A 222039-nucleotide genomic window follows, 5' to 3' on the forward strand; every position below is an offset into this window, starting at 1 on the left:
CATCGCCGCCCCGCTCGCGCAGCCGGCGCGACAGCTCGTTGCGGGCGAGCACCATGTCCGACACGCCCGCCATCATGCGATCGAGCAGCTCGACCGGGAGGCGGATGCTGCGCGCGGGGGTGCGCGCGGCGGCGGGCGGCGCGGCCATCAGCTGCGGCGTGGGCGCGGCTTCGGGCGCGGCCGGCTCGAGCGCGCGAATCAGGCCCTCGTCGCCTTCCTGCGGATAGGGTTCGTCGGCGGCCAGCGCCTCCACCAGCGCGCCGATGCGATCGATGATGGCGAGTACCGCGCTCACCAGCCGCGCATCGGGCACGCGCTCGCCCGCGCGCACCTGGGCCAGCGCGCCCTCGGCGGCGTGGCTGAGATGCTCGAGCCGCGGCAGATCGAGGAAGCCGCAGCTTCCCTTCACCGTGTGCACGAAGCGGAAGATCGCGTCGAGCCGCGCGCTGTCCGCCGGATTGGCTTCCCAGGCGACGATCTCGCCCGCCAGCGGCTCCAGCGTCTCGCGCGTCTCGGCGATGAAGTCTGCCAGCAATTCGTCCATGCGCACCCGGATCCGCCTGTTTCGACGAACCCTGATGCAGCGGTGCTGGTAAAGAAGCGGTTAGCCGCCCCGAACGGGCAGCGAGGCGCCCAGCATCAGCACGCCATCCTGCGGCTCGACGATCAGCATCTCGCCGCCGCGCTGATTGGCGAGCTGCCAGGTGAGCCAGGCCGGCGCCGCGCGCGGGGTGAGGGTTTCGGCGGCGGTGCCGCCGGTCAGCGCGGTGCGCAGCTCGGGATCGAGCACGATGCGCGGGCCCTCGGCCCTGACGGCGATATCCAGCTGTTCGCTGCTGGTCTCGGTGCCGATGTCGAGCCGGCCGCCGCGCACCAGCGCGTCGCCCGCGATCAGCGCGAGGTTGAGCAGGATTTTGATCGCGCCCTTGCTCAGCACCGCGTCGCCGACCATCCAGCCCACCTGGATGCGGCGATCGCCGCCGAACAGCCCCTCGATCGCGGCCTTGACCTCGCGCGTGTCGACACTGTCGCCAAAGCCGCCGGCGGCGCCGAAGGCGAGGCGGAAGAATTTGAGCTTGTTCGCCGAAGCCCGCGCGCTCTCGGCGAGGAGATCGAGGCAGCGGGCACGCATCTCGGGATCATGCTCGTCGGCCAGCAGCTCGATGCCGTTGTTCAGCGCGCCAACCGGGGAGAGCAGATCATGGCACAGCCGCGAGCACAACAGACTCGCAAAGTCGATGCCATCCGGCGTCATGCCCTCTTCCTCTCTTCCATAGCCAAGGCGCGCCCTTGTGGCGACTGGCGCACCGCAGCGCAACCGCCTAACCATCCACGATGAGCCTGACCGGTTCGAACGCCCCGTGCATGCGCCCGCCGGCCATGGCCCGCCACAGGCGCGCTTCACCTAAACCGATAATCAGCCAAAGCTTTCCCGCATCATTCGCGCAAGCGGCATCGCGCGGCGAAGGGGTGGGCGGGCCGAATGGATGGCTGTGGTAATGCCCGAGCAGGCGCGGCCCGCCCGCCCGCTCCGCGCGCATCGCCGCAAACAGCGCGGCGGGATCGAGTTCGAACTGGCGGTCGGGCGGATCGGCGACATTGGCGGCGGGCATGGCCGCCGCGATCCGATCCGGCGCCGCGCCGAGCAGCAGGCCGCAAATCTCGCGATCCGCCGCCGCCGCCGCGGCATCGATCAGGCGGCCGTACAGCGCTCTTGCAATATGAACGTCCATCCCCACATCCGCTAGCGGATGAATGCGGGGGTTTCCAACATCAACGCGGTGATCGCGGCCGAAGCCGATGGCTGGCGCCTAGACCGGGCGCTGGCGGCCGCCGTGCCGAGCCTGTCGCGGGAGCGGCTCAAGGCGCTGATCTCCAGCGGCGCGGTGACGCTGAACGGCAGCGCGACGCGGGATCCGGCCAGCAAGGCGCGGGCGGGCGATTCGTTCCTCGTCGCGGTGCCGGAGCCGGCGCCGGCGGATGCCCAGGCGCAGGATATTCCGCTGGTGATCGCCTATGAGGATGCGCATCTGATCGTGGTCGACAAGCCCGCCGGGCTGGTCGTCCATCCCGCCGCCGGCAATCTCGACGGCACGCTGGTCAATGCGCTGCTGCATCATTGCCGGGGTGCCCTGTCCGGGATCGGCGGCGTGGCGCGGCCCGGGATCGTGCATCGGATCGACAAGGACACGAGCGGGCTGATCGTGGCGGCCAAGCATGACAAGGCGCATGAGGGGCTGGCCGCCCAATTCGCGCGCCACAGCATCGAGCGGCGCTATCTCGCGCTGGTTGCGGGCGTGCCGCTGCGCGACGCCGGCACGGTGGACGCGCCGCTCGCGCGCTCGGCGCAGGATCGCAAGAAGATGGCGATCGTGGCCGATGGCCGGGGCAAGCGCGCGGTGACGCACTGGCGCGTGCTGGAGCGGCTGCGCGACGCGGCTTTGGTGGAATGCCGGCTGGAGACGGGCCGCACGCACCAGGTCCGCGTCCATATGGCGTCGATCGGCCATGGCCTGCTCGGCGATCCGGTCTATGGTCGCGCCGGAGGACGGCACCAGGGGCTGCTCAAGGCGTTGAACTTTACGAGGCAGGCGCTGCATGCGACCGTGCTGGGGTTTGAACATCCGGTGACAAGCGCGGCTATGTCGCTGAGAAGTACAATTCCACACGATATGCAGGATCTGTTCACCGCACTTCGTCTATAGAGGTTTCAATTCGGAACCGGATCCGAGTCCGGCCCCGTCAGGTGATGGGAGATTGATCATGGCTGCACAGAGCGCGACGGGCGGCAAGATGCCCGCCACCATTCCCGCCCTTGGCGGCGAGCAGAGCCTGAACCGCTATCTTTCCGAGATACGGCGGTTCCCGATCCTCGCGCCCGAGGAAGAATATATGCTCGCCAAGCGCTTCCAGGAGCATGGCGACACCGAGGCCGCGTCGCGGCTGGTCACCTCGCATCTGCGGCTCGTCGCCAAGATCGCGATGGGCTATCGCGGCTATGGCCTGCCCACGTCCGAGCTGATCTCGGAAGGCAATATCGGCCTGATGCAGGGCGTGAAGAAGTTCGAGCCCGATCGCGGCTTCCGCCTGGCCACCTATGCCATGTGGTGGATCCGCGCCTCGATCCAGGAATATATCCTGCGGTCGTGGAGCCTGGTGAAGATGGGCACCACGGCGGCGCAGAAGAAGCTCTTCTTCAACCTGCGGCGGATGAAGAGCCGTATCGACGCCTTCGAGGACGGCGATCTCCATCCCGAGCATGTCGCCAAGATCGCGAAGGATCTCGGCGTCACCGAGGAGGAGGTGACCTCGATGAACCGGCGCATGGCGATGGGCGGCGACAGCTCGCTCAACGCGCCGATGCGCGAGGATGGCGAGGGCAGCTGGCAGGATTGGCTGGTCGACAATGATCCGCTCCAGGACGAGCGGCTCGCCGAGGACGAGGAGAAGGGCGTGCGCCACGCGCTGCTCGTCGAGGCGATGGACGATCTGAACGACCGCGAGAAGCATATCCTCGCCGAGCGACGCCTGTCCGACGATCCCAAGACGCTGGAGGAGCTAAGCCAGGTCTATGGTGTCAGCCGCGAGCGGGTGCGCCAGATCGAGGTGCGCGCGTTCGACAAGCTGCAAAAGGCGATGTTGCGGCTGGCCGGCGGCAAGGGCCTGCTGCCCGCCCCCGCCTGATCGCACGGCCGTCGTCGCTCAACAAAAAGGGGCGCCCGCTGTGATGGCGGGCGCCCCTTTGACTGTCGGCGGTGGGCCGGCGGCCCGCCGCGCGCGATCAGCCGACGATTTCTTCGGGCTTGAAGAAGAAGTCGATCTCGATCTTGGCATTGTCGAGGCTGTCCGAGCCATGGACCGAATTGGCCTCGATCGACTCGGCATAGGCCTTGCGGATCGTGCCCTCTTCGGCCTGGGCCGGATTGGTGGCGCCCATCACCTTGCGGTTGGCGGCCACGGCATCCTCGCCCTCAAGCACCTGCACCACCACCGGGCCGGAGATCATGAAGCTGACCAGATCGTTGAAGAAAGGCCGCTCCTTGTGGACGGCATAGAAGCCCTCGGCCTGCGCCTGGGTCATCTGGATGCGCTTGGACGCGACGACCCGCAGGCCCGCCTCCTCCAGCATCTTGGTGACGGCGCCGGTCAGATTGCGGCGGGTGGCATCGGGCTTGATGATCGAGAAGGTGCGTTCGGTCGCCATGGCCGAGCGGGCTCCATTGCTTGGGACGAAGGAAAGTGGCGCCCCTCTAGGCGGCGGCCGGGAGCGTGGCAAGCGTTCCCATGCGGCGCGCGGGCCGCTAGGCTGGCGCCATGAGCCTCGCCTCCGTGATCGACGATCTCGCCCGCCGCGCGCCCGATCTGCGCGTGCGGATCAGCGAAACGAGCACCGCCACCGTCGCCGAGGCCGCGGCGACGCTGGGGGTGGAGCCCGGCCGCATCGCCAAGACGATCGCGCTAGCCGTTGCGGGCGCGCCGCTGCTGCTGGTGACGCGCGGCGATGCGCGGCTCGACAATGGCCTCGCCAAGGCGGCGTTCGGCGGCCGGCCGCGGATGCTGGACGCCGAGACGGTGCTGGCGCTCACCAGCCATCCGGTGGGCGGCGTCTGCCCGTTCGGCCTGCCCGGCCCGGTGCCGATTTGGCTCGATACCAGCCTGCGCGATTTCGAGACCCTCTTTCCCGCCGCGGGCGATCGCACCGCCTCGGTCGAGCTAAGCCCAGAGCGGCTGGCGGCGCTGACCGGCGGGCTGTGGGTGCGCGCCTGCACGTTGTCGTCCGCAACCGGCGTCGCCACCGCGAGTTGACGAACCCGCCACCGAGGCGTGGCGAACAGGAGATGCCCATGGCCCCGTCCACCGCCCCCACTGCGCCGCCGCCCGCGCAGGCGGGCCGCGCCTCACGCGATCTGGTCTGGCTGGTGATCGGGCTGTTCTTCATCTGGGGCGGCGTCACCAGCCTCAACGATGTCCTGATCCCCAAGCTCAAGGGGCTCTACGCGCTCAGCTACACCGAGGTGATGCTGACCCAGTTCGCCTTCTTCATGGGCTATTTCATCTTCTCGCTGCCCGCCGGCACGCTGATCGCGCGGATCGGCTATATGCGCGGGATCGTCGTCGGGCTGGCGATCATGGCGGCGGGCGCGGCGCTGTTCTGGCCGTCCTCGCGCGCCGGCGTCTATGGCTATTATCTCGTCGCGCTGTTCATCATCGCGGGCGGCATCACCGTGCTCCAGGTGGCCGCCAACCCGCTCATCTCCCAGCTGGGCGACGAACGGACGGCATCGAGCCGGCTCACCTTCGCGCAGGCGTTCAACTCGCTCGGCACCACGATCTGGCCCTATATCGGCGCCAATCTGATCCTCGGCACCGCCGCCGCGACCGATCCGGCGACGCTGCACGGCGCCGCGCTCGATCAGTTCCGCGCGCGCGAAAGCCACATCGTCGCCAATGTCTATGTCGGGATCGCGCTGGTGCTGGTGCTGCTGGCGCTGATCTTCGCGGTGCGCCGCAACGCGATCCGCGCCGATACGCCCGACGCGGTGGGCTTCGGCGCGATCCTCGGCCTGCTCGGGCGGCGGCGGATCGCCTTCGGCGTGGCGGCGCTGTTCGCCTATGTCGGGGCGGAGGTGTCGATCGGCAGCATGCTGGTCAATTATCTCCAGCTGCCCTCGGTGCTGGCGCTCGATCCGGTGGCGGCCGGGCAGCGGCTTTCGCTCTACTGGGGCGGCGCGATGATCGGCCGGTTCATCGGCGCGGCGCTGCTGCGGCGAGTGGAGCCGGGCCGGATGCTGATCCTCTTCTCGGCCGCCAATGTCGTGCTGATCGCCACCTCGATGGCCAGCACCGGGCCGGTCGCGGGCTGGGCGCTGATCGCCGTGGGGCTGTTCAACTCGATCATGTTCCCCACCGTCTTCGCGCTGGCGCTGGAAGGGCTCGACAATCGCGCGGCCGAAGGCGCCGCCCTGCTCTGCATGGCGATCGTCGGCGGCGCGATCGTGCCGCTCGCCACCGGCCGCATGGCCGATGCCACCTCGCTCGGCGCGGCGCTGGTGATCCCGCTGATCTGCTACGTGGTCATCGCCGCCTTCGGCTATTTCGAGCCGAGCCGGAAGCCGGCGGGCGATTGAGGCGCGCCCCGCCTTGCCTCCGCCCCCGCGCCTCTCCTAAAGCGGCCGGCCACAGGAGGGTCAGGCATGGGTAAGGCGGCAATGTTGGGCGTGGCGCTGGCCTTGGGCGCCTCCACCCTGGCGGCCGCGCCGCAGATGCCCGGCGCCCGCCCCACCCCCTATTGGGCCTCGCTCAGCGCCGGCGAGGCGCGGATGCGCACCGGCCCGGGCCGCAACTATCCGGCGAACTGGCTCTATCGCCGCCAGGGGCTGCCGGTGCAGGTGATCGAAGTCTATCCCGGATGGCGCAAGGTGCGCGATCCCGATGGCGAGACGGGCTGGATGATCCAGAACCTGCTCGGCGCGCAGCGCACCGCCATGGTTCGCGGCGAAACCGCGCCCTTGCGCGACTCGCCTTCGCCCACCGCGCCGATCCTGTGGCGGGCCGAGCCCGGCGTGATCGGGCGCGTGTCCAAATGCGGCGGCGGCTGGTGCCGGCTGGACGTGGAGGGCCGCGCCGGCTTTGTCGAAACCAGCCGCCTCTGGGGGGTCGATCCGCAGGAGACGCTCGATTGAGCGAGCCCGCGCCCCGGCGACATTACACAGGGTTCACGCGACCTTCACCGGCGGGCACGCGGCCCTCTCCTATAGCGGGTGTGTCGGCGGGCCTGGACCCTGTCACGCCGATGCATGACGGAACGGCGCTCGGCTTCCCACTCCCGGCCGGGCGCCGTTTTCCTGTGGCGGCCCGATCCCGTCCCCCGCATTTCCGCACGAGTCGAGCATGAGCGAAGCGCCCGTCTTCTATGATCCCAGCGGTCGCCGGAAGCGCTGGTCGCTCCGCGCGCTCGGGCTGGTGCTGCTGGCGGTGGTCGCCGCCGCCGGCGTGTTCGCGATGACGATCGTGCATGTGCCGATCCCGCAGCCGATCGAGTTCCACGGCGAACATCCCCAGCCGCGTCCGCTGCCGGCGCAGATCGCCCATGTCGGCCGCTCGCTGAGCCGGCGCGCGCAGAAGCTGGCGGCGGCGCTCGGCGCGTGGAGCCCGCGCGCCTCGGCCGGGGCGGCGCATGTGCGCCAGACGGTGGTCGGCTTCTACGCGCCCTGGGCGGACGATTCCAAGGCGTCGCTGGTGCGCCATGTCAACCAGCTGGACTGGCTGGTGCCCGATCTGGTGAGCGTGACCGGGCCCAATCACCAGATGGTCGTGACCCAGGATCGCGTGCTGGACGCGGTGCTGCGCAACGCGACCAGCCGGCCCAAATTGCTGCCGATGGTGCAGAATGCGATCGGCGGCGTGTGGGATGGCGCGGGCGCCGCCAAGCTGCTCCACAACCCCGCGATGCGGCACAAGCTGCTCGATCGGCTGGAGCCGGTGCTGCAACGCTTCCAGGCCGCCGGCGTCGCCTTCGACTTCGAGGATCTGCCGACCAGCGCGCAGCCCGATTATCAGCGCTTCATCGCCGAGGCCAAGGCGCGCTTCGGCCCGCGCGGGCTGCTCGTCACGCTGGCCGTGCCGGTGGGCGACGATGATTGGAACCTGCGCGCCTATGCCCGCGCGGCCGACAAGCTGTTCATCATGGACTATGACGAACATTATCCGGAAGGCGCGCCCGGCCCGATCGCCTCGCAGACCTGGTTCGTCGAGCAGATGCGCGCCGCGATCCGCCAGATCGGCCGCGACAAGGCGATCATCGCCATCGCCAATTACGGCTATGACTGGCCCAAGGGCCAGACCGGCGCGGTCGTGACGAACGAGGAAGCCTGGCTGACCGCGCACGACAATGGCGCCGAGATCCGCTTCGATCCGGTGAGCGGCAACGCCACCTACGCCTATGCCGATGACGATGGCGTGGCGCACACGGTGTGGCTGACCGACGCCGCCAGCGCCTGGAACCAGCTGCGCGCGGTGGACGCGCTCGGCGCCAGCGGGGTGGCGCTGTGGCGCCTCGGCTCCGAGGATTCGGGCGTGTGGAACGCGCTGCGCGGCTTCGAGACGCGCACCATCCCCGATCTATCGGAACCGCGATCGATCGGCGACGTGGATGTGGAGGGCAATGGCGAGCTGCTGCGCATCACCGCCACCCCCACGCCCGGCCACCGCGTGATCCGCACCGATGCGCGCGGGATGATCCGCGACGAGCGCTTCACCGTCCTGCCGACGCCCTATGTCGTCACCCGCTCGGGCTATCGGCCCGGTTATGTCGCGCTCACCTTCGATGACGGCCCGGACGGCAAATGGACGCCGCGCATCCTCGACATCCTCAAGCGCGAGGGCGTGCCGGGCACCTTCTTCGTGATCGGCGAGAATGCCGTCAGCCATCCGGGGCTGCTCAACCGCATCATCGCGGAAGGGTCCGAGATCGGCAACCACAGCTACACCCATCCCAATATGGCGCTGGTCGCGCCGCGCGGGATCCGGCTGGAGCTGAACGCCACGCAGCGGCTGATCGAGGCTTATACCGGGCGCGGCACGCGGCTGCTGCGCCTGCCCTATTTTGGCGACGCCGAGCCCACCACCGACGACGAACTCGTGCCGGCGCTGCAGGCGCAGGAGGACGGCTATCTCAATGTCGGCCTGCATGTCGACAGCGAGGACTGGCAGCGCCCCGGCGTCGCCGCCATTCTCGACAACAGCCTGCGCGGCGTGCTCGCCTCCAACGACCAGAAATCGGGCAATGTCATCCTGCTCCACGATGCCGGCGGCGATCGCGAGCAGACGGTGGAGGCGCTGCCCACGCTGATCCACACGCTCAAGGCGCGCGGCTATCATTTCGTCACCGCCTCGGAGCTGATCGGCGTCTCGCGCGATGCCGCCATGCCGCAGATCAAGGGTGAGGATCTGCTCGCGGTGCGCGCCGATGTCGGCATCTTCCTGTTCCTCGCCGGGCTGCTCGGCCTGCTCAAATGGATCTTCTTCTTCGCCATCACGCTCGGCATCGGCCGGGCGCTGCTGCTGGCGGTACTGGCGGTGCTGGCGCGGCGCGCCGATGCGCGCGAGACGCCGCCGGCGATCGATCCTGAGCGGTTCGTCTCGGTGCTGATCCCCGCCTTCAACGAGGCGCGCGTGATCGAATCCTCGGTGCGCCGGGTGCTGGCGAGCACGGGGGTGCGGCTGGAGGTGATCGTCGTCGACGACGGATCGACCGACGAGACGAGCGCGATCGTCGACCAGGCCTTTGCCGGCGATCCGCGCGTGCGGCTGCTGACGCTGACCAATGGCGGCAAGGCGCGCGCGCTCAACCAGGCGCTGGCGCTGGCCCGAGGGGATGTCGTCGTCGCGCTCGATGCGGACACCCAGTTCGAGCCGGAGACCATCGCCCGGCTGGCGCGCTGGTTCGCCGATCCCGAGATCGGCGCCGTCGCGGGCAACGCCAAGGTGGGCAACCGCGTCAATCTCGTCACCCGCTGGCAGGCGGTGGAATATGTGACCGCCCAGAATCTGGAACGGCGCGCGCTGACCCGCTTCGACGCCATCACCGTGGTGCCGGGCGCGGTGGGCGCATGGCGGCGCGCGGCGCTGGATCAGGTCGGGGGCTATCCGGTGGATACGCTGGCCGAGGATCAGGATCTCACCATCGCCATCCAGCGCGCCGGCTGGCAGGTGGCCTATGATGTCGACGCGGTCGCCTGGACCGAGGCGCCCGAAACCTTCCGCGCGCTCGCCCGCCAGCGCTTCCGCTGGGCGTTCGGCACGCTGCAATGCCTGTGGAAGCACCGCGCCATCCTGCGCACGCGCAAGCCGCCGGGCCTGGCGCTGGTCGGCCTGCCCCAGGCCTGGCTGTTCCAGATCATCTTCGCGGCGATTTCGCCGATCATCGATCTCGCGCTGGGCATCAGCATCGTCTCCACCATCGTCCGCGTCCACCAGCATGGCTGGGCGCAGACGCAGAGCGACGTGCTGCGCATGGGCCTCTACTGGATGGCCTTCACCAGCATCGATCTGCTCTGCGGCTGGATCGCCTATCGGCTGGAGCCGCGCCGCACCCGTTATCCGGCGCTGCTGCTGCTGGCGCAGCGCTTCGTCTACCGCCAGCTGATGTATTCGGTGGTGCTGCGCGCGATCGGCGCGGCGCTCTCGGGTCCGTGGGTCGGCTGGGGCAAGCTGCAGCGCACCGGCCGGGTCGACGTGGCCGGCTGAGCGGCGACGCTCAGGCGGGCAGCCGCAGCGTCACCGCCAGCCCCGGCGCGCGATCGCCCAGCGTGATCGTGCCGCCATGGAGCCGCGCGACGGCGGCGGCGAGCGACAGGCCGAGCCCCGCCCCGCTCACCGAACGGGCGGGATCGAGGCGACCGAAGCGGCGCAGCGCCTCCTCGCGGCGATCGGCGGGGATGCCGGGGCCGTCATCCTCCACGCGGATCGCGACCGCGCCCTCCTCGGCGGTGACGGTCAGGCCGATGGCGCCGCCGGGCCGGCCATATTTCATGGCATTGTCGACGAGATTGGCGATCGCCTGGCCGAGCAGCTCGCGATGCACCGGGGCGCGCGCGCTGCCTTCGGCCTGCAGGCTGAAGCCGCGTTCCTCGGCCAGCGGGCCGTACATCTCGACCAGATCCTCGATCATCCGGCCGAGATCGGTGTCGATCAGCCGGTCGCGCCCGATCCCGGCTTCGGCACGGCTGATCTCGAGCGCGGTGGTGAGCATGGCGAGCAACGTCTCCGCCTCGGCCGAGACCCGCTCCAGCGCGCCCAGCGCGGCCTCGTCGCCCGTCTCGCGCATCGCCCGTTCCACCGTCGCCCGCAGGCGGGTGAGCGGCGAGCGCAGATCATGGGCCAGCGAATCGGTCACCATGCGCAGCTCGGAGACCAGCGCCTCGATCCGGCCGAGCATCAGGTTGATGGCACCCGCCAGCTCGGCGAAGGCATCGCCCGTCTCGTCCTCCACCGGGACGCGCCGGCTAAGCTCGCCCTGCGCCACCGCGCGCGCCGTTTCGGCGATGCGCTCCACCCGGCTCGTCACCACGCGCGTCGCCACCACGGCGCCGAGCAGCGCCAGCGGAATGGTGAGCGACAGCGCCGCGACGAGCGCCTCGCCCGTCAGCCGGCGGATATGAAGATCGCGCTCGATGACATGGCCGACGAGCAGGTGCGAGCCGTCGGGCAGGCTGGTGGTGACGATGCCGATCCGCTCGGGCGTGGCGCGCCCCATGCGGTACAGCGTATAGACCTGCCAGCCCGACCGGAACGCCACCGGCGGCGGCCAGTCGGCGATATTGCCGGCGAGATGATTGCCGTCGGGATCGTCGAACAGCACCGCGGCATCGTGCGCGCCGAGGCTGGCGAGCCGCGAGGGGATGAGCTTGCGCAGTCCGGCCGTCCCTTCCTCGCGCCAATCGGCGACGAAATCGTCGCGCAGCGCCTCGGCCAGCGCCTGCGAGCTGCGTTCCAGCTCGTCCGCGATCACATAGCGCACGAACAGCAGCAGCGAGCCGGCCAGCACCAGCTGCACCGCGAAGACCAGAGCGAAGAAGCGCAGGCTGGACGAGCGCAGCAGCCGCACGCGCCTAGCTGTCCACCGCCAGCCGATAGCCGGCGCCGCGCACGGTGTGGATCAGCGGCGCCGCCTCGCCGTCATCGATCTTGCGGCGCAGCCGGCTGACATGCACGTCGATCACGTTGGTGCCGGGATCGAAATGATAGTCCCACACGCCTTCCAGCAACATGGTGCGCGTGACGACCTGCTCCTTGTGGCGCAGCAGATATTCGAGCAGCCGGAATTCGCGCGGCTGGAGATCGATCGCGCGCTGGCCGCGCCGCACCTTGCGCGACAGCAGATCCATTTCGAGATCGCCGCAGCCGAGCCGCGTGGTCGGCTGCGCGCCGCCGCCGCCCCGCCGCAGCATCAGCCGCAGCCGCGCCAGCAATTCGGCGAAGGCGAAGGGCTTGGTGAGATAATCGTCCGAGCCTGCGGTGAGGCCGGCGACGCGATCGTCCACCGCCGCGAGCGCGGAGAGCATCAGCACGGGCGTGTGGATGCCGCCGGCACGCAGCGCGCCCAGCACGGCCATGCCATCCATGCCCGGCAGCATGCGATCGAGGATGATCGCGTCATAGCCGCCATCGGTGGCGTGGAACAGGCCGTCCCGCCCGGTGGCGGCCTGGTCCACCGTCATCCCCTCCTCGACCAGGCCCTTGGCAACATAGGCGGCGGTTTGAGGATCGTCCTCAATCAGAAGGATCTTGTGGGTCATGCGCGGTGTTGGACACCTCCGTCACAAGGGTGTCGACCGGTTCGGCCCGATCGATCGCCACCGTCCATACCGCGTTTCCACGCACGATATGAAGGGCAAGCTGGCGCGCGCGCTGGCGGGCGTGCAGCACCGCCGCGATTCCCGCGACGCTGTGCACCGGGCGCCCGTCCACCGCCGCGATATGATCGCCCACCCGCACGCCGCGCTGCTCGGCCTCGCTGGCCGAGCGCAGGCTCGTCACCACCGGCATCTGCGCGGGATCGTCCACCAGCGTCACGCCCGGCACCAGCGGCCCGGACAGGATCGGCCGGGCCCGGTTGGCGAGACGATGCTCGGTCCACAGGCCGATCGCGAGCGCGGCGACGAGGCAGATCGCCGCCGTCCACAAGGTCGGCCGCGCCGATCCCCGCCCGTGTCGATGTCCCACGCCCATTCCGCCACAATGCCGTCCAGGCCACTTCGGCGCGATGGGGGCGGCATGACTAATTTGTCATGCCGCCCCGGCCGCTTAGTCCCCGGTCAGGATGCGATCGACGAGCTGCTTCACGCTCGGCACGAAGCCGTTCGAGTAGAAGGGATCCTGACGGAAGCGATAGGCGGCGTGGCCGGCGAACATGAGGTTGCGCTCGACATCGCCGCCATGGGCGATGTCCTGCAGCGTCTTCTGGATGCAGAAGCTGCGCGGATCGGCGAGCCGGCCGGTGGAATTCACCTCATTGTCCGCCCAGGAGGAGAAGCTGCACTGGCTGAGGCAGCCCATGCAGTCGGTCTGGTCCTTGCGGATCGTCTTCATTTCCTCGGGCGTCACGAAGACGAGCGTATTGTCCGGCGTCTTGAGCGCCATGGTATAGCCGAGGCCATACCATTCGCGGGCGCGCTGGAGATCGCCCAGCGTCACCCAGAAGCTCTTGCCCTTGACGCCGACATCGAGCTGGAACTGGTGGTCGCCCGCCGCCTGGGTGGAAAAGGGCACCTGCCGCTCCGAGCGCGCTTCCAGCTCGCGCAGGAAGGGATTGCGCACCGCCGAGGAATAGAAGCCGGTCGGCGAGAAGCGGTGCAGCAGCACATCGCCCTCGTCCAGCGTCATAAGCCGCTGCTTCCACGCCTCGGGGATCGGGCTTTCCTGGGTGAGCAGCGGACGGGTGCCGAACTGGAAGGCGATGCGGCCAAGCTCCGGATTGTCGATCCAGTCGTTCCACTCGCGTAGGAACCAGACATTGCCCGCCATGACGATCGGCGTCTCGTCGGGAATGCCGCCCTCGCGCATCGTGTCGCGCAGCGCCTTCACGCGCGGATAGGGATCCTCGGGGCGGAGCGGATCCTCGGCGTTGGACAGGCCGTTATGGCCGCCCGCCTTCCAGGGATCCTCGTACACCACCGCCGCCAGCCATTCCGCCGCCTTGGAATAGGCGCGCTTCCAGAGCGCGCGGAAGGCGCGGCCCGAGGAGACGATCGGCAGGTAGGAGACATTGTAGGAGGCGGCGATCTCGGACAGCTTGTACGGCATGCCGGCGCCGCAGGTGACGCCCGAGACGAGGCCGCGCGTGCGCTCCAGCACGCCGTGCAGCACGCGCTGCGCGCCGCCCATCTCCCACAGCACGTTGATGTTGATCGCGCCGCGCCCGGAGGCGTGCTCATAGGCGCGCCGCACCTGCTCCACCGCGCCATCGATGGCGTATTGGATCAGTTCCTCGTGCCGCTCGCGCCGGGTGAGGGCGCGGTAGATTTGCGGGATGATACGGCCTTCGGGATCGTAGCTGTCCGCATTGACGGCCGAGACGGTTCCGATGCCGCCCGCCGCCGCCCAGGCGCCCGAGCTCAAATGGTTGGTCGCGGAGACGCCCTTGCCGCCTTCAACCAGCGGCCACACCTCGCGGCCGCCGTAAAGGATCGGCCGTAAACCTTTGAACACCTGTTTCTCCAACCGAAACGTCCTGGAACCCTGCCGGTCTTCCTAACAGAAAGCCCGCAGCGATGCGCTAGATAGTTAGCCTAAGACGCCAGGGCGACCCAAGGCGCTTCCGTAGAGCGCCCGGTAGGCGCCGATCATCGCGTCCTCGCCATATTGCGACCAGGCCTCGGCCCGGTTGGCGCCGCCGAGGCGATGGCGCAGATCGCGGCTGGCGACGAGCCGCGCGAGCGCCTCGCCCAGCCCCTCGGCATCACCCGGCGCGGCGAGCAGGCGGCGATTGGGTTCGGCCACCATCGCCGCGACATCGCCGACGCGCGTCGCCGCCACCGGCAGGCCCGCCGCCATCGCCTCGACCAGCGCGATCGGGAATTGCTCGCTGTCCGACGACAGGGCGAAGATGTCGAAATGGCCGATGTAGCGGGCGGGATCGGGCAGGAAGCCAGGCAGCAGCACGCGATCCGCCACGCCCGCCGCCGCCGCCGCCGCGCGGATCGCCTCGCGCTCGGGCCCCTCGCCCACGATCACCAGCCGCGCCTGCCCGCCGGCGGCGGCGAAGGCGCGCACCAGCAGCGGCAGATTCTTGACCGCCCGCAGCCCCGCCATGGTGCCGATCACCACCTCGCCCGGCATGCGGCGGAAGCCAGGAATCGCGTCGGGCTCGGGCTGGCCCGCGAACCGCTCAAGCGGCACGCCGTTGGCGATGCGCCGGAGCCGCGCCGCCGGCTGGCGCCAGCTGCCGCGCGCCACCGTCTCGAGCGTCGCCGAGGGAACCACCAGCGCCAGCGCGGTGGCGAGCGCGGCGCGCCGGAAATAGACGCGGCGACGCTTCTGGCCGGCCAGCTCGTCGCTGTTGAAGCCGTCCTCGTGATGGATCAGCGGCGGCAGGCCCAGCGTGCGCGCGAACAGGCGATGCGCCATCACCCCGTCCATCGCGCCCCAATTATAGCTGAGCACCAGATCGAAGCCGCGCATGAAGCGGGCGATCTGCCAATAGCGACGCGGCGCCGGCAGCCCCGCCAGCGAGGGCGCCGCCGGATACTCGACCGCGACATCCGGCGCGATCAGCGCGCGCGCCCCCAGCGCGCCGGGCACGGCGCTGAGCACGGCGTGGCGGGCATGATCGCCAAAGGCGTTCATCAGGCGCACCGCGCGGCTTTCCTTGCCGCCCGGCGCGAAGGTGGAGTGGAGGTGGAGAAGACGCACGGACATGATCGGAAGGCGTATAGGCGCTCGGTTCTTAACGGGCCGTGGCCGGGCCCTGGGCAAAAGCCCTCAGACGGTGGTGCGCCCCCCTGCCACGCGCGCCAGCAGGCGATCGATGGCGCGGGCGGCCTCGGGCTCGTTGAGCGTCGGCGCATGGCCCACGCGGGGCACGGTAGCATGCACCAGCCCGGGGATGCGCGCCACCATGCGGTGTGCCGTGGCTTCGGACAAGATGTCGCTCAGCGCGCCGCGCACCAGGAGCAGCGGCCGCCCCGCGAGCGCCTCGAAGGCGGGCCAGAGATCGGGCGGCGCCACCACCTCGGGCGCGCGCATCGGCTCGGCGATGCGGAGATCGTAATCAAAGACGATGCGGCCATTGGGGGTGAGCCGGCACAGCCGCTTGGCCATGCCGAGCCAATCCTCGATATCGTAATCGGGAAAGGCGCCGCCCTGCGCCTCGGCGAGCCCGCGGGCGGCGTGCAGCCAGGTCGGCCAGCTCGCGCCCTTACCGACATAGCCGCGGATCCGCGCCAGCCCGCCGGGCTCAATCGCGGGGCCGATATCGTTGAGCAGCACGCCCGCCACGCGCTCCGGCCGCGCGGCGGTGAGCAAGGCCGCCAGCAGCCCGCCGAGCGAGGTGCCGAACAGCACCAGCTGATCCAGCCCGAGCCCGGCGATCAGCGCCTCGATATCGTTCAGATAGACCGGCGGCTGATAGCTGGCCGGATCGGGCGCATGGGCGCTTTCGCCGCGTCCGCGCAGCTCGGCGCAGATCACCCGCCATTCGGGCGAAAGCCGTTCGGCCAGCAGCTCGAAATCGCGCGCGTTGCGGGTCAGGCCGGGCAGGCACAGGATCGGCGGGCGACCATCGGCGCCGCCCGGATAGTGGCGGTAATGCAGGCGCAGGCCGTCCGCGCTCTGCCACCAGCCATCCTCGAACCGCGCCCGTTCGGCCATGCCCTGCTCCTCGTCACCGCGCGCCTGTATCGCCATGGCGCTGCGCTGCGGCAAGCCTTGCCGGAGACGGGCGCTTGCCGCTAGGTCTCTGCCATGTCCGCCGCCGCCGCCTCCGCCTCGCTCGTCTCGATCGAACCCGCCACCGGCGCCCGGCTCTGGGAAGGTCCGGTGGGCGATGTCGACGCGGCGGTCGCGGCCGCGCGCGCGGGCTGGGCCGAATGGGCGCGCCGCCCCGTGTCCGAGCGGATCGCGACGCTCGAGCGTTTCGCCGCCACCGTCCGCGCCCGGGGCGAGGCCTTTGCCGATCTCCTCGCCCGCGAGACGGGCAAGCCGCTCTGGGAGGCGCGCACCGAGATCGAGGCCGTGGCCAACAAGGTGGCGATCTCGATCAAGGCGCAGGAGGAGCGCGCCGGCAGCCGCGATCTCGATGCCACCGCCGCCGGCCGCACCGCGCTGCGCCACAAGCCGCACGGCGTGCTGGCGGTGCTGGGCCCGTTCAACTTTCCCGCGCACCTGCCCAATGGCCATATCGTGCCGGCGCTGCTCGCGGGCAATGCGATCGTCTTCAAGCCTTCGGAGAAGACGCCGGCGACCGGCGCGATGCTGGTCGATTGCTATCACGAGGCCGGCGTGCCCGCATCCGTCATCGCGCTTGTGCCCGGAGGCCCGGATATCGGCCGGGCGCTCGCCGGCCATGGCGGGATCGACGGCCTGCTCTTCACCGGCTCGGCCCGGGCCGGCGCCGCGCTGCACCGGCAGTTCGCCGACATGCCGCACAAGATCCTCGCGCTCGAGCTGGGCGGCAACAATCCGCTGATGGTGTGGGACTGCGGAGACCCGGAGGCGGCGGCGGCGCTGTGCGTGCAATCCGCCTATCTCAGCGCCGGGCAGCGCTGCACGGCGGCGCGCCGCCTGATCGTGCGCGACGGCGCCGAGGCGCCCCTGGTGCAGGCGATACTCGCGCTGATCGACCGGCTGATCGTCGATCATCCCCATGCCGATCCGGCGCCCTTTCTTGGGCCGGTGATCGACAATGACGCCGCCGACGGCGTGGAGGGCGCCTTTCTGGATCTGGTCGCGGCGGGCGGCCGCGTGCTGGCGCCGCTCGATCGCCCCGAGGCCGGGCGGCCCTTTCTGCGCCCCGCGCTGATCGACGTGACCGACATCGCCGCGCGCGCCGACGAGGAGATTTTCGGCCCCGTGCTCCAGATCGTGCGCGTGCCCGATTTCGAGGCCGGGCTGCGCGAGGCGGCGGCGACGCGCTTTGGCCTCTCCGCCGCGCTGATCGCCGACGATCCCGCGCTGTTCGACCGCTTCTGGGCCGCCAGCCGCGCCGGCATCGTCAATTGGAACCGGCCGACCAACGGCGCGCCCTCCTCGGCGCCCTTCGGCGGCATCGGCCTTTCGGGCAACCACCGGCCGAGCGCCTATTATGCGGCGGATTACTGCGCCTATCCCGTAGTGTCGGGCGAATCGGCGCGGCCCGCGGGCGCGCTCCCCACGGGGCTGCGGCCGGCCTGACCGCCGCGCCGCAAAGCTCCACTACGCGCGCCCCAATCAAGCCTCGGTTGCGGCGCGGCCGCTTCCCCGCCATGTCGGCGGAATGACCAGCCTTCTCGATCCGCAGGCGCGCGGGCGCGTGATTCTCGTCGGTGCCGGCCCCGGCGATCCCGGACTGTTGACGCTGCGCGCCGTCGACGCGCTGCGCCAGGCCGATATCGTCGTGCATGACGGGCTGATCGATCCGCGCATTCTCGACTATGCGCCGCCGGCGGCGCAGCGGATCTCGGTGGCCAAGTCGCGCGCGCGCCATACCTTGCCGCAGGAGGCGATCAACGCGCTCATCATCGCCCATGTCCGGGCCGGCTCGATCGTGGTGCGGCTCAAGGGCGGCGATCCCTTCGTGTTCGGGCGCGGCGGCGAGGAGGTCGAGGCGGTGCGCGCCGCCGGCCTGCGGGTGGATGTGGTGCCCGGCGTGTCCGCCGCGCTCGGCTGCGCCGCCGAGGCGATGCTGCCGCTCACCCATCGCGACTGGTCGAGCGCGGTGAGCTTCGTCGCGGGCCAGTGCAAGGGCCTGTCCGAGCAGAATTGGGCCGGGCTCGCCGGCCATGGCCGCACGCTGGTGATCTATATGGGCGTGGCCAATGCCCCGGCGATCGCGGACAAGCTGATGGCCGATGGCGTCGATCCGGCGCTGCCGGTGGCGGTGCTGGAGAAGGGCACGCTGCCGGGGCAGCGCGCGCTGCGCACGCTGCTCGCCGATCTCGGCGAGATGGTGACGCGCGAGCGGGTGCAGAGCCCGGCGATCATCGTCGTGGGCGAGGTGGTGCTGCTGTCCGACGCGGAGAGCCGGCTCGCCGGCCTGGCGCGGCAGGCGGGAGCGCTGGCGCAATGAAGCTCGCCACCGGCAATGATCTGCGCAGCGGCGACGTGCTGTGGTGGGACGGCCAGGGCTGGTCGCGCCAGATCGCCGATGCGGTCGATGTCGGCACGCACGGGCTGGCGCTGATCGCCGAGGAGGAGGCCGCGCGGCGCGTCAACGTGCCCTATCTGGTGGATGCCGAGCCTGGCCCGGACGGCCCCCGCCCCGCCCATATCAAGGACCGCATCCGCGCGCGCGGCCCCACGGTGCGCGGCGATCTCGCCCGCGCGCCGGCCGATCCGGGCGCGGGCAGCTGGGTGATCTGATGGCGCGATCGCACCCGCTTTCCACCTTCCATCGCCGCCGCGAGGACGATTGATGTACCGGTATGACGAATATGACCAGGCGGTGGTCGCCGCGCGGGTCGACGAGTTTCGCGATCAGGTGGCGCGGCGGCTGTCCGGCGAGCTGAGCGAGGATCAGTTCAAGCCGCTGCGGCTGATGAATGGCCTCTATCTGCAGCTGCACGCCTATATGCTGCGCATCGCCATCCCCTATGGCACGCTGTCCTCGGTCAAGATGCGGATGCTGGCGCATATCGCGCGCACATTCGATCGCGGCTACGGCCATTTCACCACGCGGCAGAACATCCAGTTCAACTGGATCCGGCTGGAGGACACGCCGACCATCCTCGAGGCGCTGGCGACGGTGGAGATGCACGCCATCCAGACCTCGGGCAACTGCATCCGCAACATCTCGTCGGACCAGTTCGCCGGCGCCGCCGCCGACGAGCTGACCGATCCGCGCCCCTGGGCCGAGCTGCTCCGCCAGTGGAGCAGCATGCACCCGGAATTCACCTACCTCCCGCGCAAGTTCAAGATCGCGGTGATCGCGGCCGAGGAAGACCGCGCGGCGATGCGGCTGCACGATATCGGCTTGCAGATCGTCCGCGACGGGGATGGGCGGCTCGGCTTCCGCGTCTATGTCGGCGGCGGCATGGGGCGCACGCCGATGGTGGCGGCGCTGATCGGGGAATTCGTGCCCGCCGAACATCTGGTCAGCTATGTCGAGAGCTGCCTGCGCGTCTATAATCGGTATGGCCGGCGCGACAATATCTACAAGGCGCGCATCAAGATCCTGATCCACGAGCTGGGCGCCGAACGCTACCGCGCCGAGGTGGAACAGGAATGGGCGCATGTCCGCACGCTCGGCATCGATCCGCCGCCCGGCGAGATCGAGCGGATCGCGGCGCATTTCGCGCCGCCGCCGTTCGCGCCGGATCTGGACGAGGCGCTGCCCGCCGGCGGGCCCGACTTCGCGCAATGGGTGGAACGCAACGTCCACGCGCACCGCGTGCCGGGCTATGCGATCGTCACCGTCAGCCTCAAGCCGGTCGGCGGCATTCCGGGCGACGCCAGCGCCGAGCAGATCGACCTGCTGGCCGATCTGGCGGAGCGCTACAGCTTCGACGAGCTGCGCGTCACCCATGCCCAGAACATCGTTCTGCCCCATGTCGCGAAGCGCGATCTGCCGGCATTGTGGCAGGCGCTGCGCGGGGCGGGGCTCGCCACCGCCAATCTGGACCTGATCGGCGATATCATCGCCTGTCCGGGCCTGGATTATTGCAGCCTCGCCAATGCCCGCTCGATCCCGCTCGCGCAGAAGATCTCGCGCCGCTTCGCCGGGCAGGAACAGATGCTCGGCGAGCTGAAGCTGAAGATATCCGGCTGCATCAACGCCTGCGGCCATCATCACGCCGGCCATATCGGGATCCTCGGGGTCGATCGCAAAGGCACCGAGAACTACCAGCTGCTGCTGGGCGGATCGGGCGCGGAGGATGCCAGCCTGGCGCGGATCACCGGCCCCGGCTTCGACGAGGATGGCGTGGTCGACGCGATCGAGCGCGCCACCACCCTCTATCTGGCGCGGCGCGAGGCGGGCGAGCGCTTCCTCGACACCTATCGGCGGATCGGCATCGAGCCGTTCAAGGAGGCGATCTATGGCTGAGCCGGCGCTGCGCTTTCGCGACGATCCGCCGCACGAGGAGCCGGCGGTGACGCTCGACGCCTTTCTCGACCAGTCCAATGCCACCGCCGTGCGGCTCGAGGTCGGCGAGGATGCGCGCGCGCTGCTGCCCTTTCTCGGCCGCCTCGCGCTGATCGAGATCGCCTTTCCCAGCTTCCGCGACGGGCGCGGCTATTCCTCCGCGCGCATCCTGCGCGAGGCCGGCTATGCGGGCGAACTGCGTGCCGAGGGCGATGTGCTGGTCGATCAGATCGTGCCGATGCGCCGCTGCGGCTTCGACAGCTTCGCCCCCGCCCAACCGCTCGACGCCGAGGCGGTGGCGCGCGCGCTGGCGCGCTATCCCGTCCAATATCAGAAGGCCGCCGACGCGCGGCCGCCGGTCTGGGCGCTGCGTCATGGCTGAGGCCGCGCGCACGCTCGACCGGATCGACGCCGCGCCGCCCTTCACCGCGGCCGACGCGGCGGCGTTCAACGCCCGCTACACGGGCATGGACACGCAGGCGATGCTGGCCGAGCTGCTGGCCGGGCCGCTGCGCGGCCGGATCGCGGCGGTCTCCTCCTTCGGGTCGGAATCGGCGGTGCTGCTCCACATGATCGCCACCGTCGATCGCGACGTGCCGGTGATCTTCACCAACACGCAGAAGATGTTCGGCGAGACGCTCGCCTATCGCGACGCGCTCGCCGAGCAGCTGGGCTTCACCGATCTGCGCGTCTTCCGCCCCGATCCCCGGATGCTGGCCGAAAAGGACGCGACCGGGCTGCGCTGGTCCTATGATCCCGACGGCTGCTGCGCGCTGCGCAAGGTCGAGCCGCTGCGCCGCGCGCTGGCGCCCTTCGACGCCTGGATCTCCGGCCGCAAGGGCTTCCAGGCGGGCACCCGCGCGCATCTGCCGCTGTTCGAGATGGACGAGGGCCGGCTCAAGCTCAACCCACTCGCCGGCTGGGACAAGGCGCGGCTCGACGCCTATTTCGAGGCGCACGAACTGCCCCGCCATCCGCTGGAGGCGCAGGGCTATCCCTCGATCGGCTGCGCGCCCTGCACCTCCAAGGTGCGGCCCGGCGAGGATCCGCGCGCGGGGCGGTGGCGTGGCTGGGACAAGGTGGAATGCGGCATCCACCGCCCCGCCGAGGGCGCCGACCAGCCAAGCTTTTGAACCGGCCCGACTAGGGACTTCGCACAAGCTGGCGCGGCCCGGTTCGAGCCGCTAAACCTGCATCATGACCAGCGACACCTCCCCGCTCTATGGCGCGATCGAGGCCGGCGGCACCAAGATGGTGTGCGGCGTCGGCGCGGCGCGCACCGGCTCCCGCGCCACCTTCCGCACCGACACGCGCGCGCCAGAGGCCACGGTGGCCGCGATGATCGCCTTTTTCCGCGAGGCGCAAGGCCGCCACGGGCCGCTCGCGGCGGTCGGCATCGGCACCTTCGGCCCGGTGGATCTCGATCCCGCCTCGCCCGACTATGGCGCCATCACCACCACGCCCAAGCCGGGCTGGCCCGGCACCAATATGCGCCGGATGCTGGCGGAGGCGCTCGGCGTGCCGGTGGCGATCGATACCGATGTCAACGCGGCGGCGCTCGCCGAGGCGCGGCTGGGCGCGGCCAAGGGGCGCAATTCGGTCGTCTACGCCACCATCGGCACCGGGGTCGGCATCGGCATCGTCGTCGGCGGGCGCGCCATCACGGGCTATGGCCATCCCGAAGGGGGCCATCTGCTGGTCCGCCGCCATGCCGATCATGGCGATTTCGCGGGCATCTGCCCCTATCATGGCGATTGCCTGGAAGGTCTCGCCTCGGGCCCGGCGATCAAGGCGGCCTGGGGCGCCTCGCTGGCCGAACTGCCCGAGGATCATCCCGCCTTCGCGATCGAGGCGGATTATCTCGGCCAGATGTGCGCCAGCCTGATCCTCACCGTCGCGCCGGAGCATATCGTGCTCGGCGGCGGCGTGATGAATCAGGAGCGGCTGCTGCCGATGATCCGCGCCGAAACGCTGCGGCGGCTGGCCGGCTATGCCGCGCTCTGGTCGGATCCGGCGGTGGCCGATGCCCGCATCACGCTGCCCGGCTGCACCGAGCCGCCGGGCCTGCTGGGCGCCTATCTTCTCGCGGAACAGGCGCGCGGCTGACCTTTGCTCTTGACGCTGCGCTGCAGCATACGATGTAGGCGGCATGACAGCGTCCCGTCCCTCCACCTCCGCCGCCGCGCCGCCTTCCGCCCATCATCCCGGGCTGGTGCTGTTCGCGCTCGCCATGGGCGGCTTCGCGATCGGCACCACCGAATTTGCGACGATGAGCCTGCTGCCCTTCTTCGCGCGCGGGCTCGGCATCGACGAGCCGACCGCCGGCCATGTCATCTCCGCCTATGCGCTCGGGGTGGTGGTGGGCGCGCCGCTGCTCGCCGTCGCCACCGCGCGCATGGCGCGCCGCAGCCTGCTGATCCTGCTGATGGCGCTGTTCGCGATCGGCAACGCGCTGAGCGCGCTCGCGCCCAGCTATGGCTGGATGCTTTTCTTCCGCTTTCTGAGCGGCCTGCCCCATGGCGCCTATTTCGGCATCGCGGCCCTGGTGGCGGCGCAGCAGCTCGGGCCGGGGCGGCGCACCCAGGCGGTGGGGCGGGTGATGCTGGGCCTCACCATCGCCACCATCCTCGGCGTCCCCGTCGCCAACGAGATCGGCCAGCTGGTCGGCTGGCGCTGGGGCTTTGCGATCGTGGCGCTGCTCGCCATGCTCACCATGGCGCTGGTCGCCGCCTTCGCCCCACGCGACCAGGCGGACCGCGCCGCGAGCCCGCTCCGCGAGCTGAGCGCGCTCCGCCGCCGCCAGGTCTGGCTGACCCTCGGCATCGGCGCGATCGGCTTTGGCGGGCTGTTCGCCGTCTATGCCTATCTCAGCTCCACCCTCGTCGCCGTGACGGGAATGGCGCCCAAGGCCACGCCGATCGTCTTCGCCTGTTTCGGCGCGGGCATGACGGTGGGCAATCTGGTGGCGCCGCGCTTCGCCGATCGCGCGCTGATGCCCACGGCGGCGGCACTGCTGCTGCTCTCGGCGGCCTCGCTGGCGCTGTTCCCGCTCGCCGCGCCGCATGTCGCGACGATCATCGTCGATGTCTTCGCCATCGGCTTTGGCGGCGCGCTCGGCACGGTGCTGCAGACGCGGCTGATGGACGTGGCGGAGGACGCGCAGGCGCTCGCCGCCGCGCTCAACCATTCGGCCTTCAACACCGCCAATGCGATCGGCCCCTGGGCCGGCGGCCTGGCGATCGGCGCGGGATTGGGCTGGACGTCCACCGGCCCAGTCGGCGCGGGGCTGGCGCTGGGCGGGCTGCTCGTCTGGGTGGCGGCGGTGCTGGACGCGCGGCGCGTCAGGCGGTCTTCCGCCAGCGCCCCGCCTCGTCCTGCGACCAGTAATTGCGGCTGATCTCGGGCCGCGCCCCCAGCGCGCGCCACGCCGCGCGTGCCGCCTCAAGCGTGTCGGCATCGAAGAAGTGGAAGGCGCGATCGAAGGCCAGAGCCTCGTCACGCCAGCGCTGATCGGCCAGCGCGATGTGGCGCGCCTGATTGGCGGCGGTGCACTCCAAACCGATCAGCACAGGCTGGTCGGCGCCCTCGCGGCCATGGGGGAGGAAGCTGTCGGGCCCCTCCCACAAGGCCGCGTCCAGATCCGCCGCCTGCGCCTCGGACCCGGCCACGATCAGCAGCCGCCCGCCGTCCGCGAGGATCCGCTCGGCGATCCGCGCCAGCACGCGGGGCAGAGGCGAGCGGCCGAGTTGGTAGAAATCGACCTGCACGCCGCCCGCCCCGCCTGCCTCAGCCCTCGATCGTATCCGAAACGAAGCGGTCCAGCAGCGCCACGCCGAAACCGGTCGCACCCTTGTCCCACAGCGCGCCGGGCTTGGCGGCCCACACCATGCCGGCGATATCGAGATGCGCCCAGCGCACCCCCTCCTCGACATAGCGCTTGATGAACTGCGCGGCGGTGATCGAGCCGCCATAGCGCGGCCCGACATTCTTCATGTCGGCGATCGGGCTGTCGATCAGCTTGTCATAGGCCTCGCCGAGCGGGAAGCGCCACAGCTTGTCGCCGCTCTTCTCGCCGGCCGCCGCCAGCGCCTGGGCAAGCCCGTCGTCATTGGCGAAGAGGCCGCCATATTCATGGCCGAGGCTGATGATCATCGCGCCGGTGAGCGTGGCGAGATCCACCACCGTCTTCACCTTGTGGGTGCGCTGCACCCAGGTGATGGCGTCGCACAGCACCAGCCGGCCCTCGGCATCGGTGTTGATCACCTCCACCGTCTGGCCGGACATGCTCTTCACCACGTCGCCGGGGCGCTGGGCGTTGCCATCGGGCATGTTCTCGACCAGGCCGCACACGCCGATGACATGCGCCTTGGCCTTGCGCCCGGCGAGCGCGAGCATCGCCCCCACCACCGCGCCGGCGCCGCCCATGTCCCACTTCATATCCTCCATGCCGGCGGCGGGCTTGATCGAGATGCCGCCGGTATCGAAGGTGACGCCCTTGCCGACAAAGGCGATCGGATCGGCCTCCGCGCCGCGCCACCGCATCACGAGCAGCTGCGCCTCGCGCCGCGAGCCCTGCGCCACGCCGAGCAGCGCGCCCATGCCGAGCGCGCGCATCTCCGCCTCGCCCAGCACCTCCACCGTCACGCCCGCCGCCTCGAGCGGACCGCGCACGCGCTCGACGAAGCTCGCGGGATAGATGATGTTCGCCGGCTCGGTGACCAGCTCGCGGGTGAGCGCGATGCCATCGGCCAGCGCCTTCAGCCGCGCAAAGGCCGCCTCGGTGCCCTCCGGCGCGCCGACCAGCACGATCTCGGACAGGCTCGGCTTCTGGCGCGGCTTCAGCGTGGTGCGGTGCGCATCCCAGCGCCAGCCGCGCAGCAGCGCCGCATAGCCGAGCCGGGCGATGCGCTCGGCGCTCGTCTTGTGGCCGGACACGTCGATCGTCAGCGCCGTCTCGCCCGAGGTGAGCAGCCGCGCCGCGAGCGCGCCGCCGGCCCGCTCATAGGCGGCCTCGTCCTCGGCGCCGCCGAGCCCGACCAGCAGCACGCGCTGCACCGCCTCACCCGCCGGCACGTACAGCTCGGCGATGCTGCCCGCCTCGCCCTCGAAGCGCGCCGCCGCCGCCGCGCGCACGGCATAGGCGGCGCCGGCGCCGAGCATGGCGAGCCGCTCCGCATCCGGCGCCCCGGCGGCGAGCGGCACCGCGATCACGGCGGCATCGGCGGGGCGGTGGGCGGCAAAGCGAACGTTCATGAGAAACCTTTCAGGCAAATTCGAGCGGAAGCGTTATCCCCCGTTGCGCATATGGCAAGCCGGGCCCGGCAACGCCACCCCCGCGACCGGCCGCGCCGGCACCGATTGCGGAGCGCGCGCAGCGGTGCAATAGGCGGAAGCATAAGCAAGACCGATCGGGCGAACCGGGGGACCTGTGGAATTCAACTGCCCGACCATAGCGGCGTTACGCCGTCCCTTGGCGGCGGCGCTCGCGCTGGCCGCGGCGCCGGGCCTTGGCCAGACCGTGGCCGATGGCGCCGCGCCGGCCGCCGCCGATGCCGGGCTTGCGCGTCCGGTGGCGTCGCCCGCCCTCGCCGTCGCCGGCGAAAACAAGCCGCTGGCGGACAATGAGGTCGCCTTCACCGCCGATCGCATCGATTATGATTATCAGGCCAAGATCGTCACCGCCTCGGGCGATGTACGGATGGTGCGCCAGGGCACGCACCTGCGCGCCGACAAGGTGATCTGGAATCGCGGCACGGGCAAGGCCCACGCCTATGGCAGCGTCGCCGTGCAGAACCCCCAGGGCGACACCTCCTATGCCGACGAGCTTGAGCTCACCGACGATCTGAAGAATGGCATCGCGCAGAATCTGCTTTTGGTGCTGGAGAATGGCGGCCGCATGGCGGCGCTGAAGGGCCAGCGGCAGAACGGCGTCTACACGCTCGAACATGCCGCCTATTCGCCCTGCGACGTCACCACCGATCATGGCTGCCCCAAACAGCCCCTGTGGGAGATCACGGCCGATCGCGTCACCTATGATCCGGAGCGGCACCGGCTGTCCTATCGCGACGCGCGGCTGCGCTTCTTCGGCGTGCCCCTGTTCTGGCTGCCGGCCTTCTCGCATCCCGATGGCAGCGGCCAGGGCGGCAATTCCGGCCTGCTGGTTCCCGACGCGAGCTATAACAGCCGCAACGGCCTCTCGCTGCAGCTGCCCTATTTCTGGCAGATCGCGCCCAATCGCGATCTGACGGTCACGCCGCATCTCTTCACCGCCGTGCTGCCGATGATCGAGGCGCAGTATCGCGAGCTGAACAGCCTGGGTGCCTTCCAGATCCATGGCTACGCCACCTCGTCCAGCCAGGCCTCGAACAATGTCGTCAACAGCACGCGCGAGTTCCGCGGCTATATCGATGCCAATGGCCGCTACCAATTGGGGCCGGACTGGACGATCCGCGCCTCGATCCGCGAGGTCACCGACAAGACCTTCCTGCGGCGCTACGAGATTTCCGACGACGACCGGCTGCGCTCCACCATCTCGGCCGAGCGGATCGACGATGACAGCTATCTCTCGATCGCCGGCTGGCGCTTCCGCACGCTGGTGCTGGGCCAGAGCCAGAAGACCCAGCCCTTCGCGGTGCCGCTGATCGATTATCGCCGGCGCATCGGCGAATCCCTGCTGGGCGGCACCTTCACGCTCCAGGCCAACACACTCGCCATTACGCGCGACGAGGGGCAGAGCACCCAGCGCGCCTTTGCCGGGGTGCAATGGCAGAAATGGTCGCTGCTGCCGACCGGCCAGCTGCTGACCTTCACCGCCTATGCGCGCGGCGATGTCTATCACAGCGCCGACAACGATCTCACGACCACCACCATCTACCAGGGCGATCCCGGCTGGCAGACGCGCGGCATCGCGGCGGCGGCGGTGGACATGCGCTGGCCCTTTGTCGGCACGCTGTTCGGCGGCACCCAGCGCGTGACGCCGCGCGTCCAGTTCGTCGCCAGCCCGCACGCCAAGAACCTCGCCATCCCCAACGAGGACGCCCGCGCGATCGATCTCGAGGATTCCAACCTCTTCGCGCTCAACCGCTTCAACGGCTACGACCGCTGGGAGGGCGATACCCGCGTCACCTACGGGCTCGATTACGCGCTGGACCTGCCGCGCTTCGCGCTGCGCAGCGTGATCGGCCAGAGCTACCGCCTCGCCGGGCCGGACTCGCTCTTCCCCGATGGCACCGGCCTGTCGGGCGATTTCTCGGATATCGTCGGCCGCACCACCATCCGCTATGGCAGCTTCGTCAGCCTCACCCATCGCTTCCGGCTGGACAAGCACAGCCTCGCGGTGCGGCGTAGCGAGGTGGACGCCACGCTCGGCACGCAGGACACCTATGTCCTGATCGGCTATCTCAACCTCAACCGCAACATCTCGCCCGAGATTGAGGATCTGCGCGATCACCAGGAGCTGCGGCTGGGCGGACGGGTGCTGCTGATGAAGCGCTGGTCGGTGTTCGGATCGACCACGGTGGACCTCACCAACGAGGTGAACACCACCAATCCGCTGGCCAGCACCGCCGACGGATTCAACCCCGTCCAGTCGCGCGTGGGGCTCGCCTATGAGGATGATTGCTTCCGCGCCTCGATCCAGTGGCACCGCGATTTCGCGGCCTTTGGCGATGCGCGGCGGGGCAGCACCATCCAGTTCCAGCTAGCCTTCAAGAATCTTGGGCGCTAAGCCGGGGTTCAGTGTAGGCGTGGCATCAGGCGTAGGATCGGGCCGCGCATGGAGCCCCGAGGGCGGGATTTGAGGACAGCGTGATTTCCAGAACCAGGGTGTTTCCGGCCGCGCGGGCGGCTCTTTGCCTGGCCGTGGCGGCGGCGCTCGGCGGCGGCCATGCCATGGCCCAGACCGATGACGGGCTCGGCGGCGGCGGCGGCGACAATCCGCTCAACCTGCCGAACGACGTGCAGATCTTCGGCAAGTTCGATCCGCACATCCGCAAGGCCAACGCGATCGTCAACGGCTTCATCATCACCGATACCGATGTCGACCAGCGGCTCAACCTCGTGCTCGCGGCCAACAACCAGCAGGTTTCGCCGCAGGAGAAGGATCAGCTGCGCCTGCAGGTGCTGCGCAACCTGATCGACGAGACGCTCGAGATCCAGGAAGCCAAGGCCAATGACGTGTCGGTGCCGCAGGGCGACATCGACCAGACCTTCGCGCGCGTCTCGTCCCAGTTCAAGCAATCGCCCGACCAGTTCGCCGCCTATCTGCGCGCCAAGGGCTCCTCGCCGCAATCGATCAAGCGCCAGATCGAGGGCGAGCTTGCCTGGCAGCGCGTGCTCGGCCGCAAGGTGGAGCCGTTCGTCAATGTCGGCGACGACGAGGTCAAGGGCGTGATCGCCCGGCTCAAGGCGTCCAAGGGCACCAAGGAATTCCATGTCGGCGAAATTTTCCTCTCGTCCACGCCGGCGACCGACGCGCAGGTCCACGCCAATGCCGATCGCGTCTTCGATCAGCTGAAGAAGGGCGGCAGCTTCGTCGCCTATGCCCGCCAATATTCGGAAGCCTCGACCGCGGCAGTGGGCGGGGATCTCGGCTGGGTCCGCGCCGAGCAGCTGCCGGGCGCCATCGCGCAGGTGCTGCCCGAAATGCAGCCCGGCCAGGTGACGCCGCCGATCCAGGTGCCGGGCGGCTATTCGATCATCGCTTTGTCCGATCAGCGCCAGGTGCTGACCGCCGATCCGCGCGACGCGGTGCTGAGCCTGCGCCAGGTGACGGTGACCTTCCCCAAGGGCACCACCCAGCAGACCGCCAGCCCGCGCGTCGCCGCCTTCGCCGAAGCGACGCAGAAGATGGCCGGCTGCGGCGCCGTCAAGGATGTCGCCGCCAAGTTCAACGCCGAGGTCGTCACCAACGACGACATCAAGGTGCGCGATCTGCCGCTGCCGCTGCAGCAGCAGATGCTCTCCATGTCGGTGGGCCAGTCGACCAGCCCGTTCGGTTCGGTCGAGGAAGGCGTGCGCGTGCTGGTGCTGTGCGGGCGCGACGATCCCGAGCAGACCAACGGCCCCTCCTTCGATCAGGTCTACAACCAGATGGAGGAGCAGCGCGTCAACCAGCGCGCCCGCCGCTATCTGCGCGACCTGCGCCGTGACGCGGTGATCGAGTACCGATGATCCCGCCCCGTCCGGCCGCGCTGGCCACGCCGCTCGCACTCTCGATGGGCGATCCCGCCGGGATCGGCCCCGAGATCATCGGCAAGGCGTGGCAGCGGCGGACCGAGGCGGCCCTGCCCCCCTTCTTCGCGATCGGCGATTACCGCGCGATCACCAAGGTGTGGGACGGCCCGATCGTGCGCATCTCGGATCCGGCGGAGGCGCTTGCCCGCTTCGACGAGGGGCTGCCGATCGTCGAGGTGGAGGATGCCGGCGATATCGTGCCCGGCCAGCCCAACATGCCGGGCGCGCGCTGCGCCATCGCCGCGCTGGAGATCGCGGTGGGGCTGGCGCGCTCGGGAGCGGTGGCCGCGCTGGTGACGGGGCCGGTCTCCAAGGCGCAGCTCTACGCCATCGGCTTCACCCATTCGGGCCAGACCGAGTTCGTCGCCGAGCGCTGCGGCGTGGCGGCGGGCAATGTCGCGATGATGCTCGCCGGGCCGACGCTGCGCACCGTGTGCGTCACCACCCATGTCGCGCTGGCGCGCGTGCCCGAGCTGCTCACCATCGATCTCGTGATGGCGCGCGCGCGCGTGGCGGCGCGCGGCCTGCAGCGCGATTTCGGCATCGCCGAGCCGCGCCTCGCGCTGGCGGGCTTCAACCCCCATGCCGGCGAAGGTGGCGCCTTGGGGCTGGAGGAGATCGAAATACTGATCCCCGCCGTGGAGCAGCTGCGCGACGAGGGGATCGACATTGTCGGCCCGCTCGCGGCCGATACCATGTTCCACCCGCGCGCCCGCGCCCGCTACGACGCCGCGCTCTGCACCTATCACGATCAGGCGCTGATCCCGCTCAAGACGCTGCATTTCGACGAGGGCGTCAACATGACCTTGGGGCTGCCTATCGTCCGCGTGGCGCCCGATCACGGCACCGCCTTCGAGATCGCCGGCCGCAACATGGCGGAGCCCGGCGCGATGATCGCCGCGATCCGCATGGCGGCCGAGGCCGCGGAGCGCCGCGCCGCCCACGGATGACCGACACGCTCGATCGGCTGCCGCCGCTGCGCGAGGTCATCCAGCGGCACGGCCTCGCCGCGAGCAAGGCGCTGGGCCAGAATTTCCTCCTCGACGGCCAGCTGCTGGACCGCATCGCGCGCGTCGCCGGGGATCTGGCCGGTCAGCCCGTCTACGAGGTCGGCCCCGGGCCCGGCGGACTGACCCGCGCGCTGCTCCGCGCCGGCGCCTATGTCACGGCGGTGGAGCGCGACGCGCGCTGCCTGCCCGCGCTCGCCGAGCTGGGCGAGGCGGCGCCGGGCCGGCTGGCGGTGATCGAAGGCGATGCGCTGGCGATCGACGAGCCCGCCCGCCTCGCTTCCGGCACGCGGATCGTCGCCAATCTTCCCTATAATGTCGGCACCGCGCTGCTGGTGCGCTGGCTGGAGGCCGAGCCCTGGCGGCCCTGGTGGGCCTCGGCGACGCTGATGTTCCAGAAGGAGGTGGCGGAGCGCATCGTCGCCCGGCCGGGAACGGACGCCTATGGCCGGCTCGCGATCCTGGCGCAGTGGCGGGCGAGCGCGGCGATCGCGCTGCCGGTGCATCGCTCCGCCTTCGTGCCGCCGCCCAAGGTGATGTCGGCGGTGGTGCATGTCGTGCCGCAGCCGGCGCCGCCAGGGGCCGCCACCGCCACCCTCTCCCGGCTCACCGCCGCCGCCTTCGGCCAGCGCCGCAAGATGCTGCGGCAGAGCCTCAAGGCCGTGCCCGGCGCGCTCGATGCGCTGGCCGGGCTCGGCATCGCCGCCGAGCGCCGGCCGGAAACGGTGGCGGTGGAGGAATGGGTGGCGCTAGCGCGGCTGCTCGGCCCGGCGCCGGGCGGCGAGAAAATACAGGGCTAGGCCGATCGCGTTCCACAGGAAGAAGCGGATCTGCGTGCCCGTCGGCAGGCTGAGGAACAGATAGCAGCAGCCGAGGATCGCCACCCAGCCCACCAGCGGCGCCGCCGGCGCGCGGAAGCCGCGCGGCCGGTCCGGATCCCGCCGCCGCAACACCAGCAGCGCCACGCCGACCGCGACAAAGGCGCAGAGCGTGCCGGCATTGGCCAGCGCCGCGATCTCGGCGAGCGGCAGCAGCGCGGCGATCACCGCCACCACAAGCGCCGTGCCGATCGTCACCGCCACGGGCACGCCGCTGCGGTGCGAGACCCGGCCGAGCGCGGCGGGGAGCAGCCCGTCGCGCGCCATCACGAAGAAGATGCGCGTCTGTCCGTAGAGGAAGGCGAGGATCACCGTGGGCAGCGCCACCACCGCGACCGCGCCGAATAGCACCGCCGCACGATCATGGCCGAGGCTGCGCAGCACCAGCGCGAGCGGCTCGGCGCTGCCGGCGAAGCGCTGGAAGGGCAGCGCGCCCACCGCGCTCGCCGCGACGAAGACATAGATGACGACGCACGCCAGCATCGAGCCGACGATGCCAATGGTGAGGTCGCGCCGCGGATCCTTGGCCTCCTCCGCCGCCGTCGACACCGCGTCGAAGCCGTAAAAGGCGAAGAAGATGATCGAGGCGGCCGCCATCACGCCGCGCTTGGTGCCATCCGGACCGAGCGTCTGGAAAAAGCCATAGGGCATCAGCGGGCTGAAATGGGCGCGCGAGAAAGCGGGCAAGGTCAGCCAGACGAACATGGCGAGTGCCGCGATCTTGAGCGCCACCAGAACGGTGTTGAGCGTGGCGCTCTCGCGCGTGCCGATCAGCAGCAGACCCGCCACCAGCGCGATGATCGCCACCGCCGGCAGGTTGATGACGCCGCCCGCGTCCGGCCCGGCGGCGAGCGCCTGCGGGATCTCCCAGCCGAGCCCCCGCGCGAAACCCGTGAAATAGCCCGACCAGCCGACGGCGACGGTGGAGCAGACCACCGAATATTCGAGGATCAGGCTCCAGCCGACGATCCAGGCGATGCGCTCCCCGATCGCGACATAGCTATAGGTATAGGCGCTGCCGGATTGCGGGATCATCGTCGCCAGCTCGGCATAGGCGAGCGCGGCGGCCGCGCAGACCAGCCCGGCGATGAGGAAGGAGAGGATCACGCCCGGCCCCGCCAGCGCCGCGCCGGCCCCGGTCAAGGTGAGGATGCCGGTGCCGACGATCGCGCCCACGCCGAGCGCGATCAGATGCGGCCAGCCCAGCGTGCGGCGCAATCGGTGCGCGGCATCGTCGGCGGGCGGCGCGATGGGTTTGATCCGGCCGAGCAGGCTCATCGCCGCCCCCTCGGGCTGCGGGCGTCAGGTCCGGTAGGCGCGGCGGGTCCGCGCGGCGATGTCATGTGGCGCATGCGCCTCGGTGCCACGGTCGCCGGCGGAAGGGAAGCCGGGCGGCGGCGCGAGGCTCACCTGGTCGCGGCCATTGAGCTTGCTGTGGTAGAGCGCGGCATCGGCGCGCGCGATCAGCATCGCCAGCGTCTCGCCCGAGCGGCCGGCGGCGGCAACCGCGACGCCGAAACTGGCGCTGATCGGCAGCGGCGCGGCGAGATCGCCGAGCGCGCCGCCAATCCCCGCCCGCAGCCGTTCCGCCACGGCGCCCGCGCGTTCCTCGTCATGGCGCGGCAGCAGCACCAGAAACTCCTCGCCGCCGAGCCGGCCGACCAGCCCCGCGCCATCCACCATGGTTTCGAGATAGCGGGCGAGGCGGCACAGCAGATCGTCGCCCCGGCCATGGCCGAACCGATCGTTGATCGCCTTGAACCGATCGAGATCGGCCAGCACCACGGCGAAGCCGCCCGGGGCGGCGCGCAGCGGCGCGGCGGCCTGCTCGATGCCGCGCCGGTTGAGAATCTGGGTGAGCGGATCGATATGGGCGAGATGGCGCAGCCGCTCGGCGAGATCCTCGGCGATCAGCAGCAGGCAGAACAGGCCGGTCCCGATCATGCCGATCGGCACGCCCAGCATGACCAGCACATGATAATGGCTGAGCTCGACCCCGCCGCCCGGCGCGGTGAAGCCGCCGACCACGGCCAGGCTGACCGCATAGACGGCGTAGAGCACGAGCATCAGCGTCGCCGCGCGCCCGGCGGTGCGGTGGCGGGCAGTGCTGCGATGGAGCGCGCGCGCGGCGACGAGCAGCATGCTTCCCTCGAACCCGGCGGTGACGAGCCGCAGCAGCGACAGCGCATAGGCGCCGCCCCCCGCGAACAGCACGATCAGCACCAGCGCTATCGCGCCCCAGGCGATCATCAGCGGCCGCAGCCGGCTGCCGGCACGGTGCAGGAAGCCCCAGGCGATCAGCGCGAAGCTGGCGCAGGCGAGTTCGGTCGAGAGCAGGGTGAAGAGCGCGCCGCGCGGCATGAGCAGAACCCGCGCGAGGCTGGCGGCATGATGGGCCGAGCCGGCGCCGAAGGCGATGCTCCACAGCAAGGCGGCGCGCGCATGGCCGAAGCGACGCCATGCGATCATCATCGCCAACGCCACCAGAAGCGTTGTCGAGGCCAGGCTGATCAGGACAATCGCCGCCGCACTCATGGCGTCGTTCTAATGAGTTGGCGTGAAGGAAAGGCTAAGGACGATCCGCCGCGAGAAAATCGCCGATCGCCTCGCCCAGCGCCCGGTTCACCACCGCGCTCATATGGTTGCCGGGCACGCTGACGAAGCGCGCGTCGGGCAGTGCCGCCGCGAGATCGGCGGCCGAGCCATTGTCGTGATCGTCCACTCCGGCCACCACCAGGCTCGGCGTGGCGAGCGTCGCCAGCACCGCGCGCGGCGTGTCGACAAAGCTCCCCAGCAGCGGCAGCATTGCCTCGGGATCGCCCCCGGTGGTGCGGAGAAAGGCCTCGGCGAACCATTCGGCGCTGCCGCGCGGATGCCGGCCCATGTTGGAGAGCACGTTGCGGAAATGGTCGGAGCGCGTGCCGGTGGATTCGATCCCCTGCAGCCCCATGCCCGCCAGCACCGCGCGACGCGGCCGCGCGCCGAGCACCAGCATCCGCAGCGTGGTGCGTCCGCCCAGCGAATAGCCGCCCAGATCATAGCCGCCCGGCGCCAGCCCAAGATGGTCGAGCAACGCCAGCCCGTCGCGCGCGAGAATGTCGGGCGGGTAGCGATCCGGCGCGTGCGGCGCCTCGCTTTCGCCATGGCCGCGCAGATCGGGCAGGATCACGCGGAAACCGCGCGCCGCCAGCGCCTCGGCATAGCCCGGCCGGATCCAGTTGACGAAGGCGTTGGAGAAGAGGCCGTGGATCAGCACCAGCGGATGCCCCGTCCCGGTCTCGCGCCAGGCCAGGCGGGTGCCGTCGGGCGCGGTGAAATTCTGGATCGGAAGATCGGATTGGGCCACGCTGTGGATCCGTGCTGCGCCCTTGGGCTCTGGTCAGCGCGCGGGTAGCCGGGCAAAGACCCGGTGTCGAGACGCGATGACGGTGAGGCGACGATGCGATTCCTCGAGACCTTCCACAGCGCGGCCTTTCTGGATTCGCTGATGAGCTATGCCAGCGCCTTCGCGCTCGGCACGCTGATCGGCGCCGAACGCCAATATCGCCAGCGCACCGCCGGGCTGCGCACCAATGCGCTGGTGGCGCTGGGCGCGGCGGCCTTTGTCGATCTCGCCCAGCGCATCGCGGGCGATGCCGAGGCGGTGCGCGTGATCGCCTATGTCGTGTCCGGCATCGGCTTTCTCGGCGCCGGCGTGATCATGAAGGAAGGCATGAACGTGCGCGGCCTCAACACCGCCGCGACGCTGTGGTGCTCGGGCGCGGTGGGCGCGGCGGCGGGCACCGACATGGCCGCCGAAGCCGCGCTGCTGACCTTCTTCGTCATCGCCGGCAATACGGTGCTGCGGCCGCTGGTGAATGCGATCAACCGCATCCCCGTGCGCGGCGCGACGGTGGAGGCGACCTATCGCGTCTCGCTCACCAGCGACGCCCAGCATGCCGATCGCGTGCGCGATCTGCTGGTCGAGCGTCTGGAGGGCGCGCGCTACCCGGTCGCCGATGTCGTGCTCACGCCGCGCGGGGCGCAGGAGGTGGAGTTGGTGGCGACGCTCGTCTCCACCGCGATCGACGAGGCCGAGCTGGACCGCGCCACCGATGCGCTGCTCGCCGAGCTGGGCGTGCGCCACGCCACCTGGGAGGCGCAGACCCAGGACTGAGCCCGCGCCGCCCGGTGGCCGGCGGTCAGGCCGCCTTCTTCAGGTGGCGGCGGCCGAGCAGCTCGGCGATCTGCACCGCGTTGAGCGCCGCGCCCTTGCGGAGATTGTCCGACACGCACCACAGCACGAGCCCGTTATCGACCGTGGGATCCTCGCGGACGCGGCTGACATAGGTGGCGAAATCGCCGACGCACTCGACCGGCGTGGTGTAGCCGCCATCCTCGCGCTTATCGACCAGCATGATGCCGGGCGCCTCGCGCAGGATCGCCTGCGCCTCCTCGGCCGAAATCTCCTGCTCGAACTCGATCGAGATCGCCTCGGAATGGCCCACGAACACCGGCACCCGCACGCAGGTGGCGACGACCTTCACCTTGGGATCGAGGATCTTCTTGGTCTCCACCACCATCTTCCACTCTTCCTTGGTGAAGCCGTCATCAAGGAAGCTGTCGATATGGGGAATGACGTTGAAGGCGATCTGCTTGGTGAACTTCTTGGGCTCGGCGGCATCGCCGACGAAGATGTTGCGGCTCTGCTCGAACAATTCGTCCATCCCCGCCTTGCCCGCGCCGGACACCGACTGGTAGGTGGACACCACCACCCGCTTGATCGTCGCGCGGTCGTGCAGCGGCTTCAGCGCCACCACCATCTGCGCGGTGGAGCAATTGGGATTGGCGATGATGTTCTTGCGGCGATACTGGTCGATATCCTGCGGGTTTACCTCGGGCACGATCAGCGGCACGTCCGGATCCATGCGGTAGAGCGAGCTGTTGTCGATGACGGTGCAGCCGGCGGCGGCGGCGATCGGCGCATATTTCTTCGTCGCCTCGGAGCCTATGGCGAACAGCGCCATATCCCAGCCCGTCCAGTCGAAATGCTCGATATTCTTGATCGTCAGCATCCGGCCCGTATCGCCGAACTCGACCTGGTCGCCGGTCGAGCGCGAGGAGGCGAGCACCGCGATCTCGTCGATCGGGAATTCCCGCTCGGCCAGGATCGCGAGCATCTCGCGCCCAACATTGCCGGTGGCCCCCGCCACGACGACCCGATACCCCATCGATTCTACTCCAGCCTTCCAAAAGTTGCGCGCCGGCCTTAGGCGCGTTCCCGAATTTGTCAAAGTCGGGCCGCGATCCGCCGGATGCAAGCCCGCCGGCTGCGCGGAGGTCGCCGGATCGCGCCTCGCGCGGCGGCGCGGTCAGCGCGGACGATAGGTGGCCTCGAAGCGCACCGGCCGGCCATGCGCCTGGGCGGCAAGCTCGCCTTCCCACATCACCCGATGGCCGCGCACGATCGTGCCCAGCGCCTTGCCCGTCAGCGTCATGCCGGTGAAGGGCGACCAGCCCGCGCGGCTGGCGAGCCAGCTCTCCTCCACCGTCCAGCGATGCGCGCGATCGACGATGGTGAAATCGGCGTCATAGCCGGGCACGATCCGGCCCTTGGTGACGAGCCCGAAGATGCGCTGCGGACCCGCCGAGGTGAGATCGATGAAGCGCTGCATCGTCAGCCGTCCGGCGGCGACATGATCGAGCATCAGCGGCACCAGCGTCTGCACGCCCGGCATGCCCGAGGGCGAGGCGGGATAGGCCTGCGCCTTTTCCGCCACCGTGTGCGGCGCATGATCCGAGCCGATCACATCGGGCACGCCCTGGCGCAGCCAGTGCCACAGCCCGTCGCGGTGCGCGCCGGAGCGGATCGGCGGGTTCATCTGAGCATAGGTGCCGAGCCGGGGATAGGCATCCTCGCCGGCCAGGGTGAGATGCTGCGGCGTCACCTCGCAGGTGGCGATATCCTTGTTCTGGCCGAGAAATTCCAGCTCGGCCGGGGTGGTGACGTGGAGCACGTGGATGCGCCGCCCGGCCTCGCGCGCGAGCCGCACGATGCGGCGCGTGGCGAGCAGCGCGCTCTCATCGTCGCGCCAGACGGGATGGCTGGCGGGATCGCCGGGCACCCGCTCGTCGAGCCGCGCCTGCATGCGCGCCTCATCCTCGGCGTGGATGGCGACGCGGCGCGTGCCATGCGCCAGCACGCGCGCCAGCTCGGCATCGTCGGACACCAGCAGATCGCCGGTCGAGGCGCCCATGAACACCTTGATCCCGGCCGCGCCGTCCAGACGCTCCAGCGCGCCGAGTTCGGTGGCGTTGGCGGCGGTGGCGCCGACGTAGAAGGCGTGGTCGCACCACATGCGATCGCGCGCCCGCGCCAGCTTGTGCGCCAGCGCCTCCGCCGAATCGGTGTTGGGCTTGGTGTTGGGCATCTCGAACACGGCGGTCACCCCGCCCAGCACGGCGGCGCGGCTGCCTGATTCGAGATCTTCCTTATGTTCCAGCCCCGGTTCGCGGAAATGGACCTGGCTGTCGATCACCCCCGGCAGCACATCCAGGCCCGTGCAATCGATCGTCTCGGCGCCGCTGAAGCCGCCGCCCAGCGCGACGATCCGGCCGTCGCGCACCGCGACATCGGTTTCGGCGGGGCCGGACGGCGTCCAGACCGTGCCGTTGCGGAGGATCAGATCGAAGCTTTCGGCCATGGCAACGCATCCTGAGACTTGGGGAACGCCTGTCCGCCTCCTACCTTGCCGGCATGACCACCGCCACCCCGCTCGCCGCCACCCAGCTTTGCGATCGCGCCCTGATCCGCCTCTCGGGCGATGATGTGCGCGGCTTTCTCCAGGGGCTTGTCACCAACGATGTGCGCGCGCTGGAGGCCGGGCCGGTCGCGGCGGGGCTGCTCAGCGCGCAGGGCAAGGCGCTGTTCGATTTCCTGCTCTGGGCCGATGGCGCGGATGTGCTGATCGATTGCGAGGCGACGCAGGCCGAAGCGCTGACGCGGCGGCTGACGCTCTACCGGCTGCGCCGCGCGCTCACCATCGCGCCCGAGCCCGGGCTCGCGGTGCATTGGTCCGCCGCCCCCGATGGCCCGGGCCAGCCCGATCCGCGCCTCGCCGCGCTCGGCCGGCGCTGGCTCGCCGCCCCCGGCGGCGCGCCGGCGGATGCGGCGTGGCGCGCACACCGGCTCGGCCTCGGCGTCACCGAGGGCGTGGCCGAACTCGGCCAGGACAAGACCCTGTGGCTGGAAACCAATGCCGGCGCGCTGAACGGGGTGAGCTTCACCAAGGGCTGCTATGTCGGCCAGGAAAACACCGCCCGCATGAACTGGCGGCAGAAGGTGAACCGCCGGCTGGTGGTGGTGGCGTGCGGCGAGGATCCCGGCGAGGCGGCGCGCATCTGGTACCCCGCGCTCGGCCAGGCGGTGGCGCTGGTGCGGGTGGAACAGATCGCCACGGGGATCGGCTGGGGCCGCATCGTCATGCCCGATTGGCTCGCCGCCGCGCTGGCCGAACCGGCGGCCTGACTCGCGCGTTCAGCGGGCCGGAAGGAGGCCCGCCATGGCAGAAACGGCCGAGCATGACGATCCCGCGCTGTGGGCGCGCGTGAAGGAGGCGGTGACCAAAGGCGACAAGGGCGGCAAGCCCGGCCAATGGTCCGCGCGCAAGGCGCAGCTCGCCACCGTCGAATATAAGAAGCAGGGCGGCGGCTATGTCGGGCCGAAAACCGCCGACAATGCGCTCCAGCAATGGAGCGACGAGCAATGGGGCACCAAATCCGGCCGTAAAAGCGGCGAGACGCATGAGCGCTACCTGCCGCGCCGCGCGCGCGAGGCGTTGAGCGACGAAGCCTATCGCCGCACCAGCGCCAAGAAAAAGGCCGATGACGCCGCGGGCCGGCAATATTCCGCCCAGCCCGAGGATATCGCCAAGGCCACCGCGCCCTATCGCGATGGCACCAGCAAGGCCGATCTCTACGCCCGCGCCCGGCAGCGCGGGATCAAGGGACGCTCCAGGATGAGCAAGGCCGAACTCGCCCGCGCGCTCGCGGGCTGACGCTCCGCCCCGCCCCCGCGACGGGCGCGGGGCGCGGGGCGCCGCGCCGCCTCAGGCGGCGAGCTTCCGCAGAACATAGGGCAGAATGCCGCCGTTCAGGAAATAGTCCAGCTCGTTGACGGTATCGATCCGGCAGCGCGTCTGGAAGGTCTCGGTGCTGCCATCGGCGCGGGTCAGCTGCACCTCGACCATCTGGCGCGGGCGCAGCGCCGCGACGCCGGTGATGGTGAAGGTCTCGCTGCCGTCGAGGTTGAGCGTCTTGCGATCGACGCCGTCGACGAACTGGAGCGGCAGCACGCCCATGCCGACCAGGTTCGAGCGGTGGATGCGCTCGAAGCTCTCGGTGATGACCGCGCGCACGCCGAGCAGCGTGGTGCCCTTGGCCGCCCAGTCGCGCGAGGAGCCGGTGCCATATTCCTTGCCGGCGATCACCACCAGCGGCGTGCCCTCCGCCTTGTAGCGCATCGCGGCATCGTAGATGGCCTCGACCTCGCCGGTCGGCACATGCTTGGTCATGCCGCCTTCGATGCCGGGCACCATCTCGTTCTTGATGCGGATATTGGCGAAGGTGCCGCGCATCATCACCTCATGATTGCCGCGCCGCGAGCCGTAGGAGTTGAAATCCTTGCGGGCGACCTGATGCTCGGTGAGGTAGCGGCCGGCCGGGCTGTCGGCCTTGATCGAGCCGGCCGGCGAGATGTGATCGGTGGTGATCGAGTCCGCGAAAATGGCGAGCGGCCGCGCGTCAACAATGTCCGTCACCGGCGTCGGCGCCATGTCCATGCCCTCGAAATAGGGCGGGTTGGCGACATAGGTGGAGGTCGGGCTCCAGCTATAGGTGTCCGAACCGGTCACCTCGATCGCCTGCCAGCGCGCGTCGCCCGCGAACACGGAGGCGTAGCGCGTGGCGAACATGGCGCGATCGATATTGGCGTCGATGAGCGCGCGCACTTCCTCGTTGCTCGGCCAGATGTCCTTGAGGAACACGTCGCTGCCGTCGCGCGCCTGGCCGATCGGGGTGGTGAGGAAATCCTCCGTCACCGTGCCCTTCAGCGCATAGGCGACGACCAGCGGCGGCGAGGCGAGGAAATTGGCGCGCACGTCCGGCGACACGCGGCCCTCGAAATTGCGGTTGCCCGAGAGCACCGAGGCGGCGACGATGTCGTTGCCGTTGATCGCCTTGGAGATCGGCTCGGCGAGCGGACCGCTATTGCCGATGCAGGTGGTGCAGCCATAGCCCACCAGGTTGAAGCCGATCGCATCCAGATCTTTCTGGAGGCCCGATTTTTCCAGATAGTCCGTGACCACCTGGCTGCCCGGCGCGAGGCTGGTCTTGACCCAGGGCTTGGGCTTCAGGCCCTTTTCGTGCGCCTTGCGGGCGACCAGTCCGGCGGCCACCAGCACCGAGGGGTTGGAGGTGTTGGTGCAGCTGGTGATGGCGGCGATCACCACATCGCCATCGCCGATATCATGGCCGCTGCCGTCCACGGGCACGCGCTTGGTGCCCTCATGCTTGTACACCTTGGCGAGATCGGCGTTGAACACATCGTCCACCGCGCTCAGCAGAACCTTGTCCTGCGGGCGCTTGGGGCCGGCCAGCGAGGGCTCCACCGAGGCGAGATCGAGTTCGAGCGTATCGGTGAACACGGGCTCGGGCGCGTTCGGATCGAGCCACAGGCCCTGCGCCTTGGCATAGGCCTCGACGAGCGCGATCTGCGCCTCGTCGCGCCCGGTCAGGCGCATATAATCGAGCGTCTTGTCGTCGATGCCGAAAAAGCCGCAGGTGGCGCCATATTCGGGCGCCATATTGGCCAGCGTGGCGCGATCGGCGAGCGAGAGGCCCGCCAGGCCCGGGCCGAAATATTCGACGAAGCGGCCCACCACGCCGCGCGCGCGCAGCATCTGGGTGCAGGTCAGCACCAGATCGGTGGCGGTGATGCCCTCGCGCAGCGCCCCGGTGAACTTGAAGCCCACCACCTCGGGGATGAGCATCGAAACGGGCTGGCCCAGCATCGCCGCCTCGGCCTCGATGCCGCCCACGCCCCAGCCCAGCACGCCCAGGCCGTTGACCATGGTGGTGTGGCTGTCGGTGCCGACACAGGTATCCGGATAGGCGATGGTGACGCCCTGGTCATCCTCGCTGGTCCACACCGCCTGGGCGATATGCTCCAGATTCACCTGGTGGCAGATGCCGGTGCCGGGCGGCACGACCTTGAACTTGTCGAGCGCCTTGGACCCCCATTTCAGGAACTCGTAGCGCTCGGCGTTGCGCTCATATTCGAGCGCGACATTGTCCTCGAAGGCCTGCGGCGTGCCGAACTCGTCCACCATCACCGAATGGTCGATCACCAGATGCACCGGCACCAGCGGGTTGATCTTGGCGGCGTCGGCGCCGAGCGCGTTCATCGCGTCGCGCATCGCGGCGAGATCCACCACGCAGGGCACGCCGGTGAAATCCTGCATCAGCACGCGCGCCGGGCGATACTGGATCTCGCGCTCCGAGGTGCGATCGGTCTGCCAGTCGACGATCGCCTGCACATCCTCGGCGGTCACGGTCTTGCCGTCCTCGAAGCGCAGCAGATTCTCGAGCAGCACCTTCATCGAGAAGGGCAGACGCGACACGTCGCCGAGCTTGGCGGCCGCCTTGGCGATCGAATAATAGGCGTAGCTCTTGCCACCCACATCAAGCGTGTCCCGGGTGGCTAGGCTGTCCTGTCCGATCGCGGTCATGGCTGGTTCCTTCGCTGTATGCGGGATGGGGGAGTCGGCGGCCGTGTAGCAACTGGGGGGGCAGGCGAAAAGGCTGTGCGACAGGATTTGGCGGCGCGCGTCCGAGCGGCTATGGCGCGCCGGCCAAACCTCCTGTCCAGCCATCGGAAGAGATCATGACCGACACGCCCCCCGATCGCCTCTCCGTCAATCCGCGCAGCCCCTATCATGATGCCGAGGCGCTCGCGCGGGGCGTCGGCATCCGCCTCAACGGCGTCGAGAAGACGACGGTCGAGGAATATTGCGTCAGCGAAGGCTGGGTACGCGTCGCCGCCGGCCGCTCGCTCGATCGCAAGGGCAATCCGATGACGCTCAAGCTGCAGGGCAAGGTCGAGCCCTATTTCGAGCGGCCCGCCGCCGGCGCCGAGGCGGCGCCCGAGGCCCCCGCGTCCGCCGCCGCCCCCGCCGCCCCCGCCGCCGACGAATAGGGTCACGCCATCCCCAACGTCGCGCCGCTGCGCGACTCGGGCGGCCATGCTATGCTTCCACCCGACGCCCCCGGCCATTTGGACCGGGGGCGCGGAGAGGAGGCCGTCATGGACAGGCTGCGCCCCGAAATCGCCCGATCGGACGCCGGGCTGCTGGCGCTGATCAGCGCCGGATCGATGCTGATCTGCGCGGGTACGATCGCGCTGCTTGTGGGCTTCTGACGCCGGGCGCGGGACGCGGACGGCCGTACAGGCCGCCGCGCCCCGCCGCGGATCAGAACTTCACGTCGATGCGGCCATAATAATAGCCGCCATTGATGCCATAGGGCCCGTGCGTGTAGGGCGCGCCGCCCACCAGCGTGTCGCCCGAGAGCACGCCGTCCTGATCGAAGCGCACCTTTTCGGGCTGTTTGTCGAAGAGGTTGTTCGCGCCGACCGCGAGCGTGATCCGCTCCGTCAGGTGATAGTCCAGCTCGAGATCGGTGAGCGCCGCCGGCTTGACGCGGCTATAGGCATAGCTGGTCGCCGCCAGCGGATCATTGTCGTTGTAGAGCAAAGCCACCGACTGGCTGTAATAGGTTTCCCGCGCGACCAGGTTGAAGGCGCCGAGCGACCAATTGACGCCGCCGATCACCTTCCAGCGCGGCAAGGTGGTGGTGAGGAAGCTGTAGGTCTGCGGGTTGAACAATTCATCGGCGGGCACGATCGCGGTCCCGGCACCGGCGCGGGTGATGCGGGTCTTGTTGTAGGCGCCCGACAGAGTGAAGACGGCCTTGCCGAAGCGATCGAAATCGGCGTTGTAGCTCGCCACCAGATCGATGCCGCGCGTCCGCGTGGTCGGACCGTTGACGAAGGCGGAGACGAAGCTCGGCAGCCCCGGCTCCAGCACCACGCCCGCCGCCGCGATCGCGCGGGTGACGGGATCATTGGCGTTGCTGGTGTCCGCCGCGAGCGATCCGCTGCCGACGATGCGGTTGCGGATGCGGATCTGATAGGCGTCGATCGTCACCGTCAGCCGCGAGGTCGGCCGCAGCACCAGGCCGGCGCTGTAGTTGCGCGAGGTTTCCGGCTTGAGATTTTGGATCCCCAGCACCTTGGCGGCGGCGGAATTGGCCGCGAGCTGGGCGGTGGCCGATGTCGGCGAGACGTTGACGGCGGTGTACCATTCCTCCGCCAGCGTCGGCGCGCGAAAGCCGGTGGAGGCGGTGCCGCGCACCGCGATCGCCGGGGTGAAGTCATAGCGGCCGGTCGCCTTCCAGGTCGTCTTGTGGCCGAAATCGCTATAATCCTCGTAGCGCACCGCGCCGTCCAGCTTGAGGCCCTCGACCGGCGTCAGCGCGACATCGCCATAGATGGCGTAATTGTGCCGGGCATGGCGGCCGGCGGCGAGCGGGTTGAAGCCGGGAAAGGATTGCGCCCCGGTGCCGTAATAGGAATTGGGTTCGCCGCCGCCGATGGTGTAGCTGTTGTTGCGATATTCGCCGCCCGCCGCGAGCGTGGCGATGCTGCCGATCTCGCGGCTGACATCGAGATTGAACACCGTCTCGGCTGCGCGATAGAAGCCGTCGTAGAAATCCGACTGATCATTATGGGTATCGACGTACAGCGATTTGTTGATCGAGTTGAGCGTCTTGATCTTGGCGCGATCGGCGCCGTAGCTGCCGCTCAGATCCCAGTGGAAGCCGGCGAGATCGCCCTTCAACCCGCCGGTGAACTGATAATCAAGCTCGCGCACGGCTTCCTGCGGCTCGAAGCCTTGCGGGCGCGGCACCAGCGCGTCGGGTGCGCCATAGGTGCCCGCGACGAACAGGCCGGTCGCCGGATCGATCGTCGACGAACCGACCACGCGGTCGGGGAGGCGGACATTCTCGTAGGATTCGGCCTTGCGGAAGCCGATCGTGCCGAAGGTGTAGAATTGCACGCTGTCGGCGAGGTCATAGCCGGCATTGTAGGATCCCACGCCGAATTTGGAGCGCGCGTCGCCGACGATATAGTTGATGTTGGGCCAGCCCGGCATCGCGCGATAGGCCGCCGCGAGCGTGGGGTTGACGGTGGCGGGCACGTCGCCCGTGGCCGGATCATAGACGCGGGTGTCGTATTGTCCGCGGTTCGAGAAATTGTGATAGCGGTAGAAGCCGGTGAAGTTCACGAAGCCCCGGTCGTTGGACCAGCCATAGTTCAGGCTGGTGGAATAGGTCTCGCCGTCGCCCTTGTAATATTGGCCGCCGGTGGCGGTGAAGGTGCCGCCATCCTTGTGCTTGAGCAGGATGTTGATGACGCCGGCGATCGCGTCGGAACCATATTGGGCGGCGGCGCCGTCTTCCAGCACCTCGATATGATCGATCGCATTGGGCGTGATATAGTCCAGATCGGGCGCCGCGCCGCCCTGGAACGCGCTCGCCAGCACCTGCAGATTGGAGGTGCCGTGCCGCCGCTTGCCGTTCACCAGCACCAGCGTCTCGTTGGGGTTGAGCCCGCGCAGCGATGCCGACAGCGTGAGATTGGCGGTATCGCCGCCAAAGCCCTGCGCCGTGAAGGACGGCACCAGCTGCGTCAGCACCTGGTTGAGATTGGGCTGGCCGACATGGCTGATCGCATCGGCCCCGACCAGCTTGATCGGCGCGGCGCTCTCGGCGACGGTGATGCCGCTGGCGCGCGTGCCCGTCACGATGATGTCGGATTGCTCGTCCACGCCGCCCGGCGCCTCGGGCGCCGCGCCGGGCGGGGACTGGCCAAAGGCCGCCGTGCTGCTGGCCAGCGCGACCACGAGCGCAATTCGTACAAGAGATGGAACGTTCGTCATGGAGCCTCCCCCCTGTTGAGGCCTCCAGCATCTTCCCTGTTCGCGAGTCTAGCGCTCGCCATTCCCCTGTGATGACGACACCAAGCCAGTATTCATCGCTTGCGGAAGTGCCCATGGCACCCGCCTCTACTATCCCGGTACGGGCCTTCACCTGGTTGTTACACTTTGATGCTAGGAAGATGACGCATTGAATCACAAGATTCTTTTACGGCCTCTACATCACTTCTTTCGTACTGTGTCGCCTGCGCAACAGAAAGGGCGTGAATGCGCACCCGCGCCGCGCACAGCGGCCGCACGCCACCGGCCGCGCGACGCACAAGCCGCGCGGGAAGAGAACAAGGACAAGGGAAAGCGAGACGCGATCGGGCGCGCGCGGCTCACCGCCGCGTGGCCAGGGCAGGATCGGAGCCGTACCGATCGTGCAAGACGGGTGCCTCCTCGAGCGCCGGCCCCCATGACCGGCGGCCCTTTCGGCGCCCTCCCCCCGTCTTGACTCGCGAGCCTTATGACTCCGGTGAGTCCATTATGACGGTTTTGTGAGCGACTCGCGTAATCTTCTGCAAGTGCGAAAGCTGCATCTGCGAAGAATCGGTTGCGGCCCCGATCCGTAGCGGCGCGAGGGGGGATGATGCGACGCCCCGGACCGAGGTTGGATCGCGTCCTGACAGCCGCTTCCCAGCCGGTCCAGTATGGATTCCGGCGATATCGATAGCTATACCCTATCGATCATGGAGCTTCGCCACCTGCGCTACTTCGTCTGCGTCGCCGAGCAGCTGCATTTCGGCCGCGCGGCGGGGCAGCTCGGCATTTCGCAGCCGCCGCTCAGCCAGCAGATCCGCCTGCTGGAACAGGAGCTGGGCGTCGCCCTGTTCGAGCGCTCCAGCCGCCGCGTGCGGCTTACCGAGGCGGGCACGCTGTTTCTGGACGAGGCGCGCGCCACGCTCGCCCAGGCCGATCGCGCGATCGGCGCGGCGCGGCGGGCGCAGCAGGGCGAGCTTGGCCGCGTGGCGATCGGCCTTTTGCCCTCGGCCTTGTTCGCCGCGCCCGTATCCGCCGCGCTGGCGCGCTTCCGGCGCGACCATCCCGATGTGCATCTCGATGTCGGCGAGGTGAGCCTCGCCGCGCAACGCGCCGGGCTGAGCGCGGGCACGCTCGATATCGGTCTCGCCCACAGCCACCGCGCGCCGCGCCTCGGCGACGCCTTCACCGCGACCCGCCTCGCCGAATCGGCGATGATCGTCGCGCTGCCCGAGGATCACGCGCTCGCCGGCGAGACGGGTCCGCTTGCGCTGGCCGCGCTGCGCGATCTGCCCATGGTCCATTATCCCTATGACGGCGAAGGCTTTCTGGCCGATCTGCGGGCGCTGTTCGAACGCGCCGGGGTGGAGCCGCGCATGGGGCAGGAAGCGCGCGAGCTGTCCACCCTGCTCGGGCTGGTGGCGGCGGGGCTCGGCTTCTCGATCCTGCCCGCGCCCTTGCGCCGGCTCGCGCTCGATACGGTCTGCTATCGGCCGCTCGCCGATGCCGGCGCCTCGACCAGCCTCTGGCTGCTCCATCCCTTCCGCCCGCGTCCCGCCGCCGCGCGACTGCTGGCGCTGCTCCAGGCCGGCTGATGCGGCGGCCCGCCTCGATCGCGATCGCGCTGCACGATCTGCCGCTGGGCGGCACCGAGCGGATCGCGCTGCGGCTGGCGCGCGGCTGGCGCGATCAGGGCGTCGCGGTGACGCTGCTGTGCGGCGATCCGCGCGGGCCGATGCGCGCGCTGCTGCCCGAGGGCGTGCGGCTGCTGCCGCTGGATCCGCCGATCCCGCGCGGCTGGGGCGCGCGCCGCCGCCTCGCCACGGCCATGGCGCGCGCGCTCGCGGCGGCGCCGGTGGACGCCTGCTTTATCCCGGGCAATTATCACTGGCCACTGGTGCCCGCGCTGGCCGGCCTGCCCGCCGCCATCCGGCCGGCGCTGCTCGTCCAGATCAGCTCGCCGCTGGTGCTGCCGCAGCGGCGCGGCCTTCGCCAGGCCTGGTTCGAGCAGCGGATGCGCCGCCGGCTGGCCGGCGCCACCCGCTGCATCGCGATGGACGCGGACGGTCGCCGCGAGGCGGACCGTATTCTCGGCCGCGCCATCACCCGCGTCGTGCCGCTGCCCGCGCTCGATCCCGATGCGCCACCACCCCGCCCCGCCCCGGCCGCGCCGCACCTGCTCGCCGCTGGGCGCTTCATCCGGCAAAAGGGGTTCGACGTGCTGATCGAGGCGCTCGCCCGGCTGCGCCGCCCCGAAATCCGCCTCACCCTGGCGGGCGGGGGCCCCGAGGACGCGGCGCTGCGCGCGCTCGCGGCGGCGCGCGGCGTCGCCGGGCAGATCCGCTTCGCCGGCATCGTGCCCGATATCCGGCCGCTGCTGGATGCCGCGCGCCTGTTCGTCATGCCCTCGCGCTTCGAGGGCTATGGCGCCGTCATCCCCGAGGCGCTCGGCGCCGGGCGCGCGGTCGTCGCCACCCGGATTACGCCGGCGGCGCGCGATCTGCTGGGCGATCCGGCAACGGGGCTGATGGTGCCGCCCGGCGATCCGGCCGCGCTCGCCATCGCCATCGCCGAAGCGCTGGCGATGCCGCCGCCCGATCCTGCGCGGCTCGCGGCGGGGGTGGCGGCCTATCGGCTCGATCGCGGCGCGCCCGCCTATCTCGCTGCGCTGGCGGAGGCGATGGCGTGATGCGGCTCGCTTATGTCATCAACTCGGTGGAGGGCGGCGGCGCGGCCCTGCCCGTGCCGGCCTTGTCCGAGGTGCTGCGCGCCGCCGGCGTGGAGATGACGGTGCTCGCCCTCACCCGGCGCGACGGCCGCGCGCTGCCGGCGATGGCGGCGGCGGGGCTGGCGGTGCGCGTACGGTCCGGCGGGCTGACCGATCATGGCGCCGCGCTGCGCTGGCTCGATCGCGAGATCGCCGCGCTCGGCGCCACCCATATCTGGACGTCGCTCAGCCGCGCCACCCTGCTCGGCCAGCTGGTGGGGCTGAGGCGGCGCCTGCCGGTGGCGAGCTGGCAGCACGCCGCCTGGCTCCGCCCCGCCAATCTTCGCCTGCTCCGCGCCACGCGGCGGCTCTCCGCCATCTGGGTGGCCGATTCCGATGCGGTCGCGCGCTTCGCCACCGAGCGCATGGGCGTGCCGGCGGACCGGCTGATGCGGTGGCCGATCTTCCGCGCCGATGCCGAGGCGCCCCGCGCGCGGCCGTGGCGGCCGGGCGAGCCGGTGCGGATCGGCAGCCTCGGCCGGCTCCACCCGGTCAAGGGCTATGATGTGCTGGCCGAGGCGCTGCGCCGGCTCCCGCCGGGCCTTCCCCCGATCATCACGACGATCGCCGGCGAAGGCGCGGCGCGGCCGGCGCTGGAGGCGGCGGGCGGTCTGGCGCTGCCGGGCTATGCCGAGCGGCCGGGCGAGTGGCTGGCGGCGCTGCACCTCTATGTGCAGCCGTCACGCTCGGAGGGCTTCTGCGTCGCCGCGCACGAGGCGATGCAGGCCGGCCTGCCGGTGCTGGGCAGCGAAGTCGGCGAGATGGCGTTCAGCATCGTCGACGGCGCCACCGGCCGGCTGGTGCCGCCGGGCGATCCCGCCGCCCTGGCGGCGGCGCTCGCCGATCTGCTCGCTGAGCCCGAACGGCTGGCCGCGCTCGGCACGGCGGCGCGGGCGCGCGTGCTGGAGCGCTACGCGCCCGCGCGGTTCGAGGCCGCCGGCCGCGCTATCGTCGCGCGCCTCGCGGCGCTCTGAGGCTGCGCAGCGCCAGCACCCCCACCGAATAGGGGGTGAGCGTGATGCGCTTGGCGTCGAACAGCGTCTGGTCGCCCATCGCCGCCAGCGTGTGGAAGCCGCGGCGATACGGCGCCAGCGCCGGCGGCACCGCCAGCGGCGCGCCCAGATCTGTCTCGATCCGGTCCGTATCGAGACGGGTCAGGCGCAGCGGCCGGATCGCCGCGCCATAGGTGCGCACGCAATCCTGCACCGGCAGCACCCATTGCCCGTCGAGCCGCAGCGGCGTGCCCCCCGGCCGCGCGCCTTCCGCGCCGCTGCGGATCGGATTGCCGGGATGCGGCCGCCACGGCCCGGTCAGCGCTTCGGCGAAGGCGCAGTGCAGCCGGTCGGTCAGCGCGGGCGTGTAGAAGAGCCACCACAGCCCGTTCTCGAAGAACAGCGTGGGATCGACCGCCACGGCATCGAGCGCGATCTCCGCCGCCGCCTCCCAGCGCCGGGGAAACTCCACCGCGCGATAGAGCGTCAGCCGGCCCGAGCGATAGGCCTCGGGCAGCATCCAGATCGCGCCCTCCGCCTCGAACACGAAGGGATAGGAAAGATGCCAGGGCGTGCGCAGCACCGTGGCGCGCTCGGCCACGTGACCGCCCTCCAGCCGCAGCCAGTCGATCACGCCATGGCGATCCCGATAGTCATAGCGTTCGGCAAAGACATGGCGCACCCCGTCGCGCACCAACGCGAAGGGATCGGCGAGAAAGCACATGCCGGGCTCGGGCGGCAGCAGCCGCCACGCGAAATCCGCCAGCCCGCCGGCGCGCACCACCGCATCGATCGGCGCGTCGATGACGCCGACGCGCCAGATGTCCCGCGCCAGCCCCAAGGATCAGGCGGCCACGCGGCTCGGACGAAGCGGCCGCGCCGAAGCCGGGCGCAGCGGCGCCACCGACGCCGCCGGGCGGCCCAGCGCCCCCAGCACCGCGCGCGCCGCGCGCTCGGCCGAGGGCTCGTCGGTCAGATCGAAGCTGCGCGCCACCAGCTCTTCCTGCACCGCGCGATAACGGTCATGCTCGGCGAAGGCGCGGTCCAGCGCCGTGCCGAGTTCGGCCGCATCGCGGATCACCGGGCCGGCCTGCCAGTGCGTGTAGCTGGCATTGCCCTGCCAGTCGGTGTCGTGCGCGTCGAGGAACAGACAGGGGCGCGGCTGGATGAGGAATTCATAGACCTGGCTCGACACGTCACCGAGATAGAGATCGGCCGCGCGGGTATAGCTCATGTCGGTGCTCGCGGTGCTGCCGAGATCGACATGGATGTTGGGCGCGCGCAGCACCGCCGGATCGATCACGCCCGGCCGGTCGATCCGCAGCCGGTCGATCGTCAGCACCGCGCGGCGGTGGAACAGCATCACGTGCGGCGCGAAGATGAGATTGTAGCGATCGTCGCGCAGGAAATGCGCCAGCACCGCCCGGCCCTGCTTGAACCAGGAGGAAAGATGCGGCGAAAGATGCGGATTGTAGAGCACGGTCGGCTTGCCGTTGCCCGCGAAGCGCAGCGCCGGCCGGCCCGGCGGCAGATCGAATTTGGGATAGCCGACCACCGTCATCCGCTCCTCGGGCACGCCCGCCTCCGCCGCCAGCCGGGCGCGGATCTTCTCGCCCGAGACGAGCACATGATCGAACGCCGCGCTCGCCTTGTCGAACCCGATCGCGCGATCGCCCGCGCCGTGGCGGGTGTGAATCAGGCGCAGATCGTGCAATCCGTAGCGGCTTTTAAGCAAAAGCGACGTCTTTTCGGCCACGATCAGCGCGTCCAGCGACCGAAACAGGTCCAGATTGTCGCGCAGCACGCCGATCTTGCGCACCGGCACCACCGCTTCCAGGCAGCGCGCCGCGAAGCGCGTGAAGGGCCGCCGCACGTCCAGCTCGCACAGCGGCAGCGTGACGCCCGCCACCGCCATCAGCCGCTCCACCTCGGCGGTGAGGCGCGGATGGCCGGTGAGGATCACCAGCTCGAGCGCCGGCGCCATCCGTCGCAGCGCAAAGGCGATCGGCAGCGCGTGCGCCACCTGATGCACCTGATCATGGTTGAACAGAAAGCCAATCTTCATAAACCCCCCCGGGCTCACCGGATGCGCATATCCTAGTCGCGGCCGGGCCACCAGTGGGTGGGCTCCGGCTTAAATCCGCTTAACCTCCGGATATGTCGGTTCGTGGATGCATTGCCGGCGGCGACGCGATAGGGCGCGCGGCGCGATGACCGAACCCGTTCCGCCCGCCCCCGCCCCGGCGCCCGCTCTCTCGGGCACGGCACCGCCGCCGCAGGGTCTGCGGCGCGTGCTGGCCAATCTCGCCCATCTGCTCGGCGGCAAGGCGGCGGCGGGGCTGATGAGCCTGGTGTATCTCGTGCTGGTGGCGCGCACGCTGGGTGTCCGCGATTACGGCATTCTGGTGCTGATCAACGGCTATGTCGTGTTCATCGGATCGGTGCTCGCCTTTTCGGGCTTTCACGGCGTTGTCCGCTACGGCAGCCTCGCTCTGGCGCGGGGCGACGCACCCGCGCTCGCCCGGCTGGTGCGGCTGATGACGGTGATCGAGCTCGGCTGCGGCCTGTTCGCCATCCTCGTGGCGGCGCTGCTGGTGCCGATCGTCGGGCCGCGCTTCGGCTGGCCGCCCGAGGCGCTGCGGCTGGCGCTGCCCTATAGCCTGGCGGTGATCGCCACGGTCCGCGCCACGCCGCAGGGCCTGCTCCAGATCGCCGGCCGCTTCGATCTGATCGGCCTGCACCAGGCGGTGTCGCCCGTGGTGCGGCTGATCGGCGCGCTGCTCGCCTGGGCGCTGGGCGCGGGCCTGCCCGGCTTCCTGCTCGTCTGGTTCGTCTCGGCGCTGGCCGAAGGCGTGGCGATGTGGCTGCTGGGGCTGATCGCGTGGCGGCGGCTGACCGCGCGCGCCCCGCTCGCCGGGCCCTGGCGGGGCGGCGGCGAGCCGGGCTTCGGCCGCTTCATCCTGGTCACCAATTTCGACATCACGCTGCGCGAACTCGCGCCCAATCTCGCGCCGCTGACGGTGGGCTGGCTGCTCGGCCCCGCCGCCGCCGGCCTCTTCACCCTCGCCCAACGCGCCACCACCGCGCTCCAGCAGCCGGCGGTGCTGCTCGCCCAGGCGAGCTATTCGGTGCTGGCCGATCTCGTCGCGCAGCGGCGGCTGGCGCTGCTGCGGACGACCGTGTGGCGATCGGCGGGGCTCGCGCTGGCGGTGGCGGTGCCCTTCGTCGCGGCGCTGGCGCTGGCCGCGGGCGGGCTGCTGCCGCTGATCGGCGGCCGCAGCTTTCATGGCGGGGTGGCGCTTGTCACCCTGCTCGCCTTTGCGCGCGGGCTCGGGCTGGTCGCCGCGCCGATCGGCGCCGGGCTCACCGCGCTGGGCCTGCCGCAACGCTCGGCGGCGGCCACATTGGTCGCCAATCTCGCGCTCTATCCGTTGCTGCCGCTGCTGATCCTGATCGACGGGATCAACGGCGCCGGCTGGCACGCGCTCGGCCAGAATCTGGTCGCGGCGCTGCTGCTCGCCTTCTTCTTCCGGCGCGACAGCCACGCCGCTTAGACTGAGCCGCCGATTGACCCCATCGGCGGCCCAAGCGATAGCCTTGCGCAACAAAAGGACTCAGGAGAGGCGTATGCGGTGCAATCGGATCTTGTGCGGGCTGTTGGCGGCGAGCGCGCTCGGCGGCGCCCCGGCGCTGGCGGCCGGCAATCCGGGCTTCACCGGAGTCACCGCCTTTGGCGACAGCCTGAGCGACAGCGGCAATGTCGCCCGGCTCTCGGGATCGCCGGTGCCGCTGCGCTTCACCACCAATCCCGGCCTCACCACGGTGGAGGCGGTCGCCGCCGCCTATGGCCTGCCGCTCAGCGCGTCGCTGACGGGCGGCACCAACTTCGCCTATGGCGGCGCAGGCGTGGTGACCAACAGCCCCGGCACCCCCGCGATCGTCCCCACCGTCTCGCAGCAGGTGAGCGCCTATCTCGCCGCCAATGCGCGCGTGGATGGCGGGCGGCTCTATAGCCTGTGGGGCGGCGCCAACGATATCTTCTACCACGCCACCGCCGTCGCCGCCGCCCAGACGGCGACGCGGCTGATCGCCGCCGCGACGGCCGGTCAGAGCGCCGCCCAGGCGGCCGCGACCGGCGCCGCCATCCAGGCGCAGGTGGCGCGCGCGGCGGGCGTGACGGCGCTGGAGGATCCGATCGCGGCGGGCCTGGCGATCAACGCCGCCGCGAGCCAGGAAGTGACGCTGCTCGGCCAGCTTCAGGCGGCGGGCGCGCGGACGATCCTGGTGTTCAACCTGCCGGATCTCGGCCTTACCCCACAGGCCCGGGCGCAGGACGCGGCGAGCCCCGGCACCGCCGCCGTGCTCACCAACTATGCCAAGGGCTACAACACCGTGCTGAGCGACGGCCTGTCCGGCCTCGGGCGCGGGATCGTGCCGGTCAACACCTTCGCGCTGATTTCGGAGGCGGTGGCCAATCCCGCGGCGTTCGGCCTCACCAATGTGACGGTGCCGGCCTGCACCACGGCTAGCTCGATCAGCTGCACCCCGGCGACGCTGCGCGCCGCCGATGCCGCCACCACCTATCTCTTCGCCGATGGCGTGCATCCCACCGCGCAGGGCCATGCGCTGATCGCGCAGCTGGTGGAAAGCGAATTCACCGCCGCGCAGGAAGCCTCGCTGCTCGCCGAGCAGCCGCTGGGCCTGCTTGACGAGCAGCGCAGCGCGCTGCGTCGCCAGATGCTGGTGCGGCAGCAGGCGCCGGCGGCGGGCACGCATCTGTTCGTGACGGGCACGCTGCTCCGCCCGCACTACGATGCGCAGGCCGTCCGCCCGGCCGCGCATGACGAAGGCAGCGCGACGATCGGCGTGGATCATGCGCTGAGCCCGGATCTCACCATCGGCGCCGCCTTCACGCTGGGCCTCGCCCGCCAGACCCGCGACGAAGGCCAGTTCCACCGGCTGCGCAACGACACCTATCTCGGCGCGCTGTTCGGCCAATATCAGCGCGGCAACGCCTATGTGATCGCCAGCATCGGCTATGGCGGCATCACCTACACGGATATCGAGCGCCGCTTCCAGCTCGGGCCGACGCTGCGCACCGAGCAGGGCGAGACCTGGGGCCGCACCGTCTCCGCCAATGCGACGGCGGGCTATTGGTTCGGCGGCGAGGGGCTGCGCGCCGGGCCCTTTGTCGGCATCGCCTATGATCGGGTCCATATCCACGGCTATGGCGAGCAGAGCGGCGACAGCAGCGCGATGCGCTTCGGCAGCCAGACCCGCGAGCAGCTGCTTGGCGAGGCCGGGCTGCGGCTGCAGGGGACGATCCAGGGTGGCGTGCCGCTCCATCCCTATGCCGAGATCGGCTATGCCTATGACGGCCGGGCGGACCGTCGCGCGGTGGAGACGGGGCTCACCACCATGGGCGGCAGCTTCAGCCTGCCCGGCTATCGCCCGGATCGGCAATGGGCGACCGCCGAGGCCGGGCTTTCCGCGCAGCTCGCCAGCCGCCTGACCGCCTATGCCGGCTATCAGGGCCGGTTCGCGGGCCGCGCCAGCAGCGCTCATGGCGGCACGGTGGGGCTCAGCTTCGGGCTGTGACCGGCGCCGCGCCGCCGGCGACGGGCTGGCGGCTGCGGTGCACGACCATGCGATCGTGCAGCCGGGCGATGGCGCGGCTGGCGGTCCGCTCGCACAGCGCCGGCACCAGCGCATGGACGCCGCAGGCGAGGCCCGCGCCCAGCAAGGTGCCGGCAAAGCCCAGGGCGGTGCCCATGTGCGCGAAATAGCCTTCCCCCACGGCGCGCGGGTGCTCGAGAAACAGTCGGCGGATCATCGGCCTTTCTCCTCCAAGCGGAGATTACCCCGATCCGGGTGGGAAAATCGTTCTTTCTGGGGATGGATTCGGCTTAATTGGAGAAGACGCTGCCCGCCGGAGCCCCGAATGGAGAATGTCGTTCTAGATGCCACCGATCGTCGGCTGATGGCGCTGCTCCAGGAGGATGCCGATATGCCGATCGCCGCTCTGGCCGAGCGCATCGGCCTTTCGCCCACGCCGTGCTGGAAGCGGATCAAGCGGCTGGAGCGCGCCGGCGTGATCGAGCGCCGCGTCGCGCTGCTCAATCGCGAGCGGCTGGGCCTGGGCGTGACGGTGTTCGTGGCGGTGCGCACCGCGCATCACAATGAGGAATGGCTGACGCGCTTCGCCGAGGGCGTGGCGGCCATCCCCGAGGTGGTGGAATTCTACCGGATGAGCGGCGAGGTCGACTATCTGCTCAAGGTCGTCGCCCGCGACATTCCGGATTATGACCGCATCTACCGCAAGCTCACCAAGGTGGCCGAGCTGCACGATGTCAGCTCGTCCTTCGCGATGCAGGAGATCAAGTCCACCACCGCCCTGCCGCTCGACTGAGCGGCGGGCGGCGGTGGCGCGCGGCTTACTTGCCGCGCAGCGTGTTGAGCAGCGCGACGCCGAGCACGCCGGCGAGCGTGGCGACGGCATAGGGGCGCTGCTTGGCGAAGCTCTTCACCTGATCCACGATCTGCGGCTTGGCGGCGGTGGTGCTGGCACCCGCGGTGGCGCCGGTGGCGGTGTCGGTAACCATGTCACGCTTCTCCTTGCTCTGGGGTCGGGCGGCTGAACGCAGAGCAAGGCCGGTGGTTCAGCGCCGCGCCGCGCCCTGGCGGAAACTGCGTATTTCTGCGGACGTAGATTACCGGAAGGGCCCGCGCGGCACGGACTTGTACAATATAGGGTGCGTTCATCTTCGCCACCCACCGCGTCCCAGCAAGAGAGCCGCATGCGCACGCCCCGCTCCAGCCCGCTCACCACCGCCGAGAAGAAGCTGCGCGAGCAGGCGATGGAAGAGGCGGCGACGCTGTTCGCCAGCCAGGGCAGCCGCGCGATCGACATCCTGTCCGATCGCCTCCTCGCGCCCGGCCGCACCGCCGACGAACGCCGCGCCGATCGGCTGGCGCTGCGCCAGGTGGAGCATCTCGATCGCGAGCGGCGCAAGGCCAGCGACCCCGCCGTGCGGCCCGAATGGCGGATGCCGCTGCTGCGCCGCGCCGGGCTGCGCCTGTTCGGGCCTTCGGGCGAGCGTTAGGCCCCGCCCCCGCGCCGCGCCGCGCCGCCCGGGCGCGGGCCGAGCAGCGCCGGCTCGAAGATCAGCGCGCAGATCAGCGTCCAGACCAGCGAGAGCATCAGGATCTTGCCCATGCTCGCGGTGCCGGGATGGCGCGAGAGCCACAGGCTGCCAAAGGCGCTGCCCGTCGCCAGCGCCGAGAAGAAGACGGCACGCGCCAGCGGCGATTGGAGCAGATCGCCCTGCCCCGCCCGCCACGCCATGACGAAATAGATGTGGAAGGCGGTGCCCACGCCGAACAGCAGCGGGAAGGCGATGATGTTGGCGAAGTTGATCGGCTGGCCGATCAGCACGCAGGTGCCGAGCGTGAGGAAGCCGGACAGCACCACCGGCGCCAAAGTGAAGGCCACCTCGCGCACGCTGCGCAGCACCAGCAGCAGCAACAGGCTCACCGCCAGCAGCGCGAGCAGCCCGGCCTCGACAAAGGCGCGCGCCACGGTGTGCGCGGCCGCCTGGGTGGAGACGGCGGGCCCCGTGGCATCGGGCGCGACCGCGCGCACCGCCGCCACGAAGCGGGCGAGCGCGGCATCGCTGCGATCGCGGCCGGCGGCGACGAGCTGGACCCGCGCCTGGCCATCGGCGGCGATCCACTCGCCGCGCACCTCGGGCGGCAGGCTGGCGACGGTGACCGGGCCGGCGGCAAGCGCGGCGCGCAGCTGATCCAGCAGCGTATCGAGCGGCGGCACCAGCAGCGCCGTCGCCGCCGCGCGCGCCGAGGCGGGGCCCGTCGCCAGCGCAGCGAAGCGGCGCGCGAGCCGGTCCCCCGCGCTGCCGGGCCGCGCCGCCGCGCCGAGCGCGCGCGCCGCCTTGGCCAGCGCGGCCTGGGTCTCGGCGTCGCTGGGCGGCGGCAGCGCCATCAGCGGATCGAGGCTGAAGCCGAGCAGCGTGGCGGCATTGCCGATCTCGGCGAGCTTGGCGGCTTGGTCGTCGGGCACGAAGCTCGACGCCGTCACTGCCCGGCCGACCTCGGGCAGCGCCGCCAGTCGCCGCGCCAGCGCATCGGCGGCCGGCAGCGACGGCGCCAGAATGTCGATGACGTTGGGATCGCGGAGCGGATCGCGCTGGAGATCGGCGAGCGTCGCCATCGCCTCGCCGCGGGGATTGCGCAGATGGAGCGGGTTGAAGTCGAACCGTACCAGCCACAGGCTGGCGATGCTCGCCACCATCGCCAGCGCGAACAGGCCGAGCACCAGGCGGCGGCGGCGGATCAGGAAATGGTCCGCCGGGGCCAGCGCCGGGTTGCCCAGCTCGGCGCGCGGCGCGGACGGCGGCATCAGCATCAGCAGCGCCGGCAGCAGCGTCGCCGCGCCGAGCAGCGCCACGATCATCCCCAGCCCGGCGATCACGCCCAATTCGGCGATGCCGATATAGTCGGTGGGCAGGAAGGCGAGGAAGCCGAGACAGACGGCGCCCGCCGCGAGCAGCAGCGAGCCGCTGAGCGCGCGCGCCGCCGCCGCCATCGCGTCGCGCGGCAGCGGGTGGATCAGCCGCTCGGCCTGGAAGCGGACGCCGAGCTGGATGCCGAAATCCACGCCCAGACCCACGAACAGCGGGATGAAGGCCACCGAAATGAGGTTGAACCGGCCGACCGCGAGCAGGCCGATCGCGGCGGTGACGATCAGCCCGGCGATGGTGGTGAGCAGGATCGCCGCGACCACCCGCCAGGAGCGCGTCGCCAGCCGCAAGGTCAGCAGCATCGCCAGCAGCATCGCCGCGCCCACCAGCCAGGCATGATCCGCCAGCGAGGCGAACTCCTCGTCCGACAGCGGCACCGATCCGGTCAGCCGCACCGTCACGCCGCGCGCCGGGGTGAGGCCGAGCGCGCGGGCCGAGGCGCGCACCGCATCGGCGGCGGGGGCGCCCGGCATCAGCTCGTCATAGGCGAGGCGCGGGATCGCCAGCACCAGGCGCCGGCGCGGCGCGGCGAGACCGCCGCTTCCGCCGCCGCCGAGCAGCGCCTGCCACGAGAAAAAGGCCGGCCGGCCGGCCGCCTGCGCGTCCAGCGCCGCCGCCATGGCGGCCAGCGGCGGATCGGTGCGCGCGGGCGGCGCGGCGCCGCGCGCCATGCCTTCGGCCAGTGTCGAGACCATATTGGCGATGCCGCGCAGCGACGGATCGGCCGCGAGCGGGCCGAGAAAGGGCTGGGCGGCGATCATCGCGCGGCTCGCCGCCGCGACATCCGCCCGGCTGCCGAACAAAAGCCCCTCGCGCGCGAAGAAAGGGCCGCCATCCGGCCGGGCGACGCGGCGGAAATGCGCCGGATCCGCCGCCATCCGCGCCGCCAGCGCGGCCGCGCCGCGTTCGGCGAGTTCCGGCGTGGCGCCATCCACCACCACCAGCAGCGTATCGCCATTTTGCGGAAAGGCCGCATCCATGCGCTGCTCGGCCACGCGCCACGCCACCTTGGGCGAGATCAGCGCGGTCGCATCGGTCGTCATCGCGAAGCGGCCGCCGGCGACCAGCAGCGCCGCGATCGTGACGAGCAGCGAGACGAGCAGGACGAGGCGGGGGCGGCGGCAGGCGAAGCCGACCAGACGCGCGAGCAAGGGAGCCATGGCCGCGCTCATGGCCCAGCGCGCCGATCGAGACAAGCAGCGCGGCGCCCGGCACCCGGCGGCGCGTCCGCTCGTTGGATCGGCATCAGGCCAGAAGGACGATGCGCCATGCCCAGAACCGCTTTGTCGCTGCCGCTGCTGCTGGCGACGCTCGCCACGCCGCTCGCGGCGCGCCCCGCCTCGCTCGACGCGACGCTCGCCGGCCGCACCGCCGGGGCGCCGCGCAGCTGTCTGCCCGCCTTTCTCGGCGATCGCGGCAGCCAAAGCTTTCCCGGCGCGCTGCTCTATGGCGGCAGCAGCAGCACCATCTACCTCAACCGGCTACCGAACTGCACGGCGCTCACGCCGGATCGGGTGGTGGTGATCCGCAGCTATGGCTCCGGCCCCTGCCGCGGCGATATCGTCGAGGTCCGCGAGCGGTTCACGCCGGTGCCGGTGGGCAGCTGCGCGCTCGGCGATTTCATCCCCTACAGCAAGCCCCGGCACCGCGCGGCTCAATAGGCCGCGTTGCGGTACAAAGCGTCGAGCCGCTCGCCATAGCGCGCGCGCAGCACATGGCGGCGCACCTTCAACGAGGGAGTCAGCTCGCCATTTTCGGTGGTGAAGGGTTCGTCCGCCAGAATGATGCGGCGGATCTTCTCGATCGGCGAGAGGCGCGCATTCACCCGGTCCACCGCCGCTTGCAGCGCGCGCACCAGCGCCGCCTCGTCCGCCGGTCCCTGCGACCGGCGCCACGCCTCGCGCCATTCCGGATCGGGCACGACGAGCGCGACCAGATAGGGCCGGCGATCGCCCGACACCATCGCCTGCACGATCTCCGGCTGGAGGGTGAGCATGCCCTCCACCCGCTGCGGCGCGACATTGTCGCCCTTGTCGTTGACGATGATGTCCTTCTTTCGATCGGTGATGACCAGCCGCCCGGCCTCGTCGAGATGGCCGATATCGCCGGTATGCAGCCAGCCCGCCTCGTCGATCGCCTGCGCGGTCTCCTGCTCGGCGCGCCAATAGCCGTGCATCACCGATTCACCGCGCACCAGTATCTCGCCATCCTCGGCGATGCGCAGCGTCATGCCGCTGATCGGCGGCCCAACCGTATCCAGCTTGATCCCCGCCTTGGGTCGGTTGCAGCTGATCACCGGCGCCGCCTCGGTCTGGCCATAGCCTTGCAGGATCACCAGGCCGAGCGACTGGAAGAAGCGGCCCACCTCCGGATTCAGCGGCGCGCCGCCCGAGACCAGCGCCTTCATGCGGCCGCCGAAGCGCGCCCGGACGCGGCGCCGGATGGTGGCGGCGAGCAGCAGATCGAGCGGCCGTTGCCACGGCCGGGGCTGATCCGGCAGCGCGAGCGCCTGATCCAGCAGCCAGGCCGGCACCCGCCCCTGCTTCTCGATCGCCTTCACCACGCGCGCGCGGAGCAGCTCGAACAGGCGCGGCACCACCACCATGATGGTGGGCCGCACCTCCTCGATATTGGCGGCGAGCTTCTCGAGCCCCTCGGCATAATAGATCTGGGCGCCGATCGCGATCGGCAGGAACTGGCCGGCGCTGTGCTCATAGGCGTGGCTCAGCGGCAGGAAGGAGAGGAACACCTCCTCCCCCATGCCGAAATCCTCGTCGATGATGCGCGCGCAGCCGCTGATATTGTGGAGGATCGCGCCATGATGCTGACGCACCCCGCGCGGCGCGCCGCCGGTGCCCGAGGTGTAGATGAGGCAGGCCAGATCATCGCGGCGGAGCGCGGCCGCGCCGGCGACGCAGGCCGCCACCGTCGCCGGCTCGGCGAACAGCGCCTCGAGCCGCTCGAACAGGAAGCTGCCGGACTGGCCGATGCGCATCTCGTCCATGCCGATCAGCCGCGTGCAGCAGCCCGCCCCGAGCATAGCCGGCACCAGCCGGTGCGCCAGCGCCTGCGTGGAGACGATCGCCATCACCGCGCCGCTGTTTTCCAGCACATGCGCATGATCCGCGCTGGTGTTGCTGGTATAGGCCGGCACCGTCACCCCGCCCGCCGCCATGATGGCGAGATCGGCGATCAGCCATTCGGGCCGGTTCTCGGACACCAGCAGCACGCGATCGCCCGGCTTCAGCCCGCGCGCCTGGAGCGCGGCGGCGAGCGCGGCGACCCTGTCGGCCACCGCCCGCCAGCTCAGCGCGACCCAGCCCGTCTCGGCCTTGCGCCACAGAAAGGGCGCCTCGCCGCGCTCCGCCGCGCGGGTGAAGAAGAGCGAAACGAGGTTGGGCGTCTCGGCAAGCGGCGGCAGCGCCGTCCCGCGGGCAGCCGCCATCACTCGGTCAGCTTCCAGATCTCGCGCGCATAATCGGCGATGGTGCGATCGGACGAGAACCAGCCGACATTGGCGGTGTTGCGGATCGCCTTCTCGCGCCAGCGCGCGGGCTCGCGCCACAGCGTATCGACCTCGCGCTGCGCGGCGACATAGGCGTCGAAATCGGCAGCGACCATGAAGGGATCATAATCGTAGATGCCGCCGATCAGCGCCGCGTAGCGCTGGCGGTCGTCCGGCGAGAAGACGCCCGAGGCGATCGCCGTGAGCGCCTGCGACAGTTCCGGCGAGCGCTCGATCCAGGCGCGCGGCGCATAGCCTTCGGCCTTGGTGCGCGCCACTTCCTCGGCGGTCAGGCCGAAGATGAGGATATTCTCCTCGCCCACGCGATCGCGGATCTCGACATTGGCGCCATCGAGCGTGCCGATGGTGAGCGCACCGTTGAGCGCCAGCTTCATATTGCCGGTGCCCGAGGCCTCCATGCCCGCGGTGGAGATCTGCTCCGAAAGATCGGCGGCGGGCATGATCTTCTCGGCCAGCGAGACATTGTAGTTCGGCACGAACACGATCTTGAGAAGCCCCGCCACGGCGGGATCGGCGTTGATCCGCCGCGCCACGTCGTTCGCCAGCTTAATGATGAGCTTGGCGTTGTGATAGCTGGGCGCGGCCTTGCCCGCGAACAGCTTCACGCGGGGCACCCAGTCGCGCTCGGGATGGCTGCGGATCTGATCGTACAGCGCCACCGTCTCGATGATGTTGAGCAGCTGCCGCTTATATTCGTGGATGCGCTTCACCTGCACGTCGAACAGCGCGTCCGGATCGAGCGGCAGGCCCATATGCTCGCGGATATAATCGGAGAGCGCCACCTTGTTGGCGCGCTTCACCGCCGCGAACCGCTCCTGGAAGCCCGCATCCCCGGCATGATCGGCGAGCGCCGCGAGCGCCTCGGCATGATCGAGGAAGCCGTCGCCGATCGTCTCGCGGATCAGCGCGGTCAGGCCCGGATTGGCCTCGATCAGCCAGCGGCGCGGCGTGATGCCGTTGGTCTTGTTGTTGATGCGATCCGGGTACAGCCGGTGGAGATCGGCGAAGACCGTCTTCTTCATCAGCTCGGTATGGAGCGCGGCGACACCGTTGATGCTGTGCGATCCGGCGAAAGCGAGATTGGCCATGCGCACGCGCCGCTCGCCGCGCTCGTCGATCAGCGACACCGCCGCGATCGCAGCATCCTCCAGCTGCGCGGCCCGCGCCTCGCGCATCAGCTGCGCGTTGATCATATAGACCAGCTGCATGTGGCGCGGCAGCAGCCGCTCGAACAGCGGCAGCGGCCAGCTTTCCAGCGCCTCGGGCAGCAGCGTGTGGTTGGTGTAGCTGAAGGTGCGCTTGGTGATGCTCCAGGCCTCGTTGAACTCAAGCCCGCGCTCGTCCAGCAGCAGCCGCATCAGCTCGGCCACGGCCACCGCCGGGTGCGTATCGTTCAGCTGCACCGCCGCTTTCTCCGGCAGCGTGCGGATATCGCCGAAATATTGGACATGGCGGCGGACAATGTCCTGCAGCGAGGCCGAGGAGAAGAAATATTCCTGGCGGAGCCGCAGTTCCTGGCCGGCCGGGGTCTCGTCGGCGGGATAGAGGACGCGGGTGAGCGTTTCGGCCCGGGTCTGCTGCGCGAGCGCGCCGACATGATCGCCGCGGTTGAAGGCGTCGAGCCGCAGCGGATCCACCGCGCGCGCCTCCCACAGGCGCAGCGTGTTCACCCGCTTGCCGCGATAGCCGACCATCGGCGTATCGACGGCCATGGCGATGACGCGCTCGGCCTGCTCCCAGATCGCGCGACCATCGGGGCCGGCCACCACCTCGCCGCCGAACCGCACATGATAGCGGCTCTCGCGCCGCTCGAACTCCCAGGGATTGCCGAAAGCCAGCCAGTCCTCGGGATATTCCTGCTGCCAGCCGTCGCGGATGCGCTGGCGGAACATGCCGTTCACATAGCGGATGCCATAGCCATAGGCGGGCAGGTCCAAAGTGGCGAGGCTTTCCATGAAACAGGCGGCGAGCCGGCCCAGGCCGCCATTGCCAAGCGCGGCGTCGGGCTCGATCTCCTCGATCGCGGCCAGATCGACGCCGAGCGTCGCGAGCGCCTGCGACACCTCGCCATTGATGCCGAGATTGGTGAGCGTGTCGCGCAGCAGCCGGCCGATCAGGAACTCCAGGCTGAGATAATAGACGCGCTTGGCGCCCTGGCGATGGGCGGACCGGGTCGAGGCCATCCAGCGATCGATCACCTGGTCGCGCACGGTCAGGATGGTGGCGGAGAGCCAATCGTGCGGCTTGGCGGCGCGCTCGTCCTTGCCGATGCGATGCACCAGCGTATCGACAATCGCCTCGGCGAGCACGGCGCTGTGGGGCAACGCCTCAGCCGGCGCATTTTCGGTTGCGGACACGAGCTTACTCCTAGGCCGATGATGGCGGCACCCTAGCGTCTGCCGCCGCGCTGCCAAGGCCCGCCGACCGCGATGTGTCGCCGCGCCGATCCGTCGATTCCCGGAATGAGATGCACAATGAAAGACGTGTAAGCTGGACAAAGCGGTGCAGGGGATTATGTCCGCGCCAAACATGGCGAAGAAGGAATGCCTCTGTGTCCGAGCTTTCGATTATCGAGTTGACCGCTGAAATTGTGTCCGCGCATGTCTCGAACAACAATGTCGCCGCCGGCGACGTGCCCGCGCTGATCCAGACTGTGCATGACGCGCTCGCCCGCACCGCCGCGCCCGCGCCCGAGCCCGCCGCCCGGCAGGAACCCGCCGTCTCGATCCGCGCCTCGGTCAAGCCCGACTATATCGTCTGCCTCGAGGACGGCGCGAAGCTGAAGATGCTGAAGCGCTATCTGCGCACCCGCTACGACATGTCGCCCGAGGACTATCGCGCGAAATGGGGCCTGCCCAACGACTATCCGATGGTCGCCCCCAATTATGCCGAGCAGCGCCGCAGCCTGGCGCACCAGATCGGTCTCGGCCGCAAGAAGCCCGAGCCCGAGACCAAGGCGCCGGCGCGCAAGGCGGCGGCCAAGCCGCGCTCGGCCAAGGCCGCCAAGGCGGCCGCCGAGGCCCATCTCGCCACCGACGGCGGCGAGGGCTGATCGTCAGCGCCGGGGCGTGGCGCGCCGCGCCCGCCCCGGCGCCCGGCTCAGGCCCGCCACGCCGTAGCGATGGCGCCCAAGCGCTTGAGCACGGCTTCGTCCTGCGGACGCACCGTCTCGGAAAAGACCGGCGTCTCGAGATAGCCGACCACCACCACCGCGCTGCCGCCCGAGGGCGGCCATAGCACCGCGAGATCATTGGTCTTGTTGCCGATGCCGGGGCGCATGCCAGTGCCCGTCTTGTCGAGGCCGCGCCAGCCGGCGGCAAGCCCCGCGCGGATGCGATCGCGCCCGCTCCGCGCCGCCGCCATCCAGCCCTGAAGGAGATCCCGGCTCGGCGGCCGCAGCACGTCGCCCAGCACGATCCGCCGCACCGTCTCCGCCATGGCGCGCGGCGTCGTGCTGTTCTGCTCGGTGCCGGGCGGGATGATGTTGATCGCGGGTTCATAGCCGTCGAGCCGGCTCGCGCGATCCCCGATGGCGCGCCAGAAGCGGGTGAGCGCATCGGGGCCGCCCAGCCGCCGCAGCAGCAGATTGGCGGCGCCATTGTCGCTCATGATCTGCGCCGCCTCGGCGAGCGCGCGGATCGACAGGCGGCCGGCGGCGAGATGGGCCGCGACCACCGGCGAGGGATCGACGAGATCGGCGCGGCTTAAGGCCAGCGTCTCCTCAAGGCCGATGCGGCCGGCATCGGCTTCGCGCAGCACCAGCGCCGCCAGCGACAATTTGAACGTCGAGCAGTGGCAGAAACGCTCGTCGGCGCGCCAGCCCGCCCAGTCGCCGCTGCCGGTATCCAGCAGAAAGGCGCCCAGCCGGCCGCCCGAGGCGCGTTCGACCGCGCGCAGCGCGGGGCCAGGGTCCGGAGGTGCGGCGCGGGCGCGCGCGCCGGCCGGCAGCAGAAGGCCCGCGCCCATGGCCGCCGCGACGCCGCGACGGTCGATCAGGCGCATGCGCTAATTCTTCTTGGTGGCGGCGCCGTCCTCGCCCTTGGCGGGACCCTTGCTGCTGGCCTCGGCGGTCTGCACGACAGGCGGCGGACCCTTGGCGATGGCGGCGGCGAGGCTGGTCGCCTGGGGGCAGCCGCCCTTGCACAGGCCCTGGAGCTTGGCGAGATTGGCCTTGGCGCGCTCGACCGCGCCGCGCTGCACCAGCGCATCGCCCTCGCCCGCCAGCGCGTTCAGATCATTAGGGTCGAGCTGGAGCGCATCCTTATAGTAGCGGATCGCCTTGCCCGGCAGCGCCTGCGCCTGGGCGACCTTGCCGAGCGCGATCAGCGCGCCGCGGTTGCGCGGATCGACGACGATCGCCGCCTCGAGGCTGTCGTTGGCGGCGGGCAGATTATTGGCCGCCAGCGCCGCCTCGCCCTGCTTCTGCAAGGCGAGCGAGCGCGGCGCGATCTGCGCGTCCGGCCGTTGCGCGGCGCCCGGCGCGGCGACGGCGAGGAACAGGGCCAGGGCGGGCAGGACGGGCAGGCGACGCATCGGCTTCTCCGGGATCGAATCCGCGAAAGCTAGCAGCTTCGCCGCAGCCTCGCGATGAAAAAGCCGTCGGTGCCGGCGTCCGCTGGGGTCAGCCGCCAGCCGGGCCCGTGCGCCGCGCCCGCCGGCAGCGCCGGCCCGTCAACGCGCCAGTGCGGCGCCTCCTCCAGAAAGGCGGCGATCGGCGCCACGCCCTCCTCGTCGAGCAGCGAACAGGTGATATAGGCCAGCGCGCCACCGGGCCGCACCAGCGCCGCGCCCACGCGCAGCAGCCGCGCCTGCACCGTCTGCAGCCGCGCCAGGCGATCGGGCGTGAGCCGCCAGCGCGCCTCGGGGTTGCGGCGCCAGGTGCCCGTGCCCGAACAGGGCGCATCGATCACCACCAGATCGGCGGCCTCGCGCCAATCCGCCAGCGCGTCGGCCTCGCGGCCGGCATCGAGCAGCCGCGGCTCGGCGATGGTGACGCCCGCGCGCGCCGCGCGCGGCGCCAGCCGGGCGAGCCGGGCGCGATCGGCGTCGCAGGCGAGCAGCCGGCCGCGATCCGCCATGTCGGCGGCGAGCGCGAGCGTCTTGCCGCCCGCCCCCGCGCAGAGATCCACCACCGCCTGGCCGGGCTGCGCGCCACAGGCCCGCGCGACGAGCTGGCTGCCTTCGTCCTGCACCTCGAACAGGCCCTGCGCATAGGCCTCCAGCCGCTCCACCGCCGCGCCCTGCGGCAGGCGCAGCCCGTCCGGCGCGAAAGGGGTCGGCACCGCATCCGGCAGATCCAGCGCCTCGCGCCGGATCTTGAGCCGGTTGACGCGCAGATCGAGCGGCGCCCGGCCGGTGAGGCCGAGCCCGTCCAGCCGCCCGGCGAGCCAGGCGGGCGCCTCGGAGGCGATTGCGCGCGGCTCGTCCGGCCGGATCGGCGCGGGCGCGTGGCGGCTGCCGTCGAACCAGGCGGTGAGCTCGGGCATGTCCTCGGCGAGGCCGAGCATCGCCGCGCGCCCGCTCGCGGGGGGATCGCCGGCGCGACGGATCGCGCCATAGACGAGCGCGCGCACCGCCCGCCGATCCTTGGCGCCGGCATAGCGCCGCGCCGCGAAATAGCGCTGGATCAGCGTATCGGCGGCGGCGCCGCCCGCGCGGGCGGCGGCGATCACGCCATCCACTATGTCGATCGCGGCCTGGGCGCGCGCCTGCGGCGTCATGCCGCGGCGCCGCCGCCGCGCCGCTCAGTGCGCCGGATAATTGGGCGCCTCGCGGGTGATCGACACATCATGGACATGGCTTTCGCGCAGCCCGGCATTGGTGATGCGGACAAAGCGCGCGCGCGCCTGGAGATCGGGAATGGTGTGCGAGCCGGTATAGCCCATCGCCGCCTTCACGCCGCCGACCAGCTGGTGGATGATATCGCGCGCCGGGCCCTTGTACGGCACCTGGCCCTCGATCCCCTCGGGCACCAGCTTGAGCTGGTCCTTGATGTCCTGCTGGAAGTAGCGATCCGCCGAGCCGCGCGCCATCGCGCCCACCGAGCCCATGCCGCGATAGGATTTATACGCCCGGCCCTGATAGATGAAGCTCTCGCCCGGCGCTTCCTCGGTGCCCGCGAGCAGGCTGCCGACCATCACCGTCGAGGCGCCGGCGGCCAGCGCCTTGGCGATATCGCCCGAGGTGCGCAGCCCGCCATCGCCGATCACGGGCACGCCCGATTTGGCGGCTTCCTCGGCGGCGTCCATGATCGCGGTGAGCTGCGGCACGCCCACGCCCGCGACCACGCGCGTGGTGCAGATCGAGCCCGGGCCGATGCCCACCTTGATGCCGTCCGCGCCGGCATCGATCAGCGCCCGCGCGGCCTCGCCGGTGGCGACATTGCCCGCGATCACCTGCACCGCGTTGGACAGGCGCTTCACCCGCTCCACCGCGCGCGCCACATCGCGATTATGGCCATGCGCGGTATCGATCACGATCAGGTCGCACTCGGCGTCGATCAGCGCCTCGGTGCGCTCGAAGCCCTTGTCGCCCACGGTGGTGGCGGCGGCGACGCGCAGCCGGCCGCTCTCATCCTTGGTGGCGGCGGGATAGGTGACCGCCTTCTCGATATCCTTGACGGTGATCAGGCCGACGCAGCGATAGGCATCGTCCACCACGAGCAGCTTCTCGATCCGACGCTGGTGCAGCAGCCGCCGCGCCTCCTCCTGGCTGGTGCCGAGCGGCACGGTGGCGAGGTTCTGCGCGGTCATCAGCTCGGACACGGGCTGGCCCGGATTTTCGGCGAAGCGCACGTCCCGATGGGTGAGGATGCCGACCAGCCGCCCCGACGCCTCCACCACCGGAATGCCCGAGATGCGGTGACGCTGCATCAGCTCCTGCGCGTCCGCCAGCGTGGCGTGCGGTGCGATGGTGATGGGGTTGACGACCATGCCGCTCTCGAACCGCTTGACCGCGCGCACCGCCGCCGCCTGCTGCTCGACGGTGAGATTGCGGTGGAGCACGCCAAGCCCGCCGAGCTGCGCCATCACGATCGCCATATCGGCCTCGGTGACCGTGTCCATCGCGGCCGAGAGGATCGGAATGGTGAGACCGATCGCGCGCGTGACCTGGGTCCGCGTGTCGGCCATGCTGGGCAGCACCTCCGATTCGGCGGGCTGGAGGAGCACGTCGTCGAAGGTCAGACCGAGGCGAATATCCATGAGGGACGAGGCTTTCGCTGAAGTGGGGCGCGGAGTCGTCGGCTCCCTATAGGCGCGGCTCGTGTCGCTTTCCAGTCGCCCGCGCGAGCAGCGCGCGCGCCGCCTCGACATGCATCGCCTCCACCATCCGCCCGCGAAAGCGCGCCGCGCCCCCGGTGGCGGCGGCGACCAGCGCGGCCGCCTCCTCCAGCGCCGCCGCATCGGGCGCGAAGGCGGCTTCGGCGATGGCGATCTGATCGGGATGGATCAGCGTCTTGCCGTCGAAACCATAGCTACGGCCCTCGGCGCATTCGGCCGCGAGCCCGTCGGGATCGTCGAGCCGGTTCCACACGCCATCGAGCACCAAACCGCCGGCGGCGCGGGCGGCGAGCACGATCGCCTGCAGAGCGAGCGCGAGCCCCGCGCGCCCCGGCACGCGCAGCTGGTGCGCGAGATCGTTGGTGCCCGCGATCAGCCCGGCCACGCCCGGCGCGGCCGCGATCGCCGGCGCCGCCAGCACGCCGGCCGGCGTCTCGATCATCGCCAGGACCGGCCGCGCCACCGCCGCCGCCACCGCCGCGATCGCCGCCGCATCCTCGGCCTTGGGAAGCACGCAGAGATCGGCGCGCGAGGCCGCAACCGCCGCCAGATCGGCCGCGTGCCAGTCCGTCCCGCCGCCATTGACGCGGATCGCCGCCGGCACCGCGAAACCCTCCGCCACCGCCGCGACCGCCGCCGCGCGGGCGCTTGCCTTGTCGGGCTCGGCCACGGCATCCTCGAGATCGAGGATGAGGAGATCGGGGTGGAGGCTCCGCGCCCGCGCGATCGCGCGTTGACGCGAGGCGGGCAGGAACAAAGCCGTGCGCGGGGCGATCATCATCCTCTCCTCAGCCGTGGCGTCCCGCTCCTCGGGGGCGCGACGCACACCGTCAAGCGGGAGCCGCCGTGCCGCATAGCCCCGATCGCCGCCAATTGCTCGCGGCCACGCTCGCCGGCGCCACGCTCGCCGCGCCGCCTCGCGCCGCCGCCGCCGCACCGGCGGCGGCCGCCGCGCCCGAGACGATCCGGCTGTGGCCGGGCGCGGCGCCGGGCGCGCCGCCGGCCCTGCCCGCCCCGGCGCTGCGCAAGGAAGGCGCGCCGGGCCGCAAGGAGGTGCGGCTGCGCGGCATCGCCGCCCCCGTGCTCTTCTTCTATCGCCCGGCGCGGCCCAATGGCGCGGCGATCATCGTCATGCCCGGCGGCGGCTATGCCTATCTTTCGATCGAGAACGAGGGCAGCGCGGTGGCGCGGGTGCTGAGCGAGGCCGGCTATGCCGTGTTCGTGCTGAGCTACCGGCTGCCGCGCGAGGGCTGGACCAACCGCGCCGACGCCCCGCTCCAGGACGCGCAGCGCGCGCTCCGGCTGGTGCGCGCGGGCGCGAAACGCTTCGGCATCGCGCCCGATCGCGTGGGCGTGCTCGGCTTTTCGGCCGGCGGCCATCTCGCCGCCAGCCTCGCCACCGCCTATGACGAGCCGCTCTACCCTGCGCAGGACGCGGCCGATCATGGTTCGGCGCGGCCGGCCTTTTGCGGCCTGGGCTATGCCGTGACCACGCTCGAGCCGCCCTGCGCCACCACCGCCTCGCGCCGCAACCTGCTGGGGCCGGACGCGCCGCCCGCGCTGGTGGCGAAGCGATCGCCGGTGCGGCATGTCGGCAAGGCGACGCCGCCCTGCTTCCTCGTCCATGCCTTCGACGATCCGATCGTCGACCCCGCCTGCGCGCTGGCCTGGATCGCCGCCTGCCGCGCCGCCTCCGTCCCGATCGAGGCGCATCTGCTGGAGCGCGGCGGCCACGGCTTCGGGGTCAATCTGGTCGAGACCAATCCGGGCGTGCTGTGGCCGCGCCAGTTCCTGCTCTGGCTGGCGCGGCACGGCGCCTGAGCCCCGCGCCGCAACGCGATTGGCCAAGGGGCTTCGCTCTGCTACCCCGCCGCTCGATGGCTGCCCTGATCGCCCTTGTCGACGACGACCGGAACATACTGACGTCCGTCTCCTTCGCGCTGCAGGCCGAGGGCTTCGTGGTGCGCCTCTATTCGGATGGCGAGGCCGCGCTCAAGGCCTTCGGCGAAACCACGCCCGATCTGGTGGTGCTCGACATCAAGATGCCGCGCATGGACGGCATGGAGGTGCTGCGGCGGCTGCGCGAGAAGAGCCAGGTGCCGGTGATCTTCCTCACCTCCAAGGATGACGAACTGGACGAGGCGCTCGGCCTCGCGATGGGCGCGGACGATTATATCGCCAAGCCCTTCTCGATCCGGCTGCTGATCGCGCGGATAAGGGCGATCCTGCGCCGCGCCGAGCTGCGCGCCCAGCCGGTGGAGAGCGACACGGCCGCGCCCGAGCGGCTGGTGCGCGGCCGACTGGAGATGGATCCCGCGCGGCACAAGATCTGGTGGGCGGGCGAGGAGGTGGTGCTCACCGTCACCGAATTCCTCATCCTCGAGGCGCTCGCCCAGCGCCCGGGCTTCGTCAAATCGCGCGACCAGCTGATGGACACCGCCTATCAGGACGATGTCTATGTCGATGACCGCACCATCGACAGCCACATCAAGCGGCTGCGGCGCAAGTTCCGGGCGGTGGACGACAGCTTCAAGGCGATCGAGACGCTGTACGGCGTGGGGTATAGATTTGCGGAGGAGTAGGGCCGCCGCCGTCGCCCGCGCCCGCCGCCGCTATGGCGACGAGCGCCCGCTGATCGGCTTTTCCGGCCGCTGGTCGCTCACCAGCCGCATCCTCGCCGTCAATCTCTTCGCGGTGGCGATGCTGGCGGGCAGTTTCTTCTATCTGGACAGCTATCGCACGCGCGTCTCGGAGGAGCGCACCGTCCAGGCCGAGAGCGACGTGCAGATGATCGCCCGCGCCGTGGCGGCTGCCCCGCCCCGTGCCCGCGCGCGGCTGGCGGCCGAGATCGCCGCCGTCGACGGCGCCCGCGTCCGCCTCTACGCGCCCGGCACCGGCGTGCGCCTGTACGACAGCTGGCGCGTGGCGCCGCCCACCTATGCGCTCATCGATCCGCAGACCCAGCCCTGGCGCAAACATGCCGCGCGCGCGATCGACCGGCTGTTCGATCATGTGATGGGCGCGCGGCCGCTCCCGACCTTCGAGGAGCCGGCGGTCGATCGCGCCGACGCCTGGCCCGAGGTGCGCGCGGCGATGGCGCGGCCGGGCGAGGTCGTCTCCGCGCATCGGCTGGCGCCGGATCGCACTCCGATGATTTCCGCCGCGCTCGCCATGCCGGGCCTGGGGACGCTGTTCACCACCAACAATGTCCGCGACATCACCCGCATCGTCCGCGCCGAGCGCTTCGCCATCAGCATGGTGGTGGCCGGGGTGATCGCGATCGCGCTGCTGCTGTCCGTCTATCTCGCGCAGACGATCGTGCGGCCGCTGCGCCGGCTGGCGCTCGCCGCGCACCGCGTGCGCCAGGGCCGCGCGCGCGAGGTGGTGGTGCCGCGCCTGCCCGATCGCGGCGACGAGATCGGCCTGCTCGCCCGCGCGCTCTCCGACATGACCCAGGCGCTGCGCAAGCGGATCGACGCGGTCGAGGCCTTCGCCGCCGATGTCAGCCACGAACTCAAGAACCCGCTCGCCTCGATGCGCTCGGCGGTGGACAGCCTGGTGCTGGTGAAGGATCCCGCGCTCCAGGCGCGGCTGCTCGACATCGTCCGCGACGATGTGCTGCGGCTCGATCGGCTGATCACCGATGTCGCCGAGATATCGCGGCTCGACGGCGAATTGTCGCGCGCGGCGTTCGAGCCGGTGGATCTCGGGCCGCTGATCGAGGCGATCCTCCAGGCGCGCGAGGCGCGCGGCCAGAATGGCGATGTGCGCATCGCCTTCGCGCGGCCGCTGGTGGATAGCGCGGTGGTGATGGGCGATCCGGCGCGGCTGGCGCGGATGATTACCAATCTGGTGGACAATGCGGTATCCTTCTCGCCGCCCGGCGGGCTGGTGGAGGTGTCGGCGGTGGATGTGGACGGGCGCGTGCGCATCGCGATCGAGGATGAGGGCCCCGGCGTGCCGCCGGGCAAGCGCGACGCCATCTTCCGCCGCTTCCACAGCGACCGTCCCGACAGCGAAGCCGGCGACCGCCATTCGGGGCTCGGGCTCGCCATCGCCCAGGCGATCGCGGAAGGGCATGGCGGCACGATCGGCGTGCGCGACCGCGCCGACGGGCGCGCGGGCGGCCTGTTCGTCGCCACGCTGCCGGCGGCGCCCACCGCATGAGCGAGACGCTGCTCCATGCCAGCTGCGTCGCGATCGGCGATCGCGGCGTGCTGCTCGCCGGGGCGTCCGGCTCCGGCAAATCCGATCTCGCGCTGCGGCTGATGGACCGCGGCGCCACGCTGGTGAGCGACGATTACACCGCGCTCGCCCCCCGCGACGGCCGGCTGATCGCCACGCCGCCGCCCCGCATCGCCGGCTCCATCGAGATGCGCGGCGTCGGCATCCTCACCGTGCCCCACCGGGCGGAGGTGGAGGTGCGGCTGATCCTCGATCTGGAAACCCTGCCCGAACGCCTGCCCGTGTTCGATCGGCGCGTGATCGCGGGGATCGCCCTGCCCTTCGCCGCGCTCAGCGCGCTGGAGCCATCCGCCCCGCTCAAGGTGGAGCAGCTGCTGGAGCGCTTCGGATGAGCCAGACCGCGCCGCGCCTGCTGCTCGTCACCGGCCTGTCGGGCGCGGGCAAATCCACCGCGCTGCGCACGCTGGAGGATGGCGGCTGGGAGGTGGTGGACAATCTCCCGCTCAGCCTGCTCGACCGTCTGCTCGACGCCCCCGCCGCGCCGGCGGGCGGCGAGGACCGGCCGCTCGCGCTCGGCATCGACACGCGCACGCGCGGCTTCGATCCGCAGGCGATCGTGCGCCGCATCGCCGAGCGACGCGCGCGCGGCGACGCGGCCGATATCCTCTTCCTCGATTGCACGGGCGCGGTGCTGGTGCGGCGCTTCTCGGAAACGCGGCGGCGCCATCCGCTGGCGCCCGACCGCCCCGCCACCGACGGTATCGCCCGCGAGCGCGCGCTGCTCGAGCCGCTGCGTCGCGCCGCCGATCATCTGATCGACACCAGCGACACCACCAGCAACGATCTGCAGCGGCTGATGCGCGCGCGCTTCGCCCCGCCCGATGGCGGCGCCACGCTGACGCTGCTGTCGTTCAGCTATGCGCGCGGCGTGCCGCGCGAGGCCGATCTCGTGTTCGACATGCGCTTCCTGCGCAACCCGCACTGGGATCCGGCGCTGCGCCCGCGCACCGGTTGCGACCCGGCGGTGGCTGCCTATATCGCTGAGGATCCGCTCTACTCCGAGTCGCTGGAGCGGATCGTCGGTTTGCTCCTGCTGTTGCTTCCTCGCTACGCCGCCGAGGGGAAAAGTTACGTCACGATCGCCTTTGGATGTACCGGAGGGAAACATCGGTCGGTGCACAGCGCCGAACATGTTGCACAACGGTTGCGCGCGACGGGTTTTTCCCCCACCATCCTGCATCGCGATCTCGCCGCGCAGGCAAGCGGAGGACGCCGGAAAGAGGATGCCGACGCTGCTACTCGGGCTTCGGGTGACTAGATGATCGGTTTGGTGCTGGTGACTCATGGACGTCTCGCGTCCGAGTTTGTGAAGGCTTTGGAGCATGTCATGGGACCGCAGGCGGCGATCATGTCGATCTGCATCGGGCCGGAGGACGATGCCGAGGCGAGCCGCTGCGACATCGCCGCCGCGATCGAGACGGTGGATACCGGTGAAGGCGCCATCCTGCTGACCGACCTGTTCGGCGGGACTCCCTGCAACTTGGCCATTTCGCTCATGAAGTCGGACAAGGTGGAAGTTATCGCCGGGATCAACCTGCCGATGCTGATCCGCCTCGCCTCTGCCCGGACGCGCTTGCCGTTGAAGGCCGCCGTCGCCGAAGCGCGCGACGCGGCGCGGAAATATATCTCCGTCGCGTCCGACGTGCTGCGCGCGCCCGCCGCATGACGGCGCTGCTCAGCCGCCGCGTTCAGATCACCAACAAGCGGGGACTGCACGCCCGCGCCTCGGCCAAGTTCGTCACCCTCGCCTCGAGCCAGAGCGCCACGGTGCAGGTCGAGAAGGACGGGTCGGTGGTGGCCGGCACGTCGATCATGGGGCTGATGATGCTGGGCGCCGCCAAGGGCGATCATGTCACCATCTCCGCCGCCGGCGACAATGCCGAAGGCGCGCTGACCGTGCTTGTCGAGCTGGTGGAGAATAAGTTCGGCGAGGAATGACGCTGCGCGTCCGGTTCGCGGTGCGCCGCCTCAGCTGGTGGTATAGTGGATCAGGCGGAAACGCCCCCGCTCGGAATGGATCGCCCGCACCCAGAGCCGCAGCCGCACCGCCCCGCCATTCTGGCGCGGGATGGTGATGATCTCGGCATGGCCGGGCGGATCATCGGCATTGTCGAACAGGATGCGGCGTGGGGCCAGTTGCACGTCGATTCGCGGGGTCGCGCCGGTGCTGCGGAAAGCAAGCTCGAACACGCCGAAGGGCAGGTTGAGCGTGGCCCGCTCTCCGGGAGCGACCAGAAGCGAGCCGCTGGCGGTGACGGCGTGATCGTCGATCACCACGAATATGTCTCCCCCGCGCCCCGCGCGGCGGGGCAGATCCTGGCGTGGCTTCCCTGATCGCGATGGGGCTGGCAATGGGGCGCTGCCGCCATATCGGTGTCGATCCGTTCCTAGCCGGTAGTTTGTGATGCCCCGTCTTGTCACCGCCTTTTCCAACCCCCTGATCAAGCGGGTGCGCAGCCTGCGCGAGAAGCGCCACCGGCGGGCCGAGGGGCTCTTCATCGCCGAGGGACTGCGTATTCTTGCGGAGGCGGAGCAAGCCGGCCGCCTGCCGCTCTACCTCTTCTATACCGAGGCGATGCGCGGCCATCCGCTGGTGGTGCGGCTCGCGGCCGCCGCCGAGTCGGCCGGCGGCGAGGCGATCGAGACCAGCCTGGACATCCTCCACAAGCTGTCCGGCAAGGACAATCCGCAGACGGTGCTCGGTGTCTATGCCGAATTCGCCACCGATCTTTCGCGGCTGGACCGCAGCGCCGCAGGCCTCTGGCTGGTCGCGCAGGCGCTGCGCGATCCGGGCAATCTGGGCACCATCCTGCGGACCGGCGATGCGGTGGGCGCCGGCGGGCTGATCCTGATCGACGATTGCGTCGATCCCTTTTCGGTGGAGGCGGTGCGCGCCTCGATGGGTGCCGTCTTCACCGTGCCGCTGGCGCAGGCGCGCTGGCCCGATTTCCTCGCCTGGCTGCGCGCCGGCCCCGCCACGCTGGTGGCGCTGAGCCTGCGCACCGACACGGACTACCGCGCGCCAGCCTATCCGCGCCCCACCTTTCTGCTCACCGGCAACGAGGCGCAGGGTCTTCCCGCCGATTATGAGGCCGCCTGCGATCTGACGGTGAAGCTGCCGATGCGCGGCAAGGCGGACAGCCTCAACGCCGCCGTCGCCACCGCCGTCATGGCCTATCAGGTGCTCGCCGCGCACGACGGAGCGGCGGCCTAACTTTAGCCGCGGGTTCCATCGACTTTCTCGATTACTGCCACCGGATCAACGCGCTGGACGTTCCGGGCGGCGCTTGGCACCTCTAGGCTCCGATGCGTGCCCGAGAGGAAGCCATGTCCGAACATCCGACCGATGCCGATCGCGCCAAGCGGCCGACCCTCACCACCTCCGCCGGCGCGCCGGTGGCGGACAATCAGAACGCGCTCACCGTGGGCGAGCGCGGCCCGGTGCTGTTGCAGGATTATCAGCTGTTCGAGAAGCTGGCGCATCAGAATCGCGAGCGCATTCCGGAGCGGGTCGTCCATGCCAAGGGCTGGGGCGCCTTCGGCCATTTCACCGTAACCTCGACCGAGGTGACGAAATATACCAACGCCAAGCTTTTCGCCGAAGTCGGCAAGAAGACGGACCTGCTGATCCGCTTCTCGACCGTGGCCGGCGAACAGGGTGCGGCGGATGCCGAGCGCGACGTGCGCGGCTTCTCGGTGAAATTCTACACCGAGGACGGCAATTGGGATATTGTGGGCAACAACACCCCGGTCTTCTTCGTCCGCGATCCCTACAAGTTTCCGGATTTTATCCGCACCCAGAAGCGCCACCCGCGCACCAATCTGCGTTCGCCCACCGCCATGTGGGATTTCTGGTCGCTCTCGCCCGAGAGCCTGCACCAGCTCACCATCCTCTTCTCCGATCGCGGCCTGCCGGTCGCGCCGCAATATATGAACGGCTATGGCAGCCACACCTTCTCCTTCTGGAACGATGCGGGCGAGCGCTACTGGTGCAAGTTCCACTTCAAGACCCAGCAGGGCCACAAGCATTACAGCAATGCCGAAGCCTCGGAGGTGATCGGGCGGACCCGCGAAAGCTATCAGGAGGAATTGTTCGGCGCGATCCATGAAGGCCGTTTCCCCAAATGGACCTTCTTCGTGCAGGTGATGACGCAGGCGCAGGCCGAACAGGTGGATTTCAATCCGTTCGACCTCACCAAGGTGTGGCCGCACAAGGATTTCCCGCTGATAGAAGTCGGCGAGATCGACCTCAACCGCAATCCCGAGAATTATTTCGCCGAGATCGAGCAGGCGGCCTTCTCGCCGTCCAACATCGTCAAGGGCATCAGCTTCTCGCCGGACAAGATGCTCCAGGCGCGGATCTGGTCCTATGCCGATGCGCATCGCCACCGGCTCGGCGCGCATTATGAGGCGCTGCCCGTCAACCGGCCCAAGGCGCCGGTCCATACCTATCACAAGGACGGGCTGAACCGCTTCTTCTCCGACAATGACAATCCCGACGCCTATTACGAGCCCAACAGCTTCAACGGCCCGGTGGAGGATCCCTCCTATCTCGAGCCGCCGCTCAAGGTGGAAGGCGTCGCGCGGCGCTACGATCACCGCGAGGGCAACGAGGATTTCAAGCAGCCCCGCGCCCTGTGGCAGCTGTTCAGCGATGCCGAGAAGGCGCGGCTGTACACCAATCTCGCCCAGGCGATGCATGGCGTGCCGGACTTCATCATCGCGCGGCAGCTCGGCCATTTCGAGAAGATCGATCCGGCCTATGCCCAAGGCGTGCGCGACGCGCTGGCGCGGACCGCCAAGTCCGACGAGACGATGGAGACGCAGAAGGACGTGGATCGCATGGCGCTGCACCCGAGCGCCTAGGCGCCGGATGGCCGTGCGCGGGCGGCGGGCGGAACCCGTCGCTCGCTGCCGCTTTGATGTGCTCCGGTAGCATGGGAGCGGTTCGATGGCGGCGCGCGCCTATTGGCAAGGACAGATCCGGCTGGCGCTTGTCTCGATCCCGGTCGAGATCTATTCGGCCACGCGCAGCGGCGCCACCATCGCCTTCCGCCAAATCCACGAGCCCTCGGGCAAGCGCATCCATTACGAGAAGGTGGTCGACGGCATCGGCCCGGTCGATCCGGCCGAGATCGTCAAGGGCTTCGAATATGAGAAGGGCCACTATGTCCTTCTCGAGGAAGAGGAAATCGAGGGCGTCAAGCTGGAGAGCAAGAAGACGCTCGAGCTGACCCAATTTGTCGACGCGCATGAGGTCGACGCCATCTATTACGACAAGCCCTATTATGTCGTGCCCGCCGACGATCTCGCCGAGGAGGCCTTTGTCGTCCTGCGCGAGGCGCTGCGCCGCACGCGCAAGGTGGGCCTCGGCCAGCTCGCGCTGCGCGGGCGCGAATATGTCGTCAGCCTCAAGCCGTGCGGCCGCGGGCTGGTGATGGAGACGCTGCGCTACGCCGACGAGGTGAACAAGGCGCAGAGCTATTTCCGCGAGATCGCTGACATCACCCCCGACGAGGATCTGCTCGATCTCGCGACATCGCTGATCGAGAAGAAGAGCGGCCGGTTCGACGCCGCCGAATTCCATGATCGCTATGTCGATGCGCTGCGCGATCTGATCGCGCGCAAGCGCCGCTCCAAGACGGGCAAGGTGGAGGTGGCCGAGGAAGAGGCGCCCGCGCGCGGCGGCTCCAACGTCATCGATCTCATGGCGGCGCTGCGCAAATCGCTCGACAAGCCGGGCGCCGAGCCAAAGGACGCCGCCGGCGCATCCCCGCGCGCGACCAAGAGCCGCGCCGCCGGCGCCAAGCCGCCGGCCAAGGCCACCGCCAAAGCCCCGGCCAAGGCCGCCCCCGCCAAGCCGGCCGCGCGCCGTCCGGCCAAGAAGAGCGCCTGATGGCCAAGGCCGATCCGCTCGCCTCCTACAATGCGAAGCGGGATTTCGGCCGCACCCGCGAGCCGCGCGGTGAAGCCGCCGCGGGCGGCGGCCATCAGTTCCTCGTCCAGAAACACGATGCCACGCGCCTTCACTGGGATTTCCGGCTGGAGATGGATGGCGTGCTGAAGAGCTGGGCGGTGACGCGCGGCCCCAGCCCCGATCCCGCCGACAAAAGGCTGGCGGTCCGCACCGAGGATCATCCGCTCGCCTATGCCACGTTCGAGGGCAGCATCCCCAAGGGCGAATATGGCGGCGGCACCGTCATGCTCTGGGATCGCGGCCGCTGGGAGCCGGTGGGCGGCAAGGATCCGGCCAAGACGCTCGAACAGGGCCATGTCCATGTCCGGCTGCATGGCGAGCGCATGCAGGGCGAATGGCTGCTCGTGCGGCTCAAGCCGCGCCCGGGCGAAAAGCGCGAGAATTGGCTCCTCCGCAAGGTGCAGGACGAAGCCGCGCAAAGCGGCGACATGCTCGTCGAGACGGGGCTGACCAGCGTCGCCACCGGCCGCACCATGGCCGAGATCGCGCGCGACGCCGATGCCGTGTGGCAAAACGGCGCCGAGACGCACGGCGCCAGGCCAGAGCGCAAGGCGCGGTCGCCAGCGGCCAAGGCCGCCCGGACGCCGAAGCGGCGCGCCGCCGCCGCCCGGGCGCATCCGCCCGCCTTTCGGCCCGTCCAGCTCGCGACGCTGGTGGATGCGGTGCCGTCCGGCAGTGGGTGGATCCACGAAGTCAAATTCGATGGCTATCGCGCGCTGCTGGCGATCGGCGGCGGCGCGGCGCGCGCCTATACGCGCCACGGTCTGGACTGGAGCGACCGGTTCGCGCCGATCGTCGCGGCGGCGCGCGGCCTCGCGCCCGGCGGCGCGCTGATCGACGGCGAGGTGGTGGCGCTCGATCGCAACGGCCGGCCCAGCTTCTCGGCGCTGCAGGCGGCGCTCACCGAAGGCGGCCCGCTCCATTATTTCGCCTTCGATCTTCTCGAGGAGGGCGGCGAGGATCTGACCAGCCTCTCGACGCTGGACCGCAAGGCGCGGCTTTCGCATCTGCTCGAAGGCGTGTCCCCGCCGATCCACTATACCGAGCATGTCGAGAGCGGCGGCGAGGCGCTGTTCCGCCAGCTCTGCGCGGATGGCTATGAGGGGATCGTCGCAAAGGCCGCGCACGCCCCCTATCGCGGCGCGCGCAGCCGCGCCTGGCTGAAGGTGAAGTGCATCCAGCGCCAGGAATTCATCCTGATCGGCTATACCGAGAGCGACAAGGCGGGTCGCGATCTCCGCTCGCTGCTGGTGGGCGTGCGCGAGAGCGATGCGCTGCGCTATGCCGGGCGCGTCGGCACCGGCTTCACCGCCGCCACCCGCGCCGATCTGATCCAGCGGCTCGCCCCGCTCCGCCGCGCCACGCCCGCCGCGCCGGTGCCGCGCGCCGCCGCGCGCGGCGTAATCTGGGTGGAGCCCGCGCTGGTGGCGGAGATCGCCTTCGCCGAATTCACCGCCGAGGCGGTGGTGCGCCACGCCAGCTTCATCGGCCTGCGCGAGGACAAGCGCGCCGAGGAGGTGGTCGCCGAGCGCCCCGCCGCCGCGCCAGGCGGCGCGAACGGCCGTTTCGGGGTCGAGATCAGCCATCCCGAGCGGGTGATCTTCGCCGGCAGCGGCACCACCAAGGGCGCGCTGGCCGCCTATTACGCCGCGCTCGCCGAGCCGATGCTGCGCTGGGTCGGCAACCGCCCGGTCAGCCTTGTCCGCTGCCCGCAGGGCCGCGCCAAGCACTGCTTCTTCCAGAAGCATGACGCCGGCAGCTTCGGCGACGCCGTCGGCCATGTCGCCATTCGCGAGAAGAAGGGCGGCGAGGAGCAATATCTCGTCATCCCGGATGGCCGCGGCCTGCTCACCTGTGTGCAGATGGGGACGATCGAATTCCACGGCTGGGGCGCGCCGGCCGACGATGTCGAACATCCCGATCGGCTCGTCTTCGATCTCGATCCCGACGAGGGGCTCGGCTTTTCCGAGGTGGCGTCGGCGGCGCACCAGCTGCACGATCTGCTCGGCGAAATGGGACTGCGCAGCTTCCCCCTCGTCTCCGGCGGCAAGGGCGTGCATGTCGTCGTTCCGCTCGATCGCGGGCGCGACTGGCCGGCGGTGAAGGATTTCGCCAGCCGCTTCGCCCGGGCCGTGGCGGAGGCGCATCCGCGCCGCTTCACCGCCAATATGCGCAAGATCGAGCGGCGCGGCCGCATCTTCGTGGATTGGCTGCGCAACGAACGCGGCGCCACCGCCGTGCTGCCCTATTCCGCGCGCTCGCGCGATCGCGCGACCGTCGCGGCGCCGGTGAGCTGGCGGGAGCTGGCGACCTTGCCCGACGCCCAGCCCTTCACCGTCGAGGATGCCGAGACCCTGCTCGCCCGCGCCGCCGGCGCCGAGCTGCGCGGCTGGGGAGAGGCCGACCAGACGCTGCCCGATCTTTGAATCCGGGATGAAATAGGCGAGAGGCGGCAGGCCGGCGCAACTCTCTTCCGCGCGGCCTGTTAAGATACGTTAGTTTCGCTCGGAGGGTTCCTTGATCACGCCTGTCATTCTGTCCGGTGGCTCGGGCACGCGGCTCTGGCCGCTGTCCCGCTCGGGCAGGCCCAAGCAATTGCTGCCGCTCACCGCCGACCAGACCATGTTGCAGCTCACCGTCGCGCGCGCGACGGGCGACGGCTTCGGCGCGCCGATCATCGTCGCCAATGCCGCCCATGCCGAGGAGATCGAGCAGCAGCTCGCCGCCGCGGACCAGCCGGACGGGCTGATCATCCTCGAACCGTCCGCGCGCAACACCGCGCCGGCGATCGCGCTCGCCGCCTTCGCCGCCGCGCCGGACGCGACGCTGCTGGTTATGCCGAGCGACCATGTCATCAGCGATGTCGCCGCCTTCCATGCCGCGATCCGCCGCGCCCGCCCGCTGGTGGACCAGGGCTGGATGATCACGTTCGGCATCGCCGCCCACGCCCCCGAAACGGGCTATGGCTATATCTGTCGGGGCGACGAGCTGGCGCCCGGCGTGCACCGGGTGGAGCGCTTTGTCGAAAAGCCCGATCTGGCGACCGCCCAATCCTATCTCGACCAGGGCTGCTACAGCTGGAATGGCGGCATCTTCCTGTTCACCGCCGGCGCCTTCATCGAAGCGCTCGAAACCCAAGCCCCCGCCATGGCGATCGCCGCGCGCGAGGCGGTCGCCCAGGCGCGGCGGGACAATCAGCGCCTCCACCCCGATCCGGTCGCCTTTGGTCGCTCGCCCGCCGACTCGATCGACTATGCGGTGATGGAGAAGGCCGATCGGGTGGCGGTCGTGCCGGTCGAGATGGGCTGGTCCGATGTCGGCAGCTGGGACGCGCTGCACGAGCTGGCGCGCAAGGACAATGCCGGCAATGCCAGCCATGGCGACGTGATCGCGCTCGACACGCGCAACTGCCTGATCCGCTCGGAAGGCCCGGTGGTGGCGGCGGTGGGCGTGCAGAATCTCATCATCGTCGCCACCGAGGATGCCGTGCTGATCCTGCCGCGCGGCGACAGCCAGCAGGTGAAGCGCGCCATCGCCGAGCTGCAAAAGGACGGGCACGTCACGCTCCACCGGCCGCTCTAGCCGCGGCAAGGGCGTGGCGCGGAGACTAGACCCGCACCACGCCCGCCCCTTCGCCCGCCTGCCGCTCGAACAGGCGGCGGTAGAGGCCATCGGGGCGCGCCAGCAAGGCTTCGTGGCTGCCCTCCTCGCGGATGCGGCCGCCATCGAAGACGAGGATGCGGTCCAGCGTGCGCACCGTCGACAGGCGGTGCGCGATCACCAGCGCGGTGCGACCCGCCATCAGCCGGTCCATCGCCTGCGCGATCAGCATCTCCGATTCCGAGTCCAGGCTTGAGGTCGCCTCGTCAAGGATCAGGATCGGCGCATCGGCCAGGAAGGCGCGCGCGATCGCGACGCGCTGGCGCTCGCCGCCCGAAAGCTTGACCCCGCGCTCGCCGACCAGCGTGCCATAGCCGCGCGGCAGGCGGGCGATGAACTCATGCGCATTGGCGAGCCGCGCCGCCTGCTCGATCTCGGCGCGCGTCGCGTCCGGCCGCGCATAGCCGATATTCTCGGCCAGGCTGCGGTGGAACAGGATCGGCTCCTGCGGGACGATGGCGATCTGCCGGCGCAGCGACTCCTGCGTGGCGCGGCGCACATCCTGGCCGTCGATCCGCACCGCGCCGCCCGTCACGTCGTACAGGCGCTGGATGAGCTTGACGAAGCTGGTCTTGCCCGAGCCCGAGCGGCCGACCAGCCCGACCCGCTCGCCCGCCGCGATGCTGACATCGAGATCCTCGAACAGCGGCGTAATATGGCTGCCGTAGCGGAAATCGACATGATCGAAGCGGATCGCGCCGTGATCGATGCGGATCGGCCGCGCATCGGCCGCATCGGCGATGGCGAGCGGCTCGTCGAGCAGCTTCACCATCTCCTCCATCTCGTTCACCGAGCGCTGGAGCTGGTGCACATATTGTCCGATCTCGCGCAGATAGCCGTGCACCACCAGATAGGCGGTGAGAACATAGGCGATGTCGCCCGCGCTCGCCTGGCCCTGCCACCACAGCCATAGCGCGGTGCCCGTCACCGCCGCGCGCACCAGCCACAGCAGCGCGAGCTGCGCGCCGCCGCTCCAAGTGTGGCGCATCCAGGTCCGCGCCGTGCGCCGCCGCCATTTCTCCACGATCCGCGCCAGCCGCGCATCCTCGCGCGCCTCGCCGCCAAAGGCCTTGACCACGGCATTGGTGCCGATCGCATCGGCCAGCGCGCCGCCGATGCGCGTGTCCCACTGGTTGGACAGGCGCGACGCCGGCGCCACCACGCGGGTGGCGAGCATCACCGTCAGCACCACATAGGCGATCGCGCCCAGCCCCATCACCAGCCCGAGCAGCGGCCAATGCGCGGCGAGCAGCAGCATCGAGCCCGCCAGCACCACCAGGGCGGGAAGCAGCGCGAGCAGCAGCACATCGTCCAGCGTGTCCATCGCCCACATGCCGCGGGTGATCTTGCGCACCACCGAGCCGGAGAAGCTGTTGGCGTGCCAATCGGTGGAGAGCCGCTGGACGCGATGAAAGGCATCGCGCGTCATCTGGCTCATGATGGCGAGCGTGAACGGCACCACGCCCCACCAGGCGAGTTGCCGCAGCACCACCATCGCCCCGCCCAGCGCGACGATCATGGTGAAGGCGTGCAGCGCGGCGGCGCGGCCGGCGCCGTGATCGGCGAGCGCGTCGATCATCCGACCCGCATAGACGGGCACCACGATCTCGGTGACGGTCGCCAGCGTCATCGCCGCCGCGATCGCCGCCGCCAGCGGCCAGTGCCGCGCCCAGCGGCGGAAGGTGAAGGCGAAGACGAGCCGCATCGCGCCCGCATCGGCGCGCTTGGCGCCCGTCAGATCCAGATCCTCGTCGTCCATGGTCCTCTGGCGCGGACAGGGCCCGCGCACTCCCTATGAGGCAAGAAAAAGGGCGAAGCCGCGCCCGAACGGGCGGGTCGCCGGAGGGTCAGGCGCGCGGGGCGCCCCCGCCGGAGGGCAGCGGGATCGGCATATGGGTACGCATCGCGGCCTCTCCTCGTGCGGGTGGACGATGGCGCGGCTATAGCAGCCGCCCCCCGCGCTGGCCAGCCCGCCTCAGCAGCAGCGCCCGCCCCCGCCGCCATAGCGCGCGCGCTGGCGATCGCGGAAGAAGTCGCGCTCGCTCATCACCGCGCGATCCGGATGGTGCTGCGCCATGTGCGCGCGATAGGCGTCATAATCAGGCAGGCCGACCATCAGCCGCGCCATCGCGGCGAGGCGCTGCCACCAGCTCATTCGGCCGCCGCCAGCGCGGGCGGTATCTCGGTGACGGACGGCCCGGAAAGCCGCAGCGCCGCGCGGCAGCGCGCCGCCGCCAGCACCGCGATCGCCAGCACCACCAGCAGGAAGACCAGGCAGAGCGCCGCGTCGATCCGGTCGTTGAGCACGATCCTGCGCACTTCGCCCAGCGAGTGCGCGGGCGCCAGCACCTCGCCCCGCGCCGCCGCCGCCGCGAAGCGCCGCGCATGGGCGAGAAAGCCGATCTTCGGATCGGGCGAGGCGATCTTCATCAGGCTGGCGGTGACGGTGCAGAGCATCAGCCACGTCGCGGGCAGGATGGTGACCCAGGCGAAGCGCGCCCGCTTCAGCCGGAACAGCACCACCGTCGCCAGCAGCAGCGCCACGGCCGCCAGCATCTGGTTGGAGATGCCGAACAGCGGCCACAGCGTGTTCACTCCGCCGAGCGGATCGGTCACCCCCTGATAGAGGAAGAAGCCCCAGGCGCCGACGCAGACGATCGTGCCCGCCAGCGCCGGGCCGAGGCTGGTGGCGTTGCGGAAGCCGGGGAATGCGAGGCCGATCAGATCCTGCAGCATGAACCGCCCGGCCCGCGTGCCGGCATCGACCGCGGTGAGGATGAACAGCGCCTCGAACAGGATGGCGAAATGATACCAGAAGGCCATCATCGCCTTGCCCCCCAGCAGGCGGCTAAAGATCTGCGCCATGCCCACCGCCAGCGTCGGCGCGCCACCGGCGCGCGCGATGATCGACTGTTCGCCCACGTCGCGCGCGGTCGCCGCGATCTGCTCGGCGCTGACGGGAAAGCCGAGCGCCGTCACCGCCGCCGCCGCGTGCGCGGCATCGCCGCCGAGCAGCGCCGCCGGGCTGTTCATGACGAAATAGATGCCGGGATCGATGATCGAGGCCGCGATCAAGGCCATGATCGCGACAAAACTCTCCATCAGCATCGCGCCATAGCCGATCAGCCGCACATCGCCCTCGCTGGCGATCAGCTTGGGCGTGGTGCCGCTGGCGATGAGCGCGTGGAAGCCCGACACGGCGCCGCAGGCGATGGTGATGAACAGGAAGGGAAAGAGCGGCCCGGCCCAGACCGGCCCGGCGCCGCTCGCCGCGAAAGCGGTGTGCGCCGGCATCCGCAGCGGCGGCGCCAGCAGCACGATGCCGATCGCCAGCGCCAGGATCGCGCCGATCTTGAGGAAGGTGGACAGATAATCGCGCGGCGCCAGCAGCAGCCACACCGGCAGCATCGCCGCCACCGCGCCATAGCCGATCAGGATCCAGCAGAGCTGGACCGGGGTGAAGCGGAACAGCGGCGCCAGCACCGGCGAGGCGGCCACAGTGGCGCCGTAGAGGATCGCGCCGCCGAGGCCGATCAGCCCGAGCAGCGACACCTCGAAGATCCGGCCGGGCCGCAGCCAGCGCGAATAGCCGCCCATCGCCAGCGCCAGCGGAATGGTGGCGGCGACGGTGAAGAAGCCCCAGGGGCTGTCCGCCAGCGCGCGCACCACGATCAGCGCGAGCACCGCCAGGATGATGACCATGATCATGAAGGCGCCGACCAGCGCGATCACGCCCGCCGCCGCGCCCATCTCCATGCGGATCAGCTCGCCCAGCGAGCGCCCGTCGCGGCGCATGGAGATGAAGAGCACGCTCATGTCCTGCACCGCGCCGGCCAGCACCACGCCCGCCAGGATCCACAAGGTGCCCGGCAGATAGCCCATCTGCGCCGCCAGCACCGGCCCCACCAGCGGCCCCGCCCCGGCGATCGCCGCGAAATGATGGCCGAACAGCACCACCCGGTCGGTCGGCACGAAGTCCAGCCCATCGGGATGGCGCCGCGCCGGCGTCGGCCGCCGGCAGTTGAGCCGCAGCACGCGCCGCGCCAGGAAGCGCGCATAGAAGCGATAGGCGATGGCATAGACCGCGATCGCCGCCGCCAGCAGCCAGACGGCGTTGACCGCCTCGCCCCGGCCACGCGCCACCATGGCGAGCGCCACCGCCCCGATTGCGGCGACCAGCGCCCAGCCCAGCTTCGCGATCACCAACAGCCTCTTCGCATCACCGGCGGGACCATGGGCGTTTCGCCCGGCGGGAGCAAGGCCGCCGCCTCGGCGCGGCGCGGCACGAGTCCGCGCGCGGGGCGTTAGGCTTTGGGTAAGGCGATGCCGCCATTATGGCGCGGATCGAGTGAGCGACTCTATGCCCCTGAACGCCCTGGTGCGCGTCGAGCGCGCGGAACGGTATGAACTGGACGGGCCGGGCACGGTCGCCGCGCCGCTGGAACTGCCGCGCCCCGTCACCGTCGTCAATATCTCGCGCTCGGGCTGCCTGTTGCGCGGCGCTTCGGGGCTCGCGGCGGGCGCGGCGATCAGCGTCGGCATTCCCGGCATCGGCGCGCGCGCGGCGCACATCACGCGCCTCACCCCCGATGGCTATGGCTGCGCCTTCGAGGCGCTGCTCTCCGCCGCCGAGGTCGAGCTGGCGATGAACAGCGTGCTCACCGCCGGCCATGCCCGACCGGAGGTGATCCGCTCGCTCAGGCGGCTCAAGGCCGATCAGCTCGCCCGCGCCGAGGAGGACGCGCCGCCCCCCTCGCTCTGGGCGCGCCTGCGCCGCCGCTTCGGCCGCTGATCAGATCGGCGCGAGCGCGGCCGTCTTGCTGTCGGCGAAGCGGTCCATGTCGAGCAGCCCCGCGCGCCGCGCCACGATCGTCGGCACCAGCGCCTGGCCTGCCACATTGACGGCGGTACGCCCCATATCGAGGATCGGATCGATCGCGAGGAGCAGCCCGACCCCCTCGAGCGGCAGGCCCAGCGTCGACAGGGTGAGGGTGAGCATCACCGTCGCGCCGGTCAGCCCGGCGGTGGCGGCCGAGCCGACCACCGCGACGAAGACGATCAGCCCATAATCCGCCAGATGCAGCGGCACGCCGAAGAATTGCGCGACGAAGATGGCGGAGACGGCGGGATAGATGGCGGCGCAGCCATCCATCTTGGTGGTGGCGCCCAGCGGCACGGCGAAGGCCGCATAGGCGCGCGGCACGCCGAGCCGCTCGACCACCGTCTCGGTGACGGGCAGCGCCCCCACCGAGGAGCGCGATACGAAGCCGAGCTGGATGGCGGGCCAGGCGGTGGCGAAGAAGCGCAGCGGGTTGAGCCCGTTGAGCGCGAGCAGCAGCGGGTAGACACAGAGCAGCACCAGCGCGAGGCCGAGATAGATGGCGCCGGCGAAGGCGCCCAGCGCCGACAGCGCCTCCCAGCCATAGCGCACCACCGCGTCGCCGATCAGCGCGGCGGTGCCGATCGGCGTGAGCGCCAGCACCCAGCGCAGCAGCCGCCGGAAAATGGCGAGCGCGGAGGCGTTGAAGGCGAGGAAGGGCGCGCCCGGCTCGCCCACCCGCACCGCCGCCGCGCCGATCGCGATCGCCGCGACGATGATCTGGAGGACGTTGAACGAGAGCGCGGTGCTCGCCTCGCCATTGGCGAGGCTGGTCGAGGCGGTGAGGCCCAGCATGTTCGCCGGCACCAGCCCTTTGAGGAAATCGAGCCAGGCGCCGGTGGTGGAGGGAGCGTGCAGCGCCGCCGCATCCACCCCGGCATGGAGCCCGGGCTGGATGAGCAGGCCGAGCGCGATGCCGATCGAGACGGCGATGAGCGCCGTCAGCGCGAACCAGCCCAGCGTGTGCGCCACCAGCCGCGCCGCATTCTCCAGATCGCGCAGCGCCGCGATCGACGCGACGATCGCGGTAAACACCAGCGGCGGCACCAGCGCCTTGAGCAGCTGGACGAAGATCTGGCCGATCAGATGCAGCCATTCGCCCGACGCGCCGCTCAGCCGCACCGCCAGACCCAGCGCGAGCCCGGCCGCCATGCCGAGCAGCACCTGCGTTCCGAACCCGATCCGCGGCGCGCGCGCCCGCGTCCGAAGCTCCGTCCCTGTCCCGTTCGCCGCCATGCGTTCCGCCATCCCTGGTCCAGCACATCAAGATAGCGAGCCGGGTCCGGCCGAAAACAGAGAAAAGCTTGGGCTGCCCCAGCCCGGGCTTGGCACGCTTCGGGACAGAGGCGGTTCAGAACGCCTCTTCTCCCTCCGCAAACGCCGATGCTTCAAGCGGCCCGCACTCTCGGGCATCAGCATGCTGTGAACACGAATCGGACCGACCGGCTGACCGAACGCCAGAAGCAGTGCCTCCGGCTGCTCTACGCCCATTACAAGCCGGGCGAGATCGCCACGCGGCTCGGCATCTCCACCGATCGCGTCAACCAGCTGCTCAAGGCGGCACGCGAGCGGCTGGAGGTGAGCCGCAGCATCGACGCCGCGCGCATCCTCCACGAGGCGGAAGCGGACCCCTCCCACATTATGGGGGCCCAGCCTGTGGGAGTGGCGGCCCCGCCCCGCCGGGACGAGGACAGCACCGTCTTCGCCGAGCCGGCGGGGCGACAGGCGGACATCGCCCTGCGCGAGGAGCATGCGCCCTATCAGGCGCTGTCCGCGCCGCGATCGTCCGAGCTGCCGCTGCCCGTGCCGACCCGGCGGAGGCCGTTCAACGAGCTGATCTGGTATCAGCGCGCCGCCTGGGGCCTGGCCATCGCGCTGGGTGCCACCGTGCTCGCCGGGGCGATGGTCAGCCTCCAGAACGCCATCCACTAACACGCCGCCCCGGTCGCCGGAGGCGGTCGGGAGGCACTATGTCGGACCTTGAACAGATCGCTTTTGTCGTCGGCGCGGATCTCGGCGCGATCGAGCATGCCCATCTTTCGCAGGTGGAAGAGAGCGTCGCGCTCATCTCCAACATCCTCGCCGCCGGCAAGTCGCTCAAGGTGCCGTTCGCGACCCAGCAGAAGATCCTCTCGCCCGCGCTCGCGGCGATCGCCAAATTGTCCGAGGTGGGCCATGGCTATGCCGAGACGCATCAGCATCTCTCGGCCTTTGTCCGCCGCCACGGCCTCGATCCGCGCGCCTTCGGCGAGAGCGATTCCGGCCCGCGCGCCGAGCATGGCGCCGCGCCCCTCCCCGTCGCCACCCGCGCCCGGAGCCAGGCACAGGCGGCTTGATCGGAGGAACCGCCCGTGCTTTCGGTCGCGCATGCCGCTTCCGCACCAGATCCTCTATGTCGCAACGGTGATCGCGGTATGTGGATACACGCTCTGGGCCGGCGGCTGGCCGGAACGCGCCGGTCTGGCGATCGTCGTGGCGGCGTCGCTGGCGAGCTTCGTGGCGGCGGAGTTCCGCGCGACGGCCTGGTATTCGGTGATGCCGATCACCTTCCTGATCGATCTGGCGACCTGCGCGACCTTCTTCGTGCTGATGGTGCGCAGCGACAGGTTCTGGCCGATCTGGAGCTTCGGCTTCTGCGTGGCGATGGTGATGGCGCACCTCACCCGGATGCTGCGCACCGTGCTTCCGGCCTGGAGCTATTACCACACGACGGGCCTCTGGGCCTATCCGGTGATGGCGTCGATCCTCTTGGGGGCGCTGAGCCGCCAGCGCCGGCGGCGCTCGACCAGGCGCATCTGACGCAGCTGCTCGGCACGGCCGGGCTCGACCGGCCGGCCGAGCGGGCCGCCGCCCTGCTCGCCGAGCTGGGCGGCCTCTCCGCCGTCGTCGCCAGTTCGGAGGAGCGGCTCGACACGATCGGCGGCCGCGGCGTCGGGCGCGCGCTGCGCGCGGCCTTCGCGCTGGTGCGGCGGCTCGCCGCGATCGAGCTGGACCGCCGGCCGATCATCGGAACCAGCGAGGCGCTGCTCGCCTATCTGCGCGTCGCGATCGGCCATGCGCAGCGCGAGGAGATGCGCGTCCTCTATCTCGACGCCGCCCACCGGCTGATCCGCGACGAGCCGACCAGCCGCGGCACGGTCGCCCGGCTCGCCATCTATCCGCGCGAGATCGTGCGGCGGGCGCTGGAACTCTCCGCCTCGGGGCTGATCCTGGCGCACAACCATCCCAGCGGCGATCCCACGCCGAGCGCGGCGGACGTCGCCGCTACGCGCGAGATCGTCCAGCTCGCCCGCAGCTTCGATATCGACGTGCACGATCATCTCGTCGTGGCCCGCACCGGCCATGCGAGCATGCGCGCGCTCAAGCTGATCTGAGCGCGATGGAGGCCCATGCCATCGCCGAAACGCTGCTGCGCGCCCGCCGCGGCCTCGCCCGGCTGCTGACGGTATCGCTCGCGGCCGATCCCGCGCTGTCGATCCTGCTCGATCTGCTGGTCGCCGAGCGGCAACGGCGCGATGTCAGCGTAAGCAGCGCCTGCATCATCTCGGGCGTGCCGCCCACCACCGCGATGCGGCTGATCCAGAGGCTGGTGCAGACCGGCGCGGTGGCGCGCGTGCCGCATCCGCATGACGGGCGCAGCACGCTGTTGCTGCTCACGCCCTCGGCGCGGACCCAACTGGTGGAGTGGCTGGAACGGCTCGACACCGCCCTCGCCAGCGCGCCCGCCCCGCCACGCCTCCCCGCACCCGCGCCGATCGCGACGAACCGGGTGCGCGCCTAATCGGCCCCGGGGAGCGGCGGGGACGGATAGGCGGGATCAGAAAATGGCGGAGAGGGTGGGATTCGAACCCACGGTGAGCTTGCACCCACAACGGTTTTCGAGACCGTCCCAATCGACCACTCTGGCACCTCTCCGCTCGAGAAACGCTGGCGGGGCGAAGCCCTGCCATGGCCGTGAGGCGGCGCTCCTAGCGTCCTCGCGCGGCTTTGCCAAGCGGGTCGTGCTTGCCAGCCGCATAAATGCACCTAGATTGTCGCCATGGACAAGTTCGCCGCCACCGGCACCGCCCGGCCCGATCAGCCGCCCGTCTTCCTGACCGCGCCGGAGGTGGTGCATGCGCGCTTCTCGGTGGGCGATGTGGTGCGGCATCGCCTGCTCGATTTCCGCGGCGTCATCTTCGACATCGATCCCGTCTTCGCCAACACCGAGGAATGGTATCAGGCGATCCCCGAGGAGATCCGCCCCGCCAAGGAACAGCCCTTCTACCATCTGCTCGCCGAGAATGCGGAGAGCAGCTATGTCGCCTATGTCAGCCAGCAGAATCTGGAATCCGACGCGAGCGACGAGCCGATCGAGCATCCCGCCATCGAGGGCCTGTTCGAAGCCTTTCGCGACGGCCGCTACCGGCTGCGGCGCGAACATCGGCATTGACGCGCAAGGGCGGTCCACACCGGCGTTGACTCGCCCGCCCCTGCGCCTTATGGGACCGGCCTTCCGCGCGGAGCCGGGTGGTTACCGCCCTGCCGTCGCGTGGCCCGATCTAGATGTGAAGAGAGACCCATGTTCGCTATCGTGCGCACGGGCGGCAAGCAGTACCGCGTCGCCGCCGGAGACAAGATCGTCGTCGAGAAGCTCGCCGGCGAGGCCGGTGAGACCGTGACGCTGGGCGACGTGCTGTTCGCCGGCGCCGATGGCGAGGCCAAGTCCACCGACGGCCTGTCGGTTTCGGCCCGCATCATCGCCCAGGCGCGCGGCGAGAAGGTGATCGTCTTCAAGAAGCGTCGCCGTCACAATTACCGCCGCCGCAACGGCCATCGCCAGTATCACACGATCCTGGAGATCCTGTCGGTCGGCGACACCAGCAAGAAGGCCAAGGCCGAAACCGCCGCGACGGCGGACGCCTGATCGCCGCGAGAGCCAAGGAGTAGTCACATGGCACATAAGAAAGCAGGCGGCTCGTCGCGCAACGGTCGCGATTCGGCCGGTCGTCGCCTCGGCGTCAAGAAGTTCGGCGGCGAGGAAGTCGTCGGCGGCAACATCATCATCCGTCAGCGCGGCACCCGCGTCTATCCGGGCCGCAATGTCGGCATGGGCAAGGACCACACGCTGTTCGCGCTCGGCGAGGGCCGCGTGGTGTTCCACGAGGGCAAGCTCGGCCGCAAATACGTGTCCGTCGATCAGGTCGCGCTCGCGGCCGAATAACGGACCGGGCGGGGCGTCCGCACCGGCGGATCGCGCCCCCGCATAGCTGCGGAACGATGAGGGAGATGGGGTGACCCGTCTCCCTTTCTTTTTGTTTCTCCTCGAAAATATTCTGTCGCCGGCGCGTAACCAGATGTCCGTAGAGGCGTTGTCGCGGTGCGAGGAGAGGCAAGGAATTCATGTTCGCACGAACCGACCGGCTGCTGCTGCGGCCCGGCTGGCGCGAGGACGCGCCGGCCCTGTATGAAGCGATCGCCGACGCCGCGATCATCGACAAGCTCCCCGGTGCGCCCTGGCCCTTCCGCCCCGAAGATGCGGAAGCCTGGCTGACGCGCGCGCCCGAAAACGGCAAGCTGCCCGAACTGCTCATCTATGTGCGCACGCTCGGGCGGCCCCGCCTGGTCGGCGGCATCGCGCTCCGGCGCCATGGGGTCGATGGCGCCGAGCTTGACTATTGGATCGCCCGCTCCTGCTGGGGCCTCGGCTTCGCCACCGAGGCCGGCCGCGCCGTGGTCGCCATGGCGCGCGACGGGCTGCGGCTGCGCACGCTGCGCTCGGGCCATTTCACCGACAATCCCGCCTCGGGCCGCGTGCTCGCCAAGCTCGGCTTCACGCCGACGGGCGAGATCGAGAAGCGCTTCAGCGCGGTGCGCGGCCAGGATGTGGATTGCGTGATGTACGCGCACGCCGCCTGAGCCCCGCCGCTTCTCCCTTCACGGGCCGATCCGCGCCGCCATGCGGGCCTGACTACATGTTTTTGGGGGTGGTTGATGCCGCGCCCCAAAACTAGTCCTGAGCCGCATGACGACCCGGGCGACACAGGGCATCGAGGCGCTGACCGAGCGTGAGAAGCAGACGCTGCGCCTGATCGCGCGCGGACACGACGCCAAGTCGGTCGCGCGCAGCCTCGATCTTTCCGTCCACACCATCAACGAGCGGCTGCGCGAGGCGCGGCGCAAGCTGGCGGTTCCGAGCAGCCGGGAAGCGGCGCGCCTGCTCTTCGCTGCGGAAGAGCCTCCCCCCCAGAATCTTGGGGACAGCATAATCGGGGAAGCCCCGTCCCCGCCGAACGGGGCAGGCCATGGCCCGGCCGAGCGGATCTCCCATCCGCGTCGGATCGGATCAGGAGGAATGGCCATGGCACTGATGCTGGGACTGCTGGCGCTCGTCGCGCTGCCGCAGATGGAAACGGGTACGGACAAGACGATGGCTGCGGGCGCGGCGAACGCCGCCGTCATCGCAACCGCGCGCCATTTCCTCGAACTGGGTGACCAGGGAGACTGGACTTCGAGCTACCGGATGACCGGGCGCAGCTTCCAGACGCTCAACACCGTCCAGAGCTGGACCATGGTGTCGCAAAAGGTGCGCACGCCGCTCGGGGCGGTGCGATCACGCGTGCTGCTGGGGGAGCAATCGCTCCCTGCCCCGCCCCATGGCTATGAGGTGGTCAAGTTCCGCACCCACTTCGCCAATCGGGCCGATGCGGTGGAGACGGTAACGCTGGAGCAAAACGAGAATGGCTGGACGATCCAGGGCGTGACGATCGGTTAGTCGGCTGGCCGCCGGCGCCGCCCGGGCGGCACGCCGATGGCCTGCCGCCGCGCGTCGACGCGTCGGTCCCCGACGCGCGCCCGAGGGGACTGGCGAAGGCAGCCGAAATCGCGTATGGCCGCGCCCTTCTCCATCGCCATGCCGGATGCGCCGGCATCCGGACACGCCGGATGCCGGACGCGGGCGATGTCGCTTCGGGCCCTGGACCATATAGACATGCATTTTCTCGATCAGGCCAAGATCTTCATCCGTTCGGGGGCGGGCGGCCCTGGGGCGGTGTCGTTCCGGCGCGAGAAGTTCATCGAATATGGCGGCCCCGATGGCGGCAATGGCGGCAAGGGCGGCGATATCATCTTCGAAGCGGTCGCCGGCCTCAACACGCTGATCGATTTCCGCTACACTCAGCATTTCCGGGCGCCGCGCGGCAAGGGCGGATCGGGATCGAACCGCACCGGCGCGGGCGGCGAGGATCTGGTCATCAAGGTGCCCGTCGGCACCCAGGTGCTCGACGATGATCGCGAGACGGTGCTGGCCGATTTCACCGTCGCCGGGCAGCGCCAGGTGTTTCTGCGGGGCGGCGATGGCGGCCGCGGCAATCTGAGCTACAAGACCTCGACCAACCGCGCCCCCCGCCAGCACGGCCCCGGCTGGCCCGGCGAGGAAATGTGGGTGTGGCTGCGGCTGAAGCTGCTCGCCGATGTCGGGCTGGTCGGGCTGCCCAATGCCGGCAAATCCACCTTCATCAACGCGGTCACCAACGCCAAGGCCAAGGTGGGCGATTATCCCTTCACCACGGTCCGCCCGCAGCTCGGCGTGGTGCGCCACCGCGACCGCGAGTTCGTGGTGGCGGACATTCCCGGCCTGATCGAGGGCGCGGCGGACGGCGCCGGGATCGGCGATCGCTTTCTCGGCCATATCGAGCGCTGCCGCGTGCTGCTTCATCTGGTCGACGCCACGGGCGAGGACCCGATCGAGGCCTATCGTATAGTGCGCGGCGAGCTTGAGGCCTATGGCGCCGGCCTCGAGGACAAGGCCGAGCTGATCGCGCTCAACAAGGTCGACGCGATCGACGCCGAGACGCGCGCCCTCCTGCTGGCGGCGCTGGTCGAGGAGAGCGACGCGGCGGTGCTGCCGCTGTCGGGCGCGTCGGGCGAAGGGCTGGACGCGGTGCTGGATCATCTCGCCGAGGCGATCGGCCCGGCGCCGGGCGCGGACGCCATGGCGCAGGGCGAGGCACAGCCGGGATGGTCCCCATTGTGACGAGGCGCGCAAGCGCCTAAGCGGACGCCGCCCCCTGTTCCCCGCACCAGCCTTTCGGAAGCGATGACCCGCGCCACTGTTTTCGACCCCGCGAGCTGCCCGATCCTGGTCGTCAAGATCGGCTCGGCGCTGCTCGTCACGCCCGAAGGCGAGGTGCGGCGCGCGTGGCTGGCGGGCGTGGTGGCCGATCTCGCCCGCCGCCACGCCGCCGGCCAGAAGCTGATCCTCGTCTCCTCCGGCGCGATCGCGCTCGGCGCGCGGCGACTCGGCCTGCCCGCCGGGGGCCGGGCGAGCCTGGAGGATGCGCAGGCCGCCGCCGCCACGGGACAGATCGCGCTCTCGCATTGCTGGGCCGAGCTGCTCGGCGCGGAGGGGCTCACCGCCGCGCAGATGCTGCTGACGCTCGACGATCTCGAGGACCGCCGCCGCTATCTCAACGCCAGCGCCACCTTCGCGCGGCTGCTCAGCCTCGGCGTAGTGCCCGTCGTCAACGAGAATGACACCGTCGCCACCGAGGAGATCCGCTTCGGCGACAATGATCGCCTCGCCGCGCGCGTGGCGCAGGCCGCCGGCGCCGGCGGCGTGGTGCTGCTTTCGGACGTGGACGGGCTGTTCACCGCCAATCCCGGCGTCGATCCCGAGGCCAGGCTGATCGAGGACGCCGTGCTGGACGCCGCCACGCTCGCCATGGCCGATCGTGGCTCGGCCTCGGGCATGGGATCGGGCGGCATGATCGCCAAGCTCGAGGCGGCGCGCATCGCCCATGCCGCGGGCGCGCATCTCGCCATTATCGGCGGCCGCAGGCCCGATCCGCTCGGCGCCTTCCGGGCGAGCGGGCGCGGCACCGTGTTCGCCGCGGGGCCGGGCGCGCCCGCGCGCAAGGCGTGGCTCGCGGGCCGGCTGACCGCCAAGGGCCGCATCCTCATCGATGCCGGCGCCGCTCAGGCGCTGCGCCAGGGCGCGAGCCTGTTGCCGGCGGGCGCGATCGGCGTCGAAGGCGGCTTCGCGCGGGGCGACGTGGTGGATATCGTGTCCGACGGGCGCACCCTGGCGCGCGGCCTGGTCGAATATGATGCGGATCAGGCGCGCCGCATCGCCGGGCTGCGCACGGCCGCGCTGGCGGAGACGCTGGGCCACGCGCCGCGCGCCGCGCTGGTGCATCGCGATCATCTGGTGCTGCTGTGAGGAACCGCCACCGCACGCTCGCCATCACTGGCGGCACCGGCTTTGTCGGCCGGCATCTGATCGATGCGGCGCTGGCGCAGGGCCATGTGGTGCGTGCCCTCACCCGCGCCCCGCGCCCCCCGCGCGATGGCGTGCACTGGATCTATGGCGCGCTGGAAAAGCCGGTGGCGCTCGCGCAGCTCGTCGCCGGGGCGGATGCGGTGCTGCATGTCGCGGGCGTGGTCAACGCCGATCGCGAGGGCTTCCGCCTCGGCAATGTGGCGGGCACGCTCGCCATTGTCGAAGCCACCCGCGCCGCCGGCGTGCGCCGCTTCGTCCATGTGTCCAGCCTCGCCGCGCGCGAGCCGGGCCTGTCCGACTATGGCTGGTCCAAGGCGCGCGCCGAAACCATCGTCGCGGCCTCCGCGCTGGACTGGACGATGATCCGGCCGCCGGCGATCTTCGGCCCCGGCGATCGCGAGATGCTGGACCTGTTCAAATGGGCGCGGCGCGGGCTGGTGCCGCTGCCGCCGGCCGGCCGCTTCTCCGTGGTGGCGGCGCAGGATCTGGTGCGGCTGCTGCTGGCGGTGCTGCCCGACGACGAATCGCAGGCGGCGATCTACGAACCCGATGACGGCCGGCCCCAGGGCTGGAGCCATGTCGAATTCGCCGAGGCGCTGGGCCATGCGGTGGGCCGCCGCGCGCGCGCCCAGCCGCTGCCCGCCTGGGCCATGCATGTCGGCGCGCGGCTGGACCATCTGCTGCGCGGCGCCAACGCCAAGCTCACCGCCGATCGGGTGGGCTATATGCTGCATCCGGACTGGGTCTCGGATCCGGCGCGGCGCCCGCCCAAGCATCTCTGGCGGCCGCAGCTGGCGACGCTGGACGGTCTGGCGATCGCCGCCGAAAGCTATCGCGAGGAAGGGCTGCTCGCCTGATCGCCGCCTCATCGACGCCGCATTCCCTTTGCAAGCCGGCGCGCAGCATTTAAGGACTGGCCCTCATGACCACGCGCGACCAAACCTTTGCCCGGGTGGCGGAGCTGATCGAGCCCTTCAACAAGAAGGGCGTGCCGCTCGCCGAACAGACCCGCTTCGCCACCGATCTGGAATGGGACAGTCTCACGGTGATGGACTTCGTCGCCGCCGTGGAGGACGAGTTCGACATTCTGATCACCATGAACATGCAGGCCCAGATCGAAACCGTGGGCCAGCTGGTGGATGCGGTCGATACGCTGAAGGCCAAGGCATGACCGACGCCGGCACCCTGGCCGAGGCCTGCACGAGCGTGCCCGAGGACGCGCCGCACGCGCCCGATCTGCTGGCCAAGTTCGATCCGCTGATCGCCGAGCGCGAGGCGCTGCTCGCCACCGGCGTGCGCGATCCCTTCGCGATCGTGATGGAGCGCGTGCTCTCGCCCACCGAGGCGATCATCAACGGCCGCCACACCATCTTGCTCGGCACCTATAATTATATGGGGATGACCTTCGATCCCGAGGTGATCGAGGCGGGCAAGCAGGCGCTGGACGAATTCGGCTCGGGCACCACCGGCAGCCGCGTGCTCAACGGCACCTATGCCGGGCACAAGGCGTGCGAGGATGCGCTCAAGGCCTTTTACGGCACCGATCACGCCATGGTCTTCTCGACCGGCTACCAGGCCAATCTCGGCATCATCTCCACCCTGGCGGGCAAGGGCGATTACATCATCCTCGATGCCGACAGCCACGCGTCCATCTATGATGGCTGCTGGCTGGGCAATGCGGAGATCGTGCGCTTCCGCCACAATTCGGTCGAGGATCTCGATCGCCGGCTGGCGCGCCTGCCCAAGGAGGCGGGCAAGCTGGTGGTGCTGGAGGGCGTCTATTCGATGCTCGGCGATGTCGCCCCGCTGCCCGAGATGGTCGCGGTCGCCAAGCGCCACGGCGCCATGATCCTGTGCGACGAGGCCCATGGCATGGGCTTTTTCGGCGCGCATGGCCGCGGCGTGTACGAGGCGCTGGGCTGCGAGGGCGATATCGATTTCGTCGTCGGCACCTTCTCCAAGTCGGTCGGCACGGTGGGCGGCTTCTGCGTCTCCAACCATCCCAAGTTCGAGGTGCTGCGGCTGGTCTGCCGGCCCTATGTGTTCACCGCCTCGCTGCCGCCCTCGGTGGTCGCCACCGCCGCCGCCTCGATCCGCAAGCTCATGCATGCCGATGCCAAGCGCGCGCATCTGTGGAAGAACAGCCGCCGCCTGCACCAGGGGCTGCGCGATCTCGGCTTCACGCTCGGCACGCCCGAGGCGCAGTCGGCGATCATCGCGGTGATGCTGCCCGATCAGGCGCTGGCGGTGGGCATGTGGCAGGGGCTGCTGGAGCGCGGCCTCTATGTGAACATGGCGCGGCCGCCGGCCACCCCCGCCGGCACCTTCCTGCTGCGCTGCTCGCTCTGCGCCGAGCATCGCGACGAGCAGGTGGACCAGATCATCGAGATGTTCGCCGCCGCCGGGCGCGCGGTCGGCTGCATCGGCTGACGCGCGCCCGCCGTCCCCGTCGAAATGGCGGGGCGGCGGGCAGTCGGATAGGGAGATTTTCCTCGTTGCGACTACGGGGCATTGCTTAATCCTATCTTCACCTCGCATCGTCACCTAGAATTACGTGATGGCACCGGGTGAGCGTGACGAGGCCATGGAGGCCCCCCAGGGCGGACGATATGTCCGGCTGCGCGACAGCCTGTCCTGGGCGCATGGCGTGCTGCTCTTCTTCGCCATCATCGCCGCGGCGGTGGTGATCGTGCTGGTGGTCCGCGCCGGCCGCTCCAACAGCGACCGCGACAACGCGCTGGCGCGCGAGCGGCACAGCTATGAGGTGGTGCTCGCCGCGCGCGCGGTCGAGGCGTCGATGGCCAGCGCCGAGGCCGCGCTCGGCCGCTTCGCGATCAGCGCCGATCGCACCATGGGCGCCACCTATTATAATGATTGGGTGCTGGCCGGGGCCCAGATCGATCGGCTGGACCGGCTGGTCGCCGCCGATCCCGAGGAGCGCCGCCTCGCCGCACGGCTGCGCGCGCTGTACGGTCTGCGCAGCGCGGAGCTTGGCCTGCCGGCCACCAGCGCGGCCGCGCATCATGGCTGGGCCGCGCTCAACCAGTTCAACGCCGTCGGCCACAGCGACAATATCGCCGCGATCGATCAGGTGCTGGCCGATATTCGCGGCCGCGCCAGCGATCTGCTCGCCCATCGCTACGACCAGTCGAACAGCGCGGCGGTGGACAGCAACCATTTCGCCGCCCTGCTCTCGCTCGCCGGGTTGGCGCTGATCGTCGCCGCCGGCGGGCTCGGCTGGGCGGTGGTGGTGGCGCTCGGCCGGCGCCATCGCGCCGAGACCGAGGCCGAGGAGGCCGCCGGCCGCGCCGATTGGCTGCGCGAGGCAGTGTCGGAACGCACGCAGGAGCTGAGCGAGGCCAATAGCCGGCTCCAGCGCGAGATCGCCGACCGCGCCACTGCCGAGGCGCAGCTCCGGCAGATGCAGAAGATGGATGCGGTGGGCCAGCTCACCGGCGGCATCGCCCATGATTTCAACAATATGCTTGCCGTGGTCGTCGGCAGTCTGGATCTTGCCCGCCGCCGTGCCGCGCCCGGGGAGACGCGCGACCATATCGATCGCGCGCTCGATGGCGCGCACCGCGCCGCCGCCCTCACCCGCCGCCTGCTCGGCTTCGCCCGCGCCGAGGCGCTGCTGCCCGAATCGATCGAGCCCGCCACCCTGCTCGCCGGCATGACCGAGCTGCTGGACCGCACGCTGGGCGAGCGCATCCGCATGGATCTCCAGGTCGCCCCCGATGCCTGGCCGATCTGGTGCGATCCCACCCAGCTCGAGAACGCCGTGCTCAACCTCGCCGTCAATGCGCGCGACGCGATGGACGGCGCCGGGCCGCTCACGATCTGCGCCGAGAATTGCGTGATCGCGGCCGGCGAGGCGGGCGATCTGCCGGCCGGGGACTATGTGCGCGTCACCGTCGCGGACCAGGGCAGCGGCATGACCCCGGACGTGGTGGAGCGCGCCTTCGAGCCCTTCTTCACCACCAAGCCGATCGGCAAGGGCACCGGCCTGGGTCTGAGCCAGATTTTCGGCTTCGTCCGCCAGTCCGGCGGCCATGTGACGATCGACACGGCGCCGGGCCGCGGCACCAGCGTCAGCCTCTATCTTCCCCGCGCGACCAAAACGCCGCGCGCCGCGCCGCGGCCCTCGGCGGTGGTGGCGCTGCCCCGACCCCCGGCCCCGGCCCCGGCCGCCCCCGCCGATCGCCCGGTGCTGGTGGTGGAGGATGATGCCCGCGTCCGCGCCGCCACCTGCGCCGCGCTGGTCGAGCTAGGCTATGCCCCGATCAGCTGCGACTCGGCCGAGGCGGCGCTCGCGGAGCTGGCGCGCCATCCGGCGCTCAAGGTGATGCTCACCGATGTCATCATGCCCGGGCTGACGGGCACGGAACTCGCCCGCCAGGTGCGCACCACGCGCCCCGATCTCGCGATCCTCTTCGTCACCGGCTATGCCGGCGAGGACAGCGTCGATCTGCGGGGCGAAACCGTGCTGCACAAGCCCTTCACCCTCGCCGCGCTGGATCGGGCGGTGGCCGACAGCTTCGCGCTCAGCGCACCGAGCCCCGCGCCAGGAGCCGTGGCAGCAGCGTAAGCGCACCGAGCAGCGGCCAGCGCCGCTGCCAGGGCGTGATGGCGATGCGCGTGCCGGCGTGGCGATTGATCTTCCAGGCCAGATAATCGAGCCCGCCCGCAAAGGTGGCCGATGCCTTGGCGAGCCGCGCGAGCGTGAGCAGCTTGCCGCGCCGCTGCGTGCGCCGCCAGCGCCGCGCCGCGCGTCGGGTCTCCATCCGCGCCGCCGCCTGCTGCCGGGCGATGGGCAGCGCCGCCGCGCCGAAGCGGCGGTAGCGATCGGGATCGGCGTCCACGATCCCGGAGGGCCGCGCCGCCCGTTCGGCCCGCAGCTCGGCGCCATAAGTGAGGGTGAAGGCCAGGCGCCACAGCGCCAGATCGTCGTCCGCGCCCGCTCCGGCGGGGAGAAGCGGTAAGGCGCGCGCGAGCAGCGTCGGCGCCGCGCCCGCCACCGCGCGCACCACCGCGTCGCGGGCCTCGCCATCGGCCGCCCAGGCGATCCGCGCCGGCTGGGCGAAGCGCGCCCAGACCGAGGGATTGTCCGTGTCCGGTCCGCACAGCCGGGCGAGATCCGCCTCGCTCAGCACGGCATATTTGGCCGCCAGGCCATCCGCTTCGATCGGATAGACATTGGGCGGCAGCAGCCGGTTGGCGCGCGCTTCCCAGCCCTGCCGATAGGCGGCGCGATAGTCGGACACGATCAGGTAGAAATCGAGCATCAGCCCGTCGAGCCGCGCCTCGCGCAGGCAGGAGCCGTAGAACAGCACGGCGCGCGCCGCAGCGCCGTGGCGCGCCGCCACGGCGGCCGCGAGCCGCGCGGCCGCGGGCTGGATCGGGAGATCAAGCTCCGCCGCGACCAGCGCCGCCAGCCCCTCCGCGCGCGCCATCGGCCGAAGCTCAGGCGGCGAGGCTGAGGAACGGCACCGGCGCGGTCGGCGTGAGGATGATCGCCTTGCCCTCCTCGGCCTCGAACAGCTCGCCGTCGAGGATCACGCTCGGCCGCTCGCCCTCGATCACGATCTCGTCGCCGCGCTCGACATGGACACCGCGCAGCACCCCATCGCCCAGCCGGCCGAACAGGCTGGCGATGGTGGCGCCGATCAGCGCCAGCGGGTTGCGATCCACCATCATCAGCTTGAGCGCCCCGGACGAGGAGCGCGCGCCCTGGCTGTCGCCCCGCCAGCCGAGCAGCAGCCGGTGCAGCGTGGTCACGATCAGCAGCGCGAAGACACCGCGCACCACGCCCTGGCGCACCACCGAGACCGAGATGGGACGCGGCAAGGGCGGCAGGAAGGCGGCGCGCACGCCGAGAAAGAGCGACACCACCATCGCCAGCGCCGTCAGCGCATGGCTCACCCCGTTGGGCAGACCCAGCGGATAGATCTTGTTGCGGCAATAGAGCATCGAATCGGCTAGGCCGGCGCCGCCCAGGAACATGCCGAGAACCGGCCGCGCGTTCGAGTCGCCGTTGGAAAGCGCGATCAGCTCGCGGGCCACCACATAGGGCTGCACATCCTCGCCGGCGATCGCCACGATCCGCTGCAACGCCACCAGCGGATCGCCCACCGCGCCGAGATCCAGCGCGATCAGATTGGTCTTGCCGTTGGGCAGCACCGCCACCGGCGGCGGCGTCGCGCCGAAATGCTCGCCATGATAGAGTTCGGTGAGCGTCGCCTGCACGGTGCCGTCGCCGCCATTGACGACGAGGATGCGCGGCCGCACCCGCGCGATCGTCTTCAGCGCCTCGCCGATCTGGTCGACATGCTCCACCTCATAGTGGAAAATGTCCGGGTTCTCGGCGCAGAAGGCGCGCACGCGCGGCAGCAGCGAGCGGTTGCCCGTCGAAAGGGGATTGGACAGCAGCGCCACCTTGGCCATGCTCAGCGCTCCTGCGGGGTGATCGGGCGGAAGCGCGTGCCCGAAAGATAGGCCAGGGTGATGGGAACGGTGCGCACGCCGTCCCGCACCGATACCGCGACCTGCGCGGGATCGGGATGTCGTTTGAGCATCAGGTCGAACAGCGACAGTTCCGGATTGCCCGACATGCCGCCGCCATCGCCCCGATCGGATTTGCCCGAGCCGTTCACATCATGCCGGACGGACACGGCATATTCGCCCGGGGCGGGCACGGGCACGCACACGTCGAGCGCCCCCGCCGCCGGCACCGGCAGTTCGATCCGCTTGAGATAGCTGCCCTTGTCGAACCAATGCTCGGGATCTCCGCCATAGCTCTGCACCCGGATCGTGCCCGTGCGGACCTTGAAGCCGGTGACGCGGACGAGCAGCGCCGGGCCATGGCCCGATTCGCAGCGCGCCGCGTCCGGTCCCGCCGGCCGCGCGGCCGCGCCCTGCGCCAGACCCGTCCCGGCAAGGCCGGCCGCGAGCAGCAGGGCGGCAAGACGCACTTTCGACATGACCTCGTTTCTCCCGGAAGCTATAGGCTCGCGGCGGAAGCGGCGCCCGGCGCGGATGCCGGGCTTCTTCCGTATCTGCTCAATCGGCTGCGATTGCGGCTAGAAAATGGTCGTGGAGCGTCCAAAGCTTGCAATTCCTCACCTCCACCGATCGCTACCTCGCCCGGCTGATCGCGGTGCCGCTGGTCTCGACGCTGATTCTGTCGGCGATGCTGCTGCTGCTGGATAAGATGCTGCGGCTGTTCGATTTCGTCGTGCAGCAGGGCGGGCCGGTGGGCGTCGTCTGGGAAATGCTCGCCAACACCATCCCGGAATATATGTCGCTCGGCATCCCGATCGGGCTGATGCTGGGAATCCTGCTCGCCTTTCGCAAGCTGGCGCTCTCGTCCGAGCTTGATGTGTTCCGCGCGCTGGGGGTCAGCTATGGCCGGCTGCTGCGCGTGCCCTATCTGTTCGCGATCGGGCTCGCGCTCGTCAATCTGCTGATCGTCGGCTTCGTCCAGCCCTATTCGCATTATGCCTATGAGGGGCTGCGCTACGAGCTGCGCTCGGGCGCGCTGGGCGCCTCGATCAAGGTGGGCGAGTTCACCAAGCTCAGCAAGAAGGAGACGGTGCGGATCGAGCAGAGCCGCGATGGCGGGCGCGAGCTGAGCGGCATCTTCGTCCGCGCGGCGGGCGATGATGGCGCGGTGTTCGCCGTCACCGCCGCCAGCGGCGCCTTTTTCGCCACCGACGATCCCGATACCATCATCTTCCGCCTGCATGACGGCGTGCTGGTGCAGAACCGGCCCGATTTCCGCACCCCGCGCGTGCTGTCCTTCCAGAGCCACGATCTGCCGATCGCGCTGCCCAAGATCGAAAGCTTCCGCGGTCGCGGCACCAGCCAGAACGAGGAGCTGACCGTGCCCGAGCTGGTGCGCACGGGGCTCGTCTCGCCCTCGGCGAAGGAGCGGGCGGAAAGCCGCGCCGAGTTTCACTTCCGCATGGTCGAGGTGGCGATCATGATGCTGCTGCCGCTGCTGGCGGTGGCGCTGGCGGTGCCGCCCAAGCGCTCTTCCTCGGCGCTGGGCGTGTTCCTCTCGATCGTGATGATCGTCACCTACCACAAGGTGAACCAATATGCCTCGGCGGTGGCGGCGCTGGGCAAGATCAATCCGGTGCTGGCGCTGTGGCTGCCCTTCCTCGTCTTCGCCGGCCTGATCTGGTGGATGTACCGCACGCTCGCCAGGGTGCCGGGCGGCCAGCCGATCGGCGCGCTGGAGCGCGCGGCGGCCAAGAGCGTGGCGGCGGTGCAGCGCTGGGCGCGGCTCGGCCGTGGCCGGGTGCGGAGGGCGCAGGCATGATCCAGCTGAGCTTCTTCTCCTCGCGCACGCTGGCGCTCTACATGGCGCGCACCTTCCTGGTGCGCACCGTGGCGGTGCTGGCGGCGCTGGTGGTGGTGCTGCAGACGCTCGACCTGCTCGGCGAATCGGGCGACATCCTCGCCTATCCCGGCAATGGCGATGCCGCGCTGTGGCATTATGTGGCCTTGCGCCTGCCGCAGATCGTGGCGCGCTTCCTGCCCTTCTCGGTGCTGCTCGGCACGCTCATCACGCTGGTCTCGCTCAACCAGAACAGCGAGGTGATCGCCATGAAGGCGGGCGGCGTCTCGGCGCACCAGATCCTGGCGCCGCTGGTCGTCGCCAGCCTGGCGATCGCCGGCTTCTCCTTCGCCTTCAACGAGCGGCTCGTGACCCGCGCCTCGGCGACGCTGGATCGCTGGCAGGCGGTGGATTACGGCCCCCTGCCCGCCGCGCCGCGCGGGGCGCAGGATGTGTGGGTGCGCGCGGGCGACGATATCATCCACGCCGCCAGCGCGGGCGGGCGCGGCGCCGCCACGCGCCTGGCGGGCGTGACGATCTACAGCCGCCAGGCGGGCGCGCTGCGCCGCATCATAATCGCGCCCCAGGCACAGGCGCGGCTGGACCAGGGCCGCGTCATCGGCTGGCGCGCGACGGGCGCCAAGCTGTTCGACGTCGTGTCCGGCCGGCTCGCGCCGCCCAGCAGCTTCGATTTCGGCGCGGGGGTGAGCCCCGAGCAATTCACCCTGTCGAACGTCTCCGCCGATGATCGCTCGCTTCTCCAGCTCGGCCAGGAGATCAACGAGCTGGACGCCGCCGGCCGCCCTACCGGGCCGCTCAAGGCGGGCTGGTGGCACAAGATTTCGGGTCCGCTCTCGGCGGTGCTGATGCCGCTGCTGGCGGGCACCGCCGCCTTTGGCCTGGCGCGATCGGGGGCGCTGTTCGTGCGCGCCGTGATCGGCATGGTGCTCGGCTTCGCCTATTTCGTGGCGGACAATTTCGCGCTCGCCATGGGCAATCTCGGCGCCTATCCGCCGCTGCTCGCGGCCTGGGCGCCCTTTTTCCTGTTCCTCATGATCGGCGAGACGGTGCTGGTGCGCACCGAGGAATAACAGATCGCCCAAAAGCTGCCGCATTGCGGGAGCAAAGGCGATCGATCGGCTTTATCCGCCCGCGCCCAAGCCGTCGCGCGGCCGTGCAAGCGAGGATGAACGTGAAGAAGACGAGCGGCTTCTGGTCCAAAACCCACCATCTCGACCGGATGACCTTCCGCGAGCTGGTGATCGCCTATCTCCAATATCCGGCAATCATCCTCTATCTGGGGCTCGCGCTGGCGGGGATCGGCGTCTGGGCGTGGCGGCCCGCGCCGCTCGGCGGCACGCTGCTCGCGATCGGCGCGGCGGTGCTGCTCTTCCCGGTGGTCTGGTATGTGCTGCACCGGTGGGTGCTGCATTCGCGATGGATGTGGAAGATCGATTGGCTCGCCGCCACCTGGAAGCGCATCCATTACGATCATCACCAGGATCCGAACAATCTCGCCGTGCTCTTCGGCTCGCCGGTGAATGTGGTGCCGACCGTGGCGGTGGCGACGATCCCGATCGGCTATGCGATCGCCGGCCCCGGCGGCGCGGCGGCCGCCTTCGCCACGGGCATGATCCAGACCTGCGTGAACGAACTGTTCCACTGCGTGCAGCATCTCTCGTACAAGCCCAGGAATAGCTGGCTGATGCACATGAAGATGCGCCACATGGAGCATCATTTTCACGACGAGAGCGGCAATTTCGGCATCACCAATTTCTGGTGGGACCGGCTGTTCGCCACCTATTATGCCGGCGCCGCCAAGCGCAGCAAGAGCGCGACGGTGTTCAACCTCGGCTATACCGAGGAGGTGGCGCGCAGCTATCCCAAGGTGCGTGATCTTTCGGGCGGTGTCGTCGCCACCGGTCATCCCGCCACCCGCATCCGCGACAAGGCGAAACGCGCCGCCTGACGGGTGTTTAGCTTCTAGCCGTTGATGCCGACCCGGCTTTGCGCCAAGAGCGGGGCTCTTGAGGCGTGGGGACGGGCGGCATGAGCGGTATCAGCATCAGCGAAGTGCGCGGCAAGGCGGAGCGCAAGCGGTTTGTCGAGGTGCAGTTCGCGCTGAACCGCGAGGATCCGCACTGGATACCGCCGCTCAAGGACGAGGTGATGGGTCTCATCACCCCGGGCAAGAACCCCTGGTTCGGCCATGGCCGCGCCGCCTTCTTCCTCGCCACGCGCGACGGCCGCGATGTCGGCCGCATCTCCGCGCAGGTCGACGATCTCGTCCAGACGATGACGCCCGATCTGGGCGGCGGCCCCGGCACCGGCCATTGGGGCATGATCGAGGCGACCGATGCGGATGTCGCCGCCGCGCTGATCGAGCGCGCCGAGGCCTGGCTGCGCGACCAGGGCATGACCCGCGCGCTCGGCCCCATCTCCATCTCGATCTGGGACGAGCCGGGCCTGCTCGTCAAAGGCCATGACCATGCGCCCACGGTGATGATGGGCCACCATAATCCCGCCTATGAGGGGTGGATCGAGCAGCGCGGCTATGCGGGCATCAAGGATCTGTTCACCTACGATCTCGATATCAGCCGCCAATTTCCGGAGATCGTGCAGCGCATCGTCGCCTCGGGCGAGCGCAACCCGCGCATCCATGTGCGCATGGTGGACAAGAAGCGCTTCGGCGAGGAAGCGGCGCTGATCCTCTCGATCCTCAACGATGCCTGGGCGACCAATTGGGGCACCACGCCGCTCACCGACGACGAGATCGCCTATGCCGGCAAGAAGCTGAAGCCGATCGTCTTCAACGAGCTGATCCGCGTCGCCGAGGTCGATGGCGAGCCTGTCGCCTTCATGATGACGCTGCCCGATCTGAACGAGATGCAGCGCGATCTGAACGGCGAGCTTTTCCCCTTCGGATTCATCAAGCTGCTGTGGCGCCTGCATGGCGGCTTCAGCGGCTATCCCAAGGTCCGCACCATGCGCGTGCCGCTGATGGGGGTGAAGAAGAAGCTCCAGGCGACCCGCCTCGCCTCGCAGCTGGCCTTCATGATGATCGAATATATCCGCCGCGACTCGGTGGCCAAGTTCGGCGCCTCGCGTGCCGAGATCGGGTGGATCCTCGATGACAATCAGGGCATGAACTCGATTGCCGGCGCGATCGACAGCCATGTGAACAAGATCTACCGCATCTACGCCCGCACACTCTGACCCGCGCCGCTCAGCGCCCGGCGATGCTGTAGCCCGGCACGCTGGCCGCGAGCGGCGCGGCGCGATCGTGATGCGCCATGCCGAGCGCGATCAGCGCGCAGCACAAGGCCGCCAAGCGCCCCGCCGCCCGCCCCGGCATCCGCGCCAGCGGCCAGAGCAGCGCCAGCGCCGCCGGCAGCAGCAGCAGCACCGCCTCCGGGAGGCTCGGGCCCAGCCCCAGCAGCAGGGCATGCGCATAGGGCAGCAGCGCGCCGAGCGTGGCGGCCGCCGCGATCGCCGCCAGCAGCAGCGCGGGCCTGGTACGGCCGATCAGCGCCGCCCCGGCCAGCGCCGCCCCGCCCACCAGCGCCGGCCAGGCGAAGATCCAGGCGGCCTCGGCGGCGGCGATCTGGGTGACGAAGGCGAAGGCCCATACCAGCAGCGTCAGCCCGATCCAGCCGCCCCAGGCGCCCGGTCCGCCGCGCGGCGCGGCCATGCCCGTCGCCGCGCCGATCGCCACCGCCGGCCACAAGGCCCAGCCGCCAAGCCCCAGCGCGCGATCCAGCAGCAGGAGCGCGAGCGCGGGCAGAAGCCCCAGCCAGCGCCGGCGCGCCCCGGCGAACGTGACGGCGCCGAGCGCCACCGCCGCCAGCGCCCAGCCCATCTCGGCCTCGAGCCGGGGCAGCAGCGCGAGGCGGTGATAATAATTGGCGGCGGCCGGGCCCCGCGCCAGCCGGTCCACCAGCGCCAGCAACAGCCAGCCGTGCGACAGCGCCCAGAGCCCCGCCAGGACGCCCTCCCCGATGCCCCGCAGTCCCGGCCGCGCCCGCCAGATCGCGAGGCCGATCAATGCCGCCGCCGCGCCGATCAGCAGCCAGCCGCTGTCCGGCGCATAGCGCACCAGCCGCGCGCCATAGAGATCGAAGAAGACCGCGCTCCGGCCCGGCACCGGCAAAGTGGGCGCGAAGGCGAGCGCGGCGCCGATGGCGAGCAGCTGGTCGCCCATGTCCTGCACGGTGCGCGGATCCACCGCATCGACCGTGGCGAGCGCCGAATGGTAGAGCGCGGGCCGGCCGAGCGGCGCGAAATTGAGGCCCGGCAGGCCGCGATCGCGCGTTACTGAAAAGTCGGTGTCGTTGGGCATGTGGCGATAGGCGAGCGCGGCCAGCGAATTGGCCGCCGGCCGCGCGACGCTTTCGCCATATAGGGCGATCAGCGGGCCGGCATCGGGCCCGGTCTCGAACATCAGCGCGCGGCCGCCGCCGCCCCGCGACTCGAGGTTCAGCACCAGCCCGGCCCGATCGGCAAGGCCGCCGCCGCGCCAAAAGGCCCGGGCGCCGGCGAGGCCGATCTCCTCAGCATCGGTGAAGAGCAGCACCACGTCGCGCGCCGGCTTGCCCCGCGCCACCAGCGCCCGCGCGGTTTCCAAGAGGGCGGCCATGCCGATGCCGTCGTCGGCGGCGCCGGGCGACCCCCAGACGCTGTCATGATGCGCCATCAGCACCAGCGCGGGCAGCCGCCGATCGCGCCCCGGCAGCACGCCGACCACATCCACCATCTCGCTCGGCGCCAGCGTGCCGCCGCTCCAGCTCTTAAGCCGCGCCAGCGCGGCCTGATCGAGCAGATAATGGCGTGCCTCGACGATGAAGCCCAAAGCGGCGAGATCGGCGCGCAGCGCATCGGCCACGCGCGCATTCTCGGCGCTGCCCGTGGGCCGGGGGCGCGGCACCAGCGGGCGGAGCGTCGCCAGCGCGCGCGCGGCGGAAAAGGCGGTGGGCGGCGCATCAAGGCCGCGCGCGGGGCTTGGCGCGGCGGCACGCAGGCCGAGCAGCACCGCGATCAGCAGCGCCGCCGCGCACAGCAGCGGCCGCAGCAACAGGGCCAGGGCCTGCGGCATCGGCTTCAGCCGAGCTCGATCCAGACAGGCGCGTGGTCCGAGGCCTTGTCGCGGCCGCGCGCGGCGCGATCGACGCCGGCATCGCGCAGCCGGTCGGCGGCCATGGGGCTGAGCAGCAGATGATCGATCCGGAAGCCCGCGTCGCGCGCCCAGGCACCCGCCTGATAATCCCAGAAGGTGTAGACCGGCTCGGGTTCGGGATGGCGGGCGCGGATGGCGTCCGTCCAGCCCTGATAGAGCAGCCGGCGGAACTGGGCGCGGCTCTCCGGCTGCATCAGCGCGTCCTCGGCCATGGCGCGCACCGAGAAGGTATCGCAGTCGCTCGGGATGACATTGTAATCGCCGGCGAGCACGACCGGCCGCTCCAGCGCGAGCAGCGCCTCGGCATGGGCGCGCAGACGCTCCATCCAGGCGAGCTTATACTCGAATTTGGGGCCGGGCCGGGGATTCCCATTGGGCAGGTAGAGCGAGGCGACGATCAGCCCGTTCTCGAATTCGCCCTCGATGTAGCGGCTATGGCTATCGTCCGGATCGCCCGGCAGGCCGCGCTGCCGCTCCACCGGCGCGGCGCCGCGCGCGAGCAGGGCCACGCCGTTGAAACCCTTCTGCCCGTGCCAGATGGCGCCATAGCCGGCCTCCTCGATCGCGCCGCGCGGGAACTTATCGTCGTCGGCCTTGAGTTCCTGGAGGCAGGCGACATCGGGTCGCGTCTCCTCCAGCCATTCCAGCAGACGGGGCAGACGGGCGTTGATCCCGTTGACGTTGAAGGTGGCGATACGCATCGAAGGCGATGTAGCCGGGCCGGTGGCGCCGCACCAGCCGCCACGACGCACCGCTACCGCGCCGGTGCGGCGACCAGCCGGGCGCTGGCCATCACCTGGCGCGCGGCGGCGAGGCCCGCCTCGTAATAGTGCTGCGCCGGGGCCTCGAACACGATCAGGTAGAGCCGGCCCTCGATGATCGCGCCCAACGCCTCGCCGCGCAGCTCGAGCACGGGCGCATCGCTGCGCACCAGTCGATAGGCGAAGCCGAAACCGGGCTGGCCCGCGAACTTGGCCGGCCAGGCGCGATCGAGGATGAAAAGCGGCGTGTCCAGGCCGAGCCGCATGGTCGAATCGAACAGGCCGATCACCTCGCTCGGTCCCATCGAGGCGGCGAAGCGCGGCAGCGTGCCGTCTTGCCCGCCGCGCCCCGGCAGCAGCGCGGTGCCGGGCGGAAGCCCGGCATAGAAGCGCAGCGCATCCAGCCGCGCGCCGTGCAGCGTCCATGTCTCTTCGCGGCGGGCGAGCCGGCCCGGCAGCCGGCTCCACGCCCGATCGGGACGGACGCGCAGCCGCTCCGCGAGCCGCGCCTCGCTCTGCGCGGGCACCAGCGTGGCGCCGCCGATGCCGATGGCGTCGAGCCGCGCGGCCGAAAGCAGCAGCGCCAGCCCCAGCGTCCCGACCCGGCTCATGGCGCGTCACCGATCAGCGACGCCAGCAGCGCCGCGTCCGGAGCGTCGGGCCGCTGCCGCAGATAGGCGCGCAGCGCCGCCGCCGCTTCGGCCGTCCTGCCGATCCGCAGCGCGGCAAGCCCGAGCCCCCGCCACGCCTCGGGCCGCGCCGCACCCGTGTCGATGGCGGCGCGATAGAAGCGCAGGGCGCGCGCCTGGTGCTCGGCCGCCGCGTCGCCGCGATACACATCGCCCCGCGCCTCGAGCAGCGGCGCCGTCCAACCTTCCACCGCCGCCATTCGGCCGATCAGATAGTCGCTGCCGCCGCGATCGTGGCGTGCGATCTGATCCGCGAGCAGGCGATCGCGCCACGGCGCCAGCGCCCGCCGATAGGACTCGCGCCCATCCTCGCCGCCGCCCGGCCGCACGCGCGCGGCCGCGCGCAGGCTCTGCGCACGCTCCGCGACGGCGGGATGATCGTCGAGGAAATCCGCCCGGGCCTCGGGCCGCGCGGGCGTGCCCCGCGCCGCCGCGCGGGCATCGGCCTCGGCCAGCATCCGCTCCCACAATTCGGCGGCGGCGAGGCTGCGGAAGCCGGCGGCGGCGAGATCCTCGAAGCCGCGCCGGTCCGCCTCGCGCTCCTGATCGCGCGAAAAGGCGGGCAGATGGCCCATCAGGCCGTAGAGCGCATAACCCGAGCCCGGCAGGCCCGCCGCCTGCACCCACAAAGCCGCATCGCTTGTCCGCCGCGCCTCGCGGGCGAGGCGGAGCGTGTGCCGCGCCTCGAAATGGCCCAGCTCATGCCCCAGCACCGCCATCAGCTCGGCCTCGCTCTCGGTGCGCAGCAACAGGCCGGTCCACAGCTCGATCATGCCGTTGGGCGCGGCGCTGGCGTTGAAGCCGGCATTGCGGACGATATAGATCCGCAGCGGCGCGCACCGCGCTTCGCCGACGGTGCGGCACAGCAGCGCGCGCACATAGGCATTGAGCGCCGCGTCACGCACCAGGAAGCGGCTGGCGCGAAGCTCCGCCTCGCGCATGTCCAGATACAGCCACAGGCCGCGCTCGAGCGTCGTGACCGGGCCCTGAGCGGCGGGCGCCTCCTCGACGGCGGAAGGCGGCGCCGCCGCCGCCAGCAAGGCGGCGAGCACCGCCGCGATCGCGGCGCGGCACCGGCTCAAGGCGCCACTGTGAGCCCGGCGAGCAGCTGCCCCGCCCGCCGCCCGGCGCCATCCACCGAGCGCGGATCGCCACCCATGCGCGGATCGTCGCACAGCCACAGCAGCGCGCCGTCGGCGAGCCGGACCAGCGCCGCGCGGCCCCGATGCACGCCGCTTTCCAGGAACAGGCCTGATCCGGCGAAGAGCAGCTGCGCCAGCTTGCGCCCGGGCTCGCCAAAGGCGTCCTCATCCTCCACGATCAGCCCATAATCGGCACCGGCCGCATGCCCGAGCGGCGCGAGCCCCGGACCGAGCGTCCAGTCGAAGGGCCGGCCCGCCAGGCTCGGCAGCCGCGCGCCCGCACGCAGCTGCCCGCGCACCGCCGCCGCCGCGACCAGATCGAACAGCGCCAGATGCGTCGCCAGCGCCTGCGCCTCGGCTTCGGGCACGGCCATGGTGACGAGCCGCAGGCCCCGCGCCGCGAGCGCCGCCGTCAGCGCCGTCTGAAGCTGAGCGCGGGCCCGCAAGGTCGGCTCGGCGAGCGGCTGGGTGGTGCCGCCGGCCGCTTGGTTCTGGATCAGAAGCGTGAGACGCAGCAGCAGCAGGCGCGCGCCGGCCGGCAGGCCGACGAAACCGGGCGCACGGCCGATCGCGGGCATGGCGAGGATCGAGGTGGCGGCGGCGGGCGCGTCGGGCAGCGCCGCCGCGAGCGGCGCGGAAATGGGCAACAGGACGATCGCCGCCAGCAGGGCGGAGGCGGAACGACGCGCGTGGCCGCCTCCGGCCGCCCGCCGCTGCTCCGTCGCCTGGCCGCACCCGTGCATATCGTCCGCCCGCTCCCCGCCCGAAGGGCTAGAATGGGCAGGCGCCGGGCGCGAGATCGGGATATCCGGGAGGCCGGGGTACGTGGTGGGCGCGACAGGGATTGAACCTGTGACCCCACCCGTGTGAAGGGTGTGCTCTACCGCTGAGCTACGCGCCCACGTACCGATTGGCCCGCCGCGGCGGGCCCGGGAAGAGGCGATCTCCCCGTGAGGTGGCGCGGCTACCAGCCCCGGCGGCGCCTGTCCACCCCTTTCGTCATCGGGGCGGAAAAGGCGGGGCGCCGGGCATGGCGCGCGCGCCGCTTAGTTCACCGCGTCCTTCAGCCCCTTGCCGGCCCGGAACTTGGGCTGGCTGGACGCGGAGATGGACATGGGCTCGCCGGTGCGCGGATTGCGTCCGGTCGATGCCTTGCGCTTGGAGACGGAAAAGGTGCCGAAGCCGACAAGCCGAACTTCATCGCCCTGCTTCAGCGCACCCGTAATCCCCTCGAAGACACTCTCCACGGCCTTGCCGGCATCCTGGCGGCTCAGGCCGGTGGAATCGGATACGCTCGTGATCAGCTCCTGCTTATTCATTCTCTAACCCCCTTTTTTTGACGGACCCCGGAATCTTTCCGCAGCGAAAGGAGGGCACTAGAGCCCTGGTCCCTCTCCCTGTCAAAAAGAAAGAGCGGAGAATCACGCGAGTCAAGCGTGACGCCCCGCCCTTGCGATCAACCGTTCCGGCCGTCAGTGGCGCATCGTCGCCTCCGCCGCGCGCGCCGCCAGCGCCGCCGGTTCGGCGGCGAGTTCGTCCGCCTCGGTCCACTCGATCGCGCTCACCGGCGCGACCAGCGCACGCGCCAGCACCTCGTCCATATGCTGCACGGGCACGATCTCCAGCCCGGCCGTGATCGAGGCGGGGATCTCCACCAGATCCTTCTCATTCTCCGCCGGGATGAGGACGGTGCGGATGCCGCCGCGCAGCGCCGCCAGCAGCTTCTCCTTGAGGCCGCCGATCGGCAGCACGCGGCCGCGCAGCGTCACCTCGCCCGTCATCGCGACATCGCGCCGCACGGCATGGCCGGTGAGGGTGGAGATGATCGCGGTGGCGATGCCGATGCCGGCCGAAGGGCCATCCTTGGGCACCGCCCCTTCGGGCAGGTGGATGTGGATGTCCTTGCGGGCGAACAGGCTGGGCTTCACGCCATAAGCGGGGCTGCGCGCCTTCACGAAGCTGAAGGCCGCCTGCACGCTCTCCTTCATCACATCGCCGAGCTTGCCGGTGGTGGCGGCCTGGCCCTTGCCGGGCACCGTCACCGCCTCGATGGTGAGCAGCTCGCCGCCCACCTCGGTCCAGGCGAGGCCCGTCACCGCGCCGATCTGGTCCTCTTCCTCGGACACGCCATAGCGGAATTTCCGCACGCCCGCGAATTCGGCGAGATTGTCGCTGTCCACCGTCACCCGCTCGGCCTTGGCCTCCAGGATGCGGCGCAGCGCCTTGCGCGCCAGCCGGGCGATTTCCCGCTCCAGCGTGCGCACGCCGGCCTCGCGCGTATAATAGCGCAGCAGATCGGTGAGCGCGCCATCGGTGATGCTGAGCTCGCCCGGCTTCAGCCCGTGCGCATCCTCCTGCTTGGGGATGAGATGCGCCCGCGCGATCTCCACCTTCTCCTGCTCGGTATAGCCCTCCAGCCGGATGATCTCCATCCGGTCCAGTAGCGGCTGCGGCATGTTCATCGAGTTCGCCGTGCAGACGAACATGATGTCCGAGAGATCGAGGTCGATCTCCAGATAATGATCCTGGAACTTGGCATTCTGCTCCGGATCCAGCACCTCGAGCAGCGCGCTCGCCGGATCGCCCCGGAAATCCTGGCCGAGCTTGTCGATCTCATCGAGCAGGAACAGCGGATTGCTGGTGCCGGCGCGGCGGAGATTGTTGACGATCTTGCCCGGCATGGAGCCGATATAGGTGCGGCGATGGCCGCGGATCTCGGCCTCGTCGCGCACGCCGCCGAGCGACTGCCGCACGAATTCGCGTCCGGTCGCCTTGGCGATGCTGCGGCCGAGCGAGGTCTTGCCCACGCCGGGCGGCCCGACCAGGCACAGGATCGGCCCCTTGAGCTTGTTGGTGCGCGCCTGGACCGCGAGATATTCGACGATCCGCTCCTTCACCTTCTCGAGCCCGCGATGATCCTCGTCCAGGATGCGCTGCGCCTCGGCGATGTCGTGCTTCACCTTGCTCCGCTTGCCCCAGGGCAGGCCGAGCAGCACGTCCATATAGTTGCGCACCACGGTCGCTTCCGCGCTCATCGGCGCCATCGTCTTGAGCTTCTTCAGCTCGGCCGTGGCCTTGGCGCGGGCTTCCTTGGAGAGCTTGAGCTTGGCGATCTTGGCGGCGAGCTCGGCCGCCTCGTCGCCCTCGCCTTCCTCGCCCTCATTGCCCAGCTCGCGCTGGATCGCCTTGAGCTGCTCGTTGAGATAATATTCGCGCTGGGTCTTCTCCATCTGGCGCTTCACGCGCGAGCGGATCTTCTTCTCCACCTTCAGCACGCCAAGCTCGCCCTCCATGAAGGCGAACGCCATTTCCAACCGCTTGAGCGGATCGGGCTCGACCAGCATGGCCTGCTTCTCGGCCACCTTCACCTGGATGTTGGAGGCGACCATGTCGGCCAGCTGCGCGGCCTCGGTCACCTGGCCCAGCTGGGTGGCGGTCTCGGCGGGGAGCTTCTTGTTGAGCCGCGCATAGGTCTCGAACTGGTCGATCACCGAGCGCATCAACGCCTGCGCCTCGGGCCCCTCGACCTGCTGCTCCTCGATTGCGGTCACCTCGGCGACAAGGTGCGTCTCGACCGCTTCCAGGCTCGCCAGCTCGGCGCGGCTCTTGCCCTCCACCAGCACGCGCACCGTGCCGTCGGGCAGCTTGAGCAGCTGCAGCACCGTCGCGACCACGCCGACATCGTACAGCGCCGCGCGATCGGGATCATCCTCGGCGGGATCGAGCTGGGCGACGAGAAAGATCGCCTTGTCCGCCGCCATCGCGGACTCGAGCGCGGCGACCGACTTGTCGCGGCCGACGAACAGCGGGACGATCATCTGCGGGAACACGACGATGTCGCGCAGGGGGAGGACGGGCAGGGTCTCGGTCAATGCAATCTCCAGCGCGCGGGCATCTCGCCGCGCTTGTCTCGACCCGGAATATGGCGACGCGGATCGCGGCAATCAATGAAGCCCTTGATCCAACGGCGCCATCTATGCCGGTCTGGATCAGGATGGCGCACAGAGCAGGCGTTCGATCCGCACCCAGAGCGCATCGAACGCCGCCGCCGCCGGGGTGCGCGGCGCATAGTCGCCCACCGCCGCACCGCGATCCGCCATCTGCTCCACCACCGCCGCGGCGGGAACCACCGGCCAGTCCGGCTCGGCCGCCAGCGCGGCGCGGTGGCCGGCGCGGCGCCGATCGACCAGCGTGAAGACGGGCTGGACGGGCGGCGCCTTGCCGCCGCTGCCGAGATGGCGCCGCACTTCATCGAAGGCGCGGCGCGAAAGGCTGTTGGGCACCAGCGGCAGTACGATCAGATCGGCCGCGCGGATCACCTGCTCGGCGGTATCGCCCAGCCCCGGCGGGCAATCGAGCAGCACGCGATCATAGCTGCGATCCAGCGCCTGGCTCAGCTTGGCGAGGCGCTTGCGCTTGTCGAGCCCGGCGAACAGCGCGTCCAGGCTGCGCAGCGACCCATCGGCGGGTAGCAGATCCAGGCCGGTGACACCGGTCGGCACGATCGCCGCCTCGGGCGGCTCGTCGCGCGCGATCACCTCGCGCGCCGGCACGCGCGGTTCGGCGCGCGCCAGGATCGCGCTCGCCGCCGCCTGCCCGTCGAGATCCCACACCAGAGTCCGCCGGCGGGCGCGCATCGCCGCGCACCAGGCGAGGTTCACGGCAAGCGTCGTCTTCCCCACGCCGCCCTTGGCACTGTAAATCGCGATGATCGCCATGATGGTCCTTTCCCCGCCACTGTAGCGCAGCCGGCGCCGTCGCCAACATGGATCATCGGGAAAGCGGCGCGGCCCGCATCGCCAGGGCCGGCGCCACCCGGCCGCCCGCCGCCGGATCGCCTCCTCGCGAAAAGGGCGCCCGGATCGCTCCGGACGCCCTTTTTCGTCACCGCGAGGCAGCGCGTCAGGCCGCGCCGGGGGCTTCCTTCTGCTTCTTCGAGAAGACGCGGATCGGCTCCTTGCGGCCTTCCACCACATCCTTGTCGATCATCACCTCGTCCACGCCTTCCATCGAGGGCAGCTCGAACATGGTGTCGAGCAGGATCGCCTCGAGGATCGATCGCAGGCCGCGCGCGCCGGTCTTGCGGTCGATCGCCTTGCGGGCGACGGCCACCAGCGCCTCGTCGGTGAAGGAGAGCTTCACGCCCTCCATGTCGAACAGCTTCTGATACTGCTTCACCAGCGCGTTCTTCGGCTCGGACAGGATCTTCACCAGCGCCGATTCGTCGAGATCCTCGAGCGTGGCGATCACCGGCAGACGGCCGACAAATTCGGGGATCAGGCCGAACTTGAGCAGATCCTCGGGCTCGCACTGGCGCAGCACCTCGCCGGTGCGACGCTCCTCGGGCGCGGCGACGAAGGCGCCGAAGCCGATCGACTTGCCCTGGAGCCGATCCGCGATGATCTTCTCCAGCCCGGCAAAGGCACCGCCGCAGATGAACAGGATGTTGGTGGTGTCCACCTGCAGGAATTCCTGCTGCGGATGCTTGCGCCCGCCCTGCGGCGGCACGCTGGCGGTGGTGCCCTCCATCAGCTTGAGCAGCGCCTGCTGCACGCCCTCGCCCGACACGTCGCGGGTGATCGAGGGATTGTCCGCCTTGCGGCTGATCTTGTCGATCTCGTCGATATAGACGATGCCGCGCTGCGCCCGCTCGACGTTGTAGTCCGAGGCCTGGAGCAGCTTGAGGATGATGTTCTCGACATCCTCGCCGACATAACCGGCCTCGGTCAGCGTCGTGGCATCGGCCATGGTGAAGGGCACATCGAGGATGCGCGCCAGCGTCTGGGCGAGCAGCGTCTTGCCGCACCCGGTCGGCCCGACCAGCAGGATGTTCGACTTGGCCAGCTCGACATCGGCGCCCTTCGCGCCATGGTTCAGCCGCTTATAATGGTTGTGCACCGCCACCGAGAGCACGCGCTTGGCCTGCTTCTGCCCGATGACATAATCGTCCAGCACGTCGCAGATTTCCTGCGGGGTCGGCACGCCGCCATCGCGCTTGGCCACCAGCGAGGATTTGGTCTCCTCGCGGATGATGTCGTTGCACAGCTCCACGCATTCGTCGCAGATGAACACGGTCGGGCCGGCGATCAGCTTGCGCACCTCGTGCTGGCTCTTCCCGCAGAAGGAGCAATAGAGAGTGCTCTTGCTGTCGCCGCCGCTCAATTTGGTCATACTTCGTCCTCAACGACCGCGAAACACGGGGTTTGCAGTCTTCTGACTCGGAGGCATCCTAGCCGCTCCCGGCGGTCGGGCAATGGCCTTGTGGCCACCGCCCGTCCCGCCGGCGGAGCGCCTCAGGCCGCCGCCTTTTCCTCGGTCGGCTCGGGCCGCTTGTCGAACACCTCGTCCACGATGCCAAATGCCTTGGCCTCGTCGGCCTCGAGGAATTTGTCCCGGTCGACCGCCTTCTCGATAACATCAAGAGGGTTACCAGTGTACTTCGCAAGCAGCTCGTTGAGCCGGTGACGCATGCGCAGGATCTCCCGCGCCTGAATCTCGATGTCCGACGCCATGCCCTGCGCGCCGCCGGACGGCTGGTGGATCATGATGCGGGCGTTGGTGGTTGCGTAGCGCATCCCCTTTTCGCCCGCCGAGAGCAGGAACGCGCCCATCGACGCCGCCTGGCCCAGGCAGATCGTGCCCACGCGCGGACGGATATAGTGCATGGTGTCGTGGATCGCCATGCCCGCCGTCACCACGCCGCCGGGCGAGTTGATGTACAGGAAAATGTCCTTCTTCGGGTTTTCCGACTCGAGAAACAGCAGCTGCGCGCAGATCAGCGCGGCCATGTGATCCTCGACCGGCCCGTTCACGAACACGATCCGCTCGCGCAGCAGCCGCGAATAGATGTCGAAGCTGCGCTCGCCCCGGCTCGATTGCTCGATCACGATCGGCACCAGGCCGGCGGCCGCATCGGCACCAGCGAAGCCGTGCGGGAAAATTTCGGGATTCATGGGAAGTGGTGGTCCTTCTGCCCTTAGCCGATGCAACATCGGCGCTTGGGCGGCGGACTTCAAGTCTCCTCTGGTGGCGCGGGCGGCGCGGCCAGCTGGAGATAGGCGAGCCGCCGCATTTCGCGCCGGCCATGCGTCACCGTATCCAGGATCACCCCGGCGAAGAAATTGAGAAAGGCGAGGATCACCAGGCCGGTCGCAAGGATGGCGGTGGGCAGGCGGGGCACCAGCCCGGTGGCCAGATAGGTGCCGACCAGCGGCGCCGCGAGCAGCAGCGCCAGCAGCAGCAGCGCCGCGCCGATCGCGCCGAAGAACAGCGCCGGCCGCTCGATGCGGAAAAGATCGAGGATCGTGCGCAGGATCCGCCAGCCATCGCGATAGGTGGAGAGCTTGGACGCCGACCCCGCGGGGCGCGCGGCATAGTCGGTCGGCACCTCGGCCACCGGCATGCGCAGCTCGAGCGCGTGGACGCTGATCTCCGTCTCGATCTCGAAACCCTGCGAGAGGAGCGGGAAGCTCTTCACGAAGCGACGCGAGAAGATGCGATAGCCCGACAATATGTCCGAGAAGCTGCGCCCGAACAGCCGCGCCAGCATGCCCGTGAGTAGGCGGTTGCCGAGCCGGTGGCCGCGGCGATAGGCCAGCTCCACCTCGGAGCGCCGCGCGCCCACCACCATGTCGAGCTGCTCGCCCGCCAGCAGCGCGATCATGCCCGGCGCGGCGGCGGCATCATAGGTGGCGTCGCCATCGGCGAGCACATAGATATCGGCATCGACATCGGCGAACATGCGGCGGACCACGCGGCCCTTGCCCTGCATCCGCTCGCTGCGCACCACCGCGCCCGCCGCGCGGGCATAGTCGATCGTGCGGTCGGTGGAGTTGTTGTCGTAGACATAGACGGTCGCGCCCGGCAGCGCGACGCGGAAGGCGGCGACCGTCTGGCCGATCGCGGCCTCTTCATTGTAGCAGGGCAGCAGCACCGCGATGCGCGGCCCCCGCCCGGCGGCCAGCCCGCTCATCCTCGCTCTTTCCCCGTCCGATCCGTGTCGCGCGGCGCCGACCCCGGGGCCGCGCCGCGCGACGACCGGGTTCACGCCTCTTCGGCGGTCTTCTTGGCGGCGCGCTTGGCCTTGGGCTTCTCCTCGCCCTCGCCGGCCGGCGCCGCCGCCTTCTTGGCGCGCGGCTTCTTGGGCGCGGCCTCGCCCTCGGCGCCCTCCTCGCTCACCGCCTCGTCGGCCTTCTTGGCGCGCGGCTTGGCGGCCTTCTTGGTTTCGGCCGGCGCGGCCTCGGCCTCGGCGCCATGATCATGCTCGTGATCGTGGCCATGGTCGTGGTCGTGCCCATGGTCATGGTCATGGTCGTGCCCATGGTCATGGTCATGGCCATGGTCGTGCCCATGGTCGTGGTCATGGTCATGGATGTGCGTGCCCGAGGCGAAGCCATCCTCGCTCTCGATCGCGGCTTCCAGCTCCTCGCGCGCCACCGCGCGATCGGTGATCTCGGCCTTGCCGAACAGGAAGTCGACGACCTTGTCCTCATAGAGCGGCGCGCGCAGCTGCGCGGCGGCCATTGGATCCTGCTGGATATACTGCGCGAAGCGCTCGCGATCCTTGGGCTGATACTGCTGCGCCGCCTGGGCGACGAGCCGCTGCATCTCCTGCGCCGACACTTCGACGCCATTGGCCTGGCCGATCTCGGAGAGCAGCAGGCCGAGGCGGACGCGGCGCTCCGCGATCGCGAGATAATCGCCCCGGTCCTTCTCGAGCTCCGCCTTGGCGGCCTCGGGATCGGCTTCGTGCGTCGCCTCGTGCTGAAGCTGCGCCCAGATCTGCTGGAACTCGGCCTCCACCATCGAGGGCGGCACCGGAAAATCATGGCCGGCGGCGAGCTGATCGAGCAGCTTGCGCTTCATATGGGTGCGGGTGAGCCCGTTCAGCTCCTGCTCCACCTGGCCGCGAATCAGGCCCTTCAGCTGGTCCAGGCTCTCGAGCCCGAGCTGCTTGGCGAACTCGTCGTCGATCTGGGTCTCGGCCGGCACCTTCAGCTCGGTGACGGTGATCTCGAACTCCGCCGGCTTGCCCTTGAGCGTGTCGACCGGATAATCCTCCGGGAAGGTCACGTGCAGCGTGCGGGTCTCGCCCAGCGCCACACCTTCGAGCTGGGTCTCGAAGCCGGGAATCAGACGGCCCGAGCCCAGCTCCACCGACATGCCCTCGCCGGTGCCGCCCTCGAAGGCGACGCCGTCCACCGTGCCCTTGAAGTCCATCACGACGAGATCGCCCTCGACCGCGACATGACCCTCGGGCGCCGTCTCATGGCGCTTGGCGCCGGCGGCGATCCGCTCGATCTGCGCGTCGATCTCGCTGTCCTGCGGCGCGACGGTGAGACGCTCCAGCGTCAGCCCCTCGATCTGCGGGGTCGGCACGTCGGGCAGGATCTCCAGGCTGACGGCCACGGCGGCGTCGCCGCCATCCTCATAGCCCTCGTCCAGCTCGACCTGCGGCTGGATGGCCGGACGCAGCTTGTTCTCGGCGATCAGCGACTGGATGCCCTGCTGGACCGCCTCGTTGAGCGCCTCCTGGCGCAGCGCCGGCCCGTGCATCTTGCGGACGAGATTGGCCGGCACCTTGCCCGGGCGGAAGCCCGGCATGCGGACCTGCGGCGCGACCTTGGAGACCTGGGCCTCGACGCGCGCGTCGATCTCCTTGGCGGGGATGGTGAGCTTGTAGGCGCGCTTCAGCCCCTCGTTCAACGTCTCGACAGTCTGCATCACAAGGCCTTCTTCGTCGGAATCGGTTGAGGCGGCTGGGCCCCCGGGCGGCTAGGCACTGGTGCGGGCGAAGGGACTCGAACCCCCACATCTTGCGATACCGGAACCTAAATCCGGCGCGTCTACCAGTTCCGCCACGCCCGCGAGCCTGCCGCCGGTCGGCGCGCGTCTATAGCAGGCGTCGCTCATGTTACAAGCGCGGACCCGCCGGCGGCGCCGACACGTTGACCAGATCCCGTGTAAGGAGAAGCGCCATGCAGGACAATCAGGAAGACCCGGCGCCGGTCGAGGTGGACGTCGCCGCGCTGCGGCGGATCGAGGAAGAGAGCGAGCCGGCCAACGCCAAGAACAAGTCGCCGCAGGAAGATCCGGGTACGTCCGGCGGCACCGGCGGCACCGGCGGCACCAATCGCGATCAGGACGGCTGAACCGGCGGGCGCGACGAACCGAGGGTGAAGCCGGGCCTCGGCTCGGCTATGCCCGGGGCGTCGCGCCACGGCTCTCCCGGCCCGGCGCCAGGCACAGGGATTTGCCGCGCGTCATGACCGATCTCGTCACCCTCCGTTCCGCCGATCTCACCGTCACCATCGCGCCGCTCGGCGCCGAGCTGCAATCGATCACCGACGCCGCCGGCCAGGACTGGCTGTGGGACGGCGATGCGCGCTGGTGGACCGGGCGCGCGCCCCTGCTCTTCCCCACCGTCGGCATGCTGGCCGATGGCGCGCGCTTCGACGGCACGCGCTATCCGCTCGGCAAGCACGGCTTCGCCCGCGAGCAGCTTTTCGCCTGCGCGGAGGCCGATTCGGCCAGCGCCCGCTTCACGCTGCGCGACAGCGCCGAGAGCCTGGCGCACTATCCCTTCCGCTTCGAGCTGGCGGTGACGCATCATCTCGCCGCGCGCACGTTGACGACCAGCGTCGAGATAAGCAACCGCGACTCACGGCCGATGCCCTTCGGCTTCGGCTTCCACCCCGCGCTGCGCTGGCCGCTGCCCGGCACCGGCGCGCAGAGCCGCTTCGAGCACATCATCCGCTTCGACGCGGACGAGCCCGAGCCGCTCCGGGCGATCACCGATCAGGGGCTGATCGCCGCTGCCCCGCGCGTCTCGCCGGTGCACGACAATGAGATCCACCTGCACGACAGCCTGTTCGAGCAGGACGCGCTGGTGTGGGACCGGCCGGCGAGCCGCGGCCTCTATTTCGGCGTGGCGGGCCAGCCCGGGGTGCGCGTGGATTTCGCCGATATGCCGATGCTGGGCATCTGGACCAAGCCCGGCGCCGGCTATCTCTGCATCGAGCCCTGGCACAGCCATGCCGATGCCGAGGGTTTTGCGGGCGAATTCGCCGATAAGCCGGGCGTCATCACGCTCGCGCCGGACGAGCGCCGCACGCTCGCCATGGCGCTGACGATCGGCGTGCCGATCTGATCGCACCGAGCGGGCGGCGGCGCGCGCCCCGCCCGGCCGGCGCTCAGCCGAGCGCCTTCTTGAGCAGCTCGTTCACCACCGCCGGATTGGCCTTGCCCGCCATGGCGCGCATCGTCTGGCCGACGAAGAAGCCGAACAGCTTGTCCTTGCCGCCGCGATAGTCCGCCACCTTGTCCGGATTGGCGGCGAGGATCTTGGCGATCTCGGCCTCGATCGCGCCGGTATCGGAGGTCTGCTTCAGCCCGTGCGCCTCGACGATGGCGGCGGGATCCTCGCCCGTCTCCAGCATCAGCTCGAACACCTGCTTGGCGAGGCTGCCGGACAGGGTGCCGTCGGCGATCAGCGCGAGCAGCGCCGCCGCCCGCTCGGGCGAGACGGGGCTGTCGGTGATGTCGCGGCCCAGCCGGTTGAGCGCGCCGAACAGCTCCGACGTCACCCAGTTGGAGGCAGGCTTAGGCGGCGCGCCGGCGGCGAGCATCGCCTCGAACCAGCGCGCGGTCTCGACATCGGCGGTCAGCACCTCGGCATTGGAGGCGGAGAGGCCAAGCGCCTCCTGGTAGCGCCGGCGCTTGGCGTCGGGCAGCTCGGGCAGGCTGGCGCGCGCGGCCTCGATAAAGGCTTCGTCCAGTTCGAGCGGGAGCAGGTCGGGATCGGGGAAGTAGCGATAGTCCTGCGCATCCTCCTTGGAGCGCATCGACCGCGTGACGCCCTTGTCGGGATCGAACAGGCGCGTCTCCTGCACCACCGTGCCACCCTCCTCGATCAGATCGACCTGGCGCCGCGCCTCGAACTCGATCGCCTGCATGACGAAGCGGATCGAGTTGACGTTCTTGGTCTCGGTGCGGGTGCCGAAGGGCTGGCCGGGCTTGCGCACCGAGACATTGACGTCGGCGCGCATCGAACCCTGTTCCATATTGCCGTCGCACGAGCCGACATAGCGCAGGATGGCGCGCAGCTTCTTCACATAGGCCCCGGCCTCGGCCGGCGAGCGCATATCGGGGCGGCTGACGATCTCCATCAGCGCCACGCCCGAGCGGTTGAGATCGACATAGGAGCGGGTGGGATGCTGATCGTGCATCAGCTTGCCCGCATCCTGCTCGACATGGATGCGCTCGATCCCGATCGTCTTGGCGGCGCCGCCCTCGGGCTCGATGGTGATCGCGCCCTCGCCCACCAGCGGGTGGTAGAGCTGCGAGATCTGGTAGCCCTGCGGCAGATCGGCGTAGAAATAATTCTTGCGGTCGAAGCGCGACCAGCGGTGGATCACCGCGTCCAGCGCGAGCCCGGTGCGCACCGCCTGGCGGATGCATTCGCGGTTGGGCACCGGCAGCATGCCCGGCATGGCCGCGTCGACCAGGCTCACCTGGGCGTTGGGCTCCGCGCCGAACGCCGTGGCCGCACCGGAGAAGAGCTTGGAGTTGCTCGTCACCTGCGCATGGACCTCGAGGCCGATCACGACCTCCCAATCGCCCGTGGCGCCTGCAATGCGATAGTCGCTCATCGTCATCAAACCTTGTTTCCGGGCCGCGCCCGCGACCCGCTCACCACCACGCCCCGGGCCGGGCGGCGAAGCCGGCGCGCTCCTCGATCGCCAGCGCGGCGTTGAGCACGCCCTGCTCGTCGAGCGGCCGGCCGATGATCTGCAGCCCCAGCGGCAGCCCCTGCGCGTCAAGCCCGGCCGGCACCGACATGGCCGGCAGCCCCGCCAGCGAGGCCGGCACGGTGAAGACGTCGTTCAGATACATGGCGATCGGATCGGATTTTTCACCCAGACCGAACGCCGCCGAGGGCGCGGTGGGCGTGAGCAGCGCGTCGCACTGCGCGAAGGCCTGCTCGAAATCGCGCGCGATCAGCGCCCGCACCTTCTGCGCCTTGGTGTAATAGGCATCGTAGAAGCCCGCCGAGAGCACATAGGTGCCGATCATGATGCGGCGCTTCACCTCCGCGCCGAAGCCGGCGGCGCGGGTGGCGGCGTACATCTCCTGCAGATTGGCGCCGTCGGGCAGGTCGCGCAGGCCGTAGCGCACGCCATCATAGCGCGCGAGGTTGGACGAGGCCTCGGCGGGCGCGATGATATAGTAGGTCGGCAGGGCGTAGCGCGTGTGCGGCAGCGACACCTCGACGATCTCGGCGCCGGCGTCGCGCGCGAAGCCGATGCCCCGCTGCCACAGCGCGTCGATCTCGGCGGGCATATTCTCCACCCGATAGTCTTTCGGGATGCCGATGCGCTTGCCGCGCAGATCGGCGGAGAGCCCCTGTTCCCAGGCCGGCACCGGCAGATCGAGCGAGGTCGCGTCGCGCGGGTCGAAGCCCGACATGGCCTCGAGCAGCGCCGCGCAATCGCGCACGTCGCGCGCCATCGGTCCGGCCTGGTCGAGCGAGGAGGCGAAGGCCACCACGCCCCAGCGCGAGCAGCGGCCATAGGTGGGCTTGATCCCGGCGATGCCCGCGAAGGCGGCGGGCTGGCGGATCGAGCCGCCGGTGTCGGTGCCGGTCGCCGCCGGCGCCATGCGCGCCGCCACCGCCGCCGCCGAGCCGCCGGAGGATCCGCCGGGCGTCAACGCCGCCTCGTCATTGCCGCGCCGCCAGGGCGAGACGACAGGGCCGAAGGCGCTGGTCTCGTTGGACGAGCCCATCGCGAACTGGTCCATGTTGAGCTTGCCGAGCATTCCCGCGCCGGCGCCGAACAGCTTGGCGGTGATGGTGGATTCATAGGGCGGCACGAAGCCGTCGAGGATCGCGCTCGCCGCCGTGGTGGCGACGCCCGCCGTGCAGAACAGATCCTTGATGCCGAGCGGTACGCCCGAGAGCGGCAGCAGCGCGCCCTCGGTGCGGGCGCGATCGGCCGCCTCGGCGGCGGCGATGGCATGGTCGGGCGTTTCCACCAGCCAGGCGTTGAGCGGGCGGCCGCGCGCCACCGCGCCGATAAAGGCCTCGGCCACCTCGCGGGCGGAGAAATGTCCGTCGCGCACGCCGTCGCGCAGCGCGACGACGCCCAGATCAGTCAGCTCGGTCACTATTCGATCACCTTGGGAACGGCGAAGAAGCCGTGTTCGGCCTGGGGCGCGTTGGCGAGCACGGCATCGCGCGCATCGCCATCGCTGACGACGTCGTCGCGCAGCCGGAGATGGTTGGGGATGACGGCCGCGAGCGGCTCGACCCCGGCGGTGTCGACCTCGCCCAATTGCTCGATCCAGCCGAGGATATTGTTGAGCTCGGGAAGGAGCGCCTGCGCCTCGGCCTCGCTGACGGCGATCCGCGCGAGGCCGGCGATCTTCTGGACGGTGGAGAGATCTACGGACATGAATCGCGGCTAGCATCGCCCCGATGCGGCATCAAGCGATAGGCGTGGCGGCGCGGCCCGTCGGCTATGCGATCGGCGTTGACGGCGGCGGCGCGAGCGCGGATGCCGGCGGGCCCCCAGTCCGGAGTTGCGTGTGGCCGCCCGTCGCTTCCTCTATGTCGTCGCCGCGCTGATCTTCCTGGTGCTGGCGCTGGGCCTGGCCTGGTCGCTCGCGCCCTTCGCGATCATGCGCGCGGCGCTGGTGCCGCACGGCGGCTGGACGATGCCGCCCGGCGCGCCCGATTATCGCCGGCCGGACGCCTGGCTGGCCCGGCCCGGCGCGCGCGACGACGCCGCGCGCTGGCTGCCCGCCGGCCTCGCCCGGCCGCCCGCCGGTCCGGCGGCGGTCTTCTTCATCCCGCCCACCACCTATCTGGATCGTTCGCGCTGGAACGCGCCCTATGACGATCGCATCGCCGACGCGCGCTCGCGCCTGATCACCGGCGCGGAGGCGAGCGCCTTTACCGGCGTCGGCCGGGTCTGGGCGCCGCGCTACCGCCAGGCGACGATCGGCGCCTTCCTGACCGATCGCCCCGAGGCGGCGCGCGCGCTCGATCTCGCCTATCAGGACGTCGCCCGCGCCTTCGACACCTTTCTCGCCGAGGCGCCGCCCGACGCGCCGATCCTGCTGGCCGGCCACAGCCAGGGCAGCTTCCACCTGCTGCGCCTGCTGCGCGAGCGGATCGCCGGCACGCCGCGGGCGCGCCGGATCGTCGCCGCCTATGCGGTGGGCTGGCCGGTGTCGATCAAGGCCGATCTGCCCGCGCTCGGCCTGCCCGCCTGCACGGCGGCGGCGCAGGCCGGCTGCCTGCTCAGCTGGGAAAGCTTCGCCGAACCCGCCGATCCGCGCCAGCTGCGGCTGCGCTACGACGCATCGGCAGGCTTTACCGGCGCGCCCCGGCGCGGCACGGCCGCGCTCTGCGTCAATCCGCTCACCGGCACCGCCGGCGGGAGCGCCCCGGCGGCGGCGAATCTCGGCGCGCTCCGGCCCGAGGCGGGGCTGGAGGCGGCGCGGCTGGTCCCCGGGCTGGTGCCCGCGCGCTGCGCCGCCGATGGCCTGCTCCTGATCGGCGCCGCGCCGGCCGGCTATGGACTGGCGGTGCTGCCCGGCAACAATTACCATGTCTTCGACTATGCCCTGTTCTGGGCCAATATCCGCGCCGATGCCGCCCGCCGGCTCGCCGCCTGGAGCCTGCGATGATCCACGCCTCCGCGCTCGATTTCCGCGACGCGCTCCCCGCGCGCGGCCGGCTCGCCGGGCTCGATGTCGGCACCAAGACGATCGGGGTGGCGCTGTGCGACGCCTCCTGGACGATCGCCAGCCCCGCCGAGACGATCCGGCGCGGCAAGTTCATGCACGATCTCGCGACGCTCACGGCCTTGTGCGAGCGCCAGGCGATTCGCGGCCTCGTGCTCGGCCTGCCGCTCGGCATGGATGGCGGGGATACGTCGCGCACCCAGGGCGTGCGCGCCTTCGCCCGCAATCTCGCGCCGCTGGCGCTGCCGCTGCTGCTGTGGGACGAGCGCTGGTCCACCGCCGCCGTCACCCGCACGCTGCTCGAAGCCGATGCCTCGCGCGCCCGGCGCGCCGAGCTGGTCGACAAGATGGCTGCCGCCTACATCCTGCAGGGCGCGATCGACGCCATGGCTTGAGGCGCGGCGCGGCGCCCGATACAGCGCATCGCCATGCCCGATCCCGCTCCGTCGCCCAGCCCCTCGCCCCACGCCGTGCCGGAGGGCGCGCATCCCTTCCCCTATCGGCATCTGCTCGGCATCGGCGGGCTGCGGGCCTATGAGATCGCCTATCTGCTGGACGAGGCGGAGCAGTGGATCGCGCTCAACCGCGCCACAGCCAAGCATGACGACCGCCTCGCCGGCCTCACCCAGATCAACGCCTTTTTCGAGAACAGCACGCGCACGCTGCTGAGCTTCGAGATCGCCGGCAAGCGGCTGGGCATGGACGTGGTCAACATGCATGCCGCGCAATCCAGCGTGAAGAAGGGCGAGACGCTGATCGACACGGCGGTGACGCTGAACGCGATGCGCCCCGACATGCTCGTGATCCGCCACGATGCCTCTGGCGCGGTGGCGCTGATCGCGGACAAGGTGGATTGCCCCGTGCTCAACGCGGGCGATGGCCGCCACGAACATCCCACCCAGGCGCTGCTCGACGCGCTCACCATCCGCCGCCGTGTCGGCCGGGTGGAGCATAGCGTCGTCGTCATCTGCGGCGATGTGCTGCACAGCCGCGTGGCGCGCTCGAACATCCTCCTGCTCACCACGCTCGGCGCCGAGGTGCGGGTGGTGGCGCCGCCCACGCTGCTGCCGCCCGCGATCGAACGCATGGGGGTGACGGTGTTCACCGATTTCGACGCGGCGCTCGAGGGCGCCGAGGTGGTGATGATGCTGCGCCTCCAGCTGGAGCGGATGGTGGGCGCCTTCGTGCCGAGCCCGCGCGAATATCACGCGCTGTACGGCCTCACCCGCGAACGGCTGCGCCGCGCCGAGCGCAATGCGCTGGTGATGCATCCCGGGCCGATGAACCGCGGGATCGAGATCACCTCGGACGTCGCCGACGATCTCGATCGCTCGGCCATTACCGAACAGGTGGAGATGGGCGTGGCGGTGCGCATGGCCTGTCTGGACGTGCTGACCCGAGGACGGCGCGGCGTGGAGGGCTGGGCATGAACCGGCTGGCCATTCGCAACGCCCGCGTCGTCGATCCAGTCGCGGGCACGCTCGTCGAGGGCGGCGTGCTGATCGAGGACGGGCTGCTCGCGGCGGTGGGCGATGTCGATGACGGGCTGTTCCGCCGCTCCGACGCGGTCGCCGATGCGCGGGGCGCGCTGGTCCTGCCGGGGCTGGTGGATGCCTGCGCCTTCGCGGTCGATCCCGCCGCCGCGGCCGCCGGCGGCATCACCACCACGCTGCTGATGCCCGATCACGCGCCGCCGCTCGACCAGCCGGCGCTGATCCGCGAGATCGCCGCCGGGCGCGAGAGCCTGCGCGTGCATCCGATCGCCGCCGCCACGCGCGGCCTGGCGGGGCAGGAAATGGCCGAGCTGGGGCTGATGAAGCGCGCCGGCGCGGTCGCGGTCGCCACCGGGCGCGGCTGGATCGCCGATTCGGGGCTGATGCACCGGCTGCTCGCCTATGCCGCCGCGCTCGATCTCGTCGTCGTCAGCCATGCCGAGGATGCGGGGCTGGTCCGCCACGCCGTCGCCACTGATGGCGAGACGGCGACGCGGCTCGGCCTCGCCTCCGCGCCCGCGATCGCCGAGGCGATGGCGGTGGCGCGCGATCTGATGCTGGCCGAGGAAACGGGCGCGCGCCTCCATTTCCGCCAGCTCTCCACCGCCGCCGCGCTCGATCTGGTGCGCGCCGCCAAGCGGCGGGGGGTGCGCGTCACCTGCGGCATCACGCCCGCGCATCTGCTGCTGTCGGATACCGCGATCGGGCCGTTCCGCACCTTCGCGCGGCTGTCGCCGCCGCTGCGCTCCGAAAGCGATCGCGCCGCCTGCCTCGCCGCCGTGGCGGACGGCACGATCGATCTGCTCTGCTCCGGCCATGATCCGCGCGGGCCGGAAGCCAAGCGCCTGCCCTATGCCAATGCCGAGCCCGGCATGGCGGGGGCGGCGACGCTGCTGGCGCTGGCGCTGACGCTGGTGCGCGACGGCGTGATTGATCTTCCCCGGCTCGCGGCGCTGCTCACCGCCGCGCCGGCGCGGCTGTTCGGCCTCGCCAGCGGCACGCTCGCGGTCGGCGCGCCGGCGGACGTGATCCTGGTGGACGATGCCGCGCCCTGGCGGATCGCCGCCGAAACGCTGCCAGGCAAGGCCGGCAACACGCCGTTCGACGCGCTGCCCGTGCAGGGGCGCGTGCTCAAGACGATCAAGGGCGGCCAGCCGCTCGGCTGAGCGGCCGCGCCCGAGGCTCAGCGCAGCGCGAGACGCGGCGGAACGGCGGCGCGGCTGACGAAGCGCAGCGGCGCATCGCCGGCGGCGGCGCGGACGAAACAGGCGCCGCCGCGCGCGCGGATGGCGGTGCAGAGCGCCGCCGCCGCGTCCCGGCTGGCGAAGCCGCCCACCGAGAGGCGCACCAGCGCCGCGCCGCCCTGCCCCACGCCACCGCGCACCGGCGTAAGCCGCGCCACGCGCGGGCTCAGCCGTGACGCCTCGCGCCAGGCCGCGTCGGCGGCGGCGGGACGGGCATAGGCGCCGAGCTGCACGACGAAGCCCGCCGCCCCCTGCCCCATCGGCCACAACCGCGACGGCGCGGCGGGGGCGCGGACCAGCGGCGGGATCATCGCCTGCGCGGTGCGCAGCAGCAGCGCCGAGCGCGCAGCGCGGGCCGCGAGATCGGCACCAAAATCGGGATCGGGCGCGATCGCCGGCATCGGCAGGGCGGCCGGGCGCTCCATCTGCTCCGCCACTTGCGCCGGCACCGGCGCCGGTGCGCTCTCGGTGGAGGGCGGTGGCGCGGCAGCAATGGCGGGCGCGGCGTGCGGCGCAGGCACGGTGGCCGGCACGGGCGCGGGCTCCGCCGCCGCGAGCGCGACCGGCGCCGACGCCGGCAGCGCGAGCGCCAGCGCGCTCGGCTCGCCCATATCGTCGGAGCGGGGCGTTGTATCGAACAGATGCGCGATCTGGCGCGCAGCGGCATCGGGGCCGGTCAGCGCCGCCCAGCCGGCGATCTGCGCCTCGATGCGATCGGGCGGCGTATCCTGCATCGCCATGCCGCGCGCCTCGGCCCAGCGCCCGTCGAGCGCGAGCGCGAAGGCGAGGTTCTGCCGCGCGCGCGCATCGGACTGGCCATCGCGGATCAGCTGGGTGAGCATGGCGATGCCGGCGGCGCGATCGCCCGCCAGCGCCAGCGCGAGGCCGAGATCCGCCACCGGCGCGCGGCCTGCCAGCGCGGCGAGCCGTGTCCGCGCCCGCGCGGCATCGCCCAGCCCGATCTCGGCCAGCGCGAGCCCGAGCGTCGCCGAGGCCTGGTCGGGGGCGAGGCGCAAGGCCTCGTCGAAGGCGGTGGCGGCGGCCCGGGCGCGGCCATCGGCAAGATAGGCCTGGCCGAGCAGGCGGCGCAGCGCCGCATCCTGCGGCGTCTCGGCGACCGCGCGCTCGGCGAGCGCGACCGCGCGGGCGCCCTGGTGGCGGGCCAGCGCGGCGCGCGCGGCCTCGGCCCCCGGCGCGGCGCGATCGCTCAGCCCGGCGACATGGCCGCGCCCGCCATCGGGCGTGCAGGCGATGGTCACGGTGCCGAGCAGCAGCGCGAGCCCGGTGACGCGGACGAGCAGCGCGCGCCTCATGCCTCGCGCTCCAGCGCGCCCGCCAGCGCGGCGAGATCGGGCCGGGCGGCGATCGCGGCGTCGAGCGCCTCGACCAGGAAGCTCTGGGCGGAGCGGTGCTCGGCCGCGCACACCAGCCGCAGCCGCGCGTGGCGCGCCGCGTCCAGCCGCAGCGTGAAGGCCTTGCGCGGCCGCGCCGGCACGCACTCGGAGGCGCTCAGCGGCTCGGGCACGCCGGCGGCGCTGCCCATCGCGTCGCCCTCGTCGGCGGCGGTGGCGGGCAGGCGCACCACCAGCCGTGGCGCGGCGGCGGGCTCGGGCGCGTCGGGCGCATCGGCGTCGACCGGGCCGAGCGCCGACAGCGCGACCCGCAGCGCCGGCCGCGCCGCGCCCTTGCGCGCCAGCAGCGATCCGGAAAGCGAGGCGAAACCCTTTTCGTGCATTGTCGGATTGTCCTTATTGACCGGCGACGCGGCGGCCGAAGCCGGCCGAGGCGCCGCGCGCGCCGGCCGCCGCGCCAGGCACGGCGAACACGGTGCGGCGGAAATTCTTCTCCAGCCGATCCGAGACATAGGTCCACAGATCGGCCACCTCGCCGGCCGAGCGGCTGGCGGCATCGACCTCCATCACGGTGCGGCCGTCGATCATCGAGGCGGCGAAATCGACGCGATGGTGCAGCATCACCGGCGCGACCGTGCCGTGCTGCGAGAGGGCGATCACCGCCTCCTGCGTGATGCGCGCCTTGGGCGTAGCGGCATTGACCACGAAGAGCAGCGGCTTGCCCGAGCGTTCGCACAATTCCACGGTGGCGCCGACCGCGCGCAGATCGTGCGGGCTGGGCCGCGTCGGGATGAGGATCAGCTCGGCGACCTGGACCACGCTCTGGATCGCCATGGTGATGGCGGGCGGCGTGTCGATCACCGCCAGCTTGAAGCCCTGCTGGCGCAGCTGATCGAGATCCGCCGCGAGCCGGGCGACGCTGGTCTGCGCGAAGGCCGGCGTCTCCGCCTCGCGCTCGTTCCACCAATCCGCCAGCGACCCCTGCGGATCGATATCGATCAGCACCACCGGCCCCGCGCCCATCCGCTCGGCCTGTACGGCGAGGTGGCCGGACAAGGTGGTTTTCCCCGAGCCGCCTTTCTGCGATGCCAAAGCCAGTACGCGCATGCCGGTCCCCATCTTGCCGGTGTGGCAGGCATGTCCCATGGCGGCGGCTAAGAACGGGTTAAGAAGCCCGCTTCTGCCACCGCCCGGGCGCATCGCCGCGCGATGGAGCGGAGGAATTTGGTGGTGCGAATCATGCGGGTGGCGATCGGCGGGGCGGCGGCGCTGATGCTTTTGGGGGGGCCGGCCCAAGCCCAGACGGTCAAGGACGGCACCGATGCCTGGCACCGCGGCGACTATCCCGCCGCCGTCAAGATCTGGCGTCCGCTGGCCGAGGCGGGCGATGGCGACGCCGCCTTCGATCTCGCCCAGGCCTATAAGCTCGGGCGCGGCGTGCCCGCCGATCTCGCCCGCGCCAAGCAGCTCTACGGCCAGGCCGCGCGCGCGGGCCATGTCCAGGCCGCCGCCAATTACGGGCTGCTGCTGTTCCAGGACGGCGATCGCCAGGCGGCGATGCCCTGGGTGCGCCAGGCCGCCGATGCCGGCGATCCGCGCGCGCAATATGTGCTGGGCACCGCGCTGTTCAACGGCGATCTCGCCGCCAAGGACTGGCCGCGCGCCTATGCGCTGATGAGCCGCGCCGCCGCCGCCGGCCTGCCCCAGGCCACGACCAGCCTCGCGCAGATGGAGCGCTTCCTCTCGCCGGCGGATCGGCAGAAGGGGCTGGATCTGGCGCGCCAGCTGGCCAGCCAGCCGGTGCCGCCGATCGGCCGCCAGCTCGTGACCGCCGGCCCGGCAAGCGCCGGCGCCGCGCCCGCCGCCCCCGCCGGCCCGCTCGCGCCGCCGCCGCGCACCGCCGCCGCCGCCGCGTCGACGAGCCCGCGCGCTCTGCCGGCGCCGCGCCCTTCTCCCGCGCCGCGCCCGGCGGCCGTGCCGCGCCCGGCGGCGCCGACGCTCGCCTCGGCGCTGCGGCCGGCGCTGTCCACCGCGCCGATGGTGGGCGCGGGATGGCAGATCCAGCTCGGCGCCTATGGCAGCACCGCCGCCGCGCGGTCGGCCTGGGCGACGCTGATCGCCAAGGTGCCCGGCCTGGCCGGGCTCCGGCCCGTCTATATGCCGGCGGGCGCGCTCACCCGGCTGCGCGCGGCGGGGCTCAGCAACCGCGCGGCGGCCGATCGCAGCTGCGCCGCCGCCAAGGCCGCCGGCAGCGCCTGTTTCGCGGTCGCGCCCTGACCGCTCAGGGCGCGAAGGGCAGCAGCGCGCGGCTGGTGGCGAGATCGGGGAGGCCCGGCGGCGGGGCGGCGCCGCGCAGCAGCAGGAAGACGTGGCGCACGATCTCCGCCTGCTGCTCGAGCCCGTAGCGGCCGAACGGGCGGCCGGGCACATAGCGCCACGCATAGCGGCAAAAGGGATGGCGGGCGAGCGGCAGGAACCAGCGCCCGCCGCGCTGCGCCTGCCAGACATGCGTCATCTCGTGGACGAACAGGCCCTGCATCGCGCGCGACGCCGCCGCATAATCGGGCCGCCAGGTCGATCCCTCGGGGTGGCACCAAAGATGGCCGTCGGGCGCCATCACCACGTCGCGCGGCTGGAAGCGCCACCAGCGGCGGCGATGGACGCGGACCGCGTCATAGGCGATCGCATCGCCGAACAGCGGCCGGCAGAGCGCCACCTCGGCGGCGCTGAGCGGGCGCGCGGTCAATAGGGGGCCGGATCGCCCGCCGCGATGGCGCGCGCCTTGATCGTCAGCGGCGCGCCCTTGGCGAAGCGCAGCACCAGCGGCACGCGATCGCCCGGCTTGAGCGCGGGCGCGACCCCGAACAGCATGACGTGCATCGCCTGGGGCGCGAAGGCGATGGTGGCGCCCGTGGGGATGTCGACATAATCGAGCCGGTCCATCGTCATCTCGGGCGGCCCGCCATTATCGTCGATGCGGCGCAGCGTCTCGTGCAGCTCGCTCGATCCGGCGGCCGGGCTTTCCACCGCGAGCAGCCGGACCGGATGATCGGCGCCGTGGAGCGTGAGATAGGCGGCGGCCGGCCGGCCCGGCACCGCCGCCAGCCGCACCCAGGCCTGGCTCGCGCGCACCTCGGCGCCCGGCCCGCGCTGGCAGGCGCCGGGCAGCAGCGCCGCGCTCGCGGCCAGGAGCATGAAAACACGGCGCGAGGCGGGCGGCGCGACCATCACTGTGTCCCTTTCGTATCGTAGGCGTGATTAAGCCGTGGCGATGCTTGCAGCAAGCACAGGCCCCACTATATCGCCGCTCGTCGGATTACCGCCGGTCCTTCGCTTGACGAGGGGGGGCTGGCGGCTCGTCGGAACATCGAGAGTTTGCGAGGATAGAATGGCCAAGGTTATCGGGATCGATCTCGGCACCACCAACAGCTGCGTCGCCGTGATGGAAGGCGGCAAGCCCAAGGTGATCGAGAATGCGGAAGGCGCGCGCACGACGCCGTCCATCGTCGCCTTCACCAAGGATGGGGAGCGGCTGGTCGGCCAGCCGGCCAAGCGCCAGGCGGTGACGAACCCGAACAACACGATTTTCGCGGTGAAGCGCCTGATCGGCCGCCGGTTCGACGATCCCGTGACGAAGAAGGACACCGAGCTGGTGCCCTATCACATCGTCAAGGGCGGCAATGGCGACGCCTGGGTGCAGGCCGGCGGCGAGGATTATTCGCCCTCGCAGATTTCCGCCTTCACCCTCCAGAAGATGAAGGAAACCGCCGAGAGCTTCCTCGGCGAGACGGTGACCCAGGCGGTCATCACCGTGCCCGCCTATTTCAACGACGCCCAGCGCCAGGCCACCAAGGATGCCGGCCGGATCGCCGGCCTCGAGGTGCTGCGCATCATCAACGAGCCGACCGCGGCCGCGCTCGCCTATGGCCTGGACAAGCAGGACGGCAAGACGATCGCCGTCTATGACCTTGGCGGCGGCACCTTCGACATTTCGATCCTCGAGATCGGCGACGGCGTGTTCGAGGTGAAGTCCACCAATGGCGACACCTTCCTCGGCGGCGAGGATTTCGACGCCCGCATCGTCGAATATCTCGCCCAGGGCTTCCAGAAGGACGAGGGCATCGATCTCACCAAGGATCGGCTCGCGCTGCAGCGGCTCAAGGAAGCCGCCGAGAAGGCCAAGATCGAGCTGAGCTCGGCCCAGTCGACCGAGGTCAACCTGCCCTTCATCACCGCCGATCAGAACGGCCCAAAGCATCTGGTGAAGACGATCACCCGCGCCGATCTGGAGCGGCTGGTCGATCCGCTGATCCAGCGCTCGATCGAGCCGGTGAAGAAGGCGCTCGCCGATGCCGGCCTCAAGGCCGCCGATATCGACGAGGTGGTGCTGGTCGGCGGCATGACCCGCATGCCCAAGGTGCGCGAGGCGGTTAAGCAGTATTTCGGCAAGGATCCGCACACCGGCGTCAATCCGGACGAGGTCGTGGCCATGGGCGCCGCGATCCAGGCCGGCGTGCTGCAGGGCGATGTGAAGGACGTGCTGCTGCTCGACGTGACCCCGCTGTCGCTGGGCATCGAGACGCTGGGTGGCGTGTTCACCCGCATGATCGACCGCAACACCACCATCCCGACCAAGAAGTCGCAGACCTACTCGACCGCCGAGGACAATCAGAACGCGGTCACGATCCGCGTCTTCCAGGGCGAGCGCGAGATGGCGGCGGACAACAAGCTGCTCGGCCAATTCGATCTGATCGGCATTCCGGCCGCGCCGCGCGGCGTGCCGCAGATCGAGGTGACCTTCGACATCGACGCGAACGGCATCGTCAACGTCTCGGCCAAGGACAAGGGCACCGGCAAGGAGCAGCAGATCCGCATCCAGGCCTCGGGCGGCCTGTCCGACACCGATATCGACCAGATGGTGAAGGATGCTGAGCGCTTCGCCGAGGAAGACAAGAAGCGCCGTGCGGCGGCCGAGGCGAAGAACAACGCCGAGAGCCTGATCCACACCACCGAGCGCCAGCTCGCCGAGCATGGCGACAAGGTGGACGCGGCGCTGAAGACGGAGATCGAGGGCGCGGTGGCGGCCGCCAAGGCCGCGGTCGAGACCAACGAGCCCGAGCAGATGACCGAGAAGACCCAGGCGCTGGCGCAGGTCGCGATGAAGCTCGGCCAGGCGATCTACGAGAAGGAGCAGGCCAATCAGCCGACGGGTGCCGCCGGCGAAGCGCCCAAGGACGATGTGGTGGACGCCGAATTCTCGGAAGTCGACGACACCAAGTAATCCGCGCGGGCGGCGCGCTTCGGTGCGCCGCCCCCTTCGCGCAGCCCCGCCCGGCGCCCGGGCGGCGGCCATGCGCCGATGCAGAGGCTGAATGACCGAGATCGACTTTTACGAACTGCTCGAGTGCGAGCGCACCGCCGACGACAAGACGATCAAATCGTCCTACCGGCGGCTGGCCATGCAGTTTCACCCGGATCGCAACCCGGGCAATGCCGAGGCCGAGGCGAAGTTCAAGGCGATCAGCCAGGCCTATGATTGTCTGAAGGATCCGCAGAAGCGCGCGGCCTATGATCGCTATGGCCACGCCGCCTTCACCCAGGGCGGCGGCGGTGGCGGCGGCCCGCAGGGTTTCGAGGGCTTTTCCGACATCTTCGAGAGCGTGTTCGGTGATTTCATGGGCGGCGGCCGCCGCCAGGCGGGGCCGCGGCGCGGCGCCGATCTCCGTTATGATCTCGAGATCACGCTCGAGGAATCCTTTCACGGCAAGACCGAGTCGATCACCATCGACGTCGCCGCCAATTGCGAGGCCTGCGACGGATCGGGCGCGGAGCCGGGCACCAGCGCGATCAGCTGCCCCACCTGCGGCGGGCGCGGCCAGGTGCGCGCGCAACAGGGCTTTTTCGTCATCGAGCGCGCCTGCCCGACCTGCCATGGCGCGGGCCGCGTGGTGCAATCGCCGTGCCGCGCCTGCGGCGGCGAGGGCCGCGTCGACAAGACCAAGACGCTCGAGGTGAAGATCCCCGCCGGTGTCGACGAAGGCACGCGCATCCGCGTGTCCGGCGAAGGCGAGGCGGGCGGACGGGGCGCGCCGCCGGGCGACCTCTATATCTTCCTCCATGTCCGCCGCCACGCGATCTTCGAGCGCGACGGCACCACGCTGGCGGCGCGCTGCCCGATCAGCTTCACCACCGCCGCGCTGGGCGGCGAGATCGAGGTGCCGGGGCTGGATGGCGAGGTGCTGGCGATCAAGATCCCGGCGGGAATCCAGTCCGGCAAGCAGCTGCGCCATCGCGGCGCCGGCATGCCCGTGCTGAACGGGCGTGGCCGGGGCGATCTGATCATCGAGATCGCGGTCGAAACGCCGACGCGGCTGACCGCGCGCCAGCGCGAGCTGCTGGAGGAGTTCCGCACCTCCGAGACGGGCGAGGAATCGCCCCAGGCGAGCGGCTTCTTCGCCAAGCTGCGGGGCATGTTCGAGGGCTGATCGATCCATCGCCGGCGCGCGCCGGCCGCGGCGATCAGCGTATCTCTACCAGGCCGATCAGCATGTTGGCGCCGAGGCGCACCTTGCCGCGATAGACGAACAGCGCGCGGTTGCCCCCGTCGGCGACGGCGACATTGCCCTGCGCGCTGCCGGTGGAGGCGTTGAAGTTGAGTTCGCCATTTTCCGCCCCGCAATCGGCCTCCGGCACCGGACAGCGATGGCTCCCGCTCACCGTGTTGCCGATCATCGCGACGTTTTCGGAATGATAGGCGCGGATGCCCGAACCGCCCGACCGCTGCACCTGATTGCCCTTGATGAGCACCGGCCCGGCGTAATCGGCCTGATGACCCTGGGCGAGATCGATGATGATGCCGTTGCCGTCGGTCGGCCGGGCGTCGAGCGCGTCCATCCAGAAGGGGATGGTGTTGGCGCTGTCGCGCACGACATTGTTGATGATCCGCACGCCCCGCGCCGCGACGCCCGGCGCCGTGAGGCCATAGTGGAAGACGATCGCGCTCGGATCCTGCATGCTCCACCAGCCGGTGCGCTCGACCCGGTTGCCGTTGATCTCGACATCGTCGACATCCTGGGCATAGATGCCCGCGCCCGCGCAATCATGCACATAATTGTTGGCGACCATCACGTGCGAGGCGTGGATGACGAGGCAATATTGGGTAAAGCGCTTATGCGTGGGTTGCACGCCGCTCGCCTTTTCCAGCCGGTAATTGGCGCGCGCCTCCTCATAGGAGATACTGCCCAGCGTGCCGATGAACTCGCCGTTGAAGATGCGGATATAGGGCGCCAATATATCGAAGCTGAAGGCGGAGCTGTCGTTCGTCGGCGGGTGCACCACCTGCGCCCCCGGATCGAAAACATAGGTGATGGGGGCGCCGGGCAGGCCGGGCCGCCCGATCCAGATGGGCGCGGCGTAGCGCCCCTTGGCGATATGGACGACATCGCCGGGCTGGGTCATCAGCATCGCGCGCTGCACCGTCGCGCAGGCGCGGGCCGGGATCGCACAATCGGCCTGGTCCGATCCCCGGGCATTCACATAGAGCGGACGCGCCGAAAGCGGCGCCGCCGGCAGCGGCTGGAGCCACAGAAGAGCCGCCGCGACGCTCAACAAGCGTGATCGATCGGGCGTTCGCATATCGCATCCCCCCGGACTGGACATGGCGATTCGTTGCGTATCAGAAACAAGCTGCGGGGTGGATTCGACCTTCCGGGGAGTGGCGGCGGCAGAAAGGCAGGCCGCGCACGCGGAACGCGGGCGGGACGATGGGAGTCTCCTGCTGCGATGCCATGCGCGCACCATCCGGGCCGGGAGCGATGAGAATCGCCACCTACAATGTGAACGGCATCAACGGCCGGCTGCCGGTGCTGCTGCGCTGGCTGGAGGAGAGCCGGCCCGACATCGTTTGCCTGCAGGAGCTGAAGGCGCCGCAGGATCGGTTCCCCGCCGACGCGATCGCGGCGATGGGCTATGCCGCGCTGTGGCACGGACAGAAGAGCTGGAACGGCGTGGCCTTGCTCAGCCGGATCGGCTCCATCCACGAGACCCAGCGCGGCCTGCCCGACGATCCCGATCCCGGCCAGAGCCGCTATCTGGAGGCGGCGATCGCCGGGCTGATCGTCGGCTGCCTCTATCTTCCCAACGGCAATCCCCGCCCCGGCCCCAAGTTCGACTATAAGCGCGCCTGGTTCGCGCGGCTCGAGGCGCATGCCGCGGCCCGCCGCGCCGCCGGCGTGCCGATGGTTTTGGCGGGCGATTTCAACGTGATGCCTGGCGATCTCGATGTCTATCGGCCGGACCGCTGGCGCGAGGACGCGCTCTTCGCGCCCGAGATCCGCGCCGCCTATGCGGCGTTATGCGCGCAGGGTTGGACGGATTCGGTGCGCCATCTGCATCCCGAGGCGCGGATCTACACCTTCTGGGACTATTTTCGGAACGCTTTCGCGCGCGATGCCGGGCTTCGCATCGATCATATCCTGCTCAGCCCCGATCTGGCGCCGTGCCTGCGCGAAGCGGGCGTGGACCGGGCGGTGCGCGGATGGGAGAAGAGCAGCGATCACGCGCCCGTCTGGATCAGCCTGGCGGACGGCTAGGGTCGCGCGGCGGAAATCGCATCGAGCGCGGCGAAGATATGGGCGCGCATCTCGGGCTCGCGCGTCACCTCCAGCATGGCGCTCAGGCTGGCGCGCGCGCCCGCCACATCGCCCTCGCCGAGCGAAAGCCGCGCGCGCTCCCACCAGAGCGGGCCATGGCCGGGCGCGATCAGCGTCATGCGGCGGTACAGCTCAAGCGCGCGCGACGGCCGCCCGCCCGTCTCCGCGCGGCTTGCCTGGTTGATGAGCAGCCGCACCAGCACCGCGCGATTGGTGAGGGTGGCGAGATGCTCGGCGCCCGGCACCACCGTGGGGCCCAGCATCCGCGCCAGCAAGGCGGCGAGTTCGGCGGCGTCGACGATCCGGCCGCGACCGAAGGGATCGATCAGCACGGGCTCGGTCGGCGAGTTGATGCGCGCCAGCACATGGCCCGGCGTATTGAGCACGTCGGCGCTCCAGCCGAGCCGCCGCGCCGCCGCGACATAGAGGATGGCGAGGCTGACGGGCAGGCCCCGCCGCCGATCGATCACCCGGATGAGATCGGCATTGTCCGGATCGTCATAGCGATCGGCATCGCCGACAAAGCCATAATCCTCGGCGAACAGCGTGGCGAGCGCGGTGGCGCGCTCGCCGGCGGCGCGCGCCTCGCCGCCCAGATGCACGAGCCGCTCGGTCATCTCGGTGAGCAGCGCGACATAGGGTGCGAGATCGGTGCCGGGGTGATCGAGCGCCGCCAGTTCGAGCGCCGCGCTGTCCAGCGTGATCGCCTCGTCTTCGAGCAGCCCGAGCGCGGTGATGCTATCGTCCATGGCGAGGAGACGAGCTAGCCGACGCCCGGTTCCAAGCAGCGCGCCCGGACGAACGAAAGGCCGCCCCCGGGCGGGAGCGGCCTTTCCATTGTCCAGCCAATCCGGCGCGGACGTTTAGCGATGGCCCTCGCAAGCGGGGGTCGCACTCATCCGGTCCGCCGGTCGCGGCATGTGACAATGAGACATTCGACCACCTCCTTTCGCTTGTTGAACAGTGAGGCGGATATGGGTGCCGGGAGCGGCTTTTCAAGCTTTTCAGCATCTTAAGATCAGAAGCGCGGCGGGCGCGGACGGAAGGCCCCGCCCCGCCCCGGTGCCGCCCGGCATCCGCCCGCGTCGCGCGGGACGACAAAAGAACCGAGACTTTTTAGGCACTTCCCCGCGACGCGCCGGGCGCTAAGCTGGATCGCGAGCAAGCAGACGGGCGCGGGAGAGACGATATGCGGAGCGGCTTCGGATCGGTGGCGGCGGGGCGCGCGGCGCTGGCGCTGATGCTCGCCGCCCTGCCCGGCTGGGCCGGAGCCGCGCCGGCGGCAGGCGTGGCGAGCGAGGCGGATCTCCAGGCGCAGATCGCGACCATGGAGCGCGGCATGAAGCCGGGCCAGGGCTTTGCCTGGCAGCCGGTGCTGCGCGCCGGCGAGACGGTGGCGGCGCTGGAGATATGGAAGGCGCCCGGCAAGCCCGCCGTGCATCCGGACGAGGCGGAATATGCCCGCGTGGTCGCGGGCGCGGGCGAGATCCTTTCGGGCGGGACGCTGGTCGATGCCGCCACCACCAAGCCCGGGCTGGTGGAGGGCAGCCGGATCGAGGGCGGCACGCGCCGCGCGCTCAAGCCGGGCGACGTCTTCCTCGTGCCGGCGGGCGCGCCGCACTGGTTCGGCGTCACCGGCGGCCGGCTGGTGCTGCTCGGGACCAAGATCCCCGTCGCGGCGGCGCACTGAGATGGACCGGGAATTCACCCGCCGCGGCCTGATCGAGATCGGCATGGCCGGCGCCAGCGCGACGCTCGCGCCCGCCGCGCTGGCGGCGACGCCGCGCGTGACCGAGGGATCGCCGGTGGGCGTCGCCGTGGTCGGGCTCGGCACGCTCAGCCAGGGCCAGATCCTGCCCGCCTTGCGCACCACCAAGCGCGCGCGGCTGGTGGCGCTGGTCAGCGGCCATGCCGACAAGGCGCGCCGGCTCGCCGCCGACCATGGCCTGCCCGCGAGCGCCATCTATGATTATGACGGCTTCGACCGCATCGCCGCCGATCCGCGCATCGACATCGTCTATATCGTCCTCCCCAACGCGCTCCATGCCCCCTTTACGCTGCGCGCCTTCAAGGCCGGCAAGCATGTGCTGTGCGAGAAGCCGATGGCGACCAATGTCGCCGATGCCGAGGCGATGGTCGCGGCGGGGCGCGCGGCCGGGCGCAAGCTGATGATCGCCTATCGCTGCCATTATGAGCCGGGCAATCTCGCGGCGATGCGCCACATCCGCACCGGCGGCATCGGTCGGCCGCGGCTGGTCGTCACCGATATGGGGCGCCAGGCCGATCTCGCCATCCCGTCCGATGCGTGGCGGCTCGACATGGCCATGTCGGGCGGCGGCGCGCTGGCCGATATGGGCATCTACGGCATCAACGCCGCGCGCTACCTGCTCGCCGAGGAACCGGTGGCGGTGCGCGCCTGGGCGAGCACCGATCGTCGCGATCCGCGCTTCCGCACGGTCGAGGATCTGATCGCCTGGCAGTTCCGCTTCCCCTCGGGCGCGCTCGCCAATGGCTCGACCTCCTTCGCCTATGACGCGACCATGGCCTTTCAGGTGTGGGGCACCACGGGCCGGATCGTCGCCGATCCGGGCGCCTTCTACAATGGCAATCGGCTGAGCTTCGGCGCGCCCGGCACGGCGCCCGTGCGGATCGCCGAGATCGACCAGTTCGCCCGCGAAATGGACTGGATGGCCGAAGTGGTGCGCGGCACCGCGCCGATGGTGTCGCCCGGCGAGGAAGGCGTGCAGGACATGAAGCTGATGCGCGCCATCCTCGCCTCGGTGGCGGCGGATGGACGCACGGTGGCGACCGACTGGGGCTATCGTCGCGCGGTCGATCCCGCGGCGGTGGTGGATCCGCCGCGCGCCGGCTGAGCGCGCACCGCAGAATGATCAGGAGAGGTGGCATGGGGTTGAAGAGAGTAACGGCTTTGTGCGCGCTGATGCTGGGCACGGCGGCTGCGACGGCGGCGGGCGGCGCGACCGGCGATGGCGGCCGGCCGGCGATCACGGGCATCTCGCATCTCGCCGTCTATGCGCGGGATATGAAGGGGGCGGATCATTTCTACCGCACCACGCTCGGCGCGCGCCGCGCCGAGGATCCCGAAGCCGCGGGCGGCGTGCGCTATTTCATCAATGGCGATCAATTCGTCGAGCTGCTGCCGGCGCCCGCGGGGCTGGGCCAGAGCCTGCTCGCCCATATCGCCTACAAGACCAGCGACGCCGCCGCGCTGCGGCGCTATCTCGCCGCCCATGGCGTGGCCGATCTCTCCCCGCTGGTGAGCCATGGCAATGAGCGCAGTTTCACCGCGCGCGATCCCGAGGGCAATAGCGTGGAGTTCGTGCAGGGCGTGGCCGGCGGCCCGGTGCCCGGCGCGATCGGCGCGCGGCTGCTCCATGTCGGCATGGCGGTGCGGGACCGCGCGCGCGAGGACGGCTTCTATCGCACGCTGCTGGGCTTCAGGCCCTATTGGTACGGCGCCTTCCAGCCGGACAAGGTCGACTGGGTCTCGCAGCAGGTGCCCGATGGCCACGAATGGCTGGAATATATGATGGTCGGCCCGACCTCGGACGTGACCGAGGACAAGGTGGATGCGCGACAGCTGGGCGTGCTCAACCATGTCTCGATCGCCGTGCGCAACATGGAGGCGGCGGTGACCACCCTCTATGCGCAGGACCGGCTGAGCCCGCGTCATGACGGCCCGCAAATGGGGCTGGACGGCAAATGGCAGGCCAATCTCTACGATCCCGACGGCACGCGGGTGGAGCTGATGGAATATGGGCCGGTGATGAAGCCCTGCTGTTCCGCCTTCACCGCCGACAGCCCGACGCCCTGAGCCGGGCCGGCGCGCGTGCGGGCGGGGCCGAGATGCCGCCGCCCGCCTGCGCGGCGGATCAGCCCGCCGGGGTTTCGGGATCGGCGGTGGTGCCGGCCGATCCCATCACCGGCAGGCTGGTGAAGGCATCGGGCGCGTGCCAGCTCGCCGGCAGCGTCAGCGCCGGCAGCGTCACGCCCGCGCGCGCGGTCAGATCGCGCGAGGAGGCGCCGAGCGCCACCTCGTAGCGGCCCGCCGGCCGCGACCAGCCCCGGCCCTCGGCGAAAGTGGCGAGCAGGCGCGGATCGACGCGCACGCTCAGCGTGCGGCTCTCGCCCGGCCGCAGCGCGACCTTGGCGAAGGCGCCGAGCCGGCGCGGCGCCTCCCAGCCGGCGCCGGCCGGCGGCGAGACATAGACCTGCGGCACATCCATGCCCGCGCGCGCGCCGCTGTTGGTGACGGTGAAGCGCACGGTGACATTGCCATCCGCCGCCGGCGCGGCGCTGAGCCCGCTATAGCGGAAGCGCGTGTAGGACAGGCCGTGGCCGAAGGGAAAGGCCGGGGTCAGGCCCTTGGCATCGAACCAGCGATAGCCGACCTGCGCGCCCTCCGGATACTGCACGTCGAACATCTGGTTGGCGGGCAGCCCCACGCCGTCCAGCGTGCGCCGCGGCAGCTGATCGGTGCTCGCCAGGAAGCTCACCGGGAGCCGGCCCGAGGGATTGGCCGCGCCGACCAGCACATCGGCGATCGCCTCGCCGCCATGCGTGCCGGGATACCAGGCCTCGACGATGGCGGCGGTGCGATCGGCCCAGGGCATCAGCACGGGGCCGCCGGTTTCCAGCACCACCACGGTACGCGGATTGGCGGCGGCGACCGCCTGCACCAGCGCATCCTGCCCGGCGTCCAGCGCGACCGGATAGTCCTGGCTTTCGGCCATCCACTGGGTGACGAACACGATCGCCACATCGCTGTCGCGCGCCAGCGCGGCGGCGGCGGCGGGATCGGTTCCGGCATCGAAGCGCACCGTCGCCTGCGGCGCGCGCGCGGCCAGCGCCTTCATCGGCGAGGAGGGCAGATAGACGATCGGGCCGGGCCAGCTGGTCGGCGTCAGCCCGGGCACGGCGTTGCCGCCCTGCGGATAGACCTGCGCGGAGCCGCCGCCCGACAGCACGCCGGCATCGGCATGGCCGCCGATCACCGCGATGCGGCGCGCGCTCGCCGCCAGCGGCAGCACGTCGCCCGCATTGCGCAGCAGCACGATGCCCTCGCGCGCCGCCGCCTCGGCCACCTTGGCGTGCGCCTCGAAATCGATCGGCGCGAGCGCCACCGGATCGTCCATCACGCCCTTGGCGAACATCGCCCAGAGGATGCGGCGCGCCATATCGTCCAGCCGCGCGGCGGGAACCTGGCCGCCCCGGATCGCGGCGGCGAGCTTGTCCCCGAAATAGATCTCGCTCGTCTTGTGATAGCCGGTTTCCTGGTCGAGCCCGGCATTGGCGGCCTGAACGGTCGAATGGGTGGCGCCCCAATCGGACATGACAAAGCCCTTCCAGCCCCAGTCGCCCTTGAGCACGCGGTTGAGCAGCCAGTCATTCTCGCAGGAATAGTCGCCATTCACATGATTATAGGCGCACATGATCGAGCCCGCGTCGGACCGCTCGAGCGCGATCTCGAAGGCGAGCAGATCGGACATGCGGGCGGCGTCGCGATCAATCACCGAGTTGAGGATGCCGCGCCCGGTTTCCTGATCGTTGATCGCATAATGCTTCACGGTCGAGATGATGTGGTTCGATTCGATGCCGCGCACCGCCGCGCCGATCACCGTGCCCGCGAGCAGCGGATCCTCGCCGCCATATTCGAAGGTGCGGCCGTTGCGCGGATCGCGCATCAGGTCCACGCCGCCGGCCAGCATCTCGTTGAAGCCCGAGGCGCGCGCCTCGGCGCCGATCATCGCGCCACCGGCATAGGCGAGCGCCGGGTTCCAGCTCGCCGCCAGCGCGATCCCCGAGGCCAGCGCGGTGCGCGGCAACGGCTTCTCGCGCACCGCATTCTGCGTCGCCACGCCCACGCCGGCATCGGTCTGCCATTGCGGCGGAATGCCGAGCCGGGGCACGCCCGGAACAAAGCCCGCCGAGCCATAGCGCGCGAGCGGATCGGCCTTGAAGCCGCCCTGCCCGTCATCGGTGCCGAACCAGCCGGTGACGAGGCGCAGCTTTTCGGCCTGGGTCATGGCGGCGAGCAGCAGCGCGGCGCGCTGCTCGGCGGGGAGGCCATGATTCTGCCAGGGCCCGGCCACCGGCGTGGCGGGCGCGGCGGCGGGGGCGCGGCGCGGCGCGGCGCCTGCGGGCACCACCGTCCCCATCGCCGCCGTTGCCAGCATGAGCTTGATCGTCCGCCGGATGCGCATCGCCTTGTCTCCACCCTGTGGGCCGCGCCTCGTTCCGGACGCGCTTCGGCTCCTGCGACAGGATGCCGGGGCTGGCAAGCGGCTCCGGGTCCTAAACCGGGCGATTTCGGCCAGTTAGCCGCTGATGAGCGGATGGCGGGCGCGCAGCCCGTCGATCGCGCGGGTGGCGGCCTGCACCTCGTCAACGCCGCCGCTCGGGAACATCTCCCAATTGCAGTGCGGATGCGTCTCGCGCGCATAGAGGCGCACCTCGCCCAAGATCCGCCGCCAATGGCCGCGCGCGCCGCCATGGCGGCGGACAAGCTCGGTGATCAGCGTCTCGCGCAGATCGCTTCGGGTCATGCCGCCCCAGGTGGAGAGCGGCGGCGCGCCTGTCCAGAGGGCGCGCGCGGGCTTGACCTTTGTTCCTGTTATGTTCCAATGGCGCAGGTCGCACTGGCGCGACGAGTCGATCGGAAGGCTTTGAGATGCAGCATGATCTCGCGCTGCGGGCGGCAGCGCGCGCGATCTACGACACCTGCTACCCGAGCGAGGAATGGGCGCCTGTCCCGTTCGACGAGGCGGAGCGGCACGGCACCATCCATTATCGCCAGGCGGTGGCGGCCGCCCAGGCGGCGAAGCTGCGGCTCGCGCCGCCGCGCGCCGATCAGCTCGCCCTGTTCTGATCCCAGCGGTCAGGCGCCGCCGATGCCGCGTACCACCTTGCCGGTGCCCTCGCAGGTGGGGCACGCCCCCTGATCGCTGCGGCCGCTGCCATGGCAGGTGGGGCAGAGATCCTCGCCGGTGCCGGGCGTGCCGGGCGCGGCCTCGTCGCCGGGGTGAAGCGGACCGTCGGACATGGCTGTTTCCCTCACTGTCTCGCCGCCCCAACGCAAGCGCACGAAAAAAGCCGCACGGGCGCATACCCGTGCGGCTTGCGATGCCGGCCCGGCGAGGGCGCGGCGGTTCAGGCCTTGATATCGACCCCGCCGGCCTCGCCCGCCTTGGCGACGCCGACCATGGCCGGCCGCAGCAGCCGGTCCTTGATCATCCAGCCCGACTGCATCTCGTGCACGACGGTGCCCGGCACCTGGCCGGCGGTGGCGTCCATTTCCATGATCGCCTGATGCTTGTTGGGATCGAGCGGCTGGCCGAGCGCGACGATGCGGGTGATGCCGTTGCGCTGGAACACCGTCTCCAGCTCCTTGGCGGTCATCTCGATGCCCGTCACCAGCGCCTTGAAGCGCTCGTCGCCGCGCAGCTCGTCAGGAATGGTGGCGAGCGCGCGGGTCATGTTGTCGGAGACGGACAGCAGATCGCGGGCGAAGCTGGTGGTGGCATAGGCGCGCGCATCGGCCATCTCGCGCTCGGTCCGGCGGCGCAGATTCTGCATCTCCGCCTGGGTGTAGAGCAGCTGGTTGCGCTGCTCCTCCAGCTCGGCGCGCAACGCGGCGGTCTCGTCCTGGGCGGCCACCTCGGGGGCTGCCTCTGCCGTTTCCTCGCGCAGCGTCTCGTCGGAATTGGTCGTGTCGTTCACGGTCATGTCATCAACCTGGAAAGCGTATGGGCGGTGAAATCCACCATGGGCACCACGCGCGCATAGTTCAACCGTGTCGGCCCGATAACCCCCACCACACCGACCACCTGCCCCTCCGCCCCGCGATAGGGCGCGGCGACGATCGACGAGCCGGACAGCGCGAAAAGCTTGTTTTCCGAGCCGATGAAGATTTTGGTGGCGGAGCCTTCGCGGGCGCTGTCCAGCAGCCGGGCGATCTCCTCCTTGCCCTCCAGCTCGTCGAGCAGCTGGCGCACGCGCTCGAGATCCTCGGCCGCCTGGGTATCGATGAGATTGGCCTGGCCGCGCACGATCAGCACCGGCCGGGCGCGGCCGTCGGTGCTCCACAGGGCCAGGCCGCGCTCCACCAGCTCGCGGCTCACCCGGTCCAGCGCGGCGCGGTCCAGCCCGATCTCGGCGGTGATCCGCGCCCGCGCTTCGCCCAGCGTGAGCCCGGCAAAGGCCGTGCTGATATAATTGGCCGCCTCGTTCAGCGCGGCGGGCGGGGTGCCCGGCGGCAGCGCGACGACGCGATTCTCCACGCTGCCATCGGCGCCCACCAGCACCGCCAGCGCCTGATCCTGGCTGAGCGGGACAAAGCCGAACTGGCGCAGCACCGCCTCGCGCTTGGGCACCAGCACCAGCCCGGCGCAGGCGGACAGGCCGGAGAGCACGGCGCCGGCGGCGGCCAGCGCATCCTCGATCGGCCCGCCGCGCCCGATGCCGCGCTCGATCGCGCTGCGCTCCTCGGACGAAGGCTCGGCCGCCTGCATCATGCCGTCGACGAACAGGCGCAGTCCCGTCTCGGTCGGCAGCCGGCCGGCGGAGACGTGCGGCGCGGCGAGCAGGCCGGCCTCCTCCAGATCCTGCATGACATTGCGGATCGAGGCGGGCGACAGGTTGAGGCCCGACAGATGCGAGATGGTCCGCGAGCCGACCGGGGTGCCGGAGCGCAGATAGCTTTCCACCACCACGCGGAACACCGTCCGCGCCCGTTCCGACAATTCGGGATAGGCCTGCCCGCGCATGGGCCGAATGTAGGAAAGCCGCGCACCGCGCTCAACCATGGATCGCGCCGCCGGCGCCCAAATCGCTTCCACCCGGGCGCAATGGGTTCTAGAGCCGCGGTCCGACACGATCCTTCTCGAAGACCATAGGAGCAGCCATGCGTCCCTCCGGCCGCGCGCCCGACCAGATGCGCGTCATCACCATCGAAGCCGGTGCCACGCGCCATGCCGAGGGCAGCTGCCTCATCAGCTTCGGCGATACGCGCGTGCTCGTCACCGCCAGCGTCGAGGAGCGCGTGCCGCCCTTTCTGCGCGGCAAGGGCCAGGGCTGGGTGACGGCCGAATATGGCATGCTGCCCCGCGCCACCCATACGCGCGGCAGCCGCGAGGCCGCCAAGGGCAAGCAATCGGGCCGCACCCAGGAGATCCAGCGGCTGATCGGCCGCAGCCTGCGCAGCGTGTGCGACATGACCCTGCTCGGCGAGCGGCAGATCACCATCGATTGCGACGTGATCCAGGCCGATGGCGGGACGCGCACCGCCTCCATCTCGGGCGGCTGGGTGGCGCTGCGGATCGCGGTGGACAAGCTGCTCGCCGAGGGCAAGCTGGCCGCCGATCCGATCACCACCCAGGTCGCCGCGGTCTCCTGCGGCGTGCATGAGGGCACGCCCGTGCTCGACCTCGACTATATCGAGGATTCGGCGGCCCATGTGGACGGCAATTTCGTGCTGCTCGCCAACGGCCATATGGCCGAGGTGCAGGCGACCGCCGAAGGGGCGGCCTATGACGAGGAAGCGCTGCTGCGCATGCTCCGCCTCGCGCGGATCGGCTGCGGCGAGATCTTCGCCGCCCAGCTCAAGGCGACCGGGCGGTGAGGCGCACGCTCGCCCCGGGCCGGCTCGTCATCGCCAGCCATAATCCGGGCAAGATCCGCGAGATCGCGGCGCTGCTTGGGCCCTATGGCGTGGAGCCGGTCTCGGCGGGCGAGCTTGACGTGCCCGAGCCCGAGGAAACCGGCACCAGCTTCGTCGCCAATGCCGAGCTGAAGGCGCGTTTCTCGGCCGATCTCACGGGCCTGCCCGCGCTGGCGGACGATAGCGGCCTGTGCGTGGATGCGCTGGACGGCGATCCCGGCATCTTCTCGGCGCGCTGGGCCGGGCCGGACAAGGATTTCGCGGTCGCCATGCAGCGCGTGCAGGATGCGATGGCGCGGCGCGCCCCGGAAGCGGGGCGCGATGCGCATTTCGTGTGCGCCCTTTCGCTCTGCTGGCCGGACGGCCATATCGTCACGGTCGAGGGCCGGGTCGAGGGGCATCTCGTGTGGCCGCCGCGCGGCGAGCGCGGCTTCGGCTATGATCCCATGTTCCAGCCCTGGGGCCACCAGCTCAGCTTCGGCGAGATGGACCCGGAGGCCAAGCACGCCATGAGCCATCGCGCCGATGCCTTCGCCAAGCTTGTCGCCGCGATCTTCTGATCCGGCCGGGGCACCGGGCGCGGCATCGGCGGCGCCGCTGGCGCTGTACGTCCACTGGCCCTTCTGCGTCTCCAAATGCCCCTATTGCGACTTCAACAGCCATGTCCGCGCCGAGATCGACGAGGCGGCGTGGCGCGACGCGCTGCTGGCCGAGCTGGCCCATGAGGCGGCGCTGGTGCCGGGGCGGCCGCTCGGCTCGATCTTCTTCGGCGGCGGCACGCCCTCGCTGATGGCCCCCGCCACCGTCGCCGCGCTGCTGGCGGCGGCGGAGCGCCACTGGGGCTTCGCGCCCGGCATCGAGATCACGCTCGAGGCCAACCCCTCCTCGGTCGAAGCCGCCAATTTCCGGGCGCTCGCCGCCGCCGGGGTCAACCGCGTCTCGCTGGGCCTGCAGGCGCTCGATCCGGACGCGCTCGCCTTTCTCGGCCGCGCCCATGGCGTGGCGGAAAGCCTGGCGGCGCTGGACACGGCGCAGTCGGCCTTCGCGCGGATCAGCATCGATCTGATCTACGCCCTGCCCGGTCAGCGGGAGGCGGCCTGGATCGCCGAGCTGGAGCGTGCGCTCGGCTTCGGCACCGAGCATCTGTCGCTCTATCAATTGACGCTGGAGCCCGGCACGCGCTTCGCCGCGCTCGCCGCCAAGGGCGCGCTCCACCTGCCCGATCCGGAGACGGCCGCGCGGCTGTTCGAGACGACCCGCGCGATCACGGCGGCGGCGCGGCGGCCGGCCTATGAGATTTCCAACCATGCCGCGCCCGGCGCCGAGAGCCGGCACAATCTCGCCTATTGGCGCTATCGCGACTATATCGGCGTCGGCCCCGGGGCGCATGGGCGTCGCCACGGCCTGGCGAGCTTCCGCCGCAAGAAACCCGAGAATTGGCGCGCTGCCGTCGCCCGCAATGGCCATGGCATCGAAAGCGAGGAACGGCTCGATCCGGCGCTGCGCGGCGCCGAGGCGCTGCTCATGGGTCTGCGACTGGACGAAGGCGTCGATCTCGACCGCGTCGCCGCCGAGACCGGGCTTGCGCCCGATCGCCTGGTCGATCGCGCCGCCATCGACCGGCTGGCCGCGCACGGGCTGATCGGCTGGCACGGCGCGACGCTGCGCGTCACCCCCGCCGGCATGCTGCTGCTCGACGGGCTGCTCGGCGCGGTGGTGCGCTAGACACGGCCGCGCCGTCGCCGGCGGCGCTCAGAAGCCCGTCGCCGCCGGCGAGACGATCGTCACCCCGCCCTGCCCGATCTGCTTCACGTCCAGCGCGCGCTCGGCGATGTTGTCCTTGAAGCGGAAGGCGCCGTCGATGCCGGCGAAGCCGCCCGAATCGGTGAGCCGGCGCTCGGGGAAGGGCGTGCCGGGCTTCCACTCGCCGGCCATGCGGATCGCCAGCAGCACCGCATCATAGCCGAGCGAGGCGAGCCGGTACGGCCCCTTGCCGAAGCGCGCGCGATATTTGGTGGCGAATTGCGCGTAGAGGCGATCGGACACGGCGGCATACCAGGCGCCCGCCATCGGCCGCGCCGCGGCGAGCTGCGGCTCCGTGTTCCACAATTCGGTGCCGAGCAGCCGCGCGGTGGCGCCCGCGCGCCGGATCAGCGGCGCGGCGACCAGCGCGATCCGCCCGCTGTCGGCGATCAGCACCGCATCATAGCCGCTGGCCGGCCCGAGCTTCTTGACCGCGGCGGCAAGGCTGGCGGCGCTGCGATCATAGCTCTGCATCGAGACGACGGTGGAGCCCGCCTGCTCGGCCGCGCGCAGCAGCGCGTTGGAGGCGCGGCGCCCGTACAGCCCCGCCGGCGTGAGCGCGGCGATCCGCTTCAGCCCGCGCTGCGCGGCATAGCCGACCACCCGCTCGATCGACTGGCCGGGCGTATAGCCCAGCAGATACACGCCATGGCCCGCGACATCGATATCGTTGGAAAAGGCCAGCACCGGCACATGGGCGGCGGCGGCCACCGGCTGCACCTGGCGCACATCTTCGGCCAGGAGCGGCCCCAGGATCAGGCCGTTGCCGTCCGCCAGCGCGCGCGCCGCCGCCGCCGCCGCGCCGCCCGCCGTATCATAGCTGGTGATGCGCAGCTGGGTGCCGCCGCTGTCGAGCAGCGCCATGGTCGCGGCATTGGCGATCGACTGGCCGACCGCCGCATTGGGGCCCGTCATCGGCACCAGCACCGCGACCCGATCGCGCGGCTGCGGCTCGGCCGGCAGCGTGCCGGCGGACGGGCGCGGCGGCGGCGGCGGCGCGCTGGCCGGGCCGGCGGTGCGCGGCACCAGCGTGGAACAGCCCGCGAGCAGCGCCGCCAGCCCAAGGGCCGCGATCCGCCGGCTCATCGCCGTCCCGTGTTGCGACGCACGCCTACTCTCTGCCATGACGATCCCTTATGGTCGATCCACTCCCGCCGGGGCTCTACATCGTCGCGACCCCAATCGGCAATCTTGGCGATCTATCGCCACGCGCGGCGGATATTCTCGCCCGCGCCGATCTGATCGCCGCCGAGGATACGCGCGTCACCGCCAAGCTGCTCCGCCATATCGGGGCCGAGCGGCCGATGATCCCCTATCACGATCACAATGCCGATCGCGTCAGGCCGGGGCTGGTCGCGCGGCTGGGAGGCGAGGCGATCGCGCTCGTCTCGGACGCGGGAACGCCGATGATCTCCGATCCTGGCTTCAAGCTGGTGCGCGATGCGCGCGCGGCGGGCCATGCCATCGTCACCCTGCCCGGCCCCTGCGCCGCCATCGCCGCGCTCACCCTGGCAGGCCTGCCGAGCGATCGCTTCCTCTTTCTCGGCTTCCTTCCCGCCAAGGACAAGGCGCGCGGCGATGCCATCGCCGAGGTGGCGGCGATCCGCGCCAGCCTGATCCTCTACGAAAGCGGCCCGCGGCTCGGCGCGACGCTGGCCGCGCTCGCCGCCGGGCTCGGCCCGCGCGAGGCGGCGGTGGCGCGCGAGATCAGCAAGGCCTTCGAGCAATGCGTGACCGGCACGCTCGACGCGCTCGCCGCGCGCTACGCCGACGCACCGCCCAAGGGCGAGATCGTGATCGTGGTCGGGCCGCCGGGCGAGGCGCCGGCCGCCGATCCCGACGATGTCGAGGCGATGCTCCGCGCCGCGCTCGCCCGGATGCCGGCGGCCAAGGCGGCGGGCGAGGTCGCCCGCGCCACCGGCGTACCGCGCGCCGATCTCTATGCCCGCGCGCTCGCCATCCGCGACGCGCCGTGAACCGCCGCGCCGCCGAGGCCGCCGGCCGCGACGCCGAGGCGCTGGCCGCCGCGCTGCTGCGCGACAAGGGCTGGGAGATACTGGCGCAGCGCGTCCGCACGCCCTGCGGCGAGGTCGATCTGGTGGCGCGCCGCCCCGGCCTTGTCGCCTTTGTCGAGGTGAAGGCGCGGTCCAGCCGCCGCGCGCTCGATCTCGCGCTGGACGCGCGCCGGCTGTCGCGCGTCGCGGCGGCGGCGGAGCTGCTGATCCCGCGTTTCGCCGCGCCGGGCGACGATATCCGCATCGACGCCATTTTGATCGCACCGGATCTGCCGCCGCGCCATCTCGAACATGTCTGGCAGGGCTGAGCGCGGCCGCGCCACCCCCGCTTCCCCGATCGCCTTCGAGCGCCTAGAGCGGCGGCGCAGCAAGGAGATGAGACGATGCCGCGCACGATCGCGTTCCAAATGGATCCGATGGAGTCGATCAAGATCGCGGGCGACAGCAGCTTCGCGCTGATGCTCGCCGCCCAGGCGCGCGGCCACCGCCTCTTCCACTATCAGGCGGGCGATCTCAGCTATCGCGACGGCCGCGTCACCGCGCCGGCCCATCCCGTCACTGTCCAGCGCGTCGCGGGCGATCATTTCCAGTTCGGCGATCCGGTCCGGCTCGATCTCGGCCGCGATGTGGATGTCGTGCTGATGCGGCAGGATCCGCCCTTCGATCTCGCCTATATCACCGCCACCCATTTGCTGGAGCGGATCCAGGGCGAGACGCTGGTCGTCAACGATCCCGCCGCCGTGCGCAACGCGCCGGAAAAGCTGTTCGTGCTCGATTATGCCGAGTTCATGCCGCCGACGCTGGTGACCCGCTCGCTTGAGGAGGCGCGCGCCTTCCATGCCGAGCATGGCGAGGTGGTGGTGAAGCCGCTCTACGGCAATGCCGGCACCGCCGTCTTCCATGTCGGCCACAATGACGCCAATCTCGCGGCGCTCACCGAATTGTTCGGGCAGGTGTGGCGCGAGCCCTTCATGGTCCAGGCCTTTCTTCCCGACGTGGCGAAGGGCGACAAGCGGATCGTGCTCGTCGACGGCGAGCCGATCGGCGCCGTCAACCGGCTGCCCAAAAAGGGCGAGATCCGGTCCAACCTGGCGGTGGGCGGCAGCGGTGCCAAGACCGAGCTGACCGAGCGCGAGCATGCGATCTGCGCCCGGCTCGGGCCGGAATTGTCGCGGCGCGGGCTGATCTTCGTCGGCATTGATGTGATCGCCGGCTATCTCACGGAGATCAACGTCACCTCGCCCACAGGAATCGTGGCGATCGACGCCTTCAACGGCACCGATACCGCCGCGCGCATCTGGGACGCGATCGAAAAGCGGCTCTGACGGTCTGACGAAACATGCCGAGGCGCGGCGGGTCGGCCAAGCACCCGCCGGCGCGCCGGGCTCAGGCGCGCGCGCCGAGCGTGCGCATGATCGCGTGGATCAGCATGAGCCGCCGCCAGCTATTCCGAATCAGATTGAGCATCGCCTTGTCCCCCCTTGCGATGCTCGAATGCCTAGCTGGTATCCGTTGCGCGCCGGTTACGCGCCGCCGCGGGATCAGAAGCTGGCGCCGACGGTGAAGACGATCTTGGAGCCGGCGATCGTCTTGCCTTTGTCCCCGCCATTCTGCACCGCGAAATTCGGCAGCAGATAGGCCCGGTCGCGATCGCTGATATCGGTGTCGATATAAGCGAGGCTCAGCGTCACCGGGCCGTACACGGCATAATCCACCCCGATCAGCCAATCCCAATATTCGCCGGTGGGGGTGACGCTGGTGCCGTTGGGGCCGAGCCCCTTATTGCCCTTGGACCGGCCGAGATGCGCCTTGCCGGTCAACCGCGTGCCGGGCACGGCCAGCGCCGCGTCGCCCCAGAGATAGAGATTGTCCTCCTTGTCGCCCGGCTTGGTATATTCGCCGGCTTCGGCGTCGGCGCCGGTTTCGTACCAGCGGCCGAGCGCCTGTTGCGGCGGCGCATAGGCGATGCCGGCGAGCAAGGTCAGCGGCCCGCGCGTGCCGGAAAGCTTCACATAAGGCTCGGCGAAATCGGTCTTATCCGCGCCGCCGGGATAGGTGTACCAGGTCAGGCCGAGATCGACCGTGGCGCTGCCCAGCGTCTTCTTGAAGCCGCCGACCAGATCCAGTTCGAGATTGGGCCCGCCAAATGTGCCCCAACCGGCGAGATTGGAGCCCCAGAAGCCCGCATAGACGCCGCTCTGGTGCGACAGGGTGATGCCGCCCTGGATCGCGGGATCGCCATCGGACTGGGAGACGCCGCGGAAGCGATAGTCCGTGGTGAGCGCCGCCGAGCCCGAAAGCGTGAAGGCCTTGGGCGCCGCCTGCGCGTGCGCCGCCGCGCCGGAAAGGATCGACAGCACGGACGCGAGGCACAGGTGAAGACGGGCACGAGCAATCATGGAATACCCCCTTAGGATCGGATATTCCTCCTGCGGCCGGCCGCCGCCGCCTCTCACCCATGCGGGCGGGGCGGCGATCACCGGGACGGGAATAATGTAGGCGGCGTTCTTGGTCTGCCTGCGTGCGGCTCTGTAAGGAAGTTTTGCCGGCGTCGGCGCGATAGGGCGGCGGGCGCCGCCCCGCTCATTTCGCGGTGGCGAAACGGCGCGCGCTGCCGCTGGTCGCGCCATCCACATCGATGCGATGGCCGGCGGCGCGGCGGCGCTCCAGCCAGTCGTGCAGCATCTCGGACACGGTGTGATCGACATAATCGAGCCGGCTCATGTCCAGCCGCAGCGGCTTGTCGGCCGGCGCGCGCTCCAGCGCCGAGGTCAGGCGCGGCAGGGTGACGAAGGTCGCCGCGCCGTGCAGCGCGATCTCGCTGTGCGCGTCGTGATGGCTCGTATCCACCCGCAGCGCGAGGCGGCGCACCCAGGGCACCAGTTCCAGCAGCGACAGGCCGAGCCCCACCAGCACGCCCGTGAGCAGATCGGCGGCCACCACCGTGGCAAGGGTCGCCGCCCAGATCAGCGCGGGCAAGAGCCCGTAATGGCTGAACAGGTGGCGGACATGGGACACGCTGACCAGCCGCACCCCGGTGACGACGAGAATGCCGCCCAAAGCCGCCATCGGGATCTCGCGCAGCAGCCAGGGCAGCAGCGCGACGAAGCCCAGGATCCACACGCCGTGCAGGATCGAGGAGCGGCGCGATACCGCGCCCGCCTGGACATTGGCCGAGGAGCGCACGATCACCCCCGTCATGGGTAGCGCGCCGGCCATGCCGCACAGCAGATTGCCCACGCCCTGCGCGCGCAATTCCTTGTTATAGTCGGTGCGGACGCCATCATGCATGCGGTCCACCGCCGCCGCCGAGAGCAAGGTCTCGGCCGAAGCGATGAAGGCAATGGCGAGCGCCGTGGCGAGGATCGAGGGGGTGGCGAGCGCGGCCAGCATCTCCGGCCCCGGCGCCTTCACGCCCGCGAAGATGTTGGCGGGCACCACCACGCGCGACACCGGCAGGGCCAGCGCCCAGGCGACGAGCGTCGCGGTGACGACGCCGACCAGCGCGCCCGGCACCAGCCGCAGCGCCGCCGGTCGGAGCTTCTCCCAGCCGAGCATGGCGCCGATCGTCACCAGACCGATCGCGAAGGCCATTTCGGCGCTGCCGACGGTGCCGCTCAGCCCCATCAGCCGGCCAGGCATGCCCCAGAGATTTTCGAGCCCGCTCGGTCGCGGCTTGGCATCGAACAGGACGTGGAATTGGCCGACCACGATCAGCACGCCGATCCCCGCGAGCATGCCGTGCACCACCGCCGGCGAGATGGCGCGAAACCAATTGCCCAGCCGCGCGACGCCCGCCACGAACTGGATGATGCCCGCCGCCACCAGGATCGGGCCGAGCGCCGACAGGCCCTTGGACTGGACGAGCTCGAACACGATCACGGCGAGTCCGGCCGCCGGCCCGCTCACCTGCAGCGGCGAGCCGGCCAGCGCGCCGACCACGATGCCGCCGGTCACGCCGGTGATCAGCCCCTGTTCGGGGGCCACCCCCGAGGCCACGGCGATCCCCATGCACAGAGGCATGGCGACGAGGAAGACGACGATGGAGGCGGTGACATCGCGCAGCGCGCCGCCGCCGCCCGCCGACCGGGCCTGGGGGGCAAAAGCCATTATTCGGCGGCCTCGACCAGCGGTTCGAACGAGGCGGCGCGGCGCGCGGCGGCGGGCAGCGCCACCGGCAGCGGCCGATCGGACCGCAGCGGCACGAACCGCCCCGTCTCGCCGTCCAGACCCAGCACCTGGCCCTGATGGATATCGACGAACCAGCCATGGAGCGAGATCTCGCCCCGCGCGATGCCCGCCGCCACCGACGGATGGGTGCGGAGATGGGCGAGCTGGGCCACCACATTCTCCAGACTGATCGCGTGCACGCGCTCGCCCTCGTCGAGCCCTTCATAGCTGCTGTCCACCACGTCGCGCGCGGCGGTGCCATGGCGCAGCCAAGCCGCGACATTGGGCATGCGGCCGAGCTTGGCGGGATCGCCCGCCAGCCCTTTCATCGCGCCGCAATCGGAATGGCCGCAGACGATGATGTCGCGCACGCCCAGCACCATCACCGCGAACTCCACGGTGGAGGTGACGCCGCCATTCTGCTCGCTGAACGGCGGCACGATATTGCCGGCATTGCGGCAGACGAACAGATCGCCCGGCTCGGCCTGCAGGATCTGCTCGGGCACGATCCGGCTATCGGCGCAGGAGATCATCAGCGCCTTGGGCGCCTGGCCATCGCGCACCAGCTTGCCGAACAGCTCCGACTGGTTCGGGAAGACATGCTTCTCGAAATTATACACTCGCCCGATCAGCTCGTTCATCGGAAACTCCTCTCGTCAGAAGCGCCGCGCGCCATCGGCGCGCGCGCTCCGGTCCGTGCTTGAAGATGGCGCGCGCGCCTTGCCGGCGAACGGCGAGGACGTGAGGAAATGTTGCCGGCCCCTGTCGGGGTCAGGCGGCCGGTCGGGGGAGCCACAGGGCCGCGCGCAGCCCGCCCTCGGCGCGGTTGGCGAGCCGCAGCGCGCCGCCCTCGCGCTCCATCGCGCGCTGCACGATCGCCAGCCCCAATCCGAGCCCGCTGGTGTTGCGGCCGCGCGCGGGATCGAGCCGGGCGAAGGGCTGGAGCGCGGCGGCGATGCGATCCTCCGGAATGCCGGGGCCCTCATCCTCCACCGCGATCTCAAGCCCATCGTCCCGCGGGATCAGCGTGACATTGGCGGCGCCCCCATAATGGAGCGCATTCTCCACCAGATTGCCGAGCGCGCGCTTCAGCCCCAGCGGGCGCACCAGCCACTCGCAATGGTCCGGCCCCTCGTAGCGGCCCTCGAGGCCGCGATCCTGCACCGAATCGACCAGGGTCGCGGCGAGCACCGCGACATCGGTACGCACCGGCTTCTCGGGATCGCTGTCGCCGCCGAGATAGGCGAGCAGCGAGGACAGCATCTCGCCCATCTCCTCGACATCCTCGAGGATCGCGCGGCGCGCGGCGGGGTCGGGGATGGTGTCGCTGCGCAGCCGCAGCCGGGCGAGCGGCGTGCGCAGATCATGGCCCACCGCCGCCAGCGCCTCGGTGCGGTCCTTGATGAGCCGGCGGATGCGTTCCTGCATCGTGTTGAAGGCGCGGATCAGGCGGCGCACCTCGCCGGGGCCGCTTTCGGGCACGCGCACCAGCCCGCCATGGCCGACGCGATCGGCGGCGCGGGCCAGCGTGCCGATCGGCCGCAGCGTCCGGCGGAACAGGGCGGCGCCGATCAGCGCGAGGATGGCGGCGGGGAAGAGCGCGATCAGGATGCGCCGGCCCACCACCTCCCACAGCGCCACCGGCCCGGCCGCCGCGAAGCGCAGCCAGCTGCCATCCTCCAGCCGCAGCACGCCGCCAATGCCGCCATGATGGCCGGGGGCCAGCCCCAGCCGCATCTCGCGCCCCGCCAGGCTCGGTTCCCAGCCGATCACCTGATCGCGCAGATCCTCCAGCTCCGCGCCCGGCGGCCGCGGCGGCGGCGCGGGCGCCCAGCCGATCCGGTAGCGCCCGGTCGTCAGCCGCTCGGCCATGCGTGGCCGCTCGGGCGGCTTCTGTTCGGAGATCAGCTTGGTGGCGATGACGAGATGCTCGGCCAGCCGGCGCGCCTCGTCCTCGCGCACCAGATAGCGGCTCGATTGCTCGTAGAGCAGCGTGCTGACCGCGAACTGGACGACCACGGTGCAGAAGAGGATGGCGAACAGCCGTCCGAGCAGGCCGACCGACCGGACCAGCGGCCGCCTCACCGCCGTTCGACGGGCACGTTGAGCATATAGCCGACGCCGCGCACGGTGATGATCGGCGCATCCTTGCCCGCGCTGGACAATTTGCGGCGCAGCCGGCTGATCAGCACATCCACCGAGCGATCCGAACTGTCGCCCATGCGGGTGCGCGAAAGCTCAATCAGCCGCTCGCGCGCGATCACCCGCTGGGGATGATCGACGAGGCTGGCGAGCAGATCGAACTCGGCGCCGGTGAGATCCACCACCGCGCCCGAGGCGGAGGTCAGCTCGCGCCGGGGGAAGCTGAGCGTCCAGCCATCGAAGCTGGCGACGCCCTCGCCCCGCTCGCTGTGCTGGCGCTCCATGCCGCCGCGCCGCAGCACCGCCCGCACCCGCGCGATCAGCTCGCGCGTGCCGAACGGCTTGGCGAGATAATCGTCGGCGCCAAGCTCCAGCCCGACGACGCGATCCATCTCGCTGCCCTTGGCGCTGATGAAGATGATCGGCACCTCGCTCTTCTGGCGGATGGCGCGGCACAGATCGATGCCGCTGGTGCCCGGCAGCATGATGTCCAGCAGCACCAGATCGACCGGTCCGGCATCGAAGGCGAGCCACATTTCGGGCGCGGCCGAGGCGGGCCGCACCACATAGCCATTTTCCTGCAGGGCCCGGGTGGTCAGCGTCCGCAGCGCGGGATCATCCTCGACCAGCACGATCACGGGCGCGGTCATCGGCGGGTCTCGCGGGGGCAGATCATCGGGCTCCAATCTCCTTGCGGGCGTCGGCCCTAGTTAGGCGCGCGGGCACGGCTGGCCAGCGCCGCCCGCCTGCCGGACACGCTTTCTTACAGCGGCGCCAAGCCGTGGCAAAGCCGGTGCGGCACATGGACCATCCAGAAAGCCGGGCCGGACGGTCCGCCCCGGCCAGAGGAGATGAGGATGCGCATCCGCCCGCTGATCGCCGCCGCGCTGGCCGTGGCCGCGCTGCCCGCCTTCGCCGCCCCCGCCGGCGCCGCCACCACCGCCACGACCGCCCGTCACGTGCTCGCCACGCACGAGGAAAACGGCGCCACCGCCGGGCGCAGCCCGCACAAGGCCTATCGCCCGCGCGTCGCGGCGCCGGCCGCTTGCGGCACGCCCATGCACAGCCAGCCGGGCGGCAAGCTGCCCGTCTTCGGCGTCCGCCAATCGGCCGCGTGCGATACCGTAGAGGCGCAGCCGGCCGCCCTCGCCGCCGCCGAATAAGCCGCGCGCGACCAGCGCCTCCGCTGTTCCCCCCAGTCGCGGAGGCTCACTGGCCGGCCGCCGGGCGCGCCAGATCGGCGCTGCCCGGCGGCCGTTCCTTTTGCAGCCGCGCCGACACCGCCGCCGCCGCGCGCAGCACGCGCAGGATATTGCCGCCGGCCAGCGCGCGGAGATCCGCATCGGACCAGCCCCGCCGCGCCAGCTCGGCGAACAGCGCGGGATAGGCGGACACGTCGCGCAGCCCGTCGGGCACCTCTTCGATCCCGTCGAAATCCGAGCCGATCCCCACACAGCCATGGCCGCACAGCCGCGCGACATGCTCGACATGATCGGCCACCATCGCCACGGTGACGGCGGGGCGCGGATGCGCCGCCTCCCAGGCGGCCAGCGCGGCGGCGGCACGCTTGGGCTGGCCGACGAAGCGCGCCGCCGCGCGCGCGCGCTCGGCGGCCTGATCGGCATTCCAGCCGAACCGCGCCTCGGACACGAAGGGCGGGTAGAAATTGATCATCACCACGCCGCCCTGCGCGCGCAGCAGCGCCAGCACATCATCGGGCACGTCGCGGGGATGATCGTCCAGCGCCCGCGCGCCGCTGTGCGAGAAGATCACCGGCGCGGCGCTGGCGGCCAGCGCGGCGCGCATGGTGTCGGGCGAGACATGGCTGAGATCCACCAGCATCCCGATACGGTTCATCTCGGCGACCAGCGCGACGCCGAAGGGGGTGAGGCCATGGGCGCGCGGGGCATCGGTGGCGCTGTCCGCGAACTCGGTGTTCCGGCTGTGGGTCAGCGTGAGATAGCTGACGCCGAGCGCGCGATAGGCGCGGAGCACGGCGAAGGACATGTCGATCTGGTGGCCGCCTTCCACGCCGATCAGCGCGGCGATCCGGCCCGAGCGCTCGATCCGCTCGATATCCTCGGCCGTGCGCGCCTCGGCGAAGTCGCGCGGATAGGCGGCGACCATGCGGTGGATGAGGTCGATCTGCTCGATCGTCGTCCGCACCGCCTCCGCGCCGCTCAGCGTCGCCGGCACATAGGCGGACCAGAATTGCGCGCCGACATGGCCGGCGCGGAGCCGGGGAATGTCCGTCATCAGCGGCACGGCATCGGCGGCGTGCGGCAAGGACGCCGTGTCGCGGCCAAGATCGATCCGCGCGAGATCGCGCCCGTAGCGCGCGCGGATTTCCCAGGGGAGATCGTTATGCCCGTCGATCACGGGCGTCGCCGCCAGCAGATGCGCCACCCGCCGGGCGATCGGATCGGCGGCGGCGGCGGGCGTCGCCACCGGCGCGGCGGCGGCGAGCAAAGCGAGGATCGGCAGCATCATGCGCCGATCTGGCCGGCGCCGGCCGATGTCGTCAACCGGCGTCGTGCAGCAGCCGCTCGAGGATCAAGGGATGCAGCGGCGCGGCGAAGCGGCAGCCCGCCAGCAGGCGATCGCTCCACACCACGCGCGCCATCAGCGGCTCGAGCGTGCCGATCTTGAGCCACACCACCGCGTCGGTGGGCAGCTTCTCTTCGGATTCGATGCGGAAGCCGGAGCAGGAAATATCGCGCACCACGCCGGGCACGCGCATGCTGCCGCTGCGCCGGACGCCGCCCGCCAATTCCGTCTCGTGCCGCGCATCGCCCCGCTGATCGTCAACGCCGATGCGCAACTCGGCCCGCATGTCCATCATAAGTGAACCCAGATCCATTTGGTGTAACGGGTAGTTTTCTACTCCCATTCCCTCAATTCGGGGTTAATGCGCGGGACGCGATCGGCGCGGCGGCGGCGCCGATTTGAGCACGCTGCGGCGAAAATGCGCCGCCGCCAGCCGGATCGCCAGCGCCAGCCAGAGCAGCTGCCAGGGCAGCGCCAGCAGGTGCGGCCAGAGCGCGGGCTGCTGCGCCGCGCGCGCCAGCATGGCGAGTGGCGAGGTCCAGGGGAAGATCGCCGCCGCCACCGCGATCGGATGCTCGGGATGCGCGATCCGCGCCGAGGCGGCAGCGAACAGCAGCAGCTGCACCATCGTCACCGGCATGGACAGCGTCTGCACCGCGCGCGGCGAGCTGGCCTGCGCGCCGATGCCGAGGAACACCGCGCCGAGCAGCAGATAGCTGGTCGAAAAATAGCATAGAGCGAGCAGCAGGAAGAGCGGCCATCCCAGCGCGGGGGTGGCGAGATGCGCGACGTCGCCCGGCGCGAGCAGCAGCGCGGCCACCAGCCCGAGCGCCCCCCAGGCGGCGATGCCGGTCAGCGAAATGGCGAGCATGCCCAGGAGCTTGCCAAAGAAGATCGCGTCCACCGGCACGGCCGCCGCGAGGATCTCGATCACCTTGTTCGATCGCTCCTCGATCATGTTGGACAACAGCATGCCCGCCAGGATCAGCGTGAGGACGAAGAGGCCGCCCTGCGCGATCCGCGCGAGATCGGTGCGGTCGGCCGGCGCGTCGGGCGGCGGCGCGCGGCCCGGGCGAATGACGGCCAGCGCCGGGAACGGCGTGCCGCCGCCGCCGTGCATGGCGCGCGCGGTGCCGAGGATCAGCGCCATCTGATCGGCAAGATCGTCCGCGCCGGTGGCGGAGAGCCGCAGCACCGGCCGCGCGTCGGTGCCGCCGAGCCAGGCCGCCACCGGCGCGCCCGGCCGCTCGCCCGCCGCCAGACGCGGCAGCGCCGCCTCGCCCAGCCGCGCCGCCAGGGCCGCGCGGGCGGCGGCAAGCGGCGCCAGTCGCGCCGCCGGAACGATCACGCGCGGCGCGGGCGGCGGCGCATCGCGATCGCTCCCGCCCAGCCCGGCCATGGCGAGGCCGAACAGCAGCGGCAGCAGCGGCCCGGTGAGGAACAGCAGGAACAGGCGCGAAAAGACGGTGGCGCCATAATCGCGCCGGGCGATCACCCAGATCGGCCGCCACGCCCGGCTCATGCCGCGGCTCCGGCGGCGGCGCCCGTGCCGACCAGCGCGACAAAGGCATCGTGCAGGCTGGGCGGCTCGATCGACAGCGTCTCGATGCCCGCGCCGCCGGCGATGAGCGCCGCGAGAATCGGCTCGATCCCCCCCTCGGGCAGGTCGAACTGCCAGGCGCCGCCGGTGCGCGCCGCCCCACGCGGCAGCGCCGCGCGCCAGCTCCCGTCCGCGGCGCGCGTCACCAGCCGCACGCGGGCGGGAAAGGCGCCGCGCGCCTCGGCCACCGTGCCCGCGAAGCGCACGCGGCCGCCGCCGATGATCGTCACCGCCTCGCACAGCCGCTCGGCATGGGCGATGACATGGGTGGAGAAAAGCACCGTCACGCCCTCGGCCACCTGCGCGCGGATCAGGGCTTCCAGCCGTTCCTGGTTGAGCGCGTCGAGCCCGGAGAAAGGCTCGTCCAGCACCAGCAGGCGCGGCCGATGGACGATCGTGCCGAGCAGCTGCACCGTCTGCGCCATACCCTTGGACAGGGCGCGGATCGGCCGCCGCGCCGCCTCCGCCAGCCCGGCCTCGGCGAGCAGCACCTCGGCGCGGCTTCGCGCCTCGGCCTGGCCGAGCCCGCGCAGCGCGCCCATGAAGGCGATCGCGTCGCGCGCCGCCATGGCGGGATAGAGGCCGCGTTCCTCGGGCAGATAGCCGATCTGCCCGGCGATGCGCAGCGGCGCCGTCTCGCCGAACAGCGCGCGCCGCCCTTGATCGGGCTCGAGAATGCCCAGCAGCATCCGCAGCGTCGTCGTCTTGCCCGCGCCATTGGGGCCGAGCACGCCATGAATGGCGCCGACCGGCACCGCCATGTCGATGCCGTCCACCACCGCACGCCCGTCGAACCGCTTCACCAGGCCTTCGGCCAGGACCGCCGGCGTCACGCGCGGGCGTCCAGCATGGCCTGTGGGAAGCGAAGCCGCAGCGCCCCCTCGCCCGCCGCGATGCCGATGCCGAGCGACTCGGCGAACCCCTCCACCAGCACCCGGCCGAGCGCGCCGCCGCCGGGCGCGCCGCCGCCGCCGGCGATCCGCAGCTCCACGCCATCGGGCAGGCGCCGCCCCTCGACCAGGATGGTGGCCGCGCCGCCCGCGTCCGGCACCGCCTCCGACAAAGCGTTGACCAGGACATGGTGGAGCAGCCGGGCATCGGCGCGGACCGGCGGCAGATTGGCGGGGACGCGCAGATCGATGCCGATGTCGCGCAGCAGATCGTGGATGCTGTGCGCGGCGTCGCTCACCGCGTCGGCAAGGTCCAGCGGCTCGGGCGCGGGCACCAGTTCGCCGGCATCGATACGCACCATCTCGGCGAGGTCGGCGAGCACGCGCTGGATGCGGTCCGCCTCGCGGCGCGCGCCGCTGAGCGCGCTGCTCTGCGGATTGTCGAGCGCCGCCTCGCCCAGCGCCGCCGCCATCCGGCCGAGCGGCGGCCCGAGATCGCGCGCGAAGGAGGCGAGCAGCGACATGCGCAGCCGATCGCGCGCCTTGAGCACCGAGACCTGCCGCATATCATCCTCGAGATGCAGCCGCTCATGCGCCAGCGCGGCCTGGCCGACCAGCGCCGACATCAGCACGGCGCGATCCGCCGGCACCGGATCGCGGCCGTTCTCGCGCGCCACGCCGAGCACGGCGAGCGTGCCGAGCGAGGTTTTGAGCGGGACGAACAGCCAGTCGGCGGCGTTGAGCGTGGCCGTGCCCGCGCCGGCCTGCTCGCCCTTGGTCCAGGCCCATTCGGCGGCGGCGGCATCGACCGGATCGAGCAGCATGCCATCCGGGCGCGAGGCCACCATGGCCAGCCGGCCCTTGCGCTCGGCCAGCAGCATGGCGTCCACGTCCAGAAGCCGCGCCACCTCGTCGCAGATCACGATCGCGGTGCTGGCGCGATCGGACACCCGCGCCAGCGCCTGCGCGAAGGCCGCGACCGCCGCATTCTCCTGGGCGGATCGCTGGCCGAGCGTGGCGCGCACCTTGAGCCGGCCGGTGAGCCGGCTGGTGAAGCCCGCGACGCCGAGCAGCACGCCCAGCGCGATCACCGCCTGGGGATCGCGCACGGCGAAACTGTAGCGCGGCCCGAGGAAGAAGAAATTATAGACGATCGCCGCGAGCAGCCCCGTCGCCAGCGCCGGCCGCAGGCCGAACAGGGTGGAGGCGAGGATCACCGGCAGCAGATAGACGAGGTCGATCGCGTTGAGCCCGATCATCGGCTCGGCCAGCCGGCCGAGCAGCGTGGTGACCCCGATCAGCCCGACGATCGCGCCATAATCGCTGGCGCGCCCCCAGGCCGAGGCGCGCTGCGGCCGCGCCACGGGCTCGGGCGCGCGCTGCGCCTGTCTGCGGGCGCCGAAGGCGGGCAGCACATGCACCGCCAGCGTGTCGCTCGTCTTCATCATGGCGTCCACGACCGAGCCATGACGCAGCGTGAACCACCAGCTGCGGCGCGATTTGCCGATCACCAGCTGGGTGACGCGCAGGCTCTCCACCTGGCCGATCAGCCCGTCGACCACCGTCTCGGCGGGCACGGTGGCGATCGTCGCGCCCAGCGTGGCGGCGAGCTGAAGCGTATCGGCGACGCGGCGCTTCTGCGTCTCGCCCAGCCGCTCGGCGCGCGGCGTTTCGATGTAGATCGCAGCCCAGGGCGCGCGCAGCGCATCCGACAGACGCTTGCCCGCGCGCACCAGCCCGTCGCTGCCCGGCCATTCGCTCACCGCCACCAGCACGCGCTCGCCGCCGGTGACGGTGGCGGGCAGATGGGCGGCGTCCAGCTCCGCGACCATCCGCCGGTCGACCGACAGCGCGGCGCGGCGCAGGGTCAGCTCGCGCAGCGCGGACAAGGTCGGGCGCGAGAAATAATGGGAGAGCGAACGGCTCACCGCGTCGGGCACGCGCACCTGGCCGCGCTCCAGCCGCCGCACCAGCATGTCCGGCGCGAGATCGACGAGCGCGATCTCGGCGCTGTCGAACACGCCGTCGGGCACGGTTTCGCCGGCGGGCACGCGCGTGATGCCCGCGACCACGTCGCTCAGGCTCTCGATCGCGCCGATGCCGAGCGTGGCGTGGACATCGCTGCCGGCGGCGAGAAGCTCCTCCACATCCTGCCAGCGGCGCGGATGTCGCGCGCCCGCGCCATTGGCGGCGGCGAGATCGTCGACCAGGACCAGCTCCGCCCCGCGCGCGAGCAGGCCATCCAGATCGAGACCGGCCGGCCTTCCCGCCCCGGCCGCATCGGGCCCCGCCCCCAGCGTCGCGAGCAGCGCCTCGATCTCGGGCCGGCCATGGCTCTCGGCGCGGGCGACGAGCACATCCTCGCCCCCGGCCTGCCGCTCGATCGCGTCGGCGAGCATCGCATAGGTCTTGCCGACGCCGGGGGCGGCGCCGAGGAAAATCTTCAGCCGACCGCGCGGGCGGTGGCTCGGTTCGGCTTCGGCATCGGACATCGCCCCTCTCTTAGTCACTTGCGTCGCCCGACGCCATGTCCGCGCGCGCTCGCTTCTTGCCCCCTTTCAGGGCATAGCGCCGCCATGACTCCAGCGCTCAGCGTCCGCGATCTCTTCACCATCGGCATCGGTCCATCGAGTTCGCACACCGTGGGGCCGATGCGCGCGGCGCAGAATTTCGCGGCGTGGATCACCGAGCCCGGGCGCGCGCCGGTGGTGCGGCTGGTCTGCACGCTGCACGGCTCGCTCGCGCTCACCGGGCTCGGCCATGGCAGCGACGGCGCGGTGCTGCTCGGCCTCGCGGGCGAGACGCCGGAGGCGGTCGATCCGGCCGCCGCGCCCGCGCGGATCGCCGCGATCCGCAGCGAGAAGCGCCTGGCGCTGGCCGGCGGCGCGCCGATCGGCTTCGATCCGGCGCGCGATCTGGTGCTCGATCCGAGCTTCCTGCCGGGCCATCCGAACGGCCTCGTCTTCCAGGCGGAGCTGGCCGATGGCGCGCGGCTGGAGCGCACCTATTTCTCGATCGGCGGCGGTGCGATCCGCCGCGAGGGCGAGGCGCCGCCGCGCGTCAACGCGGTGCCGCGCCATCCCTTCGGCTCCGGCGCCGAACTGCTCGCCACCTGCGCCGCGCATGATCTCAGCATCGCCGATTGCGTGCGCGCCAACGAGGCGGCCTGGCGCGAACCCGCCGAGACGGACGGGTTTCTCGATCAGGTTAGGGCGGCGATGATGGCGGCGATCGATCGCGGCTGCGACGCACACGGCGAGCTGCCGGGCGGGCTGCGGGTGCAGCGCCGCGCCCGCGCGATGCGCGAGCGCCTGCTGGCGCGCGGCCCGCGCACCGATCCCTCGGCGGTGTTCGAATGGGTGAGCCTGTGGGCGCTGGCGGTGAACGAGGAGAATGCCGCGGGCGGCCGCGTCGTCACCGCGCCGACCAACGGCGCGGCCGGGGTGATCCCGGCGGTGCTCCGCTATTACGAAAGCTTCGTCCATGGCGCGACGCGCGAGGGCGCGCGCACTTTGCTCTATGCGGCGGCGGCGATCGGCTTCCTCTACAAGACCCGCGCCTCGATCTCGGCGGCGGAAATGGGCTGCCAGGGCGAGGTCGGCGTCGCCTGCTCGATGGCGGCGGCGGGGCTGGCGGCGGCGCTCGGCGCCAGCAACGCCCAGGTCGAGAATGCCGCCGAGATCGGCATGGAGCATAATCTCGGCCTGACCTGCGATCCCATTGGCGGCCTGGTGCAGATTCCCTGCATCGAACGCAACACGATGGGCGCGATCAAGGCGATCAACGCCGCCTATCTCGCGCTCCACGGCGATGGGCGCCACGTCGTGAGCCTCGACGCGGTGATCGAGACGATGCGCCAGACGGGCGAGGACATGAAGAGCCAGTATAAGGAAACCAGCCTTGGCGGCCTCGCCGTGAATGTCGTGGAGTGCTGAGCCGCGGCGGGCGGCGCCCTCTCTTCGCTGTCGCTCGCGTTCGTCTTGGTCAGCCTAGGGCGCAAGGCTGACGCGCACCATCCTGTGGCCGAGTGCCGCTAGTCCCGCCAGAGCAGCTCGATCAGCTGGCCTGCCGGCAGGGCCTGGTGTAGCCGCGCGCCCTGCCCGGCCCAGTGCGCGCCGAAACCGGCTTCGCCCGCAGCCTTGGCCGCCGCGTTCAATGCCTTGCCCGCGTCATACGCGATCGGATAGTCCGGCGGCTCGCACTCAGTGTCGGCGCCCCAGTGCGTGAAGCGGTTCGCGAGACAGCGCGCGGGACGGCCCGAAATCGCGCGGGTCATGACCGTATGAAGCGCGGCGTCGCTCGCCAAGGCGGCGCGATAGGCCGCGTCGGCGGCGCTCTCGGGGCATGCGATGAAGGCCGTGCCGAGCTGTGCCGCCACCGCCCCGAGCGCGAGGACGGCCCTGATGCCGGCCCGGTCCATCAGGCCGCCGGCGGCGATCACGGGCAGATCCCCATTTCTGACGAGCAACCGCGTGAGCGCGACGGTGCCGAGCTGATCATCGCGAGCGGCCGGATCGAAAACGCCGCGATGTCCGCCCGCTTCCCATCCTTGCGCCACGATCATGTCGATCCCGGCCGCCGCGGCCTGCTGCGCCTCGGCCAGACTGGTCGCCGTGGCGAGCAGCAGGCACCCGACGGACTTGAGCGCGGCGATACGATCCGTGGAGGGCACCCCGAAGTGGAAGCTGACCACGGGCGGCGCCGTGGCGAGAAGCATCTCGAGCATCGCCTCGTCATCGGCGAAGCTCGTATAAATGGTCCTCAGCGCCGAGGGCGGCTCCGTTCCATAGCCCGAGAAGAGCGGTCGAAGCGCTTCGATCCACCGCCCCTCCCGTTCCGCATCGGGCCGGGGTGCTTTGTGGACGAAAAGATTGACGTTAAAGGCGCGATCCGTCCGCGCGCGGGTCGCCTCGATCATCGCCCGTGCCCCCGCGACATCGGTCGCGCCGACCGCGATCGATCCGAGCGCACCGGCGTTGGAGACCGCCGCCGCCATGTCGGGCGTCGAGACGCCGGCCATGGGCGCCTGCACGATCGGAATGGTCACGCCGAGCTGCTGGAGAGACGTCATGGCCCGGATATGGGCCGGACGCCTCCTGTCCGCAATCGGACGCAGGCGGTCGCGCCGGGCTTCCAACGGCGGACCAAAGGATTCGGCTAAGATGGCATGGCGGCCTCACCGACTATACGTCGCGTGACAAAGGCGCGGCGCCGGCGTGTCCCGCCGCCGGGCGCCGATCGCCCCCGTTCCCGCTTCGGCACGGCCTTGCGCGGGATCGACGAGGCGGACCCGTCCTCGTCCATCCGGCGGCCGGGGCCGTGGCGGGGCGTGCCGCCACGGCCCCGGCGCGCGCGTCAGCAGCCGTTGCGGCGGTTCTGCGCGGCGTCGTGCTTCTTGTCGAGGTGACGGCCGAGCAGCGCGCCGCCGCCCGCGCCGGCCAGCGTGCCGATCGTGCCGCCACCGAGCGCGTTGCCGATCAGGCCGCCGCCGACCGCGCCGAGGATGCCGCCGGTGGTGCCGCTGCTGCGCTTGCAGTGGTAGCGATAATGACGGTCGCTGCCATGATAGTAGCGGTCGCCATGATAGCGGGCATCGGCGGGGGCGACCGCGACGATCGGGGTGGCGACGGTGGCGGCCAGCGCGGCGGCGAAAGCAAGACGGGTCTTCATGGCATAACCTCCCAAGTAATGATGCTAAGGCTTGTAACGGACGGGCGCTGGAAGCTCCCTGAACGGCGCGTGCAACCCTTGTTCAGCTTGCCGGCCAGGGCGCGCCGGGCCGGCCCGCCGGCCGCAAACGCACAGGGGCGGCTTTCGGCCGTTCCTGATGTCCCTCAATCCCGAGGCGGGACAGGATCGCGCATTTTTCGGGGCCGATGATGCACGGGCCGCCGTCGCGAACGACGGCGGCGGATCGCCCTCACCGCGCCATATGGTCGGCGAAGGCGGCCTGGTAGTCGGGATGCCAGCGCGACAGTGCCGGCCGGTTCTCGATCAGATCGCCCGCCGCCCAGGCGATGCGCTTCTCGTCCATCGCCCGCGTCACGTCATTGTCGGGGCAAAGAATGTAGAAGTCGCCCCGGGCCAGGGCGGGCAGCATGAAGTCGATCACCTGTTCGGGCGTCCAGGCGCCGGCCGGCTTTTCGGTGATGCCGCGCGCGCGGGTGAAGCCGGTGAAGGTGAAGCCGGGGATCAGCAGATGCGCGCTGATCCGGCCATCGGTGGCGAGCAGATCATGGGCAAGGCTTTCGGTCAGCGCCTTGAGCGCGGCCTTGCTGACATTATAGGCGGTGTCGCCGGGCGGCAGGGTGATGCCCTGCTTGGAGCCGGTGTTGATGATGGCGCAGGGCCAATCCCCCGCGCGCATCGCCGGCAGGAAGCGCTGGATGCCGTGCAGCACCCCCCAGAGATTGACGTCGAAGGTCGCGTCCCAGCGCGCCAGATCGTCCAGCAGGCCGACCCCGCCCTCGCGCGCGGCGTTGTTCATGAGCAGCGAGACGCGGCCAGCGGCCTGGGCGGCATCGTAGAGCCGCCCGACCGCCGCCGGGTCCGCCACGTCGATCGCAAGGCCGATGGCATCCAGGCCGGCGTCGCGCAGCGCCGCCACGCTGGTCTCCAGCGTCGCGGCGTCGCGATCCGCGCACAGCACGCGCATGCCCAGCGCGCCGAGCGCGGCGGCGGCGGCGCGGCCGATGCCGCTCGCCGCGCCGGTGATCACCGCCACCTGCCCGGCGACGATCGCGGGATGCTGGGCCATGCTCATGCCGGGGCTCCATCCAGTTTCGGGAAATCGACATAGCCCTTGGCGCCGCCGCCGTAGAAGGCCTCTCTGGGCGCGGTGGCGAGCGGCGCGTCGCGGCGCAGCCGCTCGACCAGATCGGGATTGGCGATGAAGGGCTGGCCGAACGCCACCATATCGGCCTTGCCCTGCGCGATGGCCTCCAGGGCGAGCGCGCGCGTATAGCCGTTGTTCGCGATATAGGCGCCGCCAAAGGCCTTGCGGAGCGCCTGGAAATCGAAATGCGCGGCGCCGTTGTCGGCGCGGGTCTGGCCCTCGACGCAGTGGAGATAGGCGAGCCGCAGCGTGCCGAGCCGGGCGGCGAGATAGCCATAGGTGCCCTGGGGATCGCTGTCGAACGGCGTGTCGCCCGCCGAGCGGGTGATCGGCGACAGGCGCACGCCGACCCGATCGGCGCCGATCGCGGCGGCCACCGCCTCGCACACCTCGAAGGTCAGCCGGGTCCGGTTCTCCACCGTGCCGCCATAGCGATCGGTGCGCCGGTTGGTGCTGTCGCGGATGAACTGGTCCAGCAGATAGCAATTGGCCGAATGCACCTCCACCCCGTCAAAGCCGGCAGCGCGGGCGCGCGTGGCGGCGGCGACATAATCCTCGATGATGCCGGGGATCTCGTCCGTCTCCAGCGCGCGCGGCGGCGACGGCCGATCGAAGCCGGTTCCGAGAAAGGTCTGCTCGCCCGCCTGGATGGCCGAGGGCGCGACCGGCGCCGCCCCGCCTTCCTGCAGGCTGACATGCGAGAAGCGTCCGACATGCCAGAGCTGCAGGACCATGCGGCCGCCCGCGCCATGCACCGCGTCCGTCACGCGCCGCCAGGCCTCGACCTGAGCATCGGTGTAGATGCCCGGCGTCAGCGCATAGCCGCGTCCCTGGCGCGAGATGTTGGTGGCCTCGGCGATGATCAGCCCGGCCTCGGCGCGTTGCCGGTAATAGTCGATCGCCAGCGGGCTCGGCACGCCCTCGGCGCTGGCGCGCGCGCGGGTCAGCGGCGCCATGGCGATGCGGTTGCGGACCGCCATGGCGCCTATCGTCGTCGGCTGGAAAAGCAGCTCGTCCATCCTTGATCCTTGCTCGTCTCGGGGCGCGCGCGATCAGCCGCGCCGGCCGCGCCAACGGTTCGAGACGCGCAAATATCCCCGCCGGGGCCGCCGTCAGCGGCGCGGCGCGGCCTGATCGAGCAGCGGAAGCGCCGCTTCGTAGCGCGCCTGCGCGGCAAAGGGCGTGGCGGCGCTGGTCACGTCGATCGTCTGGCGCAGGATCGGCCCCTCGCTTTTGGGCGCCCGCGCCCAGCTGGGGAGACCGGGCCCGTTGGGATCGCCGGTCTGGATGAAGCGGGTGAAATAGCCCTGCATCGTCCGCGACACGGCGCGATCTTCCGGTGTCCAGGCATAGACGGGATTCTCGTCGAGATTGCCCAGCGCATATTCGATCTCGGCGCTGTGGACCGCGCCCAGCGGCCGCGCCTGTTCCGGCGGCAGCGGCGGCAGCGGCGCCGGCCGGACATGGGTATAGGCATAATAATAGGTCGGCGCGCCGGTGCGGCGGTGGAGATCGAACCAGCGCCAGGTCGAGGCGGCGAGAAACCGGTCGCTGGCGAGCGCCGTCGCCGCCGCCGGCACCTCGGCATCGCTGCCGGCGGGATAGAGCGCCGCCACCGCATCCGCCTGGTCGCCGAACAGGCTGGCCAGCGCGATCCGGTAATTGGCGAGCGTGGGCGCGGCATCGCCGAGGATCGCCGCGGCGGCGTTTTCCTGCGAATTGGTGCCGAGCAGCAGCGGTACCCGCGCCGCACGGCCGGCACGATAGGCGTCGAGCGGGCTTTCGGGCAGCATGTCGCCATCGATGATGAAGGCGGCGCCGCGCTTCTTCACCCCCTGCGCGGCGAGCAGCCCTTCGGCCGGCAGCGCGCGCAGCGCGGCGAGCGTATCGGCGCCGAGATCATGGGCGAAGGCGCTGCCCTCCGCCTCGGCGGCGGCGAGCGGCAGCGGATGGAAGCTCGGCGGGAAGACACCCCCGCTCTCGCCGATCGCGGCGGCGAACTTCCCCTTGGCGCGGGGCGAGACGATCAGCGCGCTCACCGACATGCTGCCCGCGCTCTCGCCCGCGATGGTGACCCGGCGCGGATCGCCGCCGAAGCGGGCGATGTTGCGCGCCACCCAGTCCAGCGCCGCCGCCTGATCGAGCAGGCCGTAATTGCCGGCGCTGCCCTTGCGCGTCTCGGCGGCGAGTTCGGGCGTGGCGAGGAAGCCGAACACGCCGAGCCTATAGTTGATCGTCACCACCACCATGTCCTGGCGCGCCATGGCGGCGCCGTCATAGCGTTTCTCCGATCCGTCGCCGGCCACCGCCCCGCCGCCATGAATGTAGAAGAGCACCGGCAGGCGGCTGCCCGGCTTGGCATCGGCGGGCGTCCAGATGTTGAGGAACAGGCAATCCTCGCTGGCCCCCGGCGAGCGGAACAGCATGTCGGCGAAGAGCGGCTGCTGCATGCAGCGGGCGCCGAACTGCTGGGCCGGGCGCACCCCCTCCCAGCGCGCCGCCGTCCGGGGCGCGGCCCAGCGCAGCGCGCCGACCGGGGGCGCGGCGTAGGGAATGCCGAAAAAGCCGTTGACGGGGCGCGGGCCGGCGATCTCGGTGCCGAGCAGCCGCCCCTCGCGCACGCGCGCCTCGGGCGCCGCCACCAGCGGCGTGGCGATCAGCCCCGCGATCAAGGCCAGCATCCGCGCTCTCATCCCGCTCTCCTCCGCCGTTCGACGCCCCGCTCTACAGGCGCCTCGGGCGGGGGGAAACCGTCTGTAGGACCATGGCCTTATGCGGCGGCGGGGCGACGGCACCGCGCACGGGGTCGGGCGTGCGCGGCGGCCGAACAAGGCGCCGCGCACGCCGCTCCGCCGGCCGATTGGACTGCACGGCGGGCGGGCGGCCCGGATGCGCCGCAGTCGCCGTGCCGCTTGGCGCGACGCGACCAGAGCCTCGACCGCCCCGCGCCGGGGTCCGCGCCGCCCGGCCCCAATGCCGGCATCGCCCGCTCGAGCGAGGATGGCGCCCGCCCCGACGCCGCGCACCGGCGACCGGAGACAGGCGACCGGCGACCGGCGACCGGCGGAGAGCGCCTTGGTTCGATCGTGCGCAAGACGCTAGCGGCGGCACTCCGGACGCGCGCCAGCTCAGGCGCACTCCACGTCGCGGCATGCGCGGCCAGACAGACCGCCGCCACCGTTCGCCATGCGCGGACGGCTGGCGACAGGCCAGGCGCCACGCCGCGACCCGCCGTGCGCGAGGCGCACCCCGCGGCGCTCCGGGAGCGCGGCACGCCCGAGCACCATCCGCGCCACGCTACGTAGCGAGGGCCGGGATCGCCAATCCCGTTCCTTTCGCCGCGAGGCTGGCCTGTCTCGCCTTCCAAACCGCTGGCCGCCGACATCCGGCAAGGCGCCGGGCCAGGCCAATCTCGGTCTCGGAGGGCCCGCTGCTCGTCAGGCCTTGGTCGGGTCCGCGACCTTGCCGTGCACGCCCTCGACCAGATCGAGCGAGAAGGGCAGCCCGTTGACGGTGAGCACGACCTTGCCCTCGACCGTCGCCACCTCCTCGACCACGCCGACCGACGCGACCCCGGCGTCCAGGACCTGACCCTTGTCGTCCAGCGCGCGCAGCTCCAGCGAATAGGCGCCCTTGTCGGCCTTTCCGCCATCGGCCAGGCTGCCGTCCCAGCTGACCATGCCCTTGTCGCTGGGATCGACCTTGAAGGTGCGGACAATGCGGTTCTGCGAATCCTTGATCACCGCCTCGATCGAGGCCGGCACGGCCTTGCAGACAAAGGCCCAGCGCGCGGGCTTGTCGCCTAGGCCCGACACGGGGCTGCCGAACTGCACCTCGCGGCCGATATAGCCGGCGGCGTTGACGAGATCATCGGCGTTCATCTTGTCCAGCAACGCCTTGATCGAGGCCGTTTGCTGGATGCTCTGCTCGACCTGCGTATATTGCGCGAGCTGGGCGGTATATTCCGAGGTGTTCATCGGGTTGAGCGGATCCTGATTCTGCATCTGCGTCGTCAGCAGCTTCAGGAACAGGTTGAAATCGGGGCTGTAGCTCTTGGGCGGTGGCGTGGTGTCCGCGCCCTGCGCGGCCGGGGCGATGCTATCGGTCATCACGGGTTCCTCATGCCGTCATGTTGAGGCGGGCGCCGCCGCGCAGGGGGCGATAGGCGGGCGCGTCGGTGCCAAGATCCGGGGTGAAGGCGGGCGAGGCGTGGCGCGGGGGCGCGGGCCGATGCTGCTGCTGTTGTTGCGCGTCCTGCTGAAAACCGCCCTGGTCGAAGCGGAAGCTTTGCGCGTCGGTCCGCACGCCGGCGTCCGCGAGCGCGCGGTCCAGCATATCCACGTCGCGGCGGAGCAGCGACAGCGCCCCGCCATTGTCGCTCGTCACCACGGCGCGCAGCGCGCCGCCCGTCTCGAAGCCGAGGCGCACATGGATGCGGCCCAGCTCGGGCGGATCGAGCCGCACATGCACCTCCTCGCGTCCGCCCGCGACGCCATGGCGGATCGCCACCGCGATATCCGGCGCCAAATGGCCTGGTGCGGCGCGTGCGTGCGCGTCCGGGCCGCCGGGCAGCGGCGCCGGCGCGGACGGAACGCCATTCGGCGCGTTCGGCGCGGCGGCGGGTGCGGCACTCAGCGCCGGCTGGCGCACGGCCGCTTCGGCCGGGGAAGGCGCACCCAGCGCCGGCGCCGCCGCACGCTCTGCCGGATGGGGCGCGATCCCCCCCGACGTGGCGGGCGCGTGTCGCACCGGCTTTGCCGCCGCCTCGCGCGCAGGCGCCGCCCCGGCCACGCCGGGATCATCGGAGGCCGCCGCCGGTGCCTGGGGCTGCCCCGGCGGCTGTGGCAGGGCGGCCGCCACAATGGCCGGGGCGATGCCGCCGGCGGGCATCGCCGCCGCCTCTGCACCCGCGGCCGGGCGGACCTCGACAGGGCGGTCAGGCGCGGTGTCGACCGAGCCGGCCTCGTCGCGTGGCTGCGGAGTGTCGACGGCCGCCAAGGGCTGGTCGGGCGCGGCGGGCGCCGCTTCGGCCTGCGCGGCGGCGAGCAGCACGGCCGGGCCCGCGAGCAACCCGGTCCCGGACGCAGCGGCGGGGGGATGTTCGCCCGCAACAGCCGGTGCGGCGGCCTTGGGCGGCGTGCCCGATCCCATGCCCGCGCCCGCGCCTGCCTCCGCCGGCGCTGGACGCGGCGCGGGCTCGGGCGTCGCGATGCCGTCGGCGGCGGCCTGGTCCAGCGCCGCCAGCAGCGCGGAAAAATCGGGCGCGCCCCCTCGCGCGCCGACCCCGCCCCGACGCCCTGCCTCCGCCGGTGCGAGGCCGCCAGAGACCTGGGCCGGACCGCGCACCGTCCCGCCATCGGCCGGGCCGCCCGCCGGGTCGCGCGGCGTGCCGCCGATCGCCGCTCCATTGGCGCCGCCGCTGGCACCGATGGTCGCGGGCTCGCCCCCGCCGCCGCTGCCCCCGCCGCGATCCGCCGCCCTTGGCGCGAGGGCGGCCGCGCCGGGCGTGGCCGCCGCCGCAGCGCCCGCCATGATCGGATCCATCGCCAACTCCGCGCCTCCCGCCTTTTCCCCTCTTATAGGCGGCGCGCGTGCTCAGGCGGCGTCCTGCAGCGTGTTTATCGGCTCCAGCGTGCCCAGGCTGCGGACGCGCGCGCGGATATGGATCTCCGCCTGCGACAGCACCACCGTGGCCGGCCGCACCCGCTCGATCACGGAGCGGACAAAGGGTCGGATCGGCGGGCTGGTGAGCAGGCAGGGCATCTCGCCGCGCTCCGCCAGCCGCTCATAGGTTTCGCGCAATTGGGCGATGAACGCCTGGAGCAGCACCGGCGACATCGCGAGCTGGCGATCGTCCCCCTGGCCGACCAGGCGTTCGGCAAAGCGTTCCTCCCAGGTCGGGCCCAGGCTGAGCACGGCGATGCTGCCGTCGCGGCTGTGCTGGGCCGAGATCTGGCGCGCCAGGCGGCTGCGCACATGTTCCGCGATGACGCGGATCTGCGAGGAACTCGGCAGCGCCTCGGCAACGCCTTCGAGGATCGTGCCCATGTCGCGGATCGACACTTCCTCGGCGAGCAGCGTCTGGAGCAGGCGCTGGATGGCGGAGATCGAAATCTTGGCCGGCACGATTTCGGCGACCAGCTTCTCGGTATCCTTGTGCACCTCGGTCAGCAGCTTCTGCGTTTCGGCATAGGAGAGAAGATCGGGCAGATTGGCCTTCACCACCTCGGTGAGATGGGTGGTGATGACGGTGCCGCACGTCACCACGGTGAGGCCCCGCAACCCCGCCTCCTCGCGCAGGCTGCGATCGATCCACAAGGCCGGGAGGCGGAACACCGGCTCCACCGTGGCCTCGCCCGCCAGTCCGGCATCGGGCGGCGGATTGATCACCAGCAGCCGGTCGATCCGCAGCTCGCCGCGCGCGCTCTCGGTATCCTTGACGTAGACGACATAGTCATAGGCGTTGAGCGACAGATTATCGAGGATGCGCACCGCCGGCAGCACGAAGCCGAAATCATTGGCGAGCTGGCGGCGCAGCGCGCGGACCTGCTCGTCCAGCCGCGGCTCGGCGGTGGAATCATGCACCAGCGGCAGCAGGCCATAGCCGATCTCGATCCGCACCGCGTCGATCGACAGCGTGCGGGCGATCGGCTCCTCGGGCGCGGCCTGTTGCTCGGCGAGGATGGTGCGCGCCAGCGTCTCCGCGCGCGCCGCCTGCGCGCGCTGGTCCATCGTCCAGGCGAGCGCCCCGCACCCAAAAGCGAGCAGCGCGAAGGGCAGGAAGGGCAGGCCGGGCACCAGCGCGAGCAGCGCGAGCAGCCCGGCGACCAGGCCGAAGGCGGCCGGATGGCGCCCCAATTGCTCCGTCAGCGCCGCGCCCGTGCGCCCGGCGACGCCGCCCTTGGAGACGAGCAGGCCCGCCGCGATCGATACGATCAGCGCAGGGATCTGGCTCACCAGCCCCTCGCCCGCCGTCAGCACGGTATAGCTGTGGAAGGCCTCGGCCAGCGGCACGCCATGGATGAGGACACCGATCGCCAGCCCGACCACGATGTTGATGCCGGTGATCATCAGGGCGGCGATGGCGTCGCCCTTCACGAATTTGGAGGCGCCGTCCATCGCGCCGTAAAAGCCGCTCTCCGCCTCCAGCGTGGCGCGGCGCGCGCGCGCCTCGGCCTCGTCGATGGTGCCGGCGGAGAGATCGGCGTCGATCGCCATCTGCTTGCCGGGCATGGAATCCAGGCTGAAGCGCGCCGCCACCTCGGCGATCCGGCCCGCGCCCTTGGTGATGACGACGAAATTGATCACCACCAGGATAAGGAACATGGTGAGGCCGATCACGGTCTCGCCGCCCATCAGAAACTCGCCAAAGGCGCCGATCACGCCGCCCGCCGCGCGGTGCCCCTCATGGCCATGGCCGAGGATGAGCCGCGTCGAGGCGAGGTTGAGCCCCAGCCGCAACATGGTGACGATCAGCAGGATCGAGGGAAAGCTCGACAGCTGGAGCGGCGTTTCGATGAAAAGCGCCGTCATCAGGATCAGCGCGGCGGCGGTGATCGACAAAGCGAGGCCGCAATCCAGGAGCCAGGCCGGCATCGGCAGCACCAGCATCGCCAAGATGGCGAGCACGCCCAGCGCCAGCGCGAGATCGCGGCCGGCGCCGAGCCGCGTCAGCAAGCCGGAGAGCCGCAGCGCCATCAGCCGAATTCCGGCCGCGTGCCGGCGGCGCCATGCGCGGCGGGCGCCGGCGGCACGGCGACGCCCTCGTCCAGCAGCGCGCGCAGCTTGTTGCGCATCGTCCGCACCGAAATGCCGAGCATCTGCGCCGCATAGGTGCGGTTGCCATGGCAATGGGCGAGCGTGCCGAGGATCATCGCGCGCTCGACCTGGGCGAGCGCCTGGCCCACCAGCGGCGCCACGGCGGGCACGACCCCGGGCGCCACGGCGGCCGCCGCCGCCTGCGCCCCGGCCGGTGCCGCGCTCGCCGCCGGCACGGCGGGGGCCTCGCCGGCCGGCAAAACCTTGGGCAATTCGATCATCAGCATGGGTCCGCCCTGGGCCGCCACCGCGCGCAGCAGCTCCTCGCCATTCTGCACCGACACCGACGCCGCGTGGCTGCGCGCCACGCCGAAGGCGAGATCGAGGATCTGCTGACGATCGCCCACCAGCATCAGCCGTTCGGCAAGGTCCAGCGGCCCGGACATCAGAGATCCTGTCGGGCGATCTCGGTGAGGGTGACACCGAGTTCCTCGTCAATCAGCACCACTTCGCCGCGCGCCACGAAACGGTTGTTGACGAAGATCTCGACCGGCTCGCCGGGGCGGCGATCCAGCTCGATGATCTCGCCCGCGCGCAGCCTGAGCAGCCGGTTGAGATCCATGCGCGCGCGCCCGAGCACCGCCCGCACGCGCACGGGCACGTTCATCACCGGCTGAAGGCTCGGCGGCGCCGGCGGCGGATGCGCCGCGCCGCCGGCCGCGCCGGTGCCGCCGCTCGCCTCGCCCTCCCCGGGCGCGGCATCGAGGCCGGGTTTCTCCGTCATGCCAAGAGGCTCCTCATGCATTCATCCACTGGCGGATCACCGCCGTCGATTCCGCCGGGCTGCGGGCGATGGCTTCTCCCAGACGCTTGATGACCGAGAGGCGGATGCCGCCCTCGATCTGGTCGTGCGCGATCTCCTGATCGAGCAGCGTCAGGTCCTGCGCGGCCTCCAGCGGCGGCAAGGCGGGCTGCGCCGCGCCCGGCGGAAGCGCGGGCGGCTCGGGCGGTTCGCGCAGATCGACCGGCGGCAGCAGCTGGTCCGTCGCGCGGCGGCCATAGGGGCGCTGGCGCCCGCGCAGATAGCGGGCGGCCACCGCGATGCCGATCGCCAGCACCACCCATTTGGCGAGATCGAACAGCTGCGATGCGGTGATGCCGAAGGGCAGCGCGCCGGCGCGCTCGGCCTCGGCTTCGGCGGCGGTGAAGCGCATCGCCTCCACCGCCACCGTATCGCCACGGCCGGGATCATAGCCCACGGCATTCTCCACCAGCCGGGTCAGACGCTGCAGCTCGGGCGGCGCCAGCCCCTTGGCGCCGCCATCAACCATCACCGCCACCGACAGCCGCTCCAGCCGGCCGGGCGCCCGCACGCTCACCGTCTGGGTGCGGCTGTTCTGGAAGCTGGTATCCTCCGAATTCTCCTTGCGCGCCGAGCGCTGGCTCTCGCCGCTGCCGCCGCCCAGCCGGGCGCCATTGGCCTCGGGCAATTGGCTGGCGACGCTCGCCCCCTCGGCGCCGGCGCTGTCGGCATCGTTGCGCTCGCTCGTCTCCATGGTGACCTGGCGCGCGATCACCTGCTTGTCGGGATCGTAGCTCTCGGCCTCCTGGCGCGTCTGCTCGCGGTCCAGGGTCGCCGCCACTTCGGCACGGACGCGGCCATGGCCGAGGATCGGCTCGAGCATCTGTTCGATCTGGGTGCGCAGCCGGGCCTCGATCGCCGCCTGCTGCGCGTCGAGATCGCCGGCGGCGCCGATCCCCTCCTCGCCCGCGCGCGCGAGCAGCGCCCCCGTCTGATCGACCAGCGACACGCTGCTCGGCAGAAGATCGGGCACCGACGAGGCGACGAGGTAGCGGATCGCCTGTACCGCTTCGGGCGGCAGCCGGCCGTTGGTGCGCACCGTGACGGCGGCGGTCGCCTTGCGCGCCTCGGTGGCGAAGAGTTCGCGTTCGGGCATGACGATATGGACGCGCGCCCGCTCGACATGGTCGAGGCTCTGGATCGATTTGGCAAGCTCGCCCTCGATCGCGCGGGTTTCGTTGAGGCGAGCGCGCGAGGCGGAGACGCCGAAGGGCTCCTCCTGGTCCAGCACCTCATAGCCGATCTTGCCGCCCAGCCGCTCGGCCGCGAGGCTCATGCGCAGCTCGGGCAGCTTGTCCACCGGGGCGAGCACCGCCTTGCCGTCGTTGGACAGAAGGAAGGGCACGTTCTGCGCCTTGAGCTTCCCGGAGATCGCCTGCGCCGCGCTGGCATCCAGATCGGTGAACAGAAAGCCCATCGCCGGCGTGGCGGTGCGGAAGGCCAGCGCGGCGATGCCGAGCAGCAGCGCCACGCCCACGCCGCCCATCAACAGCAGCCGGCGCGATCCGATCTGCGCCGTCAGTTTCCGCAGTTCCTGGAGCAAGTCAGGCCTCGTGCTGAGCGATCAGTGGCGAGAAGGCACGCGCCTTCGCCTTCTATATAGAAGGTGGCGTCCCGGCCGGGTCCGCCTCGGGGCCAGATTTCGCATCGGGCTCGGCCCGGCGGAGAAAAGGTGCCAGTTCGGCGACGATCGCGGCGCGGCGCGCGGCAGCGCGCAGCTCGGTGCCGCCCTCGTCCCACAGGATGGTGCCGTCACCGGGCGGCAGCGCCTCGTCGGGCACCAGCGTCACCGCCAGCGTGCGCCGCTCGCGCGCGGCGCGCGCGGCGAGCGCCTGCTCCATCCGGCCGACCAGCGAGGGATGGAGATGCAGCCGCAGCCGGGTGCCGCGGCCGAGCTGAGCGAGCACGCGCGCCAGCGCCTCGTCGATCGCGCGGACGGGCTCCAGCGCCACGGCATGGCCGGCCAGCGTCTCGGCAGCGACCAGCGCCAGCTCGGCCGCGTCCTGCACGACGTGGCGGACATGATCCGCCAGCCGCGCATCGAGATCGTCAAGGCCGGCCTGCAGCGCGTCCACCGCCGCCAGCAGCGCCCCGCCCGCCTCCTCGCGGCCCTGGGCGAGCCCGGCGGCGAAGCCTTCGCGCCGGGCCGTCTCGACCGCCTCGTCGCGCGCCAGCCGCGCCGCCTCGAGCGCGCCGCGCAGCGTTTCGATCTGCGCGTGCAGCTGGGCGGGGCCGGCGGCGGCGGCGGCCTCCTCCGGCACCCGGAACGGCCGCTCATAACCGAAGGGTTTGATGTGCATCCTCTGCCTCCCGCAAGATCGGCGCTGCCGGCCGCTCAGTAGATCATCGCCTCTTCGGCCTTGGGATCGACGAGCAGGATCTCGCCGCTGTCGCCGAGCGCCTTGGCGAGGCGCACCAGATTGACCTGGGCTTCCTCGCAATCGCGCGCGCGCACCGGGCCCATCGCCGCCATGTCGTCGCGCATCAGCTTGGCCGCGCGCTGGCTCATCACGCCGAAGAAGAGCTGCTTCATCTCTTCCGGCGCGCCCTTCAGCGCCAGCGCCAGCTCGCGCTTGTTGGCGTTGCGCACGATCACCTGCACCGCCGCGGGCAGCAGCCGGCCGAGATCCTCGAAGGTGAACATCAGCGCGCGGATGCGCTCGGCGCTTTCGGGCGAGCGCTCGTCGAGCGCGGCGAGCATCCGCTCCTCGGTGCTGCGGTCGAGCGCGTTGAACATCTCCGCGATCGCCTCGTGCGGATCGCGGCGCTGGGCGCGCGCCAGATTGCTCATGAACTCTCCGCGCAGCGTCTGCTCCACCTGCTGGATCACGTCCTTCTGCACCGTGTCCATGCGCAGCATGCGCATCACCACGTCGGTGGCGAGTTCGGGCGGCAGCTCGCCCAGCACCCGCGCCGCATGATCGGAGCGCAGCTTGTGCATGATGACCGCGATGGTCTGCGGATATTCGTTCTTCAGATAGCCGGCTAGCGCCGCCTCGCTGACATTGGACAGCTTGTCCCACATGGTGCGGCCGGACGGCCCGCGAATATCCTCCATGATCTCCTTCACCCGCTCGGGCGAGAGCACCGCCGTCAGCAGCCGCTCGGCACTGTCGTAGGAGCCGTGGAGCGTGGTCATGCTGGAGACCTCGCTGGAGAAGACGCGCAGCAGATATTCGATGGCAGGCGCCGGCACGCGACCCAGCTGGGCGATGCAGGCGCTGAGTTCCTTCACCTCCTCGATCGAAAGCAGCCCCCAAATCGGTGCGCCATGTTCCTCGCCGAGGGCGAGCATGAGCGCGGCGGCACGCTGCAGGCCCGATAATTTGCCGACCTCGGGCGGCTCGGCCAAGGCTGCGACGGTGCTCATCTGGGCGGTCTCCCGATAAATCCGGCCAGTCCGCGCGGCCGCGCGGCGGATGCTTCTATCTATAGGATGAGTTCACCGCCCCGACGCTTGGGACCAGACGATGGCGAAAATCTTCGACGGCCTGGCCGGCCTCGCGCTGTTCAGCGGCAGCAGCAAGGTGCTGGACCAATATTACCAGGCCGTGGCGCAGGGCGATGGCAATTTCCAGAGCGCGACGGTGCGCAAGGCGCGGGCTCTGTTCAAGACGCCGCCCAGCACGCCGCCGTGGAAGGAAAAGGGCGCGAAGGAGGCGGATCCCGGCAAGCTCTCCACGGTGCGCGCGATGCGCACCATCATCGATGCCGATCGCACCAGCCAGTCCAAGGATCCGGATGTCACCGCCTCGATCATCACCTACAAGGCGCTGGATCGCTTGCAGATCCTCGCCGAGGCGGCGGCCAAGCCCGGCCTGTCCGAAGCCGAGCGCGCCAGCCTCGCGCGCAGCTTCGACAAGGGACTGAGGGATCTGCAAAGCTACATGTCCGGCGCCACGCTGGACAAGCTGCGCCTGTTGTTCGGCGAGCTTTCAAGCCACACCGAAAGCAACAAGCTGGGCGGCGACGTCAACAGCTTCACCGGCCAGACGAGAGTGCTCGCCAGGAGCGCGGATGGCCTTCTCCAGGGCGTGTCGGGCAGCGAGCGGATCGAGATCACGCTCGGCAATCGCGACGGCAAGGGCAGGACGGACACGGTGACGCTGGACCTGTCGACCCTGGGCCAGCCGCCCAGGCTGGGCGAGGTGGTCAAGGCGCTCAACGCGAAGATCGGTTCCATCGCCCTGACGACCAGCGACGGCAGCCCGCTGCTGGATGGCGCGGGCAGGCCGATCCCGCGCTGGGGCGCGCAGTTCACGCTCGAGCTGGTCGGCGAGGATCAATGGGCGATCGGCTATCGGCTGCCCGCCAACGAGACGGTGCGCCTCGGCCAGGCGGGCGCGCCGGACTCGATCATGGTGGTCAGCGCGCAGACCGATGACAATGGCACCACCATGGCCATGCGCCGGGTCGACAATCCGCAGGACGAAACCGCCAACGCGCGTCCGCTCGACCGGATCGGCGCGATCGATCGCGACGCCACGGCGCGCGAGGCGGCGAAGAACGACGAGGCGAAGCGCCCCAAGGGACCGGACGGCAAGCCGCTGCCACCGCCCGATCCCACCAAGCTGGCGGACCTGGACGTGCGCGCCATGGCGACCGATGCGTCCGGCAGCAGCTATGTCGTCGGCACCACCGATGGCGATTTCGGCGCCTATCGGTCCACCGGCAAGACGACGCTGTTCGTCACCAAGCTGGACAGCGCCGGCCATGTGCTGTGGCAGCATCCGCTGGGCGAACCGGGCACCTCAACGGGGGGCGCGATCTCCGTGGATGCCGCCGGCACCGTCACCGTCAGCGGCACCGTGTCCGGCGATCGCGACCGGACCGTGTCGATGGACGACGACATGGTCGTCGCGCGCTTCACCGCCAGCGGCCAGAAGATCTTCAGCACGGCGATCCGCTCGGGCGGGGACGACAGCGCGACGGCGGTGACGGTGGGCGCGGACGGCAGCATCTATGTCGGCGGCCAGACGAGCCGCGACGGCGTGCGGCAGAATTTCGTCTTCCAGATCGATGCCGGCGGCAATCTCAGGCAGCGCGCCACGCTCGCCACCGATACGGGCGGCACGATCAAGGCGCTGGCGGTGGATCCCAGAAGCGGCGCCCTGCTCGCGCTGACCCGCGACGACGCCAGCGCCGTGCTGCGCACGCTCGATCCCGCCACCATCACCGAGCAGGCGCAGTTCGATCTCGGCGCGGTCGATGCGCGCGCGCTGGCGGTGTCGTCGGAGGGGCGGGTCGCGGTGGCGGGCGCCACCACCGGCACCGCGGTGGCGGGTGCGCAGGCCAATGGGCTGACGGGCGGCCGCGACGCCTTCGTCACCCAGCTCGACGCCACGCTCGCCAATGCCAGGACCAGCTATGTCGGCGGCGGGGGGGACGATCAGGCGGACAGCGTCGCCTTTATCGGCGATGCGATCGTGATCGGCGGCCGCACCAAGGGCGATCTCGCCGGCACGCGCACCGGCAAGGTGGATGGCTTCACCGCGCGGATCGCGCTGGACAGCGGCGCGGTGGGCGCCATCGCGCAATTCGGCACCTATGAGGAAAGCGTGGGGCCGGTGCTGGTCGGCCGCGTGCCCGGGCCGGGCAGCGCGCTGCAGGCGCTCGGTCTGCCCTCGGGCGATCTGGGTGGCGTGGAGGCGCCCGATCTCGCCTCGCAGACGGGGCTGCACGGCAAGGACGAGGCGATCGGCGCCGCGGGCGATCGCTTCCAGCTTCGCCTCAACGACATGCCGGCCTTCACGGTCGAGATCGACAAGGACGAGACGATCCGCACCCTGGCCGACAAGATCAAGCGCAAGCTGGGCAAGGCCGTCACCGTCACCGCGCCCGTGGTGGAGGGCCGCGCCACGCTCAAGATCAGCGTGACGCCGGGGAACAGCCTCAAGATCATGCCCGGCCCCCAGGATCAGGATGCCCTGCCCCGGCTCGGGCTGGAGGCCGGAACGCTCATCTCGGACAAGCCCCCCGCCAAGGACGAGCCGAAGGTGAAGCCGGGCGGCAAGTTCGCTCTGTCGCTGACCACCACGCTCAGCCTTGCCAGCCGCGAACAGGCCAAGACGGCGGTGGACGCGATCAAGCAGGCGATCGCGCGGGTGCAGGGTGCCTATAGCTCGCTCTACTGGTCGCCCGCCAAGGCGGCGCTGCTGGACAAGACCCAGGGCCAGCCGATCGACGCGCGGACGCAGAAGCAGATCGACAGCTATCGGTCCGCGCTGACGCGGCTGGGCGGCTGAGGCGCACGCCATGCCCAGCCAGCCGCCATTGCTCGACGCGATCACCCGCTCGCTCCACCATCTCGCCACCCGGCAGCGCGTGGTGGCCGAGAATATCGCCAACAGCGAAACGCCCCATTTCCGCGCGCGCGACGTGCGGCCGCCCGATTTCGGCGCGCTGCTCGAACGCCAGATCGGGCGTGGCGGCGTGCAGCGCATCACCCCGCCCCAGGTGGTGCCAACCGAGGCGATGGTGGCGCTCGGCGTGCCCCGCCCGGCGGACCGCGCCACCATCCGCGACCGCGCGACGAGCGAGACCAAGCCCGACGGCAACACCGTGTCGCTGGAAGATCAGCTGCTGAAAATGGGCCAGATCCGCACCGATTTCGCCGCCATGACCAATTTGTACCGGAAGCAGCTTGGCCTCATCAACGGCGCCATCGGCCACGGCAACTAGCCGGGCGTCCCCAAAGCACCCGTTACGGGAGCTGGGCGCGGGTGGCGCGGCATGCCGGCCGTGATAGGCTGGTCGCATGGAGCTGCACTTCACCAAGCGCGCCGGCCGGTTCGACACGCTGATCCTGATTCGGCCAACCGGCGAGCCGGAGACGATCGCCTGCCCGAAACAGGGCATCATCCCGCACGATATGGTGCATTACGCGGTCGAAACCGTGCTCGGCCGGCGCGGTTTCCTCGCGCGCGTGGCGGAAGGCGGAGCCGCGGATTTCACCGCGCCGGGCGAGGTCGACGAAGCGGCGATCGAGCGGCTGGTGGAGTGCGTCCAGGCAGAATTATGGGGCGGCCCCGTGCCGGCGGCGGATCTGATCGCCATGTATGAACAGGCCTGCGGCGCGCGGGGGCATGGCGCGATCGCCGTGACGCACGCGGGGATCGAGGCGATCCGCGCGCGGTTGGAGGATCTGTCGCGCGCATGGTCGGCCCTGCCCCCGAACGAGACGATGCGGCTGCGCGTCTGAACGGCCGGGGCGCCCGCCAGGTCCAGCCGTCGCTCCGCACCCTCCGCCGTTCACCGCGTCGCACGCATAGCAAAGGGGCCGAAGGACAAGCCCCCGGCCCCTGCCTGGTCCGGAACGGTTGGCGGGACTTAGAAGTCCATGCCGCCCATGCCGCCCATGCCGCCGCCCGGCATGCCGGCGGGCGCCGGCTTGTCGTCGGGCAGTTCGGCGACGGTCGCCTCGGTGGTGATCAGCAGGCCGGCCACCGAAGCGGCGTCCTGGAGCGCGGTGCGCACCACCTTGGTCGGATCGATGACGCCGGCGGCGACGAGATCCTCATAGACGTCGGTCGAGGCGTTGAAGCCCAGCTTCTCGTCGGTGCCGTCGAGCAGCTTGCCGGCGACGACGGCGCCGTCGAAGCCCGCATTCTGCGCGATCTGCTTGACCGGCGCGGTGATCGCGCGACGGATGATGTCGACGCCGCGGGTCTGGTCGTCGTTCACGCCCTTCAGGCCGTCCAGCGCCTTGGTGGCATAGAGCAGCGCGGTGCCGCCACCCGGGACGATGCCCTCTTCCACGGCCGCGCGGGTCGCGTGCAGCGCGTCGTCGACGCGGTCCTTGCGCTCCTTCACCTCGACCTCGGTGGCGCCGCCGACCTTGATCACGGCCACGCCACCCGCCAGCTTCGCCAGACGCTCCTGGAGCTTCTCGCGATCATAGTCGGACGTGGTGATCTCGATCTGCGCGCGGATCGCCTCGACGCGGGCCTTGATCGCGCCCTCGTCACCGGCACCATCGACGATGGTGGTGTTGTCCTTGTCGATCGTGACGCGCTTGGCGGTGCCGAGCATGCCGACGGTGACATTCTCGAGCTTGATGCCGAGATCTTCCGAGATCAGCTCGCCCTTGGTGAGGATCGCGATGTCCTCGAGCATCGCCTTGCGGCGATCGCCGAAGCCCGGCGCCTTCACGGCCGCGACCTTCAGGCCGCCGCGCAGCTTGTTGACCACGAGCGTGGCGAGCGCCTCGCCCTCGATGTCCTCGGCGATGATGAGCAGCGGACGGCCCGACTGCACCACCGCCTCGAGGATCGGAAGCATCGACTGGAGGTTCGACAGCTTCTTCTCATGGATGAGGATGTAGGGGTCGCTGAGCTCGACCTGCATCTTCTCCGGGTTGGTGATGAAATAGGGCGAAAGATAGCCGCGGTCGAACTGCATGCCCTCGACGACGTCGAGCTCGAACTCGAGACCCTTCGCCTCTTCGACGGTGATCACGCCTTCCTTGCCGACCTTCTCCATGGCCTCGGCGATCTTCTCGCCGACTTCCTTGTCGCCATTGGCGGAGATGATGCCGACCTGGGCGACCTCGTTCGAGCCGGCGACCGGCTTGGAACGCGCCTTCAGATTCTCGACGACCTTGGTCACGGCGAGATCGATGCCGCGCTTCAGATCCATCGGGTTCATGCCGGCGGCCACCGACTTCATGCCCTCGCGGACGATCGCCTGGGCGAGCACGGTCGCGGTGGTGGTGCCGTCACCGGCGAGATCGTTGGTCTTCGAGGCCACTTCGCGCACCATCTGGGCGCCCATGTTCTCGAACTTGTCCTTCAGCTCGATCTCCTTGGCGACGGTGACGCCGTCCTTGGTGATGCGCGGGGCGCCGAACGACTTGTCGATCACGACATTGCGGCCCTTGGGGCCGAGCGTCACCTTCACCGCGTCGGCGAGGATGTCGACACCGCGCAGAATCCGCTCGCGGGCGTCGCGGGAGAACTTAACGTCCTTCGCAGCCATGTTGTATTCCTTCCTAGAAACAGGGTCCGGCCGGGGCCGGACAAGAAGCGGTCGCGATCAGCGGCTCAGCCGACGATCCCCAGGATGTCGCTCTCCTTCATGATGAGGAGATCCTCGCCGTTGATCTTCACCTCGGTGCCCGACCACTTGCCGAACAGGATGCGATCGCCGGCCTTCACGTCCAGCGGGCTCACCTTGCCGCTCTCGTCCTTGGCGCCGGCACCGGCGGCGACGACCTCGCCCTCCTGCGGCTTTTCCTTGGCGGAATCGGGGATGATGATGCCGCCGGCCGTCTTTTCCTCGGCCTCGACGCGACGAACGAGCACGCGGTCGTGCAACGGACGAAAGTTCATGGGATCGACCTTTCTCATGCGCGCCGGCCTCGCCCCCCTGTCGGAGTCGGCCGGCATGGGAAACACTGTTAGCACTCTCGTGCGGCGAGTGCCAACGCGGCGGATATGGCGCTGTCAGGGGGATCGTCAAGCGGGGCGCGGAACAATTTTCGCCGCATCGGGCGGCGCGATTGTCAGCCCCGCTCCGCTTCTATAGCGCTGCGCGCGTGACGGTGAGGTGACGGCGCATGCGTTTCGTACGGGCCTTCTGGCGTTTTCTGGTTGGGGTCAAGGATCTGCTGGCGCTGATCCTGCTGCTGATCCTGTTCGGGGGGCTGTTCGTCGGCTTGTCGGGCGGCGGCCCGGCGGTGCCGTCGGGCGGCGGCGCGCTGGTGCTGGATCTGAAGGGCGCGCTCGCCGAGCAGCCGGCCGATGCGCGGGCGCTCGATCTCGTCAATGGCGGCGACGCCGGCGGATCCCAGTCCGTGCGGCTGCGCGACATGGTGCGCGCGGTCAAGGCCGCGGCCGGGGATGATCGCATCAAGGCGCTGGTGCTCAACCTCGACGGCTTCACCGGCGGCGGCCAGGCGGCGATCTCGGAGCTTGGTCGGGCGATCGATCTGGTCCGCGCCGCCGGCAAGCCCGTGCTCGCCCGCGCCACCGCCTATGATGATGCGCGCTACCTCATCGCCGCCCATGCCAGCGAGATCTGGCTCGATCCGCTGGGCGCGGTGCTCACCCTCGGGCCGGGCGGCGCGCAGCTCTATTACAAGGGGCTGCTCGATAAGCTCGGGGTCGAGGCGCATGTCTATCGGGTCGGCAAGTTCAAATCGGCGGTGGAGCCCTTTATCCGCAGCGATGCGAGCCCCGAAGCGCGCGCCGCCAACCAGGCGCTGATCAACGCGCTGTGGACGCAATATCAGCAGGAGGTGGCGCGCACGCGGCCCAGGGCCCAGCTCGCCGCCTATCTCGCTCGGCTGACGGCCGGCCAGCTTCCCAATCTCTCGCTCGCCGAGGCGGCCCGCGCCGCCGGGCTGGTCGATCATCTGGGCGACCGCATCGCCTTTGGCCGCCACGTCGCCGATCTGGTGGGCGCCGATGCCAAGGCCGGCCCCGGCGGGTTCAAGACGGTGGCGCTATCGGATTGGGTCGATCTCAATCCCGCGCCGAGCGGCGGCGACGCGATCGGCGTCGTCACCGTGGCGGGCGCGATCGTCGACGGCAAGGCGCCGCTCGGCACCGCCGGCGGCGACAGCATCGCCGAGGCGCTCAATCGCTCGCTGGCGCGCGACGACCTGAAGGCGCTGGTGGTGCGGATCGACAGCCCCGGCGGCTCGGTGACCGGATCGGACCGGATCCGCTCCGCCATCCTCGCCGCCAAGGCCAAGGGCCTGCCGGTGGTGGTGTCCATGGGTTCGGTGGCGGCGTCGGGCGGCTATTGGGTGGCGACCGCCGGAGACACCATCTTCGCCGAGCCTTCCACCATCACCGGCTCGATCGGCGTGTTCGGCATCATCCCGACCTTCCAGAACGCGCTCGGCAAGATCGGGCTTTCGGCTGATGGCGTCGGCGCCACGCCGCTGTCGGGCCAGCCCGACGTGCTGCGCGGCACCACGCCGGTGGCCGACGCGATGCTCCAGGCCGGCGTCAACCAGACCTATGCCCGCTTCCTCGCGCTCGTCGCGGGCGCGCGCCACATCCCGGTGCCGACGGTGGACGCGATCGCGCAGGGGCGGGTCTGGGATGGGGCGACCGCGCGCCGGCTCGGGCTGGTGGATCATTTCGGCGGCCTCGCCGATGCCCTGGCGGAGGCCGCGCGTCGCGCCGGGCTCGATCCGGCGCAGGTCCATCCGGTCTTTGTCGAGCGTCCGGCCTCGCTGCGGCTGCGGCTGCTGCGCATGCTGACTGACGGCGCCGATCAGGGCGCGCAGGGCCGCGCGGACGATGTCTTCGCCGGGCTGCGCGCCGCGCCCGATCTGGCGGCGGCGCGCGCGCTTGGCGATGCGCGGATGATCCTCACCGGCCCGGCCATTCAGGTGCGCTGCCTCGTCTGCGGCGCGGCGCTGCCGCCCGATCCGGCCGATCTCCGCACCACGCGCGGCCTGCTCAGCCATGCCGGCTTCTGAACCGGCGCGCGGGCCGGCGCTGATCCGGCCGGTGCGGCGGGAGGACGCCGCCGCCATCGCCGAACTCTACCGCCCCTATGTCACGGACAGCGTCATCACCTTCGAGCTGGCGGCCCCCGACGAGGGCGAGATCGGCGCGCGGATCGAGGCGATCACCCACGCCTTCCCCTGGCTGGTCGCCGAGCGGGAGGGCGCGGTGATCGGCTATGCCTATGGCAGCCCCTATCGCACGCGCGCCGCCTATCGCTGGGTGGCGGAGACGGGCATCTATCTCGCGCCGGCCGCGCAGGGCCAGGGGCTCGGCCGCCTTCTCTACGGCGCCCTTTTGGACGCGCTGGCGGCGCACGGCTATGTCGCCGCCATCGGCGTCCTCACTTTGCCCAATCCGGCCAGCGAGGCGTTGCACGCGGCGCTCGGCTTCCGCCCCGCCGGGGTGCAGCCGGGCATCGGCTTCAAGCAGGGGCGCTGGCACGATGTCGGCTTCTGGCAGCGCGATCTCGCGCCGCGCACGGCCGATCCGGCGGTGCCTCAGCCGCGATAGGCGGGCAGCGCCAGGCCGCGCGCGATCGCGGCGGCGCGCAGCGCGAAGCCGGCGAGCACCGCCACCGCCGCCGGCCAGGGCGCGGCGAGCCCGGCACGCGTCAGCCCCACGAACAGCCCCGCCGCAAGCGCCGCCGCGGTGACATAGAGTTCGGGTCGCAGGATGATCGACGGCACGCCCGCGACGACATCGCGGATGATCCCGCCCAGGCAGGCGGACACCACCCCCATCATCGCGGCGGGCAGCGGCGGCACGTCATAGCTCAGCGCCTTGCCCGCGCCATAGACGGCATAGGCGGCGAGGCCGGCGGCGTCGCACCAGTCCAGCGCGGCCTCGGGCCACCAGCGTCGCGGCACCAGCCACACCAGCGCCGCCATCGCCAGGCAGATGCCGAGGCTGGCGGGATCGCGCAGCCAGAAGACGGGCGCGCCGATCAGCAGGTCGCGCGTGGTGCCGCCGCCGGTGCCGGTGACGCAGGCGAAGAAGCAGAAGGTGACGAAGGTCTGCCGCGCCCGTGCGGCGGCGAGCGCGCCCGAGGCGGCGAACACCGCCAGCCCGGCCATGTCGAGCCAGGGCAGCACCGGCCCGAGCGGCGGCAGGCTAAGCGGATGCACCATGACGCCTGGTTTCGCCGCGCCGCTCGCCAAGATCAACCGTCGCCGCGCCGGAACCGGCCCCCGCCGCCGCCGGTTGGGCGGCCATGACCCTGATCTATGATGTCGCCGTGATCGGCGCCGGCACCGCCGGGCTCGCCGCCGAACGCGCTGCGCGTGCGGCCGGGGCGAACACCCTGCTGATCGATCCGCAGTTCGCCGGAACGACCTGCGCGCGCTGCGGCTGCATGCCGTCCAAGCTGCTGATCGCGGCGGCGCGGGCCGCGCAGGCGGTGCGGCGCGCGCCGGACTTCGGCGTGGGCGCGTCGGCGCCTGCGGTCGACGGCCGGGCGGTGATGAAGCGCGTGCGGGACTTGCGCGATCGGTTCACCGCCGGGGTGGAGGCGGACATCGCCGCCCTGCCGGAGGGCGTCAAGCGGCGCGGATCGGCGCGCTTTCTCGGCCCGACGCGGCTCGGGCTCGACGATGGCGCGGAGATCGAGGCGCGCGCGGTGGTGATCGCCACCGGCGCCCGGCCGGCGCTGCCGCCCGCCTTCGCCGCGCTCGGCGATCGCGCGCTGACGCACGAAAGCCTGTTCACGCTCACCGATCTGCCCGCGCGGTTGGGCGTGATCGGCGCGGGGCCGCTGGGGCTGGAGCTTGCCCAGGCCTTCGCCCGTCTCGGCGTGGAGGTGGCCGTCTTCGATCAGGGGCAGACGCTCGGTGGCGTCGCGGCGGACGGGCCGATCGGCGCGGCGCTGCGCGACGTGCTGACGCGCGATCTCGCTCTGCATCTCGACACCGAGGTGATCGCCGAGGCGGAGGGCGATGGCGTGCGGCTGCGCTGGCACGGCGCCAGCCAGGGCAGCCTGATGGTGGATCGCCTGTTGGTCGCGACCGGGCGGCCGCCCGCGCTGGACGAGCTCGATCTCGCCGCGACGGGGCTGGTTCTGCCCGAAGACGGATCGCTGCCGATCGACCCGGAGACGCTCCAGCTGGGCGCCGGGCCGCTGTTCATGGCCGGCGACGCCGATGGCGTGCGCCCCGTGCTGCACGAGGCGTCCACCGAGGGCGCGATCGCCGGGCGCAACGCGGCGCTTTATCCGCAGATCGCGCGCGTGCGGCGCGACCCGCCCTTCTCGATCCTCTTCACCGAACCCTCGCTGGCGCTGATCGGCGAGACCGACCGGGCGGACGCGCTGATCGGCGAATCCGATTATCGCGACCAGGGGCGCGCGACGATCGACGGCGTGGCAGACGGGCTCGCCCGGCTCCATGCCGCGCCCGACGGGCGCCTGATCGGCGCCGAGATCTTCGCGCCCGGCGCCGAGCATCTCGGCCACCTCCTGGCCTGGGCGATCGCCGACGGTCTCGCGGCCCACCAGCTGCTCGACCGGCCCTTCTATCACCCCACACTGGAAGAAGGGCTGAAGCCGGCGCTGCGCGCGCTCTGCGCGCGGGCCGGCACCATGCCGCCGGCCGAGCGCGACGAAGGCAGCCCCGCCGGCCCCTGATCCGTCACCCGCCACAGGCCGAAGCGCGCGCCCGGGATCGGCACGGGCGCGAGCCAGGGCGGGATGCGGCCCGCCACCAGATGCGCGGCGAACCCGTGGGGCGCCGCCACGATCGAATCGCGGGTTTCGACATAGGTCGGGCAGAGCAGGACATAGGTGAGGCCGTGCCGGCGCAGCACCGTGCGGGCGGTCGCATCCGATCCCTCGAAGGCGCGGATGCTCTCCGCCATCGCCGCATGGTTGCGGTGATGGCCGCTGGCGAGCGCGCTGTGGTGCGTCGCCATCAGCAGCGTCGGCGCGAGATCGAAGGGCAGCAGGAAGCGCGCCGGCGCCAACCTGTTGAGCGCGGCGAGGCTGGACGCGCTGCGGCACGCCTCGCCGGCCGCCCGGCCGGCGGGATCGGCCGGCGGCGCCGCGAGCAGCCCCGCGCCCAGACCGGACAGGATCGGAGGCGCCAGGGCGAGCCCGGCGGCGGCGGCACCCGCGACCCGCACCAGCGCGCGACGGTGGGCGGCGGCGCGCGCCATCAGCCGCGCCATGGCCCAGGCAGCGGCGGGGACGACGAGGAGATTGGCGAGCGCGCTCGCCCGCAGCACAAGCACGGCGACGAGCGTCGCGGCGGCGAGCAGCGCGGCGTAGCGCATCCAGAGCGCCCGCGCCGGCCCTGCCGCGCTGCGCCAGCCGGCCAGCGCGCAGCCGAGCCCGATCAGCGGATACAGGATGACGCCCAGCGCCACCGCCCCGCCCGCATGCCAGATGGGCATGCCTTCCTTCACCCCTTCGTACCAGCGATGCCGCACGATCGGCTCGAGCGCGGCGAAGGCGTCCGCTCCGCAGCGCGGCGGCAGCGCGTGAAAGGCGAGCCCGGCGGCCAGCGCGACCAGGCCGAGCCCGGCAAGCCGCGCCACGCGCCGCGCGGGCGCCGCCGCCGCCAGCCCGATCACCCCCGCCGCCGCCACGCCCAGCGCGGCGAGTTGCGGCGGCGAGATCGCGTCGCAGGCGCCCTCCCGCGTGCCGGGCGCATGGAGGCCGAGGAAGAGCAGCGCCTCGCCCAGCGCCAGCGTCGCCAGCGTGGACGCCAGCCACCGCCCCTCCGCCCGGCGTCCGCTCCAGGCCCAGCCAAGCCCCGCAACACCCAGGATGGCGACCGCCATCGGCAGCGATTCCAGCGAGATCTGAAGGCCGATCGCCAGCGCCAGCGCGGCGGCAAGCGCGCTGCGTCGGCTTGGCGGCGCCAGCGCGGCGGCGATCGCGGCAAGGCTGAACACAATCTCCCAGCCATGATGATCGATGCGGAGCGGCAGGAACTGGGCGAGGCCGGGCGGGCAGAGCGGCACCAGCGCCACGGCGAGCAGGCCCACGCGCGCGCCGGCCAGCCGCCGCGCGATCAGCCCGATCGCCAGCATCGCCAGGAAGAGCGTGGCGAGCGGCACCAGCACCGTCGCCCACAGCTCCGCGCGCGCGGCGCCGAGCAGCGGGCGCAGCGCCAGCACCAGTGCCGCCAGCGGCAGGTCCACCAGGCGCGACCAGTGCATCGGCGCGCCGAAGGGCGGGTTGAGCCGATGCTGGCTGACATCGCGAAAGGTCTGGCCGCCCAGCCAGTCGCGCAGCTCGACGAGGCGGAGCTGGTCGTCGGCGTCCAGATAGGTTCCCGCCGCGATCCGACCCCGGGCGAGCAGCACCATCAGCAGCGCCGCCGCCAGCCAGATCAGCATCACCGCGAGCGCGAACCGTCGCGCGTCGGCGCGCGGCGCCACCGGCCCGCTCAGGCGACGCGGCGGCGCGGCACCGCCCGGTCGGCGTTCAAGGCCGCCGCGATGTCGGCGGCATCGCCCTCGGCGCCCGCCTCGTGATATTCGGCATCCTCGTTCACCGCCCACACATCGTGGACACGGCGCCCGGCCAGGATGTTGCGCACCGACAGCATCGCCGTCATCATCGCATGATCCTGATTATTGTAGCGGTGCATCCCGTTGCGGCCGACAAGGTGGAGCGTGGGATAGAGGCTTTCCAGCTCGCCCCGCAGCGCCTCCACATTGTCGCGATAGGCGGCATCGTAGATCGGATAGGCCTTCTCCTGCCGCACCACCACGCCGCCCTCCACGGCGGCGGGATCGCACAGGCCGAGCGTCGCCATCTCGGCGGTGGCAAGCTCGATCAGCGCCTGATCGGACATGCCCCACAAGCCGTCGCCCTCGAAGCAGAAATATTCCAGCCCGACACAGGCGACCGAGGGATCGGGCACCATCTCGGGCGACCAGGAGCGGTAATTCTGGATGCGCCCCACCTTCACCTTCGGGTCATGGATATAGATCCAATTGTCGGGGAAGAGATCGGGCGCGCGAATCTTGAGCGCCACGGTCAGGAAGTCGCGATAGCGGAGGTCGAAGGCGGCGGTGGCGGTGCGGGGCAGCGGGTGGAGGCGCGCGGCAAGCTCGCGCATCGGCGCCGAGGAGATGATCGCGCGCGCGCGGATCAGGCGCTGGCCGCCATCGCCGGTGGTGGCGAGCAGATGCCAGCAGCGCTCCGCCGCGTTCCAGCTGAGGCGGGCGAGCGCATGATCCATCAGCACTGCGTTGCCGCCGGCGACGACATGATCGCGCGCCGCCTCCCACATCATGCCCGGGCCCTTGCGCGGATAGCGGAAGCTCTCGAGCAGCGTCTTGGCGGCCATGCCGTCATTGGGGCGCCGCGCGAGGCCGAGCGACCGCTTGAGGCCATCCAGCACCGCACCGCCCAGGCTCAGCCCCTTGATGCGCTGCGCCGCCCAATCGGCCGAGATCTCGTCGCACGCCATGCCCCATACTTTTTCGGTATAGGTCTTGAAGAAGATGCCGAAGAGGCGCGCGCCGAACTGGTTGATCGTCCAGTCCTCGAAACTTTGCGGATCGCGGCGCGGCCGCAGCCGGGCCCGCGCGAAGGAGGCCATGCAGGCGATCGAGCGGCCGATCCCGAGATTGCGCAGCGCCTCGAACGCCCGCAGCGGATAGGCGTAGAATTTGCCCTCGTAATAGATGCGGCTCATGCGCGGCCGCTCGATGAAATCGTCGGGCAGGATCTCGTTCCAGAGCTCCACCACCTGACGCGATTTGGAGAAGAAGCGGTGGCCGCCGATATCGAAGCGGAACCCGTCCTGCTCGACCGTGCGGCTGATGCCGCCAACGTAGCGGGGATCGCGCTCGATCACCGTCACCGATCGGCCCGCCTTGGTGAGCAGATAGGCGGCCGTGAGCCCCGCCGGGCCGGCGCCGATCACGCCCACATCCACCACCGCGCCGTCCTCGCCCATCTGCTCTTCCCTGGTAGCGATCGGAAGGCCATGCCGCAGACGCCGCTAAGACATAGTTAATCGGAGATATTTCTTGTGGATACCAATGGCCTTAGCCATGGGCGGGGAAGCGCGGCGCGGGCCGCCGGAGGCAAGCCGATGCACTGCGTCTCGATTGTTCAGGCGGCGGCGCTGATCGCCCTCGTCGCGGGTGCCGGCACGCCGGCGGCGGCCGCCCAGGCCATGCCCGGCGCGCCGGGCGAGATCGTGACCGACATGGCCTTCGATCCGCTCGTCCAATGTCTGCGGAGCGAATGGAGCCCGGCCGGCCGCCTCACCGCCATCAACACCGCCGCCGGGGTGATGCTGGATCTCAATTTCGACAGCGTGGGCGCGGATGGCCGGGTCGCCAATGGCCATGCGCTGTTCTCGGTGGACGATCTCGGCACCCAGCGTCGCATCCGCGCCACCGCCGCGACCCCGGCCGACGCCCCGCTGGCCGCCCAGCTGCTGGCCAGCGCCGCCCGCCACTGCGCGCCGGAAAGCCGCAACTGACGGGGCCGGCGTCGCCCATGACGCCGCCCGCCCCGTCCGGCTCAGCCGCCGCTCACCATTGATAGGCCTTGGGCAGCGCGCCTTCCTGCGGCGTGAGGTAGCGGTCGCGCAGCTCGGTCTGGCGCGAGCGCATGGGCTGCGGGCGCCCGTCGATGAACAGCGCCACCGGCGCCGAGGCGAGTTCGAGCGGATCGCCATCCCACAGGACGATGTCCGCGCGCCGGCCGGGCCGCAGCGAGCCGATCTCGCCGCCCAGGCCGAGTATCTCCGCCGGCCGCGCGGTGATGGTGGCGAGCGCCTCGCCCCAGCTCAGCCCGGTGGCGCCGGGCAGCTTGCCGATCGCCACGAGATTGCCCGCGAACTGCTTGAGATTGCGCTGCATCGGCGCGGGCGCGCTGGCATCGACGCTGGACAGTGCGACGGTGACGCCGGCCTGGCGCAGCCGGCCGACATTGCTCTCCGTCGCCGACAGCCGCTCGAACCGCTCGGGCAGATCGGCGAGCGCCGCGGCGATGACGGGGACATGGGCGGCGGCGATTTCGGGGGCGACGCGCCAGCCCTCGGTGGCGCCCACCAGCACCAGCCGCAGCCGGGGGTAGCGCGTGGTGAGCGCCAGCACCGCGCGAATGTCGCTCGCGCGCTCGACATGGACGAGCAGCGGCTGCCGCCCGTCCAGCACGGGCAGCAGCGCCTCGGCATCGCCGCGCTTCACCAGCGAATCGCGCTCGCGTCCGCCAAAGGCGGTGGGGTTGCGGCGATACTCCTCGGCCTCGGCGAGCGCGTCGTGCAGCACCGCGAACGCCGCGGGTCGGCTGCCGCCCGCCAGCTGCGCGCCCTCCTCGCCGAATTCGACATATTGGAAGGCGCGCGCCTTGAGCACCGGCGGCGCACCGGCGCCCAGCCCGATCACCGCCCCCTGCCCGGCGAAGATCGATCCCGCCGCGTCCGGCGTCAGCACCGCGCGGGTGATGCCGCCGAGCCGCTCATTGCCGAGGATCGCGGCATCGGGATTGACCGCGGGGGCGATGTCGATCGCGGCATGGAAGGGCGCGCCGCGCGCCGACACATCGTTGCTCTCCTCGATGCCCTCGGCGTCGGACAGGCCGATATTGGTGAGGCCGGCGACGAGGCCGGGCGACACCCATTTGCCGCGCGCGTCGATCCGCCGCGCCTCTGGAGGGATCGCCACGCCGGCGCCGGCGGCGAGGATGCGGCCGTCGCGCACCAGCACGATGCCGTCCGGGATCGGCGCCGAGCCATCGCCGATCGCGACGGTGCCGCCGGTGATGGCGATCGTTTCGGCGACCGCCGGGGCGGTGGCGATCAGGCCCGCCAGGCCAAGCAGCAGCGCCTTCACTTCACGTCTCCCGCGCCAGGCTGGCCCAGTTCGAAATCGCTCACCGGCCGCCGCTTGGGATCGGCCGAGTCGTAGAGCAGCGCGCCATCCACCCACACTTTGTCGGGGCGGGTGTAGACGCTGAAGGGATGGCCGTTCCACAGCACCAGATCGGCCATCTTGCCGGGCTTGAGGCTGCCGGTGCGATCGGCGATGCCGAGCGCGCGCGCGGGGTTGTAGGAGAGCCACTCCCACGCCACCGCATCCGGAATGGCGATGCCGGCCCGGCGCCCGGCGGCGAGCGCCTTGGCGACTTCCTGGTTCAGCCGCTGGATTCCGTTCTGATCGTCGGAATGGATCATCGCGCAGGCGCCGGCCTGCTGCAGAATCGCGAGATTTTCGGGGATGCCATCGTAGCTTTCCATCTTGAAGCCGTACCAATCGGCCCAGACGGCGGCGCAGACATTCTCGCGCTTGAGATAGTCGGCGATCTTATAGGCCTCCACCGCGTGGTGGAAGGCGCTGACATGATAGCCGAACTCGTGCGCCATATCGAGGACGTTGGCCATTTCGTCGGCACGGTAGCAGTGGTTCTGGACGAGGATCTCGCCCGCCAGCACGCCGGCCAGCGTGTCCATGCCGATGTCGCGCGCCGGGGGTTCGCCGCCGTCGCGCTCATATTTGTCCCATTTGCGCTTATACTCGACCGCCTTGGCCCAGGTCTGCCGGTCCACCGCGATATTGCCCATGCGCGTCGAGGGCTCGCGGCCCTTGGAGCCGTAGACGCGCTTCGGATTTTCGCCGCACGCCATCTTCAGCCCATAGGGCGCGCCCGGAAACTTCATCGCCTGGGCGGTGCGGGCATAGACATTCTTCACCACCACCGAGCGGCCGCCCATGAGATTGGCCGATCCCGGCAGGATCTGCAGCGTGGTGACGCCGCCATTCATCAGCGCGCGGCCGAAGCCGGGATCCTGCGGCCAGACGCTGTGCTCCGCCCACACATCGGGCGTGGTCGGCGCGGTCGCCTCGTTGCCGTCGGACAGCGCGGCGATGCCGGGCGAAGGATAGTCGCCGAGATGGCTGTGGATATCGACGATGCCGGGGGTGAGATATTTGCCCGTGCCGTCGATCCGGGTGACGCCCGCCGGCGCCTCGACGTGCGGCCCGACCGCCACGATCTTGCCGTCCGCGAACAGCGCCTCGCCGCTGTCGATCCGGCCCCCCTCGCCGTCGAAGATGGTCACGTTCGTCACCAGCGTCGGCACGCCCGGATAGGGCCGATAGGTGGACGGATACGGATCATGGGCATAGCCCTTGCCCGGCCCCGGCCCCTTGGCGGGCGCGGCGGCGGCGCTTTTCGCCGGGCCCGCGCCACTTGGGCCGGTCGCGCAGGCGGCCAGCGCCAGCGCGCCCGCGCACGCAAACAAATGTGTCGCTCGCATAGTCACCCCTTGTCCCCCGAACCGCGTTGGTAAGCGTGCTTCGGGGCCTCGCGCAAGCGATGGCTTGAGCCCGCCATGCTGCACCCGCTAAGAGGAGCGATCCAAACGGGAGACGCGACCGTGCGCCTTGTGCCTACCACCCCCTTTACCGATCAGAAGCCCGGCACCTCCGGCCTCCGCAAAAAGGTCGGCGTGTTCCAACAGCCTCATTATGCGGAAAACTTCATCCAGTCGGTGTTCGATGTGGTGGCCGCTCCGGCGGGTGCGACACTGGTGATCGGTGGGGACGGCCGCTATCACAACCGCACCGTGATCCAGACCGCGATCCGCATGGCCGCCGCGAACGGCTTTGGCCGCGTGCTGGTCGGGCGGGGCGGCATCCTCTCCACCCCGGCCGCCTCCAATCTGATCCGCGCCCGCGGCGCCTTTGGCGGGCTGATCCTGTCGGCCAGCCATAATCCCGGCGGCCCGCACGGCGATTTCGGCATCAAATACAATGTCTCGAACGGCGGCCCCGCGCCCGAGAAGATCACCGACGCGATCTTCGCGCGCACCAAGGCGATCACCGAATATCGCCTGGCCGAAAGCCCCGATCTCGATCTGGACGGGCGCGGCAGCCTCGAGGTGGAGGGAATGACGGTCGAGATCGTCGATCCGGTCGAGGATTATGCGGCCGCGATGGAGCAGCTTTTCGATTTCGGGGCGATCCGCGCGCTGATCGCGTCGGGCTTCCGCCTCCGTTTCGATGCGATGCACGCGGTGACCGGTCCCTATGCCCACGAGATCCTTGAGAACCGCCTCGGCGCGCCCAAGGGGACGGTGGTGCATGGCACGCCCTCCGAGGATTTTGGCGGCCACCATCCCGATCCCAACCTCGTCCATGCGCGCGCGCTGTATGAGGAGATGATGGCGCCTGACGCGCCCGATTTCGGCGCCGCCTCGGATGGCGACGGCGATCGCAACCTCATCATCGGCAAGGGGCTGTTCGTCACCCCCTCCGATTCGCTCGCGGCGCTGGCGGCGAACGCGCATCTGGCGCCCGGCTATGCCGCCGGGCTCAAGGGCATCGCCCGCTCCATGCCCACCAGCCAGGCCGCCGATTGTGTCGCCGAGGCGCTGGGCATCGGCTGCTACGAGACGCCGACCGGCTGGAAATTCTTCGGCAATCTGCTCGATGCCGGCATGGCGACGATCTGCGGCGAGGAAAGCGCCGGCACCGGCTCCGATCATGTGCGCGAGAAGGACGGGCTCTGGGCCGTGCTGCTCTGGCTCAACATCCTCGCCGTCCGCAAAATCCCGGTGGCCGAGCTGATGCGGGATCATTGGGCCCGGTACGGCCGCAATTATTATGCGCGCCACGATTATGAGGGCGTCGCCAGCGAGGGCGCCGAGGCGCTGATGGCCGGGCTGCGCGGCAAGCTGGAGGGGCTGCCCGGCAGCCATGTCGAGGGGCTGGTCGTCGCCGCGGCGGACGATTTCGCCTATACCGATCCCACCGACCAGAGCATCAGCCGCAACCAGGGCGTGCGCATCCTGTTCGAGGGCGGCTCGCGGATCGTCTTCCGCCTGTCGGGCACCGGCACCGAGGGCGCGACGCTGCGCGTCTATCTGGAACGCTATGAGCCGGCCGATGGCGCGCTCGATCTCGTCACCGGCGAGGCGCTCGCGCCGCTCGTCGCCGCAGCCGAGGCGATCGCCGGCATCAGCGGCCATACCGGCCGCAACGAGCCCGACGTCATCACCTGAAGCCAATTCCGCCGGCGCGCGCGCCCGCGCAGCGCCGGCGGATCTTTCGTGGAGCGCTGCATGACCAAACCCCCGCTCGGCCGCGATACGCGGCTGTGCATGTCGCTGTCCGGCCGGCCGAGCAATTTCGGCACGCGGCTGCACAACCGCCTCTACGAGCTGACAGGGCTCGATTATGTCTATAAGGCCTTCACCACCCGCGATCTCGCGGCGGCGATCGGCGGCATCCGCGCGCTCGGCATCCGTGGCTGCGCCATCTCCATGCCGTTCAAGGAAGCGGTGATCCCGATGCTGGACGCGCTGGAGCCCTCCGCGCGCGCCATCGACAGCGTCAACACCATCGTCAACGACGATGGGCACCTCACGGGCCACAACACCGATTATAGCGCGGTGGCGGCGCTGATCGGCGATGTCGATCCGGCCACGCCCTTCCTGCTGCGCGGTTCGGGCGGCATGGCCAAGGCGGTGGCCGCCGCGCTGCGCGATGCGGGCTTCCGCCATGGCACGATCGTCGCCCGCACCGAGGCGAGGGGCGCGCCGCTCGCCGCGCAGTATGGCTTTGTCTGGCGTCCGACGCTGGAAGCCGAAGGCGCGCCGCTGCTCATCAACGTCACGCCGCTCGGCATGGAAGGGCCCGAGGCCGAGACGCTCGCCTTTCCCGAGCCGATGATCGCGGCGGCGCAGATCGTGTTCGACGTGGTGACGCTGCCGGTGGAAACGCCGCTGCTGCGCGCCGCCGAGCGGCTGGGCAAGCGGCGTATCCTCGGCGCCGATGTGATGGTGCTCCAGGCGATCGAGCAGTTTCGCCTCTATACGGGCGTGACCCCCACCGCCGCGCAGGTGGCCGAGGCGGCGGCCTTCGCCCGCGCCGCCTGACCGGTGCGACCCGTCCGCCGCGCTCAGCCGCGCGGGCGGGTCGTTACCTTCTCGATATGCTTGGCGTTGATCGCGGCGGGGATGATGCGATCGACATAGATGCCCGGCGTATGGATGGCGTCGGGATCCAGCGTGCCGGTCTCGACGATCTCCTCGGCCTCGACCACCGTCACCTTCGCCGCCGTCGCCATCATCGGGTTGAAGTTGCGCGCCGTCTTGCGGAAGACGAGATTGCCCGCGCGATCCGCCTTCCAGGCCTTCACCAGCGCGAGATCGGCGCGCAGCCAGCGCTCGCGCACGTAGAGTTCGCCGTCAAATTCCTCCACCGGCTTGCCGTCCGCCACCACCGTACCGACGCCGGTCTTGGTGTAGAAGGCCGGAATGCCCGCCCCGCCGGCGCGGATGCGCTCCGCCAGCGTGCCCTGGGGGTTCAGCTCCAGCTCCAGCTCGCCCGAGAGATATTGCTGCTCGAACAGCTTGTTCTCGCCGACATAGGAGGAGATCATCTTGGTCACCTGCCGGCTTTCCAGCAGCATCCATAGGCCCAGCCCATCGGCGCCGGCATTGTTGGAGATGATTGTCAGCCGCGACACGCCCCGGCGCCGCACCTCGGGGATCAGCGTTTCGGGATTGCCGGACAGGCCAAAGCCGCCCGACATGATCGTCATGCCGTCGAACAGCACGCCCTCCAGCGCCGCCGCCGCGTCCGCAAACACCTTGTCCATCGCCGATCTCCGCCCACAGTTTAGGCGCCGATGCCTGTTGGGCCGGCGCGATTCAAGCCGGCGCGAACGCCGCCGCGAGCAGCGCCGCCAGCTTCAGCCCGCCGGCGACATCGGCTTCGCCGAAGCGCGCCACGCGCGGGCTGTCGAGATCGATCACGCCGAGCACCCGCCCGTCCGCCGTCACGATCGGCACCACCAGCTCGGAGGCGGAGGCCACGTCGCAGGCGATATGGCCGGGAAAGGCGTGGACATCGTCGACGCGCTGCACCGCGCCCGTGGCGGCGGCGGTGCCGCACACCCCCTTGCCCAGCGGGATGCGGATGCAGGCGGCGCGGCCCTGGAAGGGGCCGAGCACCAATTCGCCTTCCACCATGCGGTAGAAGCCGGCCCAGTTGAGATCGGGCAGCATCTCCCACAGCAGCGCCGCGACATTGGCCATGTTGGCGATGGCGTCGGGCTCGCCCTCCGTCACGGCGCGGGCGGCGGAGAGGAGATCGTCCCACTGGATGGCGGGATCGGTGGAAGCGGCGGGCTCGAAATCGTACATGGCGCCGCTCTAGGCGGTGGCGGCGATGGCGTCCATCGCCTCAGTCCAGCCGGGGCTTGCCGCGCCCGGCCTTGATCGCGCTGCGGCTGCCCTTGGCGTCCAGGCGGCGCGTCTTGCTGGCCTTGGTCGGCTTGGTGGCGCGGCGCGGCGTGGGCCGCTTGCACGCCTCGCGGATCAGCGCCACCAGCCGCGCCAGCGCCGCCTCGCGGTTGCGCGGCTGATCCCGATATTCGTCGGCGCGCAGCACGATCACGCCCTCGCCCGTCAGCCGCGATCCGGCGAGCCGCTGGAGCCGGATCGACACGGCATCGGGCAGCGAGGGCGAATGGCGCGCATCGAAGCGCAGCTCCACCGCCGAGGAGACCTTGTTCACATTCTGGCCGCCCGGCCCCGAGGCGCGGATGAACTTCTCCTCGATTTCGTCGCTGTCGATCGCGACGCTGGCGGTGATCGGGATGCGGGCCATGGCTCAGTCCTGGGGCAGCAGCGCGTGCCAGGGCGCGAAGCGCGCCGGCAGCGGCGCCTCGCCGCGCACCGGCGGCTTGGGCGGCCGCGGCACCTCCAGGCGCCACGCATGGAGCATCAGCCCGCCACCGGCAACGCCATAGAGCGGATCGCCGACGATCGGCAGGCCGAGCCCGTCGGCGGCATGGACGCGCAGCTGGTGGGTACGGCCGGTCTCGGGGCGGAATTCCACCAGCGCCCGCCCCTCCGCCGCGCCGAGCAGCCGCCAGGCCGTGACCGCCGGCTTGCCCTGCGGATCGACGACCATCCGCCAGCCCTCCGCCGCCGTGGAGCGCTTGCCCAGCGGCAGGGCGATGCGGCCCTCCGCCTCGGCCGGAACCCCGTCGAGCACGGCGAGATAGGTCTTGCGCGCCTGGCGCTCGGCAAAGGCGGCGGCGAAGCGCTGGTGCGCCTTCGGGTTGCGCGCGAGCAGCAGGCATCCGGAGGTATCCGTATCCAGCCTATGCACAGGTTGCGGAGGGCGGCGGAAACCGAACGATAAGGATTGGACCTTAGTCGTGACGCTGTCGCCGCCGCGTCGCGGCTGATCGACCGGCAGGCCCGCCGGCTTGTCGATCAGCAATGCCTCGCCGTCGAGGAAAAGGATATGTTCCGGGCCCATGGCCCGCCTGTGCCATGGCCGCCACGGTCCTGCAAATTCAACCGATCCGGAAGCATCTTCGCTTTACCCGGAGTTAACCTTTATAGCGCATTGCTGTAATGGTTAACGGCGATGATGTCGCGCAACTGCCGCGATGTCGACCATGGGGTAACAGACGATGCGCGTTCTGCTGATCGAGGACGAGCCGACCACCGCCAAGGCGATTGAGCTGATGCTCGGTGCGGAGGGGTTCAACGTCTATACGACCGATCTTGGCGAGGAGGGTTTGGACCTCGGCAAGCTCTACGACTATGACATCATCTGCCTGGACCTCAACCTGCCGGACATGCACGGCTATGACGTGCTGAAGAAGCTCCGCGTCGCCAAGGTGCAGACGCCGGTGCTGATCCTCTCCGGCGTATCGGAGATGGATTCCAAGGTGCGCGCGCTGGGCTTCGGCGCCGACGATTATGTCACCAAGCCCTTCCATCGCGAGGAGCTGATCGCCCGCATCCATGCGATCGTGCGGCGCTCCAAGGGCCATTCGCAATCGGTGATCCGCACCGGCAAGCTGCAGGTCAATCTCGACGCCAAGACGGTGGAGGTGGATAGCGCGCGCGTGCACCTCACCGGCAAGGAATATGCGATGCTGGAGCTGCTCTCGCTGCGCAAGGGCACCACGCTGACCAAGGAGATGTTCCTCAACCATCTCTATGGCGGCATGGACGAGCCCGAGCTGAAGATCATCGACGTCTTCATCTGCAAGCTGCGCAAGAAGCTGAGCCTCGCCTGCGACGGCGAGAATTACATCGAGACGGTGTGGGGCCGCGGCTATGTGCTGCGCGATCCCAACGACGCGACGACCGCCGCCGTCGCCTGATCTTGGGCCGTGGGGGCCGAACCGGGCCGCGTCGCCTCGCCGGCGGCGCGGCCCTTCTTGTATCAGCCGCGCGCCAGCGCCTCGGCCGCCTTCAGCACCGCCTCGGCATGGCCGGGCACCTTCACCTTGCGCCAGATCTGCGCGATCCGGCCCTCGCCGTCGATCAGGAAGGTGGCCCGCTCGATGCCCATATAGGTCTTGCCGTAGAGGCTTTTCTGAACCCACACGCCAAAGGCCTCGCACGCCGCACCGGCCTCGTCGCTGGCCAGCGGCACCGTCAGCTGGTGCTTGGCGGCGAACTTGGCGTGCGTGTCGGGCGTATCGCGCGAGACACCGAGCAGCCCCACCCCGGCCATGTCGAACGCGGCCTTGCGCGCGGAGAAATCCTGCGCCTCGCGCGTGCAGCCCGAGGTATCGTCCTTGGGGTAGAAATAGAGCACCAGCGGCGCGCCGCGCAGCTGCGCCAGCGTCAGCCGGCCGCCATCCGGTGTCGTCAGCTCGATCTCCGGCGCCGGATCGCCGGGCTTCAGCTCTTGGGTCATGCGCGCTCTCCCGCTGGCGCGGCGATGCCTTGCCACGCCGCCTCCACCCTCTGCCGCGCCGCGTCGAGCGCCGCAAGCAGCGCCGGCCAATCCGCCATGCCACAGGCGCGCGCCAGCGCGGCGCGGGCGGGCGGCGCGGGCGCCTCGGCGCTCGGCGCGATCAGCCGCAGCGCCACCAGCATGCGGCTGAGCAGCGCATAGGCCTCGTCCAGCCCCGGCGGCAGCCACGCGCCCAGCGCCGCGATCGCCTGCGCCAGGCCAGGGTCGAAGCCGGCGCGGTGCGTGAGCTGTGTGACATGGATGGCGAATTCGAGATCCACCAGCCCGCCCGGCCCCAGCTTCACGTCGAGCGGACCGGTCGCGGGCTTGTGGCGCGCCATGTCGCCCCGCATCTGCACGGCATCGGCCCGCAATTGCGCCGGATCGCGCGGGCGCTGGAGCGTCTCGGCGATCGCCGCCGCCAATGCCGCGCGCGCCGCCGCGCTGCCGAAGATGGGCCGCGCCCGGGTCAGCGCCATATGCTCCCACGTCCAGGCGCTTTCCGCCTGGTAGCGGCGGAAGCTTTCGATCGAGAGCGCGAGCAGCCCCTTGGCGCCCGAGGGTCGCAGCCGCGTATCCACCTCGTACAACGGGCCCGCCGCCGTCGGCACCGATAAAGCGGCGCTCACGCGCTGCGCGAGCCGGTTGAAATAGTGGGTCGCGCCGAGCGGCTTGGCGCCGTCCGACTCGGCCATGAAATCGCCCGCGAAGAGATAGACGAGATCGAGATCGGAGGCGTGGGTGAGGATGCCGCCGCCCAGCCTGCCCAGCGCCAGGATCACCAGCTCGCCGCCCGGCACGCGGCCATGGACGCGCTCGAACTCGGTCACCGTGGCGGCGGCGAGCGCCTGCACCGCGCCTTCCGCCACGCGCGCATAGCCGGCGCCGACCTCAAGCGGATCGCGCGCCGCCGACACGATCTGCACGCCGAGCGCGAAGCGCAGCTCGCCCACCAGCCGGCGCACGCGATCGAGCTGGCCCTGATAATCCTCGCCGGGCTGCGGCGCGAATCGCGCGGCGAGCGTGGCGGTGTCGGGCGGGAGCGCGAGCGCGCTGGCGTCGATCAGCCCGTCGATCAGCTGCGGCGCGCGGCCGAGCATATCCGCTAGAGTCGGCGCGAGGCTCAGCGTCTGGCCGAGCAGGCGCGCCAGCGGCGGCTGCGCGGCCAGCAGGCGGAACAGGTTGATCGCGCTCGGCAGCGCCCGCACGACATCGTCGAAGCGGTTGAGCGCCGCCAGAGGCGCGGGCGCCTCGCCCAGCGCGGCGATCAGCCCCGGCAGCACCGCTTCCAGCGCTTCCTGCGCCGAGGCCGAGCGCAGCGCGCGCGCCTGGCCGCCGCGCCAGCCGAGAATGCGATCGGCGGCATCGGCCGCGGGATCGAAGCCCGCCTCGGCCAGCGCCGCCTCCAGCGCATCGCGATCATGCGGCAGACCGTGCGCCTCCTCGCCATCGAGCGCGTCATAGATGCGGCAGACGGTGGCGACAGGCGGCGCCAGCCGCGCCAGCAGCGCCGCGCCGTCCGCCAGACCATCCAGCCGCGCCACCCCGTCCAGCGCCGCCGCATCCTCGGGCAGGCGATGCGTCTGCTGATCCTCGATCATCTGGAGGCGATGCTCGATCCGGCGATAGAGCGGATAGGCGGCGGCGAGCGCGTCCGCCTCGTCCGGATCGACGCGCCCCGCCGCCTTCAGCGCCGCCAGCGCGGGCAGCGTGGCGGGCGCGCGCAGCGCCGGATCGCGGCCGCCATGGATCAGCTGGTGGATCTGCACGAAGAATTCGATCTCGCGAATGCCGCCCCGGCCGCGTTTCAGATCATAGCCGGGGCCGAAACGCTGGCCGCGCTGGTGGTGGCTGCGGATGCGGCGCGAGATGCCGCGGATTTCGGATATCGTGCCGAAATCGAGCGCCCGCCGCCAGATGAAGGGGCGGATCGCATCGAGGAAATGCGCGCCCAGCGCCATGTCCCCGGCCGCGGCGCGGGCGCGGATGAAGGCGGCGCGCTCCCACGGCAGGGCGGCGCTTTCATAATAGCCGATCGCGGCGTTGATCGGCACCGCCGGGGGCGTCGCCTCGGGCGAGGGCCGCAGCCGCAGATCGACGCGGAACACGATCCCGTCCGCATCGGGCGCCTGCAAGATCTGCACCACGCGCCGCGTCAGCCGCGCCGCCGCGTCCACCGGATCGTCCTGCGCGCGGCGCGGCAGCGTCGCCGGATCGAACAGGAAGATGGGATCGATATCGGAGGAATAATTCAGCTCGCGGCTGCCATGTTTGCCCAGCGCCAGCGCCACCAGACCGGTGACCGGCGCGCCCGGAACGCGCTCCTCGATCGCCGCCGCGATCGCCTGGGCGAGCGCGCGATCCGCGAAATCGGACAGGAGGCCCGTCACGCCGTCCAGATCGAGCAGGCCGGCAAGATCGGCGATCGCCACCGCCAGCGCCAGCCGCCGCCGCTCGCGCCGCAGCCGCACCGCCACCGTCTCGCCCGCCACCGCGCGGGTGAGCGCGAGCGCGCCGGCGAGATCGCCCGCGGCGAGCCGATCCACGAGTTCGGGTTCGCGCTGCATCGCCCGCCGCAGGAACGGCGCCTCCGCCTCGGCGCGGGCCAGCGCGGCGGAGAGGGACGCGGCATCGGCGCTGTTCGTCATCCGCCCTGCTTGTCCTTTGTGCAAGGCGATCGCAACCGCGCGATCAGGCCCGCGTTGTTGCGAAATGATGGCGTCAACCGACTGGACCTATATGGGAGAAGAAAGCCGGCGCGGCGGCTCGGAGCCTTCGCATGTCGTCGAGACACCGCCGCCCAATCTCGGCATCCGCAATGCGCTGCGCGGCGCCTTCCGGTGCAGCGCGGCGGATCTTCCGGAGGAGTTCCGCAGGCTGCTCGCGCGGCTGCGCTGAGCCGAGAGGCGCCACGGGCCGGAACCGTGGCGCCCCTCACGCCGCCTCAGTCGCGGCTCAGTTCGTCCACCTGGTCCATGATGGTCTGCAGGGCGGTGGTGTTGCTGTCGGTCTGATGCTCGCGGCGCGAGGGCAGCTTGCCTTCGGTGAGCAGCGCCTCCAGCGCCACCCGGCCCCGCGCGACGCGGCTCTTGATCGTGCCGACCGCGCAGCCGCAAATCTCGGCCGCTTCCTCATAGGCGAAGCCGCCCGCCCCCACCAGGATCAGCGCCTCGCGCTGCGGCTGGGGCAGGTGCAGCAGGGCGCGCTGCATATCGCCAAGCTCGACATGGCGATCCTGGCTCGCCGGCGCGGCGAGCAGCTTGGACGCGGTGATCTCGTCCCACTCGCCCTTGAAGCGCGCGCGCCGCATCTGGCTGAGGAAAAGATTGCGCAGGATGATGAAGGTCCAGGCGCGCATATTGGTGCCGGCCTGGAAGCGCTGCCGCGCCGCCCACGCCTTGAGCAAAGTTTCCTGCACGAGATCGTCGGCAAGATCGCGGTTGCCGGACAGGGATCGGCCGAAGGCGCGCAGATGGGGAATCACCTGAGCCAGCTGAACCTTGAAGTCCGCATCCGACAGCGGCGTGTGAGGAACAGGCGCCCCGCCCGCGGCCGCCCCCTCTTCCGCCATGGGCGGACTGGTCTTGGTCATGAAACCCCCAAGCTCCGTTGAGCGGGATACATCCCCGCAGCCTGAATCAAGATAGGCGCGCCCGAGCGGCAACGCCAGTGCCCCCGCGTCGAGTGTCGTCAACGATAGACAATCAACAGGATGGCGAAGAGGATGACGATGAGGACCAGCGAGGCGACCAGCACCTTGCGGCCCACGCCCGGGGTGGTGCCCGCGCGAAGCTCGTCTGTCGTCACGCGCGGTTCGCGTTCGTTCACCATGGAATTCCTCCCGGCACTCTATGCTAACGTGAGGGGCCGGGAGGAGTTCCGTCGCACCGGTCAGGCGGGTACGGTCGCGCCGTCGAAGAACAGCGCCTGGCTGATCGCCGCCTTCACCGTGGAGCGCTGGAAGGGCTTGGTGATGAGGAAGGTCGGCTCGGGCCGCTCGCCGGTCAGCAGCCGCTCGGGGAAGGCGGTGATGAAGATCACCGGCACGTCGAACTGGGCGAGAATGTCCTTCACCGCGTCGATGCCCGAACTGTCGTCCGCCAGCTGGATATCGGCGAGGACGAGGCCGGGCCGGCGCGCCATGGCCTGGGCCACCGCCTCGTCGCGGGTCACCGCGACGCCCGTCACGCCATGGCCGAGATCGCGCACGATCGTCTCGAGATCCATCGCGATGATCGGCTCGTCCTCGATGATGAGCACCTCGGCCTGGGTCTGACGCTCGATTTCGGCGAGCGCCTCGGCGACCAGCGCGTCCACCTCGGCCGGGGTCACGCCGATCAGATAGGCGGTGTCCTCGGTGGTGAAGCCCTCCATCGCGGTCAGCAGCAGCGCCTGGCGCGAGCGCGGCGTGATCCGCGCCAGCCGCGCCTGGGCGATAGCTTCGGTGGGGCTGTTGTCCTGCCCACCATCGACCCCGGTATCCACCGAGGCGGACTGCCAGATCGCCTGGAAGGTACGGTAGAGACCGAGGCGAGGATCGACGTCGCGCGGAAAATCCTCGGGCGCGGCGACGATCGCTTCCAGCGTCGCGCGCACATAGGTGTCGCCCTCTTTCTGGTTGCCGGTCAACGCCCGCGCATAGCGCCGCAGAAAGGGAAGGTGCGGCGCGAGTTCCTGGCCTAGTGGCATATCCGTGTCCAAACTCCTGAGCATGTCCGTGATGCGAGGCGTTTGCTCGGCCATCCCCCGCGGAATGGCCACCCCCCGTGTCGCGGCGGCCGCGCGGGAGCGGCCGTCGGACAGGGAACCAACGGACCAGTTTTTTGTTTCCAAGGCCAGCCGGCAAATTGTGCGACGCCTATCCCTTGCACTATGGCTGGGAACGGTAACGCGGCTGGCGCGTCTAGAGGCGGCATCGACATGGGGACGGGGCACATTGGCGTTGAGCGACGATAAGACATCACGGAACGTCCCGGACCGCGAAACCTCGTCCGCCGGCCGCAAACAGGCCGATCGGGACGTTGGACATGCGCTGCGGTCGGTCTATGCATCGACCGTTAACGAGGAGATCCCAGCCGAGCTGATCGATCTGCTCGGCAAGCTCGACTGATCCGTCGGGCGCACCATCGCCCGAAGGCCGCGCTTATGTCCAATGACGAACAGATCCGCGCGGGCTTCATCGCCTCCCGGTTCGCGCGCCTGTCGACCAGCGGTAAATTGCTGCTCATCCTCACGCTGGCGCTGCTGCCGCTGGGGCTGATCGCGTCGCTCGCCTCGATCGAGACGGCGCGCGCCAACCATGCCAATCGCGCCGCCGCGGCACGCCTGCTGGCGGGCGATTCGGCCGATCGGCTGAGCCTCTTCCTGGATCATGTCAGCGCGTCGCTCCGACTCGCCGGGCGCGGCGGCGGCGCCGGCGCGTGTCGCCGCGCGGCCGAGGAGATCAGCGTGGCGGGGGTGGAGAGCGCCCGCGTCGCGCTGTTCAATCCGGCCGGGCGGCTGATCTGCGCCAGCGCCAGCTTTCCCGGCACGCTGCCGCTGCGCGCGCCCGGCGTGGCGCCGCAACTGCTGCTGGATGGCAAGGGCGGCATGCTGCGCGTGATCCTCGGCACCGGCCAGAACTGGGCGCTGGCCGAATTGCCGCGCGCGCTGCTTGCCAAGGTGAGCCACCCCAATGCGGTGGACGGCAGCTATGATCTCCGCCTCGCCGACGGGCGCGGCGGCGTGATGCCGCTGGCGGCGATGCGCACCGTGGCGCTGGGGCGCGACATCGTCTCGCAACTGCCCGTCGCCCAGGGCCAGTTGCGGCTGGCGATGCGCGTCGAATCGCTGCCGCTCAGCGCCAACGAACTGCTCATCACCGCTCTGCCGCTGCTGATGTGGCTGGCGGCGGCGGCGATCGGATGGGTGGTCGCCAACCGGCTGATCCTGCGCCCGCTCGGCGAATTGCAGCGCGCGATCGAGACGGCGCGGGCGCGCGGCGGCGCGCTGGTGATGCCCGCCATGACCACGCCCGCGCAGGAAATCCGCGATCTCGGCGATGCCCTGTCGGGCGCGATGGCGACGATCGCGCGGCACGAGGCGGAGCTTGAGGACGGCCTCGCCCGCCAGACCCGGCTGACGCGCGAAGTGCATCACCGCGTGAAGAACAATCTCCAGGTCGTCGCCAGCCTGCTCAACATCCATGCGCGCGGCGCCCGCACGCCCGAGGCGATCGCGGCCTATGGCGCCATCCAGCGCCGCGTCGATGCGCTCGCGCTGGTGCATCGCAGCCATTATGCGGAGCTCGAGATCAATCGCGGCGTGGCGCTGCGCCCGTTGATCGGCGAACTGGCCGCCAATCTGCGCGGCTCCGCGCCGCCGGGCATGGCGCCGCCCCGGCTGGTGCTCGACACGCGTCTGTTCAGCGCCACGCAGGACGTGGCCGTGCCCGTCGCCTTCCTCATCACCGAGCTGGTCGAGCTGGCGATGTTCCGCTTGCCCGGCACCGAGATCCGCATCGGGCTGGATGGCGAGGGCCCGGACCTCGAGCCCGGGCGCGCGCGCCTCTCCATCGTCTCGCCGGGCCTGGCCGATGCCGCCGCCCCGCGCGACGAAGCCTTTGTGCGGGGCGAGCGGGTGGTCGGCGGCCTCGCCCGACAGCTGCGCACCACGCTCGTCACCGATGCCGAGGCCGGCCGCTTCGCGCTGGACATCATCGTGATGGACGAAGGCCAGCCGCGCATGGATGGCGCCGGCGGCCGTGATCTGGTGATGCAGCAGCGCGGCGGCGCGCTGCCGCCCGTCCATATGGGCGGCTGAGCGGCGGCATTTTTTTGGCGCGGGCCGGGAACCCCCTGGCGCAGGCGGCGTTCTACAGTCCGGATAGCGACCTTTTGCCCCCCCGCTCTCGCTATCCAGAACACACTGGGCCCGGACGCGCCGCCTTCCCCCCCGACGGCGCATCCGGGCCCTAAACTTGTCCGCGCCTCAAGATGCGCGTCGTCCCCGGTCAAAGACGCCTGCTCCGCCGATCCATATCGGACGTGGAACTAAAGTTTTGGGGGCGCATTTCCCCGGAGACAGTGCAGTGTGGCACGTCGAAAAAGGGAATAGACCTATGGTCCGCAAGATCGTCACCGCCGGCCTCGTCGCCGGTGCGCTCCTCACCACCGCTTGCAACACTATCGCGGGCGCGGGCAAGGATGTCTCCTCGGTCGGCCACGCGACCACCGACGCCGCCAACAAGACGAAGTAAGCGTCGCTCTTCGTCGAGCAGCAAGGGCGTCGCCGGATCACCGGCGGCGCCCTTTGCCTGTTCAGCCTTCCCTGGCCCGCCGCCGCTCGGTGAACCAGATCGCGATCAGCGCGAATTCGTAGAGCAGCACCAGCGGCACCGCGAGCAGCAGCATCGAGACAATATCGGGCGGGCTCAGCACCGCCGCGATCGCCGTCACCGCCACGATCGCATAGCGGCGGCCGGAGACGAGCTGCGCGCGGGTGACGATGCCGGCGCGCTCCAGCAGCATCAGCAGCACCGGCAGCAGAAAGGCGACACCGAAGCCGAACAGGAATTTGGTGACGAACGACAGGTAGTTGCCGATCGCCGGCAGGGCCTCCTGCTGGATCCCTCCGATATTGCCCTGGAAGCCGAGCAGAAAGTGCAGCGCCAGCGGCATCGCCATGTAATAGGCCAGCGCCGCGCCGGACAGGAAGAGCAGCGGTGTCAGCACCAGGAAGGGCCGGAGCGCGCGCTTCTCCTTGGTGTAGAGGCCGGGCGCCACGAACCGCCAGATCTGGTTCGCCACCACCGGGAAGCTGAGCATGATCGCGGCGAAGAAGGCCACCTTCACCTTGGCGAAAAAGGCTTCGAACACGTCGGTGTAGATGAGCTTGCCCTGGCCCGCGCGCAGCAGCGGCTGGACCAGGAAGGCGAAGATCGTCTCGGCGAAATAATAGCAGGCGAGAAAGGCGATCAGCAGCGCCGAAAAGCTCCAGATCAGCCGCCGGCGCAGCTCGATGAGGTGATCGAGCAGGGGCGCGCGGCTGTCTTCCAGTTCGTCCTCGTCCATGATCATGGTCAGGCCGGACGATGCGGCGCGAGTTCGATCCCGTCCGCCGCGTGGCGCGGCGCCTCGCCCCGGCCGGCATGATCCGCCTCGCGCGGTTCGGCCTGGGGAGCGACGGTGGCGGTCTCTGGCGGCGGCGCCAAAGGCCGGCCGGGCACGCCCTCGTCTTGCGCGGGGACCGCCGGATCGCCGGCCTCGGCGCCGTCGACAGCGGGAGCCGGCAGCGCGGCGGCGGAAGGCGCGAGCGGCGCGATCAGATCGGCATGTTCGCGCATGATCCGCTCATTCTCCTCCTTCCACTTCTTCTCCATCTCCGCCAGCTCCGCCTCGCGCACCATCTCGTCCATGGCGGAGCGGAAATGGCGCGCCATCGACCGGCCCTTGCCGACCCATTGGCCGACGAAGCGCATGACGCGCGGCAGATCCTTGGGACCGATGAAGATGATCGCGACCAGCGCCACGACCAGCATCTCGGACGGTGCGATATCGAACATCGAGCGCCGGCGCCGGACTAGGGATCAGGCGCGGTCAGTGGCGCGGCCGATCGTCCTGCATCGGCTGGAGATGCGGATCGGCATTGGGCTCGAGCGGGGCCTGGGACTGGAGGCGTGGCGCCGGGCGCGCCGGCTCATCCTCCTCGGCCATGCCCTTCTTGAAATTCTTCACGCCCTTGGCGACGTCGCCCATCATCGCCGAGAAGCGACCGCCGCCAAGCAGCAGCACCGCGACCACGGCAAGGAGCAGGATATGCGGCAACGACAAGCCCATGATGAATCTCCCGAGAAGACCCCTATCTAATCCTCTTCCCCGCCGCTTTCCACCTCCCCCGCGAACATCGCCGTTTCGAGCGCGAGATCGACCGGATCGAGCAGGCCGGCGGCGCGCAAATCGTCGATCCCGGGCAGGTCGCGCCGGCTCGACAGGCCGAAATGGCTGAGGAAGGCGGGTGTCGTGGCATAGATGAGCGGTCGGCCCGGCACCTCGCGCCGTCCGGCGGGCCGCACCCATCCGGCCTCCATCAGCACGTCGAGCGTGCCGCGGGAGATGGCGACGCCCCGGATCGCCTCGATCTCGGCGCGGCTCACGGGCTCGTGATAGGCGATGATCGCGAGCGTCTCGATCGCGGCGCGGCTCAGCTTGCGCGGTTCCTCGCGCGTTCGGCGCAGCAGATGCGCGAGATCGGGCGCGGTTTCGAAATGCCAGCGGCCGCCGCGCTCCACCGGGCGGATGCCCCGGCCCTCGTAGAGCCGCGCCAGCGCCGCCAGCGCCTCCGGCACGGCCACCCGGCCTTCGGCGGCGGCGTCGATCTCCGCCACGCTCATCGGCGCCTCCGCCGCGAACAGGATCGCCTCGACGATCCGGCTGGCGGCGGCGAGCGCGGCCGGCTCCGCCCCCGGTTCCGACTCCACGACCCCGCTCATGCCGCGCGCACCCACAGGGTCGCGAACGGCCCGTCCTGGCGCAGATCCAGCCGCCCCTGTTTGGCGAGTTCGAGCATGGCGAGGAAGCTCGAGGCGCGCGCCGAGCGGGCGAGGCCCGCATCGCCCGCCTCGGGCAGGAAGCGCTCCAGCGCGGTCCAGTCGATCGCCGCGCCGATCAGCCGCTCGACGCGGCGGATCGCCTCGTCCAGCGGCATCACCGCGCGCCGCTGCACGACATGCAGCACCGGCCGCGTCCGCACCTTCACCGCGCCATAGGCGGCGAGCAGCGCGTAGAGATCGGCCTGCCAGGCGGCCTTGCGCACCAGCCGCACGCCCTCGGGCGCGCCGCGCGCGAACACGTCGCGGCCGAGCCGGTCGCGCGCCATTAGCCGCGCGCCCGCCTCGCGCATGGCATTGAGCCGCTGCAGCCGCAGATGGAGGCGCAGCGCCAATTCTTCAGGGCTCGGCTCGACCTCGGGATCGCGCGGCAGCAACAGGCCCGATTTGAGATAGGCGAGCCACGCCGCCATCACCAGATAATCGGCCGCCAGCTCCAGCTTGAGCGCGCGGGCATTGGCGATGAAGGCGAGATATTGCTCGACCAGCGCGAGGATGGAGAGTTCGCGCAAATCCACCTTCTGGTTGCGCGCCAGCGTCAGCAGCAGGTCCAGCGGCCCTTCCCAGCCATCGATCTCGATGGTCAGCGTGGCGTCCTCGCTCATGCCAGGGCCAGCAGCGCATCCCGCTGGGCGGCATAGGCCGCCGCCGTCTCGGCGGGGGCGAGCCCCGCCACGCTCGCCATGGCGCGGTCCAGCCGCGCGCGCGAGACAGGCGCGATCGATCCGAGCGCGCCCGCCACCGCCTCCATTTCGGCGCGCACGCCCGAGCAGTGCAGCGCGACGTCGCACCCGGCCGCCACCACGCCGGCGGCGCGCGCGCCATAGCCGCCGTCGAGCGCCTCCATGCCGAGATCGTCGGACATGAGCAGCCCGTCAAAGCCGATCCGGCCGCGGATCACCTCGCCGATCACCACCGGCGAGAGGCTGGCGCAGCGCTCGGCATCCCAGGCGGTGAAGATGATGTGCGCCGTCATCCCCATGGGCGCGTCGGCCAGCGCGGCGAAGGGACGGAGATCCTCCTCGAGCGCCGCCGCGTCGGCGGTGACGACGGGCAGGCTCTTGTGGCTGTCCACCAGGGCGCGGCCATGGCCGGGCATGTGCTTGATGACGCCGACCACGCCGCCCTCGCGCAGCCCGTCCAGCACCAGCCGGCCGAGCGCCGCCACCTGCGCCGGATCGGTGCCGAGCGCGCGATCGCCGATGATGGCATCGGCATCCGGCCGGCGCACGTCGAGCAGCGGCAGGAGGTCCACGGTGATGCCCACCTCGCGCAGCATCGCCGCGATCGACAGCGCGTTGAGCCGCGCCGCTTCCATCGCCGAGACGGGCGCCACCGCCCAGAGCTGCGCGAACCGCTCCGCCGGCGGCAGCGCCGGCCATTCCGGCGGCGCCATGCGCTGCACGCGGCCGCCCTCCTGATCGATCAGTATGGCGAGATCGTCGCGCCCCGCCAGCGCCCGCAGCTCGGCGGTGAGCCGCGCCAGCTGGTCGCGGCTGACGCAATTGCGGCGGAACAGCACATAGCCCGCCGGCTCGGCATCGCGGAAGAAGGCGCGCTCCTCGGCGCTGAGATCGGGGCCGGCAAGGCCGAACATGGCAGGGATCATCGCCCGCCTTCCTATGGTCTTTGCCGGCGCCCCGCAATGGTGGCGGCCCCGCGCGCCGCCGCCATCAGGCCGATGGTCGTATCGTCAGCCGATCACCAGGCAGGTCTCGCCCGCGACGCGCAGCTTGCCACACACCTCGCCGGCCCGTCCTCCGGCGGCGGCGCGGAGCCGGTAGACGGTCTTGCCGTTGCTCTGGATCGGCTGGATCAGCGGCGACAGGCCGGACAGCGCCGCGAAGCGGCCGGACAGCGCCGTCCAGGCGGATTTGGCCTTGGCCTCGCTGGAGAAGGCGCCGAGCTGGATCTGGCCGCCACCGCCACCGCCACCGCTCGTCGCGGCGAGCGCGGGCGCCGGCTTCGGGGCCAGCGTCGGCTTGGGCGCCGGAGCGGGCGTGGCCGCGTGCGCCGGCGCCGGCTTGGCAGCGGGCGTCGCCACGGGCTTGGCGGGCGGCGCGGTCTGCGGCGCGGGCGTTTGCGCGGGAGCGGCCGCCGGCGCGGGCGTGGGCGCGACGGCCGGCGTCTTGGCCGGCTGCGGCTTGGTGAGCGGCGCCTCGGGCATGGCCGAGAGATCGATCTGGCCGTTCACGTCCACGCCCTCGCTCGCGGCATAGCTGGAATCGCCCTGCCCCGCGACCTGCATGCCGCCCGGCTCGCTCGGCCGGACCTTATAGGGGCCGGCGGGCGCCGCGATGGTGCGGGGATCGCCGAGCGCGACCTCGGGCTGGCGCCGCTGCTTCAGCCAATAGACGCCGCCCACCACCAGGCCGAGCGCGACGAGCGCCACCACCAGCCCGATGATGAGCCGCGCGGCGGAGACGCCATCGTCCAGCGGTTCCTCATCGACCGGCTCGAGCCAGGGGAGCCGATCCTCCTCGATGGCGCCGCGCCCGTCCCGCCCCGCATCCGACATCATCACATCTCCTCGGCGGCGACGACTCCCATGATCGTCAAGCCATTGCGAATGGTCTGCCCGATCGCTTCCCCGAGCGAAAGCCGAGCCCGGCTGATCGCGGGCTGGTCCTGCACCAGAAAGCGACGATCCACCTGATCGTTGCCGCGATTCCACAGTCCGTGGAAAGCGGCGGCAAGATCATAGAGATAGAAAGCCACACGGTGCGGCTCGCGGGTCGCGGCCGCCTGTTCGACGATGCGCGGAAATTGCGCCGCCAGCTTCACCAGCGCCAATTCCTCCGCGTCCAGCAGCGTCAGATCGGCCGCGCCCTGATCGAGCCCCATCTCCGCCGCCTTGCGCTTGAGCGAGGCGATCCGGGCATGGGCATATTGCACGTAGAAGACGGGATTGTCCTTGGACGCCTCGACCACCTTCGCGAAGTCGAAATCCATCTGCGCATCGGCCTTGCGGGTCAGCATGGTGAAGCGGACGACATCGCGGCCGACCTCGTTCACGACATCGGCGAGGGTGACGAAGGTGCCGGCGCGCTTGGACATTTTCACCGGCTCGCCGTTGCGCAGCAGCCGCACCATCTGGACCAGCTTGACATCGAAGCGGGTGCGCCCCTCGGTCAGCGCCGCCACCGCCGCCTGGATCCGCCGGACGGTGCCGGCATGGTCGGCGCCCCAGATGTCGATCAGCTCGTCCGCTTCGGCCGCCTTCTGCGCGTGATAGGCGAGATCGGTGCCGAAATAGGTAAGGCCGCCGTCCGATTTGCGCACCGGCCGGTCCTGATCGTCGCCGAACTGCGTGGCGCGGAACAGCGTCAGCTCCAC

General features: G+C 70.7%; 214 protein-coding genes and 3 tRNA genes (2 of these 217 cut by a window edge). 100 read left to right on the top strand and 117 right to left on the bottom strand.

All coding sequences use genetic code 11. From position 1 onward, the window contains the following. The 3 genes from LHA26_RS01075 to LHA26_RS01085 all read right to left on the bottom strand — a co-directional run. On the bottom strand, nt 1-544 hold the start of the coding sequence (locus LHA26_RS01075; RefSeq protein ID WP_252166915.1) for a chemotaxis protein CheA. It extends 1784 nt beyond the left edge of the window; 544 of the gene's 2328 nt are visible here — the first part of the coding sequence; it begins with the start codon at nt 542-544; the stop codon falls past the left edge of the window. Nucleotides 545-604: 60 nt separating this feature from the next. Further along, nucleotides 605-1255, bottom strand: a complete 651-nt coding sequence (locus LHA26_RS01080; RefSeq protein ID WP_252166916.1) for a histidine phosphotransferase family protein — start codon at nt 1253-1255, stop codon at nt 605-607. Nucleotides 1256-1322: 67 nt separating this feature from the next. Next, nucleotides 1323-1733 (bottom strand): M67 family metallopeptidase, encoded by a 411-nt coding sequence (locus tag LHA26_RS01085; RefSeq protein WP_252166917.1) that lies wholly within the window; start codon nt 1731-1733, stop codon nt 1323-1325. A gap of 18 nt (nt 1734-1751) precedes the next feature. Here LHA26_RS01085 and LHA26_RS01090 point away from each other — a divergent pair, with 18 nt between their 5' ends. Both LHA26_RS01090 and rpoH read left to right on the top strand, forming a co-directional pair. Next, nucleotides 1752-2705, top strand: coding sequence for an RluA family pseudouridine synthase (locus LHA26_RS01090; RefSeq protein ID WP_252166918.1), 954 nt, complete (start codon nt 1752-1754; stop codon nt 2703-2705). 58 nt (nt 2706-2763) lie between these two features. Continuing rightward, nucleotides 2764-3684 carry an RNA polymerase sigma factor RpoH gene (gene rpoH, locus LHA26_RS01095; protein WP_252166919.1) on the top strand — a complete coding sequence of 307 codons (921 nt, stop codon included), beginning with the start codon at nt 2764-2766 and terminating at the stop codon, nt 3682-3684. Between the two features lie 97 nt (nt 3685-3781). Here the strand turns inward: rpoH and ndk are convergent, their stop codons facing one another. Continuing rightward, nucleotides 3782-4204: a nucleoside-diphosphate kinase gene (gene ndk, locus LHA26_RS01100; protein ID WP_252166920.1), complete on the bottom strand. Its 423-nt coding sequence runs from the start codon at nt 4202-4204 to the stop codon at nt 3782-3784. Nucleotides 4205-4314: 110 nt separating this feature from the next. Between ndk and LHA26_RS01105 the strand changes: the two genes are divergently transcribed. The 4 genes from LHA26_RS01105 to LHA26_RS01120 all read left to right on the top strand — a co-directional run bounded on the left by LHA26_RS01105 (nt 4315) and on the right by LHA26_RS01120 (nt 10248). After that, nucleotides 4315-4806 carry a YbaK/EbsC family protein gene (locus LHA26_RS01105; RefSeq protein ID WP_252166921.1) on the top strand — a complete coding sequence of 164 codons (492 nt, stop codon included), beginning with the start codon at nt 4315-4317 and terminating at the stop codon, nt 4804-4806. Nucleotides 4807-4844: 38 nt separating this feature from the next. Continuing rightward, nucleotides 4845-6128, top strand: coding sequence for a sugar MFS transporter (locus LHA26_RS01110; RefSeq protein WP_252166922.1), 1284 nt, complete (start codon nt 4845-4847; stop codon nt 6126-6128). Nucleotides 6129-6194: 66 nt separating this feature from the next. Further along, nucleotides 6195-6683: an SH3 domain-containing protein gene (locus tag LHA26_RS01115; protein ID WP_252166923.1), complete on the top strand. Its 489-nt coding sequence runs from the start codon at nt 6195-6197 to the stop codon at nt 6681-6683. A 208-nt stretch (nt 6684-6891) separates the two neighbouring features. Continuing rightward, nucleotides 6892-10248 carry a trifunctional glycoside hydrolase family 18/polysaccharide deacetylase/glycosyltransferase family 2 protein gene (locus LHA26_RS01120; RefSeq protein ID WP_252166924.1) on the top strand — a complete coding sequence of 1119 codons (3357 nt, stop codon included), beginning with the start codon at nt 6892-6894 and terminating at the stop codon, nt 10246-10248. A gap of 10 nt (nt 10249-10258) precedes the next feature. On the opposite strand, the gene LHA26_RS01125 is transcribed toward LHA26_RS01120, so the two are convergent. From LHA26_RS01125 to LHA26_RS01150, 6 genes are all read right to left on the bottom strand, one after another. Then, the gene (locus LHA26_RS01125; protein ID WP_252166925.1) at nt 10259-11608 is read right to left on the bottom strand and encodes a sensor histidine kinase; all 1350 of its coding nucleotides are present in this window, start codon (nt 11606-11608) and stop codon (nt 10259-10261) included. 4 nt (nt 11609-11612) lie between these two features. Next, complete coding sequence (locus LHA26_RS01130; protein ID WP_252166926.1) at nt 11613-12299, bottom strand: winged helix-turn-helix domain-containing protein; 687 nt, start codon at nt 12297-12299, stop codon at nt 11613-11615. Continuing rightward, entirely contained in the window at nt 12274-12726 is a 453-nt protein-coding gene (locus tag LHA26_RS01135; protein WP_252166927.1) for a PDZ domain-containing protein, read from the bottom strand. The genes LHA26_RS01130 and LHA26_RS01135 overlap by 26 nt, the downstream gene beginning before the upstream one ends. Before the next feature lie 81 nt (nt 12727-12807). Beyond that, nucleotides 12808-14211 (bottom strand): NAD(P)H-dependent flavin oxidoreductase, encoded by a 1404-nt coding sequence (locus LHA26_RS01140; protein WP_252166928.1) that lies wholly within the window; start codon nt 14209-14211, stop codon nt 12808-12810. A 75-nt stretch (nt 14212-14286) separates the two neighbouring features. After that, a complete protein-coding gene (locus LHA26_RS01145; RefSeq protein WP_252166929.1) occupies nt 14287-15420 on the bottom strand; it encodes a glycosyltransferase in 1134 nt (377 codons plus the stop codon). Nucleotides 15421-15483: 63 nt separating this feature from the next. Continuing rightward, nucleotides 15484-16407, bottom strand: coding sequence for an alpha/beta fold hydrolase (locus LHA26_RS01150; protein ID WP_252166930.1), 924 nt, complete (start codon nt 16405-16407; stop codon nt 15484-15486). 57 nt (nt 16408-16464) lie between these two features. Here LHA26_RS01150 and astD point away from each other — a divergent pair, with 57 nt between their 5' ends. From astD to LHA26_RS01190, 8 genes are all read left to right on the top strand, one after another. Next, nucleotides 16465-17892, top strand: a complete 1428-nt coding sequence (gene astD / locus LHA26_RS01155; protein WP_252166931.1) for a succinylglutamate-semialdehyde dehydrogenase — start codon at nt 16465-16467, stop codon at nt 17890-17892. Nucleotides 17893-17974: 82 nt separating this feature from the next. Then, nucleotides 17975-18766, top strand: coding sequence for a uroporphyrinogen-III C-methyltransferase (cobA, locus tag LHA26_RS01160; RefSeq protein WP_252166932.1), 792 nt, complete (start codon nt 17975-17977; stop codon nt 18764-18766). Then, nucleotides 18763-19059 carry a DUF2849 domain-containing protein gene (locus LHA26_RS01165; RefSeq protein WP_252166933.1) on the top strand — a complete coding sequence of 99 codons (297 nt, stop codon included), beginning with the start codon at nt 18763-18765 and terminating at the stop codon, nt 19057-19059. Before cobA ends, LHA26_RS01165 begins: the two co-directional genes overlap by 4 nt. A 52-nt stretch (nt 19060-19111) precedes the next feature. Continuing rightward, nucleotides 19112-20740, top strand: coding sequence for a nitrite/sulfite reductase (locus LHA26_RS01170; RefSeq protein ID WP_252166934.1), 1629 nt, complete (start codon nt 19112-19114; stop codon nt 20738-20740). Next, nucleotides 20733-21161: a DUF934 domain-containing protein gene (locus LHA26_RS01175; protein WP_252166935.1), complete on the top strand. Its 429-nt coding sequence runs from the start codon at nt 20733-20735 to the stop codon at nt 21159-21161. The genes LHA26_RS01170 and LHA26_RS01175 overlap by 8 nt, the downstream gene beginning before the upstream one ends. Next, nucleotides 21154-21912, top strand: coding sequence for a phosphoadenylyl-sulfate reductase (locus LHA26_RS01180; RefSeq protein ID WP_252166936.1), 759 nt, complete (start codon nt 21154-21156; stop codon nt 21910-21912). Before LHA26_RS01175 ends, LHA26_RS01180 begins: the two co-directional genes overlap by 8 nt. Nucleotides 21913-21976: 64 nt before the next feature. Continuing rightward, nucleotides 21977-22885 (top strand): ROK family protein, encoded by a 909-nt coding sequence (locus tag LHA26_RS01185; protein ID WP_252166937.1) that lies wholly within the window; start codon nt 21977-21979, stop codon nt 22883-22885. A 43-nt stretch (nt 22886-22928) separates the two neighbouring features. Beyond that, a complete protein-coding gene (locus tag LHA26_RS01190; protein ID WP_252166938.1) occupies nt 22929-24176 on the top strand; it encodes an MFS transporter in 1248 nt (415 codons plus the stop codon). Here LHA26_RS01190 and LHA26_RS01195 read toward each other — a convergent pair. Together LHA26_RS01195 and LHA26_RS01200 are read right to left on the bottom strand one after the other, a co-directional pair. Beyond that, nucleotides 24121-24546 (bottom strand): DNA polymerase III subunit chi, encoded by a 426-nt coding sequence (locus LHA26_RS01195; protein ID WP_252166939.1) that lies wholly within the window; start codon nt 24544-24546, stop codon nt 24121-24123. The genes LHA26_RS01190 and LHA26_RS01195 overlap by 56 nt on opposite strands. A 19-nt stretch (nt 24547-24565) precedes the next feature. Beyond that, nucleotides 24566-26032 carry a leucyl aminopeptidase gene (locus LHA26_RS01200; protein ID WP_252166940.1) on the bottom strand — a complete coding sequence of 489 codons (1467 nt, stop codon included), beginning with the start codon at nt 26030-26032 and terminating at the stop codon, nt 24566-24568. 217 nt (nt 26033-26249) lie between these two features. Between LHA26_RS01200 and LHA26_RS01205 the strand changes: the two genes are divergently transcribed. From LHA26_RS01205 to rsmA, 4 genes are all read left to right on the top strand, one after another. Further along, nucleotides 26250-28505, top strand: coding sequence for an LPS-assembly protein LptD (locus LHA26_RS01205; RefSeq protein WP_252166941.1), 2256 nt, complete (start codon nt 26250-26252; stop codon nt 28503-28505). Between the two features lie 164 nt (nt 28506-28669). Then, nucleotides 28670-29950, top strand: coding sequence for a peptidylprolyl isomerase (locus LHA26_RS01210; protein WP_252166942.1), 1281 nt, complete (start codon nt 28670-28672; stop codon nt 29948-29950). Next, nucleotides 29947-30963 carry a 4-hydroxythreonine-4-phosphate dehydrogenase PdxA gene (pdxA, locus tag LHA26_RS01215; RefSeq protein WP_252166943.1) on the top strand — a complete coding sequence of 339 codons (1017 nt, stop codon included), beginning with the start codon at nt 29947-29949 and terminating at the stop codon, nt 30961-30963. Before LHA26_RS01210 ends, pdxA begins: the two co-directional genes overlap by 4 nt. Further along, nucleotides 30960-31820, top strand: coding sequence for a 16S rRNA (adenine(1518)-N(6)/adenine(1519)-N(6))-dimethyltransferase RsmA (gene rsmA / locus LHA26_RS01220; RefSeq protein ID WP_252166944.1), 861 nt, complete (start codon nt 30960-30962; stop codon nt 31818-31820). The genes pdxA and rsmA overlap by 4 nt, the downstream gene beginning before the upstream one ends. Here rsmA and LHA26_RS01225 read toward each other — a convergent pair. From LHA26_RS01225 to LHA26_RS01235, 3 genes are read right to left on the bottom strand one after another with little or no spacing between them, the layout of a single operon-like run. Beyond that, nucleotides 31770-33176, bottom strand: coding sequence for an amino acid permease (locus LHA26_RS01225; RefSeq protein ID WP_252166945.1), 1407 nt, complete (start codon nt 33174-33176; stop codon nt 31770-31772). The genes rsmA and LHA26_RS01225 overlap by 51 nt on opposite strands. Nucleotides 33177-33200: 24 nt before the next feature. Next, nucleotides 33201-34433: a GGDEF domain-containing protein gene (locus LHA26_RS01230; protein WP_252166946.1), complete on the bottom strand. Its 1233-nt coding sequence runs from the start codon at nt 34431-34433 to the stop codon at nt 33201-33203. Between the two features lie 34 nt (nt 34434-34467). Next, nucleotides 34468-35244 carry an alpha/beta fold hydrolase gene (locus tag LHA26_RS01235; protein WP_252166947.1) on the bottom strand — a complete coding sequence of 259 codons (777 nt, stop codon included), beginning with the start codon at nt 35242-35244 and terminating at the stop codon, nt 34468-34470. Nucleotides 35245-35337: 93 nt separating this feature from the next. On the opposite strand from LHA26_RS01235, the gene LHA26_RS01240 reads away from it, so the two are divergent. After that, a complete protein-coding gene (locus LHA26_RS01240) occupies nt 35338-36054 on the top strand; it encodes an MgtC/SapB family protein (RefSeq protein ID WP_252166948.1) in 717 nt (238 codons plus the stop codon). Nucleotides 36055-36079: 25 nt separating this feature from the next. Here the strand turns inward: LHA26_RS01240 and LHA26_RS01245 are convergent, their stop codons facing one another. After that, nucleotides 36080-37108, bottom strand: a complete 1029-nt coding sequence (locus tag LHA26_RS01245; RefSeq protein ID WP_252166949.1) for an aspartate-semialdehyde dehydrogenase — start codon at nt 37106-37108, stop codon at nt 36080-36082. A gap of 141 nt (nt 37109-37249) precedes the next feature. Then, nucleotides 37250-38581 carry a dihydroorotase gene (locus LHA26_RS01250; RefSeq protein ID WP_252166950.1) on the bottom strand — a complete coding sequence of 444 codons (1332 nt, stop codon included), beginning with the start codon at nt 38579-38581 and terminating at the stop codon, nt 37250-37252. Between the two features lie 53 nt (nt 38582-38634). Between LHA26_RS01250 and ygfZ the strand changes: the two genes are divergently transcribed. Beyond that, nucleotides 38635-39405: a CAF17-like 4Fe-4S cluster assembly/insertion protein YgfZ gene (gene ygfZ / locus LHA26_RS01255; protein ID WP_252166951.1), complete on the top strand. Its 771-nt coding sequence runs from the start codon at nt 38635-38637 to the stop codon at nt 39403-39405. Nucleotides 39406-39439: 34 nt separating this feature from the next. Beyond that, a complete protein-coding gene (locus LHA26_RS01260) occupies nt 39440-39934 on the top strand; it encodes a hypothetical protein (RefSeq protein ID WP_252166952.1) in 495 nt (164 codons plus the stop codon). A gap of 51 nt (nt 39935-39985) precedes the next feature. Here the strand turns inward: LHA26_RS01260 and acnA are convergent, their stop codons facing one another. Next, entirely contained in the window at nt 39986-42664 is a 2679-nt protein-coding gene (acnA, locus tag LHA26_RS01265; RefSeq protein WP_252166953.1) for an aconitate hydratase AcnA, read from the bottom strand. A 155-nt stretch (nt 42665-42819) separates the two neighbouring features. Between acnA and LHA26_RS01270 the strand changes: the two genes are divergently transcribed. Beyond that, entirely contained in the window at nt 42820-43131 is a 312-nt protein-coding gene (locus LHA26_RS01270; RefSeq protein ID WP_252166954.1) for a DUF3297 family protein, read from the top strand. 274 nt (nt 43132-43405) lie between these two features. Here the strand turns inward: LHA26_RS01270 and LHA26_RS01275 are convergent, their stop codons facing one another. Then, nucleotides 43406-45934 carry a TonB-dependent receptor plug domain-containing protein gene (locus LHA26_RS01275; protein ID WP_252166955.1) on the bottom strand — a complete coding sequence of 843 codons (2529 nt, stop codon included), beginning with the start codon at nt 45932-45934 and terminating at the stop codon, nt 43406-43408. A 689-nt stretch (nt 45935-46623) separates the two neighbouring features. Between LHA26_RS01275 and LHA26_RS01280 the strand changes: the two genes are divergently transcribed. From LHA26_RS01280 to LHA26_RS01290, 3 genes are read left to right on the top strand one after another with little or no spacing between them, the layout of a single operon-like run. Beyond that, a complete protein-coding gene (locus LHA26_RS01280; RefSeq protein ID WP_252166956.1) occupies nt 46624-47547 on the top strand; it encodes a LysR substrate-binding domain-containing protein in 924 nt (307 codons plus the stop codon). Then, on the top strand, nt 47547-48641 hold the full coding sequence (locus LHA26_RS01285; RefSeq protein WP_252166957.1) for a glycosyltransferase: 1095 nt from the start codon (nt 47547-47549) through the stop codon (nt 48639-48641). The genes LHA26_RS01280 and LHA26_RS01285 overlap by 1 nt, the downstream gene beginning before the upstream one ends. Then, the gene (locus LHA26_RS01290) at nt 48641-49693 is read left to right on the top strand and encodes a glycosyltransferase family 4 protein (RefSeq protein WP_252168262.1); all 1053 of its coding nucleotides are present in this window, start codon (nt 48641-48643) and stop codon (nt 49691-49693) included. Before LHA26_RS01285 ends, LHA26_RS01290 begins: the two co-directional genes overlap by 1 nt. Here the strand turns inward: LHA26_RS01290 and LHA26_RS01295 are convergent. Beyond that, nucleotides 49665-50552, bottom strand: coding sequence for a glucosamine inositolphosphorylceramide transferase family protein (locus LHA26_RS01295; protein ID WP_252166958.1), 888 nt, complete (start codon nt 50550-50552; stop codon nt 49665-49667). The two genes, LHA26_RS01290 and LHA26_RS01295, sit on opposite strands and share 29 nt — an antisense overlap. 3 nt (nt 50553-50555) lie before the next feature. Next, entirely contained in the window at nt 50556-51776 is a 1221-nt protein-coding gene (locus LHA26_RS01300) for a CDP-glycerol glycerophosphotransferase family protein (protein WP_252166959.1), read from the bottom strand. 145 nt (nt 51777-51921) lie between these two features. Between LHA26_RS01300 and LHA26_RS01305 the strand changes: the two genes are divergently transcribed. Continuing rightward, a complete protein-coding gene (locus LHA26_RS01305) occupies nt 51922-53265 on the top strand; it encodes a lipopolysaccharide biosynthesis protein (protein ID WP_252166960.1) in 1344 nt (447 codons plus the stop codon). 73 nt (nt 53266-53338) lie between these two features. Further along, nucleotides 53339-55309: an autotransporter domain-containing protein gene (locus tag LHA26_RS01310; RefSeq protein ID WP_252166961.1), complete on the top strand. Its 1971-nt coding sequence runs from the start codon at nt 53339-53341 to the stop codon at nt 55307-55309. On the opposite strand, the gene LHA26_RS01315 is transcribed toward LHA26_RS01310, so the two are convergent. Continuing rightward, nucleotides 55293-55544 carry a DUF6356 family protein gene (locus tag LHA26_RS01315; RefSeq protein ID WP_252166962.1) on the bottom strand — a complete coding sequence of 84 codons (252 nt, stop codon included), beginning with the start codon at nt 55542-55544 and terminating at the stop codon, nt 55293-55295. The genes LHA26_RS01310 and LHA26_RS01315 overlap by 17 nt on opposite strands. Before the next feature lie 108 nt (nt 55545-55652). On the opposite strand from LHA26_RS01315, the gene LHA26_RS01320 reads away from it, so the two are divergent. Then, nucleotides 55653-56120, top strand: a complete 468-nt coding sequence (locus LHA26_RS01320; RefSeq protein WP_252166963.1) for an Lrp/AsnC family transcriptional regulator — start codon at nt 55653-55655, stop codon at nt 56118-56120. Nucleotides 56121-56145: 25 nt separating this feature from the next. Here LHA26_RS01320 and LHA26_RS01325 read toward each other — a convergent pair whose 3' ends face one another. After that, a complete protein-coding gene (locus tag LHA26_RS01325) occupies nt 56146-56313 on the bottom strand; it encodes a hypothetical protein (protein ID WP_252166964.1) in 168 nt (55 codons plus the stop codon). 195 nt (nt 56314-56508) lie between these two features. On the opposite strand from LHA26_RS01325, the gene LHA26_RS01330 reads away from it, so the two are divergent. Beyond that, nucleotides 56509-56814 carry a hypothetical protein gene (locus LHA26_RS01330; RefSeq protein WP_252166965.1) on the top strand — a complete coding sequence of 102 codons (306 nt, stop codon included), beginning with the start codon at nt 56509-56511 and terminating at the stop codon, nt 56812-56814. On the opposite strand, the gene LHA26_RS01335 is transcribed toward LHA26_RS01330, so the two are convergent. Beyond that, nucleotides 56811-59408 carry an MMPL family transporter gene (locus LHA26_RS01335; RefSeq protein WP_252166966.1) on the bottom strand — a complete coding sequence of 866 codons (2598 nt, stop codon included), beginning with the start codon at nt 59406-59408 and terminating at the stop codon, nt 56811-56813. The two genes, LHA26_RS01330 and LHA26_RS01335, sit on opposite strands and share 4 nt — an antisense overlap. Nucleotides 59409-59516: 108 nt before the next feature. Here LHA26_RS01335 and LHA26_RS01340 point away from each other — a divergent pair, with 108 nt between their 5' ends. Then, complete coding sequence (locus tag LHA26_RS01340) at nt 59517-59909, top strand: hypothetical protein (protein WP_252166967.1); 393 nt, start codon at nt 59517-59519, stop codon at nt 59907-59909. Here LHA26_RS01340 and LHA26_RS01345 read toward each other — a convergent pair. Next, nucleotides 59903-61693 (bottom strand): AMP-dependent synthetase/ligase, encoded by a 1791-nt coding sequence (locus LHA26_RS01345; RefSeq protein WP_252166968.1) that lies wholly within the window; start codon nt 61691-61693, stop codon nt 59903-59905. The genes LHA26_RS01340 and LHA26_RS01345 overlap by 7 nt on opposite strands. Then, a complete protein-coding gene (locus tag LHA26_RS01350) occupies nt 61693-64083 on the bottom strand; it encodes a glycogen/starch/alpha-glucan phosphorylase (protein ID WP_437441244.1) in 2391 nt (796 codons plus the stop codon). Before LHA26_RS01350 ends, LHA26_RS01345 begins: the two co-directional genes overlap by 1 nt. Before the next feature lie 242 nt (nt 64084-64325). Between LHA26_RS01350 and LHA26_RS01355 the strand changes: the two genes are divergently transcribed. Then, nucleotides 64326-64826 carry a Ros/MucR family transcriptional regulator gene (locus LHA26_RS01355; RefSeq protein ID WP_252166970.1) on the top strand — a complete coding sequence of 167 codons (501 nt, stop codon included), beginning with the start codon at nt 64326-64328 and terminating at the stop codon, nt 64824-64826. Between the two features lie 47 nt (nt 64827-64873). Here the strand turns inward: LHA26_RS01355 and bla are convergent, their stop codons facing one another. The 5 genes from bla to LHA26_RS01380 are packed head-to-tail and all read right to left on the bottom strand — an operon-like array spanning nt 64874 to nt 69835. Continuing rightward, nucleotides 64874-65776 carry a class A beta-lactamase gene (bla, locus tag LHA26_RS01360; RefSeq protein WP_252166971.1) on the bottom strand — a complete coding sequence of 301 codons (903 nt, stop codon included), beginning with the start codon at nt 65774-65776 and terminating at the stop codon, nt 64874-64876. 3 nt (nt 65777-65779) lie between these two features. Further along, on the bottom strand, nt 65780-66307 hold the full coding sequence (locus LHA26_RS01365) for a hypothetical protein (protein WP_252166972.1): 528 nt from the start codon (nt 66305-66307) through the stop codon (nt 65780-65782). A gap of 29 nt (nt 66308-66336) precedes the next feature. Beyond that, a complete protein-coding gene (locus tag LHA26_RS01370; protein WP_252166973.1) occupies nt 66337-67494 on the bottom strand; it encodes an RsmB/NOP family class I SAM-dependent RNA methyltransferase in 1158 nt (385 codons plus the stop codon). Nucleotides 67495-67518: 24 nt separating this feature from the next. Then, nucleotides 67519-68976 carry an IMP dehydrogenase gene (guaB, locus tag LHA26_RS01375; protein ID WP_252166974.1) on the bottom strand — a complete coding sequence of 486 codons (1458 nt, stop codon included), beginning with the start codon at nt 68974-68976 and terminating at the stop codon, nt 67519-67521. Between the two features lie 46 nt (nt 68977-69022). After that, nucleotides 69023-69835 carry an HpcH/HpaI aldolase/citrate lyase family protein gene (locus LHA26_RS01380; RefSeq protein WP_252166975.1) on the bottom strand — a complete coding sequence of 271 codons (813 nt, stop codon included), beginning with the start codon at nt 69833-69835 and terminating at the stop codon, nt 69023-69025. 65 nt (nt 69836-69900) lie between these two features. On the opposite strand from LHA26_RS01380, the gene LHA26_RS01385 reads away from it, so the two are divergent. From LHA26_RS01385 to LHA26_RS01415, 7 genes are read left to right on the top strand one after another with little or no spacing between them, the layout of a single operon-like run. Next, nucleotides 69901-70875, top strand: a complete 975-nt coding sequence (locus LHA26_RS01385) for an alpha/beta hydrolase (RefSeq protein WP_252166976.1) — start codon at nt 69901-69903, stop codon at nt 70873-70875. 56 nt (nt 70876-70931) lie between these two features. Beyond that, nucleotides 70932-71636, top strand: a complete 705-nt coding sequence (locus tag LHA26_RS01390; protein ID WP_252166977.1) for a response regulator transcription factor — start codon at nt 70932-70934, stop codon at nt 71634-71636. Further along, complete coding sequence (locus LHA26_RS01395; RefSeq protein ID WP_437441228.1) at nt 71623-73221, top strand: sensor histidine kinase; 1599 nt, start codon at nt 71623-71625, stop codon at nt 73219-73221. Before LHA26_RS01390 ends, LHA26_RS01395 begins: the two co-directional genes overlap by 14 nt. Continuing rightward, complete coding sequence (locus LHA26_RS01400) at nt 73218-73631, top strand: HPr kinase/phosphorylase (protein WP_252166978.1); 414 nt, start codon at nt 73218-73220, stop codon at nt 73629-73631. Before LHA26_RS01395 ends, LHA26_RS01400 begins: the two co-directional genes overlap by 4 nt. After that, the gene (gene rapZ, locus LHA26_RS01405; RefSeq protein ID WP_252166979.1) at nt 73628-74557 is read left to right on the top strand and encodes an RNase adapter RapZ; all 930 of its coding nucleotides are present in this window, start codon (nt 73628-73630) and stop codon (nt 74555-74557) included. The genes LHA26_RS01400 and rapZ overlap by 4 nt, the downstream gene beginning before the upstream one ends. Further along, complete coding sequence (locus LHA26_RS01410; RefSeq protein ID WP_252166980.1) at nt 74558-74965, top strand: PTS sugar transporter subunit IIA; 408 nt, start codon at nt 74558-74560, stop codon at nt 74963-74965. Next, nucleotides 74962-75237: an HPr family phosphocarrier protein gene (locus LHA26_RS01415; protein ID WP_252166981.1), complete on the top strand. Its 276-nt coding sequence runs from the start codon at nt 74962-74964 to the stop codon at nt 75235-75237. The genes LHA26_RS01410 and LHA26_RS01415 overlap by 4 nt, the downstream gene beginning before the upstream one ends. A gap of 30 nt (nt 75238-75267) precedes the next feature. Here LHA26_RS01415 and LHA26_RS01420 read toward each other — a convergent pair whose 3' ends face one another. Further along, nucleotides 75268-75576 carry a hypothetical protein gene (locus LHA26_RS01420; RefSeq protein ID WP_252166982.1) on the bottom strand — a complete coding sequence of 103 codons (309 nt, stop codon included), beginning with the start codon at nt 75574-75576 and terminating at the stop codon, nt 75268-75270. 127 nt (nt 75577-75703) lie between these two features. Between LHA26_RS01420 and LHA26_RS01425 the strand changes: the two genes are divergently transcribed. The 5 genes from LHA26_RS01425 (at nt 75704) to LHA26_RS01445 (ending at nt 82858) form a co-directional block, all read left to right on the top strand. Then, entirely contained in the window at nt 75704-76513 is an 810-nt protein-coding gene (locus LHA26_RS01425; RefSeq protein WP_252166983.1) for a TrmH family RNA methyltransferase, read from the top strand. Between the two features lie 113 nt (nt 76514-76626). Beyond that, the gene (locus LHA26_RS01430; protein WP_252166984.1) at nt 76627-78165 is read left to right on the top strand and encodes a catalase; all 1539 of its coding nucleotides are present in this window, start codon (nt 76627-76629) and stop codon (nt 78163-78165) included. A gap of 85 nt (nt 78166-78250) precedes the next feature. Then, the gene (ku, locus tag LHA26_RS01435) at nt 78251-79195 is read left to right on the top strand and encodes a non-homologous end joining protein Ku (RefSeq protein ID WP_252166985.1); all 945 of its coding nucleotides are present in this window, start codon (nt 78251-78253) and stop codon (nt 79193-79195) included. Next, nucleotides 79195-81702 carry a DNA ligase D gene (gene ligD, locus LHA26_RS01440; RefSeq protein ID WP_252166986.1) on the top strand — a complete coding sequence of 836 codons (2508 nt, stop codon included), beginning with the start codon at nt 79195-79197 and terminating at the stop codon, nt 81700-81702. Before ku ends, ligD begins: the two co-directional genes overlap by 1 nt. 91 nt (nt 81703-81793) lie before the next feature. Beyond that, the gene (locus LHA26_RS01445) at nt 81794-82858 is read left to right on the top strand and encodes a mannose-1-phosphate guanylyltransferase/mannose-6-phosphate isomerase (protein WP_252166987.1); all 1065 of its coding nucleotides are present in this window, start codon (nt 81794-81796) and stop codon (nt 82856-82858) included. Nucleotides 82859-82883: 25 nt separating this feature from the next. On the opposite strand, the gene LHA26_RS01450 is transcribed toward LHA26_RS01445, so the two are convergent. The 3 genes from LHA26_RS01450 to LHA26_RS01460 all read right to left on the bottom strand — a co-directional run bounded on the left by LHA26_RS01450 (nt 82884) and on the right by LHA26_RS01460 (nt 87082). Further along, nucleotides 82884-84695 carry an ABC transporter ATP-binding protein gene (locus LHA26_RS01450; protein WP_252166988.1) on the bottom strand — a complete coding sequence of 604 codons (1812 nt, stop codon included), beginning with the start codon at nt 84693-84695 and terminating at the stop codon, nt 82884-82886. A 216-nt stretch (nt 84696-84911) separates the two neighbouring features. Beyond that, complete coding sequence (locus tag LHA26_RS01455) at nt 84912-85091, bottom strand: YbdD/YjiX family protein (RefSeq protein ID WP_252166989.1); 180 nt, start codon at nt 85089-85091, stop codon at nt 84912-84914. After that, nucleotides 85088-87082 (bottom strand): carbon starvation CstA family protein, encoded by a 1995-nt coding sequence (locus tag LHA26_RS01460; protein WP_252168264.1) that lies wholly within the window; start codon nt 87080-87082, stop codon nt 85088-85090. Before LHA26_RS01460 ends, LHA26_RS01455 begins: the two co-directional genes overlap by 4 nt. Before the next feature lie 214 nt (nt 87083-87296). On the opposite strand from LHA26_RS01460, the gene LHA26_RS01465 reads away from it, so the two are divergent. Next, nucleotides 87297-87728, top strand: a complete 432-nt coding sequence (locus tag LHA26_RS01465) for a PilZ domain-containing protein (RefSeq protein WP_252166990.1) — start codon at nt 87297-87299, stop codon at nt 87726-87728. Here the strand turns inward: LHA26_RS01465 and LHA26_RS01470 are convergent, their stop codons facing one another. Next, the gene (locus tag LHA26_RS01470; protein ID WP_252166991.1) at nt 87729-89051 is read right to left on the bottom strand and encodes a dicarboxylate/amino acid:cation symporter; all 1323 of its coding nucleotides are present in this window, start codon (nt 89049-89051) and stop codon (nt 87729-87731) included. 186 nt (nt 89052-89237) lie between these two features. Between LHA26_RS01470 and LHA26_RS01475 the strand changes: the two genes are divergently transcribed. The 5 genes from LHA26_RS01475 to LHA26_RS01495 are packed head-to-tail and all read left to right on the top strand — an operon-like array spanning nt 89238 to nt 91596. Next, the gene (locus LHA26_RS01475; RefSeq protein WP_252166992.1) at nt 89238-89747 is read left to right on the top strand and encodes a sigma factor-like helix-turn-helix DNA-binding protein; all 510 of its coding nucleotides are present in this window, start codon (nt 89238-89240) and stop codon (nt 89745-89747) included. 38 nt (nt 89748-89785) lie between these two features. Beyond that, on the top strand, nt 89786-90151 hold the full coding sequence (locus tag LHA26_RS01480) for a hypothetical protein (RefSeq protein ID WP_252166993.1): 366 nt from the start codon (nt 89786-89788) through the stop codon (nt 90149-90151). A gap of 31 nt (nt 90152-90182) precedes the next feature. Continuing rightward, nucleotides 90183-90614: a hypothetical protein gene (locus tag LHA26_RS01485; RefSeq protein WP_252168441.1), complete on the top strand. Its 432-nt coding sequence runs from the start codon at nt 90183-90185 to the stop codon at nt 90612-90614. Nucleotides 90615-90619: 5 nt separating this feature from the next. Continuing rightward, on the top strand, nt 90620-91189 hold the full coding sequence (locus LHA26_RS01490; protein ID WP_302898062.1) for a JAB domain-containing protein: 570 nt from the start codon (nt 90620-90622) through the stop codon (nt 91187-91189). A 5-nt stretch (nt 91190-91194) separates the two neighbouring features. Next, entirely contained in the window at nt 91195-91596 is a 402-nt protein-coding gene (locus LHA26_RS01495) for a winged helix DNA-binding protein (RefSeq protein WP_252166994.1), read from the top strand. A 44-nt stretch (nt 91597-91640) separates the two neighbouring features. On the opposite strand, the gene LHA26_RS01500 is transcribed toward LHA26_RS01495, so the two are convergent. Next, a tRNA-Ser gene (locus LHA26_RS01500) sits at nt 91641-91730 on the bottom strand. 124 nt (nt 91731-91854) lie between these two features. Here LHA26_RS01500 and hspQ point away from each other — a divergent pair. The 11 genes from hspQ to LHA26_RS01555 all read left to right on the top strand — a co-directional run bounded on the left by hspQ (nt 91855) and on the right by LHA26_RS01555 (nt 101662). After that, nucleotides 91855-92247: a heat shock protein HspQ gene (gene hspQ, locus LHA26_RS01505; protein ID WP_252166995.1), complete on the top strand. Its 393-nt coding sequence runs from the start codon at nt 91855-91857 to the stop codon at nt 92245-92247. 129 nt (nt 92248-92376) lie between these two features. After that, complete coding sequence (rplU, locus tag LHA26_RS01510; RefSeq protein WP_252166996.1) at nt 92377-92721, top strand: 50S ribosomal protein L21; 345 nt, start codon at nt 92377-92379, stop codon at nt 92719-92721. Nucleotides 92722-92748: 27 nt separating this feature from the next. Continuing rightward, the gene (gene rpmA, locus LHA26_RS01515; RefSeq protein WP_252166997.1) at nt 92749-93018 is read left to right on the top strand and encodes a 50S ribosomal protein L27; all 270 of its coding nucleotides are present in this window, start codon (nt 92749-92751) and stop codon (nt 93016-93018) included. Between the two features lie 179 nt (nt 93019-93197). Beyond that, nucleotides 93198-93713, top strand: a complete 516-nt coding sequence (locus LHA26_RS01520; protein ID WP_252166998.1) for a GNAT family N-acetyltransferase — start codon at nt 93198-93200, stop codon at nt 93711-93713. 106 nt (nt 93714-93819) lie between these two features. Next, complete coding sequence (locus LHA26_RS01525; protein ID WP_252166999.1) at nt 93820-94569, top strand: helix-turn-helix domain-containing protein; 750 nt, start codon at nt 93820-93822, stop codon at nt 94567-94569. A gap of 216 nt (nt 94570-94785) precedes the next feature. Then, entirely contained in the window at nt 94786-95829 is a 1044-nt protein-coding gene (obgE, locus tag LHA26_RS01530) for a GTPase ObgE (protein ID WP_252168266.1), read from the top strand. 63 nt (nt 95830-95892) lie between these two features. Beyond that, nucleotides 95893-97014, top strand: coding sequence for a glutamate 5-kinase (gene proB / locus LHA26_RS01535; protein WP_252167000.1), 1122 nt, complete (start codon nt 95893-95895; stop codon nt 97012-97014). Then, nucleotides 97011-97931, top strand: a complete 921-nt coding sequence (locus LHA26_RS01540; RefSeq protein WP_252167001.1) for an NAD-dependent epimerase/dehydratase family protein — start codon at nt 97011-97013, stop codon at nt 97929-97931. The genes proB and LHA26_RS01540 overlap by 4 nt, the downstream gene beginning before the upstream one ends. A gap of 65 nt (nt 97932-97996) precedes the next feature. Continuing rightward, nucleotides 97997-98245, top strand: coding sequence for an acyl carrier protein (locus LHA26_RS01545; RefSeq protein WP_252167002.1), 249 nt, complete (start codon nt 97997-97999; stop codon nt 98243-98245). Then, the gene (gene spt, locus LHA26_RS01550; RefSeq protein ID WP_252167003.1) at nt 98242-99504 is read left to right on the top strand and encodes a serine palmitoyltransferase; all 1263 of its coding nucleotides are present in this window, start codon (nt 98242-98244) and stop codon (nt 99502-99504) included. The genes LHA26_RS01545 and spt overlap by 4 nt, the downstream gene beginning before the upstream one ends. Nucleotides 99505-99631: 127 nt before the next feature. Further along, complete coding sequence (locus tag LHA26_RS01555) at nt 99632-101662, top strand: ATP-binding protein (RefSeq protein WP_252167004.1); 2031 nt, start codon at nt 99632-99634, stop codon at nt 101660-101662. Here LHA26_RS01555 and LHA26_RS01560 read toward each other — a convergent pair. From LHA26_RS01560 to LHA26_RS01570, 3 genes are read right to left on the bottom strand one after another with little or no spacing between them, the layout of a single operon-like run. Further along, nucleotides 101619-102527, bottom strand: a complete 909-nt coding sequence (locus LHA26_RS01560) for a hypothetical protein (protein ID WP_252167005.1) — start codon at nt 102525-102527, stop codon at nt 101619-101621. The genes LHA26_RS01555 and LHA26_RS01560 overlap by 44 nt on opposite strands. Before the next feature lie 10 nt (nt 102528-102537). Beyond that, a complete protein-coding gene (locus LHA26_RS01565; RefSeq protein WP_252167006.1) occupies nt 102538-103518 on the bottom strand; it encodes a diacylglycerol/lipid kinase family protein in 981 nt (326 codons plus the stop codon). 2 nt (nt 103519-103520) lie between these two features. Next, a complete protein-coding gene (locus tag LHA26_RS01570; protein WP_252167007.1) occupies nt 103521-104054 on the bottom strand; it encodes a DUF2141 domain-containing protein in 534 nt (177 codons plus the stop codon). Nucleotides 104055-104182: 128 nt separating this feature from the next. Between LHA26_RS01570 and lptF the strand changes: the two genes are divergently transcribed. The 4 genes from lptF to LHA26_RS01590 all read left to right on the top strand — a co-directional run bounded on the left by lptF (nt 104183) and on the right by LHA26_RS01590 (nt 108631). After that, entirely contained in the window at nt 104183-105397 is a 1215-nt protein-coding gene (gene lptF, locus LHA26_RS01575) for an LPS export ABC transporter permease LptF (RefSeq protein ID WP_252167008.1), read from the top strand. Next, entirely contained in the window at nt 105394-106506 is a 1113-nt protein-coding gene (gene lptG, locus LHA26_RS01580; RefSeq protein ID WP_252167009.1) for an LPS export ABC transporter permease LptG, read from the top strand. The genes lptF and lptG overlap by 4 nt, the downstream gene beginning before the upstream one ends. Nucleotides 106507-106601: 95 nt before the next feature. Continuing rightward, on the top strand, nt 106602-107384 hold the full coding sequence (locus LHA26_RS01585; RefSeq protein ID WP_252167010.1) for a sterol desaturase family protein: 783 nt from the start codon (nt 106602-106604) through the stop codon (nt 107382-107384). Nucleotides 107385-107464: 80 nt separating this feature from the next. Beyond that, the gene (locus tag LHA26_RS01590) at nt 107465-108631 is read left to right on the top strand and encodes an N-acetyltransferase (protein WP_252167011.1); all 1167 of its coding nucleotides are present in this window, start codon (nt 107465-107467) and stop codon (nt 108629-108631) included. A gap of 10 nt (nt 108632-108641) precedes the next feature. Here the strand turns inward: LHA26_RS01590 and LHA26_RS20000 are convergent, their stop codons facing one another. From LHA26_RS20000 to LHA26_RS01660, 14 genes are all read right to left on the bottom strand, one after another. Next, nucleotides 108642-110507, bottom strand: coding sequence for a M20/M25/M40 family metallo-hydrolase (locus LHA26_RS20000; protein WP_302898030.1), 1866 nt, complete (start codon nt 110505-110507; stop codon nt 108642-108644). Nucleotides 110508-110512: 5 nt separating this feature from the next. Further along, entirely contained in the window at nt 110513-111289 is a 777-nt protein-coding gene (locus LHA26_RS01600; RefSeq protein WP_252167012.1) for an exodeoxyribonuclease III, read from the bottom strand. A 53-nt stretch (nt 111290-111342) separates the two neighbouring features. Beyond that, nucleotides 111343-111960, bottom strand: a complete 618-nt coding sequence (locus tag LHA26_RS01605) for a hypothetical protein (RefSeq protein ID WP_252167013.1) — start codon at nt 111958-111960, stop codon at nt 111343-111345. Beyond that, nucleotides 111957-113120, bottom strand: coding sequence for a M48 family metallopeptidase (locus LHA26_RS01610; protein WP_252167014.1), 1164 nt, complete (start codon nt 113118-113120; stop codon nt 111957-111959). Before LHA26_RS01610 ends, LHA26_RS01605 begins: the two co-directional genes overlap by 4 nt. Next, complete coding sequence (locus tag LHA26_RS01615) at nt 113117-113923, bottom strand: hypothetical protein (RefSeq protein WP_252167015.1); 807 nt, start codon at nt 113921-113923, stop codon at nt 113117-113119. Before LHA26_RS01615 ends, LHA26_RS01610 begins: the two co-directional genes overlap by 4 nt. An 83-nt stretch (nt 113924-114006) precedes the next feature. Then, nucleotides 114007-114081 (bottom strand) — tRNA-Val (locus tag LHA26_RS01620). A 145-nt stretch (nt 114082-114226) separates the two neighbouring features. Further along, nucleotides 114227-114499 carry an HU family DNA-binding protein gene (locus tag LHA26_RS01625; protein ID WP_252167016.1) on the bottom strand — a complete coding sequence of 91 codons (273 nt, stop codon included), beginning with the start codon at nt 114497-114499 and terminating at the stop codon, nt 114227-114229. A 153-nt stretch (nt 114500-114652) separates the two neighbouring features. Continuing rightward, nucleotides 114653-116998, bottom strand: a complete 2346-nt coding sequence (gene lon / locus LHA26_RS01630; RefSeq protein WP_437441245.1) for an endopeptidase La — start codon at nt 116996-116998, stop codon at nt 114653-114655. Nucleotides 116999-117169: 171 nt separating this feature from the next. After that, nucleotides 117170-117898 (bottom strand): ParA family protein, encoded by a 729-nt coding sequence (locus tag LHA26_RS01635; protein ID WP_252167018.1) that lies wholly within the window; start codon nt 117896-117898, stop codon nt 117170-117172. A gap of 184 nt (nt 117899-118082) precedes the next feature. After that, nucleotides 118083-119351: an ATP-dependent Clp protease ATP-binding subunit ClpX gene (gene clpX / locus LHA26_RS01640; protein WP_252167019.1), complete on the bottom strand. Its 1269-nt coding sequence runs from the start codon at nt 119349-119351 to the stop codon at nt 118083-118085. 122 nt (nt 119352-119473) lie between these two features. Next, on the bottom strand, nt 119474-120133 hold the full coding sequence (locus tag LHA26_RS01645) for an ATP-dependent Clp protease proteolytic subunit (RefSeq protein WP_252168267.1): 660 nt from the start codon (nt 120131-120133) through the stop codon (nt 119474-119476). Nucleotides 120134-120192: 59 nt separating this feature from the next. Then, nucleotides 120193-121152 carry a glycosyltransferase family 2 protein gene (locus tag LHA26_RS01650; RefSeq protein WP_252167020.1) on the bottom strand — a complete coding sequence of 320 codons (960 nt, stop codon included), beginning with the start codon at nt 121150-121152 and terminating at the stop codon, nt 120193-120195. A gap of 71 nt (nt 121153-121223) precedes the next feature. Next, on the bottom strand, nt 121224-122903 hold the full coding sequence (gene tig / locus LHA26_RS01655; protein WP_252167021.1) for a trigger factor: 1680 nt from the start codon (nt 122901-122903) through the stop codon (nt 121224-121226). A 59-nt stretch (nt 122904-122962) separates the two neighbouring features. After that, nucleotides 122963-123047: transfer RNA gene (locus tag LHA26_RS01660), tRNA-Leu, on the bottom strand. 110 nt (nt 123048-123157) lie between these two features. On the opposite strand from LHA26_RS01660, the gene LHA26_RS01665 reads away from it, so the two are divergent. Next, nucleotides 123158-123331: a hypothetical protein gene (locus LHA26_RS01665; protein ID WP_252167022.1), complete on the top strand. Its 174-nt coding sequence runs from the start codon at nt 123158-123160 to the stop codon at nt 123329-123331. Nucleotides 123332-123444: 113 nt separating this feature from the next. Continuing rightward, nucleotides 123445-124329, top strand: coding sequence for an aldose 1-epimerase family protein (locus tag LHA26_RS01670; protein ID WP_252167023.1), 885 nt, complete (start codon nt 123445-123447; stop codon nt 124327-124329). Nucleotides 124330-124372: 43 nt separating this feature from the next. On the opposite strand, the gene gatB is transcribed toward LHA26_RS01670, so the two are convergent. Genes gatB through gatC form a run of 3 tightly spaced genes read right to left on the bottom strand, consistent with a single transcriptional unit; the run spans nt 124373 to nt 127633 of the window. Beyond that, complete coding sequence (gatB, locus tag LHA26_RS01675; RefSeq protein ID WP_252167024.1) at nt 124373-125830, bottom strand: Asp-tRNA(Asn)/Glu-tRNA(Gln) amidotransferase subunit GatB; 1458 nt, start codon at nt 125828-125830, stop codon at nt 124373-124375. Between the two features lie 40 nt (nt 125831-125870). Continuing rightward, on the bottom strand, nt 125871-127346 hold the full coding sequence (gene gatA, locus LHA26_RS01680) for an Asp-tRNA(Asn)/Glu-tRNA(Gln) amidotransferase subunit GatA (protein ID WP_252167025.1): 1476 nt from the start codon (nt 127344-127346) through the stop codon (nt 125871-125873). Continuing rightward, a complete protein-coding gene (gatC, locus tag LHA26_RS01685; protein WP_252167026.1) occupies nt 127346-127633 on the bottom strand; it encodes an Asp-tRNA(Asn)/Glu-tRNA(Gln) amidotransferase subunit GatC in 288 nt (95 codons plus the stop codon). The genes gatA and gatC overlap by 1 nt, the downstream gene beginning before the upstream one ends. A 133-nt stretch (nt 127634-127766) precedes the next feature. Here gatC and LHA26_RS01690 point away from each other — a divergent pair, with 133 nt between their 5' ends. From LHA26_RS01690 to LHA26_RS01705, 4 genes are read left to right on the top strand one after another with little or no spacing between them, the layout of a single operon-like run. Continuing rightward, nucleotides 127767-128873, top strand: a complete 1107-nt coding sequence (locus LHA26_RS01690) for a DUF3089 domain-containing protein (RefSeq protein ID WP_252167027.1) — start codon at nt 127767-127769, stop codon at nt 128871-128873. Next, complete coding sequence (gene ruvX / locus LHA26_RS01695; protein WP_252167028.1) at nt 128870-129325, top strand: Holliday junction resolvase RuvX; 456 nt, start codon at nt 128870-128872, stop codon at nt 129323-129325. Before LHA26_RS01690 ends, ruvX begins: the two co-directional genes overlap by 4 nt. A 33-nt stretch (nt 129326-129358) precedes the next feature. Beyond that, nucleotides 129359-130360: an aspartate carbamoyltransferase catalytic subunit gene (locus LHA26_RS01700; RefSeq protein ID WP_252167029.1), complete on the top strand. Its 1002-nt coding sequence runs from the start codon at nt 129359-129361 to the stop codon at nt 130358-130360. After that, a complete protein-coding gene (locus LHA26_RS01705; protein WP_252167030.1) occupies nt 130357-131589 on the top strand; it encodes a dihydroorotase in 1233 nt (410 codons plus the stop codon). Before LHA26_RS01700 ends, LHA26_RS01705 begins: the two co-directional genes overlap by 4 nt. A 17-nt stretch (nt 131590-131606) precedes the next feature. Here LHA26_RS01705 and LHA26_RS01710 read toward each other — a convergent pair whose 3' ends face one another. The 3 genes from LHA26_RS01710 to LHA26_RS01720 are packed head-to-tail and all read right to left on the bottom strand — an operon-like array spanning nt 131607 to nt 134126. Next, the gene (locus LHA26_RS01710; protein WP_252167031.1) at nt 131607-132980 is read right to left on the bottom strand and encodes a tetratricopeptide repeat protein; all 1374 of its coding nucleotides are present in this window, start codon (nt 132978-132980) and stop codon (nt 131607-131609) included. Next, entirely contained in the window at nt 132977-133402 is a 426-nt protein-coding gene (locus tag LHA26_RS01715; RefSeq protein WP_252167032.1) for a hypothetical protein, read from the bottom strand. Before LHA26_RS01715 ends, LHA26_RS01710 begins: the two co-directional genes overlap by 4 nt. Before the next feature lie 13 nt (nt 133403-133415). Then, on the bottom strand, nt 133416-134126 hold the full coding sequence (locus tag LHA26_RS01720; protein WP_252167033.1) for an AAA family ATPase: 711 nt from the start codon (nt 134124-134126) through the stop codon (nt 133416-133418). A gap of 120 nt (nt 134127-134246) precedes the next feature. On the opposite strand from LHA26_RS01720, the gene LHA26_RS01725 reads away from it, so the two are divergent. Further along, nucleotides 134247-135296 (top strand): tetratricopeptide repeat protein, encoded by a 1050-nt coding sequence (locus tag LHA26_RS01725; protein WP_252167034.1) that lies wholly within the window; start codon nt 134247-134249, stop codon nt 135294-135296. 4 nt (nt 135297-135300) lie between these two features. Here the strand turns inward: LHA26_RS01725 and LHA26_RS01730 are convergent, their stop codons facing one another. Then, on the bottom strand, nt 135301-135765 hold the full coding sequence (locus LHA26_RS01730; RefSeq protein ID WP_252167035.1) for a vgr related protein: 465 nt from the start codon (nt 135763-135765) through the stop codon (nt 135301-135303). Next, nucleotides 135762-136247, bottom strand: coding sequence for a copper chaperone PCu(A)C (locus LHA26_RS01735; RefSeq protein WP_252167036.1), 486 nt, complete (start codon nt 136245-136247; stop codon nt 135762-135764). The genes LHA26_RS01730 and LHA26_RS01735 overlap by 4 nt, the downstream gene beginning before the upstream one ends. A gap of 160 nt (nt 136248-136407) precedes the next feature. On the opposite strand from LHA26_RS01735, the gene dnaK reads away from it, so the two are divergent. Then, entirely contained in the window at nt 136408-138300 is a 1893-nt protein-coding gene (gene dnaK, locus LHA26_RS01740) for a molecular chaperone DnaK (protein WP_252167037.1), read from the top strand. A gap of 91 nt (nt 138301-138391) precedes the next feature. After that, nucleotides 138392-139504, top strand: a complete 1113-nt coding sequence (gene dnaJ, locus LHA26_RS01745; RefSeq protein WP_252167038.1) for a molecular chaperone DnaJ — start codon at nt 138392-138394, stop codon at nt 139502-139504. 34 nt (nt 139505-139538) lie between these two features. On the opposite strand, the gene LHA26_RS01750 is transcribed toward dnaJ, so the two are convergent. Then, nucleotides 139539-140627 carry a right-handed parallel beta-helix repeat-containing protein gene (locus tag LHA26_RS01750; RefSeq protein WP_252167039.1) on the bottom strand — a complete coding sequence of 363 codons (1089 nt, stop codon included), beginning with the start codon at nt 140625-140627 and terminating at the stop codon, nt 139539-139541. Nucleotides 140628-140833: 206 nt separating this feature from the next. On the opposite strand from LHA26_RS01750, the gene xth reads away from it, so the two are divergent. Further along, nucleotides 140834-141610: an exodeoxyribonuclease III gene (gene xth / locus LHA26_RS01755; protein ID WP_252167040.1), complete on the top strand. Its 777-nt coding sequence runs from the start codon at nt 140834-140836 to the stop codon at nt 141608-141610. On the opposite strand, the gene LHA26_RS01760 is transcribed toward xth, so the two are convergent. Beyond that, the gene (locus LHA26_RS01760; RefSeq protein WP_252167041.1) at nt 141607-142419 is read right to left on the bottom strand and encodes a SirB1 family protein; all 813 of its coding nucleotides are present in this window, start codon (nt 142417-142419) and stop codon (nt 141607-141609) included. The genes xth and LHA26_RS01760 overlap by 4 nt on opposite strands. 440 nt (nt 142420-142859) lie before the next feature. On the opposite strand from LHA26_RS01760, the gene LHA26_RS01765 reads away from it, so the two are divergent. Genes LHA26_RS01765 through LHA26_RS01775 form a run of 3 tightly spaced genes read left to right on the top strand, consistent with a single transcriptional unit; the run spans nt 142860 to nt 145505 of the window. Beyond that, complete coding sequence (locus LHA26_RS01765) at nt 142860-143360, top strand: cupin domain-containing protein (protein ID WP_252167042.1); 501 nt, start codon at nt 142860-142862, stop codon at nt 143358-143360. A 1-nt stretch (nt 143361) separates the two neighbouring features. After that, nucleotides 143362-144543: a Gfo/Idh/MocA family protein gene (locus LHA26_RS01770; protein ID WP_252167043.1), complete on the top strand. Its 1182-nt coding sequence runs from the start codon at nt 143362-143364 to the stop codon at nt 144541-144543. 32 nt (nt 144544-144575) lie between these two features. Further along, complete coding sequence (locus tag LHA26_RS01775) at nt 144576-145505, top strand: VOC family protein (protein ID WP_252167044.1); 930 nt, start codon at nt 144576-144578, stop codon at nt 145503-145505. Nucleotides 145506-145563: 58 nt separating this feature from the next. Here LHA26_RS01775 and LHA26_RS01780 read toward each other — a convergent pair whose 3' ends face one another. Together LHA26_RS01780 and LHA26_RS01785 are read right to left on the bottom strand one after the other, a co-directional pair. Further along, complete coding sequence (locus LHA26_RS01780) at nt 145564-147894, bottom strand: beta-glucosidase (protein ID WP_252167045.1); 2331 nt, start codon at nt 147892-147894, stop codon at nt 145564-145566. 114 nt (nt 147895-148008) lie between these two features. Then, nucleotides 148009-148236, bottom strand: coding sequence for a hypothetical protein (locus LHA26_RS01785; RefSeq protein WP_252167046.1), 228 nt, complete (start codon nt 148234-148236; stop codon nt 148009-148011). 125 nt (nt 148237-148361) lie between these two features. Between LHA26_RS01785 and LHA26_RS01790 the strand changes: the two genes are divergently transcribed. Then, nucleotides 148362-148559, top strand: coding sequence for a hypothetical protein (locus LHA26_RS01790; protein WP_252167047.1), 198 nt, complete (start codon nt 148362-148364; stop codon nt 148557-148559). Nucleotides 148560-148568: 9 nt separating this feature from the next. Here LHA26_RS01790 and LHA26_RS01795 read toward each other — a convergent pair whose 3' ends face one another. The 3 genes from LHA26_RS01795 to hrcA all read right to left on the bottom strand — a co-directional run bounded on the left by LHA26_RS01795 (nt 148569) and on the right by hrcA (nt 150456). Next, nucleotides 148569-148733, bottom strand: a complete 165-nt coding sequence (locus tag LHA26_RS01795) for a hypothetical protein (protein WP_252167048.1) — start codon at nt 148731-148733, stop codon at nt 148569-148571. 107 nt (nt 148734-148840) lie between these two features. Continuing rightward, entirely contained in the window at nt 148841-149416 is a 576-nt protein-coding gene (gene grpE / locus LHA26_RS01800) for a nucleotide exchange factor GrpE (protein WP_252167049.1), read from the bottom strand. Then, on the bottom strand, nt 149413-150456 hold the full coding sequence (gene hrcA / locus LHA26_RS01805; protein WP_252168268.1) for a heat-inducible transcriptional repressor HrcA: 1044 nt from the start codon (nt 150454-150456) through the stop codon (nt 149413-149415). The genes grpE and hrcA overlap by 4 nt, the downstream gene beginning before the upstream one ends. A gap of 137 nt (nt 150457-150593) precedes the next feature. Here hrcA and rph point away from each other — a divergent pair, with 137 nt between their 5' ends. The 3 genes from rph to hemW are packed head-to-tail and all read left to right on the top strand — an operon-like array spanning nt 150594 to nt 153074. Then, nucleotides 150594-151310, top strand: a complete 717-nt coding sequence (gene rph / locus LHA26_RS01810; protein WP_252167050.1) for a ribonuclease PH — start codon at nt 150594-150596, stop codon at nt 151308-151310. After that, nucleotides 151307-151909 carry an RdgB/HAM1 family non-canonical purine NTP pyrophosphatase gene (rdgB, locus tag LHA26_RS01815; protein WP_252167051.1) on the top strand — a complete coding sequence of 201 codons (603 nt, stop codon included), beginning with the start codon at nt 151307-151309 and terminating at the stop codon, nt 151907-151909. The genes rph and rdgB overlap by 4 nt, the downstream gene beginning before the upstream one ends. Beyond that, on the top strand, nt 151875-153074 hold the full coding sequence (gene hemW / locus LHA26_RS01820) for a radical SAM family heme chaperone HemW (RefSeq protein ID WP_252167052.1): 1200 nt from the start codon (nt 151875-151877) through the stop codon (nt 153072-153074). The genes rdgB and hemW overlap by 35 nt, the downstream gene beginning before the upstream one ends. Before the next feature lie 27 nt (nt 153075-153101). Here the strand turns inward: hemW and LHA26_RS01825 are convergent, their stop codons facing one another. Then, nucleotides 153102-154238 carry a penicillin-binding protein activator gene (locus tag LHA26_RS01825; RefSeq protein WP_252167053.1) on the bottom strand — a complete coding sequence of 379 codons (1137 nt, stop codon included), beginning with the start codon at nt 154236-154238 and terminating at the stop codon, nt 153102-153104. Between the two features lie 50 nt (nt 154239-154288). On the opposite strand from LHA26_RS01825, the gene rsmI reads away from it, so the two are divergent. From rsmI to gshB, 3 genes are all read left to right on the top strand, one after another. Further along, entirely contained in the window at nt 154289-155128 is an 840-nt protein-coding gene (rsmI, locus tag LHA26_RS01830; protein WP_252167054.1) for a 16S rRNA (cytidine(1402)-2'-O)-methyltransferase, read from the top strand. Continuing rightward, nucleotides 155125-155475 carry a YraN family protein gene (locus tag LHA26_RS01835; protein ID WP_252167055.1) on the top strand — a complete coding sequence of 117 codons (351 nt, stop codon included), beginning with the start codon at nt 155125-155127 and terminating at the stop codon, nt 155473-155475. The genes rsmI and LHA26_RS01835 overlap by 4 nt, the downstream gene beginning before the upstream one ends. A 75-nt stretch (nt 155476-155550) precedes the next feature. Then, nucleotides 155551-156492 (top strand): glutathione synthase, encoded by a 942-nt coding sequence (gene gshB / locus LHA26_RS01840; protein WP_252167056.1) that lies wholly within the window; start codon nt 155551-155553, stop codon nt 156490-156492. Between the two features lie 216 nt (nt 156493-156708). Here gshB and LHA26_RS01845 read toward each other — a convergent pair whose 3' ends face one another. From LHA26_RS01845 to LHA26_RS01865, 5 genes are all read right to left on the bottom strand, one after another. After that, nucleotides 156709-157566: a TorF family putative porin gene (locus LHA26_RS01845; RefSeq protein ID WP_252167057.1), complete on the bottom strand. Its 858-nt coding sequence runs from the start codon at nt 157564-157566 to the stop codon at nt 156709-156711. A gap of 184 nt (nt 157567-157750) precedes the next feature. After that, entirely contained in the window at nt 157751-159277 is a 1527-nt protein-coding gene (locus LHA26_RS01850; RefSeq protein ID WP_252167058.1) for a SulP family inorganic anion transporter, read from the bottom strand. Beyond that, nucleotides 159277-159978: a carbonic anhydrase gene (locus LHA26_RS01855; protein WP_252167059.1), complete on the bottom strand. Its 702-nt coding sequence runs from the start codon at nt 159976-159978 to the stop codon at nt 159277-159279. Before LHA26_RS01855 ends, LHA26_RS01850 begins: the two co-directional genes overlap by 1 nt. Before the next feature lie 130 nt (nt 159979-160108). Further along, nucleotides 160109-161422 (bottom strand): ATP-binding protein, encoded by a 1314-nt coding sequence (locus tag LHA26_RS01860; RefSeq protein WP_252167060.1) that lies wholly within the window; start codon nt 161420-161422, stop codon nt 160109-160111. After that, nucleotides 161419-162129: a response regulator transcription factor gene (locus tag LHA26_RS01865; protein ID WP_252167061.1), complete on the bottom strand. Its 711-nt coding sequence runs from the start codon at nt 162127-162129 to the stop codon at nt 161419-161421. Before LHA26_RS01865 ends, LHA26_RS01860 begins: the two co-directional genes overlap by 4 nt. A 207-nt stretch (nt 162130-162336) precedes the next feature. Between LHA26_RS01865 and LHA26_RS01870 the strand changes: the two genes are divergently transcribed. Continuing rightward, entirely contained in the window at nt 162337-162642 is a 306-nt protein-coding gene (locus LHA26_RS01870; RefSeq protein ID WP_252167062.1) for a hypothetical protein, read from the top strand. A 46-nt stretch (nt 162643-162688) separates the two neighbouring features. Here the strand turns inward: LHA26_RS01870 and LHA26_RS01875 are convergent, their stop codons facing one another. The 5 genes from LHA26_RS01875 to LHA26_RS01895 all read right to left on the bottom strand — a co-directional run bounded on the left by LHA26_RS01875 (nt 162689) and on the right by LHA26_RS01895 (nt 169008). Then, nucleotides 162689-163969, bottom strand: a complete 1281-nt coding sequence (locus LHA26_RS01875) for a dipeptidase (RefSeq protein ID WP_252167063.1) — start codon at nt 163967-163969, stop codon at nt 162689-162691. 31 nt (nt 163970-164000) lie between these two features. Then, the gene (locus tag LHA26_RS01880; RefSeq protein WP_252167064.1) at nt 164001-164321 is read right to left on the bottom strand and encodes a PilZ domain-containing protein; all 321 of its coding nucleotides are present in this window, start codon (nt 164319-164321) and stop codon (nt 164001-164003) included. A gap of 63 nt (nt 164322-164384) precedes the next feature. Further along, on the bottom strand, nt 164385-165548 hold the full coding sequence (locus tag LHA26_RS01885; protein ID WP_252167065.1) for an ABC transporter permease: 1164 nt from the start codon (nt 165546-165548) through the stop codon (nt 164385-164387). Continuing rightward, a complete protein-coding gene (locus tag LHA26_RS01890) occupies nt 165545-166459 on the bottom strand; it encodes an ABC transporter ATP-binding protein (RefSeq protein WP_252167066.1) in 915 nt (304 codons plus the stop codon). Before LHA26_RS01890 ends, LHA26_RS01885 begins: the two co-directional genes overlap by 4 nt. Continuing rightward, nucleotides 166456-169008: a DUF4118 domain-containing protein gene (locus LHA26_RS01895; protein ID WP_252167067.1), complete on the bottom strand. Its 2553-nt coding sequence runs from the start codon at nt 169006-169008 to the stop codon at nt 166456-166458. The genes LHA26_RS01890 and LHA26_RS01895 overlap by 4 nt, the downstream gene beginning before the upstream one ends. Before the next feature lie 84 nt (nt 169009-169092). On the opposite strand from LHA26_RS01895, the gene LHA26_RS01900 reads away from it, so the two are divergent. After that, nucleotides 169093-170451: an L-serine ammonia-lyase gene (locus LHA26_RS01900; RefSeq protein ID WP_252167068.1), complete on the top strand. Its 1359-nt coding sequence runs from the start codon at nt 169093-169095 to the stop codon at nt 170449-170451. A 98-nt stretch (nt 170452-170549) separates the two neighbouring features. Here LHA26_RS01900 and LHA26_RS01905 read toward each other — a convergent pair whose 3' ends face one another. The 13 genes from LHA26_RS01905 to fliG all read right to left on the bottom strand — a co-directional run bounded on the left by LHA26_RS01905 (nt 170550) and on the right by fliG (nt 185341). Next, a complete protein-coding gene (locus LHA26_RS01905) occupies nt 170550-171587 on the bottom strand; it encodes an NAD(P)H-dependent flavin oxidoreductase (protein ID WP_252167069.1) in 1038 nt (345 codons plus the stop codon). A 284-nt stretch (nt 171588-171871) separates the two neighbouring features. Beyond that, on the bottom strand, nt 171872-172186 hold the full coding sequence (locus LHA26_RS01910) for a glycine zipper 2TM domain-containing protein (protein WP_252167070.1): 315 nt from the start codon (nt 172184-172186) through the stop codon (nt 171872-171874). Nucleotides 172187-172436: 250 nt separating this feature from the next. Further along, nucleotides 172437-173279: an SDR family NAD(P)-dependent oxidoreductase gene (locus LHA26_RS01915; protein ID WP_252167071.1), complete on the bottom strand. Its 843-nt coding sequence runs from the start codon at nt 173277-173279 to the stop codon at nt 172437-172439. Then, nucleotides 173276-174370 (bottom strand): alkene reductase, encoded by a 1095-nt coding sequence (locus LHA26_RS01920; protein ID WP_252167072.1) that lies wholly within the window; start codon nt 174368-174370, stop codon nt 173276-173278. The genes LHA26_RS01915 and LHA26_RS01920 overlap by 4 nt, the downstream gene beginning before the upstream one ends. Before the next feature lie 93 nt (nt 174371-174463). Then, nucleotides 174464-176032 (bottom strand): carboxylesterase/lipase family protein, encoded by a 1569-nt coding sequence (locus LHA26_RS01925; RefSeq protein WP_252167073.1) that lies wholly within the window; start codon nt 176030-176032, stop codon nt 174464-174466. A 756-nt stretch (nt 176033-176788) separates the two neighbouring features. Then, nucleotides 176789-177460 (bottom strand): flagellar hook assembly protein FlgD, encoded by a 672-nt coding sequence (locus tag LHA26_RS01930; protein WP_252167074.1) that lies wholly within the window; start codon nt 177458-177460, stop codon nt 176789-176791. Nucleotides 177461-177470: 10 nt separating this feature from the next. Continuing rightward, nucleotides 177471-178883 carry a flagellar hook-length control protein FliK gene (locus tag LHA26_RS01935; RefSeq protein ID WP_252167075.1) on the bottom strand — a complete coding sequence of 471 codons (1413 nt, stop codon included), beginning with the start codon at nt 178881-178883 and terminating at the stop codon, nt 177471-177473. Nucleotides 178884-178946: 63 nt separating this feature from the next. After that, nucleotides 178947-181049 (bottom strand): flagellar biosynthesis protein FlhA, encoded by a 2103-nt coding sequence (gene flhA, locus LHA26_RS01940; protein WP_252167076.1) that lies wholly within the window; start codon nt 181047-181049, stop codon nt 178947-178949. Next, on the bottom strand, nt 181049-181555 hold the full coding sequence (locus tag LHA26_RS01945; protein ID WP_252167077.1) for a helix-turn-helix domain-containing protein: 507 nt from the start codon (nt 181553-181555) through the stop codon (nt 181049-181051). The genes flhA and LHA26_RS01945 overlap by 1 nt, the downstream gene beginning before the upstream one ends. After that, nucleotides 181555-181893: a flagellar motor switch protein FliN gene (fliN, locus tag LHA26_RS01950; RefSeq protein WP_252167078.1), complete on the bottom strand. Its 339-nt coding sequence runs from the start codon at nt 181891-181893 to the stop codon at nt 181555-181557. Before fliN ends, LHA26_RS01945 begins: the two co-directional genes overlap by 1 nt. 13 nt (nt 181894-181906) lie before the next feature. Continuing rightward, nucleotides 181907-183457, bottom strand: a complete 1551-nt coding sequence (gene fliF, locus LHA26_RS01955; protein WP_252168269.1) for a flagellar basal-body MS-ring/collar protein FliF — start codon at nt 183455-183457, stop codon at nt 181907-181909. 109 nt (nt 183458-183566) lie between these two features. Then, nucleotides 183567-184271: a FliH/SctL family protein gene (locus tag LHA26_RS01960; protein WP_252167079.1), complete on the bottom strand. Its 705-nt coding sequence runs from the start codon at nt 184269-184271 to the stop codon at nt 183567-183569. A gap of 35 nt (nt 184272-184306) precedes the next feature. Continuing rightward, nucleotides 184307-185341: a flagellar motor switch protein FliG gene (gene fliG / locus LHA26_RS01965; protein WP_252167080.1), complete on the bottom strand. Its 1035-nt coding sequence runs from the start codon at nt 185339-185341 to the stop codon at nt 184307-184309. 100 nt (nt 185342-185441) lie between these two features. Between fliG and LHA26_RS01970 the strand changes: the two genes are divergently transcribed. The 3 genes from LHA26_RS01970 (at nt 185442) to LHA26_RS01980 (ending at nt 189172) form a co-directional block, all read left to right on the top strand. Beyond that, a complete protein-coding gene (locus LHA26_RS01970; RefSeq protein WP_252167081.1) occupies nt 185442-188216 on the top strand; it encodes an NHL repeat-containing protein in 2775 nt (924 codons plus the stop codon). Between the two features lie 10 nt (nt 188217-188226). Beyond that, nucleotides 188227-188652, top strand: a complete 426-nt coding sequence (locus LHA26_RS01975; protein ID WP_252167082.1) for a flagellar biosynthesis protein FlgB — start codon at nt 188227-188229, stop codon at nt 188650-188652. Nucleotides 188653-188728: 76 nt separating this feature from the next. Then, a complete protein-coding gene (locus LHA26_RS01980; RefSeq protein ID WP_252167083.1) occupies nt 188729-189172 on the top strand; it encodes a hypothetical protein in 444 nt (147 codons plus the stop codon). A 128-nt stretch (nt 189173-189300) separates the two neighbouring features. Here the strand turns inward: LHA26_RS01980 and groL are convergent, their stop codons facing one another. Beyond that, nucleotides 189301-190947 carry a chaperonin GroEL gene (groL, locus tag LHA26_RS01985; RefSeq protein WP_252167084.1) on the bottom strand — a complete coding sequence of 549 codons (1647 nt, stop codon included), beginning with the start codon at nt 190945-190947 and terminating at the stop codon, nt 189301-189303. A gap of 65 nt (nt 190948-191012) precedes the next feature. Beyond that, nucleotides 191013-191300, bottom strand: coding sequence for a co-chaperone GroES (gene groES, locus LHA26_RS01990; RefSeq protein WP_252167085.1), 288 nt, complete (start codon nt 191298-191300; stop codon nt 191013-191015). 227 nt (nt 191301-191527) lie between these two features. On the opposite strand from groES, the gene sppA reads away from it, so the two are divergent. Both sppA and LHA26_RS02000 read left to right on the top strand, forming a co-directional pair. Then, a complete protein-coding gene (sppA, locus tag LHA26_RS01995) occupies nt 191528-193405 on the top strand; it encodes a signal peptide peptidase SppA (RefSeq protein WP_252167086.1) in 1878 nt (625 codons plus the stop codon). Further along, on the top strand, nt 193392-193946 hold the full coding sequence (locus LHA26_RS02000) for a GNAT family N-acetyltransferase (protein ID WP_252167087.1): 555 nt from the start codon (nt 193392-193394) through the stop codon (nt 193944-193946). Before sppA ends, LHA26_RS02000 begins: the two co-directional genes overlap by 14 nt. Here the strand turns inward: LHA26_RS02000 and LHA26_RS02005 are convergent. Continuing rightward, complete coding sequence (locus LHA26_RS02005; protein WP_252167088.1) at nt 193934-194563, bottom strand: trimeric intracellular cation channel family protein; 630 nt, start codon at nt 194561-194563, stop codon at nt 193934-193936. The two genes, LHA26_RS02000 and LHA26_RS02005, sit on opposite strands and share 13 nt — an antisense overlap. An 83-nt stretch (nt 194564-194646) precedes the next feature. On the opposite strand from LHA26_RS02005, the gene LHA26_RS02010 reads away from it, so the two are divergent. Beyond that, the gene (locus tag LHA26_RS02010; protein ID WP_252167089.1) at nt 194647-196053 is read left to right on the top strand and encodes a dihydrolipoyl dehydrogenase; all 1407 of its coding nucleotides are present in this window, start codon (nt 194647-194649) and stop codon (nt 196051-196053) included. On the opposite strand, the gene LHA26_RS02015 is transcribed toward LHA26_RS02010, so the two are convergent. Then, nucleotides 195945-197810, bottom strand: coding sequence for a hypothetical protein (locus LHA26_RS02015; RefSeq protein WP_252167090.1), 1866 nt, complete (start codon nt 197808-197810; stop codon nt 195945-195947). The two genes, LHA26_RS02010 and LHA26_RS02015, sit on opposite strands and share 109 nt — an antisense overlap. 8 nt (nt 197811-197818) lie before the next feature. Then, nucleotides 197819-199342, bottom strand: coding sequence for an NAD(P)/FAD-dependent oxidoreductase (locus tag LHA26_RS02020; protein ID WP_252167091.1), 1524 nt, complete (start codon nt 199340-199342; stop codon nt 197819-197821). Between the two features lie 138 nt (nt 199343-199480). Between LHA26_RS02020 and LHA26_RS02025 the strand changes: the two genes are divergently transcribed. Then, a complete protein-coding gene (locus LHA26_RS02025) occupies nt 199481-199876 on the top strand; it encodes a hypothetical protein (RefSeq protein ID WP_252167092.1) in 396 nt (131 codons plus the stop codon). Between the two features lie 52 nt (nt 199877-199928). Here the strand turns inward: LHA26_RS02025 and LHA26_RS02030 are convergent, their stop codons facing one another. Both LHA26_RS02030 and LHA26_RS02035 read right to left on the bottom strand, forming a co-directional pair. Further along, nucleotides 199929-201233, bottom strand: coding sequence for an amidohydrolase family protein (locus tag LHA26_RS02030; RefSeq protein ID WP_252167093.1), 1305 nt, complete (start codon nt 201231-201233; stop codon nt 199929-199931). After that, a complete protein-coding gene (locus LHA26_RS02035) occupies nt 201230-202657 on the bottom strand; it encodes an amidohydrolase (protein ID WP_252167094.1) in 1428 nt (475 codons plus the stop codon). The genes LHA26_RS02030 and LHA26_RS02035 overlap by 4 nt, the downstream gene beginning before the upstream one ends. A gap of 75 nt (nt 202658-202732) precedes the next feature. Here LHA26_RS02035 and LHA26_RS02040 point away from each other — a divergent pair, with 75 nt between their 5' ends. Then, nucleotides 202733-204403 (top strand): alpha-D-glucose phosphate-specific phosphoglucomutase, encoded by a 1671-nt coding sequence (locus LHA26_RS02040; RefSeq protein WP_252167095.1) that lies wholly within the window; start codon nt 202733-202735, stop codon nt 204401-204403. 60 nt (nt 204404-204463) lie between these two features. Next, a complete protein-coding gene (locus LHA26_RS02045; protein WP_252167096.1) occupies nt 204464-205279 on the top strand; it encodes a shikimate 5-dehydrogenase in 816 nt (271 codons plus the stop codon). 23 nt (nt 205280-205302) lie between these two features. Here the strand turns inward: LHA26_RS02045 and LHA26_RS02050 are convergent, their stop codons facing one another. The 4 genes from LHA26_RS02050 to LHA26_RS02065 are packed head-to-tail and all read right to left on the bottom strand — an operon-like array spanning nt 205303 to nt 207677. Beyond that, nucleotides 205303-206004, bottom strand: coding sequence for a CoA transferase subunit A (locus LHA26_RS02050; protein WP_252167097.1), 702 nt, complete (start codon nt 206002-206004; stop codon nt 205303-205305). 52 nt (nt 206005-206056) lie between these two features. Next, nucleotides 206057-206551, bottom strand: a complete 495-nt coding sequence (locus LHA26_RS02055) for a GAF domain-containing protein (protein WP_252167098.1) — start codon at nt 206549-206551, stop codon at nt 206057-206059. Nucleotides 206552-206591: 40 nt separating this feature from the next. Continuing rightward, nucleotides 206592-207017, bottom strand: a complete 426-nt coding sequence (arfB, locus tag LHA26_RS02060; RefSeq protein WP_252167099.1) for an alternative ribosome rescue aminoacyl-tRNA hydrolase ArfB — start codon at nt 207015-207017, stop codon at nt 206592-206594. Between the two features lie 3 nt (nt 207018-207020). Further along, entirely contained in the window at nt 207021-207677 is a 657-nt protein-coding gene (locus LHA26_RS02065; RefSeq protein ID WP_252167100.1) for an RluA family pseudouridine synthase, read from the bottom strand. Nucleotides 207678-207834: 157 nt separating this feature from the next. Here LHA26_RS02065 and ctrA point away from each other — a divergent pair, with 157 nt between their 5' ends. Further along, a complete protein-coding gene (gene ctrA, locus LHA26_RS02070) occupies nt 207835-208536 on the top strand; it encodes a response regulator transcription factor CtrA (RefSeq protein ID WP_252167101.1) in 702 nt (233 codons plus the stop codon). Between the two features lie 62 nt (nt 208537-208598). Here the strand turns inward: ctrA and LHA26_RS02075 are convergent, their stop codons facing one another. After that, complete coding sequence (locus LHA26_RS02075; protein ID WP_252167102.1) at nt 208599-209078, bottom strand: peroxiredoxin; 480 nt, start codon at nt 209076-209078, stop codon at nt 208599-208601. Continuing rightward, nucleotides 209075-211765, bottom strand: coding sequence for a bifunctional [glutamine synthetase] adenylyltransferase/[glutamine synthetase]-adenylyl-L-tyrosine phosphorylase (locus tag LHA26_RS02080; protein ID WP_252167103.1), 2691 nt, complete (start codon nt 211763-211765; stop codon nt 209075-209077). Before LHA26_RS02080 ends, LHA26_RS02075 begins: the two co-directional genes overlap by 4 nt. A gap of 64 nt (nt 211766-211829) precedes the next feature. Between LHA26_RS02080 and LHA26_RS02085 the strand changes: the two genes are divergently transcribed. Further along, on the top strand, nt 211830-212015 hold the full coding sequence (locus tag LHA26_RS02085) for a hypothetical protein (protein WP_252167104.1): 186 nt from the start codon (nt 211830-211832) through the stop codon (nt 212013-212015). A gap of 46 nt (nt 212016-212061) precedes the next feature. Here LHA26_RS02085 and LHA26_RS02090 read toward each other — a convergent pair whose 3' ends face one another. From LHA26_RS02090 to LHA26_RS02100, 3 genes are all read right to left on the bottom strand, one after another. Continuing rightward, on the bottom strand, nt 212062-212688 hold the full coding sequence (locus tag LHA26_RS02090; protein ID WP_252168270.1) for a sigma-70 family RNA polymerase sigma factor: 627 nt from the start codon (nt 212686-212688) through the stop codon (nt 212062-212064). Nucleotides 212689-212807: 119 nt separating this feature from the next. Next, complete coding sequence (locus tag LHA26_RS02095) at nt 212808-212948, bottom strand: hypothetical protein (protein WP_252167105.1); 141 nt, start codon at nt 212946-212948, stop codon at nt 212808-212810. Nucleotides 212949-213008: 60 nt separating this feature from the next. Beyond that, complete coding sequence (locus LHA26_RS02100; protein ID WP_252167106.1) at nt 213009-213806, bottom strand: response regulator; 798 nt, start codon at nt 213804-213806, stop codon at nt 213009-213011. 253 nt (nt 213807-214059) lie between these two features. Here LHA26_RS02100 and LHA26_RS02105 point away from each other — a divergent pair, with 253 nt between their 5' ends. The 3 genes from LHA26_RS02105 (at nt 214060) to LHA26_RS02115 (ending at nt 216354) form a co-directional block, all read left to right on the top strand. Beyond that, entirely contained in the window at nt 214060-214227 is a 168-nt protein-coding gene (locus tag LHA26_RS02105; RefSeq protein WP_252167107.1) for a NepR family anti-sigma factor, read from the top strand. 35 nt (nt 214228-214262) lie between these two features. Then, nucleotides 214263-215918, top strand: coding sequence for a sensor histidine kinase (locus tag LHA26_RS02110; RefSeq protein WP_252167108.1), 1656 nt, complete (start codon nt 214263-214265; stop codon nt 215916-215918). 298 nt (nt 215919-216216) lie between these two features. Continuing rightward, complete coding sequence (locus LHA26_RS02115; protein WP_252167109.1) at nt 216217-216354, top strand: entericidin A/B family lipoprotein; 138 nt, start codon at nt 216217-216219, stop codon at nt 216352-216354. A 61-nt stretch (nt 216355-216415) separates the two neighbouring features. Here the strand turns inward: LHA26_RS02115 and tatC are convergent, their stop codons facing one another. The 8 genes from tatC to argS form a co-directional block, all read right to left on the bottom strand. Beyond that, nucleotides 216416-217174 carry a twin-arginine translocase subunit TatC gene (gene tatC / locus LHA26_RS02120; RefSeq protein ID WP_252167110.1) on the bottom strand — a complete coding sequence of 253 codons (759 nt, stop codon included), beginning with the start codon at nt 217172-217174 and terminating at the stop codon, nt 216416-216418. A 2-nt stretch (nt 217175-217176) separates the two neighbouring features. Continuing rightward, on the bottom strand, nt 217177-217659 hold the full coding sequence (gene tatB, locus LHA26_RS02125) for a Sec-independent protein translocase protein TatB (protein WP_252167111.1): 483 nt from the start codon (nt 217657-217659) through the stop codon (nt 217177-217179). Nucleotides 217660-217693: 34 nt separating this feature from the next. Then, nucleotides 217694-217933 (bottom strand): twin-arginine translocase TatA/TatE family subunit, encoded by a 240-nt coding sequence (locus LHA26_RS02130; RefSeq protein ID WP_252167112.1) that lies wholly within the window; start codon nt 217931-217933, stop codon nt 217694-217696. A gap of 26 nt (nt 217934-217959) precedes the next feature. Continuing rightward, complete coding sequence (scpB, locus tag LHA26_RS02135; RefSeq protein WP_252167113.1) at nt 217960-218586, bottom strand: SMC-Scp complex subunit ScpB; 627 nt, start codon at nt 218584-218586, stop codon at nt 217960-217962. Continuing rightward, a complete protein-coding gene (locus LHA26_RS02140) occupies nt 218583-219308 on the bottom strand; it encodes a segregation and condensation protein A (protein WP_252167114.1) in 726 nt (241 codons plus the stop codon). Before LHA26_RS02140 ends, scpB begins: the two co-directional genes overlap by 4 nt. Further along, nucleotides 219305-220312: a beta-N-acetylhexosaminidase gene (nagZ, locus tag LHA26_RS02145; protein WP_252167115.1), complete on the bottom strand. Its 1008-nt coding sequence runs from the start codon at nt 220310-220312 to the stop codon at nt 219305-219307. The genes LHA26_RS02140 and nagZ overlap by 4 nt, the downstream gene beginning before the upstream one ends. Before the next feature lie 84 nt (nt 220313-220396). Further along, on the bottom strand, nt 220397-221224 hold the full coding sequence (locus tag LHA26_RS02150) for an SPOR domain-containing protein (RefSeq protein WP_252167116.1): 828 nt from the start codon (nt 221222-221224) through the stop codon (nt 220397-220399). Further along, nucleotides 221224-222039, bottom strand: partial view of an arginine--tRNA ligase gene (gene argS / locus LHA26_RS02155; RefSeq protein ID WP_252167117.1) — the 3' end only. The gene runs 909 nt beyond the window's last position; 816 of the gene's 1725 nt are visible here — the last part of the coding sequence; the start codon falls outside the window, past its right edge — the gene reads right to left on this strand; its stop codon occupies nt 221224-221226. The genes LHA26_RS02150 and argS overlap by 1 nt, the downstream gene beginning before the upstream one ends.

This window comes from Sphingomonas morindae (assembly GCF_023822065.1).
GTDB lineage: Bacteria > Pseudomonadota > Alphaproteobacteria > Sphingomonadales > Sphingomonadaceae > Solisphingomonas > Solisphingomonas morindae.

Bases quoted from the DNA above. Each gene is read 5' to 3' on its own strand.
- LHA26_RS01080 (WP_252166916.1), bottom strand. From the start codon at position 1,255: ATGACGCCGGATGGCATCGACTTTGCGAGTCTGTTGTGCTCGCGGCTG.
- LHA26_RS01085 (WP_252166917.1), bottom strand. From the start codon at position 1,733: ATGGACGTTCATATTGCAAGAGCGCTGTACGGCCGCCTGATCGATGCC.
- LHA26_RS01090 (WP_252166918.1), top strand. From the start codon at position 1,752: ATGAATGCGGGGGTTTCCAACATCAACGCGGTGATCGCGGCCGAAGCC.
- rpoH (WP_252166919.1), top strand. From the start codon at position 2,764: ATGGCTGCACAGAGCGCGACGGGCGGCAAGATGCCCGCCACCATTCCC.
- ndk (WP_252166920.1), bottom strand. From the start codon at position 4,204: ATGGCGACCGAACGCACCTTCTCGATCATCAAGCCCGATGCCACCCGC.
- LHA26_RS01105 (WP_252166921.1), top strand. From the start codon at position 4,315: ATGAGCCTCGCCTCCGTGATCGACGATCTCGCCCGCCGCGCGCCCGAT.
- LHA26_RS01110 (WP_252166922.1), top strand. From the start codon at position 4,845: ATGGCCCCGTCCACCGCCCCCACTGCGCCGCCGCCCGCGCAGGCGGGC.
- LHA26_RS01115 (WP_252166923.1), top strand. From the start codon at position 6,195: ATGGGTAAGGCGGCAATGTTGGGCGTGGCGCTGGCCTTGGGCGCCTCC.
- LHA26_RS01120 (WP_252166924.1), top strand. From the start codon at position 6,892: ATGAGCGAAGCGCCCGTCTTCTATGATCCCAGCGGTCGCCGGAAGCGC.
- LHA26_RS01130 (WP_252166926.1), bottom strand. From the start codon at position 12,299: ATGACCCACAAGATCCTTCTGATTGAGGACGATCCTCAAACCGCCGCC.
- LHA26_RS01145 (WP_252166929.1), bottom strand. From the start codon at position 15,420: ATGTCCGTGCGTCTTCTCCACCTCCACTCCACCTTCGCGCCGGGCGGC.
- LHA26_RS01150 (WP_252166930.1), bottom strand. From the start codon at position 16,407: ATGGCGATACAGGCGCGCGGTGACGAGGAGCAGGGCATGGCCGAACGG.
- astD (WP_252166931.1), top strand. From the start codon at position 16,465: ATGTCCGCCGCCGCCGCCTCCGCCTCGCTCGTCTCGATCGAACCCGCC.
- cobA (WP_252166932.1), top strand. From the start codon at position 17,975: ATGACCAGCCTTCTCGATCCGCAGGCGCGCGGGCGCGTGATTCTCGTC.
- LHA26_RS01165 (WP_252166933.1), top strand. From the start codon at position 18,763: ATGAAGCTCGCCACCGGCAATGATCTGCGCAGCGGCGACGTGCTGTGG.
- LHA26_RS01170 (WP_252166934.1), top strand. From the start codon at position 19,112: ATGTACCGGTATGACGAATATGACCAGGCGGTGGTCGCCGCGCGGGTC.
- LHA26_RS01175 (WP_252166935.1), top strand. From the start codon at position 20,733: ATGGCTGAGCCGGCGCTGCGCTTTCGCGACGATCCGCCGCACGAGGAG.
- LHA26_RS01180 (WP_252166936.1), top strand. From the start codon at position 21,154: ATGGCTGAGGCCGCGCGCACGCTCGACCGGATCGACGCCGCGCCGCCC.
- LHA26_RS01185 (WP_252166937.1), top strand. From the start codon at position 21,977: ATGACCAGCGACACCTCCCCGCTCTATGGCGCGATCGAGGCCGGCGGC.
- LHA26_RS01190 (WP_252166938.1), top strand. From the start codon at position 22,929: ATGACAGCGTCCCGTCCCTCCACCTCCGCCGCCGCGCCGCCTTCCGCC.
- LHA26_RS01200 (WP_252166940.1), bottom strand. From the start codon at position 26,032: ATGAACGTTCGCTTTGCCGCCCACCGCCCCGCCGATGCCGCCGTGATC.
- LHA26_RS01210 (WP_252166942.1), top strand. From the start codon at position 28,670: ATGGCCCAGACCGATGACGGGCTCGGCGGCGGCGGCGGCGACAATCCG.
- pdxA (WP_252166943.1), top strand. From the start codon at position 29,947: ATGATCCCGCCCCGTCCGGCCGCGCTGGCCACGCCGCTCGCACTCTCG.
- rsmA (WP_252166944.1), top strand. From the start codon at position 30,960: ATGACCGACACGCTCGATCGGCTGCCGCCGCTGCGCGAGGTCATCCAG.
- LHA26_RS01225 (WP_252166945.1), bottom strand. From the start codon at position 33,176: ATGAGCCTGCTCGGCCGGATCAAACCCATCGCGCCGCCCGCCGACGAT.
- LHA26_RS01230 (WP_252166946.1), bottom strand. From the start codon at position 34,433: ATGAGTGCGGCGGCGATTGTCCTGATCAGCCTGGCCTCGACAACGCTT.
- LHA26_RS01240 (WP_252166948.1), top strand. From the start codon at position 35,338: ATGCGATTCCTCGAGACCTTCCACAGCGCGGCCTTTCTGGATTCGCTG.
- LHA26_RS01245 (WP_252166949.1), bottom strand. From the start codon at position 37,108: ATGGGGTATCGGGTCGTCGTGGCGGGGGCCACCGGCAATGTTGGGCGC.
- LHA26_RS01250 (WP_252166950.1), bottom strand. From the start codon at position 38,581: ATGGCCGAAAGCTTCGATCTGATCCTCCGCAACGGCACGGTCTGGACG.
- ygfZ (WP_252166951.1), top strand. From the start codon at position 38,635: ATGACCACCGCCACCCCGCTCGCCGCCACCCAGCTTTGCGATCGCGCC.
- LHA26_RS01260 (WP_252166952.1), top strand. From the start codon at position 39,440: ATGGCAGAAACGGCCGAGCATGACGATCCCGCGCTGTGGGCGCGCGTG.
- acnA (WP_252166953.1), bottom strand. From the start codon at position 42,664: ATGACCGCGATCGGACAGGACAGCCTAGCCACCCGGGACACGCTTGAT.
- LHA26_RS01270 (WP_252166954.1), top strand. From the start codon at position 42,820: ATGACCGACACGCCCCCCGATCGCCTCTCCGTCAATCCGCGCAGCCCC.
- LHA26_RS01275 (WP_252166955.1), bottom strand. From the start codon at position 45,934: ATGACGAACGTTCCATCTCTTGTACGAATTGCGCTCGTGGTCGCGCTG.
- LHA26_RS01280 (WP_252166956.1), top strand. From the start codon at position 46,624: ATGGATTCCGGCGATATCGATAGCTATACCCTATCGATCATGGAGCTT.
- LHA26_RS01285 (WP_252166957.1), top strand. From the start codon at position 47,547: ATGCGGCGGCCCGCCTCGATCGCGATCGCGCTGCACGATCTGCCGCTG.
- LHA26_RS01290 (WP_252168262.1), top strand. From the start codon at position 48,641: ATGCGGCTCGCTTATGTCATCAACTCGGTGGAGGGCGGCGGCGCGGCC.
- LHA26_RS01300 (WP_252166959.1), bottom strand. From the start codon at position 51,776: ATGAAGATTGGCTTTCTGTTCAACCATGATCAGGTGCATCAGGTGGCG.
- LHA26_RS01305 (WP_252166960.1), top strand. From the start codon at position 51,922: ATGACCGAACCCGTTCCGCCCGCCCCCGCCCCGGCGCCCGCTCTCTCG.
- LHA26_RS01310 (WP_252166961.1), top strand. From the start codon at position 53,339: ATGCGGTGCAATCGGATCTTGTGCGGGCTGTTGGCGGCGAGCGCGCTC.
- LHA26_RS01315 (WP_252166962.1), bottom strand. From the start codon at position 55,544: ATGATCCGCCGACTGTTTCTCGAGCACCCGCGCGCCGTGGGGGAAGGC.
- LHA26_RS01320 (WP_252166963.1), top strand. From the start codon at position 55,653: ATGGAGAATGTCGTTCTAGATGCCACCGATCGTCGGCTGATGGCGCTG.
- LHA26_RS01325 (WP_252166964.1), bottom strand. From the start codon at position 56,313: ATGGTTACCGACACCGCCACCGGCGCCACCGCGGGTGCCAGCACCACC.
- LHA26_RS01330 (WP_252166965.1), top strand. From the start codon at position 56,509: ATGCGCACGCCCCGCTCCAGCCCGCTCACCACCGCCGAGAAGAAGCTG.
- LHA26_RS01335 (WP_252166966.1), bottom strand. From the start codon at position 59,408: ATGGCTCCCTTGCTCGCGCGTCTGGTCGGCTTCGCCTGCCGCCGCCCC.
- LHA26_RS01340 (WP_252166967.1), top strand. From the start codon at position 59,517: ATGCCCAGAACCGCTTTGTCGCTGCCGCTGCTGCTGGCGACGCTCGCC.
- LHA26_RS01345 (WP_252166968.1), bottom strand. From the start codon at position 61,693: ATGGCGGCTGCCCGCGGGACGGCGCTGCCGCCGCTTGCCGAGACGCCC.
- bla (WP_252166971.1), bottom strand. From the start codon at position 65,776: ATGCGCCTGATCGACCGTCGCGGCGTCGCGGCGGCCATGGGCGCGGGC.
- LHA26_RS01365 (WP_252166972.1), bottom strand. From the start codon at position 66,307: ATGCGTCGCCTGCCCGTCCTGCCCGCCCTGGCCCTGTTCCTCGCCGTC.
- LHA26_RS01370 (WP_252166973.1), bottom strand. From the start codon at position 67,494: ATGACGCCGCAGGCGCGCGCCCAGGCCGCGATCGACATAGTGGATGGC.
- guaB (WP_252166974.1), bottom strand. From the start codon at position 68,976: ATGGATATTCGCCTCGGTCTGACCTTCGACGACGTGCTCCTCCAGCCC.
- LHA26_RS01380 (WP_252166975.1), bottom strand. From the start codon at position 69,835: ATGATGATCGCCCCGCGCACGGCTTTGTTCCTGCCCGCCTCGCGTCAA.
- LHA26_RS01390 (WP_252166977.1), top strand. From the start codon at position 70,932: ATGGCTGCCCTGATCGCCCTTGTCGACGACGACCGGAACATACTGACG.
- LHA26_RS01400 (WP_252166978.1), top strand. From the start codon at position 73,218: ATGAGCGAGACGCTGCTCCATGCCAGCTGCGTCGCGATCGGCGATCGC.
- rapZ (WP_252166979.1), top strand. From the start codon at position 73,628: ATGAGCCAGACCGCGCCGCGCCTGCTGCTCGTCACCGGCCTGTCGGGC.
- LHA26_RS01410 (WP_252166980.1), top strand. From the start codon at position 74,558: ATGATCGGTTTGGTGCTGGTGACTCATGGACGTCTCGCGTCCGAGTTT.
- LHA26_RS01415 (WP_252166981.1), top strand. From the start codon at position 74,962: ATGACGGCGCTGCTCAGCCGCCGCGTTCAGATCACCAACAAGCGGGGA.
- LHA26_RS01425 (WP_252166983.1), top strand. From the start codon at position 75,704: ATGCCCCGTCTTGTCACCGCCTTTTCCAACCCCCTGATCAAGCGGGTG.
- LHA26_RS01430 (WP_252166984.1), top strand. From the start codon at position 76,627: ATGTCCGAACATCCGACCGATGCCGATCGCGCCAAGCGGCCGACCCTC.
- ku (WP_252166985.1), top strand. From the start codon at position 78,251: ATGGCGGCGCGCGCCTATTGGCAAGGACAGATCCGGCTGGCGCTTGTC.
- ligD (WP_252166986.1), top strand. From the start codon at position 79,195: ATGGCCAAGGCCGATCCGCTCGCCTCCTACAATGCGAAGCGGGATTTC.
- LHA26_RS01450 (WP_252166988.1), bottom strand. From the start codon at position 84,695: ATGGACGACGAGGATCTGGATCTGACGGGCGCCAAGCGCGCCGATGCG.
- LHA26_RS01455 (WP_252166989.1), bottom strand. From the start codon at position 85,091: ATGAGCTGGTGGCAGCGCCTCGCCGCGATGGCGCGGCTGATGGTCGGC.
- LHA26_RS01460 (WP_252168264.1), bottom strand. From the start codon at position 87,082: ATGGTGGCGCGTGGCCGGGGCGAGGCGGTCAACGCCGTCTGGCTGCTG.
- LHA26_RS01465 (WP_252166990.1), top strand. From the start codon at position 87,297: ATGCCCCTGAACGCCCTGGTGCGCGTCGAGCGCGCGGAACGGTATGAA.
- LHA26_RS01470 (WP_252166991.1), bottom strand. From the start codon at position 89,051: ATGGCGGCGAACGGGACAGGGACGGAGCTTCGGACGCGGGCGCGCGCG.
- LHA26_RS01480 (WP_252166993.1), top strand. From the start codon at position 89,786: ATGTCGGACCTTGAACAGATCGCTTTTGTCGTCGGCGCGGATCTCGGC.
- LHA26_RS01485 (WP_252168441.1), top strand. From the start codon at position 90,183: ATGCCGCTTCCGCACCAGATCCTCTATGTCGCAACGGTGATCGCGGTA.
- LHA26_RS01495 (WP_252166994.1), top strand. From the start codon at position 91,195: ATGGAGGCCCATGCCATCGCCGAAACGCTGCTGCGCGCCCGCCGCGGC.
- hspQ (WP_252166995.1), top strand. From the start codon at position 91,855: ATGGACAAGTTCGCCGCCACCGGCACCGCCCGGCCCGATCAGCCGCCC.
- rplU (WP_252166996.1), top strand. From the start codon at position 92,377: ATGTTCGCTATCGTGCGCACGGGCGGCAAGCAGTACCGCGTCGCCGCC.
- rpmA (WP_252166997.1), top strand. From the start codon at position 92,749: ATGGCACATAAGAAAGCAGGCGGCTCGTCGCGCAACGGTCGCGATTCG.
- LHA26_RS01520 (WP_252166998.1), top strand. From the start codon at position 93,198: ATGTTCGCACGAACCGACCGGCTGCTGCTGCGGCCCGGCTGGCGCGAG.
- LHA26_RS01525 (WP_252166999.1), top strand. From the start codon at position 93,820: ATGACGACCCGGGCGACACAGGGCATCGAGGCGCTGACCGAGCGTGAG.
- obgE (WP_252168266.1), top strand. From the start codon at position 94,786: ATGCATTTTCTCGATCAGGCCAAGATCTTCATCCGTTCGGGGGCGGGC.
- proB (WP_252167000.1), top strand. From the start codon at position 95,893: ATGACCCGCGCCACTGTTTTCGACCCCGCGAGCTGCCCGATCCTGGTC.
- LHA26_RS01545 (WP_252167002.1), top strand. From the start codon at position 97,997: ATGACCACGCGCGACCAAACCTTTGCCCGGGTGGCGGAGCTGATCGAG.
- spt (WP_252167003.1), top strand. From the start codon at position 98,242: ATGACCGACGCCGGCACCCTGGCCGAGGCCTGCACGAGCGTGCCCGAG.
- LHA26_RS01555 (WP_252167004.1), top strand. From the start codon at position 99,632: ATGGCACCGGGTGAGCGTGACGAGGCCATGGAGGCCCCCCAGGGCGGA.
- LHA26_RS01560 (WP_252167005.1), bottom strand. From the start codon at position 102,527: ATGGCGCGCGCGGAGGGGCTGGCGGCGCTGGTCGCGGCGGAGCTTGAT.
- LHA26_RS01565 (WP_252167006.1), bottom strand. From the start codon at position 103,518: ATGGCCAAGGTGGCGCTGCTGTCCAATCCCCTTTCGACGGGCAACCGC.
- LHA26_RS01570 (WP_252167007.1), bottom strand. From the start codon at position 104,054: ATGTCGAAAGTGCGTCTTGCCGCCCTGCTGCTCGCGGCCGGCCTTGCC.
- lptG (WP_252167009.1), top strand. From the start codon at position 105,394: ATGATCCAGCTGAGCTTCTTCTCCTCGCGCACGCTGGCGCTCTACATG.
- LHA26_RS01585 (WP_252167010.1), top strand. From the start codon at position 106,602: ATGAACGTGAAGAAGACGAGCGGCTTCTGGTCCAAAACCCACCATCTC.
- LHA26_RS01590 (WP_252167011.1), top strand. From the start codon at position 107,465: ATGAGCGGTATCAGCATCAGCGAAGTGCGCGGCAAGGCGGAGCGCAAG.
- LHA26_RS20000 (WP_302898030.1), bottom strand. From the start codon at position 110,507: ATGCCGCAGGCCCTGGCCCTGTTGCTGCGGCCGCTGCTGTGCGCGGCG.
- LHA26_RS01600 (WP_252167012.1), bottom strand. From the start codon at position 111,289: ATGCGTATCGCCACCTTCAACGTCAACGGGATCAACGCCCGTCTGCCC.
- LHA26_RS01605 (WP_252167013.1), bottom strand. From the start codon at position 111,960: ATGAGCCGGGTCGGGACGCTGGGGCTGGCGCTGCTGCTTTCGGCCGCG.
- LHA26_RS01615 (WP_252167015.1), bottom strand. From the start codon at position 113,923: ATGCACGGGTGCGGCCAGGCGACGGAGCAGCGGCGGGCGGCCGGAGGC.
- LHA26_RS01625 (WP_252167016.1), bottom strand. From the start codon at position 114,499: ATGAATAAGCAGGAGCTGATCACGAGCGTATCCGATTCCACCGGCCTG.
- lon (WP_437441245.1), bottom strand. From the start codon at position 116,998: ATGATCGTCCCGCTGTTCGTCGGCCGCGACAAGTCGGTCGCCGCGCTC.
- LHA26_RS01635 (WP_252167018.1), bottom strand. From the start codon at position 117,898: ATGGCGATCATCGCGATTTACAGTGCCAAGGGCGGCGTGGGGAAGACG.
- clpX (WP_252167019.1), bottom strand. From the start codon at position 119,351: ATGACCAAATTGAGCGGCGGCGACAGCAAGAGCACTCTCTATTGCTCC.
- LHA26_RS01645 (WP_252168267.1), bottom strand. From the start codon at position 120,133: ATGAATCCCGAAATTTTCCCGCACGGCTTCGCTGGTGCCGATGCGGCC.
- LHA26_RS01650 (WP_252167020.1), bottom strand. From the start codon at position 121,152: ATGAGCGGGCTGGCCGCCGGGCGGGGGCCGCGCATCGCGGTGCTGCTG.
- tig (WP_252167021.1), bottom strand. From the start codon at position 122,903: ATGCAGACTGTCGAGACGTTGAACGAGGGGCTGAAGCGCGCCTACAAG.
- LHA26_RS01665 (WP_252167022.1), top strand. From the start codon at position 123,158: ATGCAGGACAATCAGGAAGACCCGGCGCCGGTCGAGGTGGACGTCGCC.
- LHA26_RS01670 (WP_252167023.1), top strand. From the start codon at position 123,445: ATGACCGATCTCGTCACCCTCCGTTCCGCCGATCTCACCGTCACCATC.
- gatB (WP_252167024.1), bottom strand. From the start codon at position 125,830: ATGAGCGACTATCGCATTGCAGGCGCCACGGGCGATTGGGAGGTCGTG.
- gatC (WP_252167026.1), bottom strand. From the start codon at position 127,633: ATGTCCGTAGATCTCTCCACCGTCCAGAAGATCGCCGGCCTCGCGCGG.
- ruvX (WP_252167028.1), top strand. From the start codon at position 128,870: ATGATCCACGCCTCCGCGCTCGATTTCCGCGACGCGCTCCCCGCGCGC.
- LHA26_RS01700 (WP_252167029.1), top strand. From the start codon at position 129,359: ATGCCCGATCCCGCTCCGTCGCCCAGCCCCTCGCCCCACGCCGTGCCG.
- LHA26_RS01705 (WP_252167030.1), top strand. From the start codon at position 130,357: ATGAACCGGCTGGCCATTCGCAACGCCCGCGTCGTCGATCCAGTCGCG.
- LHA26_RS01710 (WP_252167031.1), bottom strand. From the start codon at position 132,980: ATGAGGCGCGCGCTGCTCGTCCGCGTCACCGGGCTCGCGCTGCTGCTC.
- LHA26_RS01715 (WP_252167032.1), bottom strand. From the start codon at position 133,402: ATGCACGAAAAGGGTTTCGCCTCGCTTTCCGGATCGCTGCTGGCGCGC.
- LHA26_RS01720 (WP_252167033.1), bottom strand. From the start codon at position 134,126: ATGCGCGTACTGGCTTTGGCATCGCAGAAAGGCGGCTCGGGGAAAACC.
- LHA26_RS01735 (WP_252167036.1), bottom strand. From the start codon at position 136,247: ATGGTCGCGCCGCCCGCCTCGCGCCGTGTTTTCATGCTCCTGGCCGCG.
- dnaK (WP_252167037.1), top strand. From the start codon at position 136,408: ATGGCCAAGGTTATCGGGATCGATCTCGGCACCACCAACAGCTGCGTC.
- dnaJ (WP_252167038.1), top strand. From the start codon at position 138,392: ATGACCGAGATCGACTTTTACGAACTGCTCGAGTGCGAGCGCACCGCC.
- xth (WP_252167040.1), top strand. From the start codon at position 140,834: ATGAGAATCGCCACCTACAATGTGAACGGCATCAACGGCCGGCTGCCG.
- LHA26_RS01760 (WP_252167041.1), bottom strand. From the start codon at position 142,419: ATGGACGATAGCATCACCGCGCTCGGGCTGCTCGAAGACGAGGCGATC.
- LHA26_RS01765 (WP_252167042.1), top strand. From the start codon at position 142,860: ATGCGGAGCGGCTTCGGATCGGTGGCGGCGGGGCGCGCGGCGCTGGCG.
- LHA26_RS01770 (WP_252167043.1), top strand. From the start codon at position 143,362: ATGGACCGGGAATTCACCCGCCGCGGCCTGATCGAGATCGGCATGGCC.
- LHA26_RS01775 (WP_252167044.1), top strand. From the start codon at position 144,576: ATGGGGTTGAAGAGAGTAACGGCTTTGTGCGCGCTGATGCTGGGCACG.
- LHA26_RS01780 (WP_252167045.1), bottom strand. From the start codon at position 147,894: ATGCGCATCCGGCGGACGATCAAGCTCATGCTGGCAACGGCGGCGATG.
- LHA26_RS01785 (WP_252167046.1), bottom strand. From the start codon at position 148,236: ATGACCCGAAGCGATCTGCGCGAGACGCTGATCACCGAGCTTGTCCGC.
- LHA26_RS01790 (WP_252167047.1), top strand. From the start codon at position 148,362: ATGCAGCATGATCTCGCGCTGCGGGCGGCAGCGCGCGCGATCTACGAC.
- LHA26_RS01795 (WP_252167048.1), bottom strand. From the start codon at position 148,733: ATGTCCGACGGTCCGCTTCACCCCGGCGACGAGGCCGCGCCCGGCACG.
- grpE (WP_252167049.1), bottom strand. From the start codon at position 149,416: ATGACCGTGAACGACACGACCAATTCCGACGAGACGCTGCGCGAGGAA.
- hrcA (WP_252168268.1), bottom strand. From the start codon at position 150,456: ATGCGCGGGCAGGCCTATCCCGAATTGTCGGAACGGGCGCGGACGGTG.
- rph (WP_252167050.1), top strand. From the start codon at position 150,594: ATGCGTCCCTCCGGCCGCGCGCCCGACCAGATGCGCGTCATCACCATC.
- hemW (WP_252167052.1), top strand. From the start codon at position 151,875: ATGCCTTCGCCAAGCTTGTCGCCGCGATCTTCTGATCCGGCCGGGGCA.
- LHA26_RS01825 (WP_252167053.1), bottom strand. From the start codon at position 154,238: ATGAGCCGGCGGATCGCGGCCCTTGGGCTGGCGGCGCTGCTCGCGGGC.
- rsmI (WP_252167054.1), top strand. From the start codon at position 154,289: ATGGTCGATCCACTCCCGCCGGGGCTCTACATCGTCGCGACCCCAATC.
- gshB (WP_252167056.1), top strand. From the start codon at position 155,551: ATGCCGCGCACGATCGCGTTCCAAATGGATCCGATGGAGTCGATCAAG.
- LHA26_RS01845 (WP_252167057.1), bottom strand. From the start codon at position 157,566: ATGATTGCTCGTGCCCGTCTTCACCTGTGCCTCGCGTCCGTGCTGTCG.
- LHA26_RS01850 (WP_252167058.1), bottom strand. From the start codon at position 159,277: ATGGCTTTTGCCCCCCAGGCCCGGTCGGCGGGCGGCGGCGGCGCGCTG.
- LHA26_RS01855 (WP_252167059.1), bottom strand. From the start codon at position 159,978: ATGAACGAGCTGATCGGGCGAGTGTATAATTTCGAGAAGCATGTCTTC.
- LHA26_RS01865 (WP_252167061.1), bottom strand. From the start codon at position 162,129: ATGACCGCGCCCGTGATCGTGCTGGTCGAGGATGATCCCGCGCTGCGG.
- LHA26_RS01870 (WP_252167062.1), top strand. From the start codon at position 162,337: ATGCGCATCCGCCCGCTGATCGCCGCCGCGCTGGCCGTGGCCGCGCTG.
- LHA26_RS01875 (WP_252167063.1), bottom strand. From the start codon at position 163,969: ATGATGCTGCCGATCCTCGCTTTGCTCGCCGCCGCCGCGCCGGTGGCG.
- LHA26_RS01880 (WP_252167064.1), bottom strand. From the start codon at position 164,321: ATGATGGACATGCGGGCCGAGTTGCGCATCGGCGTTGACGATCAGCGG.
- LHA26_RS01885 (WP_252167065.1), bottom strand. From the start codon at position 165,548: ATGAGCCGGGCGTGGCGGCCGATCTGGGTGATCGCCCGGCGCGATTAT.
- LHA26_RS01895 (WP_252167067.1), bottom strand. From the start codon at position 169,008: ATGTCCGATGCCGAAGCCGAACCGAGCCACCGCCCGCGCGGTCGGCTG.
- LHA26_RS01900 (WP_252167068.1), top strand. From the start codon at position 169,093: ATGACTCCAGCGCTCAGCGTCCGCGATCTCTTCACCATCGGCATCGGT.
- LHA26_RS01905 (WP_252167069.1), bottom strand. From the start codon at position 171,587: ATGACGTCTCTCCAGCAGCTCGGCGTGACCATTCCGATCGTGCAGGCG.
- LHA26_RS01910 (WP_252167070.1), bottom strand. From the start codon at position 172,186: ATGAAGACCCGTCTTGCTTTCGCCGCCGCGCTGGCCGCCACCGTCGCC.
- LHA26_RS01915 (WP_252167071.1), bottom strand. From the start codon at position 173,279: ATGAGCATGGCCCAGCATCCCGCGATCGTCGCCGGGCAGGTGGCGGTG.
- LHA26_RS01920 (WP_252167072.1), bottom strand. From the start codon at position 174,370: ATGGACGAGCTGCTTTTCCAGCCGACGACGATAGGCGCCATGGCGGTC.
- LHA26_RS01925 (WP_252167073.1), bottom strand. From the start codon at position 176,032: ATGCTGGCCTTGATCGCGGGGCTGATCGCCACGCCGCTGGTGGCGGCG.
- LHA26_RS01930 (WP_252167074.1), bottom strand. From the start codon at position 177,460: ATGACCGATAGCATCGCCCCGGCCGCGCAGGGCGCGGACACCACGCCA.
- LHA26_RS01935 (WP_252167075.1), bottom strand. From the start codon at position 178,883: ATGGCGGGCGCTGCGGCGGCGGCCACGCCCGGCGCGGCCGCCCTCGCG.
- flhA (WP_252167076.1), bottom strand. From the start codon at position 181,049: ATGGCGCTGCGGCTCTCCGGCTTGCTGACGCGGCTCGGCGCCGGCCGC.
- LHA26_RS01945 (WP_252167077.1), bottom strand. From the start codon at position 181,555: ATGTCCGGGCCGCTGGACCTTGCCGAACGGCTGATGCTGGTGGGCGAT.
- fliN (WP_252167078.1), bottom strand. From the start codon at position 181,893: ATGACGGAGAAACCCGGCCTCGATGCCGCGCCCGGGGAGGGCGAGGCG.
- fliF (WP_252168269.1), bottom strand. From the start codon at position 183,457: ATGGGCGGCGTGGGCGTGGCGCTGCTGCTCGGCATCGCCGCGCTGGCC.
- LHA26_RS01960 (WP_252167079.1), bottom strand. From the start codon at position 184,271: ATGCACATCAAACCCTTCGGTTATGAGCGGCCGTTCCGGGTGCCGGAG.
- fliG (WP_252167080.1), bottom strand. From the start codon at position 185,341: ATGAGCACCGTCGCAGCCTTGGCCGAGCCGCCCGAGGTCGGCAAATTA.
- LHA26_RS01970 (WP_252167081.1), top strand. From the start codon at position 185,442: ATGGCGAAAATCTTCGACGGCCTGGCCGGCCTCGCGCTGTTCAGCGGC.
- LHA26_RS01975 (WP_252167082.1), top strand. From the start codon at position 188,227: ATGCCCAGCCAGCCGCCATTGCTCGACGCGATCACCCGCTCGCTCCAC.
- LHA26_RS01980 (WP_252167083.1), top strand. From the start codon at position 188,729: ATGGAGCTGCACTTCACCAAGCGCGCCGGCCGGTTCGACACGCTGATC.
- groL (WP_252167084.1), bottom strand. From the start codon at position 190,947: ATGGCTGCGAAGGACGTTAAGTTCTCCCGCGACGCCCGCGAGCGGATT.
- groES (WP_252167085.1), bottom strand. From the start codon at position 191,300: ATGAACTTTCGTCCGTTGCACGACCGCGTGCTCGTTCGTCGCGTCGAG.
- sppA (WP_252167086.1), top strand. From the start codon at position 191,528: ATGCGTTTCGTACGGGCCTTCTGGCGTTTTCTGGTTGGGGTCAAGGAT.
- LHA26_RS02000 (WP_252167087.1), top strand. From the start codon at position 193,392: ATGCCGGCTTCTGAACCGGCGCGCGGGCCGGCGCTGATCCGGCCGGTG.
- LHA26_RS02005 (WP_252167088.1), bottom strand. From the start codon at position 194,563: ATGGTGCATCCGCTTAGCCTGCCGCCGCTCGGGCCGGTGCTGCCCTGG.
- LHA26_RS02010 (WP_252167089.1), top strand. From the start codon at position 194,647: ATGACCCTGATCTATGATGTCGCCGTGATCGGCGCCGGCACCGCCGGG.
- LHA26_RS02020 (WP_252167091.1), bottom strand. From the start codon at position 199,342: ATGGGCGAGGACGGCGCGGTGGTGGATGTGGGCGTGATCGGCGCCGGC.
- LHA26_RS02025 (WP_252167092.1), top strand. From the start codon at position 199,481: ATGCACTGCGTCTCGATTGTTCAGGCGGCGGCGCTGATCGCCCTCGTC.
- LHA26_RS02035 (WP_252167094.1), bottom strand. From the start codon at position 202,657: ATGCGAGCGACACATTTGTTTGCGTGCGCGGGCGCGCTGGCGCTGGCC.
- LHA26_RS02040 (WP_252167095.1), top strand. From the start codon at position 202,733: ATGCTGCACCCGCTAAGAGGAGCGATCCAAACGGGAGACGCGACCGTG.
- LHA26_RS02045 (WP_252167096.1), top strand. From the start codon at position 204,464: ATGACCAAACCCCCGCTCGGCCGCGATACGCGGCTGTGCATGTCGCTG.
- LHA26_RS02050 (WP_252167097.1), bottom strand. From the start codon at position 206,004: ATGGACAAGGTGTTTGCGGACGCGGCGGCGGCGCTGGAGGGCGTGCTG.
- LHA26_RS02055 (WP_252167098.1), bottom strand. From the start codon at position 206,551: ATGTACGATTTCGAGCCCGCCGCTTCCACCGATCCCGCCATCCAGTGG.
- arfB (WP_252167099.1), bottom strand. From the start codon at position 207,017: ATGGCCCGCATCCCGATCACCGCCAGCGTCGCGATCGACAGCGACGAA.
- LHA26_RS02065 (WP_252167100.1), bottom strand. From the start codon at position 207,677: ATGGGCCCGGAACATATCCTTTTCCTCGACGGCGAGGCATTGCTGATC.
- ctrA (WP_252167101.1), top strand. From the start codon at position 207,835: ATGCGCGTTCTGCTGATCGAGGACGAGCCGACCACCGCCAAGGCGATT.
- LHA26_RS02075 (WP_252167102.1), bottom strand. From the start codon at position 209,078: ATGACCCAAGAGCTGAAGCCCGGCGATCCGGCGCCGGAGATCGAGCTG.
- LHA26_RS02080 (WP_252167103.1), bottom strand. From the start codon at position 211,765: ATGACGAACAGCGCCGATGCCGCGTCCCTCTCCGCCGCGCTGGCCCGC.
- LHA26_RS02085 (WP_252167104.1), top strand. From the start codon at position 211,830: ATGATGGCGTCAACCGACTGGACCTATATGGGAGAAGAAAGCCGGCGC.
- LHA26_RS02090 (WP_252168270.1), bottom strand. From the start codon at position 212,688: ATGGCGGAAGAGGGGGCGGCCGCGGGCGGGGCGCCTGTTCCTCACACG.
- LHA26_RS02095 (WP_252167105.1), bottom strand. From the start codon at position 212,948: ATGGTGAACGAACGCGAACCGCGCGTGACGACAGACGAGCTTCGCGCG.
- LHA26_RS02100 (WP_252167106.1), bottom strand. From the start codon at position 213,806: ATGCCACTAGGCCAGGAACTCGCGCCGCACCTTCCCTTTCTGCGGCGC.
- LHA26_RS02110 (WP_252167108.1), top strand. From the start codon at position 214,263: ATGTCCAATGACGAACAGATCCGCGCGGGCTTCATCGCCTCCCGGTTC.
- LHA26_RS02115 (WP_252167109.1), top strand. From the start codon at position 216,217: ATGGTCCGCAAGATCGTCACCGCCGGCCTCGTCGCCGGTGCGCTCCTC.
- tatC (WP_252167110.1), bottom strand. From the start codon at position 217,174: ATGATCATGGACGAGGACGAACTGGAAGACAGCCGCGCGCCCCTGCTC.
- tatB (WP_252167111.1), bottom strand. From the start codon at position 217,659: ATGTTCGATATCGCACCGTCCGAGATGCTGGTCGTGGCGCTGGTCGCG.
- LHA26_RS02130 (WP_252167112.1), bottom strand. From the start codon at position 217,933: ATGGGCTTGTCGTTGCCGCATATCCTGCTCCTTGCCGTGGTCGCGGTG.
- scpB (WP_252167113.1), bottom strand. From the start codon at position 218,586: ATGAGCGGGGTCGTGGAGTCGGAACCGGGGGCGGAGCCGGCCGCGCTC.
- LHA26_RS02140 (WP_252167114.1), bottom strand. From the start codon at position 219,308: ATGAGCGAGGACGCCACGCTGACCATCGAGATCGATGGCTGGGAAGGG.
- nagZ (WP_252167115.1), bottom strand. From the start codon at position 220,312: ATGATCCCTGCCATGTTCGGCCTTGCCGGCCCCGATCTCAGCGCCGAG.
- LHA26_RS02150 (WP_252167116.1), bottom strand. From the start codon at position 221,224: ATGATGTCGGATGCGGGGCGGGACGGGCGCGGCGCCATCGAGGAGGAT.